Source organism: Streptomyces sp. NPDC007189 (assembly GCF_040703635.1).
Lineage (GTDB): Bacteria > Actinomycetota > Actinomycetes > Streptomycetales > Streptomycetaceae > Streptomyces.
The window spans coordinates 56248-264186 of sequence record NZ_JBEYEY010000016.1; the positions used below are offsets into that span (position 1 = coordinate 56248).

The window sequence follows — 207939 nt, forward strand, 5'->3', positions numbered from 1 at the left end:
TCACCGCGATGCGCCTGAGTTACGTCGGCGAGCTGGGCTGGGAGCTGTACACCACCGCCGACCAGGGCCTGAAGCTGTGGGACACCCTGTGGGCCGCGGCCGAACCGCTCGGCGGCATCGTCGCCGGCCGCGGCGCCTTCAACAGCCTGCGCCTGGAGAAGGGTTACCGCTCCTTCGGCACCGACATGACCTACGAGCACGACCCGTACGAGGCCGGTGTCGGCTTCGCCGTCAGGCTCGACAAGGGCGACTTCATCGGGAAGGCCGCGCTGGAGCGCCGCAAGGAGAACGTCCGGCGCAGGCTGAGCTGCCTCACCATCGACGACCCGAGCGCGGTCGTCATGGGCAAGGAGCCGGTCTACGACGGCGAGCGCGCCGTCGGCTACGTCACCAGCGCGGCGTACGGCTACACCATCGGCAAGGGGATCGCTTACGCGTGGCTCCCGGCGGAGCTGGCCGAGGCCGGTACGCGGGTGCAGATCGGTTACTTCGACCAGCGGGTGGAGGCGGTCGTCGCCGAGGAGCCGCTGTTCGACCCGGCGATGTCGCGGCTCCGTGGCTGACATTCCGTGGGTTCAAGGGAAAGGAAACCCCATCGGTGACCGCACAACTCCTTGACGGCAAAGCCACCGCCGCCGCCATCCGTCGTGAACTCGCCGAGCGCGTCGCCAAGTTGACGGCCCTCACCGGTCGCCCTCCCGGCCTCGGAACCGTCCTCGTCGGCGACGACCCCGGCAGCCGCGCCTACGTCGCCGGCAAGCACCGCGACTGCGCGCAGGCCGGCATCGCCTCCCTGCGCCGCGAACTGCCCGCCGACGCCACCCAGCGGCAGGTCGAGGACGTCGTCGACGAACTCAACGCCGACCCGGCCTGCACCGGATACATCGTCCGGCTCCCGCTCCCGCGCCACCTGGACGCGAACGCCGTACTGGAGCGCATGGACCCGGCCAAGGACGCCGACGGACTCCACCCCGTCAACCTCGGCCGCCTCGTCCTCGGCACCGACGCCCCGCTGCCGTGCACCCCGCGCGGCATCGTCGAACTCCTGCGCCGGTACGACGTTCCGCTCGCCGGGGCCCGGGTGTGCGTGGTCGGCCGGGGCATCACCGTCGGCCGGCCCATCGGGCTGCTGCTCACCCGCAGGTCCGAGAACGCCACCGTGACTTTCTGCCACACCGGAACCAAGGGCCTGGCCTGGCACACCCGCGAGGCGGACATCGTCGTCGCGGCGGCCGGCTCGCCCGGACTGATCACCAAGGACATGCTGCGCCCCGGCGCGGCCGTCCTGGACGTCGGCATCACCCGCACCGGGCACGGGCTCGTCGGCGACATCCACCCGGAGGCCGCCGAGGTCGCCGGACGGCTCGCCCCGATGCCCGGGGGAGTGGGACCCATGACCCGAGCGATGCTCCTCGCGAATGTCGTCGAGGCCGCCGAGAGGAACGCGACCACCGTATGAACGCGCTGAACACGCCCCTGGCGGAGCTGGACCCCGAGGTCCACGAAGCCCTCCGCGCCGAGCTGCGCCGCCAGCAGTCCACCCTGGAGATGATCGCCTCCGAGAACTTCGCGCCCACCGCCGTGATGGAGGCGCAGGGCTCGGTGGCGACCAACAAGTACGCCGAGGGCTACCCCGGACGCCGCTACTACGGCGGCTGCGAACACGTCGACGTCACCGAGCGGCTGGCGATCGAGCGCGTCAAGTCCCTGTTCGGCGCCGCCTACGCCAACGTCCAGCCGCACTCGGGCGCACAGGCCAACACGGCCGTGTTCTTCGCCCTCCTCCAGCCCGGCGACACCGTCATGGGTCTCGACCTCGCGCACGGCGGCCACCTCACGCACGGCATGCGCATCAACTACAGCGGCAAGATGCTCAACGTCGTGCCCTACCACGTCTCCGAGGCGGAGCACCTCGTGGACATGGACGAGGTGGAGCGGCTCGCCAAGGAGCACCGCCCCAAGATGATCATCGCGGGCTGGTCGGCGTACCCCAGGCAGCTGGACTTCGCGGCCTTCCGCCGGATCGCCGACGAGGTCGGCGCCCTGCTCATGGTCGACATGGCGCACTTCGCGGGCCTGGTCGCCGCCGGACTGCACCCGAGCCCCGTCCCGCACGCCCACGTGGTCACCACCACCACGCACAAGACCCTCGGCGGCCCCCGCGGCGGCGTCATCCTCACCAATGACGCCGACCTGGCCAAGAAGATCAACTCGGCGGTGTTCCCGGGCATGCAGGGCGGCCCGCTGGAGCACGTCATCGCGGCCAAGGCGGTCTCCTTCAAGGTCGCGGCCTCACCCGAGTTCGCCGAGCGCCAGGCCCGCACCCTCGCCGGCGCCCGCGTCCTCGCCGAACGCCTCACCCGGCCCGACACGGCGGCCGCCGGCGTGACGGTGCTGACCGGCGGCACGGACGTCCACCTCGTCCTCGTCGACCTGCGCGACTCCGAACTCGACGGCAAGCGGGCCGAGGACCTCCTGCACGCGATCGGCATCACCGTCAACCGCAACGCCGTCCCCTTCGACCCGCGCCCGCCCATGGTCACCTCCGGCCTGCGCATCGGCACCCCCGCGCTCGCCACCCGGGGTTTCACCGAGGCGGACTTCGCCGAGGTCGCCGACGTGATCGCGCGCGCCCTCCAGCCCGAGCCGGACGTGGCCGCGCTACGCGCCCGCACCGAGGCGCTCGCGGCCGAGCACCCGCTCTACCCGCACCTCTCGTACGACGGAGACGCCCGATGAGCCCCCGCACCCCCGGCGCCGACCTCCCCGACCACCCGGAGTTCCTCTGGCGCAACCCGGACCCCAAGCCGTCGTACGACGTGATCGTCGTGGGCGGCGGCGGACACGGCCTGGCCACCGCCCACTACCTGGCGAAGAACCACGGCATCACCAACGTCGCCGTCCTGGAGAAGGGCTGGCTCGCGGGCGGCAACATGGCCCGCAACACCACGATCATCCGCTCCAACTACCTGTGGGACGAGAGCGCCGGCATCTACGAGCACGCCCTGAAGCTGTGGGAGGGGCTGGAGGAGGAACTGGACTACCCGATCCTCTTCTCCCAGCGCGGTGTGCTGAACCTCGCCCACAGCCTGCAGGACGTCCGCGACAGCGTCCGCCGCGTCGAGGCCAACCGGCTCAACGGCGTGGACGCCGCATGGCTGGACGCCGACGGGGTCAAAGAGGTCTGCCCCATCGTCAACACCTCCCCGGACGTGCGCTACCCCGTCCTGGGCGGCACCTACCAGCCGCGCGCCGGCATCGCCAAGCACGACTACGTCGCCTGGGGCTTCGCCCGCTCCGCGGACGCCGCCGGCATCGACATCATCCAGAACTGCGAGGTCACCGGGCTGGACGTGGCCGGCGGCCGGGTGGTCGGCGTGCGGACCACACGCGGTCCGATCGCGGCCGGCAAGGTGGCCCTGTGCTCGGCCGGCCACACCTCCGTCCTCGCCGCCATGGCCGGCATCGAACTGCCCCTGCAGAGCCACCCGTTGCAGGCGCTCGTCTCCGAACTCCTGGAACCGGTGCACCCGACCGTGGTGATGTCCAACGCCGTCCACGTGTACGTCAGCCAGGCGCACAAGGGCGAACTGGTCATGGGCGCGGGCATCGACGCGTACAACTCCTACACCCAGCGCGGCGCCTTCCACATCATCGAGGACCAGATGTCGGCGGCCCTGGAGCTGTTCCCGGTCTTCGCCCGCGCCCATGTGCTGCGCACCTGGGGCGGCATCGTGGACGTCACCCCCGACGCCTCGCCCATCGTCGGCCTCACCCCGGTCGGCAACCTCTACCTCAACTGCGGCTGGGGGACCGGCGGTTTCAAGGCCACCCCGGGGGTCGGCTGGGTCTACGCCCACACCATCGCGCACGACACCCCCCATGCCCTGAACGCCCCCTTCTCGCTCGACCGTTTCACCACCGGCGCGCTCGTCGACGAGCACGGCGCTGCCGCGGTGGCCCACTAGGGAGCCGAACCATGCTGCTCATCCCCTGCCCGTGGTGCGGGCCCCGTGACGAGGCCGAGTTCCACTACGGCGGCCAGGCCCACGTCCCCTACCCCGAGGAGCCCGCCGCCCTCACCGACGAGGAGTGGGCGCGGTACCTGTTCTTCCGCGACAACCCCAAGGGCCCCTTCGCCGAGCGCTGGAGCCATGCGGCGGGCTGCCGCCGGTGGTTCAACGCGGTGCGGGACACCGCGACGAACGAGATCCTCACCGTCTACAAGGTGGGGGAGCCGCGCCCGGAGACGTTCGAGGCAGGTCCGGTGACTTCTCAGCGGCGTCAGGAAAATCAAGCCCGTCCGGCCCTTGAGGACGAGGCCCGTCCAGGGCCGACCGGGGCCGAAGGGGCGGAGCCCCTTCAGGACGGGACGGGCGGGGCCGCTGCGCCCCTGGGCGGCTCCGCCGCGGGCCAGCCCTTCCGTCGCCCCACCGGCGGCCGCATCGACCGCACCATCCCCCTCACCTTCACCTTCGACGGCACCGCGTACCAGGGTCACCGAGGCGACACCCTCGCCTCCGCCCTGCTCGCCAACGGCGTCATCCAGGCCGCCACCAGCATCAAGCTGGGCCGCCCCCGCGGCATCTTCTCCGCCGGCGTCGAGGAACCCAACGCGGTCGTCCAGATCGAGGCCCCGTTCCCCGAGCCCATGCTCCCCGCCACCACCGTCGAGCTCCACGACGGCCTGGCCGCGAGCAGCCTCCCCGGCCAGGGCCGCCTCGCCACCGAACCCGACCCCGCCCGCTACGACGCCGTACACGCCCACTGCGACGTGCTGGTCGTCGGCGCCGGCCCGGCCGGGCTCGCGGCGGCGGCCGCGGCGGCGAGCGGCGGCGCCCGTGTCATCCTCGCCGACGACCAGCCGGAGGCCGGCGGCAGCCTGCTCGGCACCGGCGAGCACCTCGACTGGGTCGCCGAGACCCGCGCCCGGCTCGACGCAGCGCCCGAGGTACGCGTCCTGCCCCGCACCACCGTCTTCGGCCACTACGACGACAACCACCTCCTGGCCGTCGAGCGCCGCACCAACCACCTCGGCGCCGCCGCCCCGGAGAACGTCTCCCGCGAGCGCGTCTGGCGCATCCGCGCCCGGCGCGTCGTCCTCGCGACCGGCGCCCACGAACGCTCGCTGGCGTTCGGCGACAACGACCGGCCCGGCGTGATGCTGGCCTCGTCGGCCCGCACCTACCTGCACCGCTACGCCGTCGTCCCCGGCCGGCACGCCGTCGTGTTCACCACCAACGACAGCGCCTACGCCGCCGCCCTCGACCTGGCGGCCGCCGGCGTGGACATCGCGGCGATCGTCGACACCCGGACCGAGCCGGGTCAGTGGGCCGAGCGGGCCCGGTCCGCCGGCATCGAGGTGCTCGCCGGACACGCGGTCATCGGCACGGAAGGCACCGCCCGGCTGACCGCCGTCACGGTCGCGCCCTACGGCGAGTCCACGGCGCGGCGGGAGTTCGCCGCCGACCTGCTGCTGGTCTCCGGCGGCTGGAACCCGGTCGCGCACCTGTTCAGCCAGGCGGGCGGCAAGCTCCGCCACGACGACGCCCTCGGCGCGTTCGTGCCCGACAGCTGCCGTCAGGCGGTGGAGGTCGCGGGCAGCGCGAACGGCGCCTTCGACCTGGCCACGGCCCTCGCCCAGGGCGCGTCGGCCGGCGCCCGCGCGGCCGAGGCGGAAGGCTGCACCGCCGAGGCACCCGTCCTGCCGGCCGTGTCCGCGCAGCCGTACACCCCGCCCATGCACATCTTCACCGTCCCCGGCGACACCGGCGCCCCCCGGTTCGTCGACCTCCAGCGCGATGTCACGGTCGACGACCTGGCGCGGGCGACCGGCGCGGGCCTGCGCTCGGTGGAGCACACCAAGCGCTACACCACGGCCGGTACCGCGAGCGACCAGGGAAAGACGGGCGGTGTCCTGGCGAGCGGCGTCGTCGCCGGACTCCTGGGCGTGGACATCTCGGCGCTCGGCCTGCCCACCTTCCGTCCGCCGTACACCCCGGTGTCCTTCGCCGCCCTCGCCGGCCGCGACCGCGGCGCGCTGAGCGACCCGGTCCGCACCACCGCCCTGCACACCTGGCACGTCGAGCACGGCGCCCTGTTCGAGAACGTCGGCCAGTGGAAGCGGCCCTGGTACTACCCGCGGGCCGGCGAGGACATGGAGACCGCCGTGCTGCGCGAGTGCCGGGCGGCCCGCGAGGGCGTGGCCTTCATGGACGCCTCCACGCTCGGCAAGATCGACGTCCAGGGCCCGGACGCCGCGCTCTTCCTCGACCGGCTCTACACCAACATGATGAGCACCCTGAAGGTCGGCATGATCCGCTACGGCGTGATGTGCCGCCTGGACGGCATGGTCTTCGACGACGGCACCGTCATCCGGCTCGCCGAGGACCGGTTCCTGGTCACCACCACGACCGGCAACGCGGCGGCCGTCCTGGACTGGATGGAGGAGTGGCTGCAGACCGAGTGGCCCGAGCTGCGGGTCCACTGCACCTCGGTCACCGAGCAGTGGGCCACCGTGGCCCTGGTGGGCCCGAGGTCCCGCGCGGTCCTCGGCTCGCTCACTCCTGAACTGGCCGTCTCCAACGAGGACTTCCCGTTCATGGCCTGGCGGGACACGACGGTCGCGGGCATCGAGGCGCGGGTGTGCCGGATCAGCTTCTCCGGCGAACTCGCCTACGAGATCAACGTCTCGCCGTGGGACGCCCGCACGCTGTGGGAGGCGCTGTACGAGGCCGGCGCCCCGTACGGCATCACCCCGTACGGCACCGAGACCATGCACGTCCTGCGCGCCGAGAAGGGCTACCCGATCGTCGGGCAGGACACCGACGGCACGGTCACCCCGCAGGATCTCGGCATGGGCTGGGCGGTGTCGAAGAAGAAGCCCGACTTCATCGGCAAGCGCTCCTACGCCCGCGCGGACACCGTCCGCCCCGACCGCAAGCACCTCGTCGGGCTCCTCCCCGAGGACCCGGCCGTCTTCCTCCCGGAGGGCACGCACCTGGTCGCCGACGCCGAACTGCCCGCCCCGCCCGTGCCGATGCTCGGTCACGTCACCTCCAGCTACCGCAGCGCGGCGCTCGACCGGACCTTCGCGCTCGCCCTGGTCAAGGGCGGCCGGGACCGCATCGGCGACCGCCTCTACGCGCCCGTCGGCGACCGGCTGGTCCCGGTGACCGTCGCAAGCCCCGTCCTCTACGACCCCGAGGGAGCCCGCCGCGATGGCTGACACCGCCCTGACCCCGTGGCAGCGCAGCCCCCTGGCAGACGCCGCCCACCGCCTGGCCGCCGCGACGCGCTCCTCCCGGGGCGCGATCCGCCTGGCCGAACTCCCCTTCCTTGCCCAGGTGAACGTCCGCCTCGACGCCAAGGGCCCGGCGGCGGACGCCGTCGGACTCGCCCTGGGACTCCAGCTGCCCCTGGAACCCAACACCGTCGTGCACGCGGGGGACGTGACCGCGGTGTGGCTCGGCCCCGACGAATGGCTGGTGGTGGGCCGGCCCGGCACCGAGCGGGACCTGGAGGGCCGGATCCGCGCGGCGGCCGGCGACGAACCGGTCTCGGTCACCGACGTCTCCGCCCAGCGCACCACCCTGCTGGTGGCCGGTCCCCGCGCCCGCGACCTGCTGGCCCACGGCTGCTCGCTGGACCTGCACCCGCGCGCCTTCGGCCCCGGCCGCTGCGCGCAGACGACGCTGGCCCGCACGCAGGTCGTCCTGGTGGCCCGCGACGAACCCAGGGCCGGGTTCTGGGTCCTGGTGCGCTCCTCGTTCGCCGGCTATCTGGCGGACTGGCTGCTGGACGCGGCCGTCGAGTACCGGTGACCCCCACGCCTCCCGGCAGCTCACGGTGGCGGCCGGGAGGCGAACTCCCGCTCATCGCAGCACATTTCGTCCTACGCACCAAGGTGGTCCTGATGATTCCCGTGTGCCCTCTCGCCGATCTGCCGCGAGGCGAGGCGTTCCGGCTCGAGAACGAGCCTCCCGTCGCCGTCTTCCACACCGAGGACGGCGAGGTCTACGCGATCGACGACACCTGCACCCACCAGGACGCCTCGCTGGCCGACGGCTGGCTGGAGGGGTGCGAGGTCGAATGCCCGCTGCACGCCTCGAAGTTCGACCTGCGCACCGGCCGCGTGGACGCGCCCCCGGCCCGGCTCCCCGTGCGCACCCACCGGGTCGTCGTCGAGCACGGCATGGTCTACGTCGAGCTCTCCGCGGCCCCGCCGAACCTCCCGCCGTCCTGCGTCGCCGCCCGGCTCGGTGCCGTCCCGGTCGCCGGAGCCGGCGGGTGAGGACCGCGGCGGTCGCCGAGTGGCTCGATGACTCGGGTGCGGTGTTCCACGCCACCGCTTCAAGGCGCCCCGGCATGCCGGACGTTCACCCCTACGGCCTGCCGAGGCCCGGGCGGACCCTGGTGATGGGCGTAGTCAACGTCACCCCGGACTCCTTCTCCGACGGCGGGCGGTCGTTCGCCCCACAGGCGGCCGTCGCGCACGGACTCGCCCTGCTGGAGCAGGGGGCCGACATCGTGGACGTGGGCGGCGAGTCGACGCGACCCGGCGCCGCGCGCCCGACGGCCGAGGAGGAACTGCGGCGCGTGCTGCCCGTCGTGCGGGAACTCGCCGCGGCGGGCGTGGTCGTCAGCGTGGACACCATGCGGGCCGAGGTGGCCGCCCGCGCCCTCGACGCCGGCGCACGGATGGTGAACGACGTCTCGGGCGGCCTCGCCGACCCCGCGATGCTGCCGCTGATGGCCCGCGCCCAGGCGCCGTACGTCCTGATGCACTGGCGCGGTCACTCCGCCGGCATGCAGGCCAACGCCGTCTACCGGGACGTCGTCACCGACGTGGTCGGCGAGCTGCGGCTGCGGGTCGAGGCCGCGCTGGAGGCGGGGATCCCGCCCGGCTGCCTGGTCGTCGACCCGGGGCTCGGCTTCGCCAAGGAGGCCGGGCACAACTGGGAGCTGCTGGCCCGGCTGGCGGAGGTCGGCGCGCTGGGCCGTCCCGTCCTCGTGGGGGCGTCCCGGAAGTCCTTCCTGGGCCAGGTGCTGGCCGACCCGGCGACGGGACGCCCGCGCCCGGCGCCGTCACGCGACGCCGCGACCTGCGCGGTGTCCGTGCTCGCCGCCGCGCAGGGCGTCTGGTGCCTGCGCGTGCACGATGTCGCCTCGACGCTCGACGCGGTGCGGGTGACCGCCCGCTGGGGCGCCGAGGCGGCTCCCTCGGCGCGGGCACAGCGGTGACGAGAGCCGCACCTGTTCACGCCCGGAGCGCCGCTGAGCCTGCTGGGGCGCGTCAGCCGACGTAGCCCATGCGGTGGCTGATCTCCTCGGCTCCTTTGATCAGCAGCGGCGCCAGCTCGTGCATGCGCTCCTCGGTGAAGCGGTACGCCGGACCGGAGGAGCTGAGGGCGGCGATGACCTCGCCGCGGTGCGGGTGACCGCCCGCTGGGGCGCCGAGGCGGCTCATTCGGCGCGGGCACACCGGTGAGGAGAGCCGCACCTGCCCACGCCCGGAGCGCCGCTGAGCCTGCTGGGGCGCGTCAGCCGACGTAGCCCATGCGGTGGCTGATCTCCTCGGCTCCTTTGATCAGCAGCGGCGCCAGCTCGTGCATGCGCTCCTCGGTGAAGCGGTACGCCGGACCGGAGGAGCTGAGGGCGGCGATGACCTCGCCGTGATGGCCACGGATCGGGGCGGCCATGGCGTGCAGCCCGACCTCGAGCTCCTCCAGCGTCACCGCGTACCCGCGTTCCCTCGCCTCGGTCAGGTCCTTCTCCAGCTTCGCCCGGGTGGTCAGGGTGCGCTGGGTGTGCTTCTGGAGCCCCGAGGCCGCGAGCACCTCGTCGCGCTCCTGCGCCGGCAGATGCGCCAGCAGGATCTTGCCGCTGGACGTGGCGTGCACCGGAGTGAGCTGTCCGACCCAGTTGTGGGTGCCGACAGCGCCCGGCCCGCGCACCTGGTAGAGGTTGACGGCGTAATGCTCCCGCAGCACGGCGATGTTGACGGTCTCGCCGATCTCCTCGCTGAGCCGCTCGCACACCTCCCGGCCCTGCTGGGTGATGTCCAGGCGCCCGGTGACCGCGCCGGCCAGGCGCACGATGCCGAAACCGAGCCGGTACTTGCCGCGCTCGGTCGCCTGTTCCACCAGACCGCGCGCCTCCAGCGCCCCGAGCAGACGGAAGGCGGTCGACTTGTGGACGTCGATCTCGGCGGCGACCTCGCTGACGCCCGCCTCCCCGCGCCGGGCGAGGATCTCCAGGACGCTGACGGCGCGGTCGACGGACTGCACCCCGCTCACCGCCGGAGCCGTTGTCTCGCCATCTGCGGTGTAGTTGCTCATGGCGCAACTATACGCAGGGGGAGGGGTGCGGCGAAGGGCCGCGACGACGAAGTGCCGGACCCTGTCGGACCCTCGACGCCGGCCGGCCCCTACCGTAGGGCGGCCCGCTCGTCAGCGGAAGACGACCGTGCAGTTGCCGTTGGTCAGCACACGGCTCTCGCTGTGCCACTGCACGGCGCGGGCGAGGACCCGGGCCTCCACGTCGCGGCCCATGGTGACCAGTTCGTCCGGCGTGTGGGAGTGGTCCACGCGCACGACGTCCTGCTCGATGATCGGGCCCTCGTCGAGGTCGGGCGTGACGTAGTGCGCCGTGGCCCCGACGAGCTTGACGCCGCGCCGGTGCGCCTGCACGTACGGCCGGGCGCCCTTGAAGCTCGGCAGGAAGGAGTGGTGGATGTTGATGGCCCGGCCGTCGAGCCGCTTGCACAGGTCGTCGGAGAGGATCTGCATGTAGCGGGCGAGCACCACCAGGTCGACGTCGAGTTCGGCGACGAGCTCCAGCAGCCGGGCCTCCGCCTCGGCCTTGGTCTCCTGGGTCACCGGGACGTGGTGGAACGGGATGCCGTAGTTGCGGGCCAGCGGCTCGAAGTCGCGGTGGTTGGAGACGATCGCCGGGATCTCGATGTTGAGCGAGCCGGTGGACTGGCGGAAGAGCAGGTCGTTCAGGCAGTGGCCGAACTTCGACACCATGATCAGGGTGCGGGTCGGGGTCGCGGCGTCGTGCAGCTGCCAGCTGATCCGGTACGCCTCGGCGACCGGGCCGAAGTCGGTGCGCAGCAGCTCCAGGGACGTCGCCGGATGGGTGACCTCGAAGTGCACCCGCATGAAGAAGCGGTCCTGCAGGCGGTCGTCGAACTGCTGGCTCTCGAGGATGTTGCCGGAATGGCTCACGAGAAAGCTGGTGACCGCGTGGACGATACCTGACCGGTCGGGGCACGAGAGGGTGAGGACGAACTCGCGGCCGGGCTGCGGGCGAGGGGACATGACATCCTCCGTAATGCGCATTACGCAACGATGAGAGTTATACGCAACATCGTCCGGTGTGGACGGCGGCCGGTCAAGAGGCTTGTTCCTGATCGAGCGAGAAGATGCGCCCTGCGCAACGACTCGCCCCGGCGGCCGACTTCCGCCCCTCGTCTTGACGGCGAAACACCTCTCGATGTTCGGTTGCGTCTGCAGAGACGCGTTTTGCGAAGCGCAACCTTGGTTCCCGTCCCCCAGACCAGGAGGTCCGATGTCGATCCGTGCCATCGACGAGGCGCCTCTCAGCAGATTCCATCGCAAGCTCACCTGGGCCTGCGCAGGCGGGCCCTTCCTCGACGGCTATCTGCTCAGCATCATCGGGGTCGCACTCGTCGGCATGAGCGGCGAACTGCACCTGACCACGGGGGACGAGAGCCTCATCGGTGCCGCCGCGCTGGTCGGCATCTTCGCCGGAGGGCTGTTCTTCGGCGCCGTCACCGACAAGCTCGGCCGCGAGGCGATGTACACCATCGACCTGGCGGTGCTGGTCGGCGGCTCGGTCCTGTCCGTGTTCGCCACCGAGACCTGGCAGTTCGTCGCGCTGCGCTTCCTCCTCGGCATGGCGATCGGAGCCGACTACCCGATCGCGACGTCCCTGCTCGCCGAATGGGTGCCGAACCGGCATCGCGGCCGGCTGCTCGGCGTCCTCATCCTCGCCTGGTACGTCGGCGCCGCGGCCGCCTACGCGGTCGGTTACGCCCTGGCCGAGGCCGGCGGCGCCGGCGCCTGGCGCTGGATGCTCGCCTCGGGCGCCGTCCTGAGCGCCATGATCCTGCTGCTGCGCATCGGCACGCCCGAGTCGCCGCTGTGGCTGGTGAACAAGGGCCGTACCGCCGACGCCCAGAAGTCGATCGAAAAGGCCCTCGGCCGCACCGTACCCATCCAGCAGCTCGTCGCCGCGGCGGCCGAGGAGCAGTCGGCGGAGCGCAGCCGCTTCCGTGACCTCTTCCAGGGCGCCTATCTGCGGCGGACGCTGTTCTGCGGACTGTTCTACATGTGTCAGATCACGCCGATGTTCGCCCTGTACACCTTCGGCCCCGCCATCCTGGGCTCCTTCGGCCTCGGAGAGGGCAACAGCAGCAACCTGGGCTCGGCGCTCATCAGCATCGTGTTCGTGCTGGGCTGCGTCCCCGCGCTGCGGATGGTCGACCGGATCGGCCGCCGTCCGGTCATCGTGTGGTCGTTCGCCCTGATGGTGGTGCCGCTCGCCGTGCTCGGCGGCGGCGCCTCGCTGCCCATCGCCGTGGTCGTGGTGTGCTTCTGCGCCTACGCCCTCTTCTCGGGCGGCCCCACGGTGCTGGAGTGGACCTATCCCAATGAGCTGTTTCCGACCGGCATCCGGGCCACCGCGGGAGGCGTGGCCACCTCGATCAGCCGCATCGGCGCCGCCGTCGGCACCTATCTGCTGCCCCTCTCCCTCGACCGGCTCGACATCGGCGCCACCATGCTGATCGGCGCGGGCATCACCCTGGTGGGCTGGCTGGTGTCCTTCGCATGGGCCGAGGAGACCCGGGGCCGCACGCTGGCCGAGACCAGCGCCCTGCCCGGCCGCTCGCGGCCCGCGACGGCCGAACGGGACCACGACCTCGAACGATCCTGACGGCGCACCAGCGCCACACCGCCCGACCCACGGCCGGCCGGCCCCCCTCGGGGCCGGCCGCTTGCGTCCGGTGGCGGCGCAAGTCCGCTCGGCGAACCTCTTGACACTGCTCACTCAGAGGCATGACAGTGTGACTGTTGCTTATAGAGAAGCAAATCTCACACTGCGCAACAAGTGAGAGACTGCATCCCGGCCTTCCCCTGGCTCCGGGGCCGTCGGTCCCCACTCTCTTCCCTCGTCGACCGCTCCGGCGGAGCGATCGGACCCCGCCCATCAAGAACACCGGCCGAAGCCCGCGTTCGGCCGCCTCAGCGAGGAGATCGGCAGTGACACACGAGGTACGCGCCGTGCTGGCCCGGAAGCAGGGCGCCCCGGTCTCCGTGGAGACCGTCCTGGTGCCCGACCCCGGCCCGGGAGAGGCGCTGGTGCAGGTGCAGGCCTGCGGCGTCTGCCACACCGACCTGCACTACCGCGAGGGCGGCATCGGCGACGCGTTCCCCTTCCTGCTCGGACACGAGGCGGCCGGCGTGGTCGAGGCCGTCGGCGAGGGCGTCACCGACGTCGCGCCCGGCGACTTCGTCGTCCTCAACTGGCGTGCCGTGTGCGGCGACTGCCGCGCCTGCCGCCGGGGCCGGCCGTGGTACTGCTTCGCCACGCACAACGCCGCCCAGCCGATGACCCTGACCGACGGCACGCCGCTCACCCCGGCCCTGGGCATCGGCGCCTTCGCCGAGAAGACCCTCGTCGCCGCCGGCCAGTGCACCAAGGTGGACCCCACCGCCTCGGCCGCGGCGGCGGGCCTGCTGGGCTGCGGCGTGATGGCCGGGTTCGGCGCGGCCGTCCACACCGGCGGCGTCGGCCGCGGCGACTCGATCGCCGTCATCGGCTGCGGCGGCGTGGGCATGGCCGCCGTCGCGGGCGCCAAGGTGGCCGGCGCGAGCCGCATCATCGCCGTCGACGTCGACGAGCGGAAGCTGAAGCGGGCCGAGCGGTTCGGGGCCACCGACACCGTGGACTCCTCCAAGACCGACGCCGTCGAGGCGGTCCGCGAGCTGACCGGCGGCTTCGGCGCCGACGTCGTCGTGGACGCGGTCGGCCGCCCCGAGACGTACCGGCAGGCCTTCTACGCCCGCGACCTCGCCGGCACCGCCGTCCTCGTGGGCGTCCCCACCCCCGAGATGAAGCTCGAACTGCCCCTGCTGGACGTCTTCGGCCGCGGGGGCGCCCTGAAGTCGTCCTGGTACGGCGACTGCCTGCCCTCCCGCGACTTCCCCGCCCTGATCGACCTCTATCTGCAAGGCCGTTTCGACCTGCAGGAGTTCGTCTCCGAGACGATCTGCCTGGACGAGGTGGAGGAGGCCTTCAGCAAGATGCGCCGCGGTGAGGTCCTGCGCTCGGTGGTCGTCCTGTGACCGCGCCGCCGGAGCACCCGGCCGCCCGCCGCGAGCCGCACCGGATCCGGCGCTGAACCGGCGCCACCACTCCACCACCGGCACCACTCCCAGGAGACGGACATGGCCTCTACGTACGACGTGATCGTCGTCGGGCTGGGCGGCATGGGCAGCGCGGCCGCGTGTCACCTCGCCGCCCGCGGCCTGCGCGTGCTCGGCCTGGAGCGCTTCGGCCCCGCCCACAGCCAGGGCTCCAGCCACGGCGGATCCCGCATCTACCGGCAGGCCTACTTCGAGGACCCGGCCTATGTGCCCCTGCTGCTGCGGGCCCGCGAGCTGTGGGAGAAGCTGGCCGTCGACTCCGGCCGCGAGGTCTTCACCGAGACCGGCGGCCTCATGATCGGCCGCGAGGACAGCGCGGCGTTCGCCGGCACCCTGCGCAGCGCCCGGCAGTTCGGGCTGGACCACGAGGTTCTCACCGCCGCCGACGTCCGGCGCCGCTTCCCGACCTTCACCCCGGCCGCCGAGGACGTCGCCTTCTACGAGCGCAGGGCCGGCGTGGCCCGCCCGGAGGCGACGGTCGCCGCCCACCTGGAACTGGCGGCGGCCCACGGCGCCGACCTGCACTTCGCGGAGATGGTCCTCGGCTGGGAGGCCGACGGCCCGGGCGGCCGGTCCTGGGTGGTCACCGACCGCGGCTGCCACACCGCCGACCGGCTCGTCTTCGCCCCCGGGGCGTGGGCGCCGAAGCTGCTCTCCGGCCTCGGCGTGCCGGTCACGGTCGAGCGCCAGGTCATGTACTGGTTCCAGCCCGAGGGCGGCACCGGCCCGTTCACCGCCGGCCGGCACCCCGTCTACATCTGGGAGGACCCGGACGGCACCCAGATCTACGGTTTCCCCGCCCTCGACGGCCCCGGCGGCGGCGCCAAGGTCGCCTTCTTCCGCAAGGGCGTCCCCAGCGACCCCGACACCCTGGACCGGGAGATCCACCCGGACGAGATCGCGGCCATGGCCGCCTACCTGCGCCCGCGCATCCCCGCCCTGCCCGGCCGGTTCCTCAAGGGCGCGGCCTGCATGTACAGCAACACCCCGGACGAGCACTTCGTCCTCGCCCGGCACCCGGACCATCCGCAGGTGACCGTGGCCTGCGGGTTCTCCGGCCACGGCTTCAAGTTCGTGCCCGTGATCGGCGAGATCATCGCCGACCTGACCGTCGACGGCACCACCGAGCACCCCATCGCCCTCTTCGACCCGCGCCGCCTGCGCGTCTGAGCATTCCGAGGTGACCACGATGACGACGACCAGCCTTCCCCCCAGCCTGATCGCCACGCTGCCCGGGGAGTACTACACCGATCCCGAGATCTTCGCCCTGGAGCAGGAGCGCGTCTTCGAGGCCATGTGGTTCTGCGTGGCCCGTGCCTCGGAGCTGGCGCGGCCGGGACAGTTCCGCACCTGCCAGGTGGGCCGTGAGAGCGTGCTGGTCTCCCGCGCCCGGGACGGCTCCGTCAAGGCGTTCTTGAACATCTGCCGGCACCGGGGCGCGAAGCTGTGCCTGGAGGAGTCCGGGGAGGTCAAGCGCGCCTTCCAGTGCCCGTACCACGCCTGGACCTACGGCCTGGACGGAAAGCTGGTGGCGGCGCCGAACCTGACGTCGATGCCGGATATCGACCGCACCGCGTACGGGCTGGTGAACGTCCATGTCCGCGAGTGGCTCGGCTATGTGTGGGTGTGCCTGGCCGACACCCCGCCCTCCTTCGAACAGGACGTGACCGGCGCGGTGGCCGAACGGCTCGGCGGCACCGAGTCGATCGAGAACTACGACGTCGACAACCTGCGGGTCGGCCGGCGCATCACGTACGACGTGAAGGCCAACTGGAAGCTGATCATCGAGAACTTCATGGAGTGCTACCACTGCGCGACCATCCACCCGGAACTCACCGAGGTGCTCCCGGAGTTCGCCGACGGCTACGCGGCGCAGTACTACGTCGGCCACGGCGCCGAGTTCGGTGCGGAGGTGAAGGGGTTCACCGTCGACGGCGGCGAGGGCCTGGACCGCATCCCGGGCGTCGCGGAGGACCAGGACCGCCGCTACTACGCGATCACCGTCAAGCCGCAGGTGTTCGTCAACCTGGTGCCGGACCACGTGATCGTCCACCGGATGTACCCCATGGCGCACGACCGCACGGTGGTGGAGTGCGACTGGCTGTACCTGCCGCACGTGGTGGAGAGCGGAAAGGACGTGGACCGCTCGGTGGAGCTGTTCCACCGGGTGAACCAGCAGGACTTCGACGCCTGCGAGCGCACCCAGCCGGGGATGAGCTCCCGAGCCTATGCCAAGGGCGGCGTCCTGGTGCCCAGCGAGCACCACATCGGCGCCTTCCACACCTGGCTGCGGGACCGGCTCGAGGCGCACCCCGCCCGCTGAACCACGCCCCCCGGTACCGCCCGTCCCCCCGCCGCCAGGCCTTCCGGCAGGGGGACGGGCCCTGCCGTACGCCCCGGGCACGTCGTGCGGGCCGCCACCCATACTGGAGACATGGCCATGCGACGGCGTGCGACCCGGGGGCCGGGCACCGCACGGACCGCGGGGCCAGAAGCCGAGCGGCGGCCGGCGGCGCGGCTGCGGTCCCTGCTGCACGTGCGCAGCATCGCCGGCCAGGTCCTCATCCTCCAGGTGGGGGTCGTCCTGCTGCTCGTGGTCGCCGCGGTGGTGGCCCTGGTGCTGCAGGCCCGCACCACCAGCCTGCAGGACGCCAAGGACCGCTCCCTCGTCGGCGCCGAGACCTTCGCGCACGCCCCGGGGACGCTGGCCGCCATGAAGTCCCCCGACCCCAGCACCCTGCTGCAGCCGCGCGCGGAGGAGGCCCGGAAGCGGTCCGGGGTCAACTACGTCATCGCGTTCAGCCCGTCCGGCGTCCGCTGGACCCACCCGGACCCGCGCCTCATCGGCAAGCACGTCGTCGGCTCCTTCGCCGACGCGCTGGCGGGCAGGGTGCACCAGTCCACGTACGACACGCCCGGCGTCGGCCGTGCCGTGGACACGATGGTCCCGGTCACCGGCACCGACGGCAGGGTCGTCGGGCTGGTGTCCGTCGGCATCACGGTCAAGAGCGTCAACCGGATGGTGACGGCACAACTGCCGCTGCTGTTCGGCTCCGCCGCCCTCGGGCTGGCGTTGATCACGGGCGGGCCGGTCCTGGTGAGCCGGCGACTGCGGCGGCAGACGCACGGCCTGGAACCGGCCGAGATGACGCGCATGTACGAGCACCACGACGCGGTCCTGCACTCGGTCCGCGAAGGCGTCCTCGTCCTCAACGGCGAGGGACGGCTGCAACTGGCCAACGACGAGGCGAAGCGCCTGCTGGACCTGCCCGCGGACGCCACGGGCCGGCCCATCGGCGAACTCGGCCTGTCCCCGCCCGCCGCGACGCTGCTCGCCTCGGACCGGCCCGTCAGCGACGAGGTGGTCCTGGCGGGGGAGCGGCTGCTGGCGGTGAACGTGCGCCCCACCGCCCCGCACGGCGGGCCGGGCGGCAGCGTGGCGACCCTGCGGGACACCACCGAGCTGCGCGCGCTGGCGGGGCGCGCCCGGATCGCACGGGAACGCCTGCAACTGCTGTACGACGCCGGCGTGCGGATCGGCACCACGCTCGACATGGTGCACACGGCGGAGGAACTGACCGAGATCGCCGTGCCGCGGTTCGCGGACTTCGCCACCGTGGCCCTGCCGACCGCCGTACGCCGGGGCGAGGAACCCGACGGCGCGGACCCGGTCATGCACCGCACCGCCGTGCGCGGCATACGCGGTGACGCCCCGCTGTACGCGGTGGGCGAGCCGCTCACCTGGCTGCCGGCGATGCCGCAGGCGCGGGGGCTGCGCGCGGGCCGCGCCGTACTGGAAACCGATCTGCGTGCGAGGGGGGACTGGCAGGAGCAGGATCCCGAGCGGGCGCGGCGCATGCTGGACGCCGGCATCCACTCGCTGATCACCGTGCCGCTGCAGGCCCGCGGCATCGCGCTCGGGGTGGCCGACTTCTGGCGCTCGGAGCAGGAGCCGTTCACCCAGGAGGACCTGGCCGTCGCCGAGGAGCTGGCGGCCCGTGCGGCGGTCGCCATCGACAACGCCCGCCGCTACACCCGTGAGCACACCATGGCGGCCACCCTCCAGCGCAGCCTGCTGCCCCGCTCACTTCCCGAGCAGTCGGCCCTGGAGGTGGCCTACCGCTACCTGCCCGCGCAGGCCGGGGTGAGCGGGGACTGGTTCGACGTCATCCCGCTGCCCGGGAGCCGGGTCGCCCTCGTCGTCGGCGACGTCGTCGGGCACGGCCTGCACGCCGCGGCGACCATGGGCCGGCTGCGCACGGTGGTGCACAACTTCTGCGCCCTCGATCTGCCTCCCGACGAACTCCTCAGCCACATGGACGAACTGGTCGCGCGGATCGACGAGACCGAGACCGCCGAGTCGGAGGACGCCGGCATCACCGGCGCCACCTGCCTGTTCGCCGTCTACGATCCCGTCTCCGGCCGCTGCTGCGTCGCCCGGGCCGGTCATCCGGGGCCCGCCGTCGTCGGCCCGGACGGCATGGTCACCTTCCCCGACGTGCCCGTCTCACCGCCGCTCGGTCTGTGCGCCGGCCTGCCCGTCGAGACCGCCGAACTGGAGCTGGCCGAGGGTTCCCGGCTGGTCCTCTACACCGACGGACTCGTCGAGAACCGCGACCGCGACCTCGACGCCGGCCTGAGGCTCCTCGCCGGCGCGCTGAGCGCGCGCGACCGGACGCCGGAGCAGGACTGCCGGGCCGTGCTGGACGCCCTGCTGCCCGAGCGGCCCAGCGACGACATCGCCCTCCTGGTCGCCCGCACCCGGCGCACCGACCCCGACCGGGTCGCCGAGTGGGACGTGCCCTCCGACCCCGCCGCCATCCCGCCCCTGCGCGCCGGCGCTGCCCGCCGGCTGCGGGTCTGGCAGCTGGACGACATCTCCTTCACGACCGAGCTGATCCTCAGCGAACTGGTCACCAACGCCGTCCGCTACGGCAGCGAGCCGATCCGGCTCCGCCTGCTGCTGGACCGGGACAGCCTGATCTGCGAGGTGGCCGACGGCAGCAGCACCTCACCGCACATGCGCCGCGCGGCGACCACCGACGAGAGCGGCCGGGGCCTGTTCCTCGTCGCCCAGTTCGCCCAACGCTGGGGAGTGCGCTACACCCCCCGCGGGAAGGTCATCTGGAGCGAACAGTCCCTCCAGGCCCCCGAGGCCGGCGACGACACCCCGGGTGACGCCCTGCTGGACGAGTGGGACGAGTCCGCCCTCTGACCTCGCCGCGTCATCTCCTTCCGCGCTCCCCGGCGTTGCGCACTGCGCAATTTCCTTCGCGATGCGGGACTGCTGCGTCCCATCCCCTTGACAGCGGTCCGAAGCAACGGAAAGCATGTTGCGTATAGCGAATGATGTTGTGTCATTCGAGACAGTCATCCTTCGGAGAGCCCGCATGAGGAGCATCACCGTCGTCGGCGCGTCACTGGCAGGCCTGAGCACCGTCCGCGCGCTGCGCGCACAGGGTTACGACGGCGAGATCGTCGTCGTGGGGGAGGAGCGGCACGCGCCCTACGACCGGCCGCCGCTGTCCAAGGACTTCCTCAAGGGAGACCTCGACGCCGACGCGCTCGCGCTCGGCGACGCGGACGAGTACGACGACCTCGACGTGCACTGGCTGCTCGGCGAGCGAGCGGTGCGCCTCGACCCGGCGGCCCGGACCGTCACGCTGGCCGGCGGACGGCACGTGCGCACCGAAGCCGTCGTCATCGCGACCGGCGCCACCGCCCGCACCCTCCCCGGCACGGACGGCCTGGCCGGCGTCCACACCCTGCGCACTCTGGACGACGCCCAGGCGCTGCGCGCCGAACTGCTCAGCGGCCTGCCCCGGGTCGTCGTCATCGGCGCCGGCTTCATCGGCGCCGAGGTGGCCTCCACCGCCCACCGGCTCGGGCTGCACGTCACCGTCGTCGAGGCGCTCGACGTCCCGCTGGAGCGCCAACTGGGCCGCACGATGGGGCGGGTGTGCGCCTCGCTGCACAGCGATCACGGGGTCGGCCTGCTGTGCGGCACCGGCGTGGCCGGACTCCTCGGCGACGGCCGGGTCACCGGAGTGCGCCTGACCGACGGCCGCGTGCTTCCCGCCGACATCGTGGTGGCCGGGGTGGGCGTGCGGCCCGCCACCGACTGGCTCGCCGGCTCCGGCGTCGAGGTGGACGACGGCGTGGTCTGCGACGCCGGCTACGCCACCACCGTCCCCGGGGTGGTCGCCGTCGGTGACGTCGCCCGCTGCCCCCACCCGTTCACCGGCCGGCACGCCCGCATCGAGCACTGGAGCAGCGCCACGGAACAGGGGGCGACGGCCGCCCGCACGCTGCTGTCGGGTGTCCCGGCCGCCGCCCCGGCCACCGCGCCGTACTTCTGGTCCGACCAGTACCAGGTCCGCATCCAGATGGCCGGGCACGTCGCTCCCGGCGCCGAGCCCGAGGTGGTCGACGGCGACCTCGACAGCCGGTGCTTCACCGCCGTCTACCGGCGCGAGGACACCCCGGTCGCGGTGCTCTCCCTGAACCAGCCGAAGCTGTTCAACCGGCTCCGCCGCACCCTGGTCCCCGCCGCCGTGCCCGCCGTGTCATGAGTGCCGCGCGTCAACCCCCGCCGGTGCAACGGGCATTGGCCCGTACGCCGGGACCGAGGCGCCGGCACCTGCGCCACGGCCCACCCCGGTAACCGACAACCCTCCCGCAGGGGCGTGCCCGGCACACCCCGCCCGTCCCACGGAGTCACGGCGTGGCAATCAGCGTCTTCGACCTCTTCTCCATCGGCATCGGCCCGTCCAGCTCGCACACCGTCGGCCCGATGCGCGCCGCCGCGCTGTTCGCCGCCCGGCTGAAGAAGGACGGCGTGCTGGCCCAGACCACGGCGGTGCGGGCGGAGCTGTTCGGCTCCCTCGGTGCCACCGGGCACGGCCACGGCACCCCCAAGGCCGTCCTGCTCGGTCTGGAGGGCAACGAACCGCACACCGTCGACGTCACCCAGGCCGACCTGGACGTCGAACGGATCCGCGGCACCGGCCGCATCCGCCTCCTCGGCGCCGAGATCGGCTCCGCCCACGAGATCGACTTCGACGCGTCCACCCAGCTGGTCCTGCACCGCCGGCGCTCGCTGCCCTACCACGCCAACGGCATGACCCTGTTCGCGTATGACGCCGACGGCGTGCCGCTGCTGGAGAAGACGTACTACTCGGTGGGCGGCGGCTTCGTGGTCGACGAGGACGCCGTGGGCGCCGACCGGATCAAGGCCGACGGCACCGAGCTGCCCCACCCGTTCCGCACCGGTGACGAACTGCTGCGGCTGGCCCGCGAGACCGGCCTGTCCATCTCCGCGCTGATGCTGGAGAACGAGAAGGCCCGGCGCGGCGAGGAGGAGATCCGCGCGGGCCTGCTGGCGATCTGGCGGGTCATGGAGGGCTGTGTCTCCCGCGGTCTGTCCCGCGAGGGCATCCTGCCCGGCGGCCTGAAGGTCCGCCGGCGGGCCGCGTCGGCGGCCCGGGCCCTCCGCAGCGAGGGCGACCCGGCGGGCCGCGCGATGGAGTGGGTCACCCTCTACGCGATGGCGGTGAACGAGGAGAACGCCGCCGGCGGCCGGGTCGTCACCGCCCCGACGAACGGCGCGGCCGGCATCATCCCCGCCGTCCTGCACTACTACCTGCGGTTCGTCCCCGGCGCCGACGAGGACGGCGTGGTGAGGTTCTTGCTGGCCGCGGGCGCGATCGGCCTCCTCTTCAAGGAGAACGCCTCCATCTCCGGCGCCGAGGTCGGCTGCCAGGGCGAGGTGGGCTCCGCATGCTCGATGGCCGCAGGGGGCCTCGCCGAGGTGCTGGGCGGCAGCCCGGAACAGGTGGAGAACGCCGCCGAGATCGGCATGGAGCACAACCTCGGCCTGACCTGCGACCCGGTCGGCGGCCTGGTCCAGATCCCGTGCATCGAGCGCAACGGCATGGCCGCGGTCAAGGCCGTCACCGCGGCCCGCATGGCCCTGCGCGGCGACGGACGGCACCACGTCTCCCTCGACAAGGTCATCAAGACGATGAAGGAGACCGGCGCCGACATGAAGGTCAAGTACAAGGAGACCGCCCGCGGCGGACTCGCCGTCAACGTCATCGAGTGCTGAGGAGGCGGGACCGCCGCGCGCACAGAGGCCCATGCGGAGCGTTCTCCTTCGCGTCACCGGGCGATCCCGCGGGAACAGAGGGACGATGGAGGACGGACGGAGGGAGGGCGCGTGCGGGTGAACGTGGGTGGAGTACAGCGCGTCATGTCGCGGGAGTGGTCATGAGCAAGTCGGCCCACGCCCGGCAGCGGGCGAAGACGCGGGGCTGCGGTTCCCGGTTGCCGTCGCGCCGGGCGGCGCGCCCTGCCGCCGTGCGCAAGGCGTCGTCCGCGAAGGGCGACTGGGTGCTGCTGCCCGGCGGCTCGTGGCGGCACGTCGAGACGATCCGCGTGCGCGGCCTGTTCGGCTGAGCGCACTGTGCGGTGAGACGGCCCCGTCGCCTCGCCGGAGGCTGGGCTTCGCCCGGTCGCGTCGGGTCAGGAGCCGTCCCCGCCGCGTGTCGCCGTCTTCGAGTACGCGTCGTGCCAGGCCGCCTTCGCTCCGGAGTCGCCGATCCGGTAGACGTCCACGACGGCGCCCACCGCCACGGCCAGCGAGAGCACGCCCACGACGATCCGCACGGGCAGCGCGGACCAGCGCAGGCCGCCGGCCCGCCCGGACTCCGTCTGCGCACGGCGCCCCGCCCACCACACGACGGCCGCCAGCACGAACAGGCCCAGCGCCCACGGCAGCAGCCCGTCGCCCAGCTCGGTGTGCCGGCGCACCAGGGCGTCGTCCGCCACGTGCCGTTCGAGCCACTCGCCGGCTTGCGTGGTCAGCGGCACGCTCGCCAGGGCCACGAAGGCCAGCAGCGGCAGCAGCGCCCCCAGCCGACGGGCGGCCCGCGGCCACACAGCGGCGGCCACCAGGGCCAACGCGGTGAGCGGTATCAGCACGACGACCACATGGACCAGCAGGACATGGGCGGGCAGACCGTTGATCAGAGTCATTCGAGCGCTCCCGAGGGGGTTGGGGGCGCGCCAGACTGCCACAGCAAACTCTCAGTTGCCTCTGAGTCGAGTGAGGCGAAACGGGACATCGGCCGCACGGGGAGACGATGCCTCCCGGCCCAGGTCAGCGGGTCAGCGGCGGGATGCGGGTGTGTTCGAGGGCCCCGGTGACCGGTGCGGGTCGTCGGCGGGCAGCCAGGCGTCCGGGCCGTGGATGCCGAGGTCTCCGACGCCGTCGCGGAGGGCGTCGACGACGCCGAGGACCGCGGCACGGTCCTCGGTGGCGCGCCGGACCACCGACCAGGTCCAGTGGATCTCCGGCGCCACGACCGGGCGTCGTACCAGATCGGGCGGGAGCGAAGTGGTCTGGCCCTTCGGGGAGTTGACGACCGGGCGGTCGCTGCGGCGGACGTGGTCGAAGAACGCGGGTCCGGTGATGCCGCCGTCGCTGATGTGCACCGCGCGCGCCCCCGTGTCCTCGGCCAGGCGCTCGGCGTAGAGGTTCCAGGACAGCCAGGAAGTGGTGTCCGCGTCGACGAGGACGGCGGTGTCGCGGGCAGGGACGGGCCCCGTGTCGTCACCGGTGGCGACGGCGTAGAGCCGGTCGGCGCCGATGAGCGCGGCGCGCAGCCCCAGCCGCTCCAGATCCGCGGCCGGGGCCCAGCACACCGCGAGGTCCAGGCTGCCGTCGGCGACCCGGGAGGCCTGGGTGTGGGAGGGCGCGACCCAGGCGTCGAGGTGCACCCGGGCCACCGGCGAGGTGCGGGCCGTCAGGTCGGCTGGAAGCCAGTTGACGTACCCGAGCCGTACCGGTTCGGAACCGGACAGCGCGCCGGCGCGGCGCTCCAGGTCGTCGGCCCGGGCCAGCAGGTCGCGCACCTGCGGGAGCAGGGCGGAGCCCGCTGCGGTGAGGGAGACCGACCGGCGGTCGCGGTCGAACAGGCGCACCCCGAGGTCGCGTTCCAGGGCCTTGATCTGCTGGGAGAGGGACGGCCCGGCGATCAGGAGCCGCGCCGCGGCCCTGCCGAAGTTCAGCTCTTCGGCGACGGCGACGAAGTACCGCAGTTGGCGCAGCTCCACGGCCCTCATGCTACGGCCGGTAGGAGCCTCGGCCTATCAGCAGTGAGGAATCCGGTCGTGGCGCCCGCACCGGCGGCGGACGGACGATGACGCCATGGCAGCCCGGCCAGGCCGACGGCCCACCGGGTGCCGGACCACCCCCGCCACAGCCCTTCCCGCGGGCATGCGACAGCGAACGGAGTCGAGATGAGGGAGTTCCTGGTCGAGATCACCACCACCGTTCCCGAGGGCACGGCCCAGGACGAGGTGGACCGCCGGCGTGCCGCGGAGGCCGTACGCGCCGGGGAGTTGGCGGCCGCCGGCCACCTGGTACGGCTGTGGCGGCGGGTCGGCGAACCGCGCAGCGTGGGTATCTGGCGGGCGGCCGACGAGGAGGAGTTGCACGAGAAGGTGCTCGGCACGCTCCCGCTGCGTCCGTGGATGACGCTGAGGGTCACCGCGCTGGAGCCCCACCCGAACGACCCGGGCCGGACCGGCGCCGCGTCGTGAGCGCACGGCCGGAGCACTCCGTCATGCGCGCACGACAACCGGGCGCCCTCCGGGGCCGAGGCGGCGGGCACCCGGCCTCCCCGTGGGGCCATGTCGCCCGAGCGGCGGCGGCGCTGGCCGCGGGCATGGGGGTCGGCCGCTTCGTGTACACCCCGATCCTGCCCCTGATGCACACCCAGGCGGGGCTGACGGCGGGCGCCGGGGCGAACCTGGCCACCGCCAACTACGCCGGATATCTCCTGGGAGCACTCGCGGGCATCGCGCTCCCGGCGCTGGTGCGCTCCGCCGCCGTCCTGCGCACTTCCCTGGCCGTCCTGACCGGCAGCCTGGCCGCCATGCCGGCCACCCAGGACACATCGGCGTGGTTCGTGCTCCGGGTGTCGGCCGGGGTGGCCAGCGCACTGATCTTCGTCATCGCCGTCAGCTCCCTCCTGAGCCACCTGCGGGAGCACCCCGCGCACCTGCCCGGCTGGGCGTTCGGCGGAGTCGGCGCCGGTATCGCGCTGTCGGGCCTGCTCGTCCTGGCGCTGCACTGGCTCGGCCCGCTCGCCGACTGGCGCACCGCCTGGTACGTCTCGGCCGCCCTCGCAGCCCTCCTCGGCGCCACCGCCTGGAACCTCCGCCCCGAGGCCGCCGCCCCGCCCGCAACCCGCAGGGAAACGCCCGGAGGCACAGGGGTGCACCGGTGGTTCACCGCCCTGTTCGTCTCCTACGGCCTGGAAGGCGTCGGCTACATCGTGGCCGGCACTTTCCTGGTCTCCGCGATCGAGCAGAGTTCCCCCGGCTGGGCCGGCAGCGGTGCCTGGGTGCTGGTCGGGCTGGCCGCCGTGCCGTCCGCGGCGCTGTGGGCCTGGCTGGGGCGCCGCTGGTCCCGCCCCGGCCTGCTGCTGGCCGCGCTCGTCATCCAGGCGGCCGGCATCGCCCTGCCGGCCCTGATCACCGGAGTGCCGGCCGCCCTGGTCTCCGCCGCCCTGTTCGGGGGCACGTTCATCGGCATCAGCACGCTCGCCCTCGCCACCGGCGCGCAGCTGCGGTTCCCGCGCTCCGTGGCCCTGCTGACCGCCGGATACTCCGTCGGCCAGATGCTCGGCCCACTGGTCGTCACACCGCTCCTGCGGCACGGCTACCACCAGGCACTTCTCCTCGCCGCCGCAGTGGTCCTGGCCGCCGCCGCGGCAGCCGCCGTGCTGCGGACCGGTTTCCCGGGCCGTACGACGATGACGTGCCGAGCGTCCCCGGAACCGTCCGCACCCGTGGCCGGCGACGAGTCCGCCGGCTTCCCGGAGGCCGGGCGGGGACCGGGCCGGTAGCGCGGCACCGGCGACGACCACGGTGGGCTCCGGCCGGGCGGACTGCGGGCGCTCCTCACCGGCCTCATCAGCGTGTGCCCCCTGACGGACCCGAGGCCCGCGACCACACTGGAGTCGGCATCGCACCGCTACCGAGGAGACATCGGGTGAGAGTCGTCGTCACCGGAGGGTTCGGCTTCCTCGGGAGCCGCCTCGCCGAAGCACTGCTGCGCAAGCGGACGTTCGGCGGCACCCCGATCGACCGTCTGGTGCTCGCCGACCGCGTCGTACGGCTCGACGCGCCGCCGGCGGCCGATCCGCTCGTTCACGTCGTCCACGGTGACCTGCTCGACCGCCTGGACGAGGTGTTCGCGGAGCCGGTCGACGTGCTGTTCCATCTAGCCGCCGCGGTGTCGGCCGAGTGCGAGGCCGACGTCGGCCTCGGCCTGCGTGCCAACGTGGACACGACCCGGGCCCTCCTCGACGCCGCCCGGGCACAGTCGGCCGGCGGCGGCCCGGTGCCGCGGGTGGTGTTCTCCAGCAGCCTCGCCGTGTACGGCGCGGGGCCCGGGGCGCCGCTGCCGCCGGTCGTCAGCGAGTCGACCCTGCCCCTGCCGCGATCGAGTTACGGCACGCAGAAGCTCATCTGCGAGTACCTGATCGCGGACTACACCCGTCACGGCTTCCTCGACGGACGCGTCGCCCGCCTGATGACGGTCACCGTACGGCCGGGCAAGCCGAACGCGGCCGCGTCCGGCTTCCTGTCCGGCATCATCCGCGAGCCGCTCGCCGGACGACCGGCCGTCTGCCCGGTGCACCCCGGCCTGCGGGTGGCCCTGTCCTCACCGCGCCGCGCGGTCCACGGACTCCTGCGCATCGCCGAGGCCGAGCGCGGCAGCGGGCCGGGACGCCTGGACGGCCTAGCGCCGGTCAACCTGCCCGCGCTCACCGTCTCGGTCGCCGACATGCTCGCCACGCTGCGGCAGGCGGCGGGCGACGCCGCCGCCGACCTGGTGACGGTCAGACCCGACCCCGCCGCCGAGGCCATCGTCGCCACGTGGCCCGCCGCCTTCGACAACAGCCGCGCCGCCGCACTCGGTCTCGAACCCGACCCGAGCTTCCTCGCCGTCGTACAGGACTACATCGCCGACCAGGCCGCGAGGAACCGGACCGACTGAGGACCCCGAGCCACCAGGGGCGTCTCACTAGAATTCCGGCCAGGGAGCCGCCGGCCGGACGGTCTCCCGGCGCCGACGCCCACGACGAGGAGGGCCCCGATCATGCGTGAACTCGCGGAGACGGCACGGCAGTGGGCGGCGCAGGGCCGTACCGGCGTCCTCGCCCGCCCCCTCACCGAGCAGGGCTTCGGCCCCCGGCGCCCCGACGACGCCCTCCTGATCGACCAGGACGGTCACTGCTCCGGCACCCTGTACCGCGGTGTGTTCGACGCGCACCTGGCGGCGCAGGCCGCTGCCCTGCCCGGGGACCACACCGCCGCCGTCCGGGAGGTGTCCGTCCATGACGGCGAGGTGAAGCGGGCGGGCTTGACCTGCGGCGGCCGGGCCGAAGTACTGCTGCAGTCCCTCGACACCGTGCCCGCCCGCTGGTGGGACCTGCTCGCACAGGGAGCCGACGCCGCGCTGATCACCCGGCTGGACGAGACCCGTACCCGGGTGTCGAGCACCGTGACGACACCCGAGGCCGAGGGCGGCGCCGGACCCGCCCAGGCCGTCGCACGCGCCCGGGAACTGCTCGGCCGCCGCCGCGCCGGCCGGGACCTCCACGCCACCGACGACGGACTCGTCCTCATCGAGACCTGCCCGGCCGTGCCCCGTCTCGTCATCGTGGGGGAGGGCGAACTCGCCGGACTGCTGGACGCCCAGGCCCGGCTGCTCGGCTGGCACGCCACGGTGGAGCCCGCCGCCGAGGGCGCCGTCCGGCTGCTCGCCGAACGCCCGGCCGCCGCGTGCCTGATCGTCCTCAGCCATGAACCGGACGTCGACGTCCCCGTCCTGCACGACGCGCTGACCCGCGGCGTCCCCTACGTCGGAGCCCTCGGCTCACGCCACACCCAGGCCCGCCGCGCCGCGGAACTCGCCAAGGCAGGCCTGGACGACACCCGGCTCGGGCGGATCCACGGGCCCATCGGCCTCGACCTGGGCGCTCGCACCCCGGCCGAGACGGCACTGGCCATCTGCGCCGAGGTACTCGCCGCCCTCGACGGCCGCCAGGTCCACGTGGCGGCGGCCGCCACGCGCAGTTCCGGTTGAGAGCGGGATCGGCTCAGCAGGGCGCGCTGCCCGGGACCTGCTGTTCCGCCCAGATGGTCTTGCCCGTGGCGGTGTAGCGCGTACCCCAGCGCTGGGCGAGCTGCGCGACGAGGAAGAGGCCGCGGCCGCCCTCGTCGGTGGTGCGGGCGCGGCGCAGATGGGGCGAGGTGTTGCTGGCGTCCGACACCTCGCAGATCAGCGTCCGTTCACGGATCAGGCGCAGGCCGATCGGTCCGCAGGCGTGCGTGATCGCGTTGGTGATCAGCTCGCTGACGATCAGCTCGGTGGTGAAGGCGATGTCCTCCAGTCCCCACGCGGCCAGCTGGCGGGTGGTGTTGTCGCGTGCCTCGTGCACCGCGCGGGGATCGGAGGGCACCTCCCAGGACGCCACATGGTCGGGGGAGAGCGCGTGGGTCCGGGCGACGAGGAAGGCGACGTCGTCGTGCGGGTGGTCCGGCAGGAGAATGCGGACCATCGTGTCGCAGATCTCCTCCAGCGGCCGGTCGGGGTGGGCCAGGGCGAAGCAGAGCCGCTCGAAGCCGACGTCGACATCGCGGTCCGACGCCTCGATCAGACCGTCGGTGTAGAGGGCGACGACACTGCCCTCCTCCAGTTCGATCTCGGCCGACTCGAAGGGCAGTCCGCCGAGCCCGAGCGGGGGACCGGCGGGGATGTCGGGCAGTTCGACCGGATCGCTGAGGTGGGCGATGGCCGGAGTGGGGTGTCCGGCACGGGCCACATTGAGTTTCCGCGAGATCGGGTCGTAGACCGCGTAGACGCAGGTCGCGCCGATCACCATCGGCCCGTTCTCGGCCGCTTCCGCCTCGTCGGAAAGGCGCACGACGAGGTCGTCGATGTGGGCGAGGAGCTCGTCGGGGGGCAGGTCCATGTCGGCCAGCGTCTGTACGGCCGCACGCAGCCGGCCCATGCTGGCCGCGGCGTGGATGCCGTGGCCCACCACGTCCCCGACGACCAGGGCGATGCGGGCGCCGGACAGCGGGATGACGTCGAACCAGTCGCCGCCCACACCGGCCTCGGGGTCGGCCGGCAGATAGCGGTAGGCGACCTCGACGGCGCAGTGATCGGGCAGGTCGGGCGGCAGCAGACTGGTCTGGAGGGCGAGGGCGGCGTTGTGCTCGCGGACGAACCGGCGCGCGTTGTCCACGCACACCGCCGCGCGCGCCACCAGTTCCTCCACCAGCAGCAGGTCGTACTCGTCGAAGGGGCCCGGTTTCTCCCAGCGCAGCAGCGTGACCACCCCCATGGTCACGCCCCGCGCCCGGAGCGGCACCACCAGGTGGCTGTGCACGCCGAGACCGATCATCTTGGACATGCGCTGCGGATCGTCCGCCAGCCACCACGTGGTCGGGTCCAGCACCGGATCGAGGATCGGCCGGCCGGTGGTCAGGCACCGTTGCTGCGGGGACTTGGCCGGATACGCGGTGGGCTCCCCGATGGTCACGATCGCCTCCGGCGCCTCCTCGTGGATCGACACGTGCGCCGCCCGCTGGAGAGGGCCGCCGGTGACGGGTCCGGGGGTGAGGTCACGGGCCGCGAGGACGCCCTGGAAGAGGTCGATCGCCACGAAGTCGGCGAGCTGCGGCACCAGGACCTCGGCGAGTTCCTGCACCGTGCGGTCGAGGTCCAGCGTCGTGCCGATGCGTTGCGCGGCCTCGTTGACGAGGACGAGCCGCGCGCGTGCCCGGTCCTGCGCGGTGAAGTCGACAGCGGTGTGGCACACGCCGAGCGTCTTGCCGTCGAGGTCCTTCAGCGGGAAGGAGGAGCGGAGCCTGAGGTGGCTCTGCGCCTTGCGCCGGGACCTGCCGTGCGGGGGCTGCACATGCTCCACGGTCGGCGTGCCCTGCCCCGATATCAGCGCCTGGCGGGCCTGCCAGTCCACGGCCGAGGGCACCTGTTCCGGGCCCGTGGGCCCCGCCGTACGGGGGGTCGCGAGGTCGGCCGGCAGTCCCTCCATGGCGGCCAGCACCTGGTTCACCCACTGGAAGCGCAGCTCGGCGTCGAGGACCGCGATACCGATCGGCGACTCCTCCAGCAGGCCGCGCATCACCGCCTGGTCGAGTTGCCACCGGCGTGAGTCGGAGGCGCCGCACGCCACGGCGAGCCAGCCGGAGCCGTGCTCGGCGCTCAGTGGACACACCCGCAGGGCCAGCTCGACCGGGTGGCCGGCGCGGTGACGTGCGGTGATCAGCCCCTCCCAGCCCTCCCCGAGCCGCTGGGCCGCGGCGAGCACGGAGGCGGGTGAGCGCTCACCGGCGAGCAGGGACGCGGCCGGGCGCCCCAGCACGCCGGACGCCGGATACCCGAGGAGGTCCTCGGCCTTCCGGCTCCAGTAGCGGATCAGGCCGTGTACGTCCACGAGGGCGACGGCGGCAGTCGTGATGCCGAACGGATCGCCCCCGTGCCTGTCGGCCAGATCCCTGAGATCCATCGCGTCGACCGTATCCGCAGACGGGTTTCCTGCCACCACAGTCTCACATGGACCCGGGCGTGTCTTCGAGCCGGACGCCCGGCGGGATGGGCAGGCCGAGGGGGGTCCCCGGCCCGCCGGAGGCGTGACGGCCCTCCGGCCGGCCGGGGACCTGTCCGCGCCCGGCCGGTTCCGCGGGCGTCACTGTCGCGGGCGCTCGAAGGTCAGCAGCAGTCCCTCGACGGCCCCGGGCCCTATACGGCCCTTGACGTCGGCGGAGGTGATGGCCTTCAGGCCCCAGCCGTCCTCCGCGTGCTTGTTGAGGACCTTCTCCAGCTTGTCGCTGTCCAGGGCGTCGCCGATCAGCGACTCCCGGAAGGTGACGACCTTGTACTCGTACGCGTAGCCACTGCTCATGGTGCGGAGTCCTCCTGACTGCCGGGCCGGGTGGTGGGGCGCGAGGGCCGGGGCAAGCTAATCATCATCGGAGCCCGCGGCAGAAGGACGTACCGTGGTCGGCGGCAGAGCCGGACGGCCCGTGACGGACCTTTGGTGGCGTGGATGTGCTGGAGTGCGACGGCCGATCTCGCGGCGGGCAGCGCCGTCGCGGCGGTCGGGGTGGCCTGTGTGGCACTGGTGCGCAGCGGCCGTGAACTGCCGCTCGCAGCACTGCCGTTGCTGCTGGGCGCCCACCAGATCGTGGAGTCGGCGGTGTGGCGCTCGGGTGGGGGAGGCGGCCCCGCGACCGTCGCCTGGGCCGTGATGGCGCTGCCGGTGCCTGCGCTCTGGGTTCCGGCGGGCGTGATGTGTGTGGCCCCGCCCCACGCCCGGCTCCGGCTGGTCCTCCCCCTCGCCGCGGGAGCGGTGACCGCCGCGCTGCTCGCCTGCGGCCTCGCCGGGGACCCGGTGACGGCCGAGATCCGCGGTCACACCGTCGGATACGCCCTGCACGTCTCGCCCGTGGTGCCGCTCGTCGTCGGCTATCTGCTGGCCACGGTGGGCTCTTTGCTGCTGTCCGGCGACCGGAGGCTGCTCGTGCTGGGCGTCCTGGCCGCCGTGGGCGCGGCGGTGTGCTGGGCGCTGTGGCGACTGGAGTTCGTGTCGACCTGGTGTGCGTTCGCGGCGCTGTGTTCCGTGGTGCTGTTCGGGTGGGTGCGCGCACGCCGGATGTCCGCCGGTGCGCGGTCGGGCGCGTAGGAGGGCACGGCGACCTGTGTCCAACTGCCGAACAGCGAAAGGGGACTTGTCCGGTACGGAGGCATCGCCGAATTCCGCCGCCCACGCATGTGGCCCGGTCCCGCAGGGGACCGGGCCGATGGGCCGCAAGGTGCTTTCCGGCGAGACGGCGTGCTGCCACCGCTCCACCGGAGCCCCCGCCCCCGTCAGGGGGCCACGGCGCGGCCTGTCTGCGGCGAGATCCTGCCGGCGCACAAGCCCTTGCTCGCCAGCACCTGTGCGATGCGGGGGATCGCCGCGAGCGTGTTGGCGGGCCACTCGTGCATCAGGATGATCTGGCCGTTGGTGAGCCGGGCGTTGGCCTGCACGATCGCGTCCGTGCTCGCGCCGTTCCAGTCCTGCGAGTCGATGTCCCAGATGACCTGTGTCAGGCCGTACTTGGCCTCGACCCCCTGCACGGTGGCGTTGGTCTCGCCGTAGGGGGGACGGAACAGTTGCGGAGTTCCGCCGCCCGCACTGGCGATGGCCTGCTGGGTGCGGGAGATCTCGGAGTCGATCTGCGACTGGCTCAGCTGGGTCAGGTGCGGATGGGTGTAGCTGTGGTTGCCGACCCACATGCCGGCGTTGATCTCGGCCCGCACCTGGGACGGGTAGGCCGCGGCGTACTGGCCCTCGTTGAACAGGGTGGCGCGCAGTCCGTTCTGCCTGAGCGCGTTGAGCAGGGCCGGGGTGTGGTCGTTGGACGGGCCGTCGTCGAAGGTGAGCCCGACGTATCCGTTGCAGGTCGCGGCGTGCGCCGGTCCGGCGTCGACGGACAGCGTGACGGTGGCGGCCACGGCCGTCGCGGCGGCGGCCAGGGCCATGACGCGGGAACGTGCTGGGGTGCGCATGCGGGGATGGTCCTCCTCGTGTCGGCGTGGTCGGGGCCGGGAGTGGATTCAGCCGTCGCGGAAGCGAACGTCAGCCGCTCACCGTGATGTTGGAGCTGCCGCTGCTCTGGTAGCCCTCGGTGGCGAGGATCATGTAGTAGCTGAAGCTGCCCAGCGGCATGCCGTAGCGCGCCCACGCGTCGAAGTGGTTGCCGGTGGTGATGGTGCCGCCGGTCCGCTTCGACTGCCGGACGCTCCAGTACTGGTTGAAGGTCTTGGTGCCCTCCACGGACGGGGCGTTGTACCGCGTCGTCTCGTAGACGTCGTAGGTGCCGCCGTCGGAGGTGACGGTGCCCTTGTAGGTGCCGGTGGGCCGGTAGGTGCCCCAGTTGTCGACGATGTAGTACTCGACGAGCGGGTTCGAGGTCCATCCGTACAGGGACAGATAGCCGTTGCCGGACGGGTTGAAGCTGCCCGAGTACTGCACGGTCCGGCGCCCGCCGTTGCTCCAGCCCTTGCCGGCGACGAAGTTCCCGCAGTTCGTCCACGAGGTGCTGTAGTTGCCGCCGGAGCCGAGGGTCATGGAGACGGACCCGCCGCCGTCGGTCCAGAACGAGTAGTAGAAGCCGTTGTTGGTGCCGGTCTGGTTCGTGGTGATGGTCGTCGCCGCGTGCGCGGTGCCGGGCAGCAGCAGCCCGGACGCGGAGGTGGCCAGTGCCAGGGCACCGGCGCGGCCGATGAAGCCTCTGCGGCTCATCGAGTGGTCGAACGCGTGGTCCATGTCCATGCTTCCTCCTGTGTGAAGGCCGATGGGCAGACCCGGCAGCGAGATGAAACGGGCGAACTGGCGCCGCTGCGGGGCGTCGAGCGCCAGTGAGTATGCGCCCGGCCCGGAAGGGCGGTCAACGCCTTCGTTTCCGAAACTTCAACGAAAGTCGGGCCATCAGAGCCCCGTCTATTAACGAAACTTTCGCTTGGCGCGGTGCGATGACTCGTCTGACCTCTCATGACTCTTACGGAGGCCTTCTCGGGGTGGTATTCAATCCGCGCCCCGCCCTCGCAGTGTTCGAATGATCGTTACGAAAATTTCGAAGACCCTCAGTCCGGGGTCGGCGGTGCGGTGCTCTGGCGTTCCACGAGATGCGTGGCCAGTTCGATCCGCGAGGCGGACATCTTGGCGTTCTTCGGTTGCAGAAGCATACGGGCCGCTTCCTCGGCCATGCGCTGGAGCGGCTGGTGGACCGTGGTCAGCGGCGGGCTCGACCACTGGGCCGGCGGCACGTCGTCGTAACCGACCACCGACAGCTCACCGGGCACGCTGAGCCCCAGCACCCGTGCCGCCTCCAGGACGCCGAGGGCCTGCAGGTCGCTGCCGGCGAAGATCGCCGTGGGCCGGTCCGGGCGCCGCAGCAGGTCCAGCGCGTGCTCGAAACCGCCCTGGACGTGGAAGTCGCCGAAACGTACCAGCCCGGGATCCGCGTCGATACCGGCCATCGCCAGCGCCGAGCGGTAGCCGTCCAGGCGGGCCAGCGAGCACATCAGGTCCTCGGGGCCGGTGATGATGGCGACGCGCCGGTGGCCCTGGTCGGTGAGGTGCCGCGTGGCGGCCAGACCGCCGGCCCAGTTGGCCGAACCGACGGACGGGACGTCGGGGTCGGGATCGCCGGCCGGATCCACGATCACGAAGGGTATGGCCCGGGAGACGAGCTGCCGCTTCACGTCCTCGGGCAGGGTGGAGAAGACCAGGAGCACCCCCAGGGGCCGGCGGCGCAGCACACCCTCGATCCACTCGGGCCCGGGGGCCTGCCGGGTACCGCTCTCCGTGAGCGCGACGGTCGCGTTGTGCTGCTTGGCGACGTTCTCCACGCCCCGGATGAGCTCCATCGCCCAGACGCTCTCCAGCTCGTGGAACACGATCTCGATGAGGGGCGTCGGCGGCGCGCCCAGCGTGCGCCGGCGGTAGCCGTGGGCCTCCAGGAGATGCTCGATCTTGGCCCGGGTCGCAGACGACACATCCGAACGACCGTTGAGCACCTTCGAAACTGTCGGAAGCGAGACACCGGCTTCCCTGGCCACGGTCGCCAGTGTGACTCTGCGGGCCACCTGGTCTTCTTCGCGCATGGCCGCAGCATAGGCCATGGCGACCGATAACGGTTTGGCCGCGTGGATGCACGACCGTTGACCGATTCTCCTCTGTGCGCCTACTGTCCAGCCGCAGTACTTTCGGCGAGGATGCCGAAACTTTCGGAAGGCGGATGATCATGCGTGTAGGGATGTCCCGGGTGCTCGTCTGTGCCACGGCACTCGCCCTCTCGGCGAGTCTCGCGGCCTGCGGGAACAGCAGCGGGGGAGGCTCGGCGGACGACGGCAGGATCCATGTCCTGGTGTACGGCGACGCCAGCAACAAGGTGGAGAAGCAGATCGTCGACACCTTCAACAAGACCTCGGACGTCAAGGCCGTCCTCGACACCATCCCCGGCGCCGACTACCAGCAGAAGCTGCAGACGATCATCAGCACACCGAAGGCGCCCGACATCTTCTTCAACTGGGGCGGCGGCAGCATCCAGCCGTTCGTCAAGGCCGGGCTGCTGATGCCGCTGGACGACTTCGTCAAGAAGGACCCCAGCCTGGACGACAAGTTCCTGCCCGCCGTCTTCAACAGCGCCGTCGTCGACGGCCACCCCTACGGCGTCCCCATGCGCGGCACCCAGCCGGTCCTGCTGTTCAACAACAAGAACGTGCTCGACAAGGCGGGCGTCAAGCCGCCCCAGACCTGGGACGAGTTGCTCGCCGCGGTGAAGAAGCTGAAGTCCGCGGGCGTCACGCCCATCGCCCTCGGCGGCGGCGACCAGTGGCCGACCCTCATGTGGTTCGAGTACGTCTACGACCGGATCGCCGGACCGGGCCTGTTCCAGAAGGCCCTCGACGGCGACAAGAACGCGTGGGCCGGTGCGGACAGCAAGAAGGCGCTCGGCATGCTCAAGCAGCTCGTGGACGCCGGGGCCTTCGGCAAGAACTACGACTCGGTGAAGTACACCAACGGCGCCTCGCCCGCGCTCGTCGCATCCGGCAAGGCCGGCTTCGAGCTGATGGGCTCCTGGTACTACGCCCAGCAGCAGCAGGACGCCAAGGACTTCGCCGCCAAGGGGCTCGGCTACACCGCGTTCCCGACCGTCCCCGGCGGCAAGGGCGACACCTCCGACGTGGTCGGCAACACCAACAACTTCTACTCCGTGCTGAAGCGGACCAAGCACCCCGACGCCGTCGCCAAGTTCCTGAAGCTCATGTACTCGGACGAGTTCGTCAAGGCCCAGCTGGCCATCGGCAACCTGCCGACGACGACCAACACCCCGAAGTTCCTCGACCAGTCGGCGAGCCCCGCGTACTCCCGCTTCCAGTACGACCTCGTCGCCAAGGCCAAGTCCTTCCAGCTGTCGTGGGACCAGGCCTACCCGCCGGCGGCCAACACGCCGATCCACCAGGCCGTCCAGCAGTTCTTCGACGGACAGATCGACGCGGACGGCTTCATCAAGGCCATGCAGGCCCTCCCCGCCGAGTGACACCCCTCATGAGCACACAGACCACCAGTGCTCCGCCCGCCGCCGTGGCCCCCAAGCGGGCCCGGCGCCGGCCGGAGGAAACCCGCGCCGCCCGCGGCACGCGCCCCACCTTCCTCTGGGCGCTGCCCGCGACCGTCTTCTTCGCCCTCTTCGCCATCGTCCCGCTCGTCGTGGTGGCGGTGCTGTCCTTCATGAGCTGGAACGGCCTGGGATCACCCCGGTTCGTCGGCCTGGACAACTGGCACCGCATCCTCGACGACCCGGTGATGATCAAGAGCATCTGGCTCACCCTCCTGCTCACCACCCTGGGCGTGGTCCTGCAGACGCCGCTGAGCATCGTGCTCGGAGTGTGGGCCGCCGGGCACCAGCGCAACCGCGCGGTGCTCTCGGCGATCTACTTCGTCCCGCTGCTGCTGTCCTCCACCGCGGTGTCGGTGCTCTGGCGGGCGCTGCTCGACCCGAACTTCGGCATCCCCGCACGGATGACCTGGCTGTTCGGGGACGGCAACCTGTTCGGCAAGCAGGCCACCGCCATCGGCGTGCTCGCCTTCGTCAGCACCTGGCAGTTCACGCCGTTCCACACGCTCATCTACCAGGGCGCCGCCCGCGCCGTACCGCAGGTGCTGTACCAGGCGGCCGAGATCGACGGCGCGGGACGCTACCGCCAGTTCTTCCACATCACCCTGCCCCAGCTGCGCAACTCGATGATCACCTCGATGATCCTCATGGTCGTCGGCGGGCTCACCACGTTCGAGACGGTGCTCATCCTCACCCAGGGCGGCCCCGGCAGCGACACCACGATCAGCGCCTACTACATGTACCAAAAGGCCTTCCAGGGCTTCGACTTCGGCGCGGGCTCGGCCATCGCGCTCTGCCTGGTCGTCGCGGCCACGATCATCTCGCTGATCGTCGTCCGCGTCTCCGGCTACGACAAGATGCGCAGCGACATGGAGGGTGTCTCATGAGGCGACGCCCCAACTACCTGGCAGGAGCGGGCTCGATCGTCTGGCTCGTCCTGGTCGGCCTGCCGCTGTACGTGATGCTCGCGGCGACCCTGCGCACCCGGCAGGACTACGCCACGAACGGGCCGCTGTCCTTCCCCCACGACTTCACCCTGCACAACTACACCTCGGCCTTCGACTCGGGCTTCGGCCGGTACTTCCTCAACACCATCATCGTCACCGTCTGCGTCGTCGGCGTGGTGCTGCTGCTCGTACCGCCGCTCGCCTACGCGATCGTCCGCAGCCGCAGCCGGGTCACCTCGCAGATCTTCCGGCTGTTCCTGCTGGGCCTGGCCATCCCCGCCCAGGCGGTCATCGTCCCGATGTTCTACCTGATCAGCGAAGCCGGCCTGTACGACAACCTCCTGGGCATCATCCTGCCCACCGCCGCGTTCTGCCTGCCGATGTCGGCCCTGATCCTCAGCGGCGCCATGCGCGACATCTCCTCGGAGCTGTTCGAGGCCATGACGGTGGACGGAGCGACCCCGCGGCGGATGTTCTTCCAGCTCGTCGTCCCGCTCTCGCGCGGCGGCCTGTCCACCATCGTGGTGTTCTCCGCGCTGCAGGCCTGGAACGGCTTCCTGTTCCCGCTCGTCCTGACCCAGTCCGACTCGGCCAAGGTGATCACCCTGGGTCTGTACAACTTCCAGACCGAACACGGCATCGACATCCCCGGCCTGCTGGGCGCCGTGATGCTGTCGATGGTGCCCGTCCTGCTCGTCTACCTGTTCGCCCGCAGGGCCCTCGTCCAGGGCCTGATGGGCGTGGGAGGAAAGTGACCGCCAACGTGGCCGTAGAGACCACCCCCGAAGCCCCTGTCTGGAACGACCCCACCCAGGACATCGCCGTCCGTGTGTCCGCGCTGATCGACGCGATGACCCTGGACGAGAAGATCGCCCAACTGTACGGCGTGTGGGTCGGCGCCTCCGCCGAGGGCGGCGAAGTCGCCCCGCACCAGCACGACATGGAGGAGGCCGTCGACCTCGACGCCCTCCTGCCCGCCGGCCTGGGACAGCTGACCCGCCCCTTCGGCACGGCACCCGTCGACCCCGCGCTCGGCGCGCTGTCCCTGGCGCGCACCCAGAAGCGGATCACCGCGGCGAACCGCTTCCGCATCCCCGCTCTGGCACACGAGGAGTGCCTGGCCGGCTTCGCCACCTGGGGTGCCACCGCCTACCCCGTGCCCCTGTCCTGGGGCGCCACCTTCGACCCGGACCTGATCCGCCGGATGGCCGCCGCCATCGGCCGCGACATGCGGTCCGTGGGCGTCCACCAGGGCCTCGCCCCCGTCCTCGACGTGGTCCGCGACGCCCGCTGGGGCCGCGTCGAGGAGACCATCGGAGAGGACCCGTACCTGGTCGGCAGCATCGGCACCGCCTACGTCCAGGGCCTGCAGTCCACCGGCGTCGTCGCCACCCTCAAGCACTTCGCCGGCTACTCCGCCTCCCGCGCCGGCCGCAACCTCGCGCCCGTCGGCATGGGCCCGCGCGAGCGCGCGGACGTCGTCCTGCCGCCCTTCGAGATGGCGCTGCGCGAGGGCGGAGCGGACTCCGTCATGCACGCCTACACCGACACCGACGGCATGCCCTCGGCGGCCGACGAGGACCTTCTCACCGGGCTGCTGCGCGACACCTGGGGCTTCGAGGGCACGGTCGTCGCGGACTACTTCGGCATCGCCTTCCTCAAGACCCTGCACGGACTCGCCGGTGACTGGGCGGAGGCCGCGGGCAAGGCCCTGCGCGCCGGCGTCGACGTGGAACTGCCCACGGTGAAGACGTTCGGCGCGCCCCTCGCCGAGGCCGTCGCGGCGGGCCGGGTGCCCGAGGCGCTCATCGACCGCGCCCTGCGCCGGGTGCTCACCCAGAAGGCCCGGCTCGGCCTGCTCGACGCCGGCTGGGACCCGGTCCCGGCCGCGCTCGCGGGAGCCGACCCGGACGACCCGGAGACGCTGCGCGGCACGATCGACCTGGACTCGCCGGCCAACCGGGAACTGGCCCGCACCGTCGCCGAGGAAGCGGTCGTCCTGCTGGCCAACGACGGCACCCTGCCCCTTGACCGGCCCCGCCGCATCGCCCTGGTCGGCCCCAACGCGACCGAGGCCACGGCCGTGCTGGGCTGCTACTCCTTCCCCCAGCACGTCGGCGTGCACCACCCGGAGACACCGGCCGGCATCGACCTGCCGACCCTGCACGACGCCCTCCGGCACGAGTTCCCCGACGCCGAGTTCACCGTCGTACGCGGCACCGGCGTCGACGACGGCGACGTGACCGGCATCGACGAGGCCGTGCGCGCCGCGCGCGAGGCCGACGTCATCATCGCCGCCCTCGGAGACCGCGCGGGCCTCTTCGGACGCGGAACCAGCGGCGAAGGCTGCGACAGCGAATCGCTGACCCTGCCGGGAGCCCAGCAGCACCTGCTGGACGCCCTCCTCGACAGCGGCACACCGGTCGTGACCGTCCTGCTCGCCGGCCGGCCCTACGCGCTCGGCCGCGCCGTGGAGGAGGCGGCCGCCCTGGTGCAGTCCTTCTTCCCCGGCGCCGAGGGCACCGCCGGCATCGCCGGAGTGCTGAGCGGCCGCACCAACCCCTCCGGGCGGCTGCCCGTCAGCGTGCCGCGCGGCTCCGGCGCTCAGCCCGCCACCTACCTCGGCGCCCGGCTCGCGCAGGCCAGCGATGTCTCCAACATCGACCCCACAGCGGCCTTCGCCTTCGGCCACGGACTGTCCTACACGTCCTTCCACTGGAGCGAACTGACGGTCGAGCAGGCGGAGGCGGACACCGGCGGCGAGTTCTGTCTCGCCTTCACCGTCCGCAACACCGGGGAACGGCACGGCACCGAGGTCGTGCAGCTCTACCTGCACGACCCCGTCACCTCCGTCGTCCAGCCCGTGCAGCGCCTCGTCGGCTACACCCGGGTGCCGCTGGCCCCCGGCGAGAGCCGCCGGCTGCGCGTGACCGTGCCGGCCGACCTCGCCTCCTTCACCGGCCGCGACGGACGACGCGTGGTCGAACCGGGCGAACTGCACCTGCGCCTGGCGGCGTCCAGCACGGATGCCCGCCTGACGGCGACGGTCACCCTGACCGGCCCGGAACGCCACGTGGACCACACCCGGCGGTTCCACGCGCGCTTCGAGCAGGAGACGGATCAGCGGCCCGAACCGCAGACGGGAGCCGCCGGCTGAGACACCGGGTCTCCTCCCGCGCATGGCCGGTCCCTTGGAAGCCGACAGAGGGGAACGGCCATCGCGCGTACGGCACGCATGGCGCCCTCGCAGACCGACGTCGCTAGGCACCCCTGCTCGGAGCCCGGCTGAACGCCGACGGCACCGAGGTGCAGATGCCGGACGACCTCCGGCGCCCCGCTGCCTCCGATCATGACGGACGGCACGGACACCGGCGGTCGCCGCGGTCCGAAGGCTCAAGGGCCTGCCGGCGGGCGGCGGCAGCCCCGGCGAGCGGCTCTGTGGCAGGATCAGCGAGGTGTCCGTATTCGACAAGCTGCAGATCAAGCCCGGCCAGAGCGTCGTCGTGCTGGGCAAGCCCGACGACGTCCAGCTGGAGGCCGAGGCCGGCGCCGACCCGGCCTCGGCCGACGCGGTGCTCGCCTTCGTCACCACCTCCGCCGACCTTTCCGGCCCGGACGCGCAGGCGGCGCTCGCCGCCGCGCGGCGCGATGCCCTCGCCTGGGTGGCCTACCCGAAGGGCGGGAAGCTCGGCACCGATCTGAACCGCGACACCCTGGCCGCCGCGCTGTCCGAGCGGGGCGTGCGGCCCGTGCGGCAGATCGCCATCGACGACACCTGGTCGGCGCTCCGGTTCCGCCCCGGCGACTGATCTCCGGCACTCCCGGCCGCCCGCCGAGAGCGGCCGCCGAACCGGCCGCTGCCGGGACGCCGACGACCAGACGATCCCGAAGGGCGCCAACTCACCCCGCGGCCAAAGCGGTTCGCTCCGTCCCTTCCTCCGACGGCGCCCCGCTCTCCTGCGCCGTACGCCCGCGCAGCGCGGTCACCGCCAGCAGGGCCGAGAAGAGGGCGGCCGCGCCGCACACCACGAAACCGATCGCGTAGCCGTGGCCGAGGGCGTCCAGGGCGTAGGCGCGGGCCGCGCCCGGCGGGGAGGCGGCGGGGACGGAGTTCAGGGCGAGAGGGCCGCCCTCCTTCAGCACCTCGTGCGCCGCCGCCCGTGACTCGGCGTTCAGGGACGGCGAGCCGGCCAGTGAGGAGGTCACCCGGGAGGCCGCCTGGCTCAGCGCGACCGCGCCGATGACCGCGGGCCCGAGGGTGAAGCCGAAGTCGCGCAGCAGGTTGGTCGCCGCGCTCGCCATGCCGGCCAGCGGCAGCGGCACGGTGTTGACCGCGGTCGCGGTGATGGACGACACCGTGAAGGCGAAGCCGATGCCGACCAGGCCGAGCGGCAGGATCAGCGAGGTCAGGTGCCCGTCGCCGACGTCGAGCGCCGCGGCCAGGAAGTCGCCCGCGGCGATCAGCGCGAGACCGGTGGAGAGCAGCGCCCGTGCCGGCAGCCGGTGCAGCAGCCGGGACGTCAGCGGGGTGAGCACCGGGGTGATGCCGTTGAGTAGCAGGAACGCGAAGGCCGTGCGCATCGGGCTCTGGTGCTGGATGGGGCCGAGCCGGATGCTCGCCGCATACGCCGTGCCCAGGAAGCTGAACATGCCCACGACCGCGACGACCGACGCGATCGCGAAGGAACGGTTGCGGAACAGGTCCAGCCGCAGCAGGGGCGAGCGGGCCCGGCTCTCGGCGGCCACGAAGAGGCCCAGGAACACCGCCGCGATCACGAACGCGACGACCACCGGAGCCGAACCCCAGCCGTCCGCCGGCCCCTGGATGACGGCGTACAGCAGCGCGAAGAGTCCGACGCCGATGGTGACCTGGCCGCCGATGTCGAGCGAACGGCCCTCGGGTGAGCGGGAGTTGGTGGCCAGCCGGAGACTGACCAGGGCGCTGACCGCGGCCAGTGCGGCCACCACCACGAACGCCGACCGCCAGGAGCCGTAGGTGCCGGTGATGCCGCCGAGCAGCGGGGCGAGGAACCCGCCCGCCGACAGGCTGGACGCCCATACGGCGATGGCGCGGGCGCGCTGCGGGCCGGTGTGCGTGCCGGCCGCGATCATGGCGAGCGAGGTCGGGAAGAGCGCGGCGGCGCCGAGGCCGGCCAGCGCCTGCCCCGCCCACAGCTGGTGGATGCCGGAGGCGCTCGCGGCGACGGCCTCGCCCGCGCACAGCAGCCCCGCGCCGCCGACGAGGAGCTGCTTGCGGCCGAAGAGGTCCCCTAGCACTCCGAAGGTGAGTTCCAGGACGGCGACGGGCAGCAGGAACGCGTCGGAGATCCAGGTGAGTTGGGAGCCGACGGGGTGGAGGTGCTCCTGGAACAGGCCGTTGAGGGTGGCCGGTATGGCCAGCCCGATCTGCGCGAGGCAGACGGCGAGACAGCCGGCGACGAGCGTGCCGAGGGGGAGAGAACCGCGCGGTGCGGCGGATGCGTCGGACATGACAGGGTCCCAACGTCAGGGGCGGGTGGGGAGCGCCGGGCGGTCGCGGCCGACCGTCAGGCGGGCCGGGCGGTACGGGACGTACGCCGCCCCGTCCAGGCCCAGGGCGGAGGCGGAGCGCTGGAGCGCGGCCGGGGTCGCGGCGTCGTCCCAGTGGCCGGTGGCGACGCGGTGGTCGAGGGCGTGCAGGGCGGCCACGGTCTCGGCCGTGGTGAACGTGCAGTGGCCCTGCCGCTCCACGTAGGCCTGCCGCAGCAGCGCGCCGTCCCCCGCCGCGCGCACCCGGTCGCCGAACCGCCGCTCCTGCTCGACCGGGACGAGATTGTCGGCGACCGTGTGCACGTCCAGCAGCGGCACGGCGAGGCCCTGACCGGCGGACGAGGTGCGCTGCGCGGCACGCACCGCGGCGGGGTCGGCGGTGATCGAGGCGCCCCGGGTGAGGGACACCAGGTCGGCGCGCAGGTCGAGCCCGGCCGCCCGGTACAGCGCGCGGACCTGCGGGGCGTGCGCGGAACCGGCGAGCAGGCGGCCGTAGTCGACGCCCCGGTTCCAGGAGTTGTCGCCGCCGGCGGACTGCTCGACGGCGTACCGGCCGCCCTCGACGAAGGACAGGATGCCCTGCGCGAACCACGCGTACTGCTGTTCCTCCTGGCCCGCCCAGTCGGCCGGCGCGGGCCGGTCCTGGCCGGGCGCCCAGGCGGGCAGGTTGAGGAAGGCCGCGGCGAGCGCGATCCGGGCGCGGCCCTGCGGGGTGTTCTGGGCGGCGGTGACGGCGTCGGTGAGCTTCTTGGCGGTGGCGGCCGCGTCGTCGGCGGAGCCGAAGCGGACCAGGCCGACGTCCTGCCCGGGCAGGAGCAGCCGGGCGAGGGTGTACTCGGCGTCGAGCTGGTAGTTGTCCAGGTCGGTGCCGCCCGCGACCAGCCCGCACAGGCCGAGCGCGCCGTCGACCCGGCCGGCGCCGTCGCGGGCGATCTGCGCGTTGACGAGCCCGCCCATGGACTGGCCGACGGCGAGGGTGCGCCGTGGGCTGCCGATCTTGGCGGTGACGGCGTCGAGCGTCGCGAACTGGTCGCGTTCGGCGCTGTTCAGGGCCCACATCGAGCCATGGGGGTCGTACGACGACCCGGCCATCGCATACCCCTCGGCGAGCAACTCGGTGCGTACGGCGTCGGAGGGGGCGTCGTTCGCGACGGTGGGGCCGAAGCCGTGGCTGAACAGCAGCAGGGTGCCGTTCCAGTGGGCGGGAACGTCCGCGATCCAGGCGGCGCCGTCGGCGAGGGTGCCGGTGAGGTGAGTGGTGGTCCCGGTGTCCGCCTGGGCGGCGGGTGCGGGGAGGGCGGTGAGGGCCGCGGACGCCAGTGTGGCGAGGGCGGTCAGGGCGATGCGCAGACGGGTCCGGGGAGTCCGGGCGCGGGTGCTGGCGGGCATGGAGGTGGCTCCTCGAGGCGGTTGCGGAGCGGAGACCTGGCAGATGCTCAGTGCACTGAATGAAGGTGGGGAAAAATGTAGGGCTGTTTTCTTGCGGCCGTCAATAGAGTGCACAACATCACGGCGGTGCCGGACGCACCGCCGTGCGCGGCGGCGACCGCCCGCCCGATGGCGGGCCCGAGGCCCGCCGCGGGTGCGGTACGAGAGGCGCTACGCCGCCGGAATCGTCTCGATCAGCCGGCGTGCCGCGTCCCGTGCGGGCGCCTCCAGCACGGCGTGGACCGTGCGGAACGTCTGCTCGGCGCCGGCCGCGGGCCAGTCCGCCGGCAGATGCGGCAGGGGCAACCGGGGGTCGCTGCGGATGACTTGGAGCCACTCGGCGGTCAGCCGGAGGCGCAGGGCCAGGGCGTCCTCGGCGGCCGGGCGCGCGCCGCCCGAGGCGTACGGCTGCCAGGACGCCTCGAAGTCCCGGTAGCGGGCGGCCAGTTCGGGCAGGTCCCAGGTGTCGTCGATCATCTCGGCGACGTCCGTCCCGGTATCCGCATGCGCCCGGAAGACCTTCACATGCGCTTCCAGGCCGAGTTCGGCGACGATCCCGGAGACGTCCGCCTCGCCCGGCGCGATCCACAGCCCGCTGAACAGCGCGCCGAAGCCCGCCCAGGTCAACTGCGAGCGCAGGTCGTGCCGTTGGCGCTGCCATGACTCCGGGAGCGAGAAGCCGAGCAGCGTCCAGGTGCCGTCCCAGTCCCGGTTGACCGCACCCGTCTTCCAGATGCGCTGCTCGCCGTCGCGCAGGATCGCCTCCGAGCGCTCGGTGAGGCCCACATAGGTCCGCCGGCCCTCGCGCCGGCGGCTCAGCAGCCCCCGGCCGACCATGCGGGCGATCGTGGAACGGGTGGCCTGCTCCCCGACTCCGGCGCGCCGGAACACCTCGATGACGCTGCCCGTGTACACGCACACCCCGCGGCCCAGCACCTCGTCACCGAGGAAGCTGAGCAGGAGCGACTGGGGGCGGGGGACAGGACCGGTCACGCGGACACCTTACGAGGCCGCGTCCTGGGTGACACGCGCGGTGTCCGGCGCCCGGACGACTCGCCCGGCGTCCGGGCGTTCAGGCGAGCCGGTTCTCCGCGACGCGCACCAGGAGGGTGTGCAGCGTCTCCCGCTCGCCGGGGGCGAGCGGGGTGAGCAGTTCGTCGGTCACGCGCCGGCCCGCCTGGTCCGTGTCGCGCAGGAACGCCCGGCCGTCCTCGGTGAGGACGACGATGCGGCTGCGGCGGTCCTCCGGGGCGGGGCGGCGCTCGGCGAAGCCCAGCTTCTCCAGGTCGTCCACCAGGCCGACGATCGCGCTCGGGTCGTAGCCGAGCCGCGCGCTCAGCTCGCGCTGGAGCGCGCCCTCGCACGTGGCGAGGAAGCGCAGCACCGCGTAGTGCCGCAGCCGCAGCCCCGACTCCTGCAGGAACGTGTTGAACAACTGACCCGAGCGCAGCCCCAGGCGGTACAGCAGATAGCCCGTGTCCGCGTGCAGCGCCCGCATCCACGGCTCGTCGGCGTCGATGGGCGTCGGGGTGTCGGTGTGCTGGCGGGCGATGGCGGGCCCCCTGGTCTCGGCCCCCGGAGAGTGCCGGTGAGGGCTCCCCGAGGGGTGGCTTGTCGTGTACGGCGTCCAGCATGACGCACCGGGAAGGTGGCCAACAACTATTGACGGCAACAATTATTGCTCTTAGCTTCGATCTCGCCACGACCCCACCCCCATGCGAAGGGATCGCTCGTGCCCACCATCGATCTGACCGGCAAGGTCGCCGTCGTCACCGGCAGCGGCCGGGGCCTCGGCCTGGCCTATGCGCACGCCCTGGCCGCCCACGGCGCGTCCGTGGTCGTCAACGACGTCGACGACGCCGTGGCCGAGGCTGCCGTCAAGTCCCTCACCGAGGCCGGCGGCACCGCCGTGGCCGAAGTGGTCCCCGTCGGCACGGCCGAGGCCGCCGACCGGCTGGTCAACCGTGCCGTCGAGGAGTTCGGCCGGCTCGACGTCCTCGTCACCAACGCGGGCATCCTGCGCGACAAGGTGCTGTGGAAGATGACCGACGACGACTTCGACGCGGTGATCACCACCCATCTCCGGGGCACCTTCACCTGCGCCCGCGCCGCCGCCGTCCGGATGCGCGAGCAGGGCGAGGGCGGCACGCTCGTCCTCGTCGGCTCCCCGGCCGGGCAGCGGGGCAACTTCGGCCAGACCAACTACGCCGCCGCCAAGGCCGGGATCGCCGCGATGGCCCGCACCTGGTCCATGGAACTGGCCCGCGCGCACATCACCGTCAACGCGATCGTGCCGGTCGCCGCCACCGCGATGACCGAGACCATCCCCGCCTTCGCCCCGTACGTCGAGGCGATGAGGAACGGCGAGCCGCTGCCGGACTTCCTGCGCAAGGGCGAGGGCTTCGGCACCCCCGAGGACTGCGCGGCGCTCGTCCCCTTCCTGGCCTCCGAGGCCGCCCGCGGCATCACCGGCCAGTGCATCGGGATCGGCGGCGACAAGGTGACCCTGTGGTCGCATCCGCAGGAGGTCCGGGCCGCCTACGCCGACGGCGGATGGACGCCGGACGCCCTGGCCGACGCCTGGCACACCTCGGTCGGCGCCGAACCGCAGACCGTGGGCATCCCCGCCCCGAAGATCCCGGAGGCGTGAGCATGCCGACCCTCAACGTCGAGGACCTCGTCGCGATCGACGTCCACACCCACGCGGAGGTGTCCTCCAAGGGCCACTCCTCCCTGGACGACCACCTGCACGACGCCTCCTCCGCCTACTTCAAGGTCGAGGGCAACCGGAAGCCCACCCTGGAGGAGACCGCCGCCTACTACCGCGAGCGGAAGATGGCGGCCGTCATCTTCACCGTGGACGCCGAGTCCGCGACCGGCACCGCGCCCGTCCCCAACGAGGAGGTCGCCGAGGCCGCGGCGGCCAACGCGGACGTCCTCATCCCCTTCGCCTCCGTCGACCCCTTCCGCGGCAGGGCGGGCGTGAAGCAGGCCCGGCGGCTGGTCGAGGAGTACGGGGTGAAGGGCTTCAAGTTCCACCCCAGCATCCAGGGCTTCTTCCCCGACGACCGCTCGGTGGCGTACGGCCTGTACGAGGTGATCGAGGAGACCGGCACCATCGCCCTCTTCCACACCGGGCAGACCGGCATCGGCGCCGGCGTGCCCGGCGGGGGAGGCATCCGCTTGAAGTACTCCAACCCGCTCCATGTGGACGACGTGGCCGCGGACTTCCCCCACATGAAGATCATCCTGGCGCACCCGTCGTTCCCCTGGCAGGACGAGGCGCTCGCGGTGGCGACCCACAAACCCGGCGTGCACATCGACCTCTCCGGCTGGTCGCCGAAGTACTTCCCGCCGCAGCTGGTGCAGTACGCCAACACACTGCTGAAGGACAAGGTCCTGTTCGGCTCCGACTTCCCGGTGCTCACCCCGGACCGCTGGCTGGCCGACTTCGCGAAGCTGTCCGTCAAGGACGAGGTCAGGCCCAGGATCCTCAAGGAGAACGCGGCCCGGCTGCTCGGGCTGACGAAACCGTAAGGGGTGACTGATGCGCAACGAGGGACTGGGGTCGTGGCCCGCACGCCGGGCCCGCAAGACCCCGCACCGCACGGCCCTGATCCACGCCGGGCAGTCGACCGACTACCGCACCCTGCACACCCGCGTCACCCGCCTCGCCCACGCCCTGCGCGCCCGCGGCGTCCGGCGCGGCGACCGCATCGCCCACCTCGGCCCCAACCACCCCGCCTACCTGGAGACCCTGTTCGCCGCCGGTACCCTCGGCGCGGTCTTCGTGCCCCTCAACACCCGCCTCGCCGGCCCCGAGATCGCCTACCAACTCGCCGACTCCGGAGCCAAGGCCCTCGTGTACGGCCCCGCCCACGCCGGTCTCATCGCGGGACTGCCGGGCGAGACGGACGTACGGACGTACCTCGAGATCGGCGACGCCTACGAACAGGCGCTGGCAGCGGCGCCGGAGGAGCCCATCGACGAACCGGTCGGCCCCGACGACACCTGCCTCATCATGTACACCTCGGGCACGACCGGCCGCCCCAAGGGCGTGATGCTCACCCACGGCAACATCACCTGGAACGCCGTCAACGTCCTGGTCGACCACGACCTGATCGCCGACGAACGCGCCCTGGTCTCCGCCCCGTTGTTCCACACCGCCGGCCTCAACATGCTGACCCTGCCGGTCCTGCTCAAGGGCGGCGCCTGCGTCCTGGCCGAGGCCTTCGACCCCGGGACGACCCTCGACCTGATCGAACGGCACCGGATCACCTTCATGTTCGGGGTGCCGACGATGTTCGACCGGATCGCCCGGCACCCCCGCTGGGCGGACGCCGACCTGTCCTCGCTGCGCATCCTCACCTGCGGCGGATCGCCGGTGCCGACCCCGCTCATCGCCGCCTACCAGCAGCGCGGGCTCACCTTCCTGCAGGGCTACGGCATGACCGAGGCCGCACCCGGCACCCTCTTCCTGGACGCCGAGCACGCCGTCGACAAGGCGGGCTCGGCCGGCGTACCGCACTTCTTCAGCGACGTACGGGTCGTACGGCCCGACCTCACCCCGGTCGACGTCGGCGAGACCGGCGAGGTGGTGGTGCGCGGACCGCACGTCATGCCCGGCTACTGGGGGCTGCCCGAGGAGACGGAGGGCGCCTTCGCCGACGGCTGGTTCCGCAGCGGCGACGCGGCCCGCGTCGACGAGGACGGCTACGTGTACATCGTCGACCGGATCAAAGACATGATCATCTCCGGCGGCGAGAACGTCTACCCCGCCGAGATAGAGGACCTCCTGCTCGCCCACCCCGGCATCGCCGAGTGCGCGGTGATCGGTGTCGCGGACGACAAGTGGGGCGAGGTGCCCCGCGCGGTCGTCGTCCCCGCCGACGGAGCCGACCTCGACCCGGACGAGGTCCTGGCCACGCTGTCCGGGCGGCTGGCCAAGTACAAGATCCCCAAATCGGTGGTCGTCGCGGACGAACTCCCGCGCACCGCCTCCGGAAAACTCCTCAAGTCCCGGGTCCGCCACCGCTACGGCGCCCCGACTCCCTGAAGAAGAAGGCGACTTATGAGCATCACCGTCAACGGCCTGGACGAACTGAAGAAGCTCGCCGGCAGCGACCTCGGCAGCAGCGAGTGGATCGAGGTCACGCAGGAGCGGATCGACACCTTCGCCGACGCCACCGGCGACCACCAGTGGATCCACACCGACCCGGAGCGGGCGGCGAAGGGTCCCTTCGGCGCACCGATCGCGCACGGCTACCTCACCCTGTCCCTGTTCATCCCCCTCTTCACCGAACTGCTGGACGTTCAGGGCGTGACCACCAAGGTCAACTACGGCCTGAACAAGGTCCGTTTCCCCGCACCCGTGAAGGTGGGCTCCCGCATCCGGCTCGCCGCCCGCCTCACCTCGGTCGAGGACGTGCCCGGCGGTGTCCAGATCGCCGTCGACGGCACGATCGAGATCGAGGACGGCACCAAGCCGGCCGCGGTGCTGCAGAGCCTGTCCCGCTTCTACGCCTGACCGGCCGGCTCACGCCGTACAACCCTGGGGCAAGATCACTCGTCTTCTCACTGTACGAGCCGATCCGACCGATTGGTCCAGCTTGCTCCTCTGGGGGAACACATGAGCCTTGTCCGCAATCACACGCGCGGTGCGGCCACCGCGGCATGCACGCTGCTCCTGGCGGCCGGCCTGGGCGCGGCCGGCGCCGGGGCGTCAAGCGCCGACTCCGCACCGCGCACCCAGGTCATCGCCTCCTCCGTCCTCGGAAGCGACTACAAGGTCACGCTGACCGCACTGCGGTCGACGCAGGACCAGTACGCCGCCTCCGTCCGGCTGCAGGTCTACCGGCACACCCAGGGCACCTGGAAGGAGTCCGACCGGGTCACCGTCGGCGACGCCGACGGCTGGTTCTGGTACCCGCTCACGGGCAGCGGGGCGGTCTGCGAGTTCTCCACCGCGAGCACCGAACCCGCACCGCTCACCGTGAGCCTGCTGGTCACACCATCCATCGGCTGCTCCGCTCCGGCGCACTACGTCGTGAAGGAGGGCAAGATCCTCGCCGGCTGAGCGGTGCCGCGGCCGGGCAGGAGCGCGGCGCAGGGGCGCGTTTCTCCGTTCCCGGCGGGCCGGGGGTGATAGACCGTCGGGTGTGGGAACGATGTCCTGTCCTTCGGCGTGGTCGGGGTGAGGCGCGGGTGCGGTTCGCGACCTTCAATGTCCTGCACGGCCTGGAGACAGGGGCCGACGGCCGTCCGGTACCCGTGCCGGACGAGGTCCCCTGGCGGCCGCTGGCCGATGCCGTCGCCGCTCTCGACGCCGATGTGCTGGCCCTGCAGGAGCTCGATCGGTTCCAGGACCGGTCGGGCGGCGTCGACCAGGCCGCCGTTGCCGCCGGCGCCATGGGCGCGCACGACTGGCGTTACGCCTCCGCCCTGCACGGACGACCGGTGCCCGGACGAGGCTGGGTCCCCGACCCGGCACGGCCGGGGCCGCTCCTCTACGGTCCGCGGCACGCGGACGCGGCGCGGCAGGTCCCGTCGCACGGCATCGCGCTGCTGTCCCGCCTTCCGGTGCGGGAGTGGCGGGTGCTGCGGCTGTCTCCGGCGCCGTGCCCGGTGCCGCTGCGGGTCGCCGGCCGGCCCGGACTCGCGCTGAGCCGGGACCAGCCGCGTGCCGCGGTGGCGGCGGTGCTGGAGGGCGCGCGCGGGCCGTTCACCGTGGCGGCGGTGCACCTTTCCTTCGTACCCGGCTGGAACATCGGCCAGTTGCTCACCGTGTGCCGCTGGATCGCCGTACTGCCGCGGCCGCGGTTGCTGCTCGGCGACCTCAACCTGGTGGGTGCGCTGCCGAGAACCGTGCTCGACCTGGCGGCATCGGGCCCGGCACGGCGACCGGCCGACCGCTGGCGGGACCTGATCCGCCTCCCGACCTATCCCGCGCACCGTCCCCTGGTGCAGTTGGACCGCGTCCTCGCGCAGGGCATCCCGGCGGAGTCGGTGCGCTCGGCATCCGCGCCGGGTACGGCGATCTCGGATCACCGCCCCGTGGTGGTCGAGCTGGCGCTGTGACGACAGACGCCGCTCGTCGCGTGCGCGGCTGCGAACGCTGCACGCTTCACGTGGCCGTGGCGGACCGGACGCCGAGCCCGGTCAGATAGGCGGTCAGCACGCGGGTCAACCGGGGCTCCACCTCGACGACGGCATGGCCGAGCCGGGGATCGCTCGCGTACAGCTCGCGCAGCCGCGGCCCGGGGGTGGCCATCTGCCACAGGGCGCCGGCCATGGCGGTCGCCGTGGCGACCGTGTCGACCGCCTGCGTCTCGGTCAGCCCGAGCAGCCGGTGCAGCTCCTTGCCGATCAGCTCGACCTCGTGGAGGGTCGTGAGCTTGAACGCGCGGACCGATTCGACCGACACGTTCCGCTCCAGGTTCAGCGGCGCCTGGGCGAGCAGGTCGCAGAACATCGGGCGCGCGGCGAGCGTGCCGGTGAAGGCGGCGGCGACCTCGGCGGGCGTGGCCTGCGCCCTGCTCTCCAGGCCCGCGCGCAGCTCCGCCGACCACTCCCGCCAGCCCTCCGCGGTCAGTTCCAGGAAGATCTGCTCCCTGGTCTCGAAGTACCGCAGCAGAGCCGACTTGTGCATGCCCACGGCGGCGGCGATGTCGGTGAGGGTGACCTCGCGGATGCCGTGCCGGCGGCCGAGCGCACGAGCCGCGTCGAGGATCGCCCGTTCCCGTGCCTGTTTGGCCTCGGCACTGCGCGCACGCTGAAAGGCAGGCTCGTTCATGCAGGACATCATAGGAACGCCCTAAGGCAACGGTGTTGCGTTATTAAGAGAACAGTGTTGTACTAACTGCATGAGTCCACAGAACACGCAGGTCTGGTTCATCACCGGTTCGTCGCGCGGCATCGGCCGCGCCCTGGTCTCCGCCGCCCTCGACGCCGGAGACCGCGTCGTGGCCACCGCCCGCCGCCCCGAGGCGCTCGCGGAGGCCTTCGGCGCGTACGGCGACCGCCTCCTCCCGCTCGCCCTGGACGTCACGAACCCGGACGCCGCCCAGCAGGCCGTCGCCGAGGCGGTCGCGCGCTTCGGGCGCATCGACGTGATCGTGAACAACGCCGGATACGCCAACGTGTCGCCCATCGAGACGGCGGACGACGACGACTTCCGCGCCCAGTTCGAGACCAACTTCTGGGGCGTCTACAACATCACGAAGGCCGCGCTGCCCACCCTGCGCCGGCAAGGGGCGGGCACCGTCGTGCAGTTCTCCTCGATCGGCGGCCGGGTCGGCGGCTCGCCGGGCATCGCCTCGTACCAGGCGGCCAAGTTCGCGGTCGACGGGTTCAGCCGGGTCCTGGCGGCCGAGACCGCGCCGTTCGGCGTGCGGGTCATGGTCGTGGAGCCGAGCGGCTTCGCCACGGACTGGGCCGGTTCCTCCATGACGGTCCACGCGATCCCCGACGCCTACGACGAGACGGTGGGCGCGATGAACCGGCGCGTGCGGCAGAGCACCGCCGGTGCGGCAGGGGATCCGCGCCGGGCGGCCGAGATCATCGTCCGCACCGTGCACCAGGAGCAGGTCCCCACCCACCTCCTGCTGGGCGTGAACGCGGTGACGATGGCGCAGGACTACTCGCAGCGTCAGCTGGCGGAGGCGACCGCGTGGGAGAAGGTCAGCCGCTCGGCCGACTTCGGCGAGCCCTATCCCGTGGAACTGCCGACCGAAGAGCGCGGCTGACCGTGTCGCCCGCTCCCCCGGGGCCGGCGGCGGGCAGGGTCACGGGCCACCGGCCCTTCGGCTCGCCGTGCCTCAGAACACCCAGCGCGTATGGCTGTACACCCCGTCGTCCCGGCCGAAGCCGTACGCCGTGTTCGGGGACACCGCGAACACCACCACATCCCCTGCGCGGGCGGCGTCTCCGATCCCGTGGAACGTGCCTTCGGGCGAGGTGATGTGCTCGCGGTACTTCGCCTCGTACGCCGCGATGGCCTGCTCCAGCACGGCCGGATCGGCGACCGGCTCGGCCTCGCCCTCGACCACGAGGTCCAGCCCTTCGCCGAGCGCGTTCCGGCCGGTGGTCAGCGCGCAGTGGCCGTCATGAGCGAGGTTGCGTGCCTTCTGCTCCCCCGAGCCGGTGGAGAAGTACAACACCCCCTCGTGCCAGGCGGCGATCACGGGGGTGACATGAAGCCGGCCGTCGGGCCGCACCGTGGACAACCAGAAGATCTCGGCGGCCGCCAGCTGCCGTTCGGCCTCCGCCCACTCCGTGGCGGTGACGTCCGCGGCACCCGGCCGGGCGTGGAGCGCGGAGCTGTAGCGGTCGTCCAGCTCGGCGACGGGCTGTCCGGCGGTTCCTCGTCCAGGCATGATGCATCTCCTTCTTTCCGTCCCTCCCGTGAAGACCACCCGGCGGTCCCGAACTCGTCGCCACGCCGGCCGTGCCGCGCTCGCGTACTCAGGTGAAGCTGAGTACGCACGCTCTGCCCGGCGGGGGCGCGGGTTGCCAGGCTCGGGGCATGAGTCATGGACAACCGAGATACGCCGCCCACGTTCTATCGGTCCTCGTTCTGGCGGGGGTGTCGCTGGCGGTGTGGGCCGCCTGGCTGGGCTGGGACCAGCGTCGTGACGTGCACCCGGACGGCTCGACGACCGGGCCGTACGAGGCGTGGCAGGTCATCGGCCTGGTCCTCACGCTGCTGCTGCCGGTGTGCTGGGCCGCGTCCCGGCACTACGTCGCGGGCGCGGTGCTGGGCACGACGGCCGGCCTCACCCTCGCCGCCTACGCCGACTGGTCGGACGACGCCAGCGGACTCTTCGTCATCGGCGTGGGACTGGTCATGATCGGCAGCCTGGTCACGACCGCCGTCGTCTCCGCCGTGGTCGCCGCGATGAAATGAGCGCCGTCGTCGCCGACCACGGCGTCTGGCCGCAAGGCAGGACCTAACCGGCCTGGCCGTGCAGGACCCGGCGAGCGGCCTCCGCCTCCGCGGCGGGCGGGGACAGCTCGTCGAGGGTGTCGAGTTCGTCGTCGAATTCCAGTTCGCGTTCCCAGGCCGCCGCGAGCTGTTCCTGCTCCTGGCGCGGCCTGGCACCGACGGCCTCCCGGTGATCGGGGTCGAGGGCCGCCAGGAATCGTCCTACCGGATCTGTCGGCATACCGTGCTCCTTGTCGCGTGCAGGTGTGCCACCCCTGTCCAGCATCGCCGAACAAGTCCGCGTTGTCTGCTCGGCCCTGCCCCCGAACGCCCCTACTCGACGGCCGGGTCCTCCTGGCTCTTCTGCACGGCGCTCCGCACGGCCTGCTCGACCTCGTCCGGGTTCGCGCCGGTGGCCGTGGCGTATGCGGCGACGGCCCCCCGTGCGGCCTCGGACGCCTCGCGCCAGCGGCGCACCTGGGCGTCGTACGCGTCACCGGTGAGACCCGCGAGCTTCGCGCGCTCTTCCTCGGCGGTCCGTTCCAGCCTGATCAACTCATCGGGGACCTCTGCCACGGTTCGGATCCTAGTCCGCGGCCGCGGCACGCCGACCGTCTCACGCACCGCCCGATCGGGTGGAGCCGCGACCCGGCTGCGGGCAGGACGACGATACGGCGGTCACGTCAAGTCCACCCACGTTCCCTGCCCGGCGGAGCGGGACATCGCGTCCAGGGCCACGGCGGCGGCGACGGCGTCGCTCAGCGTCGTGCCGATCGCGGTGCCCTCCGTGACGGAACGCAGGAAGCGGTACGCCTCGATGACCTTGAGATCGTCGTAGCCCATGCTGGTGGCCGCCCCCGGCTGGAAAGCGGCGTACTCGCCGTGGCCGGGGCCGACGTACACCGTGCTGACGGGCTGGTCCTGGTACGTCGTGCCGCGGCTGACGGCGAGTTCGCCCATGCGGCGGAAGTCCCAGAAGACGGCGCCCTTGGTGCCGTGCACCTCGAAGCCGTAGGTGTTCTGCTCGCCGACCGAGACCCGGCAGGCCTCCAGGACCCCGCGGGCGCCGGAGGCGAAGCGCAGCAGGCAGTTGACGTAGTCCTCGTTCTCCACCGGCCCGAGTTCGCCGCCGGAGGCGCGGCTGTGCCCGGCCGTGGCGCCGGTCGGGCGGGCCCGCTCCGGCACGAAGACGGCGGTGTCGGCGGTGAGCGAGACGATCTCACCGAGCAGGAAGCGGGCCAGGTCCACGCCGTGCGAGGCGAGATCGCCCAGAACTCCGCTGCCGCCGCGGCCGCGCTCGTAACGCCAGGTCAGGGCGCCGTCCGGATGGGCGGCGTAGTCGCTGAACAGGCGGATGCGGACATGGGTGACCGTGCCGATCTCGCCGGAGGCGATCAGCTCCCGGGCCGTCTCGACGGCGGGCGCGTTGCGGTAGTTGAAGCCGACCGTGCCCTGGACCCCCGCCTTCGCCGCCGCGTCGGCCACGGCGCGGGCGTCGTCGGCGGTCAGCCCCACCGGCTTCTCGATCCAGATGTGCTTGCCGGCCTCGGCCATCGCCACGCCGATCTCCCGGTGCAGGAAGTTCGGCGCGGTGATGCTGACCGCCTGTACGCGCGGGTCGGCGGCCACCTCACGCCAGTCGCGGGTCGCGGTGGCGAAGCCGTACAGACCGGCCGCCTCCTCCGCCCGGCCCGGTACCTCGTCCGCGACGGCGACGAGTTCCGGCCGCACGGACAACTGCGGGAAATGGTGGGGCAGGCGGGCGTACGCCTGGGTGTGCACCCGTCCCATCCAGCCGAATCCCACGACGGCGACGCCGAGCGTATGCACCATGAGCGCCCTTCTTTGGACCGTTCCAGAAGCTGCGTCCACCATGGTTCCTCCATGTCCCGCATGTCAAGGGACCTTTACAGGGGCGGCCGGCATATGGAACGGTCCAGTCATGGGCTCTCCGACCATCCGTGACGTCGCCGAACGGGCCGGCGTGTCCAAGTCGCTGGTCTCGCTGGTGCTGCGCGGCTCGGAAGGTGTGCGGCCGGAGAAGCGCGAGGCCGTCCTCGCCGCGGTCCAAGCGCTCGGCTACCGGCCCAACGCCGCCGCCCGCAGCCTGAGCGAGCGGCGCACCCGGACCGTGGGAGTGCTGCTGAACGACATGCGCAACCCCTGGTTCGTGGACCTGCTCGACGGCCTGAACGCCCGGCTCTACGACAACGGCCTGCACATGCTGCTGGCCGACGGCCACCTCAACCGGCGCCTCGGCGAGGACCTCACCCGCACCTTCACCGAACTCCGCGTCGACGGCCTGATCGCGGTCGGCACGCTCCAGGACCCGCAGGCCCTGCGCACCGCCGCCGGGCTGGTCCCCACGGTCGTCGCCGGCACCCGCGAGCCGGTGCTGCCCGGAGTGGACATCGTCGCCAACGACGATGAGCACGGAGCCCGCCTGGCCACCGAGCACCTCATCGGCCTCGGCCACCGCCGCATCGCCCACATCACCGGCCGGGGCGCGGTCGGGGCCCTGCGCCGGCGCAGCTTCGAGGCGACCATGCGCGAGCACGGCCTCGCCGGCACGGCGGTCGTGGAACAGGGCGACCTCACCGAGGAGGGCGGCTACCGGGCCGCGGTCCGGCTCCTGAGCCGCCCGCAGCGTCCGACCGCCGTCTTCGCCGTCAACGACATGACCTGCGTCGGCGCACTCTCCGCCGCCGAGGAGTGCGGCCTGCAGGTGCCGCGTGACCTCTCCCTGGTCGGCTACGACAACACCTACCTCTCCCGGCTGCGCCATCTGTGGCTGACCACGGTGGACAACGCCAGCCACGACGTGGGCCGGCGCGCCGCGCAGCGGCTGCTCGACCGGATCGAGGAGCCGGACCGTCCGGGCTATGTCGACCTCGCCACGCCGTACCTCGAAGTGAGAGGCACGACCGGGCCGCCGCCGGCCGGCGCCTGAACGCATGACGGTCCGGGCACGCCACAGCAGTGGCAGTGGCACCAGGCGCATCCGGGGGCGCTCGCGGGCGGTGGTCGGCCTGCGGTGATGGTGGCCGGGCAACCGCTTGCGGTGGTTTCGGCGCAGGGCCGAGCATGGCGGTCCCCACTCGTCGTCCGTCCGCCGGCGGCCGGTGCGCCTCGGCGCGGCGTCCGTGACGGGTGGTGGCCCGTGTCCCGTGTGTCGTGCGAAGGGGCTGGATGTGCCAGAGCCGTTTGATGCCGTGACCCCGGCCGCCGCCGGCGGCCCCGGATGCCCGCCGGACACGGCGGCACCGACGACGGTGGGCGTGGAGGAGGAGTTCGTTCTGGCCGACCGGCACAGCGGGGCGGCCGTCGGCCGGTCGGCCTCCGTCGTGGCCGCCGCCCGCGCTCGCCTCGGCGGGCCGTACGCCACACCGGAGCTGTCGCAGGCGCAGGTGGAGACCGTCAGCGCGGTGTGCCGTACGGCCGTCGAACTGCAGGCGGAGGTCGTCCGATTACGCACGGGCGCTGCCCTCGCCGCGGCCGAGCACGACTGCCTGCTGGTGCCCAGCGGCGTGGCGGTCCTGGGCCGCGCCGGGCCGCCGCCCGTCCTGGACCGGGACCGGTACCACGCCCTGGTGCGCCGCTTCGGCCCGGTCGTCCACGAGCAGGGCGTGAACGCGTGCCACGTGCACGTCGGCGTCGCCGACAGGGAAGAGGCCGTCCAGGCGGTCGACCACCTGCGGGGCTGGATGCCGTTGCTGCTGGCGCTGACCGCCAACTCGCCCTACTGCGACGGAACGGACACCGGATACGCCAGCTGGCGCTCGATGGTGTGGAGCCGGTGGCCCTCGGCCGGACCGCCTCCCCTTCTGCGCGACGCGGACCACTACGAACGGCTCGTCGGCCGGCTCCTGGCCAGCGGCGCGGCGCTGGATCCGGCCATGGTCTACTGGCACGTCCGGCCCTCGGCGCACCTGCCCACCATCGAGGTGCGCATCGCGGACGTGCTGCCCGACGCCGAGGCCACCACCGCGTACGCCCTGCTCGTCCGCGCCCTCGTCGGGCACGCCGTGGACCTGGTGCGCGCAGGAGAACCCGCGCCCGACGTCCCCGAGGCGCTGCTGACGGCCGCGTGCTGGCGGGCGGCCCGGCACGGGCCCGCCGGGACCCTGCCGGCCACCCACACCCGTGACTGCGCCCCCACGGCCGTTGGCCGGCTGATCGAAGAGCTGTGGAAACGGATCGAGCCCCACCTCAGCCGGCACAGTGACGACCGGTGCGTCGGCGGCTGGCTGAGCGCCGTCCAGTGCACCGGGACCGGCGCCGCGCGGCAGAGGCGCGTCGCGGAACTGCACGGGCTGCGCGCGGTGGTGGACGATCTGGCCGTGGACGTTCCCTGATCGGCGGCCGGTGGGTTTACCGTGGTCGATGAGGGCTCTGCCGGGACCTGTGCGCAGCCCGGAGCAGCCGGCTTCGCCGGACCATGCCGCTCCTGCCGATCGGGGGGTGCCATGAAAGTCGAAATGATCCAGACGGCCGCCAACGTTCTCTTCGACGTGCCGGGCGACATGCACGAAGAGATCATCAGGCTCATCGGAGCGGTCACGGACGACACCGAGACACAGGCGCCGGACCTCGCGGCCGCGTTCGGAGAGTGGTGCTGGCTCGTGTACACCGTCGACGGCGACGTGGTCGAGGTGCTGGACGTGGGCTGCGCCCGGTGACGTGCGCCTGAGCGGAGGCGTGTCGTACGGCCCCTGCCGCCCCGCCACCGTTTCGGCGCGCGGCGCGACGGGAACCCGGTGCGCGCCCTGAGGAAGGGGCGCATGCCCCGCGGAAGGGGGAGCACGCCGTGCCCGACACCGACCAGGACCGCATCCGAGACCGGGCCCTGCCCCTGGCCGATCCGGCGTCGCTGGACCCGCTGCTGGAGCGCATCGGCGACGCCCGCTACGTGCTGCTGGGCGAGGCCTCCCACGGCACCGCCGACTACTACCAGGTGCGTGACGTGCTCACGCGCCGGCTCATCGAGGAGAAGGGCTTCTCCTTCGTCGCGGTGGAGGGCGACTGGCCGGACTGCCAGGCCGTGCACAACGCGGTGGTCGCCGCGCCCGGCGCCCCCGAGGATCCCGGAGAGGTGCTGGAGGGCTTCCGGCGCTGGCCGGCGTGGATGTGGGGCAACACCGACGTGGCCGCCTTCACCCGGTGGCTGCGCCGGCACAACGAGGGGCTGCCGCCCGAGCGGCGCGTCGGATTCTTCGGGCTCGACGTCTACAGCCTGTGGGAGTCGCTGAGCGCGGTCCTCGCCCACCTGCGCGAACACGACCCCGACCGGGTGGAGCACGCCCTGGAGGCGTACCGCTGCTTCGAGCCGTACGCACAGGACCCGCAGTCCTACGCGCTGGCCACCCGGTACGTGTCCGAGGGCTGTGAGCCGCAGGTGATGTCCCTGCTGACCGAGCTGCGCCGGCGGGCGGCGCGGACTGCCGCCCTGGACGGTTCCCTCACCGAGTTCACCGCCCGGCAGAACGCCGAGGTGCTGGCGGGCGCCGAGCGCTACTACCGGGCCATGATCGACAGCGGGCCCGAGGCGTGGAACATCCGGGACCGTCACATGGCCGACACCCTCGACCGGCTGATGGAGCACTACGGCCCCGACGCCAAGGCCGTGGTGTGGGCGCACAACACACACGTCGGCGACGCCCGCGCCACCGACATGGCCGACACCGGCATGGTCAACGTCGGCCAGCTGGTGCGGGAACGGCACATGGGCAGGGGCGTGGTCCTGGTCGGGTTCGGCTCGCACTCCGGCACCGTGATCGCCGCGGACGCGTGGGGCGACGTACCGAAGGTCATGGGCGTGCCGGCCGCGCGCCGGGGCAGCCTGGAGGATCTGCTGCACCGGGCGCTGCCCGGGGCGCGGGCGCTGTTCGTCTTCCCGCACGTGCAGTTCCAGCGGCCGCCGTCGGCCGGGCACGGCGAGTGGTTCCACGAAGAGCGCGGTCACCGCGCCATCGGCGTGGTCTACCGGCCGCAGTACGAGCGCGTCGGCAACTACGTCCCCACGGTCCTGGCGGAGCGTTACGACGCGTTCTGCTACCTCGACCGCACCCACGCGCTCACCCCCCTGCGCCCGCTGACCGCAGAGAGCCGGGAGCGGGAGACCTGGCCGGTCGGCGTGTGACACACAGCCCGCGAGGCACTCGCCGGTTTCGGTGTTCACCGACAGGCCGCCGATTCAGTCCTCGCCCTCGGCGACGGGCACCACGGCCACGGGACAGCTCGCGTGGTGCAGGACGGCGTGCGACACGGTTCCCAGCCGCAGTCCCAGGGGGCCGCGCGGCGGGCGGCGCCCCACCACGACCAGGCCGGCCCTCGTCGAGGCCTCCACCAGCACGCCGGCGGGCGAGCCGATGACGAAGTCGGTGTCCGTGTGCGCCTTCGGGTGGTCGGCGACCGGACCGAGGGCGCGGTCGAGCAGCCGCTCGTGCAGCCGCCTTTCGTCGTCCAGCCGGCTCACCTGGGGCACCATCAGCCCGGTCCGGGGAAACGGCGTCCAGGCGTGCAGCAGGCGCGCCGTCGTCCCGCGCCGCTCGGCCTCCTCGAGGCCGAACCGTACGACGTCCTCGTCCCGTTCGTCGTGGACGCCGACCACGACCGCGTCGTGCAGCGCGTCACCCCCGGTGCGCCATCCCCGGACGACGGCCACCGGGCGGTCCGTGTGGGCGGCCAGCCGCAGGCTGACCGACCCCAGCAGCAGTCCCGTGAAGCCGCCCCGGCCGCGGGTCCCCACCACGACCAGCCGGGCGCCGGCATCCCCGGCGGCCTCGATCAGCGCCTCCGCCGGGTGACCCCGGGCGAGGACGACATCCGTCGCGAGACCGGGTCTGGCGACGGCGACCCGGGCCTGGGCGTCGTCCAGGATGGCTACGCCGGCCTGTACGACGTGCGGATCGGCCTTCTCGTCCGGCCCCGTCGGCTCTCCGCCGAGGTCGACGGCGTGGAGGATCCTCAGCGCGTCACCGCCCCGTTCCGCCTCGGCGGCCGCCCAGTCGAGGGCCGACCAGGCGTCCGGCGCGTCGTCCATGCCGACCAGCACGGTGCCGGAACGGCCGGCTGCGGTCATGGTTCCTCCAGGTGACTCGTCCGGCCCGGTGCCGTACCGCCCGACCGGACGCGGCAGGAGGCGGCGTGCCCGGTCAGGCCAGCTCGGGGTGGCCGAACAGCTCGGCGTAGCCGCTCGGCAGCTGGCTGAGCAGCCGGTTCAGCTCACCGCCCGACACGGTGTCGCCGAGGGTGGTGAGGACCACTTCCGCGTCCCGCCGGGCGGCCGTCTCGTCCTCGGCGGCGGCCCGGGCCACCTGGCGGAGGAACTCCTCCACGCCCCAGGTCCTGCCGGTGTTTCCCACACCGGTGAGGAACTCGCCGATCTCCGCGGGCAGTTGGTCCGCCAGATGATCCGCCGCGGCCGGCTGCAGCCGGTCCCCGAGGGTGCTCAGCACCGCCTCGGTGACCTGCGTCGCCTCGTCGAGGTCCGCGTACTCTCCCTGCTCCCGCACGACGGCGAGGAATTCCTTGGACGTCATCAGTCGCTCCCCGACTCCCCAGTGGTGTTCCTTGCGGAGGGACGGCACCTCGCCGGCGCGTCCTGCACCCGTTGCCGCTCCACGGCCCGCCGGGTACCCGTGGCAAAGCGCACCGACACGGCCGTCGACTGCGGCATCGCCTACCCCGACGTGGAGCGGGAACTGGACGTCCGGCTCGACGCCGAGGTCCGCCGGCTCGTCGCCGAGCCGGCGGCCGGAGAAGAGCCCGGGGTCAGGTGATGCCGTCGGTGCTGCCGGTGAAGAGCACCCGGGCGAGTTCGGCGTCCAGTGACTGCCTGACCTTGTCCGTCATGCCGCCCCGGGTGGTCTCGCCCAGGAGTTCCATGACGGTGCGGGCCTCGTGGGTGGCCTTCTGCCGAGCCCTAGGTGTTCGGGCGTGCCGCGCTGATCTCGCTCAGCGCCGAGTCGGTGTCGCGTTCGACGGCCAGGTCGCCAAGCGACACGATGCCGACCACGCAGTCCCGGTCGGGATCGACCACCGGTAGCCGGCGCACCGCCTTCTCCCTCATGAGCTCGGCGGCGCGGTCGACCGGGTCGTCGGGCTTGAGCGTGACCAGGTCCGTGCTGCACGCGTCCTGGACCCGGGTACCGCTGATGTCGCCGCCCTCGGCGAGGATCCGCACGGTCAGGTCCCGGTCCGTGACCAGGCCGCGCGGGTGGCCGTCCTCCGTCACCACGACCGCGCCGATGTCCTCGTCCCGCATACGGCGGGCGACGTCGGTCACGTAGGCGTTCGGGTCGACCTCGACCGGCGGGGCGGTCATCACGTCACGCACCATCTGTGCCGTAGCCATGTTCGTACCTCCGGAAATTCGTCGTCTGCACTGCCGCTTCAGTGCCGCACGTGCCGAACTACCACGAATACGGCGATCCATGTCTGCTTCGTCTTCTTCGTCTGCTTCCGCGGCTACGCGTGATGGCGGGATACGCGTGACATGCGCAGCGGTGTATCCGTCGGGGCCCATGGGCACCCGTCGGTACGCGAACTACCAGCGGGAGGCAGCATGATCACCCATCGGCATCTGGTGGAAGAGGTGGCCTCTCGGGCCCGGCTCGACGACACGGAGGCCGCCGACGCCGCCGTCCACCTCGTACTCGCGGCGCTGGGCAGGCGCCTCGACCCGCCACGCCGGGAACATCTGCGGCAGGCCGTACCGGCACACGAGCGCGGCGTGCTGGAACGCGGCGGCGACGCGGCGGACGACTCCGACGTGCGGCTCGACGAGCTGCTGGCCGACGTGGCGCGGCCCGTGGGGGCCACCCCGGAGCAGGCGCTGTTCCTGGCGCAGACCGTGGTCGCCCGGATCACGGCCGAGGACACGGGCCTGGAGTCGGACCTGCGCAGCGCCCTGCCCGACGAGTTCGGCACGCTGTTCGTGGAACCCGACGCGATGCCCGAGCGCTCGAGCCGCGCGACGGACGCCCCGGCCCCCCTGAGCGGGGAGGAGGTCGCAGCGGCGCTGCGGGAGCGCCCCGGCTGGACCGGTGACACCCGCGAACTGTCCCGCACCGTGGCACTGCCGGCCGACCGCGTCCAGCTGCTGCTGGCACAGGTCGAGCGCGCCGCCGACGAGATCGGCGAGCACCCGCGGACGCGGCGGACACCGGACGGGGTGCGCTTCACCCTGCAGACCCGCTCGGTGCAGGCGGTGACCCCGCGCGACCTCGACCTGGCCGACCGCATCGACCAGGCGGTCCTGGCGGTGGGAGGCGGGTCCGCCCGCTGATCACCGACTTGCACGGCGAGTGTTGCCGCCCAGGCCCGGTCGCGCACCCGGGGCTGGGCGGCCCGGTCAGCGCTGGTACAGCCCCACGATGATGCCGCTCGCCAGTTGCTCGCGTTCGAGGACGGCGTGGGCCTCGTCGGCGGTGGCCCGGTCCGGGAGCGAGACCGGGGCGGGCAGGGCGTAGAGGCGGAAGAAGTAGCGGTGGGCCTCGTCGCCGACCGGGGGCTGCGGGCCGCCCCAGCCCCGCTCCCCGAAGCCGTTGCGGTGCGGCTGGCTGTCCTGGGGCGTCTCGCCGGCGTCCAGGCCTCCGAGGTGCGGATCGATACCGGTGAGGAGCCAGTGCAGGAAGGTTCCTGACGGGGCGTCCGGGTCTTCGCACAGCAGGGCCAGCTCCGCCGCGTCCTCCGGCACGCCGGACCAGGCGAGTGGCGGGGAGACGTTGTCCGCGTCATGCGCGTGATGGCGCGGGATCATGCTGTGGTCGCTGAAGGCTGCGCTTCTGAGTTCGATACCGGCCATGCGACACGGGGTACCCCGCGCGGGCGCCCGTAGACGGCCGTCGTCCTCAGCTCGCCGCCCAGTCCACCAGCCGTTCGCCCGTCTCGGGCTCCCGCAGCCGGGTCAGCGAGTGCTTCTCCAGCTGGCGCACGCGTTCCCGGGTCAGCCCCACCCGCTCGGCGACCTGCTGCAGCGTGCGCGGGTGCCCGTCGTGCAGGCCGTAGCGCAGGCTCAGGATCATCGCTTCCCGGGGCGCCAGCACGCCCAGGGCGTCCCTCAGCTCCTCGGCGAGCGCCCGGTACTCGGCGACCTGGGGAGCCTGCAGCACGTCCGTGGCGGGGATGAGGTCGCCGACCACGGTCTCCCCGGTGTCGTCCACGGGCGTGTCCAGGCTGAGGGTGTGCCGCCCGACCCCGCGCAGCCAGGCGACCCGGTCCTCGGCCAGCCCGCTCTCCCGGGCGACCTCCTCGTCCGTCGGCTCCTGGTCGAGGCGCAGCTGGAGCCGCCGTTCGGTCTTCGCGAGCTTCTGCAACTCCTCCACGATGTGCATCGGCAGCCGTACGGTGCGGGCGTGCTGGGCCAGGCCCCGTTCGACCGCCTGCCGGATCCACCAGGTGGCGTAGGTGGAGAACTTGAAGCCCTTGGTGTGGTCGAACTTCTCCACGGCCCGGATCAGCCCGAGGTTGCCCTCCTGGATGAGATCGAGCAGGGGCACGCCCCGGTGGGCGTGCCGTTTGGCGATCGACACCACGAGCCGCAGGTTGGCCCGGATCATGTGGTCCTTCGCGTGCCCGCCGTCCCGTACGGCCGCCTCCAGTTCACGGCGCCGCCGCGGCGCGAGGCGGGTCTCGCCAGCGTCCGCCCGCTCCAGTTCCGCGGCGGCGTGCACACCGGCCTCGATGCGCTGGGCCAGCCGTACTTCGTCCGCCGCGTCGAGCAGCGGGGTCGCGGCGATCTGGGCGAGGTACTGGCCCAGCAGATCGGGTTCCTCGCCGGTTTCCGGGACCCTGCTCCGCGGGCGCGCGGAACGGGCGGCGGCGCGACGGCGTTCTCGGGGGTCCGCCACGGCGGACCCGGCCCGGGCAGGCATGGTTCCGCCCCCTGTCGTGTCGACTCCGGCCTTCCGAAGGGGCTCGGGTACCCCGGCGGGCCGCGGTGTCACCCGGGCGCGGGAGGCGCCGGGGGTGCCGGGCGCGCCGCCGGATTCTCAGGGGAGGCTTGCGCCCTGGGCGCGCAGTTCTCGCTGGACCGCGCTCGCCGGGACGTCACGGGGCCGTCGGCCGCCGATCGCCGCGAGGGCCGCGCAGACGCCCGCCGCCTGTCCGGTGGCCATGGAGATCGGCATGACGCGGTAGGAGGAGTGGGCCACGTGGTCGCCGGAGATGCACCGGCCGGCGACCATGATCCGCTCCAGGTCGCGGGGGAGGAGACAGCGCAGGGGGATGTCGTAGGACTCGCCGCGCGGCAGCCGTTTGAGCAGGGTGCCGCGGCCGCTCGGGTTGTGGATGTCGACCGGGTAGGCGCCGCGTGCGACGGCGTCGTCGAACTTGCGCGCCTTGAGGACGTCTTCTCCCGTCAGCTGGTAGTCGCCCGTGATCCGGCGCGTCTCGCGGACGCCGACCTGCACACCGCTCTGGACGACGTAGGAGTCGGCGAAGCCGGGCACGCGCTCGCGCAGGAAGCGGGCGATCTGCGCCATCTGCCGGTGGGCGGTGAACTCCGCGCGGGTGAGGTCCCAGACGCTGGTGCCGAGCACCTCGGTGACACGGGTGGAGTTGACCGCCACCTCGCCGCTGTTCGGGGTCGCGAAGAACAGGACGTCCTCGCGCGGCAGGTCCAGTTCCCCGGCGTCCGTGGCGGCCCGGACCAGGTCCCACAGCCCGTGCACCCCCCGCCACTGGTCCGGGTGGGCGCGGGTGTACGCGGCGAACTCCTCGTGGCCGAAGCGGACCATGCGGAACATCAGCGACATGGGCTGGGTCCAGCCGTCCTCCGGCCGCCCGGTCTCGTACGCCGCACCCGCCGCCGCGGCGATGTCGCCGTCGCCCGTGCAGTCGACGATCACGTCCGCGTCCAGGACGAGGGGCCCCGACTTGGTCTCGAACACCGCGCGTGCCCGGTCGGGCAGGCTGAGGACGTCCGAGGCGAAGGCGTGGAGCAGCGTACGGACCTCGTGGTCCTCCAGCAGCTCGTACGCCACCAGCTTGAACAGCTCGGGGTCGAAGGGCACGGTGTAGCCGGTGTCCAGTGAGGGCCGGATGGCCGCTCCCGTGCGCACGAGCCGGTCGAGCAGCATCCACAGCACCCCGGCGACCACCGGTTCGCCCTCGCCGTGATCGGGGGGCAGCAGGCGCGTGGTGTCGCCGCCCATCGCCTGCTTGATCTCGTTGTGGAAGCTCATCAGCGGCATCACCAGGGCCGCGGTGGCGTTGCCGCCGAGGAAGCCGTAGCGCTCGACGAGGACCACCTCCGCGCCGGCGTTCGCGGCGCCGACGGCGGCACCGAGGCCGGCCGGCCCGCCGCCGATCACCAGCACCTGGGTGGAGCCCGCGTGCAGCGCCTGACGGGGCGGGAGTTCCACTGTCCTGGGGACGCGGGGCGGCTTCAGGTAGGTCACGGTCCCTCCTCGGAACCCGGCAGCGATCGGAACCCGGTGGTCATCGGCTTTCAGCCCGCGGTGGAGGCGGGCACCGGCGTGCCGTCCCGGACGACGTGCGCGGCGGCCCCGTCCAGATGGGCCAGGAGGCGGTCGGCGGTCTGCGCCGCCCGCAGCCGCAGTGCCGCCGTACGGGCGACCGCGTCGGCCGTACGGGCCGGCCGCTCGTCCCACAGGCGGTCCACCTCCGCCAGCAGCAGGCCCGTCGTCTCCCTGATCACGCCGCGCAGCGCGGGCGCGCCGATCCGCTGGGCGAAGTCGAACACCTTGCCGGCGTACGGCAGGGGCAGCACCGGAATGCCCGCGAGCGCAGCGAAGATCAGGAAGTGCAGCCGCATGCCGACGGCCAGGTCCAGCTGTGTGACGATGTCGAGGACCTGCTGCGGGCCGTGGTCGCCGTGCAGCACCGAGCAGCGGTCCGCCGTGGCCATGCGGGACACCACGGCGTGCGCGTGCCGGATGTCGCCCCTCTCCATCGACACGAACACGACATGCGCGTCCAGGCGGTGGACGAGGAAGTCACCCACACTCGCGAGGAGCTGGTGGTAGCCCTCCTCGTCGAGGTGCTCGGCCGCCCGCCCCGGCTCCCGCACACTCATGCCCACCAGCCGCGTCCGGCGCGGCACGGCCTCCGCCCGCAGCAGCGCCCGGCCGCGGTCGCCCGGCTCCAGCAGCAGCGCCGGATCGGCGGTGACGGACACCGGCCGGGTCAGTCCGGCCTCCTCGAGCACGAGCTTCGACTCCTCGTCGCGCACCGTCACCTCGACCGCGTCGGAGAGCACCGTGCGGACCCACGTACAGTCCGCCTCGTCGGTCAGCGGTCCGGCCCCCACGGCGTAGACGAAGACGGGTACGCCGAGTTCCTGGGCGGTGCGGGCCAGTCGCAGATAGCGGCGCGCCTCGGTGTCGTAGAGGATCCCGCCACCGCCGAGCACGAGCACGTTCAGCCGGCGCAGATGGTCCGAGATGCTCTCCCGGCACACCCCCTCCCAGCCGACGACCTCGACGTCCGGATGGGCGCTGCGGGTGTGACGGGGATTGCGGGAGAAGACGACGAAGCGCGTGTCCGGGCGCCCGGCCCGTACCCGGTCCAGCATCGCGGTGAGGATCGCCTCGTCCCCCACGTTGCGACCCCCGTAGGAGCCCAGTACGCCCACGACCACACCGCCTGTGCTGTTCATGACCGCTCCCTCACGACGCCGCATGGCCCTTCTCGGTGCTTTCGTACCAGATTGCCGGTAAATGGGCGCGGGCGCCGGGCGTCAGCCGGCAGCCGGTTCCCGCGCCACGTCCGTCAGCACGGCGGAGCGGCCCGTCCGCGCGCCTTCGCCCGTCCGCCGGTCGCGTGACATCGTGTCCTGCATGGCCACTGGAGTGGATCTGGCCGTGCTGGTCGGGCTGCAGGCTTCGGGAAAGTCCACCTTCTACGAGCGGTGTCTGTCCGACCGGTACGCGCTGGTCAGCAAGGACCTGTTCCCGCGGGGCGCCAGGAACAGGCAGCAACGGCAGATGCGGCTCGTCGCCGAGCACCTCGCGGCCGGCAGGCCGGTGGCGGTGGACAACACCAATCCGTCGCCGGAGGAGTGGGGCCCGCTGGTGGAGGCGGCCCACGCCCACGGGGCGACGGCGACCGCGTACTGGTTCCCGCCGGACGTGACCGGCTCGCTGCGGCGCAACGCGGCCCGCGAGGGCCGGGAGCGCGTCCCGGACGTCGGCGTCCTGGCCACGCTGAAGCGCCTGCGCGAGCCGACGGCGGCGGACGGGTTCGACGCGGTGCGCGAGGTGCGGTTCGACGGCCGCGGGGGCTTTGAGGTACGCCGCTGAGGTGCGCCGGGGCGGGGAGGCGGCTGAGACGCGGGGAGGGGAAAGCCGCAGGGATGCGTGCCGCGTGCGGTGTGCCGGGGTACGCGGGAGCTGTTCAGGGAGCACGGACATGGCACACGGCACAGACATCACCACCACCCTGACCCGGCCGCAGCGCGAGACGGAGCGGATCCTCGCGGAGACCCTGAAGCTCCCGACCGGCGACCCGGGACGCAGGACATGCCTGAAGCGCGCAGCCGTCGCCCTGGCCTGCGACATGGCCGTGGCCGACCGCCGGCTGCACAGCACCGTGCGCCGGTACGTGCCCGGCGGCGACCGGCTCGTGCGGCAGCAGGCCATGGACCTGATCCGGGCCGAGGAGACCATGAAGGACCTCGAGTACACCGACACCGGCAGCGGACCGTTCGAACCACTCGTCCGGCATCTCATCACCACGGTCCACCGGCACGGCGAGCAGTTCGAGACCGCCGTCCTGCCACGGCTGCGCTCGGCGGCGCCACCCGAGGCACTGGCCCGGCTCACGGACGCGGTGCACGAGGTCGAGGCGGAGGCCGCCGCGCTGCGCGACGAGGTCGAGCACTCACCCCGCCCGGACGTCATCGACCGGCTGCAGGCCGCTCTCGCCCCGGAGAACGCCCCTACGTCGGCGTTCCGGCAGGCCGAACAGCTCGACCGGTTCCTCACCGGCGAGGCGGAACAGACGGACCTGTGAGAGCGGGGCAGGGGCACCGGCAGGCGCCGCGCCACTCACCCGGAGCTGCTGGGAACGGCGAGTTCCCGGCCGCGGTAGAAGCCCTCCCGCTCCTCCACGACGTACGGCGCCATGGCGGCGCGCCGCTGTTCCTCCGGCTCGGAGGCGCGCCAGGCGTCGCACGACTCCTTGGAGTCCCACAGCGACACCCCGGTGATCTCCTGGCCGTCCTCGGACCAGTAGGCGTAGGCGCGGTGCATGCCCTGCGGATGGGCGCCCGGCCGCCACGCCTTCTCGAAGTCCTCCAGGGTGTCCGGCCGAATGCGGCGAGTCGTCACCCAGACGAAGTGCTCCTCCATCGCGGCCTCCTCCGTTACGGCGGCTCGGCTCGTCGGTGCTGCTTCGACCACCGTAGGTCCACGGCCCGGATCCCGCCCGGGCGGCGATCGGGGCGCCGGGGGGACATGTGCCGTGCCCGCAGCCCGTCCCCGGAGTGACCGGGTGCGCCTGTGCGTTCCCGGGTGTGGCGGGGGTCCCGGTACGCCGGGACGGGGACATGATGGAGACACACATGTGTCCCGCGAGGAGGAGTACGGCATGTCCGGGTCGGGCACAGGGGGCTCCGCGGGCGTGGCGGGCGGCAAGGCGCGGTTCGACGACATCTACGACCGGCCGGATCCCCGGACGTACTTCCGGCGGCTGGCCCCGCTGGAGTACGAGATCCCGCACCACGCCCAGCCGGTCTTCCGCCGCGCCGCCGCCGAACGGGCCGCACTCGACGACGGCCATCCCGGCAGGCCGGCCGTGCTGGACGTGTGCTGCTCGTACGGCATCAACGCCGCGCTCCTCAACCACGACATCACCCTGGCCGACCTGTACGAGCGGTACGCCTCGCCCGCCCGCCAGGAACTGTCCACGGCCCGACTCGCCGAGCAGGACAGGGAGTTCTACGCCGAGCGGCGCCGGCCCGACGCGGTGCCGGTGTTCGGCCTGGACGTCGCCGCCCCCGCCGTGCGGTACGCGCTCGAGGTCGGTCTGCTGGACGCCGCCTTCACCGACGACCTGGAGCAGGGCCCGCCCGGCCCCGCCCTGAGACACGCCCTCGCCGACGTCGGCCTCGTCACGCTGACCGGCGGGGGCACCTATGTCACCGCCCGCACCTTCACCGCGCTGCTGGACGGCGCCCGGCGACCCGTCTGGGTCAGCGCGTTCGTCCTGCGGACGGTGTCGTACCAGCCGATCGTCGACGCCCTGGCCGCGCACGGACTGCGCACCACGCTCGACGCCTCCCGCACCTACCCCCAGCGGCGCTTCACCGACGAACGGGAACGGGAGTACGCGATCACGGCGGTACGGGCGCTGGGCCACGACCCCGCCGGACGCGAGGAGAGCGGCCGTTTCTACAGCCTTCACTACGAGTCCCGGCCCGGTACACCATGAGAACCCAGGGCGGTTCCTCCGGAGGGGCCCGTCCGCCGGCCCGGACACACCCGGCTTCCGCAGGCGGCGTGCGGGCCGGGAACTCTGAATGGACACTGGAGTCAGTCAGAGCAGTGGCTGCCGGGTACGAGACCAGGGCGCGATGGCCATGAACCAGGACACGACACACTCACCGGACGCGGCGGACCTCGTCTCCACGCCCTCCGTGTTCGGCACTCCCTGCTGGGTGAGTCTCGGCAGCCGCGCCCTGGAGGTGACGCAGGACTTCTACGGGGCCGTCATGGGCTGGCGGTGGCGCCCCGCCCGACTGGGCGACCGGTTCCGCACCGCGCTGGCGGGCGACGTACCCGTCGCGGGGATCGCTGAGGTCGCCGGCATGTGGCAGATGGCCGTGGCCTGGACGCCGTACTTCGCGGTCACGAACGCCGACCAGGCGGTGTCCCGCGTCCGGGAGCGCAGCGGGACCGTGGCGGTGGGGCCGATCTCCTTCCCTCCCGGCAGGGCGGCGCTGGTCGCGGACCGCGACGGGGCCACCTTCGGGGTCTGGCAGGGCCAGCTCGTCACCGAGTGGGAGGCATGGCGGCAGGCGGGTTCGACGTTCATCACTTTGCACACCCGTGACGCCTTCGACGCCGCCATCTTCTACGGCCAGGTCCTCGACTGGGCGTCGGGTCTGCCCGGCTGCTGCGAGGTCGAGTACGCGGGCGGCGGGGTGCTGCTGCGCCACCAGGGCGACATCGTGGCCCGCATCGAGTCGGGCGCGGTGGAGGCGCCACCAGACCCGTCGGTCCGGCCGCACTGGCAGGTCCATTTCTTCGTACCCGAGGTGGAACCGTGCGCCCGTGCCGCGGAGCACCACGGCGGCAGCGTCCTGTACGAGGGCGCGGACGAAGCCGTGCTGCGCGATCCCGACGGCGCCCAGTTCACCGTGACCTCACGCCGGCTGCGCTGACACCCGGGATGTCCGGCGCGCGGGGGCGCCCGCACGGGAATGCCCGGCCGTCCCCCGGTGCTGTCATATGAAGAGGTCACCGCCCTCGGACATGTGCGGAACTGAGAGTGATGCGTACACATGGCACTCCGCAGGTGACGGACACGGCCGTCGCGGCCGTCGACGCGCAGGGCGTCGTGACCGCGTGGAGCCGCGGCGCCCGGCTCCTCCTCGGATACACGCCCGCAGAAGTCGTGGGGCGTCCGGCGGCGGGTCTCCTCGCCGCCCGCCTGCCCGACGCGGCCAGGAAGTGCGGTGTCCGGCGGCAGGCCTGGGCGGGACGGGTCGCGCTCCGCGACCGCGACGGGCGTCAGGTGGACGCCGATGTGCGGGCCTGCCCGCTGATGGACGCCGAACAGCACGTCCAGTGGTTCCTCCAGGCCGAGCTGCCGCAGGAGGACGACGGCGCCGACCTGGTCCTGCAGCGCAGCCTGCTCCCGCACCGCAGGCCGGCCCAGCTGGCCGTGGAGACGGGAACCCGGTATCTGCCGGCCGGCCCCCAGGCCGGCGTGGGCGGCGACTGGTTCGACGTCATCCCGCTCTCCGGCGCACGGGTGGCCCTCGTCGTCGGCGACGTCGTGGGCCACGGCATCCACGCCTCGGCGGCCATGGGCCGGCTGCGCACGGCCGTCCGTACCCTCGCCGACGTCGATCTCTCCCCCGACGAGCTGCTGACCCAGCTCGACGACCTCATCCTCGAAGAGATCGAAGAGGGCATCGAGTCGGCCGGCGAGGTCGGCGCCACCTGCCTCTACGCCGTCTACGACCCGATCTCCGGGCACTGCACCATGGCCAGCGCGGGCCATCTCGCCCCCGCGCTGGTCACCCCCGACGGCAGCGTGCGCTTCCTGAGCGTGGCGCCGGGGCCGCCGCTGGGCGTGGGCGGTCTGCCGTTCGAAGCCGCCGAGACCGGGGTGCCCGAGGACAGCCTGCTCGTGCTGTTCACCGACGGCCTGGTCGAGACCCGCCACCGGGACATCGGATCCGGACAGCGGGCCCTGCTGGACGCCCTGTCCCGGCCCGCGCCCTCGCTGGAGGCGACCTGCGACCGTCTCGTCGAGGCGCTGCTGCCCGGCCGGCCCGACGACGACGCCGCCCTGCTCGTCGCGCGCACCCACATCATGGGCGCGTCCCACGTGGCCTCGTGGAACCTGCCCGCCGACCCGGCCGTGGTCGTCGACGCACGCCGGCAGGCCGCGGGCCAGCTCACCGCATGGGGGCTGCAGGACGCCAGCGCCACCACCGAGCTGATCGTCAGCGAGCTGGTCACCAACGCCATCCGCCACGCCCGCCCGCCGATCCAGCTGCGGCTGATCCACGACGCCGCCCTGATCTGCGAGGTCTCCGACGCCAGCAGTACGACCCCGCACCTGCGCCGGGCCCGCGAACTGGACGAGGGCGGGCGCGGCCTGTACCTGGTGGGCCAGCTCGCCGAGCGCTGGGGCACCCGGCACACGCCCGACGGCAAGACCATCTGGGCCGAACAGCCACCGCCGCTGCACGAGCGGCTGCGGCCACCCCGTGCTCCGTCGACGGGCGGCCTCACCGCGGACGGCCGTACACCGGCGCCGACGAACGACCGGCGCACCGACGCCGTCGGCCCGGCCACCCGCCCCACCGGGCACGAGACCCCCGCCCGGCACACCGGCTCCCTCGCGGGCACGGCACGGCAGCCGACGCCACGCGACACCCGGGGGCACTGACGACAGCCGGTGCCCAGCGGCCACGTACTCCACCCGCCCGCTGGGTACCCAGGGCACGCGGAACGAAGGAGGTGGCGGCCGTGGGCGCGACCTTCACGCTCGGCCGGATCGCCGGCATCCGCGTCGGCCTGCACTGGAGCGTCCTGATCATCTTCGTGCTGATCGCCTTCGGGCTGGCCGAAGGACGCCTTCCACATGCCCACCCGGGCCAGCCGGCCTGGGCCTACTGGCTGACGGGACTGGCGACGGCCGTGGTGTTCCTGCTGTCCTTGCTGGCCCACGAGATCAGCCACATGCTGGTGGCCCGCCACCACGGCGTCGGCGGTGACGAGATCACGCTGTGGCTGCTGGGCGGCGCGGCACGCCTGCACAGCGAGGCGCCCACCCCGGTGGCGGAGCTGCGCATCGCGGGGGTCGGGCCGCTGGTCAGCCTGCTGCTGGGCGGCGTGTTCGCGCTGTTCACGTGGTGGGCGCACGCGCTGAGCGGCCCGGTGCTGCTGGTGGAGGCGCTGGGCTGGCTCGCCGGCATCAACGTCCTGCTGGCGGTGTTCAACGTGCTGCCCGCCGCGCCCCTGGACGGTGGCCGGCTGCTGCGGGCGCTGGTGTGGTGGCGCACCGGCAACCGGCTGCGCGCCACCGGGGTCGCCACCGGCGCCGGACGCGTCCTCGGCTGGATCCTGGTCGCCGTCGGGCTGTACGAGGCCCTGCGGGGCGGGTTCGGGGGCGGCCTGTGGCTGATGCTGATCGGCTGGTTCATGGTGGCCATGGCGACGATGGAGGGCAGCCAGGCCAACCTGCGCGAGCTGCTGCGCTCCGTACCGGTCCGGCAGGCCATGACCGCGGACCCCGTGACCGTCCCCGCCGGCACGACCGTCCGGGACTTCCTCGGCGGCCCGCCCTGGCGCTACCGGCACTCCGCCTTCCCCGTCACCGACGACACGGGCCATCCGCTCGGGCTCGTCAGCGTGCGGAGCGCGGGACGGGTGCCGGCGGAGGACCGGGGCTCGGCCACGGTCGACACCGTGATGACCCCCGTCGGCGACATCCCGACCGCCGGCCCCGACGACCCCCTGGTCCAGCTCCTGCCGGCCTTGGACACCAGCCCCGCCCGCCGCGCCCTGGTCCTGGCGGACGGCCGCCTCGTGGGCATCGTCAGCAGCTCGGACGTCAGCCGCGTCCTCACCTGGCTCTCCTCGGCGGCACCACCGGGCGCGGGCCTGAAAACGGTGCCCTGACCTCCGGCGCCGGCGGCCTGAAGACACTCGCAGCAGGAGGCTGACCGACATGACTCTGCCCGTACGACGCGCCTCCGGCAGGCTTGCCGAGCAACCGTTCCCCGGCTGGATGAGGGACCCGCTGGCCGAGTTCGACGACCTGGTCAACCGCATGGGCTCGCTGCTGGAGTCCACGCTCGGCAGTGCGCCCGCCACCCCGGGCGCGCCCTGGTCACCCCCGGCCGCGGGTACGCCTTGGTCGCCGCCGGCCGACTTCTCCGAGACGGACGACGCCTATGTGTTCGAGATCGACCTGCCCGGTGTCCAGCGGGAGGACATCGACATCGAGCTGGGCGACCGGGAGCTGATCATCAGCGGTGAGATCAGGCAACGGGAGCAGACCGGCACCGTGCATCAGACCACGAGGCGTACGGGCCGCTTCGAGTACCGGATGCCGCTGCCCGGCGAGGCCGACGGCGAACACATCGAGGCGACGCTGCGGGACGGGGTGCTGACCATCAGGATTCCCAAGGCACGGACCGCCCAGCACCGCCGTATCGAGATCGCGTCCGGGGAGTGAGGGACAACCGGCCGCCCGCCGCCGGCCCGCACCCGGTCTCATGAACCACTGGCTGCGGCTGACGCTCCTCGGCGTCGGAGCGATGAACTCGCCCCGGTTCGCCCCCGCGGGCCTGCTGCTGCGCTGCCCGGGACACCGGGTGGCCTTCGACGGCGGTCCCGGGGCCGAACCGCCGCCCGGACGCCTGGACGCCTGGCTGGTCAGCGACGAGAGCTCCGAACTGCGGTCCGCCCTGCGGCAGGACGCGGCCCTGCGTGACGTCCGCCTCCGCGCGGGCGACTTCCAGGCCGGTGAGGTCGAGGTGCGCTGCTGCCCGGTGGCCCACACCTCCCACCCGGCGTACGGCTACCTGATCCGCGCCGGGGACGTGGTGGCGGTCTGGGCACCAGAGTTCTGGGAGTGCCCGGCCTGGGCCGCGGGGGCGGACCTGATGTTCGCCGAGGCCGCCGCCTGGGAGCGGCCCATACGGTTCCGGGGCGGGGTGGGCGGCCACGCGAGCGTGCAGGCGGTGGGGGAGTGGGCGGCACGGCACGGAGTACGACGCCTGGTCTACGCCCATATCGGCCGCCCCACCCTGCGCGCCATCGACACCGGACTGCGGCCACCCGCCGGGGAATGGGGCGTCGAGGGCCACACCTACTCCCTGCGGTTCAACAGATAGCGGCCGAAGGAGTGATTCTGCGTGCCGATCGGGTGACAGTGCGGCGTGTCGCCTTCGTCGGGCGGGATCGGTGGAAGGGATGTCAGGTCGGGCACCGCACCGGTGGCCCGCATTCCGAGCTGGACCGGCGCGGGGCGTCGTCCGCGCACTGGTCGGAAGGAGCACCCCCTGATGCACCGGACAAGGACCTCGGCCGCGCTCACCCTGACGGCGATATGCGGCGTAACGCTGGCCGCCGCGCCCGCGTTCGCCGCCGGCACGAGCACGCAGGACACGTCGTTCGTGCGCGCCGCACACCAGGGCAACCTCGCAGAGATCGCCGCGGGCAAGGACGCGGAGAACCATGCCACGACCGAGTGTGTGCGCCAGGTCGCCGCGAAGTTCGTCACCGACCACACCAAGCTCGACAAGGACGTCCGGGCGCTCGCGGGCAAGCTGAACGTCTCGCTGCCCAGCGGCCCCAGCGCCGAGCAGCGCCAGTCGCTCGCCGCCGTACAGGGCAAGGCGGGCACCTCCGCGTACGACACGGCGTGGCTCAAGCTGCAGTCCGCCGCGCACACCAAGACGCTGGCCATGATCGACCAGGAGATCTCCAGCGGCTCCAACTCCGCGGCCGTCGCCGCCGCCAAGGCCGCGCGGCCCGTGGTCAAGATGCACCTGAGCATGGTGAGCGGCGGAACCTGCCACACGCCCGGCGCGTCCACGGCCGTACACGCCGGTGTCGCCACGCGTGCCGCCGACAGCGGCAGCTCCATGGGCGTGGCGGCCCTCGGTGCGGGCGGTGGGCTGACCGCCGTGGCGGCCGCCTGGTACCTCCGCTCCAGGCGCCGGGCGACCGCGGGGCGCTGACCCGCACCACCTGGTGATGCCGTGCGGGCTTACAGGCTGGGCGGGTCATGCCCCGTCCGCATGGTGTTCACAGGGTCAGCGTGATCGCCGCGGCCACGCCTCCCAGGCCGAGGGCGCAGGCGGCTTCCGCCCAGCCGCCCGTGCCCCAGGGGAAGAACCGGTCGAGCGCCAGCCGGCCGGGGCCGACGGCGGCGACGGCCAGGGCGACGACGGCGATCCCGACGCTGTACTCCACGCCACCGTTCGTCTCCCACAGGCCGTGGGCAGCGGTGACGGTCACCATCGCATTGATCATCACACCGATCAGGGCGGCGGCGGCGAGCGGCGTGAGCAGCCCGACGGCCAGGCCGAGGCCACCGAGGAACTCGGACAGCCCGCCGATCACCGCGAAGACCTTCCCCGGGCGATAACCCAGGGAGTCGAATCCCCTGCCGGTGGCCGTCAGACCGTGGCCTCCGAAGAGTCCGAAGAGCTTCTGGGAGCCGTGCCCGGCCATCAGCAGCCCGAAGGTCAGCCTGAGGAGCAGCAGCCCGAAGTCGCCGGCGGTCACCCGCCCCGCAGGCGCCCGCTGTGCCGGCTGCCGTGTGAGGTTCGAAGGCCCTTCGGTGTTGCGCTTCGCCATGGGAAAACTCCGGTATGTACGCCGCAACAGGCGTTGACGGCCGGCCTCGGAAGGCGTCCACTCACCGGCCGCCGGGAGAAACCGGCGCGTCAGTCGGGCGTCCAGCGCCCCTACCGATACTTCCGCAGCAGCAGTGACCCCGCATGTCGGAGGACCAGCCGGAAGCGTCCGCTTCAGGAGGGGCCGTGTTCGCCCCGGGCGTGTGCGTGGTCGTGTTCGTGCTCCCCGTGATCCGGTGTACCGCCCATCATCCGCAGCATCGCCGGGCCGCCGGTGCGCAGGAAGCGCACGACGATGGCCGCGGCGAGGATCAGGAAGGCGATGTTGAGCCAGGTCGTGTAGTTCCAGCTGACGCCACCTGCGGGGATCTTCGCGGTGGCCTGGTCGGGGATGAGGCCCAGACCCCCGAAGGCGAACTCCACGAGGTAGCCGGCCACCGCCATCGCGACGAAGAACGTGCCCAGCAGGAACGCGGCCGTCCGGGCGCCGTAGTACTTCCGGTAGATGTTCAGGATCGGCAGGATCAGCAGGTCGGCGTAGATGAAGGCGATGACGCCGCCGAAGCTGATACCGCCCTTCCACAGCACCACGGCCAGCGGCACGTTGCCGATCGAGCAGACGAACGTGGCGATCGCCACCACCGGCCCGACCAGTGGGCCGATCAGTTTGGCCGCGAGCGGATGGTCCGCGAGGAAGAACCCGCGCCAGAAGTCGTCCGGCACCCATGCGGCGATCGCCCCCGCGATCAGCAGTCCCGCCACCAGGTCGCGCAGGATCGCCGCCCATTCCATGACGAAGATGTGCGAGACGGAGGTGAGGCCGTCGCGGGAGAGCAGCCGGCGCAGGAAGCCGCCCTCGCCGCGCACGGACATGTCCATCGCCGCGTGCCCCTCCATCGACCCGGCGAGCCCGCGTTCGGCCTGCTCCCGCGCCTGCCGCAGCAACCGCTGACGCAGGAGCAGCCGGAACAGCACCGCGAGGACGACGATCATGACGGGACCGCCGACGAACTCCGCGGCGGTGAACTGCCACCCCATCAACAGCGCCAGGATCACGCCGAGTTCGACCACCAGGTTGGTCGAGGCGATCTCGAAGGCCATCGTCGCCGTGAAATCCGCCCCCTTCCGGAACAGCGAGCGGGCGAGCGCGACGGCCGCGTACGAGCAGGACGACGAGGCGGCGCCGAGCCCCGCGGAGAGGGCGAGCGTGCGGGGCCGGTCGTCCCCCAGCAGCCGTACGACCGTCTCCCGGCGCACCACGGCCTGGACGACGGCGGACAGGGTGAAGCCGAGGATCAACGCCCAGGTGATCTCCCAGGTCATCGATCCGGCAATGGACAAGGCGTGGCCGATCGCATGCATGCCTGCAACCCCTTCGCCGTGGGCTGGCGTCAACAGGCTCCGAGTATATACCCCGGAGGGGTATCCTGACCGGGCTCGGCAGCCGCTGCTCGGGCCGCTCGCTCGATCTTCGCGCGCCGGGCCTGCCAGAAAGCCGTGTCAGGCTCATCCATCGCGGACCCGGCTGTCGTCCCCGTCCGGCCGTCGAGCTGCTCGCGCAGGATGTCGGCGTGCCCGGCGTGCCGGCTGGTTTCGGTGACCATGTGGACCAGGACGTTGAACAGCTTCACGTCGGGCCGCGGCCACCAGGGCACATGGCCGGGGGAGTCGAGGGCGAGGGCGGCGATCGTCGCGTCCGAGTGCTGCGCTGCCCGCCGGTAGCGCTCGACGACCTCCTGGCGCGTCTCGTGCTCGGCCGCCCACATGTCGGCGTCGCGCGCCCCGGCGTCGTCCCACCGGGGCAGCGGCTCGGGGAACGGCCGGCCGAAGACCTCGCCGAAGTACCGGCACTCCCAGACCGACAGGTGCTTGACCAGGCCGAGAAGGTTGGTGCCCGTCGTGGTCAGGGGGCGCCGGACGTCGTACTCGCCGAGCCCGTCTAGCTTGCCGAGCATCGCCTCGCGCAGCGCCCGAAGGTTGTTGTGCAGGTACTCCTTCGCGACATCATCGATCATGGGCATGAGCCTGTCAGGCGCCGCCCGCCGGGCTCAACCCCTGTGCCTCCCCGGCGCGCCGCAGGACCCGGTGGTCAGCGCACCGGCATGCGCGAGCGCGAGCGCGGCGTACCGTCAGTACGCCGTCTACGACCCCGTGTCCCGCCGCTGCACCCTCGCCCGGGCCGGGCACATCCTGCCCGCCCTGGTCTCCCGGGACGGCGCCGTCGACATCCTCGACCTGCCTCCCGGCCCGCCTCTGGGCCTGGGCGGCCTGCCCTTCGAGGCGGCGGAGGCCGACCTGCCCGACGGCAGCCTCCTCGCCCTCTACACCGACGGCCTGCTCGCCGCCCACGGCGACGACATCGAGGCCGGCCTCGACAAGCTGTGCCATGCCCTCGCCCAGCGGTCCGACTCCCTCGAGGCCACCTGCGACAGCGTGCTGGGCACCCTGCTGCCGGACCGGCCGGACGACGACGTCGCGCTCCTCCTGGCCCGCACCCACAGCCTCGGGGACCGCCAGGTCGCCACCTGGGAGCTGGAGGCGGATCCCAGCGCGGTCTCCCGGGCCCGCTCGCGCGTCTCCCGGCAGCTGACGACCTGGGGCCTGGAAGGGCTGGACTTCACCGCCGAACTGGTCGTCAGCGAGCTGGTCACCAACGCCATCCGCTACGGCCGGCCCCCCATCCGGCTGCGCCTGATCCACGACCGCACCCTCCTGTGCGAGGTGTCCGACGACAGCAGCACCACCCCCCATCTGCGCCGGGCCCGTGTCTTCGACGAGGGCGGACGCGTACTGCTCCTCGTGGCCCAGCTCGCCCGGCACTGGGGAACACGCCACGCCCGCCACGGCAAGACGGTCTGGGCCGAACTGGACGACTCGGTCGCCTCCATCGGGCTGACGGAGCCGGTTGCCTTGCACGCAGAGCTGTGACCTCAGGAGATGCCGGGGACGGCATCGATGGCGACACCGCGCCTCAGTAGCCGCCCAGAAGGGTCCGCAGCTTCCGCAGGGTCTCGGGACCGGCGGAGCTGTGCCAGCGCGCGGGGTCGCCGGGGCGCCGTCCCCACAGCAGCAGGACCCGTACCGCCGCGTCGCTCTCGATCGTGGCGGGGCCCTCGGGGGCGGCGAGCCGGATGCTGCCGCTGTCGGCGTCCGCCGTCACCACGACGTCGTCCATGCCCGGGGTGCGCAGCCGGCCTTCCAGCCGCCCGTCGGGGCCCAGGTCCAGGGCCGCACGGCCGCGCGCGAGCAGGGGCCGGCCGACCGACACCACACTGTGCTCCGTCATCCACGGCTCGTTGAGCGCCCGGACCGCCGTCCGGTCGTCGCCGGTCAGGTCCCAGCGATGCAGGATCAGCTCCTCCCGCATGTGCTCGGCGAAGAAGGGGACCTTCACCGTGCGGCCCGTCCAGATCACTTCCGCCTCCGGTGGCGCGTCCTGCGCGGCGGCCGAGGCGATCTCGGTGAGCCGTTCGCAGCGGTTCAGGAACGTCGCCCACAGCTCGGTGTCGGACATCCGCCGGAAGGGGGCCTCACGGTCGAAGCCCCTGGTCTCCACCGGCGTGCCCGCGAGATACGCCTCGAGCACCCGCGCCAGTTCCTCCGCGTTGCCCGTCTGGTGGATCAGGACGTCCCGCACCGTCCAGGCCTCGCACCACGTGCCGTCGTCGGGCCGCCGCGCCTGTACGGCGTGCACGAACGGCGCCAGCTCCGGCAGCATCTCGTCGACTCGCGAGGGAATCATGCGCCATGGGTATCCGGGCGGACCGGCCGGCCAAACCGGCAGGCGCCCGACAGGACCACGTCGGCCGGACCCGGGCGGAGCGAAGCCGGCCCAGGGCCCCGGGCGTGGCGTCCGCACGGCGCGGGAGCCGTGCACTCACCGTCCGAACAGCCGTGCCGCGTTGTCGTGGCACACGGCCCGGAGCCAGTCGTCCCCGAGACCGAGCCGCTCCAGGGCGCGGAGCTGGTGCACGTACGGATAGGGGATGTTGGGGAAGTCGGAGCCCAGCAGGATGCGGTCGCCGAGCCCGGCCAGCCGGGGCAGGGCCCTGCGGGGAAAGGGCATGAATCCCTCGGCGAAGTCGGTGAACGCCATCGTCGTGTCCAGCCGCACCTGGTCGTACCGCTCGGCGAGGCCGAGGAACTCCTCGTACTCGGGCATTCCCATGTGAGCGATGACCAGCCGGAGGCGCGGGTGCCGCGCCAGCACCCGCGCGATCGGCTCGGGGCCGGTGTGCTTGCCCGGCGCGGGCCCGGAGCCGCAGTGGATCACGACGGGGATCCGCGCCTCGGCCAGCAGCCCCCATGCCTGCCGGAGAAGTGCGTCTCCCGGGTCGTACGCCCCCACCTGGACGTGCGCCTTGAACACGCGGGCGCCCCCTTCGACGGCCTCGCGGACGTAGGCCTCGACGCCCGGCTCGGGGTAGAGGGTCGCGGTGTGCAGACAGTCGGGGGTGCGGCGGGCGAAGTCGGCCGCCCAGCCGTTCAGGCACCGGGCCATGCCGGGCTTGTGCGGGTAGAGCATGGCGGTGAAGGCCCGGACGCCGAACTCCCTGAGCAGAGCGGTGCGTTCGGCCTCCTCCCTTCGGTAGGTGATCGGCCACTGAAGGCCACCGATCAGCGGTCCGTTGGCGTCGAAGTAGTCCCAGACCTTGTGCAGGACACGCTCGGGCATGAAGTGCGTGTGCACGTCGACCAGCCCGGGAAGCCCGAGCCCTGTCCAGAACCGCCGGACCTCACGGGCCTCCTCACCCGGCGCCACGTCACCCGTGCCCGGTTCCGCTCCGGCGGCTGGCCCCGGCTCCGGCGATCCGGCGCCGGACGAGGGGCCGTGGGCGGCAGCGGGGCCGCCGGAGCCGGAGGGACCGACGGGCGTCACGCGGTGATCGTTCATGCCGCCCACGATCGGACCTGCCGAAGGGACGGGTCCACCCCTTTCCGCAAGGAGCGCGTGAGGGATCCGTCACGGGGCTCGTGTCCGGCCAGGACCGGCACCCTTCCGGCCGGGCGCCCGCGAGGGCAGGCGGGGCCGGCGAGCGTCGTACCTGATCCGGCCCCGGGGAGAGGCCGGACCTTCGGGGCCATCAGCTTGCCCGCCAGGCGGTCGGCTCTCCTCATCCGCGACCGCCCCGGCGGGGAGTGTCACCCGGACGTTCACGGAAACCGGCAGGACCGCGCAGCACCGTAAAATGGGGGAGACGGGAGTGCCTGCCGGGCAGCGAGGGACGACGTGGCCCATCTGCTCAAGGCATGCCGACCGACCCATCGGGAAGGGCACCGTCATGGCCGAACAGATCACCTATCGCCGAGTCTACGAGGACACCTCGCCGCAGGACGGCAAGCGCGTGCTGGTGGACCGGGTCTGGCCCCGGGGCATGCGCAAGGAGGACGCGCATCTCGACGAGTGGCTGCGTGACGTCGCTCCGTCGAGCGAACTGCGCAAGTGGTACGGCCACGACCCCGCACGCTTCACCGAGTTCCGCCGCCGCTACCTGGCAGAACTGCGCGACAGCGAACACCGCGAGGCCGCCGAACACCTGCGGGACCTGGCGTCGCACGACAAGGTGTTGCTGCTGACCGCCACGAAGGACCTGGACCACAGCCAGGCCGCTGTCCTCGCCGAGTGGCTGAACAGGCGCCGGTGAGGGGTGGCCGTACACCGCGCCCAGCTCTCCTGACGTTGCAGGATCCGGCCGGCTCTTCCGCCGGGGGCGAGAGCCGGGCTCGTGTACTCGACGTACTGCGCGCCGCGCCCGGCGGCTTCAAATCCCGGTGCCGGTCCGGTTGTTGGGTTCCTCAGATCCGCCGCTTCCTGACCCGGGCCGACCCGTGGCCACCGGCTAACACGACTCATCCGGCCCCTGTCACAGCGACACGCCGCAGCACGGGCGGGGTGACCATGCGTCAGAAGATCACTCGGACAGTCTAAAAGTAGGTCAATCATTCGTTATTCCAAGCCACTTGAGGTCAGGCGCGGCTCTCCGCACGGGTGGCAGGTGGCGTCAGGAATAGCTCGTTCGGCCCCCTCGGGCGGAATTCCGGTATGACTGGTATGACCGCTATGGGTAATTTTCTGATCGCGAGCTGGCTGACGGGCCGGCATCTCTGGGACAGGAGAAGCGACATGAAGCTCGAGCGTTCGACCGTCGTCACTGCCGGTGTTGCCACCGCGGCAGCACTTGCCGCCAGCGGTATCACCTACGCGTCGGCCGCCTCCGCTCCGACGCCCCAGTCCGCCCCGGCCGTCTCCGCCCCCGCGGCGGCGCCGCTCGGCGGCGATGCCGGACAGGGCAAGGGCAACGATGGCTGGAGCGGGCGCCACGAGGGCTACGAGGGCCGTATCCAGATCAACGAGCGGTCGTACTCGCCCCGCCAGAGCGACTGCATCACCGTGATCAGCGGCCTGGGCGCCAGAACCCTGAACATCCGCAACGACAGCCACCGGACCGTCGAGGTCTTCCGCGGGGTGGTGTGCGACAACGGCGCTCCGGTCGCCACCGTCGGACCCGACAGCTCCAGCTACGGCCTGCGGCCGGGCCACGTCGAGGGCATCGACATCAAGCACGGCGTGGTGGCCAGCTTCCGCGTCGTGAACCACTGGGACTACTAGTCCGAAGCCACCACGAGATATGGGGTCCCGGCCCGCCGGAATCGGGCCGGGGCCCCATTCGACCATGGTTCGGCCACCACGCGCCGGGCACACACCGTGGCACAGCGGGACACCGGCCGCCGCGCGCGTGCTGTCCGGGCGGCCGTCCGCACGCTCACCGGCCGTCCGCCCGGTGGCCTCACCGGAGTCTCTCGCGCCGTCGCATGCCCCACCCGCGCCGAGACCGCCCGAGACCTTTCCGGCGTTTGCCTACCGCCGAACGGGTGAGGCGGCATCACGTCCTGCGCGGGCAGCCGCCCCGAAGCGGCCGTAGACACGCCCTCCTGCCACCGCCCGCTCAGGCCTGCCCGCCGCAGTCGTAGAGGAGGAAGCTGCCCCTGGTGCGCCAGCCGTAGGCCCCGGAGCGGATGCGCGTGCAGTGGGACTTCACCCACGTCGTGGCGGGCGTGGTGGGGCGCACGGGGGTGAGCAGGGCGTAGCGGAGCTGGTGGGTGGTGACCAGGGTGCTGAGCTGCTGGGCGGTGGGGAAGGGCGTCTTGCCGGTGAAGCCGCCCATCACGAGGATGGGCTGGGACCGGGCGCGCAGCAGGCGTTCCGCCGGGTAGGCGGCCTGGGTGGCGACCAGGTACTTCTCGCCGCGACGGTGCTTGGCGAGGTAGTCGAGCAGGTCGGTGTCGCGGGTGCTGGGCCGGTCGAGCTCGACCCGGCGCAGAGCCGACCGGTCGTGCACGGCGCTGTGGTAGGCCTTGCCGACCGGACCGGCCGTGGGCGACGTGGAGGCCCCCGCGTACAGCGGGTCGAGGGCGGCGGCGGACCAGCCGGCGGGCAGCAGCAGAGTGGCCGCGATCCCGGCGGCCAGGGAGCCCTGGAACATCCCGCTGGTGACGCGTGACCCGCCGGTCCACAGACCCACCACGCTGCACGCCGCGAGGCCCACGGCCGGCAGCAGCAGCCACGAGGCGAACAGGGTCGGCACGTCGAGTACCAGCGCCCAGAGCACCGTCAGCAGGAGGGCCGCCGGCAGCCACACGCGCCGCCGGCCGCCCGGCTCGTACACGGACCGGAAGAGGGCGAGCCCGCCCCCGGCGAGCGCGGCGACGGCCGGCGCGATCACGGCCGTGTAGTAGGGGTGGTTGCCGTTGGAGACGCTGAACACCACGGCGTGCACGGCCAGCCAGCCGCCCCACAGGAGGAAGCCGGCGCGCAGCGGGTCGGTGCGCGGTTCGCGGGCGCGCCAGACCACGCCCAGGACGGCGGCGAGCACGGCGAGCGGCAGGAACCAGGCGATCTGCGGGCCGACGGTGTGATTGACCAGCATGCCCCAGCCCGTGTTTCCGGAGGTCCGGCTGGCGGCGGTCCCCGAAACGGCCCCGAACGCGGTGTCGTCGTCGCTGAAGCGGCTCAGGCCGTTGTAGCCGAAGACCAGGCTGAAGGGGTTGTTGTTGGACGTGCCGTCGACGTACGGGCGGTGTGCGGCGGGCGTGACCCAGGCGAGCAGCGCCCAGGAGCAGGAGACGGCCAGCGTGACCGCGCCGGTCAGCAGCATGCGCAGCGCCCGTCGCAACGGCGTGCCGCTCGCGGCGAGTTGGTAGACGACGGCGAAGACCGGCAGCACGAGCCACGCCTGCAGCATCTTCGTCTGGAAGGCGAGCCCGACCCAGACGCCACACGTGATGAGCGGCGCGAGCCGCTCGGTGCGCAGCGCCTTCTGCAGGGCTCCCGCGGCCGCCACCAGCAGGAGGGTGAGCGAGGTGTCCGGGATGGTGGCCCGGTTGAGCACCACGGTCACCGGAGTGAGTGCGAGGGTCAGCGCGGCGACCAGAGCGGCGAATTTCCCGGCCCACACCCGTACGATCCGGTGCAGCAGCCATACGGTGAGCACGCCCTCGACGACCTGCGGCAGCGCGACCGCCCAGGTGTGCGGGCCGAAGATCCAGACGGCGACGGCCTCCGGCCAGAACGCCCCCGGCAGCTTGTCGAGCGTGATCGAACCGCTGGGGTCGAGACCGCCGAAGAAGAAGGCCCGCCATGTGGAGGCCATCGACCGTATCGCCGCGCTGTAGTACGGGTGGATCGCGGCGTGCCCCATGCCCCAGCCGTACAGCAGGGCGGCGACGACCAGCACCGCGGCCAGCGCCGGCCGCTCCCAGGGCGCCGGAGCTTCCGGCCGGCCGTCGCGGCGGTGCGATGTCCGGCGGCGGCCGTGCGGGCCGGTGCTCTGGGCGGTGGGGATGGTGGCCATGGCGGAAGGTCCTCGGATCGGTGGTCAGGTGCAGCGGCGGCGGGTCCTGGGCGGCGGGCTCCCTGGAAGCCGCGGGTACGACAGGTGCGGGCCGGCCGGCGGGACACCACCGGGCGGACCGTTGCCGGTCGTACCGTCGGCGGGCGAACCGCCGGGGGAGAGGCAGTGGCGGGCCCGGCCGTCGCGGCTCAGGCCCCTGCCGCATCGGTCGGCGCTCGCGGCCGGCAGCGCCGGGCAGCGGGACGCGCGGCGGCGTGGCGGGGGAGGAGCGTGCGGTGGGGCGTGGCGCCGGCAAGCGGTGGGCAGGACAGCGGATCCTCTCTCTCGACCGGCGACGAGCGCTCGAATGTTCGACCAAGCGCACACTTTAGCCTTATGAGATCACGCAACCATCACACTCGTGTCCGTTCGTACGACGACCGGGGGTCCCTTCGTACGGTGACGGGGTCGAACGCGTCGAGCGGTGTACGACGGGCCCCGCGCGGGGCCCGTCTCACGGGGACCGGTCAGCGGACGAAGGCGATCTCCGGGTAGCTCTTGGAGGGCCCGTCCAGCAGGGTGCTGTGCTTCTTGCGCAGTTCCTGGTCGAAGAAGGCGGCGAGATACACGCGCTGGACCTTGATCGCCCGGTTGGGGTCGATCGTGCCGTACTGCTGCCGCACCTGGTCCGCCGACATGCCGAGCAGGGGCGCCACCTGCGGCACCAGCCACTCGTTGTCGCTGAACGACAGGTGCCGCGAGCCGTGGAGCTGGATGTCGACCCGGTAACCCTTGAGGTGCGGCCACAGCTTCCGCCAGGACGAGTCGTTGTTGCGGTTGTGGGTGCCGGAGCTGAAGAGCATGAACGGGCGGTTCAGGTCCTTGCTCGGCGCGGTGCCGAAGAACTGGCCGTCCAGGTTGGCTCCGGCGCCGATGCGGTGGTCGAGCTGCATCGCGGTGTCGACCGCGGCGCCGCCCAGCGACCAGCCGAACATCCCGATGCGGGACGTGTCCACGGTCTTCGACAGACCGGAGGGGAGCTTGGCGTGGTCGACGTCCGGGTTGCCGCCCTTGGCGATGGTGCCGAGCTGGTTGATGACGAACCGGATGTCGGCGGCCCGCACGTTGAGCGTGTCGGAGGAGTGCGCGCCCGACGGCATGGTGTTGACCTCGAGCCGTCCGCCCGGGAACTGCACCTCGTTCGCGTCGTGCGTGTGATCGACGGCGATGACGATGTAACCGCGGCTGGCGAGATCCTCGGCCAGGGCGGTGCCCATCGCGCGGTCCGAGTGCAGCCCGGTCGAGTACAGCAGCACGGGCAGCTTGCCGAGCTTGGTGCTGACCGGGGCCAGCACGTGGCTGGAGGTCTGCGGCAGCGAGACCTGCTGCGGCGACAGGCCCCGCGAGCGCAGGAAGTGGTCGCCGGAGACCGACGGCATCCACGGTGCCACTGGGTGCCCGGAGGTGGAGGAGGCCGGGTACCAGTACGTCACCATCAACTCGCGCGCGCGGTTGCCGGACACGTACGGGTCGGTGCGGGACTTGTCGACGAGGTGCTGGCTGAAGGTGCCGACCTGGTAGGGCCCGCTCGGCGCGGGAAGCTTGAGCTGGACGCTGGAGGCCCGGCCGCGGGCGAGGGCGGCGGCGGGGTGGGCGCCCTGGGGCAGAGCCGCGCTGTCGTTGTCGGGCGCCCAGTTCGTGGCGTCCTCGTCGGGCGACGACCCGGTGGCCGTGGGATTGGAAGACGACTTCCCGGCGGCCATCGACGGCGTCACCCCGGCACCCAGGGCGACGGCGAGCACACCGGCGGTACCGACCGCTCGGGCTATGAGTCTGCGGTGGTGACGCGGTCTGCGGTGTTGCATGAAACTCCCCTGTTGATCACGGGCCACGGGGCCCGGCGATGGTCAGGGGCACACCGTACCGCTGCCCGGGCCAACTGATCCCCGGGGATGGGGCAGATGGCGATGTATCAGCCGACGGCACGGGCCCGGACCTTGCCGTGCGGTGAGAAGAGCACGGCCGGGGCAGCGACATCGGCAAACCGTTTTGACACCGTCCGTGGGGAACTTTCCGGCATGGGTGAGCAGAAGGCGCTGGTCGGTCACCGAAGAGAGCCCTGACAGTCATCGATAGCCGTGACGGTGACCGACAAAGCCCCCTGCCGGTCACCGACAGCCATGCCGGTCGCCGATGCGGGCAGGGTTCGACCCCGATGCCGGGCACCGCCGGTCAGGACGCGGGCACTGGGTCCGCGGTCTTCCGGGGCGTACGCGAGCCGTACGCCCGGTGCGCGGCGGGGCCGATCGCGTACGCCGCCGCCGGCCACGCCAGTTGCCCGCCGACAGCGCGAACACCGCACAGGAGACGAACATCACGACCCTGTTAGAACAAGACCGGACTCGTATCACTGGCTGACTTGATCGCATTGTCAGTGCCCCCTGCCATGATCCGGCGCATGTTGTTCGACGCCCTGGTGACCGAATCCCGTAGGAACGACGCGCTGGACCCTGTGCGGTCCGCGGCGCTCCACCGCGTGCCCTGGCTCGTGGATCTTCTGGAACGCCAACGCGCGGAGTTCCGGAGCGCCCTGGGGCACGAGCACCGGCGGAGCAGGGGGACCGGCGCGGCGGTCCAGGCGGAGATCGACCGGCGGCTCGCCGCCTGCGCGGACGAGGAGGGCAGGGCCGCGATCCTGTGCCTCATGCTGGCCGCCCGCTTCGACGACACGAGCCTGTGGTGGTACGACACCGAGCTGGAGTCCCTGATCTCCCGGGTGCGGGGGTGGACGTCCGACGAGGTCGCGGTGATGCTTCTACGCGCCACCGAGTACGACATGAACTTCTGGTTCGCGCACTCACTGGGGCTGGTGCTGGACGCCGTCGACCAGCTCGACGCCGACGGCCGCCGCGCGGTCCTGCCCTGGCTGCGGCACGCACACACCACGCTCATGGACACCACGGTCGAGGCACGCGTGCGTGCGACGCTCGCCCAGCGTCTGCGCGCGCTGCTCGCGAGCGCCGACGAGGCGCACATCCCCGAAGGACTGATTCCCGCCCACGCGCCCTGGGCAGCCCCGCTGCGCGACCGCGCCAACTCCTCTCCCACACCGGAACTGGCCCGGCTGCTACGGCACTTGGCGAGCCTGTCGGGCCCACGGCCCGCCCAGAGATGGCGGCGGACGTGCGTCGACCTCATGGACGCGGCATCGGCACGTGATGCCGTGACCGCTGTCCTGCGGGCACTGGCCGAGGACGATCCGCTGTGCAGCAAGGGAAGCGGCGCGCACACCGGCTGGGTCGGCGACGGCTACCACTACCACTACCTGGTCCACCAGAACGACGGTGACCTGGCACGCGGTGTCGTCTGGGCGGCCGCCCTGACCGGCGGCCCGGCCGAGGCGCGGCACCTCGGTGCGCTGGCTCAGCGAGCCGGCGCGCCCAGCACCGACGTGATCGAAGAACTCAAGCTGACGGGCGCGGCGATCAACGCGCTGGCCGAGATGGACGACACGGCCTCGCTGGAGGCCCTGTGGCGACTGCAGTCCCGGATCCGGCACCGGGCCCTGCGCAAGCAACTCGACACCGCGCTCGTGACAGCGGCCGGGAAGCAGGGCATCACGCCCCAGCAGCTCGTCGAGCGCAGCGTGCCGGACCACGGCCTGGCCCCGGACGGCTCCCTGGAACGGGAGGTGGGCGGATACCGGGTACGGCTGGCGATCGAGGAGGCGGCCACCGTACGGCTCACCTTCACCCGCCCCGACGGAAAGACCTCCCGCACGGCTCCGGCCGCGCTGAAGGACGGGTTCGCGGAGGAACTGCGGGAGTTGAAGACACTGGCCAAGGAGGTGCGGGGCACACTGTCGGGGGAACGGGCCCGCGTGGAGGCGCTGTTGTCCGCCGGGCGCGAGTGGCCGTACGACGAGTGGTGCCGCCACTACCGCGACCATCCGGTCACCGGGACCCTCACCCGCGGCCTGATCTGGGAGTTCCAGGACGCGGACGGCCAGTGGCGCGCGGTGGCGCCGGCGGCCGAACCGCCCGGCCGGCCCGAACGGGTCCGTCTGTGGCATCCGATCCGGGCGTCGGCGGACGAGATCAGGGCGTGGCGCGAGCGGCTCGTCACCGAGCGGCTGCGGCAGCCGTTCAAGCAGGCCTTCCGGGAGATCTACCTCCTCACCCCGGCGGAGGAGGAGACCGGCGTCTACTCCAACCGGTTCGCCGCCCACATCGTCCACTACCGGCAGCTCTACGCCCTGTTCAAGGAACGCGGCTGGCAGGCCAACTTCCTCGGCCGCTACGACGGCGGCTACGACGGGCGGGCGCGGGCCGAGTTCGGCGACGGAGAGTGGCGGGCCTGCTTCCACCACGAGCCCGCCGCGGACGACGACCACGGCTACGCGCCCGAGCACGCCTCGACGGACCAGGTCCGCTTCGAGCGCCGACAGGGCCGGCGCTGGCAGGAGGTTGCACTGGATCAGGTGCCCCCGCTGGTGTTCAGCGAGGCGATGCGGGACGTCGATCTCTTCGTGGGCGTGACCTCGATCGCCGCCGATCCCGACTGGACCGACCGGGGCGAGGACCGCTACGCCGCGTACTGGCGGACGGCCGTGTTCGGTGTGCTGACCGCCAGCGCCGAGGTCCGCCGCGAAGCCCTGGAACGGATCCTGCCCCGCCTGAGGATCGCCGGCCGGTGCACGCTGGACGGCCGCTTCCTGGTCGTCCGCGGGGACCTGGGGACGTACAAGATCCATCTGGGCTCGGCCAACATCCTGATGGAACCGGACGACGCCTACCTGTGCATCGTCCCGGCACGCGGCAAGGGCTACGGCAAGGTGTTCCTGCCGTTCGAGGACGAACGGCTCTCCCTGATCCTCAGCAAGGCCTTCCTGCTCGCCGCCGACACGAAGATCACCGACAGGACGATTCTCCGCCAGATCAAGAGGGGTGCCTGATGAACCTCGCAGCCCGGCTGCTGCGCGCGCTGACCGACCCGGACGTCACACGCGACGACGCGGACCGGCACCTAGACCTGTCGCAGGTCTCCGACGAGGAACTCGGCAGCCTGTTCGTGGCGGCCTACCGCAGGGACACCTCGGCCGGGACCGCGCTGTCGACGGTCCGCTCCTCGATCCTGGAGGCGGTCAGGGAACGGCAGCCGCGTTACACGCCCGACGCCTGCCGGAGCATGTTCGACGTGCTCGTCGAAGAATGCCGCGAGCACGGCTGGGCCGACCTCACCCTGGGCCTCGGCGCGCTGGATCACTGCACGGCACCGGCGCCCGACGTGTCCGAACAGGCCCGCACCCTGGTGGGGCTCTGGCTGGAGAAGGAGCGCCTGCGTCAGCCGTACGCGCTACTCGCCGTCGCCGGGCTCGCCGGCGGCGGGACACTGCGCGCGGCCGTGGAGCGCCTCTCACGCGACGTGGGTCCCATCGTCGCGGACGAGATCGCCGTCATCGCCGGCCTCCCCCCGGCCGAACAGGCACCCCTGTCCGACATCGACCGGGGACACCCGTACGCCTCGCCGGTCGCCCACGCATGGCGCAGATCGGCCGGCAACCCGGCCTACGTGGCGTTCGCCCGCCGCGCGCTGGAAGCGGCGGCCGACCGCACCGACGCCATCAAGGCGGGGGAGATCCCCTACCGGGCGGACAAGGCCTTCACGGACCGCGAGGTCACTGCGCTCGGACAGGCCCTGCGCGTGGCGCTGCTGCGCGACGAACTCTGGCTGCCGGACCTGTTCGACCGGCTCCTGCCCGGCATCTGTCTCGCCCCCACGGCAGCCAGGACACTCCCGTCGCAGGCCCTGCTGTACGAAGTGGTGCGCGCAGCACAGGACTTCCCGACGCCCGAGCTGGTCACCGCGATCCGCACCGTCCGCCGGACCGTACGGCACGCCGGGGTGCCCAAGCAGCTCGACAAGATGCTCAAGAAGGTCGACGCGGCTCTGGCCGAGCGCACGGACGTGGCCCTGCGGCTGCCCCGGCTGGGCTTCGAGACCGCGTCCCTCGGCGGGACCACCGCGGGCGGTGTCCTGCGCCGGCAGGCCGGCGACTACGAGGCCGTCGTCACGGTGACCGAAACCGCCACGCTCACCTGGGAGAAGGACAGCCGCCCGCTGCGCAGCCTCCCGGCGCCGGTCCGCCGCGACCACACCGCCCTGGTCAGGGAACTGCGCGACCTGGTGAAGCGAGTGAACGCCCAACTCGCCACTTTGCTCAGGGCGTTGGAGGGCGGCTACACCGTCGACGCCGCTCACCGTTACGGCTGGTGGCGAACCGAGCTGGCCGGGCATCCGCTCGCCCGGACCCTCGTACGCCGGCTGATCTGGGAGATCGAAGTCGCCCCCGGCGAGTGGCGGGCCGTCCTGCCCGAGACGGACGAGCACCTTCCCGACGCGCCCGACGAGGCCTTGGTACGGCTGTGGCACCCGCTGCGCTCCGCCCCGGACGCCGTACGCGCCTGGCGTGACCTGCTCACCGAACGCCGCATACGGCAGCCCTTCAAACAGGCGTTCCGCGAGATCTACCGCCTCACCCCGGCCGAGGAGCGGACCCGTGTCTACTCCAACCGCTTCGCCGCGCACATCGTCCACTACCGCACGATGTTCGCCCTGTTCCGGTCCCGGCGGTGGAAGAGCGATCTGCTCGGACCCTGGGACGGCGGCGAGTTCGATCAGGCCCAGCGCATCCTCGCGGCAGGACAGTGGCGGGTCCGCTTCTTCCACAGCCTGGCCGACTGGGCGGGCGGCGACGAACTGGCCTCGACCGACCAGGTGCGATTCGACCGCCGGGCGGAGGGCGCCTGGCAGGAGACGCCGCTCGCCGACGTGCCCCCGCTGGTCTTCAGCGAGGCCATGCGCGACGTCGACCTCTTCGTGGGCGTGACCTCGATCGCCGCCGACCCCGACTGGACCGACGGCGGACCCGAGCGCACCTACTGGGAGCGGGCCTCCTTCGCCGAGCTGACGGAGAGCGCCGAGGCGCGCCGCGACGTCCTGGAACGGATCCTGCCGCGCTTGAAGATCGCCGACCGGTGCACGCTGGACGGCCGCTTCCTGATCGTCCGCGGGGACCTGCGGACGTACAAGATCCACCTCGGCTCGGCCAACATCCTCATGGCACCGGACGACAGCTACCTGTGCATCGTCCCGGCACGCGGCAAGGGCGACGGCAAGGTGTTCCTGCCGTTCGAGGACGAACGGCTCTCCCTGATCCTCAGCAAGGCCTTCCTGCTCGCCGCCGACACCGACATCACCGACGAGACCATCCTCATGCAGATCAAGCGAGGCGCCTGATGGCCACAGTGACCTTCCGGGACGAGACCGCCACGGGCAAGCCGCTCACCGAGTGGGAGGTCGCCGGACTGCCGGACCGGATGACCGTGCGGGAGCTGATCAGGCTCCGGGTCCGCGAAGAGGTCGCCCGGCACAACGACCGTCCCGGCGACCGCTTCCACGGTCTCGTCCGCCCCGACGACGCCGAGACCGAGCTGAACGGCTACCGGCTGCGCGAGCCCCGCCGCATCGACTGGCAGCGCCAGGCCGAGATCGCCGAACGCGCCTTCCTGGCCAACGGGTTCTTCGTGCTGGCCGGCGATCGCCAGGTCGACGACCTCGACGAACTGGTGGACCTCAGCGCCGACCCCGACCTGGTGTTCATCAAGCTCGTTGCCCTCGTGGGCGGATGAGACTCGATGAGGCGCCGGGGGAGTGCGGGTCTCAGAGCGCCCGGGAGAAATACAAGTGCGGGTGTTCGAGCCGGTGAAGTACGGTGACGCTCGTTCGAAGGGGGACCCGAAGTGGCGAAACTGAACCAGATCATCGCTGTCGAGAAGGGTGTCAAGAGCAAGTCGCTCCAGGACATCACCGCCGCGCACCACAAGGTGCAGAAGCCGGCCCTGCTGGCCGGCATCTCGCGCACGTACCAGCCGAAGGACGAGGAGGGCGAGCAGCTGCCGCCCGAGTCCACCCGGGTACAGGTACAGGCCGAGGACGTGCTGCGGGAGATGTCCGCGTCGCTCACCCGGCTCTTCGACGTGACCGCCACCAAGGACTGGGCGAACTGCACGGCGCGCGCGGACATCACGGTCGACGGCCGGACGATCCTCACCGACGTCCCGGTCAGCTACCTCCTCTTCCTCGAGAAGCAGCTCACCGACCTGCACACGTTCGTCAAGAAGCTGCCCACCCTCGACGCCGCCGAGTCCTGGTCCCACGACCCGTCCACGGACTGGTGGAAGACGGACCCGGTGCGCACGATCCGAACCAAGAAGGTCCCCCGCAACCACGTCAAGGCGGAGGCGACCGACAAGCACCCGGCCCAGGTCGAGGTGTACTACGAGGACGTGCCCATCGGGTACTGGACGACCGTGAAGTTCTCCGGAGCGCTCCCGGCGCGGCGGGTGAACGAGGTGGTGGAGCGGGTCGAGAAGCTCCAGCAGGCGGTGAAGTTCGCCCGCGAGGAGGCCAACGGCGCCGAGGTCACCGATCAGCGGGTCGGCGACGCGGTGTTCGGCTACCTGCTCGGCTGACGCCGGCCACGGGTAGTATCCACGATCGCCCCCGCGTGCGAGCGCGGGGGTGCGCCACAGGCGCGGGCCGGGATGAGAACCGGTTCGCGCGATGAGCGCAAGCTGACACTGAAGTTCAGCCTGAAGACACGGTGACAGTGAAGGTTCGAGTCCTTCCCCCGGCACAGCACCACCGACGGGCCGGGGTAGCCCAACATGGCAGAGGCAGCCGTAGTCAGTCTCAGACTCTCGCTCCAGTCTCAGCATCGCCGCCGATCGCCGGATCGACCGAGGCCGGACGAACGCCGTCGGATGCGAGTTCGACTCTCGCCTGCACCTCTTGCCCGGTGCGGTAGTTCAAAGGAAGAACACGACGGCATGATGACTGATCCGACCTCTTAAACGCCGCCGGCGTGCGCAATTGGGTGGCATCCCCAGGGGCCCGGGAGCTGGATACGACTCCCGGGCTCCGTCACGTCGCCGAGCTGACACATGCCAGCCGCGAAGAGACCGGCGAACCTCGGGGGTCAGCGCACCCAGACGTCGATGAGCGGGGAGACGACGCGCATTCTGCTGTCGACGAGACGCAGCTTGTTGTGGCCCTTCATGCCGAGCACGACGCGCATGGTGTACGTCGAGTGCGCGTCGGTGTGCATCGATGCCGGCAGGTTGACCCAGGGGCGCGCGCCTACCTGCTGCTGGAGGGTGACCCGGGTGCCGGCGGGCACGCCGGGGGCAGTGCCGCGGATCCGGAACTGCTGCCAGGCGCGGACGCCCCCGGCGGAGACCTCGGCCGTGGGCGCGGCCGGGGTCGTGACGGCCGGCTTCGGCCTGGGGGAGGGGGGTGAGGTGACGGCCACCGCCGTGCCGATGGACCCAGCGGCCACGGCTGCGACCGCCGCTGCGGCACTCCAGATTCGTACCGTCTTGCGCATGCTCTGTCTCCCGGTTGGGGGGAAGGGATCGCCGGAAGCGTATGAACATCAAGGGTCTATCGGATCATTTGACACGAAGTAGCCAAGACGCGTACCTCATTCGGCTCCGGTGGCCTCTTCATGGCCCTCAACACGGGCGTGCCGCGGGCACACCGCCGCTGGTCAGGCGCCCCGGATGGCATGCCCTTGGCCGACCACCGACCCGGCAGCCTGGATGCCGATCCCGGCCGTGCCCGGCGGCTCGGCGACGCCGTCCTGGCACACCGCGGCGAACCCCGCCTTCTCCCGGCCACCCGCACACCGAGGCGAACCCCGCCTTCTCCCGGCCACCGCACGCCCCGGTGCACTGACCGCGGCCCGGCTCCGTGACGCAGCCGCGCGAGGAGGCGCGGCCCTTCCCTCCGGCCGGCGCCTGCTACGTGCGGCCGCCGGAAAGATGCGGGAGCCGGCGTTTCAGGGCACGGTAAGGGCGAGGGGGGCGGGGCCGCTCTGGCCCGATGTCATGCGAGCATCGCCCTAGCCGAAGGAAACATGATGGCCGTAGCCACAGACATGCTCGTTCCCGCGCTGCGTCAGGTCCGAGACGCCGAAGCAGCGCTCGCCGACCGCTTCAAAGCCCATCTCGCGGTCACCCCGCCCGGTGAGTACCGGGAAGTCCTGGAGCGCCGCGCCGGCGACGCCCGCGGCCACGTGTACCTCATCGACGAGCGCCTGGCCTCGCTCAAGCCCCGCGGCCTCGCCCAGTCCGTCGCCGGGAACGTCTGGCACCTCACCAGGCAGGCCGTCCGGCTGCCGCTGGACGCGGCCAAGGTCGTACCGAACGCCCTGTTGCGGGGCTCGGGGACGGCCACGGAACACCAGCTGCTGAAGAACGTCGAGGACGAGTACGCGCGCACCGCCTTCTCCGTGGCGATCTGCCGGGCCGCCGAGCGGATCGCCCAGGAGGCACAGGACGGCGCCACCACGGATCTGCTGCGGTCCATCCGCCGCGACGGCGAGGAGACACTGGTCGAACTCGGCGACAGCCTCGAGCACCACGCCGAGGCGACGGTCGCGTGCGGTGACGGCCTGGGCGCCGGCCGGGCCACCCAGGCGGTACGCGAATGGAGCACCTGGCTGCGGGAGACGGCCGAGCGCATGCCGGGAGCGGACCGGCTCCACGGCATGCCGGACGGAGCCCTCATCTCGGAGATGGATCTGCCGATCCCCGACTACCGCAGGCTGAGCGCACGGGCGATTCTCGAGCGGTTGCCGCAGCTGCCCCAGTCGGATCTGGCCAGGGTGGGCGCCTACGAGCGTTCCCACGCCGCCCGCCCCGCGGTCCTGAGCCGAGTCGCGGACCTGCTCGGGCCCGAGCCCTGGCCCGGTTACGACGGCATGCACGAGGACGAGATCGTCAAGCGGCTCAGTGAGGCCACCGAGCGTGTCACCCGGCGGGTCCTGGACTACGAGCGCCGCCACCAGGCACGCGCCTCCGTCCTCGCGGCTGCCGAACGGGTCCCCGCCTGAGCCGATGCCGTCCCGCGAGGACCACAGCCGGCCGTTGCGCCCCCGGGCTCACGCGTCTCGTCGCGTGGCTCGGGGGCGTTGGCGCTGATAGCCCCAGAGGTCGTCCACGAACGTGAAGCCGAAGGAATCGAAGAGGCGGGAAGCCGCAGCTCTGCCGGGGCTGCGCTGCTGGGCGTCGTCGAGGACAGCGGAGACGTCGGTGGCGCCCTCCTCGGCCAGCAATGTCAGGGCCTGACCGAGCAGGAGGCGGGCCAGACCGCTACGGCGGCGGGACGGCAAGGTCTCGATCCAGTGGATGGTCGCGGTGCGATCGGGTCCCACACTGACCACGGCTTCGGCGACGGGTTCGGCTGCCTCGCGGATGATCAGCCGGCGGCCGGGCGGCATCTCGCACGGCAGGACGTCGGCAACGGCCTTCGCGGACGGGACGTCGGCGGGGAGCGAACGGTGCAGGTAGCAGCCCTGCGGGCGGCCCGTGAAGCCAGACTGGACCAAGGCGTCATGGGTGGCGGCGCGCCGAGTGCGAGGCAGGCCGACCGGCCCCACGGCATCGGCCGGAGCACCCACGAACGCCTCGACCCGCAGGCAGTGGGCGAGGGCGCCGAGGGCGTGGCCGACCAGGGCGCGCAGGGCGGGCGGGTTCTCGTGGGCGTGGAGCCGGCAGATCAGCCCGGTGCGCACATCGGCCCAGGACAGGTATGCGACGATCCCTCGGGCGCGGTCCCCGGCGTCGACGAGCACGCTGATGCGCGGCCGCGCGGGTGCCGCCCACCCGGACAGGGGAGCGGCCCCGCTTCGCTCTGCGGCCGGCTGCCCGGGGACGCAGTGAGGCTGTCCCGGCAGTCTGTCGGCGTCGATCAGGTCGCGCACCGCGCACTCGTCCTCAGGACGGTAGGGACGTACCGTCGACCGGCTCTCGGGGCTGGGCGAAGAGGCCATGCTGTCCGTCCGCGCAGATGCTGACGTTCCTGTCGGCTACGTCCCAGCGTGCTCTGTTCGGGCGCGGCTGTCACGGTGAACCCGGCGCTGCCCTCCTGCGGGGCCGCTCCTCGCTCTGCGCGGCGTCGCCGTGCTGGGGGCGTACGGCGGGCGCGGCCTGCCAGGTCGCGGTCAGCAGCGTGCGCAGGTGGTCGATGACCGGCTGGTGCAGGGGCAGCGTCAGATGACCGACGCCGGGCACGAGGACATTGCGCGCCATGAGGTCAGGGTGATCGATACGGCCTCTGGCGGCGGGGATGACGACTTCGTCCAGGTCGCTGTAGAAGGCCACGAACCGGGTGCGGCATTCCGGAGCCGGCTCGGCCAGTTCGGTCAGCAGTGCGCTGCCCGGCCGTAGCTGGCGCAGGAGCGGATGCGGCGGAGCCAGCAGGGCCGTGGCGGTCCCGCCGTGCGGCGTGGCCAGAGTGATCAGCAGGGGCACGCGTGCGTCGCCGCCCAGCCGCTGCACGTAGTAGCGGGCGATCAGCCCTCCCAGGCTGTACCCGATGACGACGATGCTCCGGGTGCCATGGCTTTCGCACGCACGCTCCACGCGCTCTCCCAGGTTCTGAGCCGCCGCGCGGATGTCCGGCGTGAACGCCGAGCAGCCCACCTCGAAGTACGGTCCCGCGCCGACGCCGTCCAGACCCCGCTGCAACGACGACACGACGCACTCGCCGTCGGAGAGCCCGTGGACCAGCAGCACCGGGTTTCCCGCAGCCGTCACCAGTGGTGGGGCTGCTTCCAGGCCGGTCCTCCGCCTCGGCAGCGCCCGGCTCAGGCGCCCGGCCAGCTGCCCGACGCTCCCGGCAGCCACGTCGAGCGGCAGCTGCACCAGCCGGACAGCCGCCCTGCCGGCCTCGATACCCACACCGCGCGCCGGTGACAGTCCCGGCACCGCCAGGTGCGGCCCGAAAGGAATGCCCATGGCCACCTCCCGTGCCCACGCCCCCGCCGTCGTATGAGAACCATTGTCTGCCTCATCCCGAGTCCCCGCCCGTCGCAGCGGCCACACGGCCCACTCTCAAGGCGGCCCGGGGAACGGCGGCGAGGAGGGCGATCCCGAGGTCAGAGCGGCAGCGGCGCCGTCCAGGGTGGCGAGCGTGCGGCGTCGGTCGCCACGCTGCGTGCCCGCGGTGATGCCCGGTGTGCGGCCGGTACGGCGGCCGGCCGGCTCAGCGGCGACCGGTCGCGCGCCGCCCGGGCGGAGCGCCCGTCGACTGCGCGGGATGCGTGCCCAACGGCTGCGGAAGGGACCGTCGGCGGGGGTCAGCGATCGGTCAGCAGGGGGTGCTTGGGTGGTCCGGTTGAGGCAGCCGCCGCAGGGGATGCCGGGCGGCGCGGGTATCCGTACGCGATGAAGGGAAGGACCATGCCCGGTGCAGATTCCCGTGTGCTCGACTGGCCGCTCGCCCGCGTGTGTCCGATGTCGCCGCCGCCGGCCCTCGGTGTGGTGCGGGACGGCCCGCCGACGCTGGTCCGGCTGCCGGCAGGCGCCCGTGAGGAGCAGCTGGTCTGGCTGATCACCCGCTACGAGGACGTCAAGGCCGCGCTCAAGGACCCCCGGCTGAGCGCCGACGAGACCCGGCCCGGCTTTCCGCTGCGTTTTCCCGTGCCCGGCGACGGGCGCCCGAGCGGATTCCTTCGGATGGACGATCCGGAGCACGGCCGGCTGCGCAGGATGGTCGCACCGGAGTTCACCGTGCGCAGGGTACGCGCGCTGCGTCCCCGGCTCCAGGAGCTGACCGACCGGACGGCCGGCGAGCTGGCAGCCGGCCCCCAACCCGCCGACCTGGTACGGGACTTCGCCGCCAAGGTGTCGGCGCTGGTCATCGCCCGGCTGATGGGGATCCCCGACGAGCACACCGCGTTCTTCCTGGAGCAGACCCAGATCCTGCTCACGGACGGTGACCCGGCTCTGTCCCTGGCGGCGCACCACCGGATCATCGCCTTCCTCGACGAACGAGCGCGCGACAAGGAGCACGACCCGGGTGACGATCTGGTCAGCCGTCTCGTGGTCGACCACGTGGCCACCGGCGAACTGGACCGCGCCGATCTCCTGGGCGTCCTCAAACTGCTGCTCGTCGCAGGCCACGAGTCGACCGCCAGCCAGATCGCGGTCAGCGCGCTGAGCCTGCTGACCGATGACCGCCTGCGCGCCGAGGTCCTCGCACAAGACGCCGCACTCCTGCCGCAGTTCGTGGAGGAGTCGATGCGCTTCTGGACGATCGTCCAGGACGGCGTCGTGCGTCAGGCCACCGAGGACCTCGTCATCGGCGGCACCCTGATCGGCGAGGGCGAGTCGGTGATGATCAGCCTGCTCGCCGCCAACCACGACCCCGCGCTCTTCCCCGAGCCCGAGCGCCTCGACCTCCACCGGGACGCCTCCGCCCATCTGTTGTTCGGCCATGGCGCCCACTTCTGCCTCGGCGCGTCGCTGGGCCGACTCGAGGTGACACTGGCCCTCAGCTCCCTTTTCACCAGGCTGCCCACGCTCCGCCTGGCCTGCGAGCCGTCCCGGCTCCGCTTCCGCGAGCACCCCGTCTTCCACTGCCTCGCCGAACTGCCCGTCACCTGGTGAAGTCGTGACGGCAGGGGGCACTCCTCCAGGCCTGTTTCGAGGCCCACCGGTGCCACCTTCCGTGGACAGCCCTCATCGCTGACGGCGATGCGGCGCCGAGAGCTTGTCCGGCAAGCGGCTGATCAAGGCGTCCAAGTGCCGCAGAGAATCAGCGTTGTTCCAGTGGGAGCGGCAGCCGTGGCGCCAGGCCTGCCGGTGATCGACCGGCGAGACCACCCCGCGTCTCGGCGCCGGGCGACCGACGCGGAAGGGATCAGTGATGCAACGGGGGTTGCGAGGCCACGCTAGTCCGAACGGGTGACACCGCCGTCGGGTACGGCCAGATGGCTGATGGCCTTTGCTGACGCGTCCGCGAGCCCAGCCCCGTACATGAGGCAACACGCAGCGCGAGCCCCGAATGTGCGGACCGGCACTTCCACCCGTGTGCTGGAGACAGGGGCCGGTCTCTTACGACTGTGCGGCAGGCCCCCGCACCACCCCGAGAGAGGAGCACGGGATGCGGACGCCACGCCTCTTCGCTGCCGCAGCAGCTGCGGCACTCCTGGCCCTGCCGGGCACCACCGCGCGCGCAGGAGACTTCGGAGCCCTCGAGGTCACGCCGAACCCCGCCTACCCGGGCAGCACGGTCAATCTCAACAGCTCGGAATGCGGCAGGAACAGCTCGGCCGTCGTGTACGCCCAGGTACTCGACGCCGGAACGGTGCGCCTGACGTCCCGGGGCCAGACCTACCCGGAGAACGTCCAGGGCACCTTGAGGATCCCGAAGTCCGTCGGGCCGGCCTCCTACGGCTTGCACGGGAAGTGCGCCAACGGCCGCGAAATAGACGCGACTCTCGAGATCAAAGCCCGGCCCGGGACCGCCCCCTAACCTCGACCCGGCAGGGGACCGGACGGGAAGCGACGCTCAAAGTCTGTGCCCGCGTCACTTCCTGTCTCGCGCACAGCACCGAGGCCATCAACTGCTACCAAGAAGATGCACAATTCCTCGGAGGAACTCATGCAGCGCACCCGGAATATCGCACTGTGCGTCGCAGCCGGCGCCCTTCTCTCCTCCGTCTCCACCGCCGTCCCGGCCGTGGCCGCCCCCAGCTCACCTGCGTGCAAAAACGTCAGCCTGTCCTGGGCAGGGGGTACGGCCAAGCCAGGGGGCGGCAGCGACCAGCAGGAAACGGCCGGCGTCCAGGTGAAGAACAGCGGGGACGACACCTGCTCCCTGCTCGGCGCGCCCTCGGTCATGCTCACCACGAACGGCGCGCCGGAGACGCTGTCCCAACAGCCGGGAGGCAACAGTGTGAACCTCGCCCCCGGAAAGACCGCGAGGTTCACCATCACCTTCCTCGGCGACAGCGGGAAGAACGGGAACGAGATCATCCGGCCCGACCAGGCCGTGGTCACCCTGCCCGGCGGCACCGCGAAGACCCTCACATGGCAGTGGGGCAGTGTCACCCGACAGGAGGCCGCCAGTCACCCTGGCAACTTCGTCAGCCCGATCACCTGACCCACCCCACTCCGCCCACCGCCGAATCGGCCGACCACCGGTGCAAGTCCACCGGCACACCTGCCAGATGGTCGGCAAACGACGCCGTCTCGGGGTGGCCATGCCGCACCTGACGCCGCAGGCCGCCGACGCGCTGCGTGCCGACCTTGACTGCGGCACCCGCCGCGACGACAGCGGGAAACTGCCCTTCTGCGGCATCGGGCCGGGCGACACCTACGTGCTGCTGTCCCAGCTCCGGGCTGAGTTGCCCGGCCGACGCTCACGCGGGCACAAGGAGTCGGGACCTGGCATGGTGCGTCACCACGACAGGTCCCGACCTGCTGTGCTCACACGCATCAGCCCTGAGTGACGGCGTCGTTGCCCTCGGCGTTCGGCTGCGTGTCGTCCGAATGGGGGATCGGCTGGGGCTCCGGTCGGGTCATGTCCTCGTCCGGCACAGGAGTCGGCTTCGGCTCGTTAGGGTCGGGGATGACGATCTTGCCCTGCTCCTTCCACTTGGTGACCTTGCCGTTGCTCCACACCGTGACGTGCCAGGTGTACTTGCCGTCGAAGGTGGTGTACTCCTTCACGACGCGGATCCGGGCCGGGCGCTTGCGCTCAGTCCGCTTGGGCTTGTTCGGGCCGCCCTTGTCCTTGTAAATGATCGTGGCCTCGGAAGGGTCGCCCCCCTTCGCGGCCGAGCCGTCACGCTGCGCACCTTCAGCGCTCATCGTGGGGGCGTCCGGTGCCGCATCGGCACCGGACGCGGCGAAGGCGCTGGCCGGTGCGCCCAGCGCCACCAGCGCGCCGAGGGCGACCAGGAAACCGCGGACGGTACGGCGGCTACGGATCGTGCTCATGAGAATGCCTCTTGTTCCTCTACCCAAGACCCTCGAGCCTTGGTTTCTATTCCTCTGGACAGGTTCAACGTTAGGAATCGGAGGCAGCGGTCCGCGTCGGCCGAAAGGACAGAAACCCATTGGCCAAAAGAACAATCCTCACAGCTGTACAAGGTCACTTCGCGCGCCGTGCGCCATCCGGTCGCCTCGTCACTGCGTTTCCCGCCGGCTGGGGCGCAGCGGCAGCCAGGCACTGATGTGCCAGCCTCCCTCCGGGGCGGGCCCGGCCCTGAGGTGTCCGCCCAGCGCCTCGGCGCGTTCCGTCATGCCGACCAGGCCGAAGCCGCCACTTCCGCCACGGGCCGGGCCGGTGCGGGGCCGGCCGTCGTCGGTGACCCGCAACTCCAGGCGGTCGCCGGCCCGTCGCACACTCACCCGCACCGTGTGCACGTCCACGGCGTGTTTGCGTACGTTGGTCAGCGCCTCGCGCACGATACGGTGCACCGCGGCCGCGACATCCGGCTGCAGGCCCGGGGCGGCATCGGGGGCGAGGGACAGCAGCACGGGGGGACCGGACTTGGAGAAGTCGTCCGCAAGGTCGATGACGTCCTTCAGCCCGTCCGCGGCGACCGGCCGGGTCGGCGCGGCCCGGCGGGGGTCGGTCCGCATCACCGCGACGAGGCGGCGCATCGCTTCCAGCGCGTCGGCGGCCTCCCGCTCGATCCGCCCGAAGGCACGTGTCGCGGCCTCGCCCTGCGGCGCTGCGTAACCGGCAGCCTGGGCGGTGACGACGATCCCGGTGACGTGGTGTGCGATCACATCGTGCAGTTCCCGGGCCAGTTCGGCGCGCTCTGCGGCCCGCACCGCACTCACGTCCCGCACCCGCTGCTCGGCCTCGGCCCGCAGCACCAGCGAGAACGTCGTGATCACGGCCGTCAGCAGCCCGAAGAACAGGGTGAAGACGCCCAGATCCGCGTCCCGCGCGGGCGCGGCCACGGCGGCCAGGCCAAGCATCGGGCCGAGCAGGGCGGCGACCTTGGCCTCGGACCGCCGCAGTACGGCGCTGAAGAGCACCAGCAGCGCGAACGACTCACCCATCCCCCACACCACCAGCGGATGCTCGTGCAGCACGAGGATCGCGGTGGCGACCCAGGAGACGGTGGCCGCGACGGTGCCGCGGACGGTCAGCGACAGTCCGCGGTAGGGGATCAGACACAGGCACACAGCGATCCCCGCGATCCACACCACGGCGTGCGGCAGGCTGGGCTGCCGGGACAGCACCACCCCCTCCAGGGTGACCAGGCCGGCCAGCACCACGGTCAGCGCCGCCCGCGCGGCGAACGTCCAGCGGGGGTGCCGCACCGTCCACCCCACCACTTGGATCACCGGCGGGCCTGCCGGTTCTCCCAGGCCCAGGCGGCGATCTCCACCCGGTTGCGCACCTGAAGCTTCGTCTGCACGTGCGCCAGGTGTGCCTTCACCGTGGACATCGACATCAACAGCTCCTGGGCGATCTCCGCGTTGGTACGCCCCACCGCCACCAGCCGGACCACGTCGAGTTCACGCTCGGTCAACGGCTCCAACGGCTCCAACGGCTCCAGCGGCTCCACCGGCGCCGACGCAGACTGTCCGGACTTTCCGCCGGGGACCATCGACTCCAGCAGCCGCACGGTGATCTGCGGTGAGATGAGGGAGTCTCCGGCAGCCGCCGCCCGCACCCCCTCCACCAGCAGCGCCGGGCTGGCGTCCTTCAGCAGAAAGCCGCAGGCCCCGTTCGCCAGCGCCGTGCGCACATAGGTGTCGTCGTCGAAGGTGGTCACGATCACGATCCGCGGCCGGTACCCGTCCACCGGCTCCACCGCGTCCGGGCCGCACAGCCGCCGGGTCACCTCCAGACCGTCCATCCCGGGCATCCGGATGTCGAGCAACAGCACGTCCGGACGGAGCCGTTCGACCGCCTCCAGCGCCTCGGCGCCGTCCGCGACATCGTCCAGCACGTCGATCCCGGGGGTGTTCTCCAAGATCATGCGGAACCCGGTCCGCACCATCTCCTGGTCGTCCGCGATCACCACCCTCACCGACATCAACCACCACCCCCGCAACCCGCGGCCGACGCGATGACCGCACCGGTCCGCTCCGCCGCCTGCACGCCCGCCATACCTGGAGCATCAGCGAGATACGCAGAGCGGGAAACACCAGAGGGGCCGAGCGAGTGACGCGCGCGCCGACATCGTCGGCCGTGACACAGGACAGCGAGCAACAGCTCCCGCGCCTCGACGGACTGTTCGCTCGACCCGCAGACAGGAGCGCGCCACCCCGGTGCCGGCCCACCGTCATCGGACTCCCGACGGATCTGGCGGCTGACGTCTGCGCATCACCGCGGATGTTTCAGAGCAGCAGCGGAAGACTCACGAGGGTGGCGCCGCTCGCTCCGAGGGCCGCCAGGAGTGCGGCCGGCCAGTTGCGGGACTGGGCGAAGGTCAGGAGACCGGCCATCAGTCCCGCCACCACCGCGGCCAAGAGGATGAGAGCCCAGCGCAGGGACAGCCGCTCCGGCGGCGTGGGTGAAGTCGGTTCGGGCATGCGCTCTCCTGCGGCTGCGTCAGAAGGAATGAGGGCAGCCCTGCCATCGGCTGCCGTGCGCCGATGCCGGCCGTGTGAGGGTCCATGCCCACACGCCCTGCCGGTCCCCGGCAACCAGCGAAACATTTCGGATGACTGACCACCGTAGCCATGTGATCTAGGTCAGAAAAGGCCTCTGATATCCCATCGGTCGGAATGGGGTTCGCGCGGGGGCGGGCGTGGTCGGCAGCGTGCTCCGGCGTACGCCTCAAAGGCATCCAGCGCTCCCTGCAAGGCAGTTCGGACGGCTGACCAGTGAGCCGCTCTGACCTAGCATCGCCGCCATGACTGGTCCCGAAGCCGAACCGCCCGAAGGTTCCGAGGAGGCGCTACGGGGCTCCACCGCGAAGGTGGTGGAGCGACTGGGCTGCCAGATCGTGGAAGGGGGCAAGCCCCGCGACCATCACCTCACCGTGGACGCCGTCACCCATGAGTTCGGGATCACCCGGCCCATGGCCCGCGAGGCCCTGCAGACCCTGCACCAGAAGGGCCTGGTCGATCTGCAGCCGCGGGTCGGGGCCACCGTGCAGGCGCTGGAACGGTGGGACCTGCTGGACCCCGACGTGATCGCGTGGCGGCTGGAAGTGGCCCCCGACAGCCAGATGCGGTCACTGACCGAACTGCGCGAGGTGATCGAACCCCGCGCGGCGAGACTGGCAGCCCTGAGCCGCTCGGCGGAGATCTGCCACGACCTCACCAGCCTCGCCCGAACCCTGCTCGCCCTGAGCGAGGACCCCGACTTCGCACGGCCACGGGAGGGTGCGGCGATCCGCCGGCGCTTCCGTGACGTGGACGCGGCCTTCCACCGAACTCTCCTCGCCGGCTCGCGCAACGAACTGTTCCTGCGCCTGTCCTATCCGGTCGTCATGGCCCTCAACCACCGCATCGACAGGAACTGGGCCGGCACGCACGACGAGGCGATGGTCACCCCGACACGGGCGGTCATCGGCGCCGACACCGTCCGGAGATATCCCACCCGGCCGGAACCGATCGCCATGTGGCTGCACATGGGTCTGGCCTACGCCATCGACCAGGGCCTCGCCACGGCGGCGGAGGCTTTCGCGGAGGCTCTGCTCGCCGAGATAAGAAGCGGCCGGCTGCACGATTCCGGCGTACGCGACCGACTCCGGGCGGGCCTGGACCAGTTCAACGTCAGCGGTCTGCCCTCCGCTCATCGAGCGGGCTTCCAGGACGCCATGGCCGCCCTGTTCCGCGCTCGACGCGCTCCCGTTGTCCTCATGGGGGTCAGCGGATGCGGCAAGACCACCGTGGGCCGGTACTTGGCCGAGTCGCTCAGAGTGCCGTACGAGGAGGGGGACGACTTCCACCCCCTGCGCAACGTGGAATCGATGGCGAACCACACCCCTCTCGACGACCGCAGCCGCAGTCCGTGGCTGGCGGCCATAGCGGGCCGCATGCGGGTGGCGGGCGCGGAGGAAGGGCTCGTGATCAGCTGCTCCGCCCTCAAACGGATCTACCGGGAGCTGCTGCGGGTGGGCCGGCCCGACACCTTCTTCGTGCACCTGACCCTCGACCAGGACGAGGCAGACGCCCGCGTGGCACGCCGGGAGGCGCACTACATGCCTGCCTCTCTGGTGTCCTCGCAGTTCGAGGACCTGGAACCACTCGATGACGACGAACCCGGGGTGACCGTCGACGCGACCCTGCCGGTCGAACGCATCGTCGCAGAGGTCCAGACCGAGCTGGCCCGCCATACCTGGGGCCGCTGACACGCACCGGCCACACCCACCGAACGACCCGACGCCTGTGCCGACGAAGAAAGAGAACGACCGAGCCGACGAAGACAACGAAAGAGGGGGAACCACCATGAAGATCGTGTCCGCCGAGGTGATCGTCACCAGCCCGGGACGGAACTTCGTCACCTTGCGCATCACCACCGAGGACGGTGTGGTCGGTCTCGGTGACGCCACGCTCAACGGCCGCGAGCTGGCCGTCCGGACCTACCTCGACCAACACGTCGTACCCCTGCTCATCGACGGCGACGCCTCGCGCATCGAGGACACCTGGCAGTACCTCTACCGGGGCGCCTACTGGAGGCGCGGCCCCGTGACCATGGCCGCCATCGCGGCCGTGGACACCGCACTGTGGGACATCAAGGCCAAGTACGCGGGCATGCCCCTCTACCAGCTCCTCGGCGGTGCGTCCCGCGCCGGCGCCCTCGCCTACGGACACGCCTCCGGCCGCGACGTGCCCGAACTGCTCGACTCCATCCGCGCGCACCGGGAGCTGGGATACCGCGCCATCCGCATACAGACCGGCATCCCGGGCTTCGACTCGGTGTACGGCGTGGCCGCCTCCAGCGCCGGCGGCGGCGAACGGTACGACTACGAGCCCGCGCGCCGCACCGCCGGCAACCAGGCCCGGCCCACCGTGGAGATGTGGGACACGCGCGCCTACCTACGGCACCTGCCCGCCGTCTTCGAGGCCGTCCGGGCGGAGTTCGGCCCCGAACTGCCGCTGCTGCACGACGGACACCACCGGATGTCGCCGATCCAGGCCGCACGACTCGGCAAGGCGCTGGAACCGTACGACCTGTTCTGGCTGGAGGACGCCACCCCCGCGGAGGACCAGGCCGCCCTGCGCCTGATCAGGCAGCACACCACGACACCGCTGGCCATCGGCGAGGTCTTCAACTCCCCGTACGACTACACCACGCTGCTGAGCGAGCGGCTGATCGACTACGTGCGCTCCGCGGTGACCCACACCGGAGGCGTCACCGGGATGAAGAAGCTGCTCGATCTCGCGGCCGTCTACGGCGTCAGGTCCGGGATGCACGGCCCCACCGACATCTCCCCGGTGGGCATGGCCGCCGCCCTTCATCTGGACCTGGCGGTGCACAACTTCGGCATCCAGGAGTACATGCGGCACTCCGAGCGGACCCTTGAGGTCTTCCGCACCTCCTACCGTTTCGAGCAGGGTCTGCTGCATCCGTCCGACACACCGGGTCTGGGCGTCGACCTCGACGTCGAGGCGGCGGCCCACTTCCCCTACGAGCAGGCGTACTTGCCTGTCTGCCGGCTCCAGGACGGCACCATGCACGACTGGTGAGCCCGGGGGCCGGGCGCACTTCGTCAGAGCATCAGCAGCAGCCGTGTGTTCGGGACGAGCTTCCGGTTCACGCTGGTGCTCTGCACGAAGATCGTGAAGTCGTCGTTGTGGTCCGGCTTGATGCGCACCTCCACGTCCGGCAGGCCCAGCAGGGCTCGTGCCTCCGGCCCCGTGTACACCCGGTCCGTCTTCTTCTCCAGCACCGCGATCTGCTTGCGCGCCTGGATCTTCTCCGACTTGCTGAGCTGGTAGAACGCCCCACCCGTACGGTAGGTGTGCCCGCATTCGACGACCCAGTCCCGGATCGCCGCGTCACGAGTCACCGGGATCAGCTCATAGTGGGACGGCTCCGCCGGGGTGAGGCCGGCCGCCTTGATGGTGTCCTTGTTGACCGTCTCGGCCCCCGTGGAGAACACCGCTCGCGAGCCCCGGATGCCCCGGGTGCGGCCCACCATGAACTTCTCGGTGGCCTGCTGGATGACGTGCCCGGCCTCCTCAAGCCCCTGTGTGCTCGTGGCGTCCCAGATGGCGATGTTGTCCTTCGGGAAACCGCACCGCATGGCCTCGCGCTTGCCGACCTGGTCCGGCACGAGGACGGCCAGGGTCCAGTTGTCCTCCTGCGTCTCGATCATCTCGGCCACAGCCGCGACCAGTTCACGCGGATCCCTGGCAGGGGAGTCCGGGCAGCGATGGCTGGCGTTCTCCTGCCCGTCGGTGAGTATGAACGTCAGGAAGCTGTGGTCGCCGTACAGTTGAGCCGTCTGCGCCAGCTCGCGCTGTGACTTCAGCGCGGCCGCCAGCAGGGCCGTCATTCCACCGACCTGGTACAGCTGCTCCAGCGACGGCATCCGCAGCACGTCCTTGTCGTAGATGACGCACTCCACCGTGTCTGCGAAGACGTACACCGTGACGCGGGTTTCCTGGTCGAGCTCCCTCGATCGGCGGGCCAGGTACGCGATCTGCTGGTCGGCGACCTCGACGACCTTGCGGCTCAGATGCGACATGGACGAACTGGCATCCAGCACCAGGGCGACGTGATTGATGTAGTTCTGCTTACCGGACATGACAGCTCCCCCTCGTTCCGACTGGATGCTCCAACCCTCTCACGCACCACTGACAATCGATCTTGCTCGCAGACCTGGACGTGGCGGGGGAGCAGGCGTCGGTGGCGGGGGCAGGCGTCCTTCCGCGCCGTTGGTGCCACACCGGCTCGGTTCAGGAGACGAGCAGCACCCGCTCCTCGGATTGCTTGCTGTTGGCGCACTCGGTGTACGGATTCGGCGTATCGGTGGGCTGCTTTTCCTCGCACTTCCAGGGGGCGCCGTGCACGCTGACCGTGACGGGCGGCTGCTTTCCGCCCTTGACCGCCTTGCCGTACGCATCGGAGACCTGCTTGGCCGTGGCACACGCCGACTTGCCGGGGTGGGCCGTGACCACCTGAAGAGAGAGGTCGTTGAAGCCCCTGCCGCAGTCCACCGTCCTCGTCCGGCTGGACGGTGGTGCCGAGCTGTGCGCGGCTGAGAGACCGAGGCCACTGGCGCCCGTCAGGGCTGTCCCGCTCAGGACAAGAGCGGCCGCGGCAGGGATCGCGAGATAACGCATGAGGCTCTCCTTCCAGATGTGCCCCACAACAGTTTTCCGTTCCTCTCGGTCGACCCGATCTCAGTATCACCGCAATGGCCCATCGGCTCATCCGGAGTAGCCGCATCAGGTAGTCGAGGCGACAACACGGGATTGTCTCGCGGCGTCACACAGCTGCCCGGGCCTGCTGCGCACAGCAGGCCCGGGCAGGGTTCCGGGAGGTCAGCTGCCGCCCGTTTCGTCGTTGGGCGCTCCGGTCTCCGTGGCCGGGGGCGCTCCGGTGCCGGTTCCTCCGGTCTCCGTGGCGGTCGGCGACCCGGTCTGCGCACCTCCGGTCGCCGTCGCGGTCGGCGAGCTGGTCGGCGAGCTGGTGGTCGGCGAGCTGGTCGGCGAGCTGGGGCCCGACGTCGGCGACGTGTTGCCGGTCGACGGTGAGGTCGGTGACGTCGGGGAGACGGGCGGGCTCGTGGTCGGGCCCGGCGACGTCGTGGTCGGCTGCGGCAGCGACGGTACGACGATGACGGTCGGGGGGTTCTTCGGCGTGGGAACCTGCACGAGGATGATCACGACGACGTCGCGGCCGTTGTGGCGCTGGTGTCGCTTCCTCACCTCGTAGCAGCGGATCTTCTTCGGGTCCTTGTACGTCCGGTAGCACTTGATGACCTTGGCGCTGGGCGCGAGATCGGGTGCTTTGGAGGTCGCACCGGCGTCTGCTGCTGAGATGCCCCAGGCGCCGGCCACCAGGAAGGAGGAGGCCGTCACCGCGACACCGATTTTCCTGAGTTTGTTGTTCATGTACCCAAACTCCTGTTCGCGTTCGACGCGGGGACACACTCGAGCGTCGCGCGCGGTCCACGGAAGAACCAGAGGCAGAACAACCCAGCCGGTGTGGGGAGAACTACCCCTTTTCGGCGGGCTCCGCGGCCGTCATCCCGCCTTTCAGCGCAAGACGCGTCAGATCCGCCCGGCGGCGGTAACCGGTCTTGCTGTACAGCCGGTCCAGATGGGAATGCACGGTGTGCTCGCTGATGCTCAGTTCGGCGGCGATTTCCCGGTCGGTGGCACCGTTCGCGACGAGTTGCAGAATCTGCCGTTCACGGTCCGTGATGCGGAGCGGGGTGTGGTGAACGTCGCGGTCGCCGAAAAAGCTGGTGGAGAAATAGGAGCGTCCGGAGGCGACGGTGCTCAGCGCGGTCAGCAGCTCCTCTTCCCTCGCCCACTGACTCACATATCCCCGGGCCCCCGCCTCGATGAGCAGCACGAGGTCCGTCTGCGTCGCGGCGGCTGACAGCACGATCACCCGGCGGCCCTTCTGGTGCAGCTGGGTCACGATGTCGCAGACCTCCCGGACTTGGCCCCGCAGGTTGAGCAGGACCACCTCCGCCTCGCCGACCTCGTGCGGCGGTGTGCCGTTGCCGCCCGCCGCATGCAGCCGCTGCAGCTCCGGCGCATTGTCGACGACGTGGGTGAGGCCATGCAGAAGGAGCGGACAGTCGGAGACGACTGCTACGTACGTCGGTTCTCGGCTCATCCATTTTCCATGCATAGAGGGGCCGGCCAACGGAGGAGTCGGCTGGGCAACCAGGCAGACAACGGTGCTACCAGCATCCCGGGCTGGTGCCCTCACCCGCCCGCCGGACTGACCCATCCGGAGGCCTCGACGCCGACCGCCGCGCAGCGTACGCCGGACTGCGCACGCGAGGCCTACGACGCCCGGGCCGCCCAGGAGGCACACCCTTGTCCGCGTAAAGTTCAGGATCATGGAAGAGGCCGAGGAGAATCTGGCCCTGCTCGTATGAGGACAGGCCGAGCAGCGCGCCGCGCAAGGTGACCCCTCGTTCGTACGCGGGCTCGCCTCACAGCTGGCCGACCGGCATGCCGCCGCCCCGGAACAGGCGAGGGAGTACGAACGCCAACTCGCCCATGTCATACGCATACTCGCGCTCACCGTCTTCGACCGACGCGAGTGGGAGAAGCTGGAAGAACTGCGCGCCTGCCTCTTCCACGGGCTGCTGCTCCGCGGCGCGGACACCGGCACCCGCGGACCCCTGCGGGACTGGACTCATGTACGACCCGGCTGGCACCCCCTGGCCTGGCTCCCGACGCACCGCCGTGACTTCGAGGCCGACGCGAGATTCCCCAGCCGTTCCGTGCGCGGCTCCGCCGGCGGAGTGTCCTCCCCGTTGCCCACCACGGGCCGGCTGGACCCACCGACACCACGCTCGTCCGAACCGTCCGCCCTCCGGGACGTCGCCACCGTCGACGTCCACGAGACGATCGTCGCCGCCCCGCAGGCAGGCGGCTGGGGTGCCTGCGGGGCCTGGGTCTTCCTGCTGGACCACGCCATCACGCCTGAGCAGGTACCCGCCCTGCTGCCGGCCCTGCCCATGGCCTGCGTGGAAGGACTCGCCCCGACGGATCGTTTCGAGGTCGCGGTCCGCCCGATGGAAGAGGTCTGGCACCTGCTCTTCGAAACCGCCTCCATGGGAGGCATCCACACCTCGGGCGTACACGGTGCGTACGGAAGACTGTGGGCATGGCGTTCGATGGCGGGCCTCAGCGGCTCTCCGGCGGACGCCGACGCGCCGGAGGTGGAGCAGCAGGCCCGGCAGAGCACCTGGTTCCACTTCGAGGCCGACGCAGAGTGGTTCCACAACGACATCGGCTCCGACTACGGCATAGCCGCCCTCTCCCCGGACCGCCGCCGGATAGCCGTACTGGCGGCGACGGACACCGACTGAAAGCGCCGGCAGCCGTAGGCGCTGCCAGAGAGCGGCGGACGGCTTGGACGCCGTTCGCAGCCGTCGGTAGCGTGACCGCCGTGATGGTGGGCACTGAGGACACCCGGCTGGTGGTGCTGCGCGGCAACAGCGCCTCGGGGAAGTCGTCCGTCGCGCTCGGCCTTCGCGAGAGGTTCGGCCGCGGTCTGGCCCTGGTCGGCCAGGACAATCTGCGCCGTATCGTGCTGCGCGAGCGCGACCGGCCCGGAGCGGCGAACATCGGCTTGATCGACCTGACGGCCCGCTACGCCCTGGATGCCGGCTACCACGTCGTCGTCGAAGGCATCCTCTACGCCGACCGCTACGGCGACATGCTCGCGCGGTTGCGCGCCGACCACCGCGGCCCGAGCTACGCCTATTACCTGGACGTGCCCTTCGAGGAAACCCTCGCCCGGCACGCCACCAAGCCGATCGCCGATGATGTCAACGAGGCGCAGCTGCGCGACTGGTACCGGCCGCGCGACCTCCTGCCCGGCGGCGTCGAGACCGTCATCGGCGCCGACAGCGCCCTGCAGCGGACCATCGACCGCATCATGCACGACACCGGCCTGGCCCACCTGCCCGCACGGGACCTCTGACCGGGGCGCCGCGGCAGGCCCGTGAACCTCGGCGGCGCAGATACGACGCGACCGCCTGACCTTCCTCGGCGTGCCGGGACGTACCGGGTACGACCGGCAAGCTCACCCAGCCGGACCTCCTTCGTGAGTACGCCGTGCGCCCGTACGCGGAGACACGGGTGATCGCTCCTCCCTGACCAGGTCGCTCAGCCGTCGGCGACCTGCAAGGCCAGTGCGAAGTGCTCACCGTCCGTCCCTGCGAGCAGCTGTCGAAGAGCGGGGTGAGCCCGTTCACGGCTCCGCACTCGGCGTCGTGGTTCGTCCACCAACTGCACTCAGGTCGACGGCCGCGAGCCGGGCCAGGAACGCCGCGGCCTCGCCCGTCTCCACAGGTTCCAGAGCTGCGCAGATTTCCGGTACGGACAGCGGGGCGTACCCGCGCAGGAAGCGTCGCCAGGCCTCGTCCCCCGCGACCTCGGCCAGCAGCGCACGGATCCGGGCCGCCAGCTCCGGCAGGTCGGGATCCGGCGCGGTGAACCGCCCGGCCGCCACGTACACCCGCATCGGCGTGGACAGCTCCGCGATGCCCGCTTCCGGTTCCGCCAGGATCCCCGGTGACTTCACAGAGGGATTGTGCCGGACTGCCCCGCTCGCTTCCCGTCTCGGTGCCCGGCTTGATGGTCGTGCAGACAGAGTCCGGAACTCCACATGCCAGGACGTCTTACCGGGCCTGCCTCAGCGGACGCAGGACCGCCTCGCCGGCGCGCACGAGGGCGGAGAGCGGTGGTCCGGCCCAGTCGGTGAGGTCACGGGCGAAGCCGAGGTCCATTTCGATGACCACCTTGACGTACCGGGTGTCCAGCCGGGTCACTTTGGTGGAGGAGGCAGCGGGGGCTGTGGTGTCCGGCCGACGCTGCAGTGCGGCTCGATAGGTGTCCTTGCGCTGGTTCATGACCCGTCCTGACGGTTGATGAGTTCCTCGGCGAGATCCATGTACGCCGTGCCCTTCACCTTGACCGGGCTGCCGAAGGACTGGGAGTACAGGTCGAGCCGCGGGATATGGGTGGACAACACGTCGAAGCCCCGCTCGGTGAGGGCTTCGCGCGCGTCGGCGTCAGGACCGGTGCGCGTGGCGTCGGGGCGGTTCGTGCGGTTCAACAGGACGGCGGCGCGGGCCGGGAGGGAGCGCAGGGACTGCATGTCGTCCATTTCGCGGTCGATGGACGCCATGCGGTCCAGTTCGATCGGGGCCGGCGTCACGGGCACGATCCACTCGCTCGCGTAGCGCATGACGCCCCGGGCGATGTGGGCGTGGTCTTCCAGCTGCGGGGCGTCGAACACCACAGCCCGGCGATTGTCGAGAAAGTCGTTCACGCGCCGGTGTACGTCGCTCACCGGAAGGGCGAGCACGGGGAACGGAAATCCGCCCGCCAGTTCACTCCAGCGCAGGGCGGATGAGGCGGGATCGCTGTCCACAAGCAGCGGTGACAGACCCGATGCGTGGAGCGCGTGGGCCAGCCACACGGCACTGGTCGTCTTCCCCACCCCGGGCTTGAGGTTCACGAATGCATAGCTCAGCGGCACAGGAGCCGACGCTAACGGCCGAGCACCGGCGACTGTCCTTGACGCGGAGCAACCGCGCACGGTTCACCCTGAGGCGCCGCTGAATCACGCCCGCGGCCTAACCCGGCGAGATCGCTGTTCAGCCCCGGAAGGCCGGCCACGCCCGTTCATCAGGCACCTCGGGTCCCCGTGCCCCGCACCGGCTCCGTCTGCGTGAGCGAGGCACTGGCTGAGGCTGATCGAGGAACGCACCGGACGCCTGGACGTCCTCGTCAACAACGCCGCGATCACCGGCGGCATGCCACAGGAACCGGCCATGGTGGCCCCCGCGACAGTGCAGGCCGTCGTGGAGACGAACGTGGTCGGAGTCATCCGCGTCACCAACGCGATGCTGCCGCTCATCCCACGACGCCCCGGACGCACCATGGGCGGCCGATCCCCCTGGGAAATGATCAGCCAAAGACGGGGTCCCCGTCCCGCCCCCCGCTGCGGTCGGTGAGGTGTCCTTGAGCGGTTGGTGGCACCGTGCCTGGGCACTCTTCGGCCATGGAGGACAGCCGGCCGACCCGCCCAGCGACCCGCGCCTTCGTCCTGGGAGGCGGCGGTGCGCTCGGCGCCTACGAGGTCGGCATGCTCAAGGCGCTGTTCGCCGCCGGCGTGCACCCGGATCTCGTCGTCGGCACCTCCGTCGGTGCGATCAACGGCGCCGCCGTCGCGGCCGACCCCTCGGCCGCGTCGGTGACCCGGCTCGCCGACCTGTGGACCGGCCTGGGACGCGCCGGCGTGTTCTCCGGATCGCTGCTCGGACGGCTGGGCACCGCCGTGCGCAGCGGCACCCACCTGTACCAGCCCACACCGCTGCGCGAACTGCTCTCCTCCCACCTTCCGGTCACTCGTATCGAGGATCTGGCCCTGTCGTTCCAGTGCGTCGCGGCGAACATCGAGCGGGCCGCCGAGCACTGGTTCGCCGCCGGGCCGCTGGTGGACGCCGTGCTGGCCTCGTGCGCGGTGCCCGGGCTGCTGCCGCCCGTACGGCTCGACGGCGAGCACTTCGTCGACGGTGGCCTGGTCAACAGCATCCCCGTGGGCCGCGCGGTGGCCCTGGGCGCGACCGAGGTCTACGTCCTGCAGGTCGGCCGTGTCGAGCGACCCCTCTCCCCGCCGCGGGCTCCGTGGCAGGTGGCACTGGTGGCGTTCGAGATCGCTCGCCGGCACCGGTTCGCCCGCGACATGGCCGACCTGCCGCCCGGCGTCACGGTCCGCGTGCTGCCGTCGGGCTCGGGCCCCGAGGAGGGCACGGCCACCCTCCGGCAGCTGCGCTACCGCACTTTCGGCCGGACCGCCGAGCGCATCGAGCGTGCCTACGCTGCCTCCTCCCGGTACCTCGAGACCGCTCTGAACGCAGCCGACGACGCGCCATGAGCGTCACGGCCGTACACCGAAGACGCGCGACGAGGCTGACCGGCGTCGTGGTCACCGTGCTGCGCCGTACGACCACCACCGCGCTGCTGCTCGCGCTCGTCCCCACGGTGGCCGCGCTCCTGGTCGCCGCGGGCGTGCTCTGCGCGCCGGTCTCGCTCGCCACGCGCGGCCCGTGGAGACCGGTCCGGATCGCCGCCTTCGCCCTCGTGTACCTCCTGGTGGACCTGTCTCGGGCTGGTGGCCGCCGCCGGTCTGTGGGTGCGACGGCTGCCCGACCGGCGCAACCGCCGGGAGCGTCGCACCGCGGACGCGTTCGCCCTGCTGGAGAGGCTGCTACGGCTGCTGCGACGCGCCGGAGAACGGGTCTTCGGGCTCCGGGTGGAGGTGACGCCCCCGCTGCCGGGCGAGAAGGGACACACGGCCGGGCCCGTCCTGATCCTGGCGCGGCACGCCGGGGTCGGCGACTCCTTCCTGCTGCTTCAGACCTTGCTCAGCCAGGCCGGACTGCGTCCCCACACGGTCCTGAAGCGGACCCTGCGCGCGGACCCCGCTCTCGACGTCCTCATCGGACGGGTCCCGCACTGCTTCCTTCCACCCCGCCGCGGCCAGGCGGCTCAGGAGGCGATCGCGGAGCTGGCGGCCGGGCTCGGCCCGGGCGACGCCCTGGTGATCTTTCCGGAGGGCGGCAACTTCACGCCGCGCCGCCGCCGACGCGTGATCGCCTCGCTGCGCCGCCGGGGCCTGCCGCGCCGGGCGTCCCGCGCCGAACGGATGCACCATGTGCTGCCGCCCCAGGACACCGGCGCGCTCGCCACACTCGCCGCCGCGCCCACAGCGGACGTCGTCTTCGTCGCCCACACCGGCCTCGACGTCCTGCACTCGACCCGCACCGTGTGGAGCCGGCTGCCGCTGCGGGAGAGCGTGCGGGCACGCTGGTGGTGCATCCCCGCACACCGCGTCCCCCCGGACGACGCCGCCCGCAGCGAGTGGCTGCTCGCCCAGTGGACGAGCGTCGACCACTGGATCGCCACCCACGCCAACCCGGGCGCGACACACGCGTGAGGTACGGCGACGTCGGCGGCCGACGCCTGGAGCGCGCCGCTGGGCCGCTGCTGATAACCAGTGGCGTCTCCATGGACGCGCCCCATAGCTTCTGCACACGTGACCGACGATCCGAGGACACCCCCGAAACGACGCGACCTCGGCCGGGTGTTCAACGAGGTACCCGAGCTCTACGACCGGGTCCGCCCGGGATACCCCGGCGAACTGTTCGCGGACCTCTGTGCCCTCACCGGCCTGGACGAGAGGTCGTCGGTGCTGGAGGTCGGCTGCGGCACCGGTCAGGCGACGCGCCCGCTGGCAGCGCTGGGATGCTCGGTGACAGCCGTCGAGCCGGGATCGGCCATGGCCACACTCGTGCGTCGGCGGATCGCCTCCCTCCCCAACGTCGAAGTCGAGACATCGACGTTCGAGGAGTGGGACGACCGCGGCCGGCATTTCGACGTTCTCGTGGCCGCGTCGTCGTGGCACTGGGTCGACCCGTCGATCGGCTGGCAGCGGGCGTACGACGTGCTCCATCCGGGAGGCTGGATGGCGCTGCTCGGCAACGTCGTTGTCCGCCGGCCGGGAGAGCCGGAGGTCTACGCCGAGACCGCCGACCTCCACGAGCGATTCTGCCCGGGGAACCCCGACTGGGGTCATCCGCCGCTGGAGGACGACGTGCGCGCCACCGACGAAGGATGGGGCCTGGTCGACGATCCCGGAGCACTGTTCGGCCCGACGATCGTGCGCTGGTATCCCACCGTCCAGTGGTTCGACGGAGCCGGTTTCGCCGATCTCCTCCGCTCGACATCCCTGTATCGCACGCTTGACGGCGATGTCCGCGAGCCCCTGCTGGACGCCATCGCCGAGCGCATCCGCACCCGGATGGGCGACCGAGTACCGCGCCGTTACCTCAGCGTCTTGCGTGTCGGCCAGCGCGCGTGAGTGAGGCCGGGCGACGAGACGGACGCGCGCTGATTCCAGCCGGTGATTCGGACGATCCGTGCTGTGAGTCCGCCGAGGCATGGCCGTCGGCGGGGGAGCGACGGCCATGGCCTTGCGCGGCGACGCCTTGCGCCGAGTTCACCAGCTGATGCCGGCCGCCACCGGCAGGTGGTCGCTCCCCGTGGCCGGCAGTAGCCAGGAGCTGTCCGGGCTCACGCCCTTGACCAGGATCTGGTCGATCCGGGCCAGCGGGAACCGGGCGGGCCAGGTGAAGCCGAAGCCGCTCCCGGCGGCGTCCTGCGTCGAGCGCAGGTGCGAGGTGAGGGCGGCGAAGGCGCGGTCGTCCGTGGTGCCGTTCAGGTCGCCGAGCAGCACCACCCGCTTGCTGGGATCGGCGGCGATGGCCTTGTCGAGCGTCCGCGCGCTCCTGTCCCGCGAGGCGGTCCAATAGCCCGTTCTGGGAGTCACCCTGACGGATCCCAGATGCGCCACGTACACCGTCAGCGGGCCGTGACTCGTGGAGACCGTGGTGCGCAGCGCCCGGTTCGAGGCCATCTTGGCGTCGGCCGGTTTGGCGGCCGCCAGCGGCCCGTAGTCCACGATGTCGATCGGCTGGGTGTCCGACAGCGGCAGCTTGCTCCACAGCCCGACCGTGCCCTGCACCGTGTGGTACGGGTAAGCCTTCGCCAGCTCCTTCTCGTACGTGCCCGTGGCCTGCGGGGTCAGCTCCACCAGGGCCAGCACGTCCGCGCCGGAGGCGGCCAGGTCGCGGGCGGTGCGGGCCGGGTCGGGGTTGTCGGCGTTGACGTTCTGTTCGGCCACGGTGAGGTCGCTGCCCGGGTGGGACTTGTCGCCGAGCAGCCCGCCGAACAGGTTCAGCCACACCACGACCGGCAGCAGGAGCGCGACGACCGCGGATGCGGAGCGGCGCCACAGGGCCCCGGCCAGCAGCACGGGGATGAACAGGCCGAACCACGGCAGGAACGTCTCCACCAGGCTGCCGGCGTTCCCGATGCCCCGGTTCGGGATCTTCGCGTGCAGCAGCAGGAGCAGCCCGAGCAGCAGCGCAAGCGCCGCGAGCACCGGGCCCCGCTTCCAGGGGCCCGGCCGGGAGGCGGCGCGCATCGTCCGGCGGATGCGCATGCGCCAGGCCCCGGCGCCACCAGCCCTGCGGTCGGCGCCGCCCTGCGCGGCCTCCGCCGTGTCCGCCTGCGTCATCGTCACTCCTCGCCCACCGCCGGTCACTGCTGGGTCCTGGGGTCCATGTCTTCCGACGGGAAGGAGCCGGCGAAGCCGGTGGGGCGTTGTTCGTCCTGATGGCGCTGCTTGGTCATGTCGCCAGTCAAGGCGGCCTGGCGTTGCCGGGGGGTATCCGGTTTCCGATACGTCGGCGATATGTGCCGGCTTGTAGCATCACATGCATGCGTGTGTTGATCGTCGAGGACGAACCCTATATGGCAGAAGCCATTCGCGACGGCCTGCGCCTGGAAGCGATCGCGGCCGATATCGCGGGAGACGGCGACACCGCTCTGGAACTGCTGAGCAGCAACGCCTACGACATCGCCGTCCTCGACCGCGATATACCCGGACCTTCCGGTGACGAGATCGCCAAACGCATCGTCTCCTCCGGAAGCGGCATGCCGATTCTCATGCTCACCGCGGCCGACCGTCTCGACGACAAGGCCTCCGGATTCGAACTCGGCGCCGACGACTACCTCACCAAGCCTTTCGAACTCCGCGAACTCGCGCTCAGGCTCCGGGCACTCGACCGCAGACGCGCCCACCACAGGCCTCCCGTGCGAGAGATCGCGGGGCTGCGGCTGGACCCGTTCCGCAGAGAGGTCTACCGGGACGGCCGCTACGTCGCGCTGACCAGAAAGCAGTTCGCGGTGCTCGACGTCCTCGTCGCCGCCGAAGGCGGTGTCGTCAGCGCCGAGGAACTCCTGGAACGCGCGTGGGACGAGAACGCCGACCCGTTCACCAATGCCGTGCGCATCACGGTCTCGGCCTTGCGCAAGCGGCTCGGCGAACCCTGGATCATCGCCACCGTGCCAGGCGTCGGCTACCGCATCGAAACGCCGCCGGAACGCGAGGGAGCCGGGCGTGGATAGGGCACCCGGGTTGAGCGTGCGCGCCAAACTCACCCTCAGCTATGCCGGATTCCTCATGCTCGCCGGCGCTCTTCTGCTCGCGGCGGTGTGGGTTTTTCTTCTGCGTTACGTCCCCGAGCGTGCGCTCATCGTGCCCTCCGGCACCCCGACTCATGGTGTTTTTCCCGTCCGGTCCAACCTCTTGCGCGTTTTCGCTCCGAGGGCAGCCGCGGTGCTGGCATTCCTGCTGGCATTCGGTCTCCTGGGGGGATGGATTCTCGCCGGGCGTATGCTCGCCCCCTTGACCCGCATCACGGATGCCACCCGGCTGGCGACGAACGGATCACTTTCCCACCGGATCCGGCTACCGGGCCGCAAGGACGAGTTCCGCGAACTCGCCGACGCCTTCGACGCGATGCTCGCCCGGCTCGAAGCGCACGTCGCCGAACAGAAGAGATTCGCCGCCAACGCCTCGCACGAGCTGCGCACACCACTGGCGATCTCCAAGGCACTTCTCGACGTGGCCCGCACCGATCCGGACCGCGACACCGGTGAAATCATCGACCGCCTCCACACCGTCAACGCCCGAGCGATCGACCTCACCGAGGCACTGCTCCTGCTCAGCCGCGCCGAACAGCGGTCCTTCACCCGGGAACCCGTCGACCTGTCCCTGATGGCGGAAGAAGCCACCGAGACGCTCCTCCCCCTCGCGGAGAAGCACGGCGTCACCGTCGAGACCGGCGGAGACATCGCCCCCACGACCGGATCGCAGGCGCTCCTGCTGCAGCTGACCACGAACCTGGTCCACAACGCGATCGTCCACAACCTGCCGGAACAGGGCACCGTGTGGGTCAGCACCAGCGTCCGCCCCAAGACCGTCGTCCTCACCGTCGAGAACACCGGCGAAAAGCTCACCCCGCAACAGGTCTCCACACTCGCCGAACCGTTCCAGCGCGGCACCGAGCGCATACACACCGACCACGCAGGCGTCGGCCTCGGCCTGGCGATCGTCAAGACCATCACCGACGCACACGACGGGACACTCACCCTCGCACCGCGCGCCGCCGGCGGGCTTCGCGTCACGGTGGAACTCCCGCGAGAGCACTGAGGGCAGCGGCCTCACAACACCCCGCCGCTGATCCACTCACCGGCCCCCTCAGAAACCGCCTGCGTACTGGGACGCCAGCCCAGCTCGGGGGCGATCAGATGGCGGACGTCGTGCAGGATCTGCTCGTACTCCGCCCGGTGGAACTCGTACGGCAGCTCCAGACGCAGCTCCGACACCTGCGCGAGTACGGGATCGGCCGTCAGCTGTTCCAGGATCTGTTCCGCGGTTCCGACCACGTCCGGCGCGAACAGGACCGGCTTGCGTCCCGGCGCCGCCGGTGTCTGCGGTTTCAGGGTGCGTGCCTGCCGACCGGCCGCGTAGGCGCGGTAACGGGCCCGGGTGGCCGTGTCCGCGGAGTCCAGGGGCACGATCACCCGCCCCAGCGCCACCCGTGAGGACCGGTCGCCCGCGAGGTGGCGCCGGTACTCGGCCAGCAGGTTGGACTGGGCCGTGGCGAAATCGTCGGTGCCCTCGGCGGAGACGATGTTGCCGGTCAGCAGGTGGTGACCGTTCTCGGCGGCCCACCGCACCGAGCGCAGACTGCCTCCGCCGTACCAGATCCGCTCCACCAGAGCGGGGTTGTGCGGCTGCAGCCGCGGCCGCTGGGTGGTGCCGGGCGACTGGATCACGGTGTCGGGGCCGCCGAGGTAGTCGCCGCGCAGGTGGTCGACGAGGCGGGCGATCCTGCCGTACGCCAGGTCGAAGCCACGCCAGTGGCCGTCGTACACCAGGTCGCCGAGCAGTTCGGCGTGCGGCATGCCGGTGCTGAAACCGGCCTGGAGGCGGCCGCGGGACAGCACGTCGGCCAGGGCGAGGTCTTCGGCCAGGCGGAACGGGCTCTCGTACCCGATGGGGATGACCGCGGTGCCCAGCTCGATCCGCTCGGTGCGCTGCCCGGCCGCGGCGAGGAACACCGCGGCGGAGCCGACGCCGTGCTCGAGGTGACGCTGCCTGATCCACGCCCCGTCATAGCCGAGCCGTTCGCCGTATGCGAACAGCTGGAGGGTCTCCTCCAGACCGGTGTAGGGGTCGTCGTCGGCGAAGTTGCCCGGCGTGAGAAAGGCCAGCGAGGTGATCGCGGGAGTGCTCATGACGCCGCTCCTCGGCTCGTGGTGGTCTCGGTGGCGGGGGAGGGGACTCGGCCGCCGGGGATCGCCGCGAGCAGCTCGCGGGTGTAGGCGTGGCGGGGCTCGGTGAAGAGGTGCTCGGGCGGTCCCGTCTCGACGATGCGGCCGGCCCGCATGACCGCGACCTGGTGGGCGATCTGGCGTACGACGGCCAGGTCGTGTGAGATGAACAGGTACGCCACCCCGGTGTCCGCCTGCAACTCGGCGAGCAGTTCCAGGACTTGGGCCTGGACGGACACGTCGAGCGCGGAGACGGGCTCGTCGCAGACCACCAGGTCGGGGGAGAGGACGAGGGCGCGGGCGATGGCCACGCGCTGGCGCTGCCCGCCCGACAGCTCCGCCGGGCGGCGGTCCAGGGTCGAGGCGGGGAGGGCCACCCGGTCGAGGAGTTCGCGGGCCCGGGCGAGCCGGGAGGCGCGGTCGCCGACCTTGAAGGCCCGCAGCGGCTCGGTGATCACCTCGGCTATGGAGAAGCGCGGATCGAGCGAGGCGTAGGGGTTCTGGTAGACGAGCTGTGCGCGGCGGCGCAGCTGCCTGGCCTGTGCGCCCCTGGCGGTGGTGACGTCGGCGCCGTCGAACAGGACCTGGCCGGCACTCGCGTCGGTGAGACGGAGCACCATGCGGGCGGTGGTGGACTTCCCGGAGCCCGATTCGCCGACCAGCGCGAGGGTCTGCCCGCGGTGCAGGGTGAAGCTGACGCCGTCGACGGCGCGCAGGGTCCGGTTCTCGCCCGCGGTGCGGGGCAGCCTGAACTCCTTGACCAGATGGCGTGCTTCGACCAGTGGCGGGGCGTCCGGCGAGGGCGCGGGGAGCGGGACACGGTGCCTGGCGGTGGTCAGGCTCGGGGCGGCGGCCAGCAGGTGCCGGGTGTAGGCGTGCCGGGGGCCGGCCAGGACGTCGGCGGTCGGGCCGGCCTCGACGACCTTGCCCTGCGACATCACCACCAGGCGCTGGGCCCGATCGGCGGCGACCCCGAGGTCGTGGGTCACCAGCAGGACGGCGGTGCCCGACTCCTCGCTCAGGGACTGCAGATGGTCGAGGATGACGCGTTGCACGGTGACGTCGAGCGCGCTGGTCGGCTCGTCGGCGATGATCAACTGGGGTCGTGCGGCGATGGCGATGGCGATCAGCGCGCGTTGCCGCATGCCGCCGGACAGTTCGTGCGGGTACTGCCGGGCCCGCAGGGCCGCGTCGGGCAGTCCGGCCCGGTCCAGGACGTCGATCGCCTCGGCGGCGGCCGAGCGCCGGGTCGCCAGACCGTGGATCCGCAGCACTTCGGCGACCTGGTCGCCGATCCGCATGACCGGGTTGAGCGAGACGGCCGGGTCCTGGGGGACCAGCCCGATCCGCGCTCCGCGCACGGTCCGCAGTTCCGCCTCGGACAGCGTGGCGAGGTCGTGCCGGCCGAAGCGGATCGTGCCGGCGTCGATGACGCCGTTCGGAGGCAGCAGCCGGGTGATCGCGTGCGCGGTCGTGCTCTTGCCGGAGCCGGACTCGCCGACCACCGCGGTCACCTGCCCCGGCCACACGTCGAGGTCGACTCCGCGGACGGCCGCGACGGCGCCGCCCCGGGTGCGGTACGACACGGACAGGCCGCGTACGTGCAAGACAGGTGTGGTCACGTCTTCACCGGTTTCGGATGCGTCGTTCATGGCTGCCGGGACCATTCGCCGTCCAGGGCCCGCGCGATGCGGTTGGTGGCCAGGACGGTCGCGGCGATCGCCAGTCCGGGCAGCGCGGTCAGCCACCAGGCGTTGGCGAGGTAGTTGCGGCCGTCGGAGATCAGCGTGCCCCACTCCGGGGCCGGCGGAGGCGCCCCGTAGCCGAGGAAGCTCAGCGCCGACACGGCCAGGATGGAGGCGCCGAAGTCGAGGGTGGCCAGCACGATCACCGGGCCCGCGGCGCCCGGCAGCACATGCCGGCCCAGCACCGAGTACCAGCGCGCCCCGCTCGCGCGCGAGGCCTCCACGAAGACCGCCTGCCGCACCCGGAGGACCTCCGAGCGCGCCACCCGGGCGAAACCGGCGACACTGGCGATGCCGACCGCGACCGCCACCTTCACCGTCCCGTAGCCCAGCGCGGTGACGAGCGCCAGGGACAGAAACAGCGCCGGGATCGACAGCAGTACGTCGACGAAGCGCATCAGCACGTCGTCCACCCAGCGGCCCACGAACCCGGCGACCACCCCGAGCAGGCCGCCGACCACGAACGCGACCAGCACCGCGATCAGCGTGGCCTGCAACGACAGTTGGGCGCCGTGGACGACACGGGAGAACACGTCGCGGCCCAGCTCGTCGGTGCCGAACCAGTGCGCGCCGCTCGGGCCGCGGAAGTTCTGTGAGGGAACGCCCTTGAGCGGATCCTGCGAGGTGAACAGCCCCGGCCGGAACGAGGCCAGCACGACCAGGACGAGCACGAGGACCGACAGCAGCAGGCCGGGGCGGCGTACGAGGAACCGCAGCACCCGCCGTACGTCGATGCGGCGGCCCGGCTCCGGGCCGGTGACCGCCTCGACCGGCCGGGCGAGGCCGAGGGCGGTGTCGTCGACAAGGCTCTGACTCATGCGAAGCTCGCCCTTCTGTCCGAGGAGACCGCGATCCGCGGGTCCAGCAGCGGATAGACGAGGTCGACAAGGAGGTTCGTGGCCACGAAGATCAGGGCTCCGAACACCACCACCCCTTGGACCAGCGGAATGTCCTGGGCCGTGACCGCAGCGGCGGTCACCCGGCCCAGCCCGTCACGGGAGAACACCGTCTCGACCACCACGGACCCGGCGATCAGCTGCCCGACCAGCAGGCCGACGACCGTGAGCGCGGGCAGAGAGGCGTTGCGCAGCGCGTGCCGCAGATGCACGCGCCACCGGCCGGCCCCCTTGGCCCGTGCCGTCTCCACATACGCCTGGTCGAGCGCGGTGAGCAGGCTCTTGGCGAGTACCTGGGCGATCTGCGCGCCGGTCGGGACCGCCAGCGTCACGGCCGGCAGGACCAGGCCGCGCAGCCCGTCGTTGCCGAACGCCGGGAACCAGCGCAGCCGGAAGGAGAACGTCTCCACGAGCAGCAGTCCCACCCAGAACGTCGGGACGGACACGCCCAGCGGAGGCAGCGACAGCAGCAGGTGCCGCAGCGACCGCCGCGCCGTGCAGGTCGCCAGGACCGCCAGTCCGCCGCCGAGGAGCACGGCGAGCAGCAGCGCCGCACCGGTCAGCTCAAGTGTCTGCGGCAGGGCGTCGGCCAGCGTCGAGGACACCGGCCGGCCGGTGGACACCGAGTCGCCGAAGTCCCCGCGGACCGCACGGCCCAGATACTCGGCGTACTGCACCAGCACCGGCTTGTCGAAGCCGTACTCGTGCCGCAGGGCCGCGAGCTGCGCCGGATCGACCTGCCCCGAGTCCATGCCGGCGCCGGCCATGGCGGTGACCGGGTCACCGGGCAGGCAGTCCAGCACCAGGAACGACACCGTGTACGCCGCCCACAGCACGCCGACCGCCTGCGCGAGCCGTTTGATCACATAGCGGCGCATGCGTCAGCCGATCCAGGTGTCGTGGAGCTGGACACGGCTGGAGGCGTCGAAGTCGAGGTGGTGCACCTTCTTCGACACACCCAGCTGGGTCTGCAGCTCGACCACCGGCGCGTAGTAGGCGTTGCGCACGATCAACCGCTGTGCCTGGGCCACCAGTTGCCTGCGCTTGGCCGCGTCGAGGCTCGCGGCCTGCTCGGTCAGCGCCGTGTCGAGGGCGCTTGCGGGCAGGCGGTAGAAGTTGGCCAGCTTGGTGGAGAAGGAGCTGCGCAGGATGTCCGGGTCGGCGCGGGTCACGTTCCCCCACACCGCGTCGAAGTCACCCGACTGGAGCGTCGCGGAGAACTGCGTGACCTGGAGCTGCTTGAGGACCACGTCGACGCCGACGGCCTTGAGCTGCTGCTGGACCAGCTCCAGCGCGGGCTGGTTGGTGGCCGCGTTGGGGAACCAGGTGACGGTCAGGCGCAGCTTCTTGCCGCCCTTGGTGCGGATGCCGTCACTGCCCGTCTTCCAGCCGGCCGAATCGAGCAGGGACTTGGCCTTGGCCGGGACGAAGGCCAGGTCGGAGGCGAGGTCGGTGTAGTCCGGCGTGGTGTGCGCGAGGACGCTGGTCGCGGCCCGGGTACCGGTCGGGAACACGGTGCCGGCGATCTGCTGCCGGTCGACGGCGAACCGGATCGCCTGGCGCACGCTGGCGTCCTTCAGGAGCGGCCGGGCGTTGTTGAAGCCCAGACCGAACACCACGCCGGGGTTGGCCCGTCGCTGGAGGGTGACCAGACCGCCCCCGAGCGCGGCCTCGTTGGCCCTGCCCACGTTGCTGATCGCGTCCACCTGGCCGGACTGCAGACCGCCGGTGCGCACGCCCGCCTCCGGTACGACCTTGAACACCAGCCTGTCCAGATAGGCCTCGCCCTTCTTGGACCACAGCGCCGAACCCCAGTCGTACCCGGTCCGCTTGGCCAGGGTGATCGACTGGTTCTGCACATACTGCTTCAGCACGAAGGGCCCTGACCCGATGACCCCGCCGCTGCACTTCTGCTGCGGGGTCTTCTTCACGCTCGCCGACGCCTCGATGCCCAGCGAGTGGGTCGAAGTGGCCTGGAGAAACTGGGCGTTGGGCTCCTTGAAGGTCACCTTGACGGTGAGCGGGTCGAGCACGGTGGTGCTCTTGACACCACTGAGATAGCCCTCGGCGAGGGTCCCCAGGGCGCCGAGCCGCGGCACGGCGTCGAAGTTGTCCTTGACCACCTGAGCGGTCAGCTTCGACCCGTCGCTGAAGGTGACACCGGACCTCAGATGGAAGGTGAACGCCGTCGCGTCGGAGCTGACGTCCCAGCTCTTCGCCAGCCACGGCACGATCTTTCCGGTCCTGGGGTCCTGGTCGGTCAGGGAGTCCACGATCTGGCGCGCCGAGTAGATGGTCTCGTTGCTTCCGGCCTGCTGGGGATCCACGCAGCCGGCGTCCGAGCTCACCGCGAAGGTGAGGGTGCCGCCGGACTTCGCCCGGCCGGCGCCGGGAGCGGAACCACCGCCGCCCGATCCGCAGGCGGTCAACAGGACGCTCGTGGTCACCAGGGCGGTCAGTGCCGCCCAACGGGAGGACCTGACATGGGGAAGTGCTGTCACGGAGGGTTTCTCCTACTCGTGTCACCAGCCGCGGGGTGCCGTACGAGACACGCCGCGCAGGGGTGTGCGGCCCCGGCCGGCGCGACGCCGGCGGCGGGGACGCTGTGCAGACAGGGATCAGGTGGAGACGGGCATCAGGTGGAGACAGGGATCAGGCGCAGAAAGGTGCGGCGACGAACGGCGCCGGACTGCGACCAGCGGCGGGACGGCCCCTCAGGCCTGACAGAGACAGCTGGTCGAGCGCTTCAGATCGATGTGACGGCGACGCGAGAGCCGGGAGAACACCGTGGCGTCGGCCGGACGGGCAGTGAGGTCACCACCGTGCCGCATACCAGTCCTCCCACGGGTCCGGCCCCGGTCATGGGGCCACGCGCTTGCGGAGATCGCCGGTGATCCCGCCGGGCTTTCACCTGGAGCACCCCACCGCGCGGGAGGGTTGCCGGTCAGCCAGCCAGGGCTTGACGCTGACACTCAATGCCATGCGTGATCGTACGGAGCGCTCTCGTCGTACGTCAATGCCGGAGCCGGGAGCCTGCGGGAGGCTTGGCCGCAACTAGCCGAGTTTCCGCAGCACTTCGGCGATGTTGGCTCGGTAGGTGTGCAGTGCCCGAAGTCCGGCGGTGTAGCGGTCGCGATGGCGGGCGATGTCCGCTGCCTGCTTCCGGGCCTGTACGGCGTGCCAGATCTCGGCCGTGTGGTGGCGGCGCTTGCAGGTGACGTCCGCGACGGCGGTGGCCCGCTCCCGCTGCGTGTGCCGGGTGTTGCCGCTGTTGTCGCGCTGCCAGGCGTGGTCCGTGTACGCGGCGCCGGGGTCCGGGTAGCGGGCGAATCCCTGCGCCGCCACACAGCGGGACCACTGGTCCCAGGCCGCGCGCAGGCGCGGGTCACGCTTGACCGCCTTGTCGACCTCGATGGCCCGCCTGCCCGCGTAGAGCCAGTCCCGCTTGACGTCTATGCCGTGCGTCAACCGCCGCTCCGCCTCGGCGTTGCAGGCGGGCCAGTCCGCGTACTCGGCATCGGTCATGCGGCGGCCGGTCGGCCGGGGGACCGGATGCTGTGCGGGGTCCCAGCCGTAGCCCCAGCGGCGGGCGGCGTCCAGATCGAGGACGCCGTAATCCGTGCCGACCGCGACGGCGACGAAGGGGTCCGTGGGGTAACGGGGGTCGAGCGGGAAGTCCGGGTGGCCGCGGTCCGCCATGCACTGCCGGACCAGCAGGGCCGATGCCCGCTGGGACCGCTGGTAGTCCTGCGACGTGTACGCGTAGCGGTCGGCCGGCAGGGGGCCGAGGTCCGAGGCCGTGCGTACGAGCCCCGGACGTTCCGGGCCGGAGGCGCAGAACGCCACCACCACTGTCACCGCCGCCGCGGCACCCAGCCGCCACCCCCGTCGCGCCATGGCCAGGGATGTTAGCGGGTGGCGCGCACGCGGTCGGCGGCGGCCCGCACAGACGTGATGTCACCGCCGCGTCCGACCGGCCCCCCGCGCGCCGGGGACGCGAAGGGGGAGGCCGGGCGAGGCCTTCGTCATCGCCGACGGACCCACGCGCGCACGGACGGCCAGGCATGCACGGCGACTGCGGGAGGAGGACCGCTCAGTCCCGGCTGATCGGGTGCAGCAGGGGCCGTCCGGTGGCGAAGCGGTGGACCTGCTCGACGATCAGGCGCTCGGCGCGCGGGCGGAACGCGGCGGAGCCGCCCCCGACATGCGGGGTCACGAGAACTCCGGGCGTGTGGCGCAGGGGGTGGCCGGCGGGCAGCGGTTCGGGGTCGACGACGTCGAGGGCGGCCCGGAGCCGCTTGCGGGCGGTCTCGGCGAGCAGGGCTTCGGTGTCCAGCGTGCGGCCCCGCCCGATGTTGACCACCAGGGCACCGTCGGGCAGTGCCGCGAGTTCCTCGGCGCCGAAGAGACCCACGGTGCCGGGATTTTCCGGCAGGACGAGTACGACGATGTCGGTCCGGGGGAGCAGGCCGGGCAGGTCGGCGACGGCGTGGACGCCCTCGTCGGGCCGTGGCCGCCGGGCGACGCGGGTGACGTGGGCCTCGCAGGCGAGCAGGCGCCGTTCCAGGGCCGCGCCGATGGAGCCGTAGCCCACGATCGTCACGCGCGCATCGGCGAGGGAGCGCGTGAAGTGCGGCTCCCAGCGGTCGGCGTGCTGGTCGGCGACCCACTGCGGCAGGTCGCGCTGCGCGGCCAGGATCAGGGCCAGGGCGTGTTCGGCGGCGGAGGCGTCGTGCAGCCCCCGTCCGTTGTGCAGGCCGACCCCGGCGGGCAGATGGGGCAGGAGCTTCTCGACGCCCGCGCTGAGCGACTGCACCGCGCGCAGCCGCGGGAGCCGGGGCAGGAGGCGTATCGCGTCGGGCACGGCGTACGGCATGACCCACAGGCCGATCCCGTCGAGCACGTCCTGGCCCGGCTCGCTGTGCGGCGTCACGCCGTCCCAGACGTGCACCTCCACACCGGGCGGCCAGGGTCCGTACCGGCGGTCCAGATCGGGCCAGGGAAGCAGCACACCGGTGGCGGTCTGGTGAACGGCTCTGGTCATCGGGCTCTCCTTCTTCTACCGTGTTTCCGTCCAGTGAAACATTTTCCACCTCACGGAAAACAGGGGGTCAGGGATGACAGCGACGTCTCCTGCCACCGAGACCGCCACGAGCGGGTCGGGCCCCGGGTTCTGGCGGTCCGCCCGCGCCCGGTACCTCATGCCGGTCGCGTTCGTCACGTACTCGCTCGCCTATCTCGACAAGTCCAACTACGCGATCGCGTCCGCCGGTGGCATGGCCGACGACCTGCGGCTGTCCGCCGGTACCGACTCCCTCATCGCCGCGTCGTTCTTCCTCGGCTACTTCTTCTTCCAGATACCGGGAACGATCTACGCCGAGCAGCGCAGCGCCCGCCGGCTGGTCGCCTGGTCGACCGTGGCCTGGGGACTGCTCGCCGTGACACAGGGCCTGCTGAGCAGCCCGGCCCAGCTGATCGCGGTCCGCTTCGCGCTGGGTGTGGTCGAGGGCGCGGTGCTGCCGTCGATGGTGATGCTGCTCGGGCGCTGGTTCACCCGGGGCGAGCGGGGCCGCGCCAACACGCTGCTCATCCTCGGCAACCCGGTCACCGTGATGTGGCTGTCGGCGGTCTCCGGCTGGCTGGTGTCGGTCGCCGACTGGCGCGCCATGTTCATCGCCGAAGGCGTGCCCTCGGTGCTGTGGGGCCTGTGCTGTCTGCGGCTCATCAAGGACAGCCCCGAGCGGGCCCACGGGCTGCCCGAACCCGAACTCGCCCTGCTGCGCGCCGACCTGGCGCTGGAACGTGCGGCCGCGCCGGCGGTGACGGGCACCCTGCGCCGGCAGTACAGCCGGGTGCTGTGCTCCCGCCCCGTGCTCCTCATGGCGGCCCAGTACTTCTTCTGGTCCTTCGGCATGTACGGCTTCGTCTTCTGGCTCCCGGCGATCATCAAGAAGGGCTCCGGCGAGGGCATCGGCGCCACCGGCCTGCTCACCGCGATCCCCTATGCGTGCGCGGCCGCCGTCATGCTGCTCAACTCCCGCCTGTCCGACCGCAGCGGGCGGCGCCGGGCGGCCGTGTGGCCCTGGCTGGCCTGCGGCGGCCTCGCCCTGCTCGCGTCCTACGCCGCCGCCGGCGACTTCCCCGTGGCCCTCGCCCTGCTGGTGGTGTCGGGCGTGTGCCTGTACGCGCCGTACGGGCCGTACTTCGCCCTCGTCTCGGCGCTGGCCCCGCCCGGGATCGCCGGTGCCGCCGTCGCGCTGGTCAACTCCTTCGGCGCGCTCGGCTCCTTCGCCGGGACGTACCTGGTCGGCTGGGTACGCGGCACGCCGCTCGGTGACGCGGGCGCGTTCGGGCTGATGGCCGCCTGTACCCTGCTCGCTGCCGTACTGACCCTGGCCGTCCCCGAGCGCGCGTCGACCGTCCGGCCGGACCCGGTACTTTGATCACGGAGTACCGGGACCACCGCTCCCCGGCGACGCCGGCGGCACGGAACGACGAAAGGCGCACACGGTGACCACACCATCCGGCGACGACATGCTGGGCCGGGGGCTGCGCCTGCTCACCGTACTGGCCGAGCACCCCGCCGGCCTGGGCGTGAGCGCCGCCGCCCGTGCCGCCCGGCTCCCCGTCAGCAGCGCCCACCGCCTGCTCGGACGGCTCGTCGAGGAACGGTTCGCCGTGTACGACGAGGACACCCGGCGCTACGCTCTGGGCTCCCGAGTGCTGGAGCTGTCCCGCGGCTTCCAGCGTTCGCCCTCCGGCTACTCGGCGGCGGCAGAACCCATGCGCCGGCTTGCCGCACGCACCGGTCTGCCCGTCATCGCGGGCGTCCTCGACGGCACCGAGGTGCTGCTCGTCCTCTCCGTCCAGGGCACCCAGCATCTGCAGTTGCGCAGCGCGGAGGGCACCCGCAACCCGTGGCACGCCACCTCGCTCGGCAAGGCGCTGGCGGCGGCCCTGCCGGAGGCGGAGCGCGAGCGTCTGCTGTCCGGCCCGCTGCCGGCGGTGACGCCCCGCACCCTCACGGACCCCGACCGGCTCCGCGCCGAACTGGCGCAGGTCCGGGAGCGGGGCTGGGCGGAGGTCGAGGAGGAGAACGAGATCGGCGTCCGCTCGATCGCGGCCGCTCTCCCTGACGCTCCCGACAGCGCCCGCCCCCTGGCCGTCTCCCTGGCCGCCACCGTCATCCTCACCGACGCCGGTCAACTCCGCGCCCTCGCACCCGGGTTGAGGGACTGCGTGGAGGAGATCGCGGCGCGGGTGTCCGCCTGAGAAGCATCACGGTCTCGGGCCTTGCCTGGTCGGACCCGCTGATGGATCCGGCCAGGCGACCCACCGGCTATTCGGCGAGTGGGGCGGCGTCAGTGGGCACTGCCGCCTTCCCGGGGCGCGGGGTTGCGGTTGTTCCCCCGGTGACGGTGGCTCCGGCCTCCTCCAGCGGGCGGTTGCTCGTCTCCTCGGCCCAGGCCAGGCAGATCAGCCAACCGGCGGCGGTGATCGCGGCGCCGATCCACATGGTCGTCCCGGTGCCGAGGTGGGTCAGGGAAACCGGGACCAGATAGGTTCCCGCCGCGGCTCCGAAGCGGCTGAGGGCGACGGCCATGCCCACGGCGGAGGCGCGGACGGAGGTGGGGAACAGTTCGTTGGGATAGGCCCATTCGAGGATGTTCGGCGCACCGGAGAAGAGGCCGTACAAGCAGAAGCAGAGGATGACGACGGCCACCGGGGCCGAAGGCCAGATCCCCAGGATCAGCAGCGGGGGCACCATCGCCGCGAAGGACCAGGTGATCATCCGCCGGCGGCCGACGGTCTCCAGCGCGCGCATGGCGGGCAGCGTGCCGGCCAGGAAGAGAAGGGTGATCAGGGCGGAGCCGAGGTTGCTGAGATTGCCGCTGCCGAGGCCGAAGGTGCCCAGGATGGTGGGCCCGAAGATGTACAGCGCCCACAAGGGGATCACCGCGCAGGTGTAGAAGAGGGCGCAGAACGCCGTACGGCGCAGGTAGATGCCGCGGAACAACTCCGCGACGCTGCCCCGGCGGGCGGTGGAGGAGTGGGCGGCCACGAGGTCCTCGGGGGAGACCCGGACATCCAGAACCTCGGCGATGAGCGCGCTGGCCTCTTCCGGGCGTCCCTTGGCGACCAGCCAGCGCGGGGACTCCGGGGTGCCGTGGCGCAGGGCGATGACGGCGGCGGACACGAGGGCGGCGCTGGCGAGCATCCATCGCCAGGCGCCGTGGCCGGCGCTCTGGGCGAGCACGTAGCCGACGAAGTACGCGCCCGCGGCGCCCGCGTACCAGGCGATGATCAGCACGCCCATCATCCGTGCCCGCTGCTGTTTGGGCACCCACTCGGTGAGCAGGGAGGTGGCGATGGGATAGTCGGCGCCGATGGCGAATCCTACGATCAGTCTCAGGGCGATGAGCTGCCACGCCGAGGTGACGAAGGCGCAGGCCACGGAGGCGGTGAGCAGCACGGCCAGGTCGATGATGTACATGACCCGGCGCCCCACCCGGTCGGTCACCGGGCCGATGATCAGCCCGCCGAAGAACATGCCGACCAGTGCGGCCACGCCGATCATCGCGGTTTCGGTGCTACCGAGTCCGAGGTCGGCGCCGATGCCGGCGAGGGCGATGCCGATGATCGACAGGAGGTAGCCGTCGAGGAGGGGGCCTCCGCTGCAGGCCACGGCGAGTTTGCGGTGGAAGCGGCTCATGGGTGCTTCGTCGATGGCGGTCAGGTGCATGGCTGTTCCCTGGGGACGGAGGGCGGGGGACGGGGGGTGAGAGAAAGTGGGCGAAGGGGACACGGGTGCTCGGCCAGGAGCACCCGTGTGATGAGCGGTCAGGACAGCGGGTCGACCCAGATCGGCGACGACCAGGCCATCTCGCCGTCCGTCTGGTAGACGCGGACGTAGTACCAGGTGGGACCCTCGGGGCGGTCCGTCCAGCGCAGCCGGTGCTCGCTGCCGCCAAGGCCGGTCAGTCCGCCCACGCCCGGCTGCAGGTGGAAGCGGCCGTCCACCTCGACCGGCACCTCGACCACCCCGTCACGCAACTCGCCCAGTGTGGTGGCCAATTCGCCGTGCGCGGTCTTCACGCGCACGACGGCGTCGTCCGGTCCCGTCAGCGTGATCTCGATGCCACCACGCTGTGCGCCGTAGGGGTCGCCGAAGCTCTTGGTCTGCGCCGACCAGCTGACCCCCTGCTCGCCCGCCTCGGTGATCTCCGGGCTCCAGTAAGGGGTTTGCAGCACCCGGCCGCCCTCGACGGCCAGGCTGCCGCTCCAGTCGGTGGTGGCATGCCCACGGCCCCACTCCAGACGCAGAGGTACGGCGTTCCACCCGGCCGGCAGTCCGAGGCCGGGCGTGACGACATGCACCGTCTCACCCTCGCGTACGACGTCGACGCGGGCGATCTCTCCGTATCCGCGGACGTACGCCTCCAGCTCGACGGGCCCGTCCGTCCTCAGCTCGCCGCCCATGAAGGTGTCGCCGATGCGGAAGTCGACGAGGATGTCGCGGGTGGTGGCGGCGAACACCCGGCGTGCGTGCAGGGCCTCGAAGACCGACCGGCGGTCGAGGCGTTCCGCGAAGGCGCCCACGTAGCTGGCGCCGTGACCGTGGTCGGACGAGGCGATCAGACCGTAGCGGTAGCCGCGGCGCAGGCCGTCCGCGACGAAGGTGCCGGGCAGGGTCCCGTCGGAGTACTGGCGGAAGCAGCCGTCGTCCTCGTAGTTGCCCCGGCATGCCTGGAACACCTCGACCAGGCGCATGGCTTCGGGGTCGTAGTAGTCCCAGTCGAAGGGGACCATCGCCGAGCCGGGGTGGTGGGGGATCGTGATGGCCGGGAAGTCCGGGTGCTCGCGCAGCTTGCTCCACAGTTCGGAGGGCGTGGCGGAGCCCTCGGCGTACGAGGAGTAGATGGGCGCCCCGCGTTCGACCGAGCCGAAGATGACGTTCTGGTGCCCGGTCATGCCCGTCCACTCGAAGCCATAGAGCGGGATGAAGCGGTCGTCGATGCGGAACAGGTCGGCGATCTTCTGGATGTTCCACCACTGGTAGTCGCTGCTGTTCTCGGAATGGTCGGTGACCGCCCAGAAGTCGTACTCGCAGATGTCCCAGGAGTAGCGGTAGAAGTCCTCCAGCGAGGGTTCGTCGCCGGAGGTGCAGCGGCTGATGAGCGAGTGGCGGTGCAAGTCGCCCCAGTACAAGGCGAGTTGCTGGTCGCCGACCGTCGTGTGGTACCGGTCGCGTTCGGCGGCGACCCAGGTGCGCGCCTCGCGTCGCCGGGCGCTGTGTACGACGGGCCGTCGGTGCGGTGCCCGCGCCGGGCCGCCGTTGCCCGGTACGACGGCGCCGCGGATGGCGCCGCTGCCGTGCATGCTGTGCCAGATGACATCACCGTGGTGTTCGAGCAGGAAGGGGCACTCGCGTCCGCCGAAGCCCTCCGTCCAGGTCAGGCCGCGTTCCTTGCGGCCGTCGGTCTGCCACGAGACCAGCGCGCCGTCGGGCAGCGGGGCGAGGGCGACCTCCTCCAGGGTGCCGTCGCTGCCCGCGTACGTCGTCGGCGCCGACCAGCCGTCCGGCCCGAGGGTCTGGGTGGCGACCTCCCAGTAGTACGTCATCAGGGGCAGGCGGCGGTGGATGCGGTAGGCGACGCTGAGCCCGCCCCGGGCGTCCGCGGCCAGCCGCGGCAGGCCACCGGGGACCACGTCCAGCTCAGGGGCGAGTTCCCCCTCGGCCTCGGCCACGCCGTCCTCGTCGACGCGCACGACGCGCAGCGACGCGGCGATCTCGGGCAACAGCTCGGGCGGGACCGAGTCGCCGCTGTCCCGCATGCCCTCCGGCTTGTACGGCTGGGACAGTTCGGCCGTGGCACGCAGCCGGGTCGGTCCCGAACCGCCGTGCCCGTGCACGGTGATGACGTCGAAGGCGCACCACACGGCGCCGTCGGCCGTGACCGCCACCGAGGGGTGCAGGGCGTAGTCGCTGCCGGAGCTGATCGGGCGGATCTCCGAGAGGGCGCCGTCGGCGTGCGTGCGCCGTACGACGATCCGGTAGGAGCCGTTGTGGTACTCGGTCCAGGCGTAGACCGTGCCGCCTCCGGGCAAGCAGGCCGCGGACGGATCCCATACGTTCGCCGCCGAGCCGTCGCTGACCAGCCGGGTCGGGGACCAGACCCCGTCCTTCCAGCGGCGCGCGTGGATGCCGAACCGGCCGCCGGTCCGCCCCTGCCAGCACACCTCGACGCTGCCGTCGGCGTGCGCGACCGCTTCCTGGTTGAACGAGGGGTGCTCGGTGGTGCTCACCAGCTCCTCGGGCAGCCATCGCCCGTTCTCGTACCGGCGCGCCCACACGCTCACGGCCCCGTCGTCGGCCCGCGCGAAGCAGACCCAGGCGCGGCCCGCGGCGTCGAACAGCGCCGTCGGACGGAAGCAGTCCGCGGGATCACCGGTCAGCGCCACCGCGTCGGCCTTGCTCGTGGGACCGTCCGTCACAGCGGCGAAGACCCGCTCGCCGGCGTCCTTCTCCCACTCGACCCACGTGTGCAGCACCCGCCCGTCCTCCGCGACCGCCACGGCCGGGCGGGCCGCGGCTCCGGAACCGCCGACGGCGTGACTCTCGGCCCGGTGGTGTCCGGGCAGCCGGGGCGCCTGCCGCAGGGCCGTCTCGGCGGTGCGTATGAACTCCGGGAGCTTCCCCGCGCCCTCGTCCACCCACATGTAGCGCATGGGGTCGGGGTCGAGGAGCGCCTCCACCGCCGACACATCGCGGCAGTCGTCGATGGCCTGCGACAGCCTCCGGTTGAAGGCCATGACGAGTTCCAGGTCGGCCCGTTGCTGCGCGGTGTACTCACCCCGGTGGTGATCCACGCCGCAGTGGTGGTGATGGTGGTGTGAGTGGCCCATGGGCGCTCCTTCCGCTCAGTGCACCACGCTCGCGGAGCGACCAGACGCGGGCAACGAGGGCAGCGACCCGCACGCGAAGAACCTGTCACCGGCAGCGATAGAAAGGATCTATCGCTTGTCAAACTGCGGTATCACGCTGTTCGCACACCGATGCTCCGGCGGCCTCACGGGCCACGTCGACGAAAGCCCGGGCGGCGGGCGACAGTTGTCCGCGCCGCCACATCAGCCAGACCGGCCGGGTCAGCCGGGGGCGGGTCGTCAGGGCCACCGCGCCGCGCCGGGCCGCGTCCTCCGCGAGCGAGCGGGGCAGGAGTGTCGCACCCGCGCCGGCCAGCACCAGCGGGACGACCGCGGCCTGGTGCACGGTCTCCACGGCGATCCGCGGACTTGTTCCCTTCGCACCCAGCGCCTGGTCCATCAGCGCGCGGGTGGCGGTACCGGGCGCCGTCGCCACCAGGTCGAGCCGGGCCACGTCGGCGAGCGCCACCGGCCCGGCCTGCGGAAAGGGCTCGCGGCGCGGTACGACCACCAGGATCTCCTGACGGCACACCTGCAGGGCCTCCACGGCCTTGCCGCCCCACTTCTTGTCCGCCAGCCCCAGTTCGCACTCGCCGGTGCGCACCATCTCGGCGGTCGCGGGTACGTCCGGTGGTTCCACGATGACGATGTCGATCGCAGGGTGCCGCCGGCGAAACACACCGACGAGCCCCGCCAGCGGATCGACCGCCAGCGTCGTCGGCGCGACGATGTCCAGCCTGCCGCCCGCGAGACCGGCGATGGTGTGCACCACCGACCGCGCCGTCTCCATGTCCCGCATGATCTGCCGGGCCGGAGCGACGAACGCCTCACCCGCCGAGGTCAGCGCGACTCCGCGGCCGAGGCGGTGGAACAGGGGCGTGCCCAGCTCCCGCTCCAACAGCCGTATCGAGTGCGACAGCGACGGCTGCGCCACGAGCAAGGTGCGGGCGGCACTGGTGAAGCTGCGGTGCGAGGCCACCGCGAGGAAGTACTCGAGCTGACGGCGTTCCATAGAAGGGTTCTATCGCTACCTCTTCCGCTCCTCCACGCCTCCCTGGAGGTTGGCCCGCGACACCTGGGTCCAAAAAGATTTCGGACGGCGATGTCGAGAACCCGTGATCGGCTCCGTCCCCGGGGTGAACGCGACCAGAATGGGTCGCACTCGCACGAGGAGAGACACGATGGCGAAGTACCTGCTTCTCAAGCACTACCGGGGCGCACCGGCAGCGGTCAACGACGTGCCGATGGACCAGTGGACGCCGGAGGAGATCTCGGCGCACATGCAGTACATGCACGACTTCGCGGCCCGGCTGGAGAAGACCGGCGAGTTCGTCGACGGCCAGGCACTCGCCCCCGAGGGGACGTGGGTCCGGTACGACGGTGAGGGGCGCCCGCCGGTCACCGACGGCCCGTTCGCCGAGACCAAGGACCTCATCGCCGGCTGGATGGTGATCGACGTCGACAGCTACGAGCGCGCCGTCGAGCTGGCCGGGGAACTCTCGGCCGCCCCCGGGGCGGGCGGCAAGCCGATCCACGAGTGGCTCGAGGTGCGCCCGTTCCTGACCGCGCCGCCCACCATCACGGAGTGACCTCATCCATGGACGAGGCCCTGCTCAGAAGCCTCACACCCAGTGTGCTCACCGTCCTCGTCCGCCGCGGAGCCGACTTCGCGGCGGCTGAGGACGCCGTACAGGACGCGCTCGTCGAGGCGGTCCGCGTCTGGCCCGCCGACCCTCCGCGGGAGCCGAAGGGCTGGCTGGTCACCGTGGCCTGGCGCAGGTTCCTCGACGCGGCACGCTCGGACGCCGCCCGCCGCCGGCGCGAGGACTTCGCCGACGAGGAACCGGCGCCCGGGCCCGCGCCCGCGGTGGACGACACGCTCCAGCTGTACTTCCTGTGCGCCCACCCGTCGCTGACCCCGGCGTCCGCGGTCGCGCTCACCCTGCGCGCCGTCGGAGGGCTCACCACCCGCCAGATCGCCCAGGCCTACCTGGTGCCCGAGGCGACCATGGCGCAGCGCATCAGCCGGGCCAAACGGACGGTCTCCGGCGTGCGGTTCGACCAGTCCGGCGATGTCGCCACCGTGCTGCGCGTGCTCTATCTGGTCTTCAACGAGGGCTACTCCGGAGACATCGACCTCGCCGCCGAGGCCATCCGGCTCACCCGGCAGCTCGCGGCCCAGGTCGACCACCCGGAGGTGGCCGGGCTGCTCGCCCTCATGCTGCTGCACCACGCCCGGCGCGCCGCCCGTACCGCAGCCGACGGCAGCCTGGTCCCCCTCGCCGAACAGGATCGCCGTCGGTGGGACACGCGCCTGATCGCCGAGGGCATCGAGATACTTCAGGCGGCCCTCGCCCGCGACCGGCTCGGCGAGTTCCAGGCCCAGGCCGCCATCGCAGCCCTCCACGCCGACGCGCCCACCGCCGAGGAGACCGACTGGGTGCAGATCGTCGAGTGGTACGACGAGCTCACCCGCCTGACCGACAGTCCCATCGTCCGGCTCAACCGCGCGGTGGCCGTCGGCGAGGCCGACGGACCGCGCGCCGGCCTGGCCGCGCTCGCGGGGCTGGACGCCTCCCTGCCCCGCCACACCGCGGTGGCCGCCTACCTCCACGAGCGCGACGGCGACCTGGCCACGGCGGCACGGCTGTACGCCGAGGCGGCCCACAAGGCCCCCAACCTCGCCGAACGCGACCACCTGACCCGTCAGGCCGCCCGCCTCAACGCCCGCCGAGGTCACTGACGTACTTCGAGTGCTTTTGCGGTGCTGGACGCTCACGTCATGTGCGCGTGTAGGTGACGATACTGACGCCGGAGCCGAAGTCGCGGCGCGCGGCGGGCAGGAAGCCGGTGGGAGCGAACGGGCCGTCGAACAGCGGGATGCCGGAGCCGATGACGACCGGATTGTGCTTGATGACCAGTTCGTCGATCTCGTTGCGGAGCGCGCCGGCCAGCTTGCCGCCGCCGGCGAGCCAGATGCCCATCCCGTCCTGCTCTTTCAACTCGCGCACCAGCGCCGTCGGGTCGTCGGCGATGATCTCTACGTCGGGGTCAGTGGTGTGCAGGGTGCGGGAGACGACGTACTGCTTCAGGTGGGCGTAGGGGCTGGTGATGCCTGCCTTGAGGGCCGGCTCGTAGGTGCCGCGACCCATGATCACGGTGTCGAAGTGCCGGGGCGGGGTGGCGGTCAGGCCGAGCGGCCCGCGGACGTGCACCGGCATCGTCTCGGGATACTCGGCGAGGATCGCCTCTCGCACCTCACCCTCGAACGGAAGGAAGTCGTAACCGCCGTCCGGACCGGCGATGTAGCCGTCGAGGCTGGCAGCGACGTAGTAGGTGAGCTTGCGCATCCAGGTCTCTTTTCGCTGTAGACGTCATGGCGGAGCCGTCTGCCCGCCTCACTTGATGTACTCTGATTGAAGTGGTCCGAACGTAGTACTTCAACTGCAGTGCTGTCAATGAGTTCTCCGAGGAGCTGTCGATGCGTCAGAACCCGGCCCGCCGTACCGCTTTGCTCGATGCCGCCATCGAGGTCCTCGCCCGCGAGGGCTCTCGGGGCCTGACGCTGCGCGCCGTCGACAAGGAGGCCGCCGTGCCCACCGGGACGGCGTCCAACTACTTCGCCCACCGCACCGACATGCTGGCCCAGGTGATGAGACGCACCCGCGAGCGTCTGACCCCGGATCCGGCCGAACTGGCCGGCACGCTGGACGCCGAGCCGTCGCATGAGATGGTCAGAACTCTGATGCTGCAACTGGTCGACCGCATGCGCCGCGACCGCAGCAGTCACCTGGCCATGCTGGAGCTGCGCCTGGAAGCCACCCGGCGGCCCGAACTGCATGCGGAGCTGGCGCGCTTCTTCACCGCCGAGCTCGACGCCAACATCGACTTCCACCTGGGCCACGGCCTGCCTGGCGACCGCACCGGCGTGGTCGTGCTCTATCTGGCCATGCTGGGACTGATCGTCGACGACCTGACCGTCCCCGCGCTCCTCGCGCCGCACCAGCTAGACGCCCTGATCGACACCATGGTGACGCGCCTCCTCCCCGTATAAACGTGTTCAGAAGGCCGAAACGCTCAGGAGTTCACAACAGGCTCTGAGCTTGTTCTTCAACCTTCGGCTGCGCCGTGGCGGGTGCTCCTCGACGTGTTGCGGCTGAGCTTTGCGAGGCAGGCGTCCAGCGGCTGGAGTCGCCCCGGCAAAGATTCTCGAAGGTCCCACCACCGGATGGCCGCGATCTCGTCGTCGGGGCGAAACGACCGCGAGACGCCAGCGGCTCTGCCGACGAACAGGGCGCCGTGTTCGGCCCGTTGGTCAGGCGCCAGAGCGAAGCTCGCGAAGCCGACGAAGCGGAGCTGCCCGTCGGGCACGTGGTTGGTTACTTCCAACAACTCGCGCGCGGCTGCCAGCGGTGGGGAGTGGGGAGCAACCACCTCGACATGATGCCCGCCCGGCTCCGACAATAGCCCGAGTCATGCGGTACCGCTCTGGGAGATCGTCGAGTCCCGGTTCCTGTTACATGCCGACCGGGCTGCCGGCCGGCTCGATCACGGCCCGGCTCATGGAGGTCAAATCAACTGTGTGGACCGAAGTCGTTGCTGCCCTGCCCGGCACGGTCGTCCCCCAACCCCCTGCTTCGGAGTCCTCACTGATCCGCTGTGCCACGGTTCTCGGCCAGCCTCTGCCTAGGGATCTCGCCGCCCTACTTCGAGAGAGCAACGGCATCGAGGGGGAGTACGGAGACGGGCTCGTCTGGTCTGCCGACCGTATCGCTTCCGAGAACCAGACCCTTCGTGAGGACACCGGGCTCGCCGCCCTTTACATGCCGTTCGATCCACTGCTGTTCTTCGCGGACGCGGGGAATGGAGACCTCTTGGCGCTCCTCTCCAGGATCGGCAGGCCCGATGTCTTCGCCTGGAACCACGAGGACGACAGCCGAACCTGGGTGGCACCGAGCCTGGCCAAGTACATCGAATGGCGGCTGACAGGGCAGATCGAGCTGTAGCACTACGTCTCACGGCTCACCGGTCGAGGTGACATGACCTTGGCGTGGCTCGTGTGATCACGACACCGAAACCCTCCTGGGTGGCGCCTGCCGCCGGCCCGACGCGCTCAAGGGTGTCGTTCCGAGTAGCGTAGGAGCCACGACGTGCTGCTCGGCCGCCTTCCGGTGTGGGCCTCTCCGTGGTCCCCGATGCGCGTCCGCTGCTGGCCGTGGGGTGCCATTTCCCGTGCGGCTCGGGCACTGAATTCCATGCAGCACGAATTTCGCAACAAGTGCTAGAGAGGCAATCATGGCCTTTGCCACTGCCAAGGATGGCACTCACATCTATTTCAAGGACTGGGGATCGGGCCCGGCGGTCGTCTTCTCCCACGGCTGGCCTCTGACCGCGGACGCGTGGGATCCGCAGCTGAAACTGATGGCGGACAACGGCTTCAGGGCCGTGGCCCACGACCGGCGCGGAGGCGGACGCTCGGACCAGCCGTGGCAGGGGAACGACCTCGACACGTACGCCGATGATCTGGCCTCGGTCATCGAGGCTCTCGACCTCAGTGACGTCATCCTGGTCGGCCACTCGACCGGTGGGGGAGAGGTCACACGCTATATCGGCCGGCACGGCTCGGGCCGCGTCACCAAGGCGGTCCTGCTCGGCGCGATCCCGCCGCTGATGGTCAAGACGGAAGCGAACCCGGAAGGGCTGCCGATCGAGGCCTTCGACGAGATCAGAAAAGGCGTCCTGACGGACCGTTCTCAGTTCTACAAGGAACTCAGCGCTCCCTTCTACGGCGCCAACCGCGAGGGATCGACCGTTTCTCAGGGGACCCGCGACGCGTTCTGGCTCTGGAGCATGTCAGTGGGTATCAAAGGCGCCTACGCCTGCGTCAAGGCGTTCTCGGAGACGGATCTCACCGAGGACCTCAAGAAATTCGACATCCCCACGCTGATCATTCACGGCGACGATGACCAGATCGTTCCCATCGTGGCGTCCGCGAACAAGTCGTCCAAGCTCGTCAAGGACGTGACCTTCAAGGTCTATCCGGGTGCTCCGCACGGGTTGTCGATGGTCCCCGAGTTCGCGGAGAGATTCAACGCCGACCTCCTCGCATTCGCACGCGGCTGACCGGTCACGCCGCGTCGCTGCTGTCAGGCGTCGCCGCCGAGCGCTCGTGGCCGGGGACGCTGGCCATGATCCCGACGGAGGACCGCATGCCGGTCACTCGGACCAAGGTGAATCCATGACGCGTTCGACCATGCTCGTGCGCCGGAAACCTGGGATGAAGTGCTCCAGCACGTCCTGGTTCACGGTTCCGTAGGTGGTGTCGGGACGGTTTTTGAGTCCTTCGACGAAAGCCTGCAAAAACTCGTTCTTGAAGTCGCCCCGTGGATGGACGGCCGTGATCTCTTCGACCTCTCCGGGATCCATCCTGTCCAGTCCCAGACCGATCACATCGGTCAGTACCCCATAGTTCGTGGCCGCGATCTCCGGTCCCAGGCGGCCCGGAATTTCGGGCGTCGTGTGCAGCGCGATCGCCATCCATACCGTGTCGGCGGCCATCGTCGACAGACCATGGCCGAGCAGGAAATTCCGCGCGTGGTCGGCGCCGTCGATCTCGAACCGCTGCTCCTTGTCGGAAAACGGCGTCAGGAGGCCGGAATCGTGGAAAAGCGCCGACAGGTAGAGCAACTCGGGATCGGGTTCCAGACCGAGTTCGCGAGCCTGGATGGCACCGAAGAAGTAGACGCGCCGGGAGTGGTGGAAAAGAAGGGGACTGGTTGTCTCCCGGATGTGCCGGGTGGCCTCGGCGGCCGCCGGGGTGTCGGGAACCTGAACGCCTGCGACGATTTCGGTCATGAGGTCAGACCCTTCCGGTATCTTTTTCGTACTGCACTGGACGGATGCGTTCCTCCACGGTGCCGACCATCGGGCCTTCCGCGCCGCCTCGGTCCGGCCGTGAACCACCCGAATCCAGACAGGGGAGAAAGGTGACGATGAGCTCCCACACCCATCGGGTCGTGATCCTGGTGTACGACGGCGTCAAACTGCTGGACGTCGCCGGACCCGCCGAGGTGTTCACCGAGGCGAATCGGCTCGGTGCCCACTACCGCGTCGTACTGGTGTCACCGAGCGGTGCCGACGTCGTCGCATCGAACGGGATCCGGATCTCGGTCGCCGGCGACGCCGAATCCGAAGGGGCCCCTCACACGTTCCTTGTGGCCGGCGCCGACGTCTACCCAAGTACCCCCGTCGCCCATGATCTGGCCAAGGCCGCTCGAATCCTGTCCACCCAAGCGACGAGGACCGCCTCGATCTGCACGGGAGCCTTCGTTCTCGGCGCCGCTGGTCTGCTGGAAGGCAAGCGGGCGACCACCCACTGGAAGGTCACGGATCAGCTCGCCGCGCGCTGCCCGAGCACCCGCGTGGAACCCGACGCGATCTATGTACGAGACGGCGCCGTCTACACCTCGGCGGGCGTCACCGCCGGCATCGACCTGGCACTGGCCCTGGTGGAGGAGGACCACGGCCCCGACCTCACTCGCGACGTGGCCCGCGCCCTGGTGGTCTACCTGCAGCGGTCGGGCGGCCAGTCGCAGTTCTCCGCCCCGCTGCAAGGATCACCGCCCCGCACACCGGCACTGCGCAAGATCACCGACCTGGTGACGGCGGATCCCTCGGGTAACCACTCACTCGGTGAGCTCGCCAGGCACCTCAACGTGAGCCCTCGCCATCTCACCCGGCTCTTCCGCGACGAGCTGTCCACCACCCCGGCCCGCTACGTGGAATCGATCCGCTTCGACATGGCGAAGGCCCTGCTCGACCAGGGGTACACCGCCACGCAGGCGGCCGCCCTCGCCGGCTTCCCCAGCTACGAAAGTCTGCGGAGAGTGTTCGCCAGGGAGCTGTCGATCAGCCCCGCGGCCTACCAACGCCGCTTCGCCACGGCACGCCGCGACGACGGCGGGTAGACCCCCAGGCCTCGACGACCACGGTTGAGTCGGGCAGACAGGCGGTCGACGTCCGGCTCAACCCAAAGGCGGCCACCTCTAGGGTGTTGATCGCGGAAGTCGACTGATCGGCCCGGAGGTCCCATGCCCCTGCAGGTGAAGTTGGTCGCTATAACGCTCGATTGCCCAGATCCGCTGGCTCTGGCGTCGTTCTATCAGCAGGCCACCGGACTTGAACCCCACCCGAAGTCGGACGCCGAGTTCGCCGGCCTCATGGGTGAGTACGGCCTCTTCATCGGTTTTCAACGAGTCGACGACTACCGGCCTCCGAGCTGGCCCGACCAAGTCGTTCCCCAGCAGCTTCACCTCTGCTTCAAGACCGAGGGCGACCTGGACGAAGCAGAAGCCCAGCTGCGAAAACTGGGTGCGGGCAAGCCGGATCACCAGCCTCACGAGGACACGGCGCGGGTCCTCACCGACCCCGCTGGGCATCCCTTCTGCATCAGCACACGCTGATTGCCGGCTACGCGCTTTGCCTCGTCTTCTCGATGCCGCCGTACCGCACCGTGGCGATGCGCTCCTGGCGTTTCGGTGAGCGGCAGGTGGCGTTCAAGTGGTGGACACGCCGTTTCAAGGTCGTGTGATCAAAGTTGGGCGTCGTGCCTGTCTCACTCTCGCGTACCGGTGTCGCCTCCGTATGCGCCGCGGCTTTGATGTGTTCAGGGCTGCTCGTCACAGGGGTGCTCGCCGCGCAGCCCGCGGCTGCCACGGCCCCGGCCGGTTACCAGAACGTTCGGATCAACGAGGTCACGTCGTCGGGCGACGACACGGTGGAGCTGTACAACGCCGGCTCGGCCGCGGTGAGCATCAGCGGCTGGAAGGTGTCCGACGACAGCTTCTCGCCGCAGACGTTCAGCCCGTCCGCCGGCACCATCCCGGCCGGCGGCTTCGTGACCTTCAACTCGCCCAAGGGGCTGGGCGATTCGGACAAGCTGGTGATCTACACGTCCGATGGCACAGCGGTCGACCGCGTCGAGTGGGCGACCGATGAGGCGAAGCCGGCGATGGCGCGTTGCGGCGGCGACGGCACCGGGGCGTGGGTGACCACGACCGCGGCGACCACCTTCGGCGCCTCGAACACCTCGGGCTGCCCGTCGTCCGTACCGGCGGCGAACCGGGTGCGGATCAACGAGGTCACCTCGAACGGCGCAGACACCGTGGAGCTGTACAACGGCGGCACGAGCGCGGTCAGCATCGCGTCGTGGAAGTACGTCGACAATGACACCAGCCACTCCCCGGTTGCCATCTCGTCGTCCTCGCCGAGCGCCACCAGCATCCCCGGGGGCGGCTATGTCACGTTCAACTCCGCCCTCGGCCTTGGCGACAACGACTCGGTCTTCGTCCTCGACGGCAACGGCAACACCATCGACTCGGTGACCTGGGCGACCGATGGCGCCAAGCCGTCGGACGAGCGCTGCGGCAACGGCACCGGTTGGTTCCGGACCGCCACGACCGCCACGCTCGGCAGCGCGAACTCCTGCTCGGGCAGCGGCGGTGGTGGCGGTGGTCAGACCGGCCAGTTGCTGGGTGGCGGCGGCTCGCTCACCAGCGGCTGCACGCCCGAGGCGCCCACCGGGACGGGTTCCGCCCCGTCGGGCACCCTGGCGTGGCCGGGCGGACCGGACGTCACGATCGCCGACAACGTCTGCGCGTTCACCACGTCCACCGGTCCCGAGGGCCGTGACCTGAGCGGCCTGGCGTTCGACCCGGCGAACCCGTCGGTGCTGTGGGCCGCGAAGAACAAGAACTGGCTGTACAAGCTGGTCAAGAGCAACGGCAAGTGGATCCCGGACCCGTCGTGGAGCGCGACCGGCAAGCAGATCCGCTTCGCCGGAGGCTCCGGCGAGCCGGACTCCGAGGGGCTGACGGTCGGCGGTGACGGCCACGTCTACGTGACCTCCGAACGCGACAACACCGACAACACGGTCCCCAAGGACACGATCATGGAGTTCGACCCGGCCGCCACCGGATCGACGCTGACGCCGATCCGCCAGTGGGACATGACCTCGCAGTTCCCGCAGCTCGACACCGGCAGCAAGGACGACGCCAACCTGGGCTTCGAGGGCGTCGGCTACGTACCGGACAGCTGGCTGACCGCGAACGGCTGGGTCGACCCGCTGACCGGCGCCCGGTACAACCCGGCGAACTATCCGCTGCACGGGTCGGGCCTGTTCTTCGCCGGTCTGGAGTGGGACGGCACGCTGCACGTCTACGGCCTGAACTCCGACGGCACGTTCACCACGTTCGGCACGGTCGCGACCGGCGAGGACTCCGTGATGGACGTGGCGTTCGACGCCGGAACCCAGCGCGTCATCGCCACCTGCGACAACACCTGCGGTGAGACGCACACCCTCATGAAGATCAACCCCAGCGGCGCGATCATTCCGGACGTGACCTACACCAATCCGGCCGTCATGCCGACCGACAACCTCGAAGGTTTCGCGATCGCGCCGGCCTCGACCTGCGTCGACGGCTTCCGCGAAGCGGTCTGGAGCGACGACGGGATCTACGGCTTCGGCTCCGGAAGCTCCTCCTACGGACACGCCCTCTACAGCGGCACCTTCCCCTGCTGACCCGTCGCCCGCAGGAAACGGCCCAGGCGCGGGGCCGCCTGTCCAGGGCGAAACGTGGTGGAGGGACTCGCACCGGGGTGCCCCGCTGCACATCCCAATGGGATAAATCGTCGCTTTAGGGGCACAGTGAAGGTAGTACTACCTGCAGCGGGAGGCAGCCGTGATCGTCCTCGGCATCATCTTGCTCGTCGTCGGCTTCGTCACCGGCATATCCATCCTGTGGACCATCGGCATCATCCTCGCCGTGATCGGCATCGTGCTGTGGATCCTGGGCTCGGTCGGCCACGCAGTCGCCGGCCGTCGGCATTACTGGTGAGGACTGCTTGAAAGGGCCGTAGACAACTGGGTCCGGTGGCAGCAGCGCGCACTGTTGTCGACTGTTGGTCGGTGACGTGCGATGCGGAGCCGCGCGCCTGGTGGGCGACAAGGCTGACCGGATGGATTGCGGGCTTCTTGGTAAGGAGGCCCGAGGCATCCCCACGGCCGTCCTGCGGGCGCACTGGCTCTGCCCGCAGTGTTGCCTGCAATGCGCCGCCCGTCCGTCCGGGCCCGACCGCACGCGCGCGGCGCGCTGTCAGGGCCGTGCGGTCGCGGAGACGTTCTCGGCCGTCGAGTTCTCCGAGGCGGCCGCGCTGCCCAGCAGGCGCAGCGCCGCCTCGGAGGGCGAGCCGGGCTCGGCGGTGTAGGCGATCAGCCGCTGTCCTGACGTGCCCGGGATGACGAGGTTCTCGAAGCTGAGGACCATCGCGCCGACGAGCGGATGGTGCAGCCGCTTCACGCCCGAGGTGCAGGTGCGCACCGGATGGCGGGCCCAGCGGGTGGCGAACTCGTCGCACTGGACGGCGAGTTGGCCGACGAGTTCCGCCAGCCGGCGTGGGCTTCTCCGCGCTGGCATCGGGAAGATCGGCAGCAAGAGCACGCAGATCGCCGGCGGGCTGCTGCAGACGGTGTTCACGGCCGCCCTGCTCGGCCTCGGCGACGACCGCGGGTGGATGGGGCTGCTGCTGGTCGCCACCCGACCACGAACAGGGACTGGCCACCGGGCTCGCCACCATGACGCAGCAGATCGGCATCACCATGGGCACGCCGATCATGAGCGCCATCGCCACCGCCGCGATGACCGGCACCGGCGCCTCGGCCATCCTCGGCGGGCTGAAGGCCGCGATCGCGGTGAACGCCGCCCTCGTGCTCCTGGGTGCGCTCAGCAGCGCCGTCTTCCTGCGCGGCGCCACCTCCCGTGCGCAGTGACGCCCGGCGGTACGCACCGCACGACGACCGCCCGGGCCGCCGTGAGATCGCCGCGAGGCCGTCGCGGCCAGCCCGGACGGCCGTAGGCCTGGCGGGCCCGTCGCCGGCGGTCGGCGGGACAGCGCGGGCGGGACGCCGGGCGCCCGCGCGGCCATGGCCCGGCGCGACCTGAACGAGCCTTCGGCCGCGCAGGTTCGCGGGTCAGTGCGTGAAGGGACGGTTCGGCCTCACCGTGTGCACGACCGGTCCAGTGCTGCCTGGCTCTCATCGTCCGCGGCGCGGCAGATCATCAACCGATGGTCCGCATTCAGGGACGGCGCCGGAAAAGAGAACACGGGCCGGCGATCAGACGCGCGCCGAGGCCGACGCCCGGCCCGCATCACTGTCCCTCACAGCGCTGCACTGAAGCTGTACTTGCCCGCCGGAAGACAGTACGTGGCGGTTCCGGAGGGGACTGCCTGAGCGGGTGCCTTGACCGAGCCGGGCTGGGAGGTGGGTACGACCACGGTGGCGGTGACGTTGGCCGGGACGGTGACGTCCAGCGTCAACTGGCCTGCTGACACGGACCAGCTGCTTTCAGCGGTCCCGTACGGCGTCCGGTAGGCGCCGGAAGCCGAGGTCAGGCCCCCACCCGGCTGGGGAGCGACGAGCAGGGTCCGGTAGCCCGGAGCGTCCGGACCGATGCCCGCGATGTGCCGGTACAGGAAGTCGCCGACCGAGCCGAGGCCGTAGTGGTTGAAGGAGTTCATACCGGGATCCTGGAAGGAGCCGTCGGTGCGGATGCCGTCCCAGCGCTCCCAGATGGTGGTGGCGCCGCGGCTGATCATGTAGCCCCAGCCGGGATAGTCGCTCTGCAGCAGAATCCGGTAGGCGACGTCCGCGTGCCCGTTGCTCGCCAGGACGGTCAGGAGGTTCTCCACGCCGAGGAACCCGACCGTCAGATGCCCGTCGGTGGCCGCGACCTTGGCGGCGAGCTTGTCCGCGGCCCGCTGGACGAGGGCGGTGGGCACCAGGCCGAAGGCGAGGGCGAGTACGTATCCGGTCTGCGTGCCGCTGCCGACGGAACCGTCCTGTCCTACGTACCGGCCGGCGAAGGCCGCCGCCACCTGATCGGCCAACTGCCCGTAGGACGCGGCCTGCGCGGTGCGGCCCGTGGCATCGGCCATCCGTGCCACCAGCCGCGCGGCCCACGCGAAGTAGGCGGTGCAGATCAGGTCATGCGGCGTCTCGTCGTTCACGTTGAGCCAGTCGCCGTACGTCTGCTGGTTGCGGATGAGGTCGCTGCCGGCGGTGTCGCGCAGATAGTCGACCCAGTCGGCGAACGCGGTGAAGTGCCGGTCGACGACCCGGACATCCCCGAAACGCTGCCACAAGGTGTACGGGACGATGACGCCCGCGTCGCCCCAGCCGGCCGTGCCGGAGCCGTTGATCACGCTCGGGGCGACGTCGGTGAACGCCCCGTTGGACTGCTGGTCGTCGACCAGGTCGTCGACGAACTTCGCCAGGAACCGGTGGACGTCCAGGTTGAACGTGGAGGTGGCGCTGAAGGCGGCGATGTCTCCGGTCCAGCCCAGACGCTCGTCGCGCTGCGGGCAGTCCGTGGGGATGGAGAGCATGTTGCTGCGCTGCCCCCAAGTGATGTTGTGCTGAAGCTGGTTGAGCAGTGTGCTGGAGGTGGTGAAGGTGCCGAGCTGGTCGGCGGTGGTCCAGGCGGCACGGCCGGTGACGGTGCTTTTCGTCGGGGTCACCCCTGAGGGCAGACCGGTGAGCTCGACGTAGCGATAGCCGTGGACGGTGAAACGGGGCTCGTAGGTCTCGGCGGAGCCGGTGCCGGCGAGGACGAAACGGTCGGTGGCCTGGGCCGTGCGCAGGTTGGTCGTGTAGAGCGTGCCGTCGGGGTTGAGGACCTCGCCGTGCCGCATCGTGATCGTGGTGCCGGCCGGGCCGGTCAGCGAGAGCCGGTTCCAGCCCGCGAAGTTCTGGCCCAGATCCAGGATCCACACGCCGGGCTGCGGCTGCGTGATGGCCACGGGTGAGAACTCCGCCTGGACGGTGACCCCGCCGTCGACCTGGGACACCAACGGGGGCACGGAGACCGGGGAGACGGTGACGGCGGCCCACGCGGAGTCGTCGAAGTCCGCGCCGTCCCAGCCGGGGACGTCCAGCCGCGCGTCGTACGTCTCGCCGTGGTAGAGGTCGTCCGCTCTGATCGCTCCGGTGCTGGTCTTCCAGCTGCTGTCGGTGGCGATCGTCTGCGAGGTGCCGTCGGTGAAGGTGAGCACCAGCTGGGCGGAGTACCAGGGCTGGGTGCCGTAGTGCTGGCTGCCGGCGAAACCGAGGCTGCCGCTGTACCAGCCGTTGCCGACCCAGGCCGCGAGGGCGTTGGCGCCCTGCTTGATCCGGGAGGTGACGTCGAAGACCTTGTACTGCAGACGCTTCTGGTAGTCGGTCCAGCCCGGAGCCAGGACGTCGGAGCCGACCTTCGCGCCGTTGAGGCGGGTCTCCTGCAGACCCAGCGCGGTCGTCAGCAGCCGGGCGGACGCCACCGGTTTGGAGATGGTGAAGCGCTTGCGCAGTATGGGCGCGGGAGTGACCACGCGCACCTCGACGCCCCACGGACCGCCGCCGGCCGCGGCGACGGACATCGCCGCGGGCCAGGCGCTGTCGTCGAAGCCGGGGGTGTGCCAACCCGCCGGCCCGGACGGGGAGGCCTTCCAGGAGGTGTCGCTGTCGATGGCCTGACCGCCCGGCAGGACGAGCTTGGCGAGCATCCCGGCGGGGGAGACGCTGGTGTTCGTACAGGACACCGCGATGGTGTTGGCACCTTTGGTCAGGTGCGAGGCGAGGTCGACGAGCGCGGCGCTCTTCCAGGAGTCGGTGACTCTCGGCGAGGAGCTGACCAGCACGCCGTTGACCCAGACGTCGGCCGTGTCGTCGCCGGTGATGGCCAGGACCGCGCCGGCCGGGGTACTGGCGAGCGTGAAGGTACGGCGGAAGTAGCGGGTGCCGGCCGGCGCCGACGACGCGGGATCGCCCTCGGGGTACCAGATCCAGCTCGCCCCCGCGAAGTTCGGGGCGGCGGCCTGGCCGATGAAGGCGCCGTGCCATTCAGCGGCCGGGTCGAGCAGCCCGGTCTCGAACCACTGCGGGTCGCTCCAGGCGCTCGCCCGTCCCTGGGTGTCCCACACGCGGACCCGCCAGTGGTAGCGGGTGAGGCTGTGCAGTGTGGTGCCGTTGTACGCGATGTCGACCTGCTGGGCCGAGGAGATCCGGCCGCTGTCCCAGAGGTCCCCGCGACCGGCGCCGGTCGAGGAGACCTGGATCTGATAGCCGGCCTGGTGCTGCTGAGGCGTCGCGGAGTCCAGGGTCCAGCCGAACCGCGGCTTCGGCGCGTCCACCCCGAGCGGCGTGACCTGGTGCTCGACGGTGAGGCCCGCGACGTTCAGCGGCGATGCCGCCGACAGGTCCGGCGCGGCGACGCCGGAATGCCACGGGGAGACGCCGTAGGCGCCCAGGTCCATGGCGGCCTGCCAGCCCGAGTCGTCGAACGCGGACTCCTCCCAGCCCGTGGGCGCCGACTGCGCGGAGCGCCAACTGCCGTCCGTGACCAGGTCGGTCGTGCCGCCGTCCGTCGTGATGTGGACGCGTCCCAGGAGCCCGGCAGGACCGCCGTTGTTCCTGCAGGCGACCGCGATCGTGTTGTGCCCGCCGGTGAGCGCGGGGCGCAGGTCGACGTAGAGGGCGCGCTGCCATGCATCCGCGGTGCGCGCGGAAGCGGCCAGGTGCTGTCCGTTCAGCCATACGTCCACGGTGTCGTCACCGGTGACGACGAACTGGGCGTCGCTGGCGCTGCCGGCCGGGACGCTGAAGGTCCTGCGGAAGTACCGGTGAGCGGCGGGGGCGGTGTCGCGGGGACTTCCCTCGGCGTACCAGATCCAGTGGGCACTCGACAGGTCGACGGGTCCGGCTGCGGCGGTGCGCGGGGCCGCTGCTGCGACACCCGGACACGACAGCACGGAGCCGCCGGCGAGCACGCCCGCCGCGACGCCCGAGCCGGTACTCAGAAAGCGTCGCCTGCTGAGCGACGGCAGCTCTTCATCGGGCTGACCCGAACCTGCGTGGTGCTTCCCGTCACTGCTCAACGCCGTACTCCTTCTCTCTGGCCACCCGTGTGGAGTGGCTGGGCGGGGGTGAGCGAGCTGGGATCGGCGGCGCGATGTCGCGGGTCGATCCGGCCTGACGCAGCAATTGAAACGTTTCAATTCCTCATGTCGGGGGTAATGTAGGGGTGCCCGTGAGAGTCGTCAACGGCCGGGGCGGGAGCAGTTGTCGGGGAATCGCGCCGCTCATCCGGTGGGCGTCGCTCCGATACCGCCGGTCCGGAACGGCAGGCGTGGCGGCGGCCCGGCCGACGGGATCGCGGATCACGGCGTCGGCCGTGCGGCCGTGCCCGTCACAGCATGACGTGCTTGGCCTGCGTGTAGTCGAGCAGGCCGGCCAGGGAGAGGTCGCTGCCGTAGCCGGAGTGACGCACTCCGCCGTGCGGCATTTCCGAGACCGTGGTGCCATGGGTGTTGACCCAGACGATGCCGGTGCTGAGCGCGCGGGACGCGCGCATGGCGCGGTCGTGGTCGCGCGTCCAGACGCTTGCGGCCAGCCCTTGCGGGACGGCGTTCGCCATGCGGAACGCCTCGGACTCCTCGGTGAACCGCTGGACGGTGACGACCGGTCCGAACACCTCGCTCTGTGTGATCTCGTCCTCCTGGCGGACCCCGGCGATCACCGTGGCCGGGTGGAAGTACCCGGGTCCGTCCAGGGGCGTGCCGCCGCAGATCGTCTCCGCATGGGCCGGTAGCCTGTCCAACAGGCCGCTGACGGAGGCGAGTTGGCCGCGCTGGCGAGCGGACCGAAGTCAGCGACAGCTACAACAACCTCCTCAACGGCAATGCGCTCATGACCCAGGCCTGGAGCGGCGACATGGCCGCCATGCTCAACCAGACCAAGGACCCCTCTGTGTTCGGCTTCGAGGCGCCCGGGACGGCGCTTGATCCCCCGCCTCCCGTCAAGTCTGGCCTCCGGTACCGGGGGATTCGGCGCGCGTGGTCTCGTCGTCCTGCTCGGGGTCGCTCGGGCCCAGCCGCACGCAGCATTCCCCGGGCTCGGGGGCCAGGACGGCCTGGAGCGCGTTGGCCTTGAGGCCGTGGAGGTAGCCCGAGAGGAAGGCGTGGTTCATGCCGCACACCAGGTCGGGGGCCTTGGCGGCCAGCGGGTGGAAGGGGCAGTTGCGCAGCCGGAGCTGGGTCGGGGTGTCCCGGACGGGTTCGTAGCCGTACTGCTCCAGCAGGCGCTCGCACGCGGTCAGGCCGCGCTCGGCGCCCAGGCGGCCCGGGCGGGTTTCCTCCCGTGCGGCCTCGCCCAGCTGCCGGCCGCGCTGTTCGGCGGTCCGCAGGGCTGCCTGCGTGGCGTTTTCGCCGGCGCCCTCGGTGAGGACGGCGTCCAGGAGCAGGTCTGCCAGCAGTTCGTGGCGCCGGTCGGGGATGTTCACGGTGATCTGGGCGTCGGTGGGCTCGTACACCTTGGGCTGCCTGCCGACCTTGCGGATCCCGCCCGGGGTTTCGTAGCGCGCGCGCAGCAGGCCCGCGTCGACGAGTTTGTCGAGGTGGAAGGCGGCGAGTTTCCGGGAGATGCCGACGCTGGCGGCGGCCTCGTCGCGGGTGACGGCGCGGCGGGCGCGGCGGATGAAGGCGAACATGCGCCGGCGCGAGTCCTCGCTCAGGACGCTGACGGAGTCGATGGCGCTGTCGGCCGTGTCGGCCTGCGCGGTCGGGTCGGAATCCACACGACCACGGTAACTCCCATCCGCATGGGCACAAGCGTTCCTCGTTCGTTGTGGGCTGCACGGCTTGACGCCTCCCCTCAATAAGACCAATATTTCTTGGTGAAAATAGAGGGGAGGTCGCTATGACCCGTGAGTCACAGCTGCAGGCGAAGCGCCCGGTCAGTGCCTCGCTCGCCGGCCCGTACGGCCACCCGTTCCACCCGATCCTGGTGACCGTGCCGATCGGTGCCTGGGTGACGAGCCTGGTGTTCGACATCGCGTCCCACGTCGTGCACCGTCCGGGCTTTTTGACCCAGTCCTCGGAGTGGCTGATCGCGGTGGGGGTGATCGGCGCGCTGCTGGCGGCCATGGTCGGCTTCCTCGACCTGTTCGCCATCCCCGCCGGCACCCCGGCCTTTCGCACCGCTCTGGTGCACATGACGCTGAACCTGCTGGTGACCGCCGCCTACGTCGTCAACTTCCTGTGGCGCCACGGCGACTACGCCGGCGGCGGAAGTGTCGGCATCGGCAGGCTCGTCCTGTCCGCGATCAGCATCGCGGCCCTCGCGGTCTCGGGATTCCTGGGCGGCAAACTCGCCTACCGCTACGGCGTGCGCGTCGCCGACGAGACCACCCAGGCCGAGGGATACACGTCCGACGGTGGCCGCAGGAGCCCACGCACCCCAGCCTGACCGTACCCCCTGCCACGGCGGCCGGTCTCTTCCGGCTGTCTTCACCTCCATCTCACCCGGGAGTTCCCATGGACATCGCCGCACTGATCGCCTGGGTGGTCACCGCCCTCGGCGGCTTCTACATGCTCGGCACCTGGATCCGACGCGGCGGCATCCGGCAACAGCAGACCGGCACCAGCCGTCTGCCCGCTCCCGCCGTCTTCGGCCACTTCGCCCTGGCCGCCATCGGACTGGTGGTGTGGATCATCTACGTCGTGGCCGACAAGACCGCCCTGGCCTGGACCGCGTTCGGCCTGCTCCTGCCGGTCGCCCTGCTCGGGTTCGTGATGCTGGCCCGCTGGATCCCCGTCTACCGCGACCGCGCCACCGGGGGCGCCACAACCGCCGCGTCAACGCCGGGAGCAGAAGGCGCAGTTCCTGCCGAACGGCACTTCCCGGTGCCGGTCGTGGTGGCCCACGGCCTGCTCGCCGTGGTCACTGTCGTCCTGGTCCTGCTCACCGCCCTGGGCGTCGGGGGCAGCTGACATGACCGAGCGCCCCCAGCGCACCACCGCCCGAAGAGACCTCCACGACGAGGAAGCAGGGCCACCGGCACGGCCGGCCCTGCGGGTGGTCCACGAACTCGAAGGCATTGACCTGGCCGCAGCGGAAGCCGCGGCCGGCCAGTTCCTCAACGCCCTCGGCATCTCCACCGCCTCCGAAAGCCTGCGCGGCACACCCGGCCGCATGGCCCGCGCGTACGCCGAACTGTTCAGCCCCCGCCCCTTCGACCTGACCACCTTTCCCAACGACGAGGCCTACGACGAACTCGTCCTGGCCCGCCGCATGCCGGTCAGAACCGTCTGCGAGCACCATCTGCTGCCCATCGTCGGCACCGCCCACGTCGGCTACCTGCCCGGCGCCCGCATCCTGGGCCTGTCCAAACTCGCCCGTGTCGTGGAGCACTTCGCCTGCCGCCCGCAGGTCCAGGAGCGCCTGACCAAGCAGGTCGCCGACTGGCTCCAGAGCCATCTGGAGCCCAAGGGCGTGGGCGTCGTCATCGAGGCCGAACATGCCTGCATGACGCTGCGCGGTGTGCAGGCGACCGGGTCCAGCACCATGACCTCGACCCTGCTCGGCCTGCTGCGCTCCGACGCCCGCTCCCGCAGCGAATTCCTCGCCCTGACAGGTGCGGCCACGTGAACGCAGGAGCGGCTTGCGGCACGCCCACGGTCCTCGGCCCTCGGCCTGGTCCGTGGGCGTGCCGCCTGCCTCAGGCGGCGGCGGGCTCCAAAGACTCCTCCTGGCCGGCGCCGGACCGTCCCGGCAGGGTGAGGACGGCCGCGAAGCCGAGGACGGCCACGGCAGCGAAGAAGTAGAAGCCCCAGGGGTGGCCGATCCCGGCGGCCACGAGCGCACCCGTGATCGACGGGCCGACGATGGAGCCGATGCGGCCGATGCCGGACGCGGAGCCGAGCGCGGTGCCGCGAACGGCAGCCGGGTAGAAGTGCGTGACGTAGGCGTACACCAGCACCTGCGCCGAGAAGACGAACACGCCGGTGAAGAAGACCACGACGTCCAGCAGCAGATCGCTGTGCATCCTGACGCTGAGGCAGGCCAGCATCGCCACCGACATCGCGAACCAGCCGAGCGTGGTCAGCTTGATGCCGCGCCGGTCGGCGACGAAGCCGCCCAGCACCAGGCCGGCCACACCGCCGACGTTGAGCACGAGGAGCTGCGTGACCGCCGTGGGGACGGGGTAACCGGCGTCGTTCATCAGCTTGGGAAGCCAGGTGTTGAGGCCGTAGACCAGCAGCAGGCCCATGAACGAGGCGACCCAGATGCCGATGCCCGCGCGGAGGTAGGCCGGCTTGAGCAGTTCGGTGAACGGGACGCGCGAGGAAGCGGGCTCCTCCTTGGCGCGCACGAACGCCTCCGACTCCGGCAGCCGGAACCACTGGACGACCGCGATGACGAGTCCGGCGCCGCCGAGGACGTAGAAGAGGACCTGCCAGTTCGTGGTCACCTGCAGGGCCAGCAGCGAGGTGATCACGGCGCCGGTGTGGTAGCCGGTCATGGTCAGGGTGCTGGCCCGTGCCCGCCGCTGCGCCGGCATGTGCTCGGACATCATCGTGAGCGACACCGGCATGCAGGCGCCCAGCCCCAGACCGGCGACGAGCCGGAGCACGGCGAACATCGTCACGGAGCCGGCGAGCGGCACCAGGAGGGTGAAGACGGAGAACAGCACGACCGAGCCGATGAGCAGCAGGCGCCGCCCGAGCCGGTCCGCCAGCGGGCCGACCAGGACCGCGCCGATGGCCACACCGACGAGCGACAGCGTGGCCACGGTGGTCGCGTCCCCGGCGGTCATGCCGAGGTGATGGGTCTTCAGCAGGACGGGGATGATGGCGCCGAGGACGACGAGGTCGTACCCCTCGAGCATGACGGTGATCCAGCACAGGATCACCGTCCACACGTTGCGCCCGTCGGCGCCGGATCTTCTGGCGGCGTCGGACGCGTTGGACGAGACGGCGGATGTCATGTGGCGTACCCCTTGGAGCGGCTGCGGGGAGGGAGTGGGAGGTGGAGCGGAAGGGGAGTTCAGAACGGGTAGTCGGCGATGTCCGGGCGCACGGTGACCCACTGCGTCTCGGTGAAGGCCTCGACGTTGGCGGCGGCTCCGCCGAACCGGGACCCCGTGCCGGACGCCTTGACGCCGCCGAAGGGGGCGTTGGGCTCGTCGCTGACGGTCTGTTCGTTGATGTGGACCTTGCCGGAGTCGATCCGGTCGGCGATCTTCATGGCGGTACCGACGTCACCGAGGATGCCGACGGACAGCCCGTACTCGCAGTCGTTGACGATCTTCACGGCCTCGTCGAGCGTGGCGAAGCCGATGACGGGCGCCACGGGCCCGAAGATCTCCTCGCGCCAGGCGGGCATGTCGGTGGTGAGGCCGGTCAGGACCGTGGCCCGGTAGCCGGCGCCCACGATCTCGCCGCCCGCGGCCACGGTCGCGCCCGCCGCGACACTGTCGGTGACGATGCCGTGCACCCGCTCCAGCTGGCGCCGGTCGATGATCGGGCCGAGCGCCACGTCCTCCCGGGCGGGATCGCCGACGGGCAGCGCCTCGGCCTTCGCGGCGAGCGCGGCGGTGTACTCGTCGAGCAGCGACTCGTGCACGATGTGGCGGCCGGTCGTCATGCAGATCTGCCCCTGGTGCAGGTACGAGCCGAAGGCGCCGGCGGAGGCCGCCTTCTGCACATCCGCGCCGGGCAGCACCACCAGGGCGTTGTTGCCACCGAGTTCCAGGTGGGCCCGCTTCAGCAGCCGGCCCGCCTGCTCGCCGATCGCCCGCCCGACCGGCGTCGACCCGGTGAACGAGATGACCCGGACCTCGGGCGCCTCGACGACCGCCTGGCCGACCGAGCCGTCGCCGGGGAGCAGGTGCAGCACGCCGGAGGGCAGCCCGGCCTCCTCGAAGATCCGCGCGATGACGACGCCACCGCTGACCGCGGTCCGCGGATCCGGCTTGAGCAGCACCGCGTTGCCCAGCGCCAGCGCGGGCGCCACCGAGCGCAGGCCGAGGATCAGCGGGAAGTTGAACGGTGCGATGACGCTGACCACGCCCGCGGGGCGGCGCCGGGCGAACGACCAGCGGTCGTCCTCGGACGTCAGCACCTCACCCTGCGGATGCGTCGGCAGCGCCGCGCACTCGAAGCACTCGCCCAGCGCGAGCCGCACCTCGAAGGCCGCCTTCGCCCGCACCGAGCCGGCCTCGCGCACCAGCCAGTCCTCGATCTCGGCGGCGTGCTCGGTGAACAGCTCGCCCGCGCGGCGCAGTACGGCCGCCCGTTCCTGCGGGGGAGTGGCCGCCCAGGTCCGCTGCGCCTCGGCGGCGCGCGCGGCGGCGCGGGCCACGTCGTCGGGTGTGGCCAGGCCGACGGTGCCGAGGTGTGCGCCGGTCGCCGGCTCGGTCACCGGATGCTCGCGCGCGGCGTCCTTCCAGCCGTCGCTGAGGAACTTCTTGCTCCAGACGTCGCTGTCGAGGAGTGTCATGGGTCTTCCTTCCGTCACCCGAAGGGTGCTGAGCTCTTTGACGAGGGCGAGCGTGCTCAGGACGGCGTGGTGAGCGCCGTGTCGACCTGGACCAGGCGGGGGCCGTCCGGGCGTTCGGACAGGACGGCCCGCAGCTCGTCCACGCCGGTGACGTGCTGGGCGGGCACCCCGTAGCCCTGCGCGATGCGGGTGAAGTCCAGGCCCGGGATGTCCAGTCCGGGTGCGTCGGGCACGCCGAGGAGGCCGCCGAACCAGCGCAGCGCGCCGTACGTTCCGTTGCGCAGCAGCACCACGGTGAGGGGCACGCGGTGCTGGGCCGCCGTCCACAGGGCGGTGATGCCGTAGTTGGCCGAGCCGTCCCCGATCACGCCGACGACCGGCCGGTCCGGCTCGGCCATGGCGACGCCGACCGCGCCGGGCAGCCCGAAACCGAGGCCGCCGGCCGCCGGGAAGTAGTAGGAGCCGGGCCGGCGCAGGTCCATCTGGCGCCACCAGGCGGCGTTCGTCGACGTGGACTCCACCACGTACGCGGTGTCGCCGGGCAGTTCGTCGCGCAGGGCGGCGAAGACCTCCTCCGGGTGCAGGCGCGGCCCCTCGACGGACGGCGGCGCGGGCACCGGCCGGTAGTCGCCGACGGGCTCCTCGGGTGCGTCGAGCGCCTTCATCAGCAGCTCGATCACCGCGGCGGGGTCGGCGACCAGGGCTTCGCCCATCGGCGCCCGCGCGGCGGCGGAGGCGTCCTCCGTCACCTGGATCAGGCGGGTGCCCTCCGGCAGGTACCGCCCGGGCAGGTACTCGTGGTACCGGAACACCGGAGCGCCGAGCACCAGCACCAGATCGTGGCCCTCGAAAGCCCGGGAGACCGGTTCGATGCCAGCCGGGAGCACGCCCCGGAACAGCGGATGGCGGTTGGGGAAGGGCAGCCGGAACTGCGACGGCGCCGCCCACACCGGTCCGCCCAGCCGCTCGGCCAGCCGCACCGCGTCGTCGAAGAGCCCGGCCGAGTCGATGTCGCCGCCCAGGACGAGCGCGGGCCGCTGCGCTGCGGCCACCGCCTCGGCCAGCCGGCGTCCCTGCTCCCCGCCCGGCACCCCCGCGCGCCCGACCTGCCGGTCCAGCACGGCCGCCGCGTTCTCGCCCGCGTCGGCCGCCCAGTCGTCGTAGGGCACGGAGAGGTAGGTCGGCCGGCGCTGCAGCCGCGCCTCGAAGACGGCCTGGGCGAGCGCGCGCGGCACGTCCTGCGCACACGCCGGCTCGGCGGCCCAGCCGACGAGCGGCTTCATCAGGGCCGGGGCGTCGACGTTGGAGAGGTTGGCCTCCGGCCCGATGGCCGACCGCACCTGCTGCCCCGCCACCACCACCAGCGGCGTGCGCGAGGCCACGGCGTTCGTCAGCGCGCCCATCGCGTTGCCCGAGCCGGACGCGGCGTGCAGGTTGACCAGGACCGGTCGACCGCTGGCCTGGGCGTACCCGTCGGCCATGCCCACCACCGCGCCCTCGTGCAGACCGAGGACGTACCGGAAGGCGTCCGGCAGGTCGGCGAGGAAGGGCAGCTCGTTCGAGCCGGGGTTGCCGAAGATCGTGGTGAGCCCCTGGCGCTCGAGGAACTCGTGGGAGATACGACGCACGGATGGCACGGAGGTTCCTTTCGCAGTGACGCGGGACACGCTAGGCACCGCACGACCCGGCCACCAATAAATGTTGTCGGGCCGCGATATAGACTTCGTCGATATGAGCAGCTTCGATCTCAACCTCGCCCGCGTCTTCGTGCTGCTCTACGAGACCGGCAGCGTCACGGCCACCGCCGAGACCCTCCACGTCACCCAGCCCACGGTGAGCTACAGCCTGGCCAAGCTGCGCCGGCACTTCGACGACGAGCTCTTCCACCGCACCGGCCGCGGCCTCACCCCGACCGCGGGCGCCCGCCGCCTCTACGAGCCGCTGCAGCGCGCCCTGGCCGACATCGACGGAGCGATCCGCCAGGGCGACGACTTCGACCCCACCGCCATGCCCGGCCGCTTCACCCTGGCCCTCTCCGACCTCGGCGAGGCCACCCTCCTGCCGCGCCTGCTGGCCGCGGCCCGGGAGCGCGCCCCCCGGGTGGCCTTCACCGTCCGCGCGCTGGACGTGGACGAGGCCGAGAGCCAGCTGCGCCGCGGCGAACTCGACGCCTTCGTCGCCACCCCGGTCCTGACCTCCCACCGCACCGTGCGCATTCCGCTCTTCCACGAGCGCTACGTCGCGATGATCGCCGCCGACCACCCCCGCATCCACGGCGCCGCCGTCACCCTGGAGGAACTCGCGGCCGAGCACCACGCGACGGTGTACGGGCCCAGCGGCCACGTCGCCCCCCGGTCCCTGCTGGCCACTTACGGGCTCCTGGACCGCGTGGCCGTGGAGGCCACCCGCTTCTCGATGCTGCCCTACCTGCTCGAACGGACCGACCTGATCGCGATCGTCCCCGAGTACGTCGGCGAGGTCTTCACCGCCTCCCACCGCCTGCGGCTGGTACGGCTGCCGTTCGAGACCGAGCCCATCGAGGTCGCGCTGTACGCCCGGCACGAGGCCTCCCGCAGCCCCTCCCAGCGCTGGCTCGTCCAGTTCATGGCCGACGTCCTCGGCGAACTGGTGAGCCCCGCGCAGCTCCCGCCGAGCCCCATGCCCTAGGGAGCCGGGTGGATGAACCGTCCATCCGCGGGCGGAGATATGGACGGAACATCCTCTGGTCCGGGGTCTGTGGGCCGCCGTAACGTCGGCGGACAACCCCCGGGACGGCTTCGGTCTCCCCGCCGCACACCCCCGCGGCCGGGAGCAGCCGTCCCCCCGCCGCGCCACCCCGCGCTCCACCGCCGACCTCCGCTGGAGCCCGCCTTGTCCTCCCAGTCCCCGCAGTCCCCGCCGACCTCCGCAGCAGCGCCCGCGCTGACCGAGGTCGAGCCCTACGGCGTCGAGCGGATTCCCGACGCCGACCGCAGCGCGACACCCCTGGACCTGTTCCGGGTCGCCTTCGGCGGCGCGAACACCTTCTCCACCTGTGTCCTCGGCGCCTTCCCGATCCTGTTCGGCCTGTCCTTCTGGCAGGGCCTGGCCGCCACCGTCCTGGGCGTCGTCGCGGGCGCGCTGATCCTGTGCCCGATGGCCGTGTTCGGCCCGGTCAACGGCACCAACAACGCCGTCTCCTCCTCGGCGCACCTCGGCGTGCACGGCCGGGTCGTCGGCTCGTTCCTGTCCCTCCTGACGGCGATCGCGTTCTTCTCGATCTCCGTGTGGAGCTCGGGCGACGCGCTCGTCGGCGGCGCGCACCGGCTCTTCGGCCTGGAGCGCAGCACCCCGTCGTACGTCGTCGCCTACGCGCTGTTCGCCGGGCTGGTCCTCGCCGTGTGCGTGTACGGCTTCCGGTTCATGCTCTTCGTCAACAAGATCGCGGTGACGTCGGCCAGCGTGCTGTTCCTGCTCGGTCTCATCGCCTTCGCCGGCGACTTCGACCCGTCGTACGCCGGCGTGTTCACCGCCTCCGCGGACGCGGCCACGCGATCGATGTTCTGGCCCTCGTTCATCGGCGCGGCCCTGATCGTGCTGTCCAACCCGGTGTCGTTCGGCGCGTTCCTCGGCGACTGGTCGCGCTACATCCCGGCCGGCGCCCCGCGCCGCAAGGTGGTCGGCGCCGCGTTCCTGTCGCAGATCGCCACGCTGCTGCCGTTCGTCTTCGGCCTGGCCACGGCGAGCATCATCGCCGCCAAGGCCCCGAAGTACGTCGACCCGGCCGCACCGGACTTCGTCGGCGGCCTGCTCGCGATCTCCCCGAGCTGGTTCTTCCTGCCGGTGTGCCTGCTGGCACTGATCGGCGGCATGTCGACGGGCACGACCTCCCTGTACGGCACGGGACTCGACTTCTCCTCCGTCTTCCCCAGGCTGTCCCGGGTCCAGGCGACGATCCTGGTCGGGGTGCTGTCCATCGCGTTCATCTTCATCGGCCGGTTCGGCCTGGACCTCGTGCAGTCGATCTCCACGTTCGCCACGATGATCATCACCTGCACCACGCCGTGGATGGTCGTGATGATGCTGGGCTTCTACACCCGGCGCGGCTGGTACGACCCGGACGCCCTGCAGGTCTTCAACCGCCGTCAGCGCGGCGGCCGTTACTGGTTCACGCACGGCTGGAACTGGCGCGGCATGACCGCCTGGTGGGTGTCGGCGCTGATCGGGGTGCTGTTCACGAACATCCCCGGGCAGTTCGTCGGCCCGCTGGGCGACCTGGCGGGCGGCGTCGACATCAGCCTGCCGCTGTCCCTGGCGGTGGCCGCCGTGCTCTTCCTGGCGCTGCTGCGGCTGTTCCCCGAACCCCGCGCGGCGTACGGCCCCGAAGGCGCCCGCCTGGCCCGCACCGTCGACGCGCCGGTACCGCCCATCACCGGGCCCGGCGCGACGGCCGCCGCCGTGGCGGTGCCGGCGGAGGAGGCCGCAGGCTGACTTGCCCGGCGAGGCCGTCGGTGCACCGGACGAGCAGGGGAGGCGGGCGGCGGAAGTGACCAACGGCTGCTTCCGCTGCGGCTGTTGCGCAGGGGGGCCGTCCCAGCACGCACGACGCGGTCCAGCCACCGGCACTCCGTGCACCCGGCGGGAGAGGTTCCGCCGCCGCCCGTACCAGGTGCAGAAGCCGGCGCCCACCAGCAGGACGAGGGCGAGCATCACCAGGCCGCTGCGCGCGTCGCCGGTGCTGTCGTTGAGCGCGCCGACCGCGTACGGGGCGGCGAAACCGGCCAGGCTGCCGAGGGAGTTGACCGCGGCCAGGCCGGAGGCGGCGGCCGCGCCGGCGAACGTGCCGGCCGGCAGCTCCCAGAACGGCGAGATGGTCGAGTACATCCCGGCGGCCACCACGCACATCGCGAGCAGCGCGACGACCGGGCTGACGGCCAGGGTGAACGCGGAGGCCACCAGGAAGACCCCGGCGACGGCCATGGGCAGCGCGGTGTGCAGCACCCGCTCCCCGCGCCGGTCGGAGTCCCGGCTCCACAGCCACACCGCGACGGTGGCGACCGCGTACGGGACCAGCACCAGCAGGCCCACCTGGAGGTCGGACAGGCCGCCGAAGTCCGCGACGATGGTGGGCAGCCACAGACTCAGGCCGTAGATGCCGAAGCTGACACAGAAGTAGATGAGGGCGAAGGCCAGCACCTTCGGATTGCGCAGGCCGGCCAGGAAGCCGTTGCCGTGGTGGCCGGCCTTCTCGGTGTCCTCGGCGTCGAGGGTGCGCCGCAGCCAGGCCCGCTCGTCCTCGGGCAGCCAGCGGGCGGTGGCGGGGGAGTCGGGCAGGACGAAGAAGGTCAGCACCCCCAGCAGGCGCCGGTGTCCTGAGCGCCCTGGTCTTCCTGACGCCGCTGGCCTGGGCGGTGCTGCGGGCCTTCCAGAGCGAGCAGACACTCACCGCGCCGCCGAACTCCGCCTCGCTGACTCACCTGACCTGGCGCAACTTCCGGGGAATCTTCAGCGCCTCGGTCGGCCTGTGGCACTTCGTGCTCAACAGCCTGCTCGTGGCGGGCGGCACGGCCCTGCTGATGACGCTGATCGCCGCCCTCGGCGGCTACGGCTTCGCCCGCTACCGCTTCCCCGGCTCGAACGCCGTCCTGGGCGTGGTCCTGGTGTCGATGATGGTGCCGTTCCAGGCGATCCTGACCCCGCTGTTCCTGGAACTGAACGCGATGGGGCTGACCGACAGCCGCTTCGGCCTGGTGCTGTTCTCCACCACCATGAACCTGCCGTTCGGTGTCTTCGTGATGCGCAACGCCTTCCTGACCATCCCCCACGAGATCGAGGAATCGGCCAAGGTCGACGGCGCCTCCGTGCCCCAGCTGCTCGTGCGGGTGCTGCGGCCGCTCGTGCTGCCCGGCATGCTGACCGTGCTGCTGTACGCCTTCCTCGCCACCTGGACCGACTTCCTCGGCGCGCTGACCTTCCTCACCAAGTCGGATCTGGTGACGCTGCCGGTGGAACTGAGCAACCTGCAGCAGGGCGTGCACGGCCAGGTGGACTTCGGCTACCTCGCCGCGGGCGCGGTCGTGTCCATGATCCCCTGCATCGTGCTGTACGTGTCACTGCAGAAGTACTACGTACGGGGACTGACAGCCGGGGCCCTGAAGGCGTGAACCGGGGTACGGCCTGCCTGGCCGAGCGCTCGACGGCCTCCGCAGCGGCCGGGTCTCACCGCACCGTGGGCCGAGCGCTGTGGGGCACGACGAGCGCGTGCTGCCGGCGGGCGCAATGGACCAGTCGGTCTCCGAGCCCCAGCCGGTCGACGGCGGTGCGGAAGTCGGCGAGCGGTGAGCGGAAGACGGGATAGTCGTCGTAGTGGATCGGCATGATCCGCGGAAAGTCCAGGCGACGGGCCAGTTCGGCGCCCTGTGCCCCGTCCATGGTGACGACGAAGCCGCCGGGCAACTGGGTGCCGCCCAGGTGGAGGACGGCCAGGTCGGTGCCGGGGAAGCGGCGGGCGATCTCGTCGAGCCCGTCGTAGAGGAGCGTGTCGCCGGACACGTACAGCCGTATGCCGACCGTCCCGCTGCGGGGGCCGAACTCCAGCAGGCTGCCCATGACAGGCGGCAGCAGCCGGCGCAGCACGGGGTGCAGGGAGTGCCGGCCGGGGAGCGCGGTGATCCGGACCTGTGAGCCGCCCTGCTGGAACACGCAGCTTTCCCAGCTCCGCAGCCCACCGGCGCGGTGGAAACCCTGCCAGGTGCTCAGACGACGTGCGGCGTGTGGGGTGGTCACGATCGGCAGGGACCGGTCCAGGTGCCGCCTGGCCGTGCGGTCCCAGTGATCCCCGTGGAGGTGGGAGAGCACCACGGCGTCCAGCGGCGGCAGGTCTGTGACGTCCACTGCCGGTTCGGTGCCGCGCGGGCTCGTCAGCCCGTACCCGAGGTGGGCGCGTTCGCCGCGATGCAGGAAGTTGGGGTCGGTCAGCAGGGTCAGGTCGCCGTACCGCAGCAGGACTGTCGCGGTGCCGATGAACTGCAGGTCCAGGGTGTCGTCGGAGGCAGCCATGACGGTCCTTGCCCGACGGGCCGCAGCCCGTCTGTCGACGGGGAAGGGACACCACCGGGGAGTACCCCGCGCGGCGGGTACGTACGCCTGCCTGCCGCCCGCTCGCACGCCACCGGACCTCCACCCCAGAGGGTGCCTCGCCGACCGGCCCCCGCTGACCCCCGCCGACGGTTGGATGGCCTGGTCACGGCCGGGCGCGGCGCAACGCTGCTCGTCGGGCCCGTCCGATGGCATGTGGGTGCGTTGCGGTGGGCACTCGTGGCGCATGCCCGGGACGCAGCGTTATGCGGTGGCCGCCTCCAGCCGCTGGTGGGACTGCGAGGACCGGCGCTGGCTGCCCGGCGGGGAAGTGCACGCCTGGGAGCAGGGCAGGAACGAGACGGCGTGCGGCCTCTCACTGCACCGGTCCCGGCTGACACGGTTCCCGGCGTTCCAATGGACCGACATCCTTCCGGAATCAGGCGGCGCGGCCGACGCGGTCCGGCGGGTGTGCCCTCGCTGCGCCTCCGCCGCGGGGCACCGGCACCAGGACGCCGGCCGCAGGTGGCGGCGGACCAATCCCCGGCCTTGACGGGCGCCACCGGCAACCCTGCCCACCACAGGGCAGCCGGTGGCCCGGCAGCGTACGAAGCAGCCATGAACGGCGTCATCGGTGCCCGGACCATGGCAAGCAGGTCACCGGCCCGAGGCGTCGCCGTCAGGGGGTTGCTCGCCCTGAGGGTTCGGTGGCGGCCCGAAGTGCACGTCGATCTTCTGGAAGCCCTTGAACGCCTCGGTGGTGGCGTAGGACCGGTAGGCGCGACGGTCGGCCGTGGTGAGGTCGACGCGGTCGGTGAACGGCGTCAGCAGGCTGCGCGGCCACAGCCGCAGGAGCCGTACGGCTCCGACCTCGGCGGCCGTGAGGAAGATGAGTGCCCCCACGTAGAGCCAGGCGAGCAGCCCCAGGACGATGCCGAACATGCCGTAGGTGGCCGTGGCCCCGCGCAGGACATGGCTGACGTAATAGGTACCCACCCACTGCAGTCCCTGCCATGCGCAGGCAGCGCCCAGCGCGACGACGACGAGCCCGCGCAGCGGCAGCACCCGATGCGTCAGCAAGCGGTAACTCACGAGGAGCAGAGCGGTGTTGAGGCACACGGACGCCACGGCGGCGGCGATCCAGGTCCCGCCCCGCAGCCGCGCGCCGAACAGGTACGTCTGCGAGGCCGCCACGGACAGCAGGGTGAACGCACACAGGCCGAGTCCCAGCATCAGCAGGAACAGCACTCCCTTCAGCCGCGAACGGATCGGGTCCGGCCGCGCGTGCCGGGGCACGGCCCAGATCTTGTTGAGGGCGTACTGGGCGGCCTGGGCGACGCCGAGCGAGCCGTAGAGGCTGCCCGCGATGCCTACGGCCAGTGCGGCTCCGCTGCTGTGGAAGGAGTGGATGTTGCGGGCGATCTGGTCACCGATGACGGGGAACTTGCTCAGGGCCGAGTCGAGGATCCGCTCCCGCAGGGCGGGATCGCTGCTGAGGAAGGTGCTCAGGACGGCGACGAGGATGAGGAGGAGCGGGAAGAGGGAGAGGAAGCCGTAGTAGGTCAGGAGGGCGGCGAGGTACAGCGCCTGGTCGTCGTAGAACTTGTAGAGCACGGCGAGCGGCAGACCCACCCAGCGGTGATCTCTTTGATAGCGGTCCAGACGCTCGTGGAGTCTCATGGCTCGCGCCTGCCCCCAGGCCCGAGGTGTTCGTTGTGCCAGGCGATGGCGCGTCTGATCTCCGGTCCGTGCAGCCCGGTCCGGCATCCCAGCTCCTCGAAGGTGAGGACGGGCGGGCCGGTGGTCAGCGCTCGGTCGATCTTGGCCGCCCACAGTTCCTCGTGCGTGAAGGGGCGGTGCCGGTAGATGTCCTGCACGACCGCGAAGTGCGGATCGCCGCACGCCGTGATGAGCCGGAGTCCGTCGAACCAGTCGTTGTCGCAGTTCACTGAGGACGAGTCGGGCACGTAGGCGCGTACCGCCTCGCTCTCGGCGAAGGTGGCTCCGCACAGGTCGCACAGCTCCAGACGGGACTGCTCCGTCTTTCCGCTCTTCCTCTTCCACATTTTCATCGACCCTCGCCACATGTGCTGGGAAATGCGCCGCGTGGAGGTGCCGTCGCCGAGTGCTTCCCGGGCAGTGCCCTGACCGCCGAGTGCGCACCCTGTACAAGTGCCCGGATTCTCCTTTCGACCCGCATCGAAAACGGGCAAGCCGGATCGTCACTCCAAGGAACTCACCCGCAGGCCCCCGGACCGAGAGTGAGCCGTGCAGGCAGGGGTACCCAGGACCGCTGAGCGGGAGTGAGGAGGAACGGACCATGGGAACCCTGACGAAACAGGCAGCGCTGAAGACGGCGACCAAGCCGTTGCTCGCCGGAAAGGCGACGGCCAAGGCGGCCACGACCGCTCCTGCTTGGTCCCTGCGGGCGATGCGAGCTCTGGGCGGCGAAAACGTCGTCGACGTGCTCACCCGCCAGCACCGGCAGATCAGGCTCGGCTTCCTCCAGGCCGCGCTCCCGGGTCCGTGGCGCCGTCGGAACTTCGACCGGCTGATGCGCCTGCTCGCCGTTCACGAGGCCGCCGAAGAGGCGCACGTCCACCCTGTCGCACGCAAGGCGCTCCGGCACGGCCGCGAGCTGGCCGCCCGCCGCCGCGACGAGGAGAAGCAAGCCAAGGAGTTGCTCATCGCGCTATGGCGTACGGGGCCCGATGGTTCTGGGTATCTGCGGCGCCTGAACCAGGTCAGGCGCGCGGTCTCGCAGCACGCCGCGCGTGAGGAGCGTGAGGAGTTCCAGGCTCTCCGCAAGGCCGTCAGCCTGCCCCGGCTTCGCATGCTGGGCGCCGAGGTCAAGCTCACCCAGGCCTACGCACCGACCCGGCCCCACCGGTTGATCAACAACGAAGCCACGAACAAGCTCGCTGCACCCATCCTCGGCCCTGTGGACCGGGTGCTCGACGCCGTTCACCGTCGCGTCACCACGTGACGCATCGCGCCGACCCGGTCGGCGGCGGCCGCTCGTGCGCAGAGGAGGGAACGGCGATGAGCAAGGTCCACACGGGCCTGGAGGAGGCCACCGATCGTGCCGACGACGACGTGGTGTCGGTGTTGGTGGCCCAGCACGGCATGATCAAGGATCTGCTCGCCGAGGTGAAGAGCAGGGACGGCGAGGTGAAGCAGCGGGCGTTCGATGTCCTGCGGGAACTGCTGGCCGTCCACGAGGCCGCAGAAGAGGTGATCGTCCGTCCGGCTGTGCGGGACACCGCGGGCAAGGCGCAGACCGATGCCCGTAACCAGGAGGAGGCGGAAGCCGCCAGGGTCCTGGAGGAGCTGGAGAAGAGGGACGTCGACCTGCCGGAGTTCGACCTCCTCTTCGTCAAGCTCGAACGCATGGTCCTGGAGCATGCCGAGCGGGAGGAGCAGGAGGAGTTCCCCGCCTTGCGGGCAGGGCACACCGAGGACGAGCTGCGGACCATGGCACACCGGCTGCGGGAGGTGGAAGAGACGGCTCCCACCCACCCGCATCCCATGGCGGCCGGCTCGCCGAAGCTGCAAAGGCTGACGGGTCCGTTCGCATCGATGCTGGACCGCGCCCGTGACAGGCTCGGCGGCACGTGACACCGCCGGTGCCTCCGTCCCTGGGCCCGACAAACGCTGCAACGTCGGAGCCAAGCATTTGATCTCAGGTCGCTGTCCCAGACCGTGACGTCGACCGCGCCCCGGGGCTTGCCTGCAGGGTCAGCAGGCAAGCCCCGGGACTGTTTGCGTGCTGGTCACAACTCGCTGGCCACCGGTGCCTTCTCTCTTCATCGATGCGGGTAGTCGAAGGATGAACCAGATGACCGGCTCACGGTGCGGCGACGGGGGGAGACCGGTGTTTGGCGAGTCCCAGGAGGTTGGATGCGTCTCTATCACAGTCGTCCCACTGAGCCCGGGTACCGACGCCTACGGCACGGGCGCGGCTTCCGGTACCTGGACGCCCGTGGTGAGCCGCTGCGCGATCCGGCGGAGCTGTCCAGGATCAAGGGGTTGGTCATACCTCCGGCCTGGCGTGACGTGTGGATCTGTACCCGGGCCAACGGGCACCTTCAGGCTGTGGGCACCGACGCGGCCGGCCGCCGCCAGTACCTGTACCACCCCCAGTTCCGTGCTGAGCAGGAGCAGGCCAAGCACGAGCACGTCCTCGACGTCGCCGAGGTCCTGCCCGTGGTGAGGGAGGCGGTCGAGGGGCATCTGAGCGATCGCGGGCTGACCCGGCAGCGGGTTCTGGCCACGGCGGTACGCCTGCTCGACCTCGGCTTCTTCCGCATAGGCAGCGACCGCTACACCGAACTGAACAACAGCTACGGCCTGACCACGCTGCTGCGCGAGCACTCCCGATGCAAGGACGGTGCCGTGGTGTTCACCTTCACCGGCAAGCACGGCAAGGAGATCGTGAAGACGGTCGCGGATCCGGCCACCTGCCGCACCCTGGTCGCGCTGCGGCGGCGCCGGGGCGGCGGCGACCGGCTCCTGGCCTACTGGCAGCAGCAGACCTGGCACGAGCTGAGCGGCGACGACATCAACGCATACCTCAGGGAACTGGCCGGCCTGGGCATCACCGCCAAGGACTTCCGCACCTGGCACGCCACCGTCATGGCCGCCGTGGCCCTCGCCGTCTCGCAGTCCGTCGCGCGCAGCGAGGCCGCCCGGCGCCGGGCCATCGCCCGGGCGGCCCGCGAGGTGGCCGGGTATCTCGGCAACACCCCCGCGGTCTGCCGCGCCTCCTACATCAACCCGCGGGTGATCGAACTGTACGAGGAAGGCGTGACGGTCGCCGCCGCGCTGCCCCAGCTCGGCGACGAGGGCCCGTACGGCATTCCCGCCACGCAAGGACCGGCCGAACGCGCCGTACTGCGCATGCTCCGGACCGGCCGCCCGCCCGAGGCCGAGTGACGGCAAGCGGGGACTTGCGCGCGGACACCGCAGCGGGCTGGGCCGGTTCAGGGCGACGGGTAGTCGAGTCGCCAGCGCCGGTACGTCGCATGGCGCTGTCCCTCCTCCGTGCTCCCGTCCATGTCGCGTGGCGGGCAGTAGCCGGAGACGAGCAGGGTCCGGTGGTCCGGGGAGAAGGACGTGGTGAAATCGGCGGGCGGCCTTGGCTTCCACGCCGACGGGCAGACGGCCGGGAAGGGCAGGGGCACGACGGCCAGGATCCGGCCGGCGGCAGGCTCCCAGAAGTACAGCCGCGCGTCCTGCAGGACCGCGGCGACACGGCCGTCGTCGGCCACCGGCTGGATCGGGCTCCGCCGGGTGCCCACGGTCTTGTCGGCGATCACACCGCTCAGTGTCGGATGCGGTTGACCCTGGTCGGCCTGAGCGCTGGGCAGCGGACTGGTGTGGTGGTAGTCCAGCAGCATCGCGTGCCTGAAGGAGCCGTACAGGATGCGGTCATGGCCGAGCAGGGCGTTGCCGGTGCCGGGGAAGTACACCTGGTGCTCCAGGCGCAGGGTGGAGGTGTTCCAGACGTTCGCGCAGGAGTCGAAGGTGGCGATCAGCTCGGAGCCGGTGAAGGCCAGGCCGCGGGCGCCGGAGCAGTCGTAGGTGCCCTCCAGCCAGTGCGGCGGGCCGCTGCCGTACAGGTCGTAGACGCCGATCCCGTCCGTCTGAGCGGCGACCAGGCGGCCGGTGCGATCGATGGCGAGCTGGTCCGGCACTATCCCGGCACCCAGGGAACTGTCGGACACGATCGCGCGCCGGACGGCCGGGGCGGAGGGGTGGACGGTATCGACGACGGCGAGTTCGCTGCGGGCGCTTACGGCGGCGAGCCAGCGTCCGCCGGGGTCGAAGGCGAGCCTCGCCACGCGGCCGGTGAGACGCGTCAGCCGCCGGAGCCCGGAACGCCCGGTCGTGACGTAGACGTTGCCGGTCTCCGTCCCGTACACCACGCTGCCGTTGCCTGCCGCGACCGCGGTGACCCGTTCCCCGGCCACCGTCCGGGGCAGTGGGTGCAGACGCGGAGCGATGGTCTTCCGCGGTGCCCCGGCGGAACCGTGGCCGTCTGCGGGTGCGTCCCGGCCCAGCGGGAGCACGACCATGCTCAGCAGCACACCGGCTGCCACTGCCGCGGCCAGCACAAGAGCGATGACCCGTCCGCTCACGGCACGCCGAGGACTGCGAGCCGTCATGACGACCCGCTCGCCTGCCCCGCCGGGACGTCCTCGCCGGCGGGCCTGAGCCAGCCCCCGCCGTGCGGATCCAGCTCCCAGACGGTCGGGTGGGCGGGGCGAGTCACTGTGGTGAAGGGCTTGCCGTCGTCGTCGACGACGATCGAGCGCTTGTGGCCGTCCTCCACCAGGTCGACGGCCAGTTTCCAGTGCGCCGCGCCGTGGCCGATGCGGGCCGTGACGAGGAAGGTCTCCAGGTCTCCGGAGGCCACGGTGAAGTCGGGCGGAAGGCTCTTGCCGTCCTTGTCGTACAAGCCGTAGGGCTGCGGCTTGTCGAGGTCGATGTGCACCGCGTACACCTTCGCCTCGCCCTGGGTACGGCACTGGGCCTCGACCACGTGGGAGACGGGTTGACGCGAGGTCACCTGAGCGCGCATGCCGGTGATCAGCACGGTGTTCGAGCCGCTGTTGGTGACCGTCAGCTGCATCGTCGTCTGCTCCTCGTCCACGCCGCCCCTGGAGCGCGCCCAACTCCAGAACCCCGCGCAGCCGTTCTGCGGCCGGCTGTGGTCGAACCGCGCGGCGGGAACCAGCTGGATGAGATCACCCTCGGCGTCGAGGCGCATGGGGTCGGTCTCCACGGACACGGACACCTTCGACTCCGGCGACGCGGGCCACAGCTGCACCGCCCCCGTGAACAGGGCCGTGGCCGCCGCGGCTGCAAGGGTGGTGACGGCGGTGGAGGCGGCCAGTCCCGGGACCGTACGCAACCAGCCCGCCATGCGGGCGCGCGCCGTCGACGGTGGTGTCTCCTCGTCATCGGGTGCGCCCTGACCGGGCCCCTGATCCGGTGCCTGGGGGCTACCGTCTCCGCTCGTGCCGTTCCCACCCGACGTGCCGCTGTGCCCGGATGCACCGGTCGCGCCCGGCATGCCGTCTTCTCCGGACGCGCCGTCAACTTCCGGCGCGGCGTCGTCTCCTGACGTGCCGTCCTGGCCCGCAGCAGCCGGTAATCCAGCCGTCACTCGACTACCTCCGCGTTCTTCTTCTGACTCGCACTCACATGCTCCCAGATTGCCCCGGCGTCCTGAACACTTTCCGGCGGGCCCCAGGGAGCCCACCGGTTCGAAGGGGCCCGGCCGAGTGTTCCGGCGGGCCCCTCCTCTCCCGTGTTCGCGGACGCGCGTCAGGGCATCCGCGGCACAGGCTCCTACTCCGCCAGCCACGCCGCCTGGTCCGGGGCCAGCCGGCCGTTCTCGACCGGCCCGCTGGTCAGCAGGACCGCGCTGTGGGCGGGCAGTGCGTACGGCTCGGTGGAGAGGTTGACCACGCACAGGAAGCCGGGGTCGCGACGGAAGGCGAGGACGTCGGCGGGGGTGTCCAGCCAGGTGAGGGTGCCGTCGCCGAGGGCGGGGTGCTCGCGGCGCCGGCGCAGGGCGGTGCGGTAGAGCTCCAGCATGGAGGTGTCGTCGCCGGTCTGGGCCTCGGCGGTGAGCGGCGCCCAGTCGTCCGGCTGCGGCAGCCAGGGGGCGGCCGGGGAGCCCTCGGGCGTGAAACCGTACGGGGCGGCCTGGCCGGACCAGGGGAGGGGCACGCGGCAGCCGTCGCGGCCGCGGTCGGTGTGGCCGGAGCGCTCCCAGACCGGGTCCTGGAGGGCAGAGTCCGGGAGGTCCTCGACCTCGGGCAGGCCGAGTTCCTCGCCCTGGTAGATGTAGGCGCCGCCGGGCAGGGCGAGCATCAACAGGGCGGCGGCGCGGGCGCGCCGGGTGCCGAGTTCCAGGTCGAGGGGGCCTTGGGGTTCGTAGCGCTCGTTGGCCACCCAGCGCCTGGCCGCCCGGCGGCCGTACCGGCTGGCGTGGCGCATGACGTCGTGGTTGGAGAGCACCCAGGTGGCGGGCGCGCCGACCGCGCCGAGCATGGCGAGGGAGTCGTCGATGACCGTGCGCAGGTCCTTGGAGTCCCAACTGGACATCAGGAAGTCGAAGTTGAACGCGGTGTGCAGGCCGTCCGGGCGGACGTAGGCCGCGAGCCGCTCGGGGGTGTCGGCCCAGGCCTCGGCGACGAAGCACCGGTCGCCGGGGAACTCGTCGGCCACCTTCCGCCAGGCACGGTAGATGTCGTGGACCTCGTCGCGGTCCCAGTGCGGGTGGTCGAGGTGGTGGCTGCGCCGGCCTGTCCCGGCCGGACGCGGCGGCAGGTCGGGCAGTTCGGGGTGCTTGATCAGGCCGTGCGCGACGTCGATGCGGAAGCCGTCCACGCCCCGGGCGAACCAGAACCGCAGGACGGACTCGAACTCGGCCCGCACTTGCGGGTGTTGCCAGTTCAGGTCGGGCTGCTGCGGGGCGAAGAGGTGCAGGTACCAGTCGCCGTCCGGCAGCCGGGTCCAGGCCGGTCCGCCGAAGGAGGAGACCCAGTCGTTGGGGGGTTCGGCGCCGTCGGGGCCGCGGCCGGGGCGGAAGACGTAGCGGTCGCGTTCCGGGCTGCCCGGTCCGGCCGCCAGCGCCGCCTGGAACCAGGCGTGCTGGTCGGAGGTGTGGTTGGGCACCATGTCGGGGATGATCCGGATCCCGAGCCGGTGGGCCTCCTCGATCAGCTGCTCGGCCTCCTCGAGGGTGCCGAACAGCGGGTCGATCGCGCGGTAGTCGGCCACGTCGTAACCGTGGTCCGCCTGCGGCGACTTGTACCACGGGTTGATCCACAGGGCGTCCACGCCCAGCGACTTCAGGTACGGCAGACGGGAGCGGATGCCGGCGATGTCGCCGACGCCGTCACCGTTGCCGTCGGCGAAACTGCGGATGTAGACCTGGTAGATGACGGCGCTGCGCCACCAGGGTGCGGTACCGGGCATGCTGTTCCTTATCAGGGGGAAGTGGGGTTACTTCGCGGCGCCGGCGGTCAGGCCGGCGACGATACGGCGCTGGAAGAGCAGCACCATGACCACCAGCGGGATCGTGACGAGGACGCCCGCGGCCATCTGGCTGCCGAACGGGGTCTCGTACGTCGTGGCGCCGGTGAACTTGGAGATGGCGACCGGGGCGGTCTGCATGTCCGGCCGGTTGGTCATCGACAGGGCGATGAGGAACTCGTTCCACGCGGCGATGAACGTGATGATCGCGGTGGTGAAGATGGCGGGCGCGGCGAGCGGGACGATGATCTTGCGGAAGGCCTGCCCGCGGGTGCAGCCGTCGACCATGGCGGCGTGCTCCAGCTCGTCGGGCATCTGCCGGAAGAAGGTGGTCAGGTTCCACACCGCGAGCGGCAGCGCGAAGGACATGCTGGGCACGATCATGGACTGGTAGGTGTTGATCCAGCCGATGTCCGTGAACAGCTTCAGCAGCGGGACCACGATCGACACCACCGGGAACATCGAGGTGGCGATGATCAGCGTGAGGATCAGCCGCTTGAACCGGAACTCCAGCCGGGCCATGGCGTAGGCGGTGAACGTGGCCAGCAGCAGCGCCAGCACGGTGGTGGTGCCGGCCACGACGAGGCTGTTGAGCAGCGCCCGGGTGAAGCCCTGGGAGGCGCCGAACAGGGAGCGGTAGTTCTCGAACGACACCGGGGACGGCACGAGCGAGGTGTCGAAGATGTCGGAGGTGCGGCGCAGGCTGGAGACCAGCATCCAGTAGAACGGCGCCAGGCAGTAGGCCACCACCGCGGCGACGCCCACGTACAGCAGCCGGCCGCGCCACTTCACCGTGGTCGTCATGCCGTCACCTCCCTGCGACGCGCGAGGGCGAACCTGGTCCTCGTGCGGCGGCCGCCACCGCTGTCGCCGACGAGATCGGCGCCGAGCAGCCGGACGAAGGCGAGTGCGATGAGGAAGACGTAGAGGAAGAGCAGGACCGCGTAGGCGGAGGCGGGGCCGAAGCGGACGTTGGACGCCTCGTTCTGCGCCAGCATGGACAGGGTCTCCACCGAGTTCTTCTGCGCGCCGATCAGGATGTACGGCAGGTCGAACATCCGCAGCGCGTCCATGCAGCGGAACAGCATCGCCACCAGCAGTGCGGGCTTCACCAGCGGCAGGGTGATGTGCCAGAACTGGCGCAGCGGGCTCGCGCCGTCGATGCGGGAGGCCTCGTAGACCTCCTTCGGGATCACCTGCAGGCCGGCCAGCACCAGCAGCCCGATGAACGGGGCGGTCTTCCACACCTCGGCCACGATGACCGCGACCTTGGCGTGGAAGCCCTCGGTGGTCCACAGGATCTGACGGCCGAGCAGGGCGTTGGCGACGCCGTCGCTGTTGAAGATCCACCGCCACAGCAGGCCGGAGATGGCCGTGGGCACCGCCCAGGGCACGAGGATGCTCGCCCGGACCAGGGCCCGCCCGCTGAACGCCCGGTGCATGATCAGGGCCATGGTTACGCCGATCACCGTCTCCAGACCGACGGTGACGACGGTGAAGAAGGTGGTGTTCCAGAAGGCGTTCCAGAAGCGGTCCCCGGTGGCGCCGAGGATGTCGGCGTAGTTCTTCAGCCCGACGAACGGCTCGGTGCTGCGGATGAAGCCGGTCTTCGGGTCCAGGCCCTTCGGCCCGTACAGCGACTCCCTGAGCGCCATCACCGTCGGGTAGAGCACGACGACCGTCAGCACCAGCAGCGTCGGGGACACCAGCAGGGCCGCCATCCGCCCGGTGCCGGCGGTGGCGCGGGACCGGGGGCGCCGGGCCTTCACGGCCGTGGGGAGCGAGCGGGGGGAGCGGGGTAGGGCGGATCCGGGCGGGATCTCGATGTCGGTCATGGGCCCGGACCTCACTGCGCCGTGGACTTCTGCAGCTTGCTCTGCAGGTCCTTCAGTGCCTGGGCGCTGCTCTTGGTGCCGGTCAGCGCGGCGTACGCCTCCTGCTGGATGGCCGAGGTGACATCGCCGTACCCCACGACCCGCGGGCGCGGCACGGCGCGCAGGATCGACTGCTTCAGGACCGGGAGGTACGGATACTGCCTGGCCAGTGCGGGGTCGTCGTACAGGGCCGCGTACGGCGGGGCGAGCGAGGCCTTCTCCAGGAAGGTCTTCGCGGTGGTCTCGCTGCTGTAGAACTTCATGAAGTCCACGGCGGTGGCCTTGTTCCTGGCGAAGGAGGACAGGGCCAGGTTGTGGCCGCCCAGGCTGGAGGAGCCGGGCCCGGTCAGGCCGGGCAGCGGGGCGACGGCGTACTTGCCGGCCACCTTGCTCTTGCCGGCGAGGGCGTACATGTACGGCCAGTTGCGCAGGAAGACCAGCTTGCCGGCCTGGAAAGCCTGGCGGCCGTCCTCCTCCTGGTAGGTGATGGCCTCCTTGGGGATCGTCCCGTCCCGGAAGGAGCCGGCGAGGAAGTCCAGCCCCTTCTTCGCCTGGGGCGTGTCGACGTCCGGCCTGCCGTTGGCGTCGGTGACGACTCCGCCCGCGGAGTTGACGGCCTCGGAGAAGTTGACCGTCAGGCCCTCGTACTTCTGGAACTGTCCGGCGTAGCAGGACATGCCCTTGGCCGCGGGGAGCTTCTTCACCTTGGCGCAGTCGGCCTTCAACTCGGCCCAGGTGGTGGGGGCCTTGCTGATTCCGGCCTGCTTGAGCAGGTCGGTGCGGTAGTACAGCAGTCCGCCGTCCGAGCTGGACGGGGCCGCGTACAGGCCGCCGCGGTACTTGGCCGTCTCCACCACCGGCTTCAGCATCCGGTCCAGCGGGAAGCTCTGCGCGGGCAGCCGGTCGATCCACTGGTGGGCGGCGAACTCCGAGGTCCACACGACGTCCAGGGAGAGCACCGTGTAGGCGTCGGACTTCGTCTCCGCGTTCTGGATCATCTGCTGGCGCTGCGCGTCCGCGTCCGTGGGCAGCTGGATGAAGGTGACCTTCTCCTTGGGGTGCAGCTTGTTCCACTGGTCCAGGACGGGCTGGACGGCGCCGGTGGTGTCCTTCCCGGCGACGAAGGTGATGGGGCCGCGGCCGGTGAACGACGTGGCCCCGGACTGCGCCGTGGAGCCGTCGTCGGACGAGCCGCAGGCGGCGAGGAGGAGTGCGGCGGCGGCGAGCGCGGCCGAGCACCGAAGGGCTCTGGCGGTTGTGGTCTTCACTGTCTCTCCTGGTCGTGCGGAACCTGGCGACTCTGTTGCCAAGACTGCGTTGTCACAGCGACATCCTGATCAAAAGTGCAGGTCAAAGCAGAAATGGTGAGCGCTCCAACGAAGGCTTTGACCCTGTCGAGACAACGCTTGCACGCTAGGAGTGGGATAGGCGGAAGTCAATGCGTTACCTATCGGTAACGAGAGGAAACAGCGGGGATGACGGCGTGAAAGCGCTGTCATAGTCGCCGTCGAAACCGACCTGGCTGTGCTACCGTCCGTGACATGCCACCAGCTCAGCGACACCCGACGATGGCTGACGTCGCCGAACGGGCCGGGGTCTCGACCTCCACCGTCTCGCGGACCCTGCGCGGCCTGACCACTGTCTCCCCGGAGGTCCGCGCCCGGGTCGAACAGGCCGCCCGCGAGCTGAACTTCGCCGTCTCCCGGCAGGCCGCAAGCCTGGTCACGGGGAGGACCGGGACCGTGGCGGTGCTGGTCCCCACCCTCAACTCGTGGTTCATGGGCTCGGCCCTGTCCAGCCTGGCCCCGGTGCTGCGTGAGGCGGGCATGGAGCTGACCGTCTATGTGATCCCCGACCTCGCCGAGCGCGCCGCGTTCTTCGACCGGCTGCCCGCGCGCCGGAACGCCGACGCGCTGCTGGTCTTCTCCTTCGACCTCACCGAGAAGGAGACGGACCGGCTGGACACCCTGGGCATGCCGGTCGTCTACGTCAGCCAGCACGTCGACGGCCGCCCCAGCGTGTACGTCGACGACGTGGCCGGCGCCGTGCACGGTACCCGGCACCTGCTCAACCTCGGCCACCGCCGGGTCGCCTTCATCAAGACGGTGGGTGCCAGCGGCTTCTCCTTCAGCTCCAACGAGCGGCTGGTGGGCTACCGGCAGGCGCTCACCGAGGCGGGCCTCCCGCACGACGACGACCTGGTGGTCGCCACGCCGGTCGGCGACCGACGCGCCATGGCCGAAGCGCTCGGGCACCTGCTGAGCCTGCGCGAGCCGCCCACCGCCGTCTTCGCCGAGCAGGACGAGGTCGCGGCCACCGTCATACGGACCCTGCGCAAGACGCGGATCGAGGTGCCGGCGCACATCTCGGTCCTCGGCTTCGACGACCAGCCGGTGGCCGACTGGTTCGACCTGTCCACCATCGCGCAGTCACCCTCGGACATCGGCCGCGAGGCCGGCCGGCTGGCCCTGCAGCTCATCGACGACCCCGACGCCGACCACCAGCAGCACATCGTCCTGCCCACCCACCTGATCCCACGCGCCACCACCGCGCCCCTCCTTCCGGCGGAGCGTGGCAACGACGGCGAAGTCCCGCGCGGCTGAGCCCTCTTGGTTGACGACGTGCCCTAGCGAAGTCCCGCGCGGCTGAGCCCTCTCGGTTGACGACGTGCCCTAGGGGGAGCGGAATGCCCGCCGCCCAGCTGATCAGCCCCTCCGGGCGCCTCTCCGTGCTCGCTCGTTCCGCGTGTTCTCGTGGTGCCGTTCCCCAGCCGGTGCTTGATCCCCGGAAGGTTCAGGAGCCGACCCGGTCCCGGCGGTGGCGCAGGAGGGCGGGTCGGCCGGATGTGCCGGCCGGGCCGCGGGCGGCGGCGCGGGCGGGGCCGTCGGGGAGGGTGAAGGCGAAGACGGCGGTCGCCGCCGCGATCGCGGCCAGGGCGAGGTAGGCGTGCTGGTAGGCGGGCAGCGGCGGTTGGGCGGCGGCGCCCGGCGGCGTGCCGAGCACGAGTGCCGTGGTCACCGCCGCGGGCGCGAGCGCGCCACCGGTCTGGCGTACGACGGTGTTCAGCATCGTGGCCTGGGACAGATCCGCCCGCTCGACGGTGGCCAGCGAGGCGACCGTGGTGGGGATGAAGAAGCAGCCGATCGCGGCGCCGAACAGGAACATCAGGCCGCGGAAGGTCCACAGCCCGGTGCCGGTGTCGCAGGCGGCGAAGAGGAGCAGCACCGCGCCGGTGCCGGTCAGGCCGCAGCCGACGATCACGCGCGGACCGACCCTGGCGTACAGGGCGCCGGTGAGCTGGACGGTCAGCAGCACGCCGAACGCCTCGGGGAACGTGGTCAGGCCCGACTCCAGCGCGGTACGGCCCTGGGCCTGCTGGAGGAAGAGCGGGCCCAGGTACAGGGCGCCCATGATGGGGATCAGGCCGACCAGGTTGATCAGGTTGGTGTCCCGGAACAGCCGGTCGGTGAACAGGCGCAGCCGCAGCAGGGGCTGGGCCGTGCGCAGTTCCACGGCGACGGCGCAGGCCAGCAGGGCCGCTCCGGACACCAGAGAGGTGACGACGGCGGGGGAGGACCAGCCGCGGTTGGGCCCCTCGCACAGGCCGAACATCACGGTGCCCAGGCCGCCCGCGCTCAGCAGCAGACCGGGCAGGTCGAAGCGGCCCGGCCGGCTGCCGCGGCCGCCGGCCAGGAACAGCGCGCCGAACAGCAGCGCGGGCAGGCCCACCGGCAGATTGACGTAGAAGACCCACCGCCAGGACAGGTGGTCCACGAGCAGCCCGCCCACGACCGGCGCGGCGGCCGGGGCGATCTGCTGCGGAATGATCATGTAACGGGAGAGGCGTATCTGCTCGGCCGAGGTGAAGGTGCCGAACAGCAGCGCGGTGGAGGCCGGGAAGAGCACGCCGGCCGACAGCCCCTGCACCGCCCGGTAGGCGACGAGCTGACCGACCCCGAGCGCCGCGCCGCACAGCAGCGAGGAGCCGAGGAAACCGGCCAGGGCGGTCAGCAGGACGCGTTTGCCGCCGAACCGCTCGGCCAGCCACGCCGAGGCCGGGATGGCCATGGCCAGGCAGACCGGGTAGACGACGACCACGCCGTCCAGGGCGGCGGTGGTCAGCCGGAACTGACGGGCGATCGAGGGCAGTGCCACGGTGGTGATCGCTCCGTCGACGATCGCGACGAAGGTCACGCTGACGCACACGACGGGGACGACCAGACGCTGGCTGAGCCGGGACGACCAGGCGGCGGAGGGCACGGGAGGACGTCGTCGCATATGCTGAGCATACTCACTATGTGCATGCTCAGGACATCGCTTTATTCACGGTGCGGCAGCGGCCCGGCCGGCACGCGCCAGGGTGCGAGGGCGGCGCGGGACACGGGAGACTGGGCACCATGGCAGTGCAAGGCAGCAGCGACGTCCTGATCGACGAGCTGTACGAGACGACGCATCGGCTACGGCAGTTCGTGGAGGCCCGGCTGCGGGAGAAGGGCGCCTCGGTGGCCCGGCTGCGTGCCCTGCGCATGCTGGCCCGGGCTCAGCAGCCGCTGCGGATGCGGGAACTGAGCGAGATGGCGGGCATCGCGGCCCGTACCGCCACCACGATCGTGGACAGCCTGGAACGCGACGGCTTGGTGGAGCGGATACCCCACCCGCAGGACCGGCGGGCGCTGCTGGTCAGGCTCACCGAGGAGGGACTGCGCTGCCATCGCGAGGCCGAGGAGATCGACCGCCTCGCCCTCGCCGAGGCGACCGCGGCCCTGGACGAGGACGACCGCGAACACCTGCGCACCCTGCTCGCACGCATCCGCGCCCACACCGTCTGACGGCGTCACCGACGTTGTTGCACCATCGCCGGGGGCGCGGGCGGCTGTTACTCACTTCCGGGTGCCGGTCGCGTGGCGGGACGGGACCGCGGGCAGCGTTCGTGGTGGTGGCGCAGCTGATCAGGTATCAAAGGGTGAATTCCATACATTGATGGAGCATGCAGGCAAGAGTCGCAGAATTATGGGTGATGTGTAACACCGCTCGTGTGGTGCGGGTACGTGCCGTGGCGGCGGGGAGGGTGTGATGCGCGGCCGGCCGGCCGCGCACCGCCTTCGCGTAAGCCCTGCTCACGCCCTACGGCCGCGGCAGGGTTTGCGCCCACACCCTGAGGAGCGCCTGTGTGTCCGCTTTCGTGTCCGATGCCGGTAGAACGCGGAGCGTGTACCGGCGTGCAGAGGCAACGCGTCGGCGCGATGAACCCTCGGCCAGGATGCTGTGCCGACGAGCGCCGGCCACCGGGACCCGGTGCCCGTGACTGACGGGGCGAAGGGCCCGCAACCGGGACGCCGCTGGAGGCGTCGGCGCCGTCTGAGCCGTGTCCTTCTGGCGAGGCTCGGGCTCTTGCCCGCCGGTCCACTTTTCAGCCGTCGTCGGCCGGCGGACGCTTACGGCCTCGATGGCGATCGCCACGAGGGCCAGGCCGAAGCGGACTGTCCTTGGTGCCGGTCACTGCAACGGGCCGAAGAGGCGGCCGCCGGCAGCCGGTTGAACGATCCGCCCGCCGCGCCGGAAGGCGAGGACCGGTAGCGGACCAGGCACACCGCACGCTCGGCCCTGGGCGCGAGGCGTGCGAACGAAGCACACGCAGAACGGAGCCAGATCATGCAGACCACCACCGCATCGACCGATCGACCGTGGGACCATGCCCCGGCGGATGACTTCCTGCTGGCGCCGCCCAACCCCGCGGACCGCATCACCTGCCGCGTCGATCCCCGCGACCTGCGGCGCCTCAACCTGTACGCGGTGCTGACCGCGGCCGGCATCGCCCCCTGGCCGGGAGACCGGGAAGCGATCGAGATGCTCAGCGCGCTGCCCGACAGCGTGCACGAAGCCCTGCACCACTGGCTCAGCACCGGCAGATGAAGCGCATCGGGGCCGAGGACCCCACCCGGACAGCCTCCCAGGCCCTCCCCGACGGATGTTCCGCCACGGTGCCCCCTCGGCCTGACACCGAGGGGGGAGCCGGATCCGAGGACCTCGACATCCATGGCGAACCGGCGCACAGAGCAGATCACTCCTGAAGGGGTGACCGCAGGAGCAGTTCATCAGGGCTGGGGAAGGCCACCGATGCTCCGCTGAGCCACACTCAGACCTTGAATAAGCCGGGGTTTTCCGGCGTCGCGGAGAGGGCAGGATTCGAACCTGCGTGGACCCCTTGAGGGGTCCGACTCCGGGCTTGCGCCCTTGGTCCCCGATCAGCCACTCCGGGCACCTCTCCTCGTTCCCGGCTTCGCGGTCTCCCGCGGTGCCGTTCACGTGTCTTACGGTGCCAGGAGGCACTGACACCGCCCTGACACTCCTCACTCCTCCGACGATCGCAGCCGTCTCTCCGGCCTGCCGGAGGGCCGGCTGATGGCCGGTGTGCCGTCATCGTGGCGTCTCCTTCGCGTCCGGCCGCCCGGGCATGGAGCACACGTACAGGCCGACCATGGTCGTGCCGTCGGCCTTGCCGTCTGCTTCTGGTCCGATCCAACGAACTGAGCCAGCCCTGGTGGCCAAGGGAACGCCGCACCTACCCACTGACCGTAGGGAGACGCAGGTCACATCGGTCCGTGTCACAGGGGAGCGGGCTGTCTCGTCTCGGGGGTGAAGCCACGGACGACCACAAGGGAGCACACCATGGACGCGCGACTGAACTACTTCGCCAGCCCGACCGCCGGTAAGGCCCTCAAGTACTTCATGTCGGCGGGCAAGGCGCTCAAGGAGTCGCCGCTGCCGCCGGCGACGCAGGAGCTGGTGGCGCTGCGCGTGAGCCAGATCAACGGCTGTGCCGTCTGCATCGACATGCACACCAAGGAGGCCGCCGCGGCCGGCGAGACGCCGGTGCGGCTGAACCTGGTCGCGGCGTGGCGGGAGGCCACGGTCTTCACCGAGGCCGAGCGTGCCGCGCTGGAGCTGGCCGAGGAGGGCACCCGGGTCGCGGATGCGGCCGGCGGAGTCAGCGACGAGGTGTGGGCGAACGCCGCCAAGCACTACGAAGAAGAACAGCTCACCGCCTTGGTGATCCTGGTCTCCTTCATGAACTCGGTGAACCGGCTGAACATCATCACCCGGCAGCCGGCCGGCGACTACCAGGCCGGTCAGTTCCACTGAACGGCCGTCGGCAACGGACTCGGAGCCCGGCTGACGGGTTCCGAGTCCCGGGGCCAGCGCCTTGCTCCCGGCCTGTCAATTGCCTGATGATCACAAGAATCTGCCTGTGCCGACAAGCGCGGGCAGGGGGGAGACTCAAGGGGGATGCGGCGTGAGCAAGGTCGAGGAGTTCCAGGAGCTGCGGCCGCTGCTGTTCTCGATCGCCTATCGGATTCTGGGCAGCGTGGGCGAGGCTGAGGACGCGGTGCAAGAGACGTGGCTGCGCTTCGACGGCTCGACCACCCGGCCCACGTCGACCAAGGGTTTCCTGTCGGCCACGGTGACACGGATCTCGATCGATGTACTGCGCTCCGCACGGGTACGGCGGGAGGAGTATGTCGGGCCGTGGTTCCCCGAGCCGCTGCTGAACGATCCGTATCAGGACCCGGCACGGGCGGTGGAGCTGGCCGACTCGGTGTCGATGGCTGCTTTGTTGCTGCTGGAGCGGCTGAGCCCACTGGAGCGCGCGGTCTTCGTGCTGCGCGAGGTGTTCGCCTTCGAGTTCGACGAGGTCGCCGCGGCGGTGGGGCGGTCTGAGGCGGCCTGTCGGCAGCTGCTGGTGCGCGCGCGAAGGCATATGGAGACCGGGCGCCCCCGTTTCTCGGCGGACCGGCAGGAGCGGCAGGAGCTGGCGAGGCGGTTCTTCGACGCGCTGAAGCACGGAGACGTGGGCGGGTTGCAGGATCTGCTGGCCGCCGACGTACAGCTCGTCGGGGATGGCGGCGGGAAGGCCCCGCAGCTGGCCAAGGCCCTTGCGGGGGCGCTGAACGTGGCCCGCGTGCTGGGTACGGTCTTCCCTTTGATGACCCGCATCGATGTGACGTTCGAGCTGTGCGAGCTCAACGGTCAGCCCGGCGCGATCTTCCGTGACCGGGACGGCAAGATCCTGCATGTCATGGTTGTTGATGTGCTCGACGGGCAGATCCACACCATCCGCGCGGTGATCAACCCCGACAAGCTGGGCCACCTCGGGCCAGTCGCGGATGCCTGGGCCATCGACCGCGAGGTGAAGCAGGCCCGCCGGCAGATCAGTTGACCTCACCGCCGTCCAGGTTGGTTCGTCCACAAAGGTCAAAACCCCTTGTGACAAGGCAACGTCCTCGCCGAACAGCGGCATCTGCTCCACCTCGACGCCTGTGCGGATGTGGTGCGGCCGGGCCGGGTGCCGCCACCGCCCGGCGCCGCACTTTGTGCTTTCGTCGCGACCACACCGGCCGATAGGGCTCTCCTCCAGCCGTATGAAGTCGAAACCTTTCAGTCCGGTCGCCGTCCACTCCCGCCACTCTCTCGCCACGGCCGGGTCGGTGGTCGACGGGCACAGAGTCAGTGGCGCCTCCAGGACCTTGTCGGCGAACAGCGCCTCAAGCGCCGCACCTCGCCGTTCGTACGGCCATCCGCTCAGGTCCGCGCCCGGGTGCACTCGATCGTCCGATTGCCCCACGACGCCGAGTTGTCAGTGGGCGCCGTCATGATGGACTGATGGATGATCTCGCTGTGCTGCGGCAGGAGTTCTCGGAGAGCGACGACGGATTTCTGGCGACCGTGATCAGTGATCAGAGGTGGGACAAGGAGGCTTTCTCTCGTCTGGAACGGGCCATGCGTGGTGTGTGCGCAACGTTCGAGGAGCGTGATCAGCAGGACCTGCCGCGATGGCTGGTGGAAGGGTTCTGGCTGTGTGCTGATTGGCTTCCCGACCACACAGCCCATCCGCGGTTTCCCCGGCCGGAGCCGCCGACGTATTACGAGGCAGCTCTCACGAGGTTGCGAGATCTTCAATATTGGCTGGTGACGGGCGTTTCACCCTACTTGCCCGACCGTGCGATCGCAGACTTCTAGGACCCGGTGGCCAAGCGGCGTGGTGAATACGACTGGGGCATCTTCCGTGTGGCAGAGATGGTCAGGCGATCTGGCTGTTCTGCGTCTGGCGAGAGGCCGCAGTTGGTGACTGACCGCTTCGGTCGGTCAATTAGCGTTTGAGTTGGTCAGCTGTGTGTTCGAGGCGAGGGTTGTTCCCTTCGGTGCCGGTCCAGAACTCGCGCAGGGCGACGACGAGTGCTTCGGGCGCCTCTTCAGCGATGTGGTGTCCAGAGTCGATCGGACCGCCGTCCAGGCGGTTGCTCGCCCAGTCCCGCCACACGCTCAGCACGTCGCCGTAGAGGTCGACCATGTCGTCGTGAGTGGCCCAGAGCACTTGCAGCGGACAGTTGATGCGTCGGCCGGCCTGACGGTCCGTGTCGTCGTGTTCCCGGTCGACACCGAGGCCGGCGCGGTAGTCCTCGCACATGGCGTGCACGGTGGCCGGGTTGTGAATGGCACGGTGGTAGTCCTCGTACGCCTCGGCGCCCATCTGCTCGGGTGTGGCCTTGTACCAGGCGTCGGGGTCGGCATTGATGATGCGTTCAGCGGGCTTGTCGGTCTGCCCGAGAAAGAACCAGTGCCACCAGCTTGCGGCGAATGTCGCGTTGCAGCGTCGCAGTGCCTCCCCGATGGGGACGGCGTCCAGGACGCTCACCGCGGACACCGCTTCCGGGTGGTCCAGGGCGAGGCGAGTGGCCACATACGCGCCCCGGTCGTGCCCGACGACGGCGAACCGCTCGTGTCCGAGGCGGCGCATGACCGCCAGGCAGTCGTCGGCCATGGCGCGCTTGGAGTACGGGCGGTGCTCCGGGTCGGTCAGGGGCTTGTCGGACTGACCGTAGCCGCGCAGGTCCGGGCAGACCACGGTGTGACCGGCCGCAGCAAGCAGCGGGGCGACGCGGTGCCAGGTCGCGTGCGTGCGCGGGTGACCGTGCAAGAGCAGTACAGGAGGACCATCGCCGCCGTAACGCACCCGCAGATGGACGCCGTTGCCTTGGCATCGTGTCAGCTCGAAGCCGTCGAACACGGAACCTCCTACGCCGCGGACATCGCGGCTCGCCTGCCCCGAAGCGCTCCGTTCACACGGGCGTCGCCCCGTTGCGAGCGCGCGCTGCGACACGGCCCTGGTCGGACGGCTCAGCTGCCGGGTGCGGTGACGGTCACCAGGTGCGCGGTGACCGGAACTCGTGCGGAGCCGTCGCCGGCGGTGAGTGGCGTCAGGTCGGCCCGGATCATGCGTGCGGCGCGGGCGAGGCCGTCGGGAGCGGCCGTGGTCAGGGCCGTGGCCCAGGGCAGTGCGGAGCGGAAGCCGAGGACGAAGTCCGTCATCGGTGGCAGGGTGATGAGGATTGACCTCGCGGGAGGCGGTCTGTTCTGCGCCTGCTCAGCGCAGGGCTGCCACCACGTCGTCGCCGGAGCCCAGGCGCCACAGAGGAGTTGATCCAGTGGCCGGTACTGCTCCGCGGGGCGTGACCGCAGGCATGATGTGGGCCATGACTCACACCGCCCGCCGGATGTTCGAGCTCCTGGAGCCGATCTGCCTGGTCACCTACTTCGCCGACGAGTGCAACGTGGAGCTGGCCGCGCTCGGCCACCGCACCTACTGGGACGGCTACTTCGCCAGCCGCGCCGCGCCGCTGGGGCGGGTGCAGGCGCAGGTCGTCCACGCGGCCTTCTACAGCTTCGCCGACGGGGAGGTGGCGCGGCACATCCCGAGCGCGTGGGAGACGATCCCGCCCGAGGCGTCCGTCGCCGCGCGGGAGCGGGGCAGCGCGGCCTCCCTACGGCGGATCCTCGGCGACGAGCTGGCCGACTCCCCGGGCCTGGTGCGCGCCGCCGACCTGACAACCAAAGCCGCGACGAACGCGCCCACGGAAGGCCGGGTGATGTACGCGGGGATGCGTACCCTCCCGGTGCCGAGCGACCCGGTCGCCCGGCTGTGGCATTCCGCGACCATGCTGCGCGAGCACCGCGGTGACGGGCACGTCGCCGCTCTCGTCGGCGCGCGCATCGGCGGCACGGAGGCCCACGTGCTCTCCGCGTTGGAGCAGGGCATCCACCCGCCGGAGTCGTTCGGGCGCATCCATCACCTGCCGAAGGCGCGGCTGGCCGCGGTCATGGACGGCTTGCGCGAGCGCGGGCTCATCGACACCGACGGCCACTTCACCGACGCCGGCCGTGAGACCAAGCAACGCATCGAAGCCCTGACCGACGAGCTCGCCGCCCCGCCGTACGACGCCCTGTCTCCCGCCGAGCTCGACGAGCTGGTCGCCGAGCTGGAACCCATCACCGCGACGCTGGTGGCCGCGGGGTCGCAGTGACGAGCAGCGACTGACGGGACGAGGAGTCCCGGCGAGGAAGGTGCCTCGCACCCCGGCGAGCGGGAGGTCCAGTGCCCCGAGTGCGGCGCCGGCAGCGATGCCGAGCGTTGTAGGCGCCGGAGTTGGCTGCGAGGGTGATGTCCGTGCGGCCAGGCGCGCAGTGCAGGATCTCGCTCTGGGCGACCTTTGGGTTATCGCGGCGTCGGGCGTGTTCCGTGGCGTCTCGTCGGGATGGGCGGCGCCGTGATCTCCGCGTCGAAGACGCGGAGATCACTGTCTGTCTCGGCTGTGTGCCGGGGCTAGGTTCATCCGTGCGGGTGAAGCGTTGGAATCTCAGCCTCTATGAGTCGCCGGGCACTGCCGTCCCTATTGCGGGCCGTCCCGCGATTGATCTCGGGGCGTGCCGGCCCGGGGGTTCGACGGGCTCGTGGTTCAGCAGGCGCAGGTCGGCCCGTTACTCGTACCGGTACTTCAGCGAATCCGCCTCCGCCTGCTCGACGTCAGCGAGCGTCAGCTCCGGCATCCGCAGCTGGGCCAGCGTCACCTCGGCCGAGGTCGGTTGGGCGTCCGCCGGCAGCCACTGCTCCGGCTTCCAGGCCCCGCTGCGCAGGAGCGACTTGGGGCAGTGCGGGTAGACCTCCTCGATCCCCAGCACCAGGGCACTGGCCGGCGGCTTGCCCACGGCGGTCAGCTGCGACAGCAACTCCGGGCGGGTGGAGACGCAGGCCCGGCCGTTCACCCTGAGCGTCGTGGTGCGCCCAGGGATGAGGAACAGCAGCCCGGCCCGTCCGGTGGCCACGACGTTCTGCAGGGTGTCCAGACGCTTGTTGCCGGTCGCGTCCGGTATCGCCACCGTCCGTGCGTCCAGGACGGCGACGAACCCGGCGGGGCCGCCGCGCGGGGAAACGTCACAGTTGCCCTTGGCATCCGCGCTGGCGATCAGGACCAGCGATGAGCAGCCGATCAACCGCTGGGTCTGCTCGGTGAGTTCGGTCATCTGCTTGCGCACGGCCGCATCGCTGGGGAGCCCGTAGGCTTGGCGCAGGCCCTCCTGGTCGCGCACGGCGTCGAGGCGGAGCGAGTCGAATGCACTGCTGGCAAGGAGTGGCGTCATACCTCCGACCCTATGGGACCGACTTGTGATCGATCCCTGGTCAGTAAGTGCGGGGACATGGACACGGTCGCGCCTGCTGAACCACCACCCAGCCGACCACAGGCTGTCGTGCGGATCTTGACCCCGCCTGACGGTCACACTCCGATGAAGCTCACTGTTTCCGTCATATCCGCTCGCCCGGTACGCAGCCGGGGCACGCCTTCCTTCTCGAATCCCACCGAGACACCGCAGAACAGCACGAGCCTGTCCTCGGCTCCGACTATCCGGCTGACGGTCTTGCGATACATCGTCCACATCACCTGGGGACAGCTGTGCACCCCTTCCGCCCTCAGCAACAGCATGACCGTCTGCAGGTACATCCCTGCATCCCCCCACTGCCCGGGACCCATCGTCCGGTCGAGGTAGCAGAACAGCACGACCGGCGCTCCGAACGCCCCCGAGTTCAAGGCGGCGATCTTCATCGGCCTGTCGGGGTCGTCGCGCTCGATTCCCAGCGCTTCGTACCGCTGGGCGGCCGCGGCGGAAGAGCGGTCCAGATACGGCGAAGGCAGCTCGGTCGGATACATCGGGTACTCCCGCTCATCGCCCGGGTCCCCGGCAAGCGCCCTGGCCGTCGCACGCTTCTTCAGTTCGGCCAGGGGCTCGCCGGCCACGACATAGACATGCCACGGCTGGAGATTTCCACTCGACGGAGCCCGCGTGGCAGCGGTCAGCACTCGTTCGAGAACCTCTTTGGGTACCGGCTCATCGCTGAACGCCCGCACCGCCCGGCGACTGTCCACAGCTTCATACACATCCACGTGGTTCTCGCCCTCTCACTCAACGACGACCACCTCTCTACCCTCTTGAGTACACGCCGGAGGAGTTCATCGGCGGGGCAGAGGGACGAGGCCTGCAGGGGCGGTGGGGCTGATCGTGCTCAGCCGGCGGCGGAGCCGCTGGAGTTCGTCGTCTTTGGCGGCCGGGGCCGACAGGGCCTGTTGATGGCGTTCCTTGAGCTGGGTGAGTTCGGCGTGGCTGCGGGCGAGTTGGCCACCCCGAGTATCCCTGGTCATTCGAGCAACGACGGTCCGCCGCCCAGCAGTCCGACCCGCACGAGGCCGAAATCGTCCGCCTGCGAGCACGCAGCCGCGGCTCACCAGCATGGTCGCCGGGCCCACGCGGAGGACCGCGGCCTGCTCAGAAGTCGTAGCAGACGTAGGCGCCCTCGGGCTGGCGGGCGATCCGGTCCGAGCCCCAGCAGTGGAGCATCGGCCCAACGCGGTACAGGACGACGCCACCGGCCAGCAGGACTAGGACGGCGAGGACGGCGGTCACGATCCGCATGGCCGTCATCCGCCGTACGAGCCACCAAGCCCCGGCGACCGCGAGCGTTCCCAGCCCCAGCATGACGGCCGACATCGGGGCGGTGTTGTTCTGGATCCCGGGAAAGCGGTCCGGGTGCGCGGCGTGTTGGACGGCGGCGAAGGCGAAGAAGAACAACAGCAGCCCCAGCATCAACAGCCCGACGGAGCCGACCCCGCGGCCGACGGCCCGCCCCCGGCTCCGCGGACTTCCGGGCGCCTCGGCGTTGTCCGCGCGCACGAGCCGCCGGTCGAGGACCGCCCGCAGCCGGGCCACCTCCTCCGGGTCCGCCACGGCCCGCTTGGGCAGGACGACGAAGCCGACGGCGGACTTGTCGGCGCTGAGAAGCACGAACAGCTCCGGCGTCTCGACATAGCGCGAGTAGAGATGCCAGTCGACGGTGGCCGAGCTGTGCGCCGTGGTGAGCCGGATTCCGGTGTCGTCGACCGTCCCGCAGATGTCCCCCTGCCGTTCGGCGAGCCGGTGGAGGCGGCGCGCCTGCAACCACGGCACCGCAGTCATGAAGGCGACGAAGACCACCACCCCCGCATACAGCGGCCAGGGTGTGTCCCGGCGGCCGGAGCCAGCCGCCGACAGCAGGGCGCCGACGATCGTGACCGCCACCGTCCAGACCAGCGCCACGCGCTGCAAGCGTCCCGCGCCGGTGCTCCTCGCGCGTGCCCGCAGGGCGGACGCCAATTCGCCGACGGTCGGCCGGTAGGCCAGCTCCACCGGTCTCTCGGCGACCGCGTCCGTTTCCCGGCCCTCGGCCATGTCCCCTCCCCAGTCCGATGATCAACCGGATCGTAGGGCCTCCTCAGCCACTCCGGCGACCTGGCGGTGGTCGGCGTCAACGAGGTCACGCTGGTTGTGTATGACCCGTCGGCGATCTGCCCGGCGATCTCTCGAAGAGCGCCGACGCTTCGGGCTCTTCGCTCCGAAGGAGACCGACCGGCATGGCGAGGGACGGGATGCCGAGAGCTGCGTCGCGCCGGCACTGGCCGCATTCCCCTGGCATTCGGTCAGGACCGGACCGGAGGAGGAGTTCGGCGCCGCGGCGGTTGCGTGTGCGTGCCGATCGCTCGGGTCTCGCCGTGGGTCGGGCAGCACGTGGCCTGCCCGCTTGCACTATGGGTCAGTGAGAGCAGTTGGGGCGGAGGAACGGGGAAGGCGGCCGTCCCAGCCTGCGCGGTCATGACCGCCGTGGCCCGGTGCCGCCGGTTCAGGCGGACTCCAGGATGGGGCGGATCTCGATGGTCTCCGGGGTGGGGAGGCTCTTGGCGATCTCGATGGCTTCCTCGCGGTCGGCGACGTATCGATGAACCAGCCTCCGAGGGTCTCTTCGCCTGCCTGTGCGGGCCCGTCGGCCACCGCTGACGCGCCGTCGGCCGTTGTGCGCACCGTCGCGGGAGTGATGTGCCCGGTCTCCAGGGCCTCGCCGCCGACCAGTTTCCCGGCCGCGGCAAGACTGCCGATCCAGCCTTCGTATTGCTTGCGGCATGCGGCCCGGTCGGCCTGGATCCGGCGGCGTGACTCGTTCGTTTCGAAGATCACGAATGCCTATTTCATGAGGTTCCTCCCTGATCGCTCACTGGCGGGCCGCTGTTGATGGTGTGTGAGGGGGAGCCTGGTCAGGTGGCGCTGTCCGCGAGGGCTATGCGGGCGAGTGCGCCGATCTCCAACGCGGTCCACAGGGCGCCGTCGGGACCGAGGGTGATGCCGTGAGGTTCGCACTGGGGGGTGGGCAGGTCGTGGACGGTGATGGAGCCGTCGGGGGAGACCGTGCCGACCCGGTTGCCGGCCCATTCGGTGAACCATGGGGTGCCGTCGCCGTCGACGGTGACGGCGTGGGGCCGGGCGGTGCGGTCCGGCAGCGGGAACTCGGTGATCTGTCCGTCGGGAGTGATCCGTCCGATCTGGCCGGCGGCGATCTCGACGAACCACAGCGCGTTGTCGCGGCCTGCGGCGATCCCGACCGGCGCTGCCGCCTGCGTCGGCAGGTGATGCAAAGTGACCTCCCCGTCCATGCCGATCCTGCCGATGGCGTTCGCCTGGTTGAGGGTGAACCACATCCCGCCGTCGTCACCGGCGGTGATCGCTGAGGCGAACGCGCCGGTGACGGGGAGCGGGAACTCGGTGATGCGGCCGTCGACAGTGATGCGGCCGATGCGGTCCGCCGCGGTCTCGGTGAACCACAGCGCGCCGTCGGGTCCCGACGCGATGCCGAACGGTCCGCAGCCGGGGGTGGGCAGGTCGAACTCGTCGATGACGCCGTGGGTGGTGATCCGCCCGATCCGGTCCGCCCGGTACTCAGCGAACCACAGCGCGCCGTCGGGGCCCGGGGTGACGACGCTCGGCCCGCAGGCGGGGTCGAGCCGGTGGCTCGTCGGCTCCTCGCCGGGCACGAGCCGTCCGATCCGGCCGCTGTGGACGAGGGTGAACCACAGCGCGCCGTCCGGTCCCGTTGCGAGGGCGTAGGGTCCGGCTGCGCTGTCGGCCACCGTGTGCTCTTCGATGGACACCTGGGTCAACGGGGCTTTTCCAAACCGTGCTCGGTGGCGATGCGGGCGATGTCGTCGGGGGTCCCGGCCATGATGGTGCGGGCGTGTTCGGTGACGAGGTCGACCGGCCAGTCCCACCACGCGGCGCGCTGCAGTCGCTCGATGTCGGCGTCGTCGAAGCGTTGCCGAATCGGTCTGGCCGGGTTGCCGCCGACGATCGCGTACGGCGGGACATCGGCGGTGACCACGGCGCCGGCCGCGATGATGGCGCCGTCGCCGATGCGGATGCCAGGCATGACGGTCACCTGGTGACCCAACCAGACATCATTGCCGATGACCGTGTCGCCGCGGCTGGGCATGGAAGTGACGATGTCCAGGGTTTCCTCGGCCCAGCGGCCGCCGAACATGGTGAACGGGAACGTGGACACGCCCATCGTCGGATGCTCCGCGCCCGCCATCAGGAACCTGGCGCCCGTGGCGATCGCGCAGTACTTGCCGATGACCAGACGCTCGGGGCCGTAGGCGTACAGGACGTTGAGGTGTTCGAACCCGGTCGCTCCGGCCGGGTCGTCGTAGTACGTGTACTCGCCCACGACGATGTTCGGCGAGGTGACCAGTGGTTTGAGGAACACCACCCGGTCATGCGCCGGGAGTGGGTGAACGGCGGTGGGATCAGGAGACGCGGTGGGATCAGGCGACAACGTATCGTCCTTCGGTCCTTGGGCCCATGGTCTTCGGAATGTGGTGGCTCACGGCTTTGCGAGGGCAGTCAGGCAGGGATGGAGGGAGCTACCCACTCGACGAACTGGACGACCACTCCGTTCGGGTCCTTGATCTGGAACAGCCGCTCACCCCAAGGCTCTTCACGCATCGGCATGGTGATCTCGACACCCTCGGTGCGCAGCCGCTTCTCCTCCATGTCGATGCCGGTGCCGGTGAAGGCGAGGATCATGCCCGACGCGTGCTGGTTGCGCTGGTCGGCCGGCAGCACCTCGATGCCGCGCGCGAGCAGGACGACGTCCACCGCGGCGTCCTCGCGCGTCAGGGAGGCGAATCCCTCGGCGGCGGCCTGTTCCGTGTAGCCAAGGTGGCGGGTGAAGAACCGCTGCGACGCGGAGACGTCGTCGACGGTGAGGGAGACGGTGGACGCGGTGATCCGCAAAACGGTTCTCCTCAGGGGATAGGCGGAGTCGTCTCCGCTGGTGGGCGAGGCCGCCGGGCGTAAATTTACGATGGACATAAACTTAGTCTGAGAGTTCGAAACCTGTCAACGTAAATTTGCTACGAGGGTAAGATTTCCCCATGGCTACCGACACCGCTTCGTCCACGCACCCCGCCGGCCTGCGGGAAACGAAAAAGCAGGAGACCCGGCAGCTCATCTCCGACCACGCCACCCGGCTGTTCATCAGCCAGGGGTTCGAGCAGACCACGATCGCCGAGATCGCCGCCGCCGCACGGGTCGCCAAGAAGACGGTGACCAACTACTTCCCGCGCAAGGAGGACCTGGCCCTGGACCACCAGGACGCGTTCATCGCCTCCCTGGCAGACACGGTGACGACGCGACGGCCGGGCGAGTCCGCACTGGCGGCGCTGCGCCGCGACTTCGCCGACTCCGTCGCGGCCAGAGATCCGATCTCCGGGTTCTCTGGTCCGGCATTCGCCCGCATGATCACCGACAGCCCCACCCTCACGGCCTGCCTACGCGGTCTGCACGACCAACGCGAACGCGCCCTCGCCCACGCCCTCGCCGCAGCCGTCGGCGCACCACCGGGCGACATCACCGTCCAGACAGCCGCTGGGCTGCTCGGAACCGTCCATCGCATTCTGTTCCAGCGCATCCAGGACCTCACCCTGGCCGGGCACCCCAACGACGAGATCGCCGAAACCATCACCGCAGAAGCGGCCAGCGCCTTCGAGATGCTCGAACCGGCCCTCGCCCACTACGCCGTCGCCTGAACACGGGCCCACCGCCTGCTTCCGCAGGACAACCGCACAGAGCGCGCAGCCACACCTGTCACGGCACCGAGCCGGCCCGCGGCATCCGCGGAAGAAGGATGCTGGAAGTCTCGCCGCCGGCGCGCAGGCTTGTCGGGCGGACGCGGTACGGCCGCAGCATCGTGATCGACACCGTTGGGCTTCTCATCGGAGTCCTGGGTCGCCGGGGCAAGCGTGCAGGACTCCGTCGCCGGCCAAGCCCTCGTCGAGAAGGTGCCCGTTGAACACCCAGGGTGTCCCTGCATGACCCCGCTGATCGCGCTGGGCACCTTCGGCGTGGTCGCCGCCCGTACCTGCGGGCGCCATATCTGCCACACGGGCCGCGCCGGTGCGCCGGTGCGCGTCACACCCTTCGCCAACGGCGCGACGACCGCCGCCCGGATCTCGGCGGGCGCCGCCACATCCGCGTACTTTTTCCTCCGCTTCGACGGGGTCACCACGCTGACGGAGGGGCCGGTCGACCCGAAGGACACCATGCCCCGCGCCATCCTGCTCACCGCGCTGCTCGGCGGCGGCATCTTCGTCCTGGTCGCCTAGACCACCCAGCTCGCTCGTCCGGGCAGTGCCGTCGACGCGGCGACCTGATCTCCTCGTTGTTCCTGGGCCGGGCTCGTGGTCGCTCTTGGTCGCGCAGTCGCCTCCGGCATCGCCGCGCAGGCGAACACCTCACGCCTGCTGTACGCGATGGGCCGCGACGGTCGCCCTGCCCTGGCCTCTACCTGCAGTAGCACCTCGACGGCGGGAAGCTCACCCCGGGTCTGATCTGGCTGGGCCTCGGCGTGGTGTACCTGGCCCACTGACCCGGATGTTCCGCGTCCCGCCGCCGGAGATGTCGTTCACGGAGACCGCACCGGAAGACGTCCAAGGTGCCGCGCCTCCGCGGAACACGAAGTGACCGGGGCTCGATCAGCAGTACAGGTTGCCGCCGGGGCTGACGCCGAGAATCGACGCGAACCGCTGATAGGCGTCCACGCGGCTCTGCACCTGGGCGGGGTTCTTGCCGTCACACTCCAGGGAACCGTTGATGGAGCGGATGGTCTGCCCGAAGCCGGCCTGGTTCACCATGGCGTTGTGCGGGGTCATGGTGCCGGGGCCGGACTGGGTGTTCCAGTACCACAGGCCGGTCTTCCAGGCGACGGACGCGTCGTTCTGCACCAGCCAGGGGTTGTCGAGGAGGTCGATTCCCAGGGCGTCGCCGGCGGCCTTGTAGTTGAAGTTCCAGCTGAGCTGGAGGGGGCCACGGCCGTAGTAGGCGGCTTGGCCGGCCGGGCAGCCGTACGGCTGGCTCCAGTCGCAGTAGGTGGGGTAGTTGGCGGTGTTCTGCTCGACGACGTACACCAACCCACCCGTCTCATGGCTGACGTTGGCGAGGAAGGCAGCGGCCTCCTGCTTCTTCACGGTGTCGCTTCCGGTGTTGGCGAAGGCCGGGTAGGCGCCGAGGGCCTGGACGAGGCCGCTGTAGGTGTAGAAGCTGTTCCGGTTCGGGAACATCTGGTTGAACTGGGCCTCGGAGACGACGAATCCGGACTCGGTGCTGCTGCCGCCGCTCGCCGGGGCGTTCCACTTCTGGTTGGCAGCCCCGGTGCAGCTCCAGATCTGCAGACGGGTGCTGTTGGCGCTGGTGTTGTCCCGCACGTCGAGGCACTTGTTCGCGGCCGGGTTGACGATGTCATGGGCCGATGTGACCACCCACTGCTGGTTGGGCCCGCCCGAGCAGTCCCACAGCTGGACGGCCGCGCCGTCGGCCGTGCCGCGGTCGACGACGTCCAGGCACTTGCCGAGTGCCCGAAGAGTTCCGTCACCAGGGTTGGACCACTGCTGGGCAGCGGTGCCGTTGCAGTCGTAGAGCTGGACCGCGGTGCCGTTCGCGCTGGAGGCGCCGGCCACGTCGATGCACTTCCCGGCGAGTCCGGTGATCTGGCCGTCGGCGGCGTGGGCGGGCGCGGTGGTGAAGAGTGCGGCGAGCAGGGCGGCGACGACGGCACCGGCCGCGAATCGGCCGAAGGCCGTGCGTCTGGGGAAGAGCCGTATGACGTGGGGGGTGGGCATGCGGAGATCGCTCCTTGGCCGTGTCGTTGGGTGACGGGTGACGGGTGACGGGTGACGGGTGACGGGTGACGGGTGACGGGACGGGGCCGGGCGACGGCTGACGGCCGACGGGGGTAGGGCGTGGGACGCACGAGGTCGTGGTGCGACGGCCTGGTCAGGTGCGGTGAACGGCGCCCTCAGTCCAGGACTTGCTGGGTGACGACGATGTGACCGGCGTCAGGATCAAGGCTTCCGCCGAGCCGGGCGAAGGCTCCGTCGGTCAGGTCGAGGCACTTGGGTTCCTGGGGCGTCTGGACGAAGGTGCCCCGGTCGTTGATGCGTACGACCAGCGTCCTGCCGTTGGCGACATTGGTGACCTGGACATGGGTGCCGAACGGCAGCTGAGGCTGGCGGCTGAGAGAAGTCGCGGCGGTGTCCGCGTTGTTGTCGAAGAGTTCTCCGTCGGCGGTGAGCGCGCCCGGTGGCTGGGGCCCGTAGTGCGTGGCCCAGCACTGGTCGTCTGCCTTCTGGGGGGCGGCCAGTGCGGTGGAGGCCGTCGGAAGACAGGCCGAGAATGCGAGCGCGGCCACGGCGAGGCTGCACCGTAACGCGGTGAGACGTGTGGGGGAGTGTCCGGCCATGGAGGACGATCACTGCCTTTCGGAAACAGGGAAGTACGGGGGACGACACACCAGCTCAACTGGCCTGAAGCCTGGGCGCGTTCATGACGCCCGTCGGCCGGAACCTAGAAGGTCTGTACCAGACACGTCAAGTGATGAACGGTGATGAGGGCTTGGGGTCGGCCAACTGAACGGCTCCCGAATATGGCCGGGCGGTTCAGTGCGTGGCTCCATCGTCCAAGGCGCAGGTGCACCGTTCCGTGCCTGTGAACTCCACTGGTTTCGCGTTCAGTTGTTGACGCCGTGCAAAGGCGGGAGTACAAACCCCGAGAGCGCTCTCACCCCTGCTGTTCCTCCAACCCCCACGCACGCCCCCCGGCATCCGGAGACTCCTATGCAGACTTCCTTGAGTGCGCTCACGCGCAGACCAGCGACCGGTGTCGCGCGCTCGCGGACGGCTCTCGGCCTGGTGATCGCCCTGCTCGCGGCCTGCTTCCTCGCCCTGACGCCCTCGCCCGCACGGGCCGCCGACCAACTGCTCTCCCAGGGGCGGCCCGCCACTGCGTCCTCCACCGAGAGCGCGTCCTTCCCGGCCGCCGCAGCAGTTGACGGCAACTCCGGCACCCGCTGGTCCTCGGCCTTCGCCGATCCGCAATGGCTCCAGGTGGACCTCGGCTCCGTCCAGCAGATCACCCGGGTCACCCTCACCTGGGAGGCCGCCTACGCCAAGGCCTACCAGATCCAGACCTCCACCGACGCGACCAACTGGACGACGGTCTATTCCACCACCACCGCCACGGGCGGCACCCAGAACCTGACCGTCACCGGCAGCGGCCGATACGTGCGCCTCTACGGGACCGCGCGGGCCACCCCATACGGCTATTCGCTCTGGGAGTTCCAGGTCTACGGCCCCGGCGGCGGCACCACTCCGCCGGACGACTTCTGGGGCAGCACCAGCGACATCCCGCCCGCGCAGAACGCCGTAGAGGTGAAGATCCTCAACCGCACCAACGGCAAGTACCCCGACAGCCAGGTCTACTGGAGCTTCAACGGCCAGACGCACTCCATCGCCGAACAGCCCTACCTCGACATGCCGGCGAACTCCGCAGGCCGCATGTACTTCTACCTGGGCTCGCCCAACAGCCCTTACTACGACTTCATCGAGTTCACGGTCGGCAACAACGTCTTCAACGGCAACACCACACGGGTCGACGCCTTCGGCCTCAAACTCGCGATGCGGCTGCACGCCAAGGACGGCTACGACGTCGAGGTCGGCGAGAACCGGCAGACCTTCGCCGAGGACCGCGCCACCACGTTCCAGCGCTTCACCGACGCGGTCCCGTCCCAGTTCAAGGTACTGGCCCAGACCCAGGCCCCGTATCGCATCATCGCCCCCGGCAGCGACCCGAGCTTCCGCGCGGGCGGGGCGAACGCCAACTACTTCACCTCCTACGCCCAGTCCGTCGGCGTGAACGCGGCCACCTCCGACATCTTCGGCTGCGCCGCCTCCCTGGCCGGTAACCCGGACATGTGCGCGGCCCTCAACCGTCACGTGGCCACGCTGCCGGCCTCTCAGCAGTCCGACCCGAGCCAGTACTACAAGGCCGCCCCGGCGAACTACTACGCCAAGTTCTGGCACGACAACGCCATCAACAACCTCGCCTACGGCTTCCCCTACGACGACGTGGCGGGTCAGTCCTCCTTCATCTCCCACAGCAACCCGCAGTGGCTGCTGGTCGCCGTCGGCTGGTAACGGCCAACGCCTGCGGAGGGGTTGACTGCGGGACCATCGCACTGTCTCGCTCTCGGTTGGCTGTGCGTGGTGAGGCGGCCGCTCGCGGCCCGTTGACGAAGCCGCAGTTCTTCCCCTCCCTCCGGGCGATCACCCGGGCGATTACGGTGCGCGCTGCCTCGTGTCCGTGCTTCGCCTGGCAGCTGCGTCGAATACAGCGGCGAGGAAGGGAAACCGGCGTGGGCCTAGCCGATCGAAACGACTGCCGCCCCCTGCTGGGATGCCGGAGGCCGGCGGCGATGGTGCTCTTTCCGGCGAGGCGAAGGGCGCCGATGGCGAGGTTGCGCCCGCGGCGGTGATCCGCTCACCCACCGCCGGCAGAGAGGTCGATCCGGCCCCAACCGCGCACGCGGTCAGCGCGAGCACGACGACCAGAGCGTGCCGTACGCCGCGCGGATCGCGAGGGGCGGGAACCTCGGCCAGTCGCTCCAGCAGACCCGGGATCTCCTCGGGCACGGCATCGGGGTGCTCGCGGAGTTGGTCGAAGGCGGGCAAGATCGGCGATGATGCGTCGGCAGGCACGGTCTTCCACCAGGGTCACGGGGCGTCGAGAACTCCATGATCTTGGAAGGGCCCGTCAGTCAGCTGCGGCGTCCTCGGGCTCCCAGCGCAGCAGGTCGCCTGGCTGGCACTTGAGCACCTCGCAGAGCACGGCGAGGGTCGCGAAGCGAACCGCCTTGGCGCGGCCGTTCTTGAGTACCGCCAGGTTGGCGGGAGTGATCCCTACGCGGTCCGCGAGCTCGCCCACGGACATCTTCCGCCTGGCCAGCATCACGTCGATGTCGACGGCGATCGGCATCAGATCACCTCGTCCAACTCGGCCTGCATCTGCGCCGCTTCGACGTCGCGCGCGACGGCCTGGGCGAGCAGCATCCGCTGCACGAGCACGATGAGCGCGACTCCCAGGATCCCCACGCCGATACCGCCCATGATGACGGTGACGCCCGGGTCGTCCCGCTGGCCCGGCGCATTGATGGCCGTGACCGCGAACCACACGAGGGCAGCCGCAACGATCGCGCCGATCACGCCGTCCACGTAGCGGAAGGCGGCGTGGGAGAACACGGTTCCGCGTCGCACCATCGCCACCAGTCGCCATACGCAGACCAGGGCGACCTGGACCGACACCATGCCCAGGATCGTGATCACTCGCAGCGGGGTCAGCGGGAGCGACCCGTCCTCCGGGTCACTCCCGCTGACCAACGCCCACACCATCCCCGCCTGTACGAACACGGTGCCGACGAGCACCACCACGAGCACGGCGCGCAGCGCACCCACGGTCAGCTTTCCCATGACCCATCCTTCCATCGAATCCCGATGGGAATCTATCGAGATTCGATAGGTGAAAGCAAGGGCTGGGACGGACCGGAAGCCACCCGACTACGCCGAAGCCCTGGGATCGCGGGCGCAGAGGGGAGGAAGGATGCGCTTATCGATGGCGGATATGACGTCTGCGCGGAGAAACGGTGTCTGTCCCTACCGCTCACTGTGTCGGCCGGTGGCGCGGCTGTGAGGCCTGTGCGCGTTGGAAGGTGCCGTAGAGGAGCCACAGGGCCGGGATCAGCAGGACGGCTCCACAGGCCAGGGAGATCAGGCAGGCGGAGAGCACGGACGGTTGCGAGGCGGCCTGGCCGACGGTGAGGCTGCCGACGAGCATGGCCGGGTACTGGGCGGCGCCCCAGGACCACAGGATCGCAGCGACGGCCAACGCCGCGGCCGCGCGGGCCATGAGAAAGTGCCGGGTCGCCAGCAGTGCGAGGCCGGCCACGCCGCTGAACGCGCTGAGCACCACCAGCGGGAGCGCCCGGTGCGTGAGCCCGTGGAACAGGGCGGGGGCGTCCGCGTGCAGCACCGCCGTGCCCGCCAGAGCGACCGCACCGCTGGCGAGCCCGGTGATGACCGCCCGCCGCGCAAAGGCACCGGCCAGCCGTGCGTCGCCTTCACGGGCCACGTCCGCGCACAGGTAGACGGCGGCGAGGTGAGCGCAGGTGAGCACAGCGAGGACGCCGCCGAGTGCGGAGGTCGGATTGAGCCAGCTGGTGAGCACGTCGCCCTTGGCGAGTCCGGCCGGCACCCGGCCGGAGGCGATCGCGCCGGCGACGGCGCCCAGGAAGTACGGTGTGAGCAGAGATGAGATGGCGAAGAATCCGCCGAACAGCCGCTGCTGCCACACCTCACTGCTGGCCTTGCGGAAGGCGAAGGCGGCTCCACGGGCGATGATGCCCAGCGCGGCCAGGGTCAGCGGCACGTAAAGGGTGGACATCACGGCCGCGAAGACCGGTGAGAAGCACGCCCACAAGATCACGATCACGAAGATCAGCCAGACATGGTTCGCCTCCCAGACCGGCCCGATCGTGTGCTCGATGACTTGTCGCTGCCGCGCGCCGCGGCTGGTGCTCCCGGCGAGCAGGTCCCACACCCCGGCCCCGAAGTCGGCGCCCGCGAACAGCGCGTAACAGGTCAGCCCGAGCCACATGACGGCCAAGGCGGTGTCGGCGAGCACAAGACCTCCAGAGAATGGCAGCGGCAAAGGTGGGGGAAATGGACAGCAGGGGTGGGTCAGACCACGGGATAGCCGCGCACATCCGCCTCCTGGGGGGCGACCGGCACGGCCGTGCCACGGGCGAGGCGGCGCAGCACATACACCGTCGCCACGGTCATCGCCGCGTGCACCACCAGAACCAGCCACAGGCCGGTCAGCAGCCCGGGCGCCGGGTTCACCGCGTCCCGCACGCTCATCACCCCGTACACGATCCACGGCTGCCGGCCCAGCTCGGTCACGCTCCAACCGCTCTCCAGAGCCACGACGGACGCCGGGCCGGCAAGCGCGACCAGGGCCAGCAGCAACGTGCTCGCACGCCGGTCGAGGAGCCCGTCACCGGCGCGCCGGGTGCGCCACCAAGCCAGCAGCAGCCACACGCCCAGCGCGAGAAGGAAGAAGCCGATGGCGACCATGAGGTCGAAGGCCCAGTGCACCCCGGTGACCGCCGGCCACTGACTGCGCGGTACCTGATCGAGCCCCTTGACCACCGTGTCCGCCCGGTATCCGACCAACAAGGACAGCCCGTCGGGGACCTTCAGCCCGTCCTCCAGGCCATTGTTGCCCGCAACGCCACCGATGGTCAGCGGAATGTGCGATCCGGTGCGATAGACGCCCTCGATGGCGGCGAGCTTGACGGGCTGGTAGTCGGACAGGAAGCGGGTGGCCCAGTCGCCCACCACTATCTGGAAGGGGGCCGCCACCGCCCCGACGGTGAAGGGAAGGACGAACCCGGCCCGGTGATAGGCGTCGCGCCGGCCGCGCAGCAAAGCGACCGCGTAGACGGAGGCGGTCAGGAAGGATGCCACCATGAACGCGGCCAGGACCATGTGCACGGTCTGCGGCGGACTCGCCGGATTGAGCATGGCCGCCCACGGGTCGACGCGGACGACCTTGCCGTCGCGCAGGGTGAAACCGCGGGGCTGATTCATCCAGGCGTTGGCACAGACGACGAACAACGCGGAGGCGGTGCCGGCGATCACGATGGGGATGCCGGTGAGCAGGTGCCGGCGCGGCGGCAGCCGGTCCCAGGCATACAGGTAGATGCCGAGGAAGATCGCCTCGATGAAGAACGCGATGCCCTCCAGCGCGAACGGCAGCCCGATGACCTGCCCGAACCGGCCCATCAGGCCCGGCCACAGCAGCCCCGTCTCGAAACTGAGGATGGTGCCCGACACGGCCCCCACGGCGAACAGCACGCCCATGGGCCGCGCCCAGCGGCGCGCCAGCAGCTTCAGGGCCGGGCTGTTACGGCGGATCCCCAGCCACTCCGCCAGCAGGGTGAGGGCCGGCAGTCCCACGCCGAGGCAGGCAACGATGATGTGCCACGCAAGAGAGAACCCCATCTGGGCGCGGGCAAAACAGATCTCCCTCGCTGGCAGCACTGGCGAGAACCACGAGGGACGAGGAACCGACGACTGCGGTGACTGCAGGCACAAGCACGCTCCCGCATCTGACGGAACAGTGTCACGCCGCTTCCGAGCGGCGTGCGGTTCCTGCCGAGGTAACCCCGTGCGGCAGGGGCAAACCGACTCTGGGCAGTGCGGTGGTCGGTAGAGTGGGCGGGAGAGGCCATACCGCGCCGGCTGGTGTGTCGGTGTCGAGGTGGTGGCCGCGCTGGAGATGTTCCTTCGGAGATCGGGCTCCGTCGCCCCGGTGGCACGAGACGGAGTCGCTCGAGGACTTCCTGCAGTCCCTGGCCGACGCGGCCGTTGAGCTGACCGCGGCTGAGGGTGCCGGGGTGACGATCGAACGCGATCATCGTCCTCTCACCGTGGTCAGCGCGGGTGCGGTGGCGCGGCAGTTGGACGAGAAGCAGTACGGCCAGGACGACGGCCCGTGCCTTCAGTCCGTCCGCACCGGCGAAGAGGTCGTCGTCGACGACATGCTCACTGAGACACGCTGGGGCGACTACCCGGCCTATGCCGCGGCCTGCGAGATCCGCTCCTCGGTCTCCCTGCCGATCGCCGCCCGCACCCACACCGCCGGGGCGCTGAACCTTTACGGGGGTCCGCCGCAGGCGTTCGAGAACACTGATCTCAGCGCGTTGCGCTCCATGGCCGCACAGGCCACCGGAGCCATCGCACTGGCTCAGCGCATCGCCGACGCGCAGGCGTTCGCTGACCAGATGCGTACGGCGATGCAGTCCCGCAGCGTCATCGACCAGGCCCTCGGAGTGGTCATGGGCCAGCGTCGCTGTACCGCCGACGAAGCCTTCGGCATCCTGCGCTCCGCCTCCCAGCACCGCAACATCAAACTCCGCGACCTGTGCACCGAGTTGATCACCAACCTCACCGGCCAGCCACCCAGCCCTCCTGATCTGCGGCCCCGCCCATGACACGGCCAACCGTACTGAGCTGGCCTTTCGGTCCTGGCCGCTTTCCTGGGAAGCGGGGGGAATGACGGCCAAGGCCCGGGGCACACGGGTCGATGTACGAGCCATGTTGATTACGGGATCAGGGAGACTTGCGATGCTGATGGCACACCCTGCGGTACTGACGAACCTGATCGAGCAGTACGAGACGCTGCGGATCCTGCACGCCGAGAACGGCAGCCCCGAGGTGCGCCAGCGCATGGACGACGTCGCCTACACACTGTGCGTGTCAACCGGCACGCGGGACATCGATGCCGCGCTCATCGCCGCCCGCCACCGGTTGCCCGGCGCCCGCCCGCAGGACGACTCCCTTCTCACCGTCTGATCGTTCCTGGCGTTCGACCTGCCGGCCTCATGTGTACGACTGCCGATCCGCCCACGGTGACCAGCCTTCAAGAACTGACGTACCCGACCACGAGCTCGATCCCCGTCTCGAGCCCCGAGAGGAGTCGATGACGCAGCGGGACCGGTCGAGCCGTGTCAGGGCCTTCGAGTACAGCCCGTCCAGCATGCAGGTCACTTCCCTGTACGTCCCTGTGGGCTGCGCAGCGTGCTGAACGCTGCACGGAGTTCGTTCGTGAAGATGTCCGGGACTTCCCAGGCAGCGAAGTGGCCGCCATTGCGGACTTGGTGGAAGTAAAACAGCTTGTGGTAGGCGCGCGATGCCCAACTCCGCGGTGCCTGGTAGATCTCACCAGGAAAAACGGTGATGGCGGCCGGTATGGATACCGACACGGCGTTGAAGTTGTTCGCGTTGTTCTCCCAGTAGAGACGCGAGGAGGAAACCGCGGTTTTCGTGACCCAGTACAGCGTGATGTCGTCGAGCATCTCGTCCTTGGTCAGCACGCGCTCGGGAACGCCGCCGCTGTAGGTCCAGGCGGCGAACTTGTCGTACATCCAGGCGGCCAGTCCGACGGGGGAGTCGGTCAGTCCGTATCCCTCGGTCTGCGGCCGGGTGACCATCATGGCGGAGTAGCCGGATCCGGTCTTGTAGAAGGTGGCAAGTTTGTTGTAGGCGGCCTTCTCGCCCGGGTCCAGCCCGGCCGGTTCGGGGTCACCGCAGGCGAGTTTCTTGGCGATGTCCGGCGGGACGGTGGCCGGGAAGTTCACGTGGATTCCGAGCAGTCCCTCGGGCCGCTGCACCGCCATCTTGTCCGATATGACGGCACCCCAGTCGCCACCCTGGGAAACGTAGCGTTTGTATCCCAGCCGTTCCATCAGCACGGCCCAGGCGCGTGCGATGCGGTCGGGGTTCCAACCGGTAGCCGTCGGCCGTCCCGAGAAGCCGTAGCCGGGCATCGAGGGGATGACGAGGTGAAAGGCGTCCTCGGCGCGTCCCCCGTGCGCCGTGGGATTGCTGAGCGGCTCGATGACCTTGAGGAATTCCAGAATAGAACCGGGCCAGCCGTGGGTCAGGATCAGGGGCAGCGCGTTGGGATGGCGGGAGCGGACGTGTATGAAATGTATGTCGAGTCCGTCGATCTCCGTTACGTACTGCGGCAGGGAGTTGAGCTTCTCTTCGATATTCCGCCAGTTGTAGGTCGTTCCCCAGTAGTGGGCGAGTTCCTTGATCGTGGACAACTGGACACCTTGGGACTGATCATGGACCGTTTCCCGGTCGGGCCACCGTGTCGCCATGATGCGTCGACGCAGATCACTGAGATCCTGCTCCGCAATGTTCACACGAAAGGGACGGATACTCTGCTTCTCACCCACCGTGACCGGTTTCCCGGTGTTTTCCAGGCCTTGCAGACCAAGAACCCCCGTCGCTGCCGCGGTGACGGCGGCGGCCGAAGTGCCGATGAACTTCCGGCGAGAATGGGCACGGAGAATTTCAGGCATGACGGATCTCCTTGATCATCCCACCGGTTCCGGTGATCGTTCCGCTGGCGGGGCGGAATAAGAAGGGGGTGCGCGCAGTTTTGTGACTCATGAACAGTCCCTGTTACTTTAAGTAATGATAGCTATCTCTAGGTGAGCGCGCAATTCGGCAGCTCGGGCTACGCCTGAGCTGAGCTGGGAGTGCGAGGCAATGGCCCGGCCCGGTGTGAAACCAAAGGCAGGCAGGCGCGGGGACGGATTCCTCGGCCATGCGCGTGGCAACTCGGACTTACAACGGCTATTGACCTTGAATGCGTGATGTCGTCATGGTGGCTGGCGTCGGAGACCGGTGCCGGTGAGGCAGCCGTCGAGGACGTCGTGGCGGTACTGAAG

General features: G+C 71.2%; 194 protein-coding genes, 1 tRNA gene, 8 pseudogenes and 1 riboswitch (1 of these 204 only partly in view). Of the genes and pseudogenes, 105 read left to right on the forward strand and 98 right to left on the reverse strand.

Translation table 11 applies throughout. The features are described 5' to 3' along the window. From AB0950_RS29110 to folP, 8 genes are all read left to right on the forward strand, one after another. Positions 1-563, forward strand: partial view of an FAD-dependent oxidoreductase gene (locus AB0950_RS29110; protein ID WP_366779748.1) — the final stretch only. 1876 nt of this gene lie to the left of the window's left edge; the window shows 563 of its 2439 coding nt (coding positions 1877-2439); its start codon lies beyond the left edge, outside the window; it ends in the stop codon at positions 561-563. Positions 564-598: 35 nt separating this feature from the next. Then, positions 599-1459: a bifunctional methylenetetrahydrofolate dehydrogenase/methenyltetrahydrofolate cyclohydrolase gene (locus AB0950_RS29115; protein ID WP_366779749.1), complete on the forward strand. Its 861-nt coding sequence runs from the start codon at positions 599-601 to the stop codon at positions 1457-1459. Then, complete coding sequence (gene glyA / locus AB0950_RS29120) at positions 1456-2739, forward strand: serine hydroxymethyltransferase (RefSeq protein WP_366779750.1); 1284 nt, start codon at positions 1456-1458, stop codon at positions 2737-2739. The genes AB0950_RS29115 and glyA overlap by 4 nt, the downstream gene beginning before the upstream one ends. After that, positions 2736-3968 carry a sarcosine oxidase subunit beta family protein gene (locus AB0950_RS29125; protein ID WP_360151511.1) on the forward strand — a complete coding sequence of 411 codons (1233 nt, stop codon included), beginning with the start codon at positions 2736-2738 and terminating at the stop codon, positions 3966-3968. Before glyA ends, AB0950_RS29125 begins: the two co-directional genes overlap by 4 nt. 11 nt (positions 3969-3979) lie before the next feature. Continuing rightward, entirely contained in the window at positions 3980-7228 is a 3249-nt protein-coding gene (locus AB0950_RS29130) for a sarcosine oxidase subunit alpha family protein (RefSeq protein ID WP_366779751.1), read from the forward strand. After that, complete coding sequence (locus tag AB0950_RS29135; protein ID WP_360151517.1) at positions 7221-7823, forward strand: sarcosine oxidase subunit gamma family protein; 603 nt, start codon at positions 7221-7223, stop codon at positions 7821-7823. The genes AB0950_RS29130 and AB0950_RS29135 overlap by 8 nt, the downstream gene beginning before the upstream one ends. A gap of 89 nt (positions 7824-7912) precedes the next feature. Continuing rightward, positions 7913-8293, forward strand: coding sequence for a bifunctional 3-phenylpropionate/cinnamic acid dioxygenase ferredoxin subunit (locus AB0950_RS29140; protein ID WP_360152073.1), 381 nt, complete (start codon positions 7913-7915; stop codon positions 8291-8293). A 74-nt stretch (positions 8294-8367) separates the two neighbouring features. Next, entirely contained in the window at positions 8368-9243 is an 876-nt protein-coding gene (gene folP / locus AB0950_RS29145; RefSeq protein WP_366779752.1) for a dihydropteroate synthase, read from the forward strand. A gap of 52 nt (positions 9244-9295) precedes the next feature. On the opposite strand, the pseudogene AB0950_RS29150 reads toward folP, so the two are convergent. The 3 genes and pseudogenes from AB0950_RS29150 to purU form a co-directional block, all read right to left on the reverse strand. Then, a pseudogene (locus tag AB0950_RS29150) lies at positions 9296-9427 on the reverse strand (IclR family transcriptional regulator C-terminal domain-containing protein); the annotation flags it as partial. A 115-nt stretch (positions 9428-9542) separates the two neighbouring features. After that, the gene (locus AB0950_RS29155; protein ID WP_360151523.1) at positions 9543-10340 is read right to left on the reverse strand and encodes an IclR family transcriptional regulator; all 798 of its coding nucleotides are present in this window, start codon (positions 10338-10340) and stop codon (positions 9543-9545) included. Between the two features lie 111 nt (positions 10341-10451). Further along, positions 10452-11324, reverse strand: a complete 873-nt coding sequence (gene purU, locus AB0950_RS29160; RefSeq protein WP_360569786.1) for a formyltetrahydrofolate deformylase — start codon at positions 11322-11324, stop codon at positions 10452-10454. A gap of 250 nt (positions 11325-11574) precedes the next feature. On the opposite strand from purU, the gene AB0950_RS29165 reads away from it, so the two are divergent. From AB0950_RS29165 to AB0950_RS29200, 8 genes are all read left to right on the forward strand, one after another. Further along, positions 11575-12963: an MFS transporter gene (locus AB0950_RS29165; RefSeq protein WP_366779753.1), complete on the forward strand. Its 1389-nt coding sequence runs from the start codon at positions 11575-11577 to the stop codon at positions 12961-12963. 326 nt (positions 12964-13289) lie between these two features. Next, positions 13290-14375 (forward strand): S-(hydroxymethyl)mycothiol dehydrogenase, encoded by a 1086-nt coding sequence (locus AB0950_RS29170; protein WP_360569782.1) that lies wholly within the window; start codon positions 13290-13292, stop codon positions 14373-14375. A gap of 102 nt (positions 14376-14477) precedes the next feature. Further along, entirely contained in the window at positions 14478-15626 is a 1149-nt protein-coding gene (gene solA / locus AB0950_RS29175) for an N-methyl-L-tryptophan oxidase (RefSeq protein ID WP_360151535.1), read from the forward strand. A gap of 19 nt (positions 15627-15645) precedes the next feature. Then, the gene (locus tag AB0950_RS29180; RefSeq protein WP_360151538.1) at positions 15646-16779 is read left to right on the forward strand and encodes an aromatic ring-hydroxylating dioxygenase subunit alpha; all 1134 of its coding nucleotides are present in this window, start codon (positions 15646-15648) and stop codon (positions 16777-16779) included. 111 nt (positions 16780-16890) lie between these two features. Continuing rightward, positions 16891-19671: a SpoIIE family protein phosphatase gene (locus tag AB0950_RS29185; RefSeq protein WP_366779755.1), complete on the forward strand. Its 2781-nt coding sequence runs from the start codon at positions 16891-16893 to the stop codon at positions 19669-19671. A gap of 175 nt (positions 19672-19846) precedes the next feature. Next, on the forward strand, positions 19847-21028 hold the full coding sequence (locus AB0950_RS29190; protein ID WP_366779756.1) for an FAD-dependent oxidoreductase: 1182 nt from the start codon (positions 19847-19849) through the stop codon (positions 21026-21028). 152 nt (positions 21029-21180) lie between these two features. Then, positions 21181-22563, forward strand: coding sequence for an L-serine ammonia-lyase (locus AB0950_RS29195; RefSeq protein WP_366779757.1), 1383 nt, complete (start codon positions 21181-21183; stop codon positions 22561-22563). Positions 22564-22724: 161 nt separating this feature from the next. Continuing rightward, the gene (locus tag AB0950_RS29200) at positions 22725-22913 is read left to right on the forward strand and encodes a hypothetical protein (protein ID WP_360151550.1); all 189 of its coding nucleotides are present in this window, start codon (positions 22725-22727) and stop codon (positions 22911-22913) included. A gap of 66 nt (positions 22914-22979) precedes the next feature. Here AB0950_RS29200 and AB0950_RS29205 read toward each other — a convergent pair whose 3' ends face one another. Both AB0950_RS29205 and AB0950_RS29210 read right to left on the reverse strand, forming a co-directional pair. Continuing rightward, positions 22980-23492: a DUF2231 domain-containing protein gene (locus AB0950_RS29205; protein WP_366779758.1), complete on the reverse strand. Its 513-nt coding sequence runs from the start codon at positions 23490-23492 to the stop codon at positions 22980-22982. Positions 23493-23624: 132 nt separating this feature from the next. Next, the gene (locus AB0950_RS29210) at positions 23625-24581 is read right to left on the reverse strand and encodes a LysR family transcriptional regulator (protein ID WP_366779759.1); all 957 of its coding nucleotides are present in this window, start codon (positions 24579-24581) and stop codon (positions 23625-23627) included. 177 nt (positions 24582-24758) lie between these two features. Between AB0950_RS29210 and AB0950_RS29215 the strand changes: the two genes are divergently transcribed. The 4 genes from AB0950_RS29215 (at position 24759) to AB0950_RS29230 (ending at position 28620) form a co-directional block, all read left to right on the forward strand. After that, positions 24759-25061, forward strand: a complete 303-nt coding sequence (locus AB0950_RS29215; protein ID WP_366779760.1) for a muconolactone Delta-isomerase family protein — start codon at positions 24759-24761, stop codon at positions 25059-25061. Between the two features lie 125 nt (positions 25062-25186). Beyond that, positions 25187-26371 carry a YbfB/YjiJ family MFS transporter gene (locus AB0950_RS29220; RefSeq protein WP_360152076.1) on the forward strand — a complete coding sequence of 395 codons (1185 nt, stop codon included), beginning with the start codon at positions 25187-25189 and terminating at the stop codon, positions 26369-26371. A 146-nt stretch (positions 26372-26517) separates the two neighbouring features. Next, on the forward strand, positions 26518-27528 hold the full coding sequence (gene denD, locus AB0950_RS29225; RefSeq protein ID WP_366779761.1) for a D-erythronate dehydrogenase: 1011 nt from the start codon (positions 26518-26520) through the stop codon (positions 27526-27528). A gap of 102 nt (positions 27529-27630) precedes the next feature. Further along, positions 27631-28620: an XdhC family protein gene (locus tag AB0950_RS29230; protein WP_366779762.1), complete on the forward strand. Its 990-nt coding sequence runs from the start codon at positions 27631-27633 to the stop codon at positions 28618-28620. A 13-nt stretch (positions 28621-28633) separates the two neighbouring features. Here AB0950_RS29230 and AB0950_RS29235 read toward each other — a convergent pair whose 3' ends face one another. Beyond that, positions 28634-31069: a SpoIIE family protein phosphatase gene (locus tag AB0950_RS29235; protein ID WP_360151565.1), complete on the reverse strand. Its 2436-nt coding sequence runs from the start codon at positions 31067-31069 to the stop codon at positions 28634-28636. A gap of 180 nt (positions 31070-31249) precedes the next feature. Further along, positions 31250-31465 (reverse strand): DUF4177 domain-containing protein, encoded by a 216-nt coding sequence (locus tag AB0950_RS29240; protein WP_055703870.1) that lies wholly within the window; start codon positions 31463-31465, stop codon positions 31250-31252. Positions 31466-31609: 144 nt separating this feature from the next. On the opposite strand from AB0950_RS29240, the gene AB0950_RS29245 reads away from it, so the two are divergent. After that, entirely contained in the window at positions 31610-32245 is a 636-nt protein-coding gene (locus AB0950_RS29245; RefSeq protein ID WP_366779763.1) for a DUF6629 family protein, read from the forward strand. Positions 32246-32408: 163 nt separating this feature from the next. Here AB0950_RS29245 and AB0950_RS29250 read toward each other — a convergent pair. The 3 genes and pseudogenes from AB0950_RS29250 to AB0950_RS29260 all read right to left on the reverse strand — a co-directional run. Further along, a pseudogene (locus AB0950_RS29250) lies at positions 32409-33114 on the reverse strand (polysaccharide deacetylase family protein); the annotation flags it as partial. A 70-nt stretch (positions 33115-33184) separates the two neighbouring features. After that, the gene (locus AB0950_RS29255; protein ID WP_360151572.1) at positions 33185-33880 is read right to left on the reverse strand and encodes a glycoside hydrolase family 11 protein; all 696 of its coding nucleotides are present in this window, start codon (positions 33878-33880) and stop codon (positions 33185-33187) included. Between the two features lie 311 nt (positions 33881-34191). Beyond that, positions 34192-35214 (reverse strand): LacI family DNA-binding transcriptional regulator, encoded by a 1023-nt coding sequence (locus AB0950_RS29260; protein ID WP_360569765.1) that lies wholly within the window; start codon positions 35212-35214, stop codon positions 34192-34194. A 152-nt stretch (positions 35215-35366) separates the two neighbouring features. On the opposite strand from AB0950_RS29260, the gene AB0950_RS29265 reads away from it, so the two are divergent. From AB0950_RS29265 to AB0950_RS29285, 5 genes are all read left to right on the forward strand, one after another. Next, entirely contained in the window at positions 35367-36653 is a 1287-nt protein-coding gene (locus AB0950_RS29265) for an extracellular solute-binding protein (RefSeq protein WP_360152079.1), read from the forward strand. Positions 36654-36661: 8 nt separating this feature from the next. Beyond that, the gene (locus tag AB0950_RS29270) at positions 36662-37618 is read left to right on the forward strand and encodes a sugar ABC transporter permease (RefSeq protein WP_360151578.1); all 957 of its coding nucleotides are present in this window, start codon (positions 36662-36664) and stop codon (positions 37616-37618) included. Beyond that, positions 37615-38433 carry a carbohydrate ABC transporter permease gene (locus AB0950_RS29275; protein ID WP_360151581.1) on the forward strand — a complete coding sequence of 273 codons (819 nt, stop codon included), beginning with the start codon at positions 37615-37617 and terminating at the stop codon, positions 38431-38433. Before AB0950_RS29270 ends, AB0950_RS29275 begins: the two co-directional genes overlap by 4 nt. Continuing rightward, complete coding sequence (locus tag AB0950_RS29280; RefSeq protein ID WP_366779764.1) at positions 38430-40835, forward strand: glycoside hydrolase family 3 N-terminal domain-containing protein; 2406 nt, start codon at positions 38430-38432, stop codon at positions 40833-40835. The genes AB0950_RS29275 and AB0950_RS29280 overlap by 4 nt, the downstream gene beginning before the upstream one ends. Before the next feature lie 298 nt (positions 40836-41133). Next, positions 41134-41487 carry a hypothetical protein gene (locus AB0950_RS29285; protein ID WP_360151587.1) on the forward strand — a complete coding sequence of 118 codons (354 nt, stop codon included), beginning with the start codon at positions 41134-41136 and terminating at the stop codon, positions 41485-41487. A gap of 91 nt (positions 41488-41578) precedes the next feature. Here AB0950_RS29285 and AB0950_RS29290 read toward each other — a convergent pair whose 3' ends face one another. From AB0950_RS29290 to AB0950_RS29305, 4 genes are all read right to left on the reverse strand, one after another. Beyond that, complete coding sequence (locus AB0950_RS29290) at positions 41579-43168, reverse strand: MFS transporter (protein WP_366779765.1); 1590 nt, start codon at positions 43166-43168, stop codon at positions 41579-41581. Positions 43169-43183: 15 nt separating this feature from the next. Beyond that, entirely contained in the window at positions 43184-44596 is a 1413-nt protein-coding gene (locus tag AB0950_RS29295; RefSeq protein WP_360151593.1) for an alpha/beta hydrolase, read from the reverse strand. A 210-nt stretch (positions 44597-44806) separates the two neighbouring features. Then, the gene (locus AB0950_RS29300) at positions 44807-45628 is read right to left on the reverse strand and encodes a PaaX family transcriptional regulator C-terminal domain-containing protein (RefSeq protein WP_360151596.1); all 822 of its coding nucleotides are present in this window, start codon (positions 45626-45628) and stop codon (positions 44807-44809) included. A gap of 79 nt (positions 45629-45707) precedes the next feature. Next, positions 45708-46133 carry a MarR family transcriptional regulator gene (locus tag AB0950_RS29305; protein ID WP_366779766.1) on the reverse strand — a complete coding sequence of 142 codons (426 nt, stop codon included), beginning with the start codon at positions 46131-46133 and terminating at the stop codon, positions 45708-45710. 234 nt (positions 46134-46367) lie between these two features. Here AB0950_RS29305 and AB0950_RS29310 point away from each other — a divergent pair, with 234 nt between their 5' ends. The 6 genes from AB0950_RS29310 to AB0950_RS29335 all read left to right on the forward strand — a co-directional run bounded on the left by AB0950_RS29310 (position 46368) and on the right by AB0950_RS29335 (position 51712). Continuing rightward, on the forward strand, positions 46368-47285 hold the full coding sequence (locus AB0950_RS29310) for an SDR family oxidoreductase (RefSeq protein WP_360151602.1): 918 nt from the start codon (positions 46368-46370) through the stop codon (positions 47283-47285). 2 nt (positions 47286-47287) lie between these two features. After that, positions 47288-48172 (forward strand): amidohydrolase family protein, encoded by an 885-nt coding sequence (locus AB0950_RS29315; protein ID WP_366779767.1) that lies wholly within the window; start codon positions 47288-47290, stop codon positions 48170-48172. A 10-nt stretch (positions 48173-48182) separates the two neighbouring features. Further along, positions 48183-49691 (forward strand): long-chain fatty acid--CoA ligase, encoded by a 1509-nt coding sequence (locus AB0950_RS29320; RefSeq protein WP_366779768.1) that lies wholly within the window; start codon positions 48183-48185, stop codon positions 49689-49691. A gap of 15 nt (positions 49692-49706) precedes the next feature. Continuing rightward, on the forward strand, positions 49707-50162 hold the full coding sequence (locus AB0950_RS29325) for a MaoC family dehydratase (RefSeq protein ID WP_360151611.1): 456 nt from the start codon (positions 49707-49709) through the stop codon (positions 50160-50162). Positions 50163-50264: 102 nt separating this feature from the next. Beyond that, positions 50265-50711 carry a hypothetical protein gene (locus AB0950_RS29330; RefSeq protein WP_360151614.1) on the forward strand — a complete coding sequence of 149 codons (447 nt, stop codon included), beginning with the start codon at positions 50265-50267 and terminating at the stop codon, positions 50709-50711. A 128-nt stretch (positions 50712-50839) separates the two neighbouring features. After that, positions 50840-51712 carry an endonuclease/exonuclease/phosphatase family protein gene (locus AB0950_RS29335; RefSeq protein ID WP_366779769.1) on the forward strand — a complete coding sequence of 291 codons (873 nt, stop codon included), beginning with the start codon at positions 50840-50842 and terminating at the stop codon, positions 51710-51712. Between the two features lie 46 nt (positions 51713-51758). Here AB0950_RS29335 and AB0950_RS29340 read toward each other — a convergent pair whose 3' ends face one another. Beyond that, complete coding sequence (locus tag AB0950_RS29340) at positions 51759-52427, reverse strand: TetR family transcriptional regulator (RefSeq protein ID WP_360569757.1); 669 nt, start codon at positions 52425-52427, stop codon at positions 51759-51761. A 70-nt stretch (positions 52428-52497) separates the two neighbouring features. Between AB0950_RS29340 and AB0950_RS29345 the strand changes: the two genes are divergently transcribed. After that, on the forward strand, positions 52498-53379 hold the full coding sequence (locus tag AB0950_RS29345) for an SDR family NAD(P)-dependent oxidoreductase (RefSeq protein WP_360151623.1): 882 nt from the start codon (positions 52498-52500) through the stop codon (positions 53377-53379). Between the two features lie 72 nt (positions 53380-53451). Here the strand turns inward: AB0950_RS29345 and AB0950_RS29350 are convergent, their stop codons facing one another. Continuing rightward, positions 53452-54009, reverse strand: a complete 558-nt coding sequence (locus AB0950_RS29350; RefSeq protein ID WP_360151626.1) for a pyridoxamine 5'-phosphate oxidase family protein — start codon at positions 54007-54009, stop codon at positions 53452-53454. A 149-nt stretch (positions 54010-54158) separates the two neighbouring features. Between AB0950_RS29350 and AB0950_RS29355 the strand changes: the two genes are divergently transcribed. Then, a complete protein-coding gene (locus AB0950_RS29355; protein WP_366779770.1) occupies positions 54159-54539 on the forward strand; it encodes a hypothetical protein in 381 nt (126 codons plus the stop codon). Positions 54540-54582: 43 nt separating this feature from the next. On the opposite strand, the gene AB0950_RS29360 is transcribed toward AB0950_RS29355, so the two are convergent. The 3 genes from AB0950_RS29360 to AB0950_RS29370 form a co-directional block, all read right to left on the reverse strand. Then, the gene (locus AB0950_RS29360) at positions 54583-54798 is read right to left on the reverse strand and encodes a hypothetical protein (RefSeq protein WP_360569751.1); all 216 of its coding nucleotides are present in this window, start codon (positions 54796-54798) and stop codon (positions 54583-54585) included. 92 nt (positions 54799-54890) lie between these two features. After that, the gene (locus tag AB0950_RS29365) at positions 54891-55133 is read right to left on the reverse strand and encodes a hypothetical protein (RefSeq protein ID WP_360151635.1); all 243 of its coding nucleotides are present in this window, start codon (positions 55131-55133) and stop codon (positions 54891-54893) included. A gap of 102 nt (positions 55134-55235) precedes the next feature. Beyond that, complete coding sequence (locus tag AB0950_RS29370; RefSeq protein WP_360151638.1) at positions 55236-56390, reverse strand: Gfo/Idh/MocA family oxidoreductase; 1155 nt, start codon at positions 56388-56390, stop codon at positions 55236-55238. 109 nt (positions 56391-56499) lie between these two features. On the opposite strand from AB0950_RS29370, the gene AB0950_RS29375 reads away from it, so the two are divergent. From AB0950_RS29375 to AB0950_RS29390, 4 genes are all read left to right on the forward strand, one after another. Beyond that, positions 56500-57507, forward strand: a complete 1008-nt coding sequence (locus AB0950_RS29375; RefSeq protein WP_360151641.1) for a LacI family DNA-binding transcriptional regulator — start codon at positions 56500-56502, stop codon at positions 57505-57507. 241 nt (positions 57508-57748) lie between these two features. Further along, on the forward strand, positions 57749-58912 hold the full coding sequence (locus AB0950_RS29380) for a glutamate--cysteine ligase (protein ID WP_366779771.1): 1164 nt from the start codon (positions 57749-57751) through the stop codon (positions 58910-58912). Between the two features lie 123 nt (positions 58913-59035). Next, positions 59036-59236: a hypothetical protein gene (locus AB0950_RS29385; RefSeq protein ID WP_360151647.1), complete on the forward strand. Its 201-nt coding sequence runs from the start codon at positions 59036-59038 to the stop codon at positions 59234-59236. Positions 59237-59364: 128 nt separating this feature from the next. Further along, positions 59365-60696, forward strand: coding sequence for an erythromycin esterase family protein (locus AB0950_RS29390; protein ID WP_360151650.1), 1332 nt, complete (start codon positions 59365-59367; stop codon positions 60694-60696). A 54-nt stretch (positions 60697-60750) separates the two neighbouring features. On the opposite strand, the gene AB0950_RS29395 is transcribed toward AB0950_RS29390, so the two are convergent. After that, positions 60751-61638: a universal stress protein gene (locus tag AB0950_RS29395; protein WP_360151653.1), complete on the reverse strand. Its 888-nt coding sequence runs from the start codon at positions 61636-61638 to the stop codon at positions 60751-60753. A gap of 73 nt (positions 61639-61711) precedes the next feature. Then, on the reverse strand, positions 61712-62098 hold the full coding sequence (locus tag AB0950_RS29400) for a DUF2267 domain-containing protein (protein ID WP_360151656.1): 387 nt from the start codon (positions 62096-62098) through the stop codon (positions 61712-61714). Between the two features lie 99 nt (positions 62099-62197). Between AB0950_RS29400 and AB0950_RS29405 the strand changes: the two genes are divergently transcribed. Then, positions 62198-62338: a hypothetical protein gene (locus AB0950_RS29405; protein ID WP_360569739.1), complete on the forward strand. Its 141-nt coding sequence runs from the start codon at positions 62198-62200 to the stop codon at positions 62336-62338. Between the two features lie 143 nt (positions 62339-62481). Here the strand turns inward: AB0950_RS29405 and AB0950_RS29410 are convergent, their stop codons facing one another. Then, positions 62482-62913 carry a CBS domain-containing protein gene (locus AB0950_RS29410; RefSeq protein WP_360151659.1) on the reverse strand — a complete coding sequence of 144 codons (432 nt, stop codon included), beginning with the start codon at positions 62911-62913 and terminating at the stop codon, positions 62482-62484. Positions 62914-63123: 210 nt separating this feature from the next. On the opposite strand from AB0950_RS29410, the gene AB0950_RS29415 reads away from it, so the two are divergent. Beyond that, positions 63124-63846 (forward strand): DUF2267 domain-containing protein, encoded by a 723-nt coding sequence (locus AB0950_RS29415; RefSeq protein ID WP_360151662.1) that lies wholly within the window; start codon positions 63124-63126, stop codon positions 63844-63846. Between the two features lie 66 nt (positions 63847-63912). On the opposite strand, the gene AB0950_RS29420 is transcribed toward AB0950_RS29415, so the two are convergent. The 4 genes from AB0950_RS29420 to AB0950_RS29435 all read right to left on the reverse strand — a co-directional run bounded on the left by AB0950_RS29420 (position 63913) and on the right by AB0950_RS29435 (position 68181). Further along, entirely contained in the window at positions 63913-64365 is a 453-nt protein-coding gene (locus tag AB0950_RS29420; RefSeq protein WP_360151664.1) for a YbhB/YbcL family Raf kinase inhibitor-like protein, read from the reverse strand. Positions 64366-64411: 46 nt separating this feature from the next. Further along, on the reverse strand, positions 64412-65434 hold the full coding sequence (locus tag AB0950_RS29425) for a sigma-70 family RNA polymerase sigma factor (RefSeq protein ID WP_366779772.1): 1023 nt from the start codon (positions 65432-65434) through the stop codon (positions 64412-64414). Between the two features lie 117 nt (positions 65435-65551). Further along, positions 65552-66961: an FAD-dependent oxidoreductase gene (locus AB0950_RS29430; RefSeq protein ID WP_366779773.1), complete on the reverse strand. Its 1410-nt coding sequence runs from the start codon at positions 66959-66961 to the stop codon at positions 65552-65554. 50 nt (positions 66962-67011) lie between these two features. Continuing rightward, the gene (locus tag AB0950_RS29435; protein ID WP_366779774.1) at positions 67012-68181 is read right to left on the reverse strand and encodes a polysaccharide pyruvyl transferase family protein; all 1170 of its coding nucleotides are present in this window, start codon (positions 68179-68181) and stop codon (positions 67012-67014) included. A gap of 181 nt (positions 68182-68362) precedes the next feature. Here AB0950_RS29435 and AB0950_RS29440 point away from each other — a divergent pair, with 181 nt between their 5' ends. Further along, on the forward strand, positions 68363-68824 hold the full coding sequence (locus AB0950_RS29440; RefSeq protein WP_366779775.1) for an AAA family ATPase: 462 nt from the start codon (positions 68363-68365) through the stop codon (positions 68822-68824). Between the two features lie 109 nt (positions 68825-68933). After that, positions 68934-69536, forward strand: a complete 603-nt coding sequence (locus AB0950_RS29445; protein ID WP_360151678.1) for a hypothetical protein — start codon at positions 68934-68936, stop codon at positions 69534-69536. Positions 69537-69571: 35 nt separating this feature from the next. Here the strand turns inward: AB0950_RS29445 and AB0950_RS29450 are convergent, their stop codons facing one another. After that, on the reverse strand, positions 69572-69874 hold the full coding sequence (locus AB0950_RS29450; RefSeq protein ID WP_360151681.1) for a hypothetical protein: 303 nt from the start codon (positions 69872-69874) through the stop codon (positions 69572-69574). A gap of 214 nt (positions 69875-70088) precedes the next feature. Between AB0950_RS29450 and AB0950_RS29455 the strand changes: the two genes are divergently transcribed. From AB0950_RS29455 to AB0950_RS29490, 8 genes and pseudogenes are all read left to right on the forward strand, one after another. After that, positions 70089-70955: a hypothetical protein gene (locus tag AB0950_RS29455; protein ID WP_366779776.1), complete on the forward strand. Its 867-nt coding sequence runs from the start codon at positions 70089-70091 to the stop codon at positions 70953-70955. 148 nt (positions 70956-71103) lie between these two features. Beyond that, positions 71104-71907, forward strand: coding sequence for a VOC family protein (locus tag AB0950_RS29460; protein WP_360151687.1), 804 nt, complete (start codon positions 71104-71106; stop codon positions 71905-71907). Positions 71908-72017: 110 nt separating this feature from the next. Further along, positions 72018-72314, forward strand: a pseudogene (locus tag AB0950_RS29465) (PAS domain-containing protein); the annotation flags it as partial. A gap of 45 nt (positions 72315-72359) precedes the next feature. Continuing rightward, positions 72360-73433, forward strand: a pseudogene (locus AB0950_RS29470) (ATP-binding SpoIIE family protein phosphatase); the annotation flags it as partial. Between the two features lie 296 nt (positions 73434-73729). Beyond that, positions 73730-74884: a site-2 protease family protein gene (locus tag AB0950_RS29475; RefSeq protein ID WP_360151690.1), complete on the forward strand. Its 1155-nt coding sequence runs from the start codon at positions 73730-73732 to the stop codon at positions 74882-74884. A 49-nt stretch (positions 74885-74933) separates the two neighbouring features. Continuing rightward, positions 74934-75443 carry an Hsp20/alpha crystallin family protein gene (locus AB0950_RS29480; RefSeq protein WP_360569723.1) on the forward strand — a complete coding sequence of 170 codons (510 nt, stop codon included), beginning with the start codon at positions 74934-74936 and terminating at the stop codon, positions 75441-75443. Positions 75444-75483: 40 nt separating this feature from the next. Then, entirely contained in the window at positions 75484-76104 is a 621-nt protein-coding gene (locus AB0950_RS29485; RefSeq protein WP_360569721.1) for an MBL fold metallo-hydrolase, read from the forward strand. Between the two features lie 171 nt (positions 76105-76275). After that, positions 76276-76953, forward strand: a complete 678-nt coding sequence (locus tag AB0950_RS29490; RefSeq protein WP_360569719.1) for a DUF4142 domain-containing protein — start codon at positions 76276-76278, stop codon at positions 76951-76953. Positions 76954-77020: 67 nt separating this feature from the next. Here the strand turns inward: AB0950_RS29490 and AB0950_RS29495 are convergent, their stop codons facing one another. From AB0950_RS29495 to AB0950_RS29505, 3 genes are all read right to left on the reverse strand, one after another. Further along, positions 77021-77575 carry a DoxX family membrane protein gene (locus AB0950_RS29495; RefSeq protein WP_360151702.1) on the reverse strand — a complete coding sequence of 185 codons (555 nt, stop codon included), beginning with the start codon at positions 77573-77575 and terminating at the stop codon, positions 77021-77023. A gap of 173 nt (positions 77576-77748) precedes the next feature. Further along, complete coding sequence (locus tag AB0950_RS29500) at positions 77749-78936, reverse strand: permease (RefSeq protein ID WP_360151705.1); 1188 nt, start codon at positions 78934-78936, stop codon at positions 77749-77751. Between the two features lie 29 nt (positions 78937-78965). After that, positions 78966-79589 (reverse strand): DinB family protein, encoded by a 624-nt coding sequence (locus AB0950_RS29505; protein ID WP_366779777.1) that lies wholly within the window; start codon positions 79587-79589, stop codon positions 78966-78968. Positions 79590-79707: 118 nt separating this feature from the next. Here AB0950_RS29505 and AB0950_RS29510 point away from each other — a divergent pair. After that, positions 79708-80502 (forward strand): annotated as a pseudogene (locus AB0950_RS29510) (ATP-binding SpoIIE family protein phosphatase); the annotation flags it as partial. A gap of 43 nt (positions 80503-80545) precedes the next feature. Here AB0950_RS29510 and AB0950_RS29515 read toward each other — a convergent pair. Both AB0950_RS29515 and AB0950_RS29520 read right to left on the reverse strand, forming a co-directional pair. Beyond that, positions 80546-81316, reverse strand: a complete 771-nt coding sequence (locus AB0950_RS29515) for a maleylpyruvate isomerase N-terminal domain-containing protein (RefSeq protein WP_366779778.1) — start codon at positions 81314-81316, stop codon at positions 80546-80548. 135 nt (positions 81317-81451) lie between these two features. Continuing rightward, entirely contained in the window at positions 81452-82468 is a 1017-nt protein-coding gene (locus AB0950_RS29520; protein ID WP_366779779.1) for an amidohydrolase family protein, read from the reverse strand. A 388-nt stretch (positions 82469-82856) separates the two neighbouring features. Between AB0950_RS29520 and AB0950_RS29525 the strand changes: the two genes are divergently transcribed. Together AB0950_RS29525 and AB0950_RS29530 are read left to right on the forward strand one after the other, a co-directional pair. Further along, complete coding sequence (locus AB0950_RS29525; RefSeq protein ID WP_360151717.1) at positions 82857-83219, forward strand: DUF488 family protein; 363 nt, start codon at positions 82857-82859, stop codon at positions 83217-83219. 479 nt (positions 83220-83698) lie between these two features. Continuing rightward, entirely contained in the window at positions 83699-84184 is a 486-nt protein-coding gene (locus AB0950_RS29530) for a hypothetical protein (RefSeq protein ID WP_360151720.1), read from the forward strand. A gap of 337 nt (positions 84185-84521) precedes the next feature. On the opposite strand, the gene AB0950_RS29535 is transcribed toward AB0950_RS29530, so the two are convergent. Together AB0950_RS29535 and AB0950_RS29540 are read right to left on the reverse strand one after the other, a co-directional pair. After that, positions 84522-86426 (reverse strand): glycosyltransferase family 39 protein, encoded by a 1905-nt coding sequence (locus AB0950_RS29535; RefSeq protein WP_366779780.1) that lies wholly within the window; start codon positions 86424-86426, stop codon positions 84522-84524. A 506-nt stretch (positions 86427-86932) separates the two neighbouring features. After that, on the reverse strand, positions 86933-88270 hold the full coding sequence (locus AB0950_RS29540) for a hydrolase (RefSeq protein WP_360569707.1): 1338 nt from the start codon (positions 88268-88270) through the stop codon (positions 86933-86935). A gap of 593 nt (positions 88271-88863) precedes the next feature. Between AB0950_RS29540 and AB0950_RS29545 the strand changes: the two genes are divergently transcribed. The 4 genes from AB0950_RS29545 (at position 88864) to AB0950_RS29560 (ending at position 94939) form a co-directional block, all read left to right on the forward strand. Further along, on the forward strand, positions 88864-91359 hold the full coding sequence (locus AB0950_RS29545; RefSeq protein ID WP_366779781.1) for a DUF4132 domain-containing protein: 2496 nt from the start codon (positions 88864-88866) through the stop codon (positions 91357-91359). After that, positions 91359-93704, forward strand: coding sequence for a DUF4132 domain-containing protein (locus AB0950_RS29550; protein ID WP_366779782.1), 2346 nt, complete (start codon positions 91359-91361; stop codon positions 93702-93704). The genes AB0950_RS29545 and AB0950_RS29550 overlap by 1 nt, the downstream gene beginning before the upstream one ends. Further along, positions 93704-94096 (forward strand): hypothetical protein, encoded by a 393-nt coding sequence (locus tag AB0950_RS29555; protein ID WP_360151735.1) that lies wholly within the window; start codon positions 93704-93706, stop codon positions 94094-94096. Before AB0950_RS29550 ends, AB0950_RS29555 begins: the two co-directional genes overlap by 1 nt. Before the next feature lie 111 nt (positions 94097-94207). Beyond that, a complete protein-coding gene (locus AB0950_RS29560) occupies positions 94208-94939 on the forward strand; it encodes a hypothetical protein (RefSeq protein ID WP_360151738.1) in 732 nt (243 codons plus the stop codon). 506 nt (positions 94940-95445) lie between these two features. Here AB0950_RS29560 and AB0950_RS29565 read toward each other — a convergent pair. Continuing rightward, positions 95446-95805 (reverse strand): hypothetical protein, encoded by a 360-nt coding sequence (locus tag AB0950_RS29565; protein ID WP_360569701.1) that lies wholly within the window; start codon positions 95803-95805, stop codon positions 95446-95448. A 582-nt stretch (positions 95806-96387) separates the two neighbouring features. On the opposite strand from AB0950_RS29565, the gene AB0950_RS29570 reads away from it, so the two are divergent. After that, positions 96388-97362, forward strand: a complete 975-nt coding sequence (locus tag AB0950_RS29570) for a hypothetical protein (protein ID WP_360151744.1) — start codon at positions 96388-96390, stop codon at positions 97360-97362. A gap of 48 nt (positions 97363-97410) precedes the next feature. Here AB0950_RS29570 and AB0950_RS29575 read toward each other — a convergent pair whose 3' ends face one another. Together AB0950_RS29575 and AB0950_RS29580 are read right to left on the reverse strand one after the other, a co-directional pair. Next, entirely contained in the window at positions 97411-98232 is an 822-nt protein-coding gene (locus tag AB0950_RS29575; protein WP_360151747.1) for a GNAT family N-acetyltransferase, read from the reverse strand. A 139-nt stretch (positions 98233-98371) separates the two neighbouring features. Next, entirely contained in the window at positions 98372-99268 is an 897-nt protein-coding gene (locus tag AB0950_RS29580; RefSeq protein ID WP_360151750.1) for an alpha/beta fold hydrolase, read from the reverse strand. Positions 99269-99712: 444 nt separating this feature from the next. On the opposite strand from AB0950_RS29580, the gene AB0950_RS29585 reads away from it, so the two are divergent. The 3 genes from AB0950_RS29585 (at position 99713) to AB0950_RS29595 (ending at position 102419) form a co-directional block, all read left to right on the forward strand. Further along, on the forward strand, positions 99713-100921 hold the full coding sequence (locus AB0950_RS29585; protein WP_366779783.1) for a cytochrome P450: 1209 nt from the start codon (positions 99713-99715) through the stop codon (positions 100919-100921). A 496-nt stretch (positions 100922-101417) separates the two neighbouring features. Beyond that, positions 101418-101789, forward strand: a complete 372-nt coding sequence (locus tag AB0950_RS29590; protein WP_360151756.1) for a hypothetical protein — start codon at positions 101418-101420, stop codon at positions 101787-101789. A 105-nt stretch (positions 101790-101894) separates the two neighbouring features. Next, positions 101895-102419 carry a DUF4232 domain-containing protein gene (locus AB0950_RS29595; protein WP_360151759.1) on the forward strand — a complete coding sequence of 175 codons (525 nt, stop codon included), beginning with the start codon at positions 101895-101897 and terminating at the stop codon, positions 102417-102419. 335 nt (positions 102420-102754) lie between these two features. On the opposite strand, the gene AB0950_RS29600 is transcribed toward AB0950_RS29595, so the two are convergent. The 4 genes from AB0950_RS29600 to AB0950_RS29615 form a co-directional block, all read right to left on the reverse strand. After that, positions 102755-103258: a hypothetical protein gene (locus AB0950_RS29600; protein ID WP_366779784.1), complete on the reverse strand. Its 504-nt coding sequence runs from the start codon at positions 103256-103258 to the stop codon at positions 102755-102757. A 189-nt stretch (positions 103259-103447) separates the two neighbouring features. After that, entirely contained in the window at positions 103448-104614 is a 1167-nt protein-coding gene (locus tag AB0950_RS29605; RefSeq protein WP_360151768.1) for a histidine kinase, read from the reverse strand. A 5-nt stretch (positions 104615-104619) separates the two neighbouring features. Continuing rightward, complete coding sequence (locus tag AB0950_RS29610; RefSeq protein ID WP_366779785.1) at positions 104620-105321, reverse strand: response regulator transcription factor; 702 nt, start codon at positions 105319-105321, stop codon at positions 104620-104622. A 304-nt stretch (positions 105322-105625) separates the two neighbouring features. Continuing rightward, positions 105626-105820, reverse strand: a complete 195-nt coding sequence (locus tag AB0950_RS29615; RefSeq protein WP_366779786.1) for a hypothetical protein — start codon at positions 105818-105820, stop codon at positions 105626-105628. 323 nt (positions 105821-106143) lie between these two features. Here AB0950_RS29615 and AB0950_RS29620 point away from each other — a divergent pair, with 323 nt between their 5' ends. Together AB0950_RS29620 and manD are read left to right on the forward strand one after the other, a co-directional pair. Next, positions 106144-107589: a gluconokinase, GntK/IdnK-type gene (locus tag AB0950_RS29620; RefSeq protein WP_366779787.1), complete on the forward strand. Its 1446-nt coding sequence runs from the start codon at positions 106144-106146 to the stop codon at positions 107587-107589. Positions 107590-107686: 97 nt separating this feature from the next. Further along, the gene (gene manD, locus AB0950_RS29625; protein ID WP_360151780.1) at positions 107687-108928 is read left to right on the forward strand and encodes a D-mannonate dehydratase ManD; all 1242 of its coding nucleotides are present in this window, start codon (positions 107687-107689) and stop codon (positions 108926-108928) included. A 23-nt stretch (positions 108929-108951) separates the two neighbouring features. On the opposite strand, the gene AB0950_RS29630 is transcribed toward manD, so the two are convergent. From AB0950_RS29630 to AB0950_RS29645, 4 genes are all read right to left on the reverse strand, one after another. After that, complete coding sequence (locus AB0950_RS29630) at positions 108952-109992, reverse strand: vWA domain-containing protein (RefSeq protein WP_360569691.1); 1041 nt, start codon at positions 109990-109992, stop codon at positions 108952-108954. Positions 109993-110143: 151 nt separating this feature from the next. Next, positions 110144-110530 carry a hypothetical protein gene (locus AB0950_RS29635; RefSeq protein ID WP_360151786.1) on the reverse strand — a complete coding sequence of 129 codons (387 nt, stop codon included), beginning with the start codon at positions 110528-110530 and terminating at the stop codon, positions 110144-110146. 201 nt (positions 110531-110731) lie between these two features. After that, the gene (locus AB0950_RS29640; RefSeq protein WP_366779788.1) at positions 110732-111304 is read right to left on the reverse strand and encodes a hypothetical protein; all 573 of its coding nucleotides are present in this window, start codon (positions 111302-111304) and stop codon (positions 110732-110734) included. Between the two features lie 103 nt (positions 111305-111407). Beyond that, on the reverse strand, positions 111408-112040 hold the full coding sequence (locus AB0950_RS29645; protein WP_360151792.1) for a response regulator transcription factor: 633 nt from the start codon (positions 112038-112040) through the stop codon (positions 111408-111410). A gap of 331 nt (positions 112041-112371) precedes the next feature. On the opposite strand from AB0950_RS29645, the gene AB0950_RS29650 reads away from it, so the two are divergent. Both AB0950_RS29650 and AB0950_RS29655 read left to right on the forward strand, forming a co-directional pair. After that, the gene (locus tag AB0950_RS29650) at positions 112372-113250 is read left to right on the forward strand and encodes a DUF6183 family protein (protein ID WP_360152082.1); all 879 of its coding nucleotides are present in this window, start codon (positions 112372-112374) and stop codon (positions 113248-113250) included. 83 nt (positions 113251-113333) lie between these two features. Further along, a complete protein-coding gene (locus AB0950_RS29655; RefSeq protein WP_360152085.1) occupies positions 113334-113867 on the forward strand; it encodes an AAA family ATPase in 534 nt (177 codons plus the stop codon). Between the two features lie 270 nt (positions 113868-114137). Here the strand turns inward: AB0950_RS29655 and AB0950_RS29660 are convergent, their stop codons facing one another. The 3 genes from AB0950_RS29660 to AB0950_RS29670 form a co-directional block, all read right to left on the reverse strand. Then, positions 114138-114470, reverse strand: coding sequence for a hypothetical protein (locus AB0950_RS29660; RefSeq protein WP_366779790.1), 333 nt, complete (start codon positions 114468-114470; stop codon positions 114138-114140). Between the two features lie 97 nt (positions 114471-114567). Beyond that, complete coding sequence (locus AB0950_RS29665) at positions 114568-114798, reverse strand: hypothetical protein (protein ID WP_360569685.1); 231 nt, start codon at positions 114796-114798, stop codon at positions 114568-114570. Further along, positions 114795-115430 (reverse strand): ParA family protein, encoded by a 636-nt coding sequence (locus AB0950_RS29670; protein ID WP_366779791.1) that lies wholly within the window; start codon positions 115428-115430, stop codon positions 114795-114797. Before AB0950_RS29670 ends, AB0950_RS29665 begins: the two co-directional genes overlap by 4 nt. A gap of 211 nt (positions 115431-115641) precedes the next feature. On the opposite strand from AB0950_RS29670, the pseudogene AB0950_RS29675 reads away from it, so the two are divergent. From AB0950_RS29675 to AB0950_RS29690, 4 genes and pseudogenes are all read left to right on the forward strand, one after another. Further along, positions 115642-115824 (forward strand): annotated as a pseudogene (locus AB0950_RS29675) (SDR family NAD(P)-dependent oxidoreductase); the annotation flags it as partial. A gap of 131 nt (positions 115825-115955) precedes the next feature. Next, the gene (locus AB0950_RS29680) at positions 115956-116831 is read left to right on the forward strand and encodes a patatin-like phospholipase family protein (protein ID WP_360151804.1); all 876 of its coding nucleotides are present in this window, start codon (positions 115956-115958) and stop codon (positions 116829-116831) included. Between the two features lie 237 nt (positions 116832-117068). After that, positions 117069-117893, forward strand: a complete 825-nt coding sequence (locus AB0950_RS29685; RefSeq protein WP_366779792.1) for a 1-acyl-sn-glycerol-3-phosphate acyltransferase — start codon at positions 117069-117071, stop codon at positions 117891-117893. Positions 117894-117992: 99 nt separating this feature from the next. Then, positions 117993-118817, forward strand: coding sequence for a class I SAM-dependent methyltransferase (locus AB0950_RS29690; RefSeq protein ID WP_366779794.1), 825 nt, complete (start codon positions 117993-117995; stop codon positions 118815-118817). A gap of 138 nt (positions 118818-118955) precedes the next feature. Here the strand turns inward: AB0950_RS29690 and AB0950_RS29695 are convergent, their stop codons facing one another. Next, the gene (locus tag AB0950_RS29695; RefSeq protein WP_366779835.1) at positions 118956-119942 is read right to left on the reverse strand and encodes an endonuclease/exonuclease/phosphatase family protein; all 987 of its coding nucleotides are present in this window, start codon (positions 119940-119942) and stop codon (positions 118956-118958) included. A 296-nt stretch (positions 119943-120238) separates the two neighbouring features. On the opposite strand from AB0950_RS29695, the gene AB0950_RS29700 reads away from it, so the two are divergent. Together AB0950_RS29700 and AB0950_RS29705 are read left to right on the forward strand one after the other, a co-directional pair. Next, positions 120239-120928, forward strand: coding sequence for a response regulator transcription factor (locus AB0950_RS29700; RefSeq protein WP_366779795.1), 690 nt, complete (start codon positions 120239-120241; stop codon positions 120926-120928). A 10-nt stretch (positions 120929-120938) separates the two neighbouring features. Beyond that, entirely contained in the window at positions 120939-122015 is a 1077-nt protein-coding gene (locus AB0950_RS29705) for a HAMP domain-containing sensor histidine kinase (protein WP_360151816.1), read from the forward strand. Positions 122016-122026: 11 nt separating this feature from the next. Here AB0950_RS29705 and AB0950_RS29710 read toward each other — a convergent pair whose 3' ends face one another. The 8 genes from AB0950_RS29710 to AB0950_RS29745 form a co-directional block, all read right to left on the reverse strand. Beyond that, on the reverse strand, positions 122027-123106 hold the full coding sequence (locus tag AB0950_RS29710; RefSeq protein WP_360151819.1) for an LLM class flavin-dependent oxidoreductase: 1080 nt from the start codon (positions 123104-123106) through the stop codon (positions 122027-122029). Continuing rightward, positions 123103-124794, reverse strand: coding sequence for an ABC transporter ATP-binding protein (locus AB0950_RS29715; protein ID WP_360151822.1), 1692 nt, complete (start codon positions 124792-124794; stop codon positions 123103-123105). The genes AB0950_RS29710 and AB0950_RS29715 overlap by 4 nt, the downstream gene beginning before the upstream one ends. Continuing rightward, positions 124791-125705, reverse strand: a complete 915-nt coding sequence (locus AB0950_RS29720; RefSeq protein ID WP_360151825.1) for an ABC transporter permease — start codon at positions 125703-125705, stop codon at positions 124791-124793. The genes AB0950_RS29715 and AB0950_RS29720 overlap by 4 nt, the downstream gene beginning before the upstream one ends. Next, the gene (locus tag AB0950_RS29725) at positions 125702-126661 is read right to left on the reverse strand and encodes an ABC transporter permease (RefSeq protein WP_360151828.1); all 960 of its coding nucleotides are present in this window, start codon (positions 126659-126661) and stop codon (positions 125702-125704) included. The genes AB0950_RS29720 and AB0950_RS29725 overlap by 4 nt, the downstream gene beginning before the upstream one ends. Positions 126662-126664: 3 nt before the next feature. Continuing rightward, positions 126665-128284: an ABC transporter substrate-binding protein gene (locus AB0950_RS29730; protein ID WP_366779796.1), complete on the reverse strand. Its 1620-nt coding sequence runs from the start codon at positions 128282-128284 to the stop codon at positions 126665-126667. Between the two features lie 213 nt (positions 128285-128497). Beyond that, positions 128498-128614 carry a putative leader peptide gene (locus tag AB0950_RS29735; protein ID WP_360151834.1) on the reverse strand — a complete coding sequence of 39 codons (117 nt, stop codon included), beginning with the start codon at positions 128612-128614 and terminating at the stop codon, positions 128498-128500. 35 nt (positions 128615-128649) lie between these two features. Continuing rightward, a riboswitch (SAM riboswitch) is annotated at positions 128650-128763 on the reverse strand. A 74-nt stretch (positions 128764-128837) separates the two neighbouring features. Next, complete coding sequence (locus AB0950_RS29740; protein WP_360151837.1) at positions 128838-129680, reverse strand: hypothetical protein; 843 nt, start codon at positions 129678-129680, stop codon at positions 128838-128840. 196 nt (positions 129681-129876) lie between these two features. After that, entirely contained in the window at positions 129877-130827 is a 951-nt protein-coding gene (locus tag AB0950_RS29745; RefSeq protein ID WP_360151840.1) for a 2-hydroxyacid dehydrogenase, read from the reverse strand. Positions 130828-130900: 73 nt separating this feature from the next. Here AB0950_RS29745 and AB0950_RS29750 point away from each other — a divergent pair, with 73 nt between their 5' ends. Together AB0950_RS29750 and AB0950_RS29755 are read left to right on the forward strand one after the other, a co-directional pair. Continuing rightward, positions 130901-132226, forward strand: coding sequence for an MFS transporter (locus AB0950_RS29750; RefSeq protein WP_360569673.1), 1326 nt, complete (start codon positions 130901-130903; stop codon positions 132224-132226). Between the two features lie 67 nt (positions 132227-132293). Then, a complete protein-coding gene (locus AB0950_RS29755) occupies positions 132294-133055 on the forward strand; it encodes an IclR family transcriptional regulator (RefSeq protein WP_366779797.1) in 762 nt (253 codons plus the stop codon). Between the two features lie 67 nt (positions 133056-133122). Here AB0950_RS29755 and AB0950_RS29760 read toward each other — a convergent pair whose 3' ends face one another. The 3 genes from AB0950_RS29760 to AB0950_RS29770 all read right to left on the reverse strand — a co-directional run bounded on the left by AB0950_RS29760 (position 133123) and on the right by AB0950_RS29770 (position 138720). Then, on the reverse strand, positions 133123-134526 hold the full coding sequence (locus AB0950_RS29760; RefSeq protein WP_360151850.1) for an MFS transporter: 1404 nt from the start codon (positions 134524-134526) through the stop codon (positions 133123-133125). Positions 134527-134624: 98 nt separating this feature from the next. Then, the gene (locus tag AB0950_RS29765; RefSeq protein WP_366779798.1) at positions 134625-137690 is read right to left on the reverse strand and encodes a DUF3604 domain-containing protein; all 3066 of its coding nucleotides are present in this window, start codon (positions 137688-137690) and stop codon (positions 134625-134627) included. 118 nt (positions 137691-137808) lie between these two features. Beyond that, a complete protein-coding gene (locus tag AB0950_RS29770) occupies positions 137809-138720 on the reverse strand; it encodes a LysR substrate-binding domain-containing protein (RefSeq protein ID WP_366779799.1) in 912 nt (303 codons plus the stop codon). 169 nt (positions 138721-138889) lie between these two features. Between AB0950_RS29770 and AB0950_RS29775 the strand changes: the two genes are divergently transcribed. Together AB0950_RS29775 and AB0950_RS29780 are read left to right on the forward strand one after the other, a co-directional pair. Further along, positions 138890-139297, forward strand: coding sequence for a YciI family protein (locus tag AB0950_RS29775; RefSeq protein ID WP_360151859.1), 408 nt, complete (start codon positions 138890-138892; stop codon positions 139295-139297). Positions 139298-139305: 8 nt separating this feature from the next. After that, positions 139306-140451 (forward strand): DUF6596 domain-containing protein, encoded by a 1146-nt coding sequence (locus AB0950_RS29780; protein WP_366779836.1) that lies wholly within the window; start codon positions 139306-139308, stop codon positions 140449-140451. A 37-nt stretch (positions 140452-140488) separates the two neighbouring features. Here the strand turns inward: AB0950_RS29780 and AB0950_RS29785 are convergent, their stop codons facing one another. After that, the gene (locus AB0950_RS29785) at positions 140489-141058 is read right to left on the reverse strand and encodes a dihydrofolate reductase family protein (RefSeq protein ID WP_366779800.1); all 570 of its coding nucleotides are present in this window, start codon (positions 141056-141058) and stop codon (positions 140489-140491) included. 131 nt (positions 141059-141189) lie between these two features. On the opposite strand from AB0950_RS29785, the gene AB0950_RS29790 reads away from it, so the two are divergent. The 3 genes from AB0950_RS29790 to AB0950_RS29800 all read left to right on the forward strand — a co-directional run bounded on the left by AB0950_RS29790 (position 141190) and on the right by AB0950_RS29800 (position 143831). Then, positions 141190-141762, forward strand: a complete 573-nt coding sequence (locus tag AB0950_RS29790) for a TetR family transcriptional regulator (protein ID WP_366779801.1) — start codon at positions 141190-141192, stop codon at positions 141760-141762. 466 nt (positions 141763-142228) lie between these two features. After that, positions 142229-142714, forward strand: a complete 486-nt coding sequence (locus AB0950_RS29795; RefSeq protein ID WP_366779802.1) for an SMI1/KNR4 family protein — start codon at positions 142229-142231, stop codon at positions 142712-142714. A gap of 289 nt (positions 142715-143003) precedes the next feature. Then, positions 143004-143831 (forward strand): alpha/beta hydrolase, encoded by an 828-nt coding sequence (locus tag AB0950_RS29800; RefSeq protein ID WP_366779803.1) that lies wholly within the window; start codon positions 143004-143006, stop codon positions 143829-143831. A 93-nt stretch (positions 143832-143924) separates the two neighbouring features. Here AB0950_RS29800 and AB0950_RS29805 read toward each other — a convergent pair whose 3' ends face one another. After that, positions 143925-144563, reverse strand: coding sequence for an HD domain-containing protein (locus tag AB0950_RS29805; protein ID WP_366779804.1), 639 nt, complete (start codon positions 144561-144563; stop codon positions 143925-143927). A gap of 137 nt (positions 144564-144700) precedes the next feature. On the opposite strand from AB0950_RS29805, the gene AB0950_RS29810 reads away from it, so the two are divergent. From AB0950_RS29810 to AB0950_RS29825, 4 genes are all read left to right on the forward strand, one after another. Beyond that, on the forward strand, positions 144701-145675 hold the full coding sequence (locus AB0950_RS29810; RefSeq protein ID WP_360151877.1) for a DJ-1/PfpI family protein: 975 nt from the start codon (positions 144701-144703) through the stop codon (positions 145673-145675). A 123-nt stretch (positions 145676-145798) separates the two neighbouring features. Next, entirely contained in the window at positions 145799-146170 is a 372-nt protein-coding gene (locus AB0950_RS29815) for a VOC family protein (RefSeq protein ID WP_360151880.1), read from the forward strand. Between the two features lie 224 nt (positions 146171-146394). Continuing rightward, a complete protein-coding gene (locus AB0950_RS29820; protein WP_366779805.1) occupies positions 146395-148287 on the forward strand; it encodes a lamin tail domain-containing protein in 1893 nt (630 codons plus the stop codon). A 160-nt stretch (positions 148288-148447) separates the two neighbouring features. After that, entirely contained in the window at positions 148448-148603 is a 156-nt protein-coding gene (locus AB0950_RS29825) for a DUF6131 family protein (protein WP_360151886.1), read from the forward strand. Positions 148604-148861: 258 nt separating this feature from the next. Here AB0950_RS29825 and AB0950_RS29830 read toward each other — a convergent pair whose 3' ends face one another. Beyond that, complete coding sequence (locus AB0950_RS29830; protein ID WP_366779806.1) at positions 148862-149182, reverse strand: hypothetical protein; 321 nt, start codon at positions 149180-149182, stop codon at positions 148862-148864. Here AB0950_RS29830 and AB0950_RS29835 point away from each other — a divergent pair. Then, a pseudogene (locus AB0950_RS29835) lies at positions 149181-149535 on the forward strand (MFS transporter); the annotation flags it as partial. The gene AB0950_RS29830 and the pseudogene AB0950_RS29835 overlap by 2 nt on opposite strands. Before the next feature lie 389 nt (positions 149536-149924). Here the strand turns inward: AB0950_RS29835 and AB0950_RS29840 are convergent. From AB0950_RS29840 to AB0950_RS29850, 3 genes are all read right to left on the reverse strand, one after another. After that, positions 149925-153677: a family 78 glycoside hydrolase catalytic domain gene (locus AB0950_RS29840; protein WP_366779807.1), complete on the reverse strand. Its 3753-nt coding sequence runs from the start codon at positions 153675-153677 to the stop codon at positions 149925-149927. A gap of 311 nt (positions 153678-153988) precedes the next feature. Further along, positions 153989-154399, reverse strand: a complete 411-nt coding sequence (locus tag AB0950_RS29845; RefSeq protein WP_360569653.1) for an aldehyde dehydrogenase family protein — start codon at positions 154397-154399, stop codon at positions 153989-153991. A 198-nt stretch (positions 154400-154597) separates the two neighbouring features. After that, a complete protein-coding gene (locus tag AB0950_RS29850; RefSeq protein WP_360151898.1) occupies positions 154598-155374 on the reverse strand; it encodes a helix-turn-helix domain-containing protein in 777 nt (258 codons plus the stop codon). Positions 155375-155496: 122 nt separating this feature from the next. Here AB0950_RS29850 and AB0950_RS29855 point away from each other — a divergent pair, with 122 nt between their 5' ends. From AB0950_RS29855 to folE, 3 genes are all read left to right on the forward strand, one after another. Continuing rightward, positions 155497-156045 carry a DUF2231 domain-containing protein gene (locus AB0950_RS29855; protein WP_366779808.1) on the forward strand — a complete coding sequence of 183 codons (549 nt, stop codon included), beginning with the start codon at positions 155497-155499 and terminating at the stop codon, positions 156043-156045. Positions 156046-156113: 68 nt separating this feature from the next. Then, positions 156114-156569, forward strand: coding sequence for a hypothetical protein (locus tag AB0950_RS29860; RefSeq protein WP_366779809.1), 456 nt, complete (start codon positions 156114-156116; stop codon positions 156567-156569). Between the two features lies 1 nt (position 156570). Beyond that, complete coding sequence (gene folE, locus AB0950_RS29865; RefSeq protein ID WP_366779810.1) at positions 156571-157227, forward strand: GTP cyclohydrolase I FolE; 657 nt, start codon at positions 156571-156573, stop codon at positions 157225-157227. 70 nt (positions 157228-157297) lie between these two features. On the opposite strand, the gene AB0950_RS29870 is transcribed toward folE, so the two are convergent. The 3 genes from AB0950_RS29870 to mdlC are packed head-to-tail and all read right to left on the reverse strand — an operon-like array spanning position 157298 to position 161717. After that, complete coding sequence (locus tag AB0950_RS29870) at positions 157298-158566, reverse strand: aromatic acid/H+ symport family MFS transporter (protein WP_360151910.1); 1269 nt, start codon at positions 158564-158566, stop codon at positions 157298-157300. Between the two features lie 59 nt (positions 158567-158625). Beyond that, positions 158626-160080, reverse strand: coding sequence for a benzaldehyde dehydrogenase (locus AB0950_RS29875; RefSeq protein ID WP_360151913.1), 1455 nt, complete (start codon positions 160078-160080; stop codon positions 158626-158628). A 56-nt stretch (positions 160081-160136) separates the two neighbouring features. Beyond that, positions 160137-161717 carry a benzoylformate decarboxylase gene (gene mdlC / locus AB0950_RS29880; protein ID WP_366779811.1) on the reverse strand — a complete coding sequence of 527 codons (1581 nt, stop codon included), beginning with the start codon at positions 161715-161717 and terminating at the stop codon, positions 160137-160139. 94 nt (positions 161718-161811) lie between these two features. On the opposite strand from mdlC, the gene AB0950_RS29885 reads away from it, so the two are divergent. Both AB0950_RS29885 and AB0950_RS29890 read left to right on the forward strand, forming a co-directional pair. Next, on the forward strand, positions 161812-162747 hold the full coding sequence (locus tag AB0950_RS29885; RefSeq protein ID WP_366779812.1) for a LysR family transcriptional regulator: 936 nt from the start codon (positions 161812-161814) through the stop codon (positions 162745-162747). Between the two features lie 204 nt (positions 162748-162951). Beyond that, the gene (locus AB0950_RS29890) at positions 162952-164550 is read left to right on the forward strand and encodes a cytosine permease (RefSeq protein WP_360569645.1); all 1599 of its coding nucleotides are present in this window, start codon (positions 162952-162954) and stop codon (positions 164548-164550) included. Positions 164551-164883: 333 nt separating this feature from the next. Here AB0950_RS29890 and AB0950_RS29895 read toward each other — a convergent pair. After that, positions 164884-165501, reverse strand: a pseudogene (locus AB0950_RS29895) (MFS transporter); the annotation flags it as partial. Here AB0950_RS29895 and AB0950_RS29900 point away from each other — a divergent pair. Beyond that, a complete protein-coding gene (locus tag AB0950_RS29900) occupies positions 165471-166223 on the forward strand; it encodes a carbohydrate ABC transporter permease (protein WP_366779813.1) in 753 nt (250 codons plus the stop codon). The pseudogene AB0950_RS29895 and the gene AB0950_RS29900 sit on opposite strands and share 31 nt — an antisense overlap. Positions 166224-166278: 55 nt before the next feature. Here the strand turns inward: AB0950_RS29900 and AB0950_RS29905 are convergent, their stop codons facing one another. Then, positions 166279-167118 carry an MBL fold metallo-hydrolase gene (locus tag AB0950_RS29905; RefSeq protein ID WP_366779814.1) on the reverse strand — a complete coding sequence of 280 codons (840 nt, stop codon included), beginning with the start codon at positions 167116-167118 and terminating at the stop codon, positions 166279-166281. 265 nt (positions 167119-167383) lie between these two features. Between AB0950_RS29905 and AB0950_RS29910 the strand changes: the two genes are divergently transcribed. Further along, the gene (locus tag AB0950_RS29910) at positions 167384-167689 is read left to right on the forward strand and encodes a hypothetical protein (protein WP_366779815.1); all 306 of its coding nucleotides are present in this window, start codon (positions 167384-167386) and stop codon (positions 167687-167689) included. A gap of 104 nt (positions 167690-167793) precedes the next feature. Here the strand turns inward: AB0950_RS29910 and AB0950_RS29915 are convergent, their stop codons facing one another. Then, complete coding sequence (locus AB0950_RS29915; RefSeq protein ID WP_360569639.1) at positions 167794-168816, reverse strand: YhjD/YihY/BrkB family envelope integrity protein; 1023 nt, start codon at positions 168814-168816, stop codon at positions 167794-167796. Beyond that, positions 168813-169202, reverse strand: a complete 390-nt coding sequence (locus AB0950_RS29920; RefSeq protein WP_360151941.1) for a hypothetical protein — start codon at positions 169200-169202, stop codon at positions 168813-168815. The genes AB0950_RS29915 and AB0950_RS29920 overlap by 4 nt, the downstream gene beginning before the upstream one ends. Before the next feature lie 254 nt (positions 169203-169456). Between AB0950_RS29920 and AB0950_RS29925 the strand changes: the two genes are divergently transcribed. The 3 genes from AB0950_RS29925 to AB0950_RS29935 all read left to right on the forward strand — a co-directional run bounded on the left by AB0950_RS29925 (position 169457) and on the right by AB0950_RS29935 (position 172071). After that, positions 169457-170122 (forward strand): hemerythrin domain-containing protein, encoded by a 666-nt coding sequence (locus AB0950_RS29925; protein WP_360151944.1) that lies wholly within the window; start codon positions 169457-169459, stop codon positions 170120-170122. 56 nt (positions 170123-170178) lie between these two features. Further along, the gene (locus AB0950_RS29930) at positions 170179-170754 is read left to right on the forward strand and encodes a hemerythrin domain-containing protein (protein ID WP_366779816.1); all 576 of its coding nucleotides are present in this window, start codon (positions 170179-170181) and stop codon (positions 170752-170754) included. Between the two features lie 282 nt (positions 170755-171036). Further along, on the forward strand, positions 171037-172071 hold the full coding sequence (locus AB0950_RS29935) for a DNA topoisomerase IB (protein WP_366779817.1): 1035 nt from the start codon (positions 171037-171039) through the stop codon (positions 172069-172071). 47 nt (positions 172072-172118) lie between these two features. Here the strand turns inward: AB0950_RS29935 and AB0950_RS29940 are convergent, their stop codons facing one another. The 6 genes from AB0950_RS29940 to AB0950_RS29965 all read right to left on the reverse strand — a co-directional run bounded on the left by AB0950_RS29940 (position 172119) and on the right by AB0950_RS29965 (position 179329). Further along, positions 172119-173276, reverse strand: a complete 1158-nt coding sequence (locus AB0950_RS29940) for a hypothetical protein (protein ID WP_366779818.1) — start codon at positions 173274-173276, stop codon at positions 172119-172121. A gap of 23 nt (positions 173277-173299) precedes the next feature. After that, a complete protein-coding gene (locus AB0950_RS29945) occupies positions 173300-174064 on the reverse strand; it encodes a hypothetical protein (RefSeq protein ID WP_366779819.1) in 765 nt (254 codons plus the stop codon). A gap of 428 nt (positions 174065-174492) precedes the next feature. Next, positions 174493-176130 (reverse strand): glycoside hydrolase family 13 protein, encoded by a 1638-nt coding sequence (locus AB0950_RS29950; RefSeq protein WP_360569627.1) that lies wholly within the window; start codon positions 176128-176130, stop codon positions 174493-174495. Positions 176131-176157: 27 nt separating this feature from the next. Further along, entirely contained in the window at positions 176158-176991 is an 834-nt protein-coding gene (locus AB0950_RS29955) for a carbohydrate ABC transporter permease (RefSeq protein ID WP_360151962.1), read from the reverse strand. Next, a complete protein-coding gene (locus AB0950_RS29960; protein ID WP_360151965.1) occupies positions 176988-178022 on the reverse strand; it encodes a sugar ABC transporter permease in 1035 nt (344 codons plus the stop codon). The genes AB0950_RS29955 and AB0950_RS29960 overlap by 4 nt, the downstream gene beginning before the upstream one ends. An 11-nt stretch (positions 178023-178033) precedes the next feature. Further along, positions 178034-179329, reverse strand: coding sequence for an ABC transporter substrate-binding protein (locus tag AB0950_RS29965; RefSeq protein WP_366779820.1), 1296 nt, complete (start codon positions 179327-179329; stop codon positions 178034-178036). A 300-nt stretch (positions 179330-179629) separates the two neighbouring features. On the opposite strand from AB0950_RS29965, the gene AB0950_RS29970 reads away from it, so the two are divergent. Then, positions 179630-180664, forward strand: a complete 1035-nt coding sequence (locus AB0950_RS29970; RefSeq protein ID WP_360152094.1) for a LacI family DNA-binding transcriptional regulator — start codon at positions 179630-179632, stop codon at positions 180662-180664. A gap of 190 nt (positions 180665-180854) precedes the next feature. Here AB0950_RS29970 and AB0950_RS29975 read toward each other — a convergent pair whose 3' ends face one another. Then, the gene (locus AB0950_RS29975; protein WP_366779821.1) at positions 180855-182339 is read right to left on the reverse strand and encodes a DHA2 family efflux MFS transporter permease subunit; all 1485 of its coding nucleotides are present in this window, start codon (positions 182337-182339) and stop codon (positions 180855-180857) included. Between the two features lie 119 nt (positions 182340-182458). Between AB0950_RS29975 and AB0950_RS29980 the strand changes: the two genes are divergently transcribed. Then, complete coding sequence (locus AB0950_RS29980; protein ID WP_361979824.1) at positions 182459-182890, forward strand: MarR family transcriptional regulator; 432 nt, start codon at positions 182459-182461, stop codon at positions 182888-182890. An 823-nt stretch (positions 182891-183713) separates the two neighbouring features. Beyond that, a complete protein-coding gene (locus tag AB0950_RS29985; RefSeq protein WP_360151977.1) occupies positions 183714-183974 on the forward strand; it encodes a hypothetical protein in 261 nt (86 codons plus the stop codon). Positions 183975-184232: 258 nt separating this feature from the next. Here the strand turns inward: AB0950_RS29985 and AB0950_RS29990 are convergent. Continuing rightward, positions 184233-184329, reverse strand: a tRNA-Leu gene (locus tag AB0950_RS29990). 401 nt (positions 184330-184730) lie between these two features. Here AB0950_RS29990 and AB0950_RS29995 point away from each other — a divergent pair. From AB0950_RS29995 to AB0950_RS30005, 3 genes are all read left to right on the forward strand, one after another. Further along, positions 184731-185204 carry a carboxymuconolactone decarboxylase family protein gene (locus AB0950_RS29995; RefSeq protein ID WP_360151980.1) on the forward strand — a complete coding sequence of 158 codons (474 nt, stop codon included), beginning with the start codon at positions 184731-184733 and terminating at the stop codon, positions 185202-185204. 151 nt (positions 185205-185355) lie between these two features. Beyond that, complete coding sequence (locus AB0950_RS30000) at positions 185356-186279, forward strand: RNA polymerase sigma-70 factor (RefSeq protein ID WP_360569620.1); 924 nt, start codon at positions 185356-185358, stop codon at positions 186277-186279. A gap of 443 nt (positions 186280-186722) precedes the next feature. Then, complete coding sequence (locus AB0950_RS30005) at positions 186723-187079, forward strand: hypothetical protein (protein WP_360151986.1); 357 nt, start codon at positions 186723-186725, stop codon at positions 187077-187079. 130 nt (positions 187080-187209) lie between these two features. On the opposite strand, the gene AB0950_RS30010 is transcribed toward AB0950_RS30005, so the two are convergent. Both AB0950_RS30010 and AB0950_RS30015 read right to left on the reverse strand, forming a co-directional pair. After that, positions 187210-188127 carry an alpha/beta hydrolase gene (locus tag AB0950_RS30010; protein WP_360151989.1) on the reverse strand — a complete coding sequence of 306 codons (918 nt, stop codon included), beginning with the start codon at positions 188125-188127 and terminating at the stop codon, positions 187210-187212. A 110-nt stretch (positions 188128-188237) separates the two neighbouring features. Beyond that, positions 188238-188429 (reverse strand): hypothetical protein, encoded by a 192-nt coding sequence (locus AB0950_RS30015; protein WP_360151992.1) that lies wholly within the window; start codon positions 188427-188429, stop codon positions 188238-188240. A gap of 164 nt (positions 188430-188593) precedes the next feature. Here AB0950_RS30015 and AB0950_RS30020 point away from each other — a divergent pair, with 164 nt between their 5' ends. Then, complete coding sequence (locus AB0950_RS30020; RefSeq protein WP_360151995.1) at positions 188594-189421, forward strand: MarR family transcriptional regulator; 828 nt, start codon at positions 188594-188596, stop codon at positions 189419-189421. 454 nt (positions 189422-189875) lie between these two features. Here the strand turns inward: AB0950_RS30020 and AB0950_RS30025 are convergent, their stop codons facing one another. The 7 genes from AB0950_RS30025 to AB0950_RS30055 form a co-directional block, all read right to left on the reverse strand. Next, a complete protein-coding gene (locus AB0950_RS30025) occupies positions 189876-190535 on the reverse strand; it encodes an MSMEG_1061 family FMN-dependent PPOX-type flavoprotein (RefSeq protein ID WP_360151998.1) in 660 nt (219 codons plus the stop codon). Positions 190536-190669: 134 nt separating this feature from the next. Beyond that, complete coding sequence (locus tag AB0950_RS30030) at positions 190670-191335, reverse strand: nitroreductase (protein WP_366779823.1); 666 nt, start codon at positions 191333-191335, stop codon at positions 190670-190672. 66 nt (positions 191336-191401) lie between these two features. Next, a complete protein-coding gene (locus tag AB0950_RS30035; RefSeq protein ID WP_366779824.1) occupies positions 191402-191590 on the reverse strand; it encodes a hypothetical protein in 189 nt (62 codons plus the stop codon). Between the two features lie 124 nt (positions 191591-191714). After that, the gene (locus tag AB0950_RS30040) at positions 191715-192653 is read right to left on the reverse strand and encodes a YcxB family protein (protein WP_360569614.1); all 939 of its coding nucleotides are present in this window, start codon (positions 192651-192653) and stop codon (positions 191715-191717) included. A gap of 857 nt (positions 192654-193510) precedes the next feature. Next, positions 193511-194380: a virginiamycin B lyase gene (locus AB0950_RS30045; RefSeq protein WP_366779825.1), complete on the reverse strand. Its 870-nt coding sequence runs from the start codon at positions 194378-194380 to the stop codon at positions 193511-193513. Between the two features lie 26 nt (positions 194381-194406). Next, positions 194407-195081 (reverse strand): CatB-related O-acetyltransferase, encoded by a 675-nt coding sequence (locus AB0950_RS30050; RefSeq protein WP_360569610.1) that lies wholly within the window; start codon positions 195079-195081, stop codon positions 194407-194409. A gap of 68 nt (positions 195082-195149) precedes the next feature. Next, positions 195150-195542, reverse strand: coding sequence for a VOC family protein (locus tag AB0950_RS30055; protein WP_366779826.1), 393 nt, complete (start codon positions 195540-195542; stop codon positions 195150-195152). A gap of 140 nt (positions 195543-195682) precedes the next feature. Here AB0950_RS30055 and AB0950_RS30060 point away from each other — a divergent pair, with 140 nt between their 5' ends. Beyond that, positions 195683-196336 carry a TetR/AcrR family transcriptional regulator gene (locus tag AB0950_RS30060; RefSeq protein ID WP_360152016.1) on the forward strand — a complete coding sequence of 218 codons (654 nt, stop codon included), beginning with the start codon at positions 195683-195685 and terminating at the stop codon, positions 196334-196336. A gap of 282 nt (positions 196337-196618) precedes the next feature. Further along, complete coding sequence (locus AB0950_RS30065; RefSeq protein ID WP_366779827.1) at positions 196619-196912, forward strand: hypothetical protein; 294 nt, start codon at positions 196619-196621, stop codon at positions 196910-196912. A 369-nt stretch (positions 196913-197281) separates the two neighbouring features. Here the strand turns inward: AB0950_RS30065 and AB0950_RS30070 are convergent, their stop codons facing one another. Together AB0950_RS30070 and AB0950_RS30075 are read right to left on the reverse strand one after the other, a co-directional pair. Then, a complete protein-coding gene (locus AB0950_RS30070) occupies positions 197282-198424 on the reverse strand; it encodes a glycoside hydrolase family 19 protein (RefSeq protein WP_366779828.1) in 1143 nt (380 codons plus the stop codon). 176 nt (positions 198425-198600) lie between these two features. Then, positions 198601-198993: a septal ring lytic transglycosylase RlpA family protein gene (locus AB0950_RS30075; RefSeq protein WP_360152022.1), complete on the reverse strand. Its 393-nt coding sequence runs from the start codon at positions 198991-198993 to the stop codon at positions 198601-198603. A 424-nt stretch (positions 198994-199417) separates the two neighbouring features. Here AB0950_RS30075 and AB0950_RS30080 point away from each other — a divergent pair, with 424 nt between their 5' ends. Then, positions 199418-200776 (forward strand): beta-1,3-glucanase family protein, encoded by a 1359-nt coding sequence (locus AB0950_RS30080; RefSeq protein ID WP_360152025.1) that lies wholly within the window; start codon positions 199418-199420, stop codon positions 200774-200776. Between the two features lie 141 nt (positions 200777-200917). On the opposite strand, the gene AB0950_RS30085 is transcribed toward AB0950_RS30080, so the two are convergent. The 5 genes from AB0950_RS30085 to AB0950_RS30105 all read right to left on the reverse strand — a co-directional run bounded on the left by AB0950_RS30085 (position 200918) and on the right by AB0950_RS30105 (position 204652). After that, a complete protein-coding gene (locus tag AB0950_RS30085; protein ID WP_366779829.1) occupies positions 200918-201337 on the reverse strand; it encodes a transposase family protein in 420 nt (139 codons plus the stop codon). 55 nt (positions 201338-201392) lie between these two features. Next, positions 201393-201614, reverse strand: a complete 222-nt coding sequence (locus AB0950_RS30090; protein ID WP_366779830.1) for a helix-turn-helix transcriptional regulator — start codon at positions 201612-201614, stop codon at positions 201393-201395. Further along, on the reverse strand, positions 201614-202105 hold the full coding sequence (locus AB0950_RS30095) for a DUF2975 domain-containing protein (protein WP_366779831.1): 492 nt from the start codon (positions 202103-202105) through the stop codon (positions 201614-201616). The genes AB0950_RS30090 and AB0950_RS30095 overlap by 1 nt, the downstream gene beginning before the upstream one ends. A gap of 190 nt (positions 202106-202295) precedes the next feature. Continuing rightward, entirely contained in the window at positions 202296-203315 is a 1020-nt protein-coding gene (locus tag AB0950_RS30100) for a cytochrome d ubiquinol oxidase subunit II (protein ID WP_366779832.1), read from the reverse strand. A 56-nt stretch (positions 203316-203371) separates the two neighbouring features. Continuing rightward, positions 203372-204652, reverse strand: coding sequence for a cytochrome ubiquinol oxidase subunit I (locus tag AB0950_RS30105; protein WP_366779833.1), 1281 nt, complete (start codon positions 204650-204652; stop codon positions 203372-203374). 296 nt (positions 204653-204948) lie between these two features. Here AB0950_RS30105 and AB0950_RS30110 point away from each other — a divergent pair, with 296 nt between their 5' ends. Beyond that, on the forward strand, positions 204949-205689 hold the full coding sequence (locus AB0950_RS30110; protein WP_360569594.1) for a GAF and ANTAR domain-containing protein: 741 nt from the start codon (positions 204949-204951) through the stop codon (positions 205687-205689). Between the two features lie 133 nt (positions 205690-205822). Then, entirely contained in the window at positions 205823-206050 is a 228-nt protein-coding gene (locus AB0950_RS30115; protein ID WP_360152046.1) for a DUF5133 domain-containing protein, read from the forward strand. Between the two features lie 191 nt (positions 206051-206241). On the opposite strand, the gene AB0950_RS30120 is transcribed toward AB0950_RS30115, so the two are convergent. Beyond that, positions 206242-207567, reverse strand: a complete 1326-nt coding sequence (locus AB0950_RS30120) for an epoxide hydrolase family protein (RefSeq protein ID WP_360152049.1) — start codon at positions 207565-207567, stop codon at positions 206242-206244. Between the last annotated feature and the right edge of the window lie 372 nt (positions 207568-207939).

Bases quoted from the DNA above. Each gene is read 5' to 3' on its own strand.
- AB0950_RS29550 (WP_366779782.1), top strand. From the start codon at position 91,359: ATGAACCTCGCAGCCCGGCTGCTGCGCGCGCTGACCGACCCGGACGTC.
- AB0950_RS29345 (WP_360151623.1), top strand. From the start codon at position 52,498: ATGAGTCCACAGAACACGCAGGTCTGGTTCATCACCGGTTCGTCGCGC.
- AB0950_RS29570 (WP_360151744.1), top strand. From the start codon at position 96,388: ATGGCCGTAGCCACAGACATGCTCGTTCCCGCGCTGCGTCAGGTCCGA.
- AB0950_RS29425 (WP_366779772.1), bottom strand. From the start codon at position 65,434: ATGCCTGCCCGGGCCGGGTCCGCCGTGGCGGACCCCCGAGAACGCCGT.
- AB0950_RS29205 (WP_366779758.1), bottom strand. From the start codon at position 23,492: ATGACTCTGATCAACGGTCTGCCCGCCCATGTCCTGCTGGTCCATGTG.
- AB0950_RS29950 (WP_360569627.1), bottom strand. From the start codon at position 176,130: ATGCCCGGTACCGCACCCTGGTGGCGCAGCGCCGTCATCTACCAGGTC.
- AB0950_RS29640 (WP_366779788.1), bottom strand. From the start codon at position 111,304: ATGAACAACAAACTCAGGAAAATCGGTGTCGCGGTGACGGCCTCCTCC.
- AB0950_RS29400 (WP_360151656.1), bottom strand. From the start codon at position 62,098: ATGACGTCCAAGGAATTCCTCGCCGTCGTGCGGGAGCAGGGAGAGTAC.
- AB0950_RS29750 (WP_360569673.1), top strand. From the start codon at position 130,901: ATGACAGCGACGTCTCCTGCCACCGAGACCGCCACGAGCGGGTCGGGC.
- AB0950_RS29590 (WP_360151756.1), top strand. From the start codon at position 101,418: ATGCGGACGCCACGCCTCTTCGCTGCCGCAGCAGCTGCGGCACTCCTG.
- AB0950_RS29870 (WP_360151910.1), bottom strand. From the start codon at position 158,566: ATGACATCCGCCGTCTCGTCCAACGCGTCCGACGCCGCCAGAAGATCC.
- AB0950_RS29125 (WP_360151511.1), top strand. From the start codon at position 2,736: ATGAGCCCCCGCACCCCCGGCGCCGACCTCCCCGACCACCCGGAGTTC.
- AB0950_RS29360 (WP_360569751.1), bottom strand. From the start codon at position 54,798: ATGCCGACAGATCCGGTAGGACGATTCCTGGCGGCCCTCGACCCCGAT.
- AB0950_RS29815 (WP_360151880.1), top strand. From the start codon at position 145,799: ATGCCCCTGCAGGTGAAGTTGGTCGCTATAACGCTCGATTGCCCAGAT.
- AB0950_RS29955 (WP_360151962.1), bottom strand. From the start codon at position 176,991: ATGACGACCACGGTGAAGTGGCGCGGCCGGCTGCTGTACGTGGGCGTC.
- AB0950_RS29245 (WP_366779763.1), top strand. From the start codon at position 31,610: ATGTGCTGGAGTGCGACGGCCGATCTCGCGGCGGGCAGCGCCGTCGCG.
- AB0950_RS29610 (WP_366779785.1), bottom strand. From the start codon at position 105,321: ATGTCGGTGAGGGTGGTGATCGCGGACGACCAGGAGATGGTGCGGACC.
- AB0950_RS29580 (WP_360151750.1), bottom strand. From the start codon at position 99,268: ATGGGCATTCCTTTCGGGCCGCACCTGGCGGTGCCGGGACTGTCACCG.
- AB0950_RS29985 (WP_360151977.1), top strand. From the start codon at position 183,714: ATGCAGACCACCACCGCATCGACCGATCGACCGTGGGACCATGCCCCG.
- AB0950_RS29540 (WP_360569707.1), bottom strand. From the start codon at position 88,270: ATGCAACACCGCAGACCGCGTCACCACCGCAGACTCATAGCCCGAGCG.
- AB0950_RS29925 (WP_360151944.1), top strand. From the start codon at position 169,457: ATGGGAACCCTGACGAAACAGGCAGCGCTGAAGACGGCGACCAAGCCG.
- AB0950_RS29230 (WP_366779762.1), top strand. From the start codon at position 27,631: ATGCGTGAACTCGCGGAGACGGCACGGCAGTGGGCGGCGCAGGGCCGT.
- AB0950_RS29725 (WP_360151828.1), bottom strand. From the start codon at position 126,661: ATGCGCCGCTATGTGATCAAACGGCTCGCGCAGGCGGTCGGCGTGCTG.
- AB0950_RS29810 (WP_360151877.1), top strand. From the start codon at position 144,701: ATGAGCTCCCACACCCATCGGGTCGTGATCCTGGTGTACGACGGCGTC.
- AB0950_RS29910 (WP_366779815.1), top strand. From the start codon at position 167,384: ATGCCCGGGACGCAGCGTTATGCGGTGGCCGCCTCCAGCCGCTGGTGG.
- AB0950_RS29500 (WP_360151705.1), bottom strand. From the start codon at position 78,936: ATGCATGCGATCGGCCACGCCTTGTCCATTGCCGGATCGATGACCTGG.
- AB0950_RS29155 (WP_360151523.1), bottom strand. From the start codon at position 10,340: ATGAGCAACTACACCGCAGATGGCGAGACAACGGCTCCGGCGGTGAGC.
- AB0950_RS29765 (WP_366779798.1), bottom strand. From the start codon at position 137,690: ATGGGCCACTCACACCACCATCACCACCACTGCGGCGTGGATCACCAC.
- AB0950_RS29555 (WP_360151735.1), top strand. From the start codon at position 93,704: ATGGCCACAGTGACCTTCCGGGACGAGACCGCCACGGGCAAGCCGCTC.
- AB0950_RS29275 (WP_360151581.1), top strand. From the start codon at position 37,615: ATGAGGCGACGCCCCAACTACCTGGCAGGAGCGGGCTCGATCGTCTGG.
- AB0950_RS29290 (WP_366779765.1), bottom strand. From the start codon at position 43,168: ATGTCCGACGCATCCGCCGCACCGCGCGGTTCTCTCCCCCTCGGCACG.
- AB0950_RS29945 (WP_366779819.1), bottom strand. From the start codon at position 174,064: ATGGCGGGCTGGTTGCGTACGGTCCCGGGACTGGCCGCCTCCACCGCC.
- AB0950_RS29165 (WP_366779753.1), top strand. From the start codon at position 11,575: ATGTCGATCCGTGCCATCGACGAGGCGCCTCTCAGCAGATTCCATCGC.
- AB0950_RS29190 (WP_366779756.1), top strand. From the start codon at position 19,847: ATGAGGAGCATCACCGTCGTCGGCGCGTCACTGGCAGGCCTGAGCACC.
- AB0950_RS29515 (WP_366779778.1), bottom strand. From the start codon at position 81,316: ATGATTCCCTCGCGAGTCGACGAGATGCTGCCGGAGCTGGCGCCGTTC.
- AB0950_RS30120 (WP_360152049.1), bottom strand. From the start codon at position 207,567: ATGCCTGAAATTCTCCGTGCCCATTCTCGCCGGAAGTTCATCGGCACT.
- AB0950_RS29615 (WP_366779786.1), bottom strand. From the start codon at position 105,820: ATGCCCGAACCGACTTCACCCACGCCGCCGGAGCGGCTGTCCCTGCGC.
- AB0950_RS29305 (WP_366779766.1), bottom strand. From the start codon at position 46,133: ATGCGGGCGCTGCACGCGGACACGGGCTATCTGCTGTACCGCCTGGGG.
- AB0950_RS29255 (WP_360151572.1), bottom strand. From the start codon at position 33,880: ATGGACATGGACCACGCGTTCGACCACTCGATGAGCCGCAGAGGCTTC.
- AB0950_RS29410 (WP_360151659.1), bottom strand. From the start codon at position 62,913: ATGGCTACGGCACAGATGGTGCGTGACGTGATGACCGCCCCGCCGGTC.
- AB0950_RS29735 (WP_360151834.1), bottom strand. From the start codon at position 128,614: ATGCGGCACGGTGGTGACCTCACTGCCCGTCCGGCCGACGCCACGGTG.
- AB0950_RS29695 (WP_366779835.1), bottom strand. From the start codon at position 119,942: ATGCGCGCCGCCTCCCGGCCGGGCCCCTGGAAGCGGGGCCCGGTGCTC.
- folE (WP_366779810.1), top strand. From the start codon at position 156,571: ATGACCGAGCGCCCCCAGCGCACCACCGCCCGAAGAGACCTCCACGAC.
- AB0950_RS30005 (WP_360151986.1), top strand. From the start codon at position 186,723: ATGGATGATCTCGCTGTGCTGCGGCAGGAGTTCTCGGAGAGCGACGAC.
- AB0950_RS29520 (WP_366779779.1), bottom strand. From the start codon at position 82,468: ATGAACGATCACCGCGTGACGCCCGTCGGTCCCTCCGGCTCCGGCGGC.
- glyA (WP_366779750.1), top strand. From the start codon at position 1,456: ATGAACGCGCTGAACACGCCCCTGGCGGAGCTGGACCCCGAGGTCCAC.
- AB0950_RS29935 (WP_366779817.1), top strand. From the start codon at position 171,037: ATGCGTCTCTATCACAGTCGTCCCACTGAGCCCGGGTACCGACGCCTA.
- AB0950_RS29800 (WP_366779803.1), top strand. From the start codon at position 143,004: ATGGCCTTTGCCACTGCCAAGGATGGCACTCACATCTATTTCAAGGAC.
- AB0950_RS30080 (WP_360152025.1), top strand. From the start codon at position 199,418: ATGCAGACTTCCTTGAGTGCGCTCACGCGCAGACCAGCGACCGGTGTC.
- AB0950_RS29315 (WP_366779767.1), top strand. From the start codon at position 47,288: ATGCCGACCCTCAACGTCGAGGACCTCGTCGCGATCGACGTCCACACC.
- AB0950_RS29240 (WP_055703870.1), bottom strand. From the start codon at position 31,465: ATGAGCAGTGGCTACGCGTACGAGTACAAGGTCGTCACCTTCCGGGAG.
- AB0950_RS30060 (WP_360152016.1), top strand. From the start codon at position 195,683: ATGGCTACCGACACCGCTTCGTCCACGCACCCCGCCGGCCTGCGGGAA.
- AB0950_RS30095 (WP_366779831.1), bottom strand. From the start codon at position 202,105: ATGGGAAAGCTGACCGTGGGTGCGCTGCGCGCCGTGCTCGTGGTGGTG.
- AB0950_RS29220 (WP_360152076.1), top strand. From the start codon at position 25,187: ATGGGGGTCGGCCGCTTCGTGTACACCCCGATCCTGCCCCTGATGCAC.
- AB0950_RS29885 (WP_366779812.1), top strand. From the start codon at position 161,812: ATGAGCAGCTTCGATCTCAACCTCGCCCGCGTCTTCGTGCTGCTCTAC.
- AB0950_RS29905 (WP_366779814.1), bottom strand. From the start codon at position 167,118: ATGGCTGCCTCCGACGACACCCTGGACCTGCAGTTCATCGGCACCGCG.
- AB0950_RS29440 (WP_366779775.1), top strand. From the start codon at position 68,363: ATGGCCACTGGAGTGGATCTGGCCGTGCTGGTCGGGCTGCAGGCTTCG.
- AB0950_RS29630 (WP_360569691.1), bottom strand. From the start codon at position 109,992: ATGTCCGGTAAGCAGAACTACATCAATCACGTCGCCCTGGTGCTGGAT.
- AB0950_RS29635 (WP_360151786.1), bottom strand. From the start codon at position 110,530: ATGCGTTATCTCGCGATCCCTGCCGCGGCCGCTCTTGTCCTGAGCGGG.
- AB0950_RS29860 (WP_366779809.1), top strand. From the start codon at position 156,114: ATGGACATCGCCGCACTGATCGCCTGGGTGGTCACCGCCCTCGGCGGC.
- AB0950_RS29490 (WP_360569719.1), top strand. From the start codon at position 76,276: ATGCACCGGACAAGGACCTCGGCCGCGCTCACCCTGACGGCGATATGC.
- AB0950_RS29340 (WP_360569757.1), bottom strand. From the start codon at position 52,427: ATGAACGAGCCTGCCTTTCAGCGTGCGCGCAGTGCCGAGGCCAAACAG.
- AB0950_RS29215 (WP_366779760.1), top strand. From the start codon at position 24,759: ATGAGGGAGTTCCTGGTCGAGATCACCACCACCGTTCCCGAGGGCACG.
- AB0950_RS29265 (WP_360152079.1), top strand. From the start codon at position 35,367: ATGTCCCGGGTGCTCGTCTGTGCCACGGCACTCGCCCTCTCGGCGAGT.
- AB0950_RS29415 (WP_360151662.1), top strand. From the start codon at position 63,124: ATGATCACCCATCGGCATCTGGTGGAAGAGGTGGCCTCTCGGGCCCGG.
- AB0950_RS29330 (WP_360151614.1), top strand. From the start codon at position 50,265: ATGAGCCTTGTCCGCAATCACACGCGCGGTGCGGCCACCGCGGCATGC.
- AB0950_RS29980 (WP_361979824.1), top strand. From the start codon at position 182,459: ATGGCAGTGCAAGGCAGCAGCGACGTCCTGATCGACGAGCTGTACGAG.
- AB0950_RS29295 (WP_360151593.1), bottom strand. From the start codon at position 44,596: ATGCCCGCCAGCACCCGCGCCCGGACTCCCCGGACCCGTCTGCGCATC.
- AB0950_RS29270 (WP_360151578.1), top strand. From the start codon at position 36,662: ATGAGCACACAGACCACCAGTGCTCCGCCCGCCGCCGTGGCCCCCAAG.
- AB0950_RS29505 (WP_366779777.1), bottom strand. From the start codon at position 79,589: ATGATCGATGATGTCGCGAAGGAGTACCTGCACAACAACCTTCGGGCG.
- AB0950_RS29525 (WP_360151717.1), top strand. From the start codon at position 82,857: ATGGCCGAACAGATCACCTATCGCCGAGTCTACGAGGACACCTCGCCG.
- AB0950_RS29450 (WP_360151681.1), bottom strand. From the start codon at position 69,874: ATGGAGGAGCACTTCGTCTGGGTGACGACTCGCCGCATTCGGCCGGAC.
- AB0950_RS29665 (WP_360569685.1), bottom strand. From the start codon at position 114,798: ATGAACCAGCGCAAGGACACCTATCGAGCCGCACTGCAGCGTCGGCCG.
- AB0950_RS30065 (WP_366779827.1), top strand. From the start codon at position 196,619: ATGACCCCGCTGATCGCGCTGGGCACCTTCGGCGTGGTCGCCGCCCGT.
- AB0950_RS29830 (WP_366779806.1), bottom strand. From the start codon at position 149,182: ATGCCAGCGCGGAGAAGCCCACGCCGGCTGGCGGAACTCGTCGGCCAA.
- AB0950_RS29325 (WP_360151611.1), top strand. From the start codon at position 49,707: ATGAGCATCACCGTCAACGGCCTGGACGAACTGAAGAAGCTCGCCGGC.
- AB0950_RS29875 (WP_360151913.1), bottom strand. From the start codon at position 160,080: ATGACACTCCTCGACAGCGACGTCTGGAGCAAGAAGTTCCTCAGCGAC.
- AB0950_RS29960 (WP_360151965.1), bottom strand. From the start codon at position 178,022: ATGACCGACATCGAGATCCCGCCCGGATCCGCCCTACCCCGCTCCCCC.
- purU (WP_360569786.1), bottom strand. From the start codon at position 11,324: ATGTCCCCTCGCCCGCAGCCCGGCCGCGAGTTCGTCCTCACCCTCTCG.
- AB0950_RS29975 (WP_366779821.1), bottom strand. From the start codon at position 182,339: ATGCGACGACGTCCTCCCGTGCCCTCCGCCGCCTGGTCGTCCCGGCTC.
- AB0950_RS29920 (WP_360151941.1), bottom strand. From the start codon at position 169,202: ATGTGGAAGAGGAAGAGCGGAAAGACGGAGCAGTCCCGTCTGGAGCTG.
- AB0950_RS29460 (WP_360151687.1), top strand. From the start codon at position 71,104: ATGAACCAGGACACGACACACTCACCGGACGCGGCGGACCTCGTCTCC.
- AB0950_RS29260 (WP_360569765.1), bottom strand. From the start codon at position 35,214: ATGCGCGAAGAAGACCAGGTGGCCCGCAGAGTCACACTGGCGACCGTG.
- folP (WP_366779752.1), top strand. From the start codon at position 8,368: ATGCCGGACGTTCACCCCTACGGCCTGCCGAGGCCCGGGCGGACCCTG.
- AB0950_RS30015 (WP_360151992.1), bottom strand. From the start codon at position 188,429: ATGACGGACTTCGTCCTCGGCTTCCGCTCCGCACTGCCCTGGGCCACG.
- AB0950_RS29655 (WP_360152085.1), top strand. From the start codon at position 113,334: ATGGTGGGCACTGAGGACACCCGGCTGGTGGTGCTGCGCGGCAACAGC.
- AB0950_RS29915 (WP_360569639.1), bottom strand. From the start codon at position 168,816: ATGAGACTCCACGAGCGTCTGGACCGCTATCAAAGAGATCACCGCTGG.
- AB0950_RS29595 (WP_360151759.1), top strand. From the start codon at position 101,895: ATGCACAATTCCTCGGAGGAACTCATGCAGCGCACCCGGAATATCGCA.
- AB0950_RS29370 (WP_360151638.1), bottom strand. From the start codon at position 56,390: ATGGTGCATACGCTCGGCGTCGCCGTCGTGGGATTCGGCTGGATGGGA.
- AB0950_RS29720 (WP_360151825.1), bottom strand. From the start codon at position 125,705: ATGAGTCAGAGCCTTGTCGACGACACCGCCCTCGGCCTCGCCCGGCCG.
- AB0950_RS29130 (WP_366779751.1), top strand. From the start codon at position 3,980: ATGCTGCTCATCCCCTGCCCGTGGTGCGGGCCCCGTGACGAGGCCGAG.
- AB0950_RS29435 (WP_366779774.1), bottom strand. From the start codon at position 68,181: ATGAACAGCACAGGCGGTGTGGTCGTGGGCGTACTGGGCTCCTACGGG.
- AB0950_RS30035 (WP_366779824.1), bottom strand. From the start codon at position 191,590: ATGACCAGGGATACTCGGGGTGGCCAACTCGCCCGCAGCCACGCCGAA.
- AB0950_RS29375 (WP_360151641.1), top strand. From the start codon at position 56,500: ATGGGCTCTCCGACCATCCGTGACGTCGCCGAACGGGCCGGCGTGTCC.
- AB0950_RS29495 (WP_360151702.1), bottom strand. From the start codon at position 77,575: ATGGCGAAGCGCAACACCGAAGGGCCTTCGAACCTCACACGGCAGCCG.
- AB0950_RS29710 (WP_360151819.1), bottom strand. From the start codon at position 123,106: ATGAGCACTCCCGCGATCACCTCGCTGGCCTTTCTCACGCCGGGCAAC.
- solA (WP_360151535.1), top strand. From the start codon at position 14,478: ATGGCCTCTACGTACGACGTGATCGTCGTCGGGCTGGGCGGCATGGGC.
- AB0950_RS29530 (WP_360151720.1), top strand. From the start codon at position 83,699: ATGAAGCTCGAGCGTTCGACCGTCGTCACTGCCGGTGTTGCCACCGCG.
- AB0950_RS29645 (WP_360151792.1), bottom strand. From the start codon at position 112,040: ATGAGCCGAGAACCGACGTACGTAGCAGTCGTCTCCGACTGTCCGCTC.
- AB0950_RS29480 (WP_360569723.1), top strand. From the start codon at position 74,934: ATGACTCTGCCCGTACGACGCGCCTCCGGCAGGCTTGCCGAGCAACCG.
- AB0950_RS30090 (WP_366779830.1), bottom strand. From the start codon at position 201,614: ATGCCGATCGCCGTCGACATCGACGTGATGCTGGCCAGGCGGAAGATG.
- AB0950_RS29700 (WP_366779795.1), top strand. From the start codon at position 120,239: ATGCGTGTGTTGATCGTCGAGGACGAACCCTATATGGCAGAAGCCATT.
- AB0950_RS29535 (WP_366779780.1), bottom strand. From the start codon at position 86,426: ATGGCCACCATCCCCACCGCCCAGAGCACCGGCCCGCACGGCCGCCGC.
- AB0950_RS29775 (WP_360151859.1), top strand. From the start codon at position 138,890: ATGGCGAAGTACCTGCTTCTCAAGCACTACCGGGGCGCACCGGCAGCG.
- AB0950_RS29970 (WP_360152094.1), top strand. From the start codon at position 179,630: ATGGCTGACGTCGCCGAACGGGCCGGGGTCTCGACCTCCACCGTCTCG.
- AB0950_RS29855 (WP_366779808.1), top strand. From the start codon at position 155,497: ATGACCCGTGAGTCACAGCTGCAGGCGAAGCGCCCGGTCAGTGCCTCG.
- AB0950_RS29350 (WP_360151626.1), bottom strand. From the start codon at position 54,009: ATGCCTGGACGAGGAACCGCCGGACAGCCCGTCGCCGAGCTGGACGAC.
- AB0950_RS29185 (WP_366779755.1), top strand. From the start codon at position 16,891: ATGGCCATGCGACGGCGTGCGACCCGGGGGCCGGGCACCGCACGGACC.
- AB0950_RS29995 (WP_360151980.1), top strand. From the start codon at position 184,731: ATGGACGCGCGACTGAACTACTTCGCCAGCCCGACCGCCGGTAAGGCC.
- AB0950_RS30115 (WP_360152046.1), top strand. From the start codon at position 205,823: ATGCTGATGGCACACCCTGCGGTACTGACGAACCTGATCGAGCAGTAC.
- AB0950_RS29930 (WP_366779816.1), top strand. From the start codon at position 170,179: ATGAGCAAGGTCCACACGGGCCTGGAGGAGGCCACCGATCGTGCCGAC.
- AB0950_RS29420 (WP_360151664.1), bottom strand. From the start codon at position 64,365: ATGGCCGGTATCGAACTCAGAAGCGCAGCCTTCAGCGACCACAGCATG.
- AB0950_RS29620 (WP_366779787.1), top strand. From the start codon at position 106,144: ATGACTGGTCCCGAAGCCGAACCGCCCGAAGGTTCCGAGGAGGCGCTA.
- AB0950_RS29545 (WP_366779781.1), top strand. From the start codon at position 88,864: ATGTTGTTCGACGCCCTGGTGACCGAATCCCGTAGGAACGACGCGCTG.
- AB0950_RS29715 (WP_360151822.1), bottom strand. From the start codon at position 124,794: ATGAACGACGCATCCGAAACCGGTGAAGACGTGACCACACCTGTCTTG.
- AB0950_RS29745 (WP_360151840.1), bottom strand. From the start codon at position 130,827: ATGACCAGAGCCGTTCACCAGACCGCCACCGGTGTGCTGCTTCCCTGG.
- AB0950_RS30070 (WP_366779828.1), bottom strand. From the start codon at position 198,424: ATGCCCACCCCCCACGTCATACGGCTCTTCCCCAGACGCACGGCCTTC.
- manD (WP_360151780.1), top strand. From the start codon at position 107,687: ATGAAGATCGTGTCCGCCGAGGTGATCGTCACCAGCCCGGGACGGAAC.
- AB0950_RS29600 (WP_366779784.1), bottom strand. From the start codon at position 103,258: ATGAGCACGATCCGTAGCCGCCGTACCGTCCGCGGTTTCCTGGTCGCC.
- AB0950_RS29795 (WP_366779802.1), top strand. From the start codon at position 142,229: ATGCCGACCGGGCTGCCGGCCGGCTCGATCACGGCCCGGCTCATGGAG.
- AB0950_RS29180 (WP_360151538.1), top strand. From the start codon at position 15,646: ATGACGACGACCAGCCTTCCCCCCAGCCTGATCGCCACGCTGCCCGGG.
- AB0950_RS29210 (WP_366779759.1), bottom strand. From the start codon at position 24,581: ATGAGGGCCGTGGAGCTGCGCCAACTGCGGTACTTCGTCGCCGTCGCC.
- AB0950_RS29135 (WP_360151517.1), top strand. From the start codon at position 7,221: ATGGCTGACACCGCCCTGACCCCGTGGCAGCGCAGCCCCCTGGCAGAC.
- AB0950_RS29760 (WP_360151850.1), bottom strand. From the start codon at position 134,526: ATGCACCTGACCGCCATCGACGAAGCACCCATGAGCCGCTTCCACCGC.
- AB0950_RS30020 (WP_360151995.1), top strand. From the start codon at position 188,594: ATGACTCACACCGCCCGCCGGATGTTCGAGCTCCTGGAGCCGATCTGC.
- AB0950_RS29395 (WP_360151653.1), bottom strand. From the start codon at position 61,638: ATGACCGCAGCCGGCCGTTCCGGCACCGTGCTGGTCGGCATGGACGAC.
- AB0950_RS30025 (WP_360151998.1), bottom strand. From the start codon at position 190,535: ATGACGCCACTCCTTGCCAGCAGTGCATTCGACTCGCTCCGCCTCGAC.
- AB0950_RS29445 (WP_360151678.1), top strand. From the start codon at position 68,934: ATGGCACACGGCACAGACATCACCACCACCCTGACCCGGCCGCAGCGC.
- AB0950_RS29200 (WP_360151550.1), top strand. From the start codon at position 22,725: ATGAGCAAGTCGGCCCACGCCCGGCAGCGGGCGAAGACGCGGGGCTGC.
- AB0950_RS29770 (WP_366779799.1), bottom strand. From the start codon at position 138,720: ATGGAACGCCGTCAGCTCGAGTACTTCCTCGCGGTGGCCTCGCACCGC.
- AB0950_RS29385 (WP_360151647.1), top strand. From the start codon at position 59,036: ATGATCCAGACGGCCGCCAACGTTCTCTTCGACGTGCCGGGCGACATG.
- AB0950_RS30040 (WP_360569614.1), bottom strand. From the start codon at position 192,653: ATGGCCGAGGGCCGGGAAACGGACGCGGTCGCCGAGAGACCGGTGGAG.
- AB0950_RS29320 (WP_366779768.1), top strand. From the start codon at position 48,183: ATGCGCAACGAGGGACTGGGGTCGTGGCCCGCACGCCGGGCCCGCAAG.
- AB0950_RS29780 (WP_366779836.1), top strand. From the start codon at position 139,306: ATGGACGAGGCCCTGCTCAGAAGCCTCACACCCAGTGTGCTCACCGTC.
- AB0950_RS29235 (WP_360151565.1), bottom strand. From the start codon at position 31,069: ATGGATCTCAGGGATCTGGCCGACAGGCACGGGGGCGATCCGTTCGGC.
- AB0950_RS29785 (WP_366779800.1), bottom strand. From the start codon at position 141,058: ATGCGCAAGCTCACCTACTACGTCGCTGCCAGCCTCGACGGCTACATC.
- AB0950_RS29680 (WP_360151804.1), top strand. From the start codon at position 115,956: ATGGAGGACAGCCGGCCGACCCGCCCAGCGACCCGCGCCTTCGTCCTG.
- AB0950_RS29790 (WP_366779801.1), top strand. From the start codon at position 141,190: ATGCGTCAGAACCCGGCCCGCCGTACCGCTTTGCTCGATGCCGCCATC.
- AB0950_RS29485 (WP_360569721.1), top strand. From the start codon at position 75,484: ATGAACCACTGGCTGCGGCTGACGCTCCTCGGCGTCGGAGCGATGAAC.
- AB0950_RS29585 (WP_366779783.1), top strand. From the start codon at position 99,713: ATGCCCGGTGCAGATTCCCGTGTGCTCGACTGGCCGCTCGCCCGCGTG.
- AB0950_RS29740 (WP_360151837.1), bottom strand. From the start codon at position 129,680: ATGGCGCGACGGGGGTGGCGGCTGGGTGCCGCGGCGGCGGTGACAGTG.
- AB0950_RS29355 (WP_366779770.1), top strand. From the start codon at position 54,159: ATGAGTCATGGACAACCGAGATACGCCGCCCACGTTCTATCGGTCCTC.
- AB0950_RS29805 (WP_366779804.1), bottom strand. From the start codon at position 144,563: ATGACCGAAATCGTCGCAGGCGTTCAGGTTCCCGACACCCCGGCGGCC.